Here is a 196,050-nt window from a genome sequence, read left to right as displayed (position 1 = left end):
CCCACCCCACATCCGCAAAGCCATCACCGCCCGCGACCAAGGCTGCGCCTTCCCCGACTGCACCATGCCCGCCCCCTGGTGCGAAGCCCACCACATCACCTACTGGTCACACGGCGGCACCACCTCCACCGACAACGGCACCCTGCTCTGCAGCCACCACCACCACCTCATCCACAAAGAAAACTGGACCATCACCATCACCACCACCACCGGCGTGCCCTGGTTCACCCCACCCCCACACATCGACCCCAAACAAACACCACGACGCAACCACCACCACACACCCCTCAAAACATAAAAGAGCCTCAAACAGGGAAAGGTCATGATGGGGTATCGAATGCTGCCTATTCGGCTGCCGTGAACTTGGCCTCAACAAACTTGAGTAGCGGACGGGAGTTCATGCAGACCAGATAGACCAGCAAGCCCGCAACAAACAGGATCAGCCAAGCAGTAGTGGCCATCAGCACGGATCCTGAAATAAAAATGATTCCGGCGCTGCCCAGGGACACCCGCCGCTGCGCACCCAGGGTGTAAAGAGAGAGCCGATAGATGTCGCTGCTACGGAAGGCGAACCGGGACAACAGGAGCAAAGCATTTACCGCAGCGGTAGCCACTAAGACTCCGATGCCCAACAACCCTATCCGGGCAGCGATCTGCACTGGGCTGGCTCCTGGGCCAGGTCCCAGGTTCCCGGGCAGGACACTCAGGTTGAAAGCAATGACCGCAAGGAGCGCGAGGTACGGAAGCCAAACCCCCAACGCCTGGCCAAAGTTACTGCGGTACGACTTCATAAAGTCGTGGAAAACTCCGGTGTCCTCGTGTGCAAGCAGCCGGTTGAAGGCGTAACAGGCAGCCACGAATGAAGGGCCTGCCAGGATCAGGGAAATCAACGCCAACGGCCCAATGACGCCAACCAGCACCGGAGTGAGCACCAGCAGCGCATTGACGAGAACCAGCAAAGCATCGCCAACCATGATGCCGTACACAGTTCCAGCTGCCTTGAACAAGGTCCCGGATCCAAACTCAGCTTTCGTGGCTGCCATCAGGACTACTTCTTGTCCGCGTAGGCCTTGTATGCCTTGTTTGCGAGCTCGACGTACTTACTCTGCCCCTTGCTGTCGAGCTCTTTGACGTACGCACCAAACTCGCTGACAGCACGCTGCCCGGTGATGAACTTGAGAGTGTTCTGCTTGACGTGGTCCTTGAGAGGGGTGAGCGCCAGCGTGGCCTGCTCACGATCGACGTCGTTGAAGGGCACAGGCGGTGCAACCGGGCGTGGCTTTTTGGATTTCATGGCCTCTTGGAACGCCAATTCCTCGTCGTTGAATGTGGAGTGCAGGAGTTCCGTCGAGCCGCCGTAGGCGAAGTTTCCTCCAGAGAATCCGTAGTCCACCCGCAGGTCCTTGGTGCCTGCGGGATTGAGACCCTGGAAGTTGATATCGGCCGCCAGCTTGCGTTTGCCGCCTTCCTTGGTAAAGGTTGTTCCCTCAACGCCCCACTTGCTGAATTCCTGGCCTGCATCGCTGTAGAACAACCAGTCGATGTATTGGATGAGAGCCACAAAGCTGTCCTTGTCTTTGACGGACGAGTTCAGCATGATGCCGTTTTCCAGGCGTGTGCCACCGATGACGTCGCCTGCAGGACCTCCCGGAACCGTGATCTTGCCGATCTCGAAGTTGCCCTTGCCCAGCGACTGTTCCATGGAGGTCCGGTAGGTGATGACATTCTGCGAATTGGCACTGATCACGAACGACTTACCGGAAACGAACTTTTGGATGGCAGAGTCGTCGGTTTGGGTGAAGCTCTCAGGATCCATCAGTCCTTCAGAAACCAGGGAGTTGAAGTAGGTCACGAGGTCCTTGAACTTCTCTGATCCTGCAGCAAAGCCGAACTCCTTCTTGTCCTGATCGAACAGGAGCCCATCCACCAGGCCCCAACCCGCGGCCGTGCCAAAGGTTGGTGCCGCGATGTTCAGCACACTGTCGCCTTTGAACCTGTCTGAGAAAGGCACGACGTCGGGATACGCCTTCTTGAGCGACCGCAGCACTTCACGGAACTCGTCCCATGTGGTGGGCTCAGCCAAGCCTTCCTTCTTCAGTACGTCCTTACGGAAGCACAGAGAATAATCCGGCCACAGTTCCTCGTGCAGTCCGGGAAGAACGTAGTACTTACCGTCTTCCTGGGTGAGGGCTTCGATCTCTGGTTCGAGCTTCCATTTCTTGACCTTCTCTTGGAAGTGCGGCATGAGTTCCACGTAATCGCTGACTGGCAGCACTGCCCCGGCAGACACAAAAGCGGCTTCCTGCCCGGGATAGGTCTTGGCGATGATCTCCGGAGCGCTGCCGGAACTGATGAGAAGGCTGCGTTTCTGCTCGTAATCACTGTTGGGAACGATGGTTGGTTCCAGCGTGACGTTGTTGTCGCTGGCCATCTTGGTAAAGAGCAGCCAGTCCTTCTTGTACGGATAGGTTGGCTGGTCGGAGAACAGGAAGGTGAAGGACAAGGGCGTCGTCGCCTTGAATGTGTCACCTACCTTGAAGCTATCCATCGCACCATTGCGGGACTTGGACGTATCAACCTTCTCAGCGGCTTCAGAATCGCAGCTGGTCATCATCAACCCGATGGTGACAACGGAAGCAAGGCCGAGGAAGTCTCTTCTGCGGAACTCTCGTTTGGCGATCATTGGATGTCCTTTCATAAGGGTTATTCCTTGACGGAACCGAGCATCACGCCCGAGAAGAAGTACTTCTGGACGAAGGGGTAGACACAAAGGATGGGAATGACGGTCAGCACGATGGTGACCGACTGGATGTTGGCCGCGATTTGGCCCACGTTTTCCGCGGTCCCGCCGGCCGAACCTGCAGTAGTGACGCCAGCGATCATGTTGCGGAGGTAGATGGTGACCGGAAAGAGGTCGGGATTATCCAGGTACAGGAAGGCCTGGAACCACGAGTTCCAGTTTGCGACCGCGTAGAACAGGACCATGGTGGCCACGATTGCCTTACTCAGTGGGAGCACCACCCGGAAGAGGATGCCGTATTGAGTGAGTCCGTCGATGGACGCCGCTTCTTCCAGCTCACGCGGCATGTTTTCGAAGAAGGACTTCATGATGAGCAGGTTGAACACGCTGATCGCATTCGGCAGGACCACAGCCCAGATTGAATCCCGCATGCCCAGCGAACTGATGAGCACGTAGTTGGGGATCAACCCGCCGTTGAAGAACATGGTGAAGACGGCGAGTCCAATGAAAACACTGCGGCCCTTGAGGTCTTTCTTGGCAATGGCGTAGGCGAATGAGGTGGTCAGCACCATTGAAATCGCGGTAGCCACCACCGTGTACAACAGGGTATTTCCGTAGTTGGTCCAGAACGTGGAGTCGGCCAGGATCAGTTTGTACGTCTCGGTGTTGAAGCCCATCGGGAACAGGTTGACCTGCCCTGCGTTGATGAACCCTTCGCTGGAGAACGACTGCGCGATGATGTTCAGGAACGGATAGACCGTTAGGAACACTACGAACAGCAGGAACACCAGGTTGAAAGCCCTGAAGATCCGCATTCCAGTGGAAACCCTCATGTCTTTCAGGAGGACACCGCCGGCAGCGCGAGGACGCAGAGAAGAAGCGGACTTGGTTGCTGTCTTGTTCACCACAAGCTCGTTCCTGCGAGGCGCTTGGATATCGCGTTCGCTGAGAGGATCAGCGTGAGGCCGATGACGGATTCAAACATTCCGATCGCCGCCGCATAGCTGAAGTTGCTGGATTCAAGGCCCACCCGGTACAGGTAGGTGGAGATAACGTCTGACGTTGCGTAGTTGAGCGGGTTATAGATGAGCAAGATCTTCTCGAAGCCCACTGCCATGAAAGTGCCGATGTTCAGGATCAGCAGCGTGATGATGGTCGGCCGGATGGCGGGCAGCGTCACGTGCCAGGTCTGTTGCCACCTGTTGGCGCCGTCGATCCTGGCCGCCTCGTACAGTGATTCGTCTACCCGGGTGAGTGCGGCCAGGTACAGGATCGCTCCCCAGCCCATGGTTTGCCACACCTCTGAGCTGATGTACATCGGCCGGAACCAGCCCGGATCCTGCGTGAAGTTCATTGTGTTGCCGAACAGCGATTCAGCGACCTGGTTCACCGTGCCAGTCATGGAGAAGTTCTGCAGGATCATCCCGGCGATGATCACCACTGACATGAAGTGCGGCAGGTAAGCCACAGTCTGCACGAACTTCTTGAACTTCTGGGACCGGAGCTCATTGAGCATCAGCGCGAAAATGATGGGCATCGGGAAACAGAACACCAACGTCAGGATGCCCAGGACGATCGTGTTCTGGAAGGCCTGCCAGAAGCTGGGGTCGTTGATGAAGAGGGTGATGTATTTGAAACCCACCCATTTCTCGCCGAAGATGCTGCCGCCAGGCTGAAATTGGCGGAAAGCAATGACGTTCCCGGCCATTGGCAAATACCTGAAAATGAGGAGGTATGCCAGTGGTAGCGCTAACAGTGTGTACAGACGCCAATCCCGTTTGAGCGCCAGCTTCCAGCTTCCAGGCTTGATGCGCCGCTTTTTCTGTTTGCTCGATTCAGCGCCCGGCACAACCTCGGGTGGAGCATCCAGCCTCAGTGCCATGGTTTTCCCGCCTTAGTTGTCGATTCTTCAAGGACCGAGACTTCTTCGAGGACCAGGACGCCGTTCGCTGGAAGTTCCACTTCCCCGCGAATCGGCTGTCCACTGATGCGGTCTATCCCGCCGTCGAGGACGTTCACCCGGGATGGCGCATCGTTGTGGTTGAGCACCAGGAGGAAACTTTTGGCGGCGTCGCCTGAACCGCCGGTGCCTGAACCGCCGGCATCATGACCCAGGTCAGCCGGATTCAAGGCAGTACGACGGCGGACCTGGACTCCCGTAGGCGCCGCTAGTTCCGGTTCCACGCCTGCGCTTCGAAGTTCGTCGTCGAGCAATTGTTTGAGCAGCCCGTCCTCGACGCGGGCCGAAATGTAAACCGCGGTTCCTTGCCCGAAACTGTTGCGCGTGATGGCAGGAGCTCCCGCGAGGCGCCCTGAAGAGTAACTGGCCAAGACGTCCGCCGTCTCGGCGTGCAAGTGCTCTGTCCAGTAACTCGCCGAGGAGGTACCGCCGTCGAGCGTGGAGAGCTTCACCTGTTCGCCGTCCCCGGCGAGTGGGTGCATTTCTTCGCTCCACGCGCCCAGCACGTTGCGGAGGGCGCCGGGGTAGCCACCCAAGCGGATTGTGTTGTCCTGGTCCACGATGCCGGAGAGGTAAGAGACCACCAGTCGGCCGCCGTCGGACACGTAGTTTTCGAACTTTTCGGCGGCGGCGTCCGTGAGCAAGTACGAGGCCGGCATGATCACCAGGCTGTACGCGGACAGCTCGCTGTTGGCATTGACGAAGTCCACCGTGATGTTGGCGTCGAACAGCGGGCGGTAGAAACGCAACACTTCCTCGGTGTAGTTCAGGTCCGAGCGCGGCGAGTTGCCCAGCTCCAATGCCCACCAACAGTCCCAATCGAACACAATCGCCACCTTGGCTGCGGACCGTGTGCCCGTGAGGCCGCCCAAGGATTTGAGTTCCTGGCCGAGTTCGCAAACCTCGCGGAAGATGCGGGTGTTCGGGCCAGCGTGGTTCACCATGGCCGAGTGGTAACGCTCGGTTCCACCCTTGGCCTGGCGCCACTGGAAGAAAAGAATCGAATCGGCACCCTGCGCGATGGCCTGGTAAGAGCCGAGCCGCATCTTGCCTGGAAGCTTGGAGACGTTGACGGACCACTGGCTCACAGCGCCAGTCGCTTGCTCCATGACCATCCACGGTTGTCCGTGACGCAAGGAACGCGTGAGGTCAAAGTTCAACGCGGCGGCGACGTGTGCATCATCTTCACGGGGATCCGGGTAGATATCCAGAGCTGCGGCGTCCTCCTGGGCGGCCCATGCCCAGTAGTCGTTGGTCTTGTAGAAGCGCATGAAATTAGTGACAATCGGCAGGTCCGGGCTGTGGCGCCTGAGGACGTCCCGTTCGGCCTTGAAGTGTTCCAGCATGCTGTCCGAGGTGAAGCGGTGAAAGTCCAGCCGTCGGGAAGGGTTGGACCACGTGCGGGGCTGCGCGGGAACGCGTACCTGGTTCCAGTCCGTGTAGATCTGGCCCCACACTGCAGTGCTCCATGCCTCGTTGAGCTCATCGAGCGATGAGTACTTTCTCCGTAGCCACTGTCGGAACGCCTTCTCGGCCCACGGCCCATACGAGGTAGGCCCGTATTCGTTTCCTACATGCCACATGCGCAGCGCAGGATGCTGTGCGTAGCGCTCCCCCATCTTTTCGGCGAGCGCCAAGGACTTTTCCCTATACACGGGGTGGGAGACGTCAAAGTGTTGGCGGGATCCGAAGCCGAACGTGGTTCCGTCGGGACGTTCCGGCATGATGTCCGGGTACTGCTCCACGAGCCACGCTGGCGGAACGGCATCCGGCGTCGCGAGATCCACTCCGATACCGTGCTGGTGCATCAGGTCCATGACGTCGTCCAGCCATTCGAAGTCGAAGACGGCGTCGCTGGTTTCCAGGCGGCTCCAAGAGAAAACAGCGAGGGTTACGAGATTCACCCCGGCCTGCTGCATGAGCTTTGCGTCCTCAAGCCAGACCTCGCGCGGCCACTGTTCAGGGTTGTAATCACCGCCGTAGGCGATGCCGCCCAGTTGTCGATGCAGTAGCTGCAGCCGCTTTTCAGCAGCCCGTAAGTCCTCAGGGTCGATGGTCATCTTTGTCCTTCGCTCGGCATTGGTCGTCCTGGAAACCACAGTGCGACACAGATCACAGAGAGAAAGTATCGTAAACTTTACGCAATAACAACAGCCACTAGCCGAAACTGGAGAGTAACTTATGGGCTGTTGTTGCAGCCAAAAATTAGGAAATCTCGGACTTTCAAACCTCTATGAAGCCGTAATGCCGCGCAAATAGAAGGCGATAGCTAGTTTTGTTTCCGATGAAAGTAAGAAACTATCGGACTTGAAATCAGCCCTACTCAGTACTCAACGCCCCAGCGCAGGGTGCAGATGCTCACTCTCAATCGCGACGCGGGCTTGAACTGCCGCCGCTTCGAGGGCATCAAAAACCGGTGCGCCCCGCAGGGTCGCAGCAAGGAAGCCGGCCATGAAAGCATCGCCGGCCCCGTTCGTATCCACGACGTCCGCGGGAACGGCTGGAACCTCATGCTGGGTGCCGTCCGCTTCCAAAGCGACCGCACCTTCCGCCCCGAGTGTGCAGACAGCCAAGCGAGGCCCCCGTGCAAGGCAGGAATGCATGAGCGCCCACGGATCGTCTGTCCTGTCGTCATTCATGAAAACCACACCGGCCGCACGCAGAAAGGGTGCATGGAACGCCGAGGATCCGTCGTAGTCATGAAGGTCCACCCATAAAGGCGTCTCGTGAACCTCTTCGCGCTCCAGCAGCATCACCCCAAATTCACTCAGGTCAATAACGGCAAGATCAGCGGCAGCCACTACGACGGCCGCCGTCGCGAGATCCTCCTCGGCCGGGGCGGACGGCACGGAGACGTAGAGCGATACGCGGCTGCCGTCGTCGGTCATGAGGTTGACGTGGCGCTCAGTTCGGTCGGAGGCAATCCTTTCTACGGTGACGCCGGCGTTGGTCAGTGCGCGCAGGATCCGCCCGCCGTCGTCGTCCGCTCCAAGTGGCGAGCACAAACGCACACCGATGCCCAGAGCGGCAAGGTGCACCGCTTTCCCCGCCGACGTTCCGCCGACTGTCTCCCAAGCGCGTCGCGCGAACTGCATGTGCGGGACGGGCTCGGGGAGGTGGTCCAGGAGGATGATCTGGTTCCACGAGGCCGGGCCGCAGACGGCAACGCTCGGAGTAGGAGGCATGCGACTATCCAAGCACGGTCAAATGCCCCCTCAGCGGAAACAAGACGGCAAGTCCAAAACCGTTGACACGTGACCAAATGGTCACCTATTCTGAACCCATGGACGCCGTGTTCAAAGCACTGGCAGACCCCACCCGGCGGGAGTTGCTCGATGAGCTGTTTCGCGAGGATGGGCAAACCCTCACCGCACTCGGAGCCCGGTTCGAGATGACCCGCTTCGGCATCGCCAAGCACCTCAAACTGTTGGAGGATGCCGGACTGGTGGTCACGCGCCGCCGAGGACGTGAAAAGCTGCATTTCCTGAACCCCGTCCCCATCAGGCTCATCCATGACCGCTGGGTGAGCAAATACGCAGAACCATGGGCCGCTGCACTCAGCGACCTCAAATCCAGATTGGAAAGTCCCATGGAAAAGATCTTCGAGATTTACATCAAAACCACCCCGGAACGGCTCTGGGAAGCCATCACCAACAGCGAAATCCGGAGCAAGTACCAGTTCGGTAACACGTTCACGGCGGACTGGACTCCCGGCGGCCGGTTTGAAATGCGGAACGTCAAAGCAGACGAGCCCCTGGGCGAAGGCGAGAACATCGAGGTCGATCCCCCGCGGCGGCTGGTCCAGACGATGCAAGCGTTGTGGGGCGAGGACGTCAAAGCGGAAGGAACGTCGCGGATCACCTGGGAAATCGAACCCGTGGGCGATTCGTGCCACCTCACCGTGACGCACGATCAGCTCCGCGAAGGCGCCAACGAACAGCTGTACGGCGGCTGGCCCATGATCCTCTCCGGGCTTAAGACGTGGCTCGAAACAGGCGAAACACTGACAACGCCCGGCTCGCTCATGTACGCCTAGGCACGTTAAACCACGACGACGGCGGGAGCTTCCCGCCGTCGTCGTCGCTATGTATTGCCTCCCGCCAGTTAGGCGACGGGAGCGGTGAGCTCCTCTTCCGAGAGCCAGGCCGCCTGCATGGTGCCCAGCAGGTGCGGCGCGAAGTCTTCGCCGATTTCCAGCACCACGCGGCACCGCGCACCGCGCTGGTCCGGGAAGCCGAGGTACTGTCCACGGAGGTCGCACACCGTCTGACCCCGGCTGGGACCGCTTGTTGTGTCAACCTCCACGCGAACGGTAGGCGCCAGGGTCAACTCCACTCCCCTGACGGCGATGGCTGCAGCCAGGGGATCGTGCATCGCCGAACAAGCGCGACCGAAGATATCCACATAGAACCCGAAGTAGTAGCCAAGCATCTCGCCGAGGGCCTGCGAAACGGGGTGCTCGGATGCCAGCAGCTCTTGGCGGTGGGTTTCCTCAAGGACGTTGGTCATGGTGACGTCCAACGGCACCAGCGTCACGTTCCACTCGGCGGCGAGTACTTCGGCCGCAGCCTCGGGGTCGTTGGCGATGTTGGCTTCAGCAACGGGAGTGATGTTTCCCGGGGCCAATGCGGCGCCGCCCATGATGGTAATTTCAGCGATGAGGTCCGGCAGCCTGGGCTCCAGCCGGAGTGCTTCGGCAATGTTCGTCAGCGGCCCGATCGCCACAACCCGAAGCGCCCCAGCATACTTGTGAGCCAGCTGCACCAGCAGTTCAGCAGCTGTTGCCTCAACGGGCTCACGATCCGACGGAGCCAGCTCCACCCCGCCGATTCCGTTATCGCCATGGACATGCGGCGCCCCACCGTGGAAGCTGCCGACCTGCGGATCGTGTGCACCGATCGCCACGGGGATGTCCGGATGCCCGGCCAGTTTGAGCAGGTCCAGTGTGTTCCGGGCACCACCGGCGGCGCTGATATTGCCGCTCACGGTGCCGATGCCCACGAGTTCCGCTCTCGGGGTTGCGAGCAGGTAGGCGAGGGCGAGGGCGTCGTCGATTCCCGTATCGCAGTCAAGGTAGAAGGGGGCGGCGGTGGGCTGGATCATCGTCTCTCGTTTCAGGTGTAGCGGAGTGTTGTGAAGAGGAACGGGGCGGAGGCGCGGTGCTGCGTACCGCCGTCGGGCGTTAGATCTTTTCGCCCTTGGGGGCTGTGATGAACAAGCTGACGAGGAAGGCGAGGACGGTGATGGACACCGAAATCCAGAGCGCCGTCGAGTACCCGGCCGCGGTGCCCTGACCGGCGAACGGTGCAACAACCACGACGCCGAGGCTCGCCCCGATGCCGAAGGAGGCGCCGTTGATTCCCGGCAGCGCGGCAGGTGCTTCCTTGGGCGAGAGCAGGACCGAGAGCCCGTTGATCGCAGTGAGGAAGAAGCCGTTGTAGAAGATGCCCAAGGCTGCGATCGCGATGAGGACCGCCACCTGGTTGTCGGCGAACAACGCAGCAGCAATGGCGCAGGCCAGGCTCGTGGCCGTGCCGACGCGCACCGTCTTGATCCAGCCACGGCGGTCGGCAATCCAGCCGGCGAGCGGGGCCGCGAACACGCCGATCAGGGCTGCCGGAGTCAGGAACAGCAATGCTGCGACCGAGGCCGGCAAGCCGAAGCCATTTTCCTTGTCCTGGCTAATCAGCACCACGGTGAAGTTGATGATGGCGAAGATTCCCGCGAGCGTCAGCACAGTGGTGACGATGACCGGCCATACCTGGCGCGAACGGAGGTGGTGGACTGCCACCAGGGGCGTGGAGCGCCTCTTCTCGATGAGCCAGAACGCGGCAAAGGAAACGATGCTACCGGCGAGCAGGCCAAGCGCGGCAGGTGAGACCCATCCGGCAGAGGAACCCGTTGAGACGAAGTAGGTGATGAAGACCAGGAACACGGACAGCGAACCTGCGCCCCACCAGTCCATCCGGCCCGGAGCGACAGCGGACTTCCCGCCCGGGACCACTTTGATGACGCAGACGACGGCGATCGCGGCCAGGGCGAGGACGGCAACAAAGATCGACTGGAAGCCGAGCGTTTCAGCCATGAGTCCACCAAAATAGCCGTCTACGCCGCCCACACCGCCGTTAATGGCGGCGATGATGCCGATGGACGTGCCGAAGAGTCGGGCAGGCAAGTATTCGTTGAGCACGATGTAGGAGAGCGCGAAGATGGCGCTCGAGACACCCTGCATGAAACGGCCTGCGACCAACAGCGGCAGGCTCGGAGCGAAGATGCACAACACCGTGCCAGCGCCCATGATGGCCAGGACCAGGAGCAGTGCAGTGCGGCGGCCGATGAAGTCGCTCCAGCGTCCAATCACCGGTCCGGAGATGGCGCCCGCAAGGAAGAACATGGACTGCACCTGGGCCACAGCCTCGGGCGTCTCGCCAAAAAAGGAACCAATGTGCGGGAGTGCCGGGGTGATCATGCTGGCGTTGAGCTGGAACGACAATACGGCCAGGACCAGCGTGGTGATCAACAGGACTGCCGCACGACCGCCGGGGCGGGTCTCCGCCGTCGCTTCTACGGCTTCGGAAGGCTGCGCCTCTACCGCCGTGTTGGGGATATTCACATCAAACTCCTTTGTCCGAGGGCGCAGGCGGCGCCACGAGATGTGAGTTGTTATACAAGCATGTATTACGAGCTTGTGCAACCTATCACATTTTTCCGGTACAGTGTCCGTAACCAAACCCAAGCGAGGCACCCTTGACCGACAATGCCGTCCAGTTCCTGTCCCGACCCATTGCGCCCCAACCCGGCCAGCCCTTGCGCGTTGCGGCATACTCACGCATCGCCGAGGCCATCAGGACGAAGCTCCTCCCTCCGGGCTCGCTGCTCCCCACCGAGACCGAGCTGGGCGTCATGATGGACGTCAGCCGCACCGTGATCCGGGAAGCGCTGATGTTGCTGGAGGAAGACGGACTCACCAGGGCACGGCGGGGAGTCGGACGATTCGTGGCTGATTCGCTGCCACGGATCGGCATCGAACACATCCGCCCGTTCGATCAACTCCTTGGCGGGCCGGACCAGGACATCCAGGTCAAGCGCGTTGCTGCGATCAAACAGCCGGCCTCCGAATTTGTTGCCCCCGGAATCGGCGTGGAACCGGGCCAGGACGTCTGGTTCTGGGAAAGCGTGCTGATCCGCAATGGCGAGCCCGTGGCACACCTGCAGGAAAACGTGGCACAAAGCATCCCCGAAGCCGAGGCACTCTCAGAAGCAGCGGAGGCTCCCACCCTTTCGGCTTCCACCCTTTTGGAAGTCCTCAGCGGCTTTCCGGGGGCGTCGCTTGGCCCTGGCGAATGCGAAATCAGCTTGAGTACCGCAGGTCCCAGCCGCGCCAAGTTGCTGGATCTTCGGCCGTCTGAACCGGTTCTGGTCCTCACCCAATACGTCCGCCGCAAGGGTTCCCCGTTCTACCTGGCCAAATGCCTCGTGGCCGCAAAAGCCGGGCACCTCTCCGTCATCCAGTCCTCCTGAATCCTCCCGAAAAGGTCCCTCCATGAGCTCCTCCCCTCAGTCTTCCGCGCCCATTTTGGCTCCGGCGAGCACCGCGCTCACGGTTGTAGGCAGCATCAACCTCGACATCGCAGCTACCGCCAGCCGTCTCCCGACGCCGGGCGAAACCGTGGGCGGCGCCGTCCTCCGCCAACAGCCCGGCGGCAAGGGCGCCAACCAAGCCGTGGCTGCAGCCCGGCTCGCTGGCGCTTCCCGCATGGTGGGGGCGGTAGGCCGGGACGAAGCAGGCCGGAGCCTCCTCGAAGCAATGGCAAGTGCCGGCGTCGACGTTCAGGACATCGCGCAAGTGGACGCCGCGACGGGGACAGCCCTGGTCCTGGTGGACAGCGAAGGCGAAAACCAGATTGTTGTGTGCCCGGGCGCGAACGGGGAAGTGACTGTGGACGGCGTCTCCTTCGCGGAGGAAGAGGCAGTCCTCTGCCAACTCGAAGTTGACCAGGACGTGGTGCTGGAAGCCGCCCGCCGAACCAAAGGCTATTTTGCCCTCAACGCAGCGCCTGCTGCGCCCATCATTCCGGAGCTCCTGGAACGCTGCGACCTGGTGATCGTGAACGAGACCGAGTACGCCCTGATCCCTGCCCTTCGCACGGCACCCCTGGTTGCCGTGACGTATGGGGGCGAGGGCTCGGCGATCTTTGAGCATGGCGAACGCGTGGCCGAAGCTCCCGCGGTTCGGGTCACGGAGATCGCGAACACGATCGGAGCGGGCGACGCCTTCTGCGCAGCGCTGGTCTTGGCCCTCCGCTCCGGACTTGAGCACAGCCATGCTCTGGCTGTGGCCAACGCCGTGGGTGCGGATGCTGTCCGGGATGCTTCGTCACAGCCTGCGTTGAAGTCGTTGGAGCACTACGTTGAGGCGACGCGCACGTCTTTGGCGGTCTGACCTTTCGCGGCCTGATCTTTCGCGGCCTGACCTTTCGAGCCTGGCTAGGCCCGGTTAGCCCACGATCCGGAACTCGTCGAACTCCCCGGTCGCATCGGAGACGTCGAACTCCATATTCTCAATCCGACCAGGTGCCCGCGCGGAACGGAGCCAACTCACCAGTGCCTCGGCATCGGATACCGGTCCCTCGGCAACCAATTGCACGGATCCGTCGCGATTATTCCGGACCGTCCCCCTCAGCATTAGCTCATCCGCTTTGCGGGCCGTCCAGTAGCGGAACCCCACGCCTTGGACCACGCCGGTGATGCGGGCAGTGATCCGTACTTCGTCATCGGCAGAGCGGTTTTCCAGCGACTCAGTCATGGACCCAATCTAGCCCGGCACACCTGCGATGCCGAGTGGGGAGCCCAACGAAACCCGCCCTTGTTCGCACTACTCACCGCACAAGGGTGAGTGGAGCGAACAAGGGCGGGTCCGGCGTGCATCAGGGGACCAGTGCGGCAGGAACTAGGTCAGCCCACCACGATGTCGTGCGTCGCGTGGTCGTACGTAAAGGTGACCGTGCCGCCGTCGTGGTTCAACTCGTGGTTGGCGCCATCGCGGACGCCAAACGCGCCATAGTTCTCATCCCACGAACGGTTCAGCGCGATCTTGTACGTATAGAAACCGGCCGGCAGTTCAGCCGTCAGCGTCCACAGCTGAACCAACGGGTTGAACTCCATCTGGACTTCGTCGTACTGGGGAGCCCAGTCTTCCGGAGCTCCCAGGATCTCGTTGAAGTCGCCCGCAATCGCGACGGCGTCCGGCTGGGGCAGCGTCTCGACGGCCGGAGCCGCCGCTGCCTTCGCAGGAGCCTTGCGGGTGGAAGCCTTCTTCGCGGCCGGCGCGTCCTTGGTGGTTGCAGACTTGGCAGTCGCAGCCTTGGTGGTCGCAGCCTTAGCGGTGGCAGCCTTCGGAGCTGCAGCCTTCTTCGACGTTGCCGCACGCTTCGTCTTGGCCTTGGCCGGAGGGGCCGTAGGCACGGGAACATCGGCTGGTACCGGTGTTCCGGCGTCGAGGGCCTCTGCGAAAGCCGAAATGTCAGGGAAGGCGACAGTTGCCCGCAGTCCGTCTTCCGGGATGGTCCATCCCGAACGCCCCTTGACCAGCCAGCCGGCCTTGACCAGCTTTGCAGATGCCGACGTCAGGGTTTTGTGGCCGCGGGGAATGCCCCCACTGAGAAGTTCAGCCTCATGATCGTTGAAAGGAACGCGTCCGATGGCCTCTGCCAGGACTTCCCCTGCGTTCAGCGTGGCTCCAGACCATACGCCCTCAGCGAGGATGTCCAGTACGGCCTTCAGACGAAGGTTGGTGTTCTCGGCGGTGTTCGCGCCCATGCTTCTCCTTCTACGGTGGATATCCCTTGCAGTTTGCCAATGAATTGTTAATTCGCGCGACTGCTAATGGTAAACACCGTGTGTCGTGACCGAGTATGACATTCCCGCGGCCGGAAGTGATCGACGAGTCTCGCCTCCAGCACCAATTCCGGGTTTATTGGGCAGGTGCAGACGCCTTAACCCACTCCGTCACTTCGTCCAGCAATACGGCTTTCCGGGCGTCGCTGGCGAACGAAGAGCGGATCGAGTTTGCCGCCAAAGTGGCCTGCTCAGGAACCGAGAATTCCAGGACCTTGGCCAACTGCTCGAAGTTGTCGTCTACGTAGCCGCCAAAGTAGGCGGGGTCATCCGAGTTCACGCAAACGTTCAAACCGATGGCAAGCATCTCCGGCAGTGGGTGGTCGGACAGCTTGTCCACCGCACGCAAACGGACGTTGGACAGCGGGCAAACAGTCAGGGGCACCTGCTCGGCGACGAGTCGCTGCACCACCTCCGTGTCTTCCATGCAGCGGATACCGTGATCGATCCGCTCCACATGCAGCACGTCCAGTGCCTCGGTGATGTAGGCGGCCGGCCCTTCCTCGCCCGCGTGGGCGATCCTTCGCAGCCCGGCCTCGCCGGCACGCTGGTACAGTCGCTCAAATTTCGACGGCGGATTGCCCACCTCTGCTGAGTCCAGCCCAATGCCGACGATGGGGGCGTGCATCGCGAGCAACTGGTCCAACACTTCAAGTGCGGATTCCTCGGACATGTCCCTGAGGAACGCAGCTATGAGGAGTGTCGTAACGCCAAAGTCTTCCTCGGATGTCGCCAGCGCATTGGCGACGCCATTGACGCACACCTCAAGCGGGACACCCCTGGATACATGCGCCTGGGGATCCATCATGATCTCCGCGTGGCGCACTTCCCCGGCTGCGGCACGCTGAAGGTAAGCGCGGGTCATATCGGTGAAGTCCTGTTCAGTCTGCAGGACGGCCATGTTGGCGTAGTACAGGTCAAGGAAGGACTGCAGATCCGTAAATTCGTACTTCTCCCGCAGTTCCTCGATGTCTTCGTACGGCAGTTCGATGCCGTTACGTTCGGCCAGGGCAAAGATCAGCTCTGGCTGGAGAGTCCCTTCGATGTGCAGGTGCAGTTCGGCAACCGGGGGCGCCGTCGTCGTCGTTTTCTCGCCAAAAGTTTCCACTCGACAACTCTAGGCCCCATATCCGCACGTGTCCCGGAGCACTCAACTTGGTTCTTCGCCGCGGGACCCCCAAACTGAAAGGATGCAGACTTTCCTCCCTTTCGCCGATTTCCGTGAGAGCGCCGCGGCGCTCGACACCTCAAGGCTCGGCAAACAGCGCGTCGAAGCCCTTCAGGTCCTCCGCGCACTGGTCATCCCGGAGTACGGTTGGCAGCAGCACCCCGCCGTCCGTATGTGGATGGGCCACGTCCCTGCCCTCACCATGTACGGCCTGGCAATGGCCGACGAGTGGATCCAGCGTGGCCACCCGGACAACACCCGCAACAACATCGCTGAGTTCGCACCCCAGGCGGCACACCCGGACTACGCCTCCAGGATCGTCATGCCGCCGTGGCTGGGCTACGAGGACCTGCACCTCAGCCACCGCTCCAAGCTCCTTGGGAAAGATCCCAAGTTCTACGGACCTCTCTTCCCCGGCGTCGAAGAAAAGCTCGAGTACATATGGCCTGAGCCCAAGCACGAGTTCCACCCTGAAGACCCTGACGAGGACCGACTCTGGATCCTGCGGGCCAACGTGGAGGACCTCCGTCCGGAGCAGCTCACCACGGTAAGCATGCCCCCTCACGGCAAGGCGAAGGCCGTTTCCAACGCCGATGAGTATGAGTTCGTGTACGCCGAGGAGAAGTCCCGGCGCCAGGTGGGCGGCCCCAAGAAGCGGCCCGTGAAACAACTGGAGAAGAAGCCCACGCGGAAACGCCAAGCCCAGGAAGCTGCGTTCAACACACTTCCCGGCAAGACCGAGATTGCCGTCCCGTTCGACGGCGGCCAGATCTTCGCCGTCGGCTTGGTCCAGGGACGGCCTATCACGGTTGACGGCAAGTTCGCCCGCAACTTCGAAGTCACTGACGTGGTCAAGCGCTCCGATTTCGACTACCCGGCCCTGCTGCAGGACCCCCGCGTCTTCTTCCCGATCCCCGCACCGGCACAGTAGCAGCGAGGGAGGGCCATGGATTTCCAGCACATCATCGAAGAAGTCGGCCGGTACATGGACTTCGCCGGCGTGGCAGTCATGGTGGTTGGGGCGCTGGTTTCCATCCCGCTCGCGTTGCGCGGGTACCAACCCAAACGCGCCAGTGGGCTCGCACCGTTTTCTCCCTATCGCGCCTACCGGCAATTGCTGGGACGGTCGATCCTGCTGGGCCTTGAGCTCCTGGTGGCCGCCGACATCATCCGGACAGTTGCTGTGACGCCCACGTTTGAAAGCGTGGGCGTGCTTGCGATCATCGTGCTGATCCGGACGTTCCTGAGCTTCTCGCTGGAGCTGGAGATCACTGGCCGCTGGCCGTGGCAGAAGGAAAAAGAGCACGACGGCGGCAGCTCAGTTCCGGACGGCTCGTCGGTTCCGTCGTAGCAAATCCCGGCCTTGTACGCAGATCGCAACCTTGTAGGTGGGGTTTAGCGAACAAGACCGGGATTTGTGGCTCGGGTGAAGGGCTACTTGCCGAGCCCTGCCCGACGAAGTGCTTCGGCCATCGCTGTGTTGGCGGGAGCTTCAGACTGCTGGGGTTTGCCCTGGCGACGATCACCCTGGCCCGGCTGACCACCGCCACGCTGACCCAGCTGACCACCACGCTGACCCGGCTGCCCGCCCGAACGCTGGCCTCCAGCATTCCGTGCACCCGGGTTGTCTCCGCCCGAGGAACGTCCTCCGGAACCGCGGCCGCCCCCGGTACCGGGTTCGTCGTCGAGCCTTAAGGTCAGGGAGATGCGCTTGCGCTCGGGATCGGCTTCAAGCACCTTGACCCGCACTACCTGCCCGGACTTCACGATCTCGCGGGGATCCGAGACGAATTTGTTGGACAGCGCAGACACATGGACCAGCCCATCCTGGTGCACTCCGACGTCCACAAAAGCACCGAAAGCGGCAACGTTGGTGACGGTGCCTTCCAGGATCATGCCCGGCTTGAGATCCGAGATCTTTTCGATGCCCTCTGAGAATGATGCTGCCTTGAACGCAGGACGGGGGTCGCGGCCCGGCTTCTCGAGCTCGGTCATGATGTCCTTGACGGTCGGCAGGCCGAACGTGCCATCCACGAATGCCTGCGGATCCAGTGAAGTGGTGGGCCCACCAGCGGCCGCGACGAGGATCTTGCGCGCAACGGAGTAGGCCTCAGGGTGCACGCTGGAAGCATCCAACGGCTCCGCTCCCCCAGTGATCCGTAGGAAGCCTGCACACTGCTCGAACGCCTTTGCTCCCAGACGGGGTACCTTCTTGAGGTCGCTCCGCTTGGCGAACGGGCCATTCTCATTGCGGTACGCCACAATGTTTTCGCTCAGCAGAGGTCCGACGCCGGCCACTCGACTCAGCAGGGCAGGAGACGCCGTGTTAACGTCCACGCCCACGGCGTTCACGCAGTCTTCCACCACGGCATCCAGTGAGCGGTCCAGCTTGGCAGCCGTGACATCGTGCTGGTATTGGCCAACCCCGATCGACTTGGGTTCGATCTTCACCAGTTCGGCCAGCGGATCCTGAAGCCGGCGGGCAATAGAGACAGCTCCGCGGAGTGAAACGTCCATGCCGGGGAGCTCGGAAGCTGCCAAGGCCGACGCGGAGTACACAGAAGCCCCGGCCTCGGAAACAACGAGTTTCTGGACACCCTTGGAACCGGCGGCCTCGAGGGACTTGATGAGTTCGGTGGCCAGCTTGTCCGTTTCCCGGGACGCGGTGCCGTTGCCGATTGCCACGAGCTCCACGTTGTACTGCTTGGCGAGGCGGCCGAGCGTGGCCAGTGCCTCGTCCCATTTCTTTGCCGGCGCGTGAGGATAGATGGTATCCGTGGCAACCACCTTGCCCGTGCCATCCACCACCGCCACCTTGACCCCCGTACGGAGTCCCGGGTCCAGGCCGAGCGTGGAGCGGTTGCCGGCAGGCGCAGCGAGCAACACATCACGCAGGTTGGCGGCGAAGACGCGGACAGCCTCATCCTCGGCATCAGCAAACATCCGTCCGCGAAGATCCGTAGTGAGGCGGTCCAGGATGCGACCGCGCCAGGCGAGCTGGGCAGTCTGGGTGAGCCAGAGATCGGCAGGACGGCCGTGGTTGGCGACCCCAAGGCACTTGGCCACAGCGTTCTCGTAGCGGCCGCGGGCGGCGGCCAGGGCGTCGTCGTCGGCGGGATCCGCTTCGGCGAGGTCCAACTCAAGTACGCCGTCCTTTTCACCCCGCAAGAGGGCGAGCACCCGGTGCGACGGCATTCCGGACGGGACTTGCGTGAACTCGAAGTAGTCCTTGAACTTCTGGCCCTCGGCCTCCATGCCCTTCTTGACGCGGGAGACCATCCGCCCCTGCTTCCAGAGCCGTTCGCGCAGGTCCTCGGCCAGGTCGGGGTCCTGGGCCACGCGCTCCACCAGAATCGCCCGGGCACCTGCGAGCGCGGCGGATGCGTCCTCAATGGAGTGCTCGGCGTTGAGGTACTTGGCGGCTTCGGTTTCGGGGTCCAGCTGTGGGTTGGCAAGCAGGACGTCGGCCAGCGGCTCCAATCCGGCTTCGCGGGCAATCTGAGCCTTGGTGCGGCGCTTGGATTTGAAGGGGAGGTAGATGTCCTCCAGCCGCGCCTTGGTGTCAGCACCCACGACGGCGGCTTCCAGTTCCGGGGTTAGCTTGCCTTGGGCTGCTATCGCCTCCAGGACGGTCTTGCGCCGTTCTTCCAGCTCTCGCAGGTAGCGGAGCCGTTCCTCAAGATCGCGCAACTGGGTGTCATCGAGCGTCCCGGTGACTTCCTTACGGTAGCGGGCGATGAAGGGAACGGTGGATCCGGCGTCGAGCAGTTCCACCGCGGCCTTGACCTGCCAGGCCTTGACGCCGAGTTCGTTGGCGATGAGGTGGTGGATGGCAGAATCGGCTGACTGGTGTTGGAGAGATTGAGTCACCCTGACAGTTTGCCTCACATGACCGACAGTTTTCAGGTTCGGGTTCCGGAAAGCCTATGCCGGGAGCGCTGTTAGTGCTGTAGTTGGAGCATGCAGGAACTGCTCATCATCCTTCAGGACGGGTTTGTTTCCGATGACGTGAGCGTGACCGTCAACGGCAAGGAAGCTGTGTCCGAACGGGATGTGTCCACCAAGATGCTGTTGGGAATGGCCGACGAAATCACGGTGGAGCTGCCGGCGAAAGGCGCCACGGTGGGAGTTGAAGTCCGAAGCAGAAAGCTCAGCGCAACGAAAAAGCTCGCTGGTAAACCCAGGAGCCTGATTGTCTCCATAGAGGACGACGAGCTCGTGCTGCGCGAAGGAACGGGCCGCGAGGCGTTCCTCTGACGAGGAGCGCTTCGCGGCGGCTGGATGTACGTGCCGGATCGGCAACTTAGTGTGCCATGTGCTCCTTGGCGGAAATGTGCTCCACCAGTTCGCCAACGCGGTCCTCGGTGTAGTTCCGTGCAATGTCACCTTGGCTGATGATGCCAACGAACTTGTGGTCGCTGATGACGGGAAGCCGGCGAACCTGGTGCTCCTCCATCATCCGAATACATTCATCGATGCTGGCGTCCGCATCAATCCAGTAGGGCTTGCCTTGGGCGAGCTCGCTGGCGCGTACTTCACGGGCGTCCTTGCCTTCGGCCAGGACCTTGACCACGATGTCGCGGTCGGTGATGAAACCGGAGAGCTTGCCGTCATTCCCGCAGATAGGAAGTGAACCGCAGTCCAGTTCCTTCATCTTGCGGGCGGCGTCCTGGAGAGTCTGGTCTTCAGGAATGCACCAGGCATTCGTTGTCATGAATTCACGTACGACACTCATGGGTCCTCCTTCATCGATTGGACTTTATCGACGCGGGGTCCTTCGGGATGGTCCTTTCGGCACCGACGCCGATGATGCCAGCCTACGCTCGGCGGCTGCGGCTGACTAGGCGATCCCGCAGGTTGCCGGGCGGAATTTTAGTCAGCCCCCTAGATATAATCCATTCGGTGGAGTATCCTCCTTTTTGGGTTACACACGGCTTCTGGGCATCGGCCACTCACATCCTTCGGGACTCCCCACATGCATCGCCTCCGCCCTGAACCGTCATGCCGTCCATCTGCTTTCCCCAGTGATGGACGAACGCATTGTTGACTGCTTGCAGAGCGAGAAAGATCCTCCCATGGACACCCCCAACGTCCCCAGTACCCACTACTCCCCTGTCCCCCACCACCCCAATGAAACCCCGTTCCCGACCGCTTTTGAGCCCCACGCTTTTGGGTCCCGCGCTTTTGAGCCCCAACCCAGCACCTTGACATGGCCCTCCGAAGATTGGTGGAGGTGCTGGCGCTCTGCACCCGTCAGCGGCCGTTATGAAGGCAACCAGGCAAGCAGCGGCCCTGTCGGCAGCGCGCTGGACCTCCGCTTGGACGTCGATCCCCGCCAGGGCGTGGAATCCCCGGTGCTGAACAAAGTCAGTGGCGATCTATACAACACCCGCTGGGTCAAAGCGGGTGGCGTCAACCAACTCGTGAAGACCTATGTGGAGTCTTGGATCGTGGACGCGCCGGTAGTCACCATGACCCATGCCGATGCACACATCACTGGAACGGTCCGCTACTGGAAAGGCACGCACCCGGCCACAACCGTGGAAATCACTGTGTCCTGGTCCCACGGGGCCATCACTGGCGCAGTGGCCACGTTCACGGCAGGCGGCGTTGCCGGGCAGCCCTACGCGTGCGCCTACCGTTCGGGCTGCTTCCGGGACGTCAACCTTGAACTGGACTATTGCAGTTCCGTGGATGTCGATCCCAAAGTCCCGATCTACAACAGCCACGCCCACAACAACCGCCCGGCCGATCTCTCCGAGCGGACCCTCAGCATCGAGTCCTCGTACAAAGACGCTGGGGTGGCCGTCACCATCGACCCCGTGCACACGGTGATCGACGACAGCGCCGCGGGCTTCGCCTCCTGGAACGTCGGCGAACTGCACGATGCCATGGAAACTTCGTTCGGCAAGTTCAACTCCGGCTGGCCAGCATGGAACTTGTGGGGCGTGCAGGCCGGCATCTTCGACACTGCCGGAGTGGGTGGCATCATGTTCGACGCCGCTGCGGGCTTTGGCGGCGCAGGTCGCGGTCCGGATCGCCAGGGTTTCGCGATATTCCGCAACCACACGTGGTTTACGAATCTCGTCTCCAATCCGACCACCCAGGACCAAGCGTGGGCCATGCGCCATTTCCTCTACACCTGGGTCCACGAGGCAGGACATGCTTTTAACTTCCTGCATGCGTGGGACAAAGCCAGGCCTGATTCCCTTTCGTGGATGAACTACGACTGGAAATACGATCAGCGCAACGGCACGGACACCTTCTGGGCAAACTTCCGCTTCCGTTTCGACGACGACGAGCTGCTCCACATGCGTCACGGCGACCGGGCCTCCGTGATCATGGGCGGTGATCCGTGGGCTTCGGGCGGACATCTGGAATCTCCTCCGGGGGCTATGACGGTCTCAGGGCCCGGCAGCGATGTGGAGCTGACGCTCACCGGCAAGGACCACTTCGATTACATGGAACCCGTGGCACTCGAATTCCGGCTGCGGAACACCAGTGATGCACCTGTCCTGGTGGACGGGCGGCTCGATCCGAGGTACGGCAACACCACCGTGTACGTCCAAAAGCCCGATGGGACCGTGGTGCTCCACGAATCGGTGGTTTGCTTCTACGGGATACCAGACATGGTGATGCTCTCGCCGGCCGCCCCTTCGGGTGGGAGCGACGGCAGCGACCGATACAGCCAGCTCGTCCAGTTGGCCTATGGAACGGTGGGGTTTGTCTTCGATAAGCCGGGCCAGTACTTGGTCAGGGCCGTTTACAGCACAGACGGGCTGGTCCAGGCGTCCAATACTTGGCCGTTGCGGGTGGGCTTCCCCGTCACCAAGGAAGAAGACCGGTTTGCGCCGGAGTTCTTCACTCGGGAGGTAGGCCTGACGCTGGCGTTCGAAGGGTCCATGTCGCCCCATTTGAGCAAGGGACTGGATACCCTGGTCGAGGCTGCCGAGCGTTTCAGCGGTGAGCCTTTGGGCGTCAAGGCCGCTACCGCCGTCGCCCAATCCGTCGGAGACGACTTCTTCCGCCGCAAGGACGACAAGATGGTGAAGCACCACAGCGCCGATCCTGAGCGGGCGCTGGCGCTGACGGACGCGGGCCTGGCCAAGTACCAGCAAGAAGGCGGAGCGAGCAGCAACCTCGCCTACCGCAACCTGGTTGAACTGCGGACGGAACTGCACGTCAAGGCCGACAACCCCGCAGCCGCCAAGTCAGAGGTGGAAACCCTAGCCAAAGATCTTGGCTCCCGCGGCGTCAACCCCACGGTCCTGGCCCAGGTCAAGGAGCTGGTTCCATCAGCTGCGGTCCGATCCACTGGAACCCCACCAACTCCGGCGGCCCGTTCCCGCCGGTCGGCTCCGAGGAAGCCTGCCAAATAGTCGTCGGATGACCGTTTGGCATGTGGCTCCTACGCAGCCGGCGACGGCGGCACGCTCCATCGCTCGAAAGGTGGGTGCCGCCGTCGCTCTTTTAAGCAGTTGCAGTTATTCCGCGATGTCCTCGGCCCACAGTTCGGGGTGATCGTCCTGGAAGGTGCGCATCATGTCCACGCAGCGGGGGTCATTGAGGACCACTACTTCAACGCCACGCGAACGCAGGAGCTCGAATTCCCCCGGGAACGTCTCCGCTTCGCCCACCACGACGCGCGGGATCTTAAACTGGATGATGGTTCCCGTGCACATCGCGCACGGCGCCAGCGTGGTGTAAAGCGTCGTGTCCCGGTAACTCTTTTGCCGGCCCGCAGCGCGCAACGCGGACATCTCGCCGTGCGCGATCGGATCGCCATTCTGGACACGTTCGTTGTGCCCACTGGCGATGACCTCCCCAGCGCGGGCCAAAGCGGCGCCAATGGGGATCCCGCCCTCGCTGAGACTCTTTTGCGCGGCTTGGTACGCGGCCTCGAACGCTGGGTCCGCAATGGTGAAGGCTGATTCAGTCATGGGGGCAGTCTAAGTTGCCCGCACGCCAAATTGCCCGCACGCTAAATTGTCGGGGGCCGCTGATAGCTTGGCTTCATGGTCCACTTCGCAGTGGCTCATCCGGCAACAGGGAGTAGGTTACGGTGTTCTTTCTCGATTCGGAGATAGCTGGCGCGCCGCAGGATTTGGTGTTCTCAGCCAGCGATCTTGTCATCGCGGCCACCTGTGAGTACCAGCTCCTCCGGAAACTCGACGAAAAACTGGGCCGCTCCCCCAAAGCCGAGTTCCCGGCAGATGCCATGTTGGATCGCACGGCGAAGCTTGGCGATGTCCACGAGCACAGAGTCCTGGACGAGTTCATGGCAGAGTTCGGGCCCTGGGATCCGGTTACTGGACAGGGCGTTTACGACGTCGTTCCCGCCTCCGCCATGGACCGCGCCACCCTTTTGGCCAAGCATGCGGAATCCATCGAGGCCTTGCGCTCCGGGGCGGACATCGTGTTCCAGGCCGCGTTCTTCGATGGCCAATTCCACGGCCGCTCCGACTTCCTGGTCAAGCGTCCGGGCGGTCAGTACGCCGTCTTCGACACAAAGCTTGCACGCCATGCCAAGGTCACTGCGCTTTTGCAGCTGGCTGCCTATGGCGATCAACTTCTTCAGGCCGGTATTACGCCGGATCCCACTGTCACCTTGGTCCTGGGCAATCGCGTGCACAGCGATCACCCGCTCGCGGAGATTTTGCCCGTCTTCAAGGAACGCCGGGAACGCTTCCTCCGAATGACCACGGCCCATAGGGCTGCTTCAGGACCCAAAGAATGGGGCGACTCCCGCTTCTCCGCGTGCGGCCGCTGCGATTACTGTGCCGAGCAAGTAAAACTGCACCGTGACCTCCTCATGGTTGCCGGCATGCGGATCAGCCGCCGCAAGAAGCTGGTGGAGGCCGGGATCACCACGATCGACCAACTGGCCGAGCTCCCCGCTGTCGGTGATCCCACGCTGCTGCGCCTTCGGGAGCAAGCCCAACTCCAGACCGGCACAGGGGCCCCCGATGGGACGGTGAACTACACGGACAAAGCCGGGGAAGCCAAAGCAGTAAGTTACAAGATCCTGCCGGACAACACCCTCGGCAGGCTCCCCACGCCGGATCCCGGCGATATTTTCTTCGATTTTGAGGGCGATCCCCTTTGGCAGGATCCAGGCACAGGGAAATGGGGCCTTGAGTACCTTTTCGGAGTCATCGAAAACCCCTTGGAGCCTGGCTCCGAACCGGTCTTCCGCCCGTTCTGGGCGCATTCACGAGCTGAAGAAGGCCAGGCATTCGTAGACTTCCTGGAGTATGTTGCCAAGCGCCGTGCCAGCTACCCCGGCATGCATATCTACCACTACGCGGCTTACGAGAAAACTGCCCTCCGCAATCTCTCCCTGACGCACGTGACGGGTGAAAACGCCGTGGACGATCTCCTGAAGCAAGGCGTGCTGGTGGACCTCTACGACACCGTCCGCCACAGCATCCGCGTGTCCGAGAACTCGTACAGCATCAAGAAACTGGAGCCCCTTTACATGGGTCAGCACCTGCGCTCCGGAGACGTGACCGACGCCGGAGCCTCCGTGGTTGCTTATGCCGACTACTGCACGGCTCGAGACACCGATAACCCTGACCAGGCTGCGGCCATCCTCGAAAGCATCAGGGACTACAACGAGTACGACTGCCTCTCGACGCTGGAGCTCCGCAACTGGTTGTTGGCCCGCGCCGCCGAGCGGTCCATCGTCCCGGGCGGCTCTGCCGGCGACGACTCCGGGAATGCGCAAGATTTGGGGGACGAGTCCGATGATTCCCAGACCGCAGCCGAACCGACGAAATATGAGGCTGCACCGGAAGAAACCGCCCTGCTGGACTACGTTGCCGCGCTGCCGGAAGAGGAAAAGCTGTCCCCCGATTCCCGGGCGATTGCGATTGTGGCCGCGGGCGTTGGATATCACCGGCGTGAGGACAAGCAATATTGGTGGGGGCACTTCGACCGCTTGGAAAAGCCAGTGTCCGAGTGGGAGGACGGCCGCGACATCTTCGTCGTGGACAACGCGGAGGTGCTGGAGGACTGGGCCAAGCGCCCTCCACGCAGGAACCTTGTACGGATCGTGAAACTCATTGGCCGTTCCGGTGACGGTGCCGGGTTGGAGCCTGGCAAGACGTACTTCCGGATGTACGGTCCCCCACTGCCTGACGCCTTGGTCGCAAAGGAATCATCAGTGCTGGGTAGGGCGGGTTGGAGCAAGACTGAGGTCATTGAGGTTGGCGAAGAAGGCGACCTTGAGTCCGTGACAATGCTGGAAAGCCTGCGCAACGACTCCACGGAATTTTCACAGACTCCTATGGCGCTGACGCCAGACAGTCCGATTGCGACGAACGGCCAGAGGGCAGCGTTGGCCGCGTTGGCCAGCAAGCTCAGCGATTCGCTGCCGGAATGGCCGCAAGATCCCGCTTTGGACTTGGTGCGAAGGAAGCCGCCAAGACTGCGTACCCTGCCATCCTTGCCCGCCGTGGAATCCGGTCCTGATGGCTATATCGACGCCATCACTGCTGCTGTGAAGGATCTGGACCATTCCTACCTGGCCGTCCAGGGTCCTCCCGGCAGCGGAAAGACCTATGTTGGTGCCCATGTCCTGGCCAGGCTCGTAGCCGATGGCTGGAAAGTCGGTGTCGTGGCGCAGTCCCATGCCGTAGTGGAACACATGCTCCGTGCGGCAGTGGAGAAAGCCGGTGTGGATCCGTTGCGGGTGGCCAAGGAGGTCAAGCACAACGAGCCTGTGCCGTGGAACGGGTGCGCCAAGGCCGACGTCAGCGACATCCTGTCCAAACCAGGTGGAGCTCTCATCGGCGGAACTGCATGGGCCATGGTAGGTAAAGAGGTTCCGCCTGGTTCCCTGGATCTGCTGGTTATTGATGAGGCCGGCCAGTTCTCCCTTGCCAACACCATGGCTGTGAGCCGCGCAGCAAAACGCCTCCTGCTGTTGGGTGATCCGCAGCAACTACCGCAAGTCACCCAAGGCAAACACCCGGAACCCGTAGACGAATCTGCGCTGGGGTGGTTGTCGGACGGTTACAACACGTTGCCGCCCGAACTTGGTTACTTCCTCGCATTGTCATGGCGGATGCATCCTGCCCTATCTGACGCCGTTTCGGAGCTCTCTTACGATCACCGGTTGGAAGCGGCGCCCGCCGCGTCACTTCGCCGCTTGGATGGTGCCAGCCCTGGCATTTCCTGTGTGTATGTCCCCCACACCGGCAACTCGACTTCCTCGCCGGAGGAAGCCGCAGAGGTTGTCCGCCAAGTCCGGGCACACGTGGGCCTGCCGTGGACTGACCCCTCTGAATCATCGGGGAGCCGGCCTCTTGAAGAAACAGACATCCTGGTGGTGGCCGCTTACAACGCCCAAGTGCAACTGATCAAGCACCAGCTCCGTGAGGCCGGGCTCATCAAGGTCCGGGTGGGCACGGTGGACAAGTTCCAAGGCCAGGAAGCGCCGGTGGTCATCGTCTCCATGGCCGCATCAGCCGCAGGGGAAGTACCGCGCGGCATGGAGTTCTTGCTCTTGCGCAACCGAATCAACGTGGCGGTGTCGCGAGGGCAGTGGCGTGCCGTCGTCGTGCGTTCGCCTGAACTCACCAACTACCTCCCGACGCATCCGGAAGGCCTGGAAAACCTTGGCGGCTTCGTGGCCCTATGCCAGCGTGGGGAGGCACCCAACTAAGTAGCAGCAGACGCCGTTTTGACGCTCCATAAAGGCATCTGCTGCTACTCAGTTGGGCAGGGAAAGGGCCTCGTCCAACACACGGCCGAAATTGGTGGCATCGTGAGCGAAGCGGCCCAGGAAGAGTCCGGAGACACCGTCCACCCTCGGCAGCAGACCCGGTTTGGCTGAGCCACCGTAAATGATGGGCAGCTCCTCCAACCCGTGGGCAGTGAGCAATACACGCAGTGCAGCTACAACCTGGGACACATAAGCAGCCGACGCCGGCTCTGCAGCACCGATGGCCCATACGGGTTCGTAGGCGATCACCAGTTGGGAAGCGACGGACCAGTCTCCGGACACGGCCGCTTTGACTTGCCGGAAGACGGTACCGGCGGCATCTTCAGGTTCAGCAACCACGCCCTCCCCCACGCACAGCAGTGGCGTCAGGCCAGCGTCGACGGCGGCACGGACCTTAAGGGCCACCATGGCATCGTCTTCGGCAAAGTAACGGCGCCGTTCCGCGTGGCCGATCTCCACCAGGCCGACACCAAGCTCGGCAAGCATCGACGGTGAGACTTCGCCAGTCCACGGCCCGTCCGACCACCCACAGTTCTGGGCTCCAAGGACCATTGGCGAACCCTGAAGCATCGCAGACGCTGTGGGCAGCACCGGGAAGGAGGGGATCACAAACGGGACCACCCGCCCGGCCGCAAGGGCCGGACGGGCGTCCACTTCTGCCAGCAACTGCTCCAGCCACGCCAAACTCTGCGCATAACCCATGTACATCTTGGTACTGACCCCGATGAACAAGGCGGAAGCAGGAGCAGGAATGTTCACGGCTACTTGGGCATCCACCTTTACTTGGCCAGCAACTCGTCGGCCTTGTTGCTGAAGGCCCGGGTACCGAACATCATCAACGCGGCCAGGAACGGCAGGACGCCCAGAGCGTAGACACCCATGGTGCCCGTGTCCGAGGCCGTGACTTCGTTAACCGTGGTGCGAAGGATCGGTGCGACGAAACCGCCGAGGTTGCCCAGCGAGTTGATCAGCCCGATGCCCGCGGCCGCGGCAGTTCCGGTGAGGAACGCCGTCGGATATGACCAGCAAATGGGACCGGTGGACAGGAAGCTGCACACCGCCAGGCTGATGAAGATAATGCCCAGCGCGGGAAGGTGGTTGGCGCCGGCCCAAGCCGAGCCGAAGATGCAGAGCCCCGTGGATACGAACAGTGCGGTTCCCCAGCGGCGACGACGTGCCACGGTGTTTGCAGCCTTGCCAACGAAATAGCAGGCAAAGATCCCGAAGAACCACGGGATAGCGGCCAGGAGTCCGACGGCGAGCCCAACCTTTTGGCCGGTGAGCTGGGAGACCTGCTGCGGCAAGTAGAACGTGACGCCATAGACAGCTACTTGCAGGCAGAAGTAGATGACGGTGAAGTACCAGACACGGCCGTTGCGCATGGCAGCCAAGACGCCGCGCGGACCTGATTCTTCCTTGACAGTGTCTTCCAGTGCCATGACATCGGTCAGGGCAAGCTTCTCTTCTTTGCTCAGGAACTTGGCGTCCTGTGGGCTGTTGATGAGGAAGAAAAAGGACGCGATGCCGGCCACGATGGCCAACGAACCCTCAACGAAGAACATGACCTGCCATCCGGCGACCCCGGGAACCTGGTCACCGATGTTGATGAGCCAGCCGGACAGCGGAGCACCCAGCATCTGGGAGAGGGGCTGAGCCAGGTAGAAGATAGCGAACATCTTCACGCGGACTTTGTTGGGGAACCAGGCGGCGAGGAACATAATCACGCCTGGGAAGAGTCCTGCCTCGGTGACACCCAGCAGGAAGCGAAGGATGATGAACGACGTCTCACCTTGCACGAAGGCGAAGCACGCGGACACGATGCCCCAGGTGATGGCGATGCGTGCGAGCCAGACTTTGGCGCCGAACTTGGTGAGCAGCAGGTTGCTGGGGATCTCGAACAGTGCGTAGCCGATGAAGAAGATACCGGCACCCAGGGCATAAGCCCCTGCCGTGATGCCTTTGTCCACCCCAAGGGCAGCTTCTGCAAAGCCCACGTTGGTGCGGTCAAGGAATGCCACCACGTACAGGATGACGAGCATGGGCATCAGCCGCAGCGAAGCCTTGGAGATCGCCGACTTCAGGATCGGCGAATCCAGCAACTCCTTGGTGGAAGTTGAGGCAACGGACATTGAAACTCCTCTTTGAGCAATCAGTTGGGGTTGTGATGGCTAAGGAAGCGCGCCATCAGCGCGGGAAGAAAATGAGCACCATGCCCACTGCGCAGGCAAGGATGCCCACGGCAAGGTAGATCTTGCGTTCTCTAGTCCAGGTCTTCATGTGGTCAGTTCCCTTGCGGGGCCTAATGCATGTACAGCCCGCCATCCACATTCAGTGTTTGTCCGGAGATGAAGCCGGAGTCCTCACTGATGAGGAAGGCGATCGCGGCTGCGATGTCCCTGGTTGAGCCCACGCGGTTCACCACGAGGTCCTTGGTCAGTTCGTCCTTGCGTTCCTGGCTCAGCGTGCCGCCCATGATGTCGGTATCGACGGGCCCGGGTGAGATCGCATTGACGGTGATGTCGTATTCGCCGAGTTCCCGGGCTGTGGCACGGGTCAGGCCGATGACACCGGCTTTGGCAACCGAGTAGGGAGTCTTGGAGAACGTTCCGCCACCGCGCTGGGCAGAGACCGAGGAGATGTTCACGATGCGGCCGATCCGGTTCTTTACCATGGATTCGGCCACTCGACGGGTGGCGTAATGGACACCGTTGAGGTTGATGTTCAGGACGCGATCCCACTCGGCAGGTTCGAGTTCCAGGTAGCCGATGGGCGAGCTGACGCCGGCAACGTTGGCCAAGGCGACGATCTGCGGCAGCTCGGCTTCCAGTTCATCGATCGCTGCCCGGACTTCGGCTTCGCTGGCGACGTTCGCGCCCACGCCGTGGGCCTGGATCCCGTACTCTGCAGCAACTTCCTTGGCCGCAGCCTTGCAGGCCGCGTCATCCAGGTCGATGATGCCGATGTTCCAACCTTGGGCGGCCAGGTAGTTCACCGTGGCCCTGCCGATGCCGCGCTCGGAAAGGGCGCCGGTGACGATGGCGGTGCGTTCAGCGGGGAAAGTCATGTGTTTCTCCTAGGAAAGAGTTAGTTGATGGGTGCCGGGCCAAGCTCTTCAATGAGCTTTTGCATGGCGACGTAGGCCTTGTTCCGGTACGCGATGAGTTCCGGGGTGCGCTCGGCGGGGACGTTGAGGAAACCAGCGCCTGTCTTGGTGCCGAGCTTGCCTGCCTCCACGAGGTCCGACAGGATCTTCGGCGTCGCAAACCGCTCCGGGAAGCCGGTCTGAAGGGACTTGTAGCAGAAGTTGTAGACGTCCAGACCGGCCATGTCCGCGATCGCGAACGGACCAAAGAACGGCAAGCGGAAGCCGAACGTCGTACGCACCAGAGTGTCGACGTCGTCCGCTGTTGCGATGCCCTGCTCCACCAGCTGCGCAGCTTCGTGGAACAGCGCGTACTGCAGGCGGTTGAGCACAAAACCCGTAACGTCCTTCACGACGGCCGTCTGCTTACCGGCCGCGTGGACCAGCTCGCGGGAAGCGGCCACCGTGGCGGCGTCAGTGCCGGCGTGCGGAATGACCTCGACGCCGGGGATAAACGGTGACGGGTTGGAGAAGTGAACGCCCAGGAACCGCTCCGGGTTTGTCACGGCTTCTGCCAGTGCGGCAATGGAAATCGTCGAGGTGTTGGAGCCAATCAGGGCATCCGGCCGGGCCGCGGCGCTGATCCGGGCCAGGGTCTGATGCTTGATTTCCAGGACCTCGGGAACGCATTCCTCGATGAAGTCGGCATCAGCAACGGCTTCCTCGATGTCCTTCGCAGCCCAGAGGTTTTGTTTGAGGATTTCAGTGGATCCGGCCGGGAACAGACCATCGGCGATGAACTGATCGGATTCGACCAGCAGGCGATCGAAGTTCTTCTGCGCGATCTCGGCAGACACATCCGCCAAAGCCACGCGCGCTCCGCCGAGCGCCAGGACCTGGGCGATGCCGCCGCCCATGTAACCGGAGCCGACGACGGCGATCTTCCGGGCTGTGCTTTTCGCGGTGCCTTCGCTTGCTTCAGGAGTGGTCATGATCAGACTGCCTTCGTGTAGTTGGGCTCGTAGGAGCAAATGGCGTCCACCTTGGCGGCGGAGGATGAGTTTTGGTCAAAGCGGTGGCCGAGCCACTCCCCTACGAGCTTCTTGGCCAGTTCCAAGCCAATCACCCGCTGACCGAGCGTGAGGACCTGCGCATTATTGCTCAGCACGGACCTCTCCACCGAGTAGCTGTCGTGGGCAGTAACCGCACGGATTCCGGGGACCTTGTTGGCCGCAATGGCAACGCCCAGCCCAGTGCCACAGATCAGGAGGGCCCGATCGAACTCACCGTCGGCTACCTTGCGGGCGGCATCGACGGCGACGTGGGGATAGGCCGTGGAATCGTTGGCACCGACTCCAACATCGGTCACTGATGCCACACGCGGGTCGGATTCCAGCAGAGCCAAGAGCGCTTGCTTGTATTCCACTCCGGCTTCGTCATTGCCGACGACGATGCGCCAGCCTTGTGTCTCGCTCATTCTCAGGCTCCGTTTCCGGCCGGAGCCGCTGAAGCAGCACTGGCCAGTAGTGAATCGATGTGGTGGGAGATCCTTGTGGCGATCAGACCAAAGGAGACTGCGCCGGGATCGGGGTGGCCGAGGCTCTTCTCGGCAAGGGGCCGGGCCCGGCCCTTGAGTGGACGAAGTTCAGCGGTCTGCGCGGCAGCCAATTCAGCAGCCGCAGCAGCTGCTGCCAGTGCCCTGTCAACGGGAGCACCGCCGTCGAGCTCTGTCAGGAACGCGTCCCGGAACGGCAGGAGTGCGTCAACCATGGTTTTGTCTCCGGGCTCGGCCTTGCCGAGTTCGGTGATGGCCAGGACGAAGGCGGAAACGGCGGCTCGGGCGTCGTTGGCACTGTACGTTTCGCGGTTGCCGAGTGCTTGGCCGGCCGCGATGACCGCCGAACCCCACAGCGCGCCGGATGTTCCGCCTGCCCGTTCGCTCCAGGCCTCGCCGGCCGCGAGGAGGATTCGCGCTACCGAAGACCCGGATGCGGCTTCGCCCGCAGCAGCCGCAGCGTCGACGCCACGACGCATACCGATTCCGTGATCACCGTCGCCGGCGATAGCGTCCAGCTTGCCGAGCTCGTCTTCGTGTTCGACGACGACATCGCGGACCTGGGCGAGCATCGCCACGGCCTGCCGCCCGAGTTCCGCCGCCGCAGGGGTGGACTGTTCGACGTCGGCGGTTTCGGCGTCGACGATTGCTGCCTCGGCGCGCGCTGCGCGGGGTGCCATGCTGCCCTTGCGGAAAGCGGGGGTATCGGCGGGCGCTGCCCAATACTGTTCGAGTTCATCGTCCAGCCAGAGCAGCGTCAGGGACAGTCCGGACATGTCCAAACTGGTCACCAGTTCGCCGCATTCCGGTTCAACAACGGTGAGACCAGCAGCGGTAAGCAGCTTTTCGACCTTACCGAACAGCAGGAAGAGTTCGTCATACTTCACAGTGCCCAGGCCGTTGACGATCGCCACAACGCGGTCCCCCGAACCCTCGGGCTTGTCAGCGAGCAGCTTGGAAACCAGAAGCTGTGCAAGCTCGGACGCGGTGGGCATCGGGTGTTCCGAGATCCCGGGCTCACCGTGGATTCCGAGGCCCAGGGACATCTGCCCGGCCGAGACGTGGAACAGCGGATCCTTGGCACCAGGCAGGGTACAACCGTCGAAGGCCACCCCGAGGGACCGGGTCCGGTAGTTGGTCTTGATGGCCAAGCGCTCGACGTCGTCAAGGTTCAGTCCCGCTTCGGCTGCGGCGCCTGCGATCTTGAAAACCGTGAGGTCGCCCGCGATGCCGCGGCGTTTCTCGAGTTGGTCGATCGGAGCGCTTGCGATGTCATCCGTGACGGTGACAGTGCGCGTTTCGATGCCCTCGGCGTTGAGGCGGAGCTGTGCCTGGCCGAAATGCAAAACGTCGCCAGCGTAATTGCCGTAGCTCAGCAGAACCCCACCTCCGGCATTGGCTGCTTTGGCCACGCGGTACACCTGGCCAGCGGCCGGGGAGGCGAACATATTGCCGCAGGCCGAGCCGGTTGCGAGTCCGGGGCCGACCAATCCGGCGAAGGCCGGGTAGTGCCCGGAACCGCCGCCGACCACCAACGCCACTTGCCCGCCAGGTACTTCGGTGGAGCGGACCACGCCGCCATCTACCCTGGCAACGTAGCCGCGGTTGGCAGCCACGAAGCCGTCCAGGGCTTCATCGGCAAAGTCTGCCGGGTTGTCGAAAATCTGTGTCATTCCTTAGACTCCTGCGAGTTCCGTGACGGGCTGTTGCCGGCCTTGCGCGACCTGGCTCGTGCCAAGTTTGTAGCCCTCGGTCTTCGGCAGGACGTGGCGGCGCAGGTATTCCTGGTTGCTGGCCGTGACGCTGAGCCCGTCGCCACCGTAGTGCTCCGTGCAGAGGATGCCCTGGAAGCCGACCGAGAGAGCAAACTTGAATGCCTCGCGGTAGTTGATCAAGCCGCTTTCCATGGGTGCGGGCATGGTGATGTAGCTGTTGCGGGCCACATCTTCGTCGCGGATGTAATTCTTCATGTGCCAGTAGTTGGAGTACGGCAGGGTCTTGGCCACCATCTCGTGCCAGTCCTCGATGGGACGGTGCAGGCGGATCAGGTTACCGAGGTCCGGGTTGAGGCCGACGTTGTCCAGACCGATGTCCTGGACCAGCTGTACGGATGAATCAGCGGTGCCGAGGTAGGTGTCCTCGTACATTTCCAGGGAGATGAGGATGCCGGCTTCGGCTGCGTGCTTGCCAAGTTCACGAAGGCGGGAGACTGCGTTGCCCCACATTTCCTTGTCGCCTACCGGGTCCTTGTAACCCTCCACCGTCCAGAACCACAACTGCTTCTGCTGCTCCGGAGTGATGGCCTGGTGAAGTCCGAAGGAGACAACCTCGCATCCAAGCTCCGCCGCGGCGTCGATGGTGCGGTGGCTGTAGGCGAGGTTGTCGGCCCAGTCCGTCTGGTGGATGATGCTGCGGCGGATTGCGGAGATGACCGGAACCCCGATGCCCACTTCGTCAGCCGTCTGCTTGAACTCGGCCAGACGCTCCGTGCTGAGATCGCCCGGGCGGACCCAGCTGTCGGTGAGGTCCGCGTTTGCGAACCCAGCCTCCTTCACTTCCTGCAAGACTGCAGCCCAAACGGAAGCGTCGGCGTCGTTGATGTGCCGCCCCGCAGCGTCGATGCCCGGGAACTGCAGGAGGGCCGCGGTGATGGGCCAATTCTCGGCGGTATACGCCATGATGATCACTCCTTCGTGGAATCCTGTTTCCTATAGGATTTATGAACGAAGCAAAGCTGTCAACCCTTTTCGCGAAACTTCCTAGATCCTATATGTCTTACATATGTCTGTGAAGGGGCTCACTGATCGCACGAAAAAGGCCCGCCGCATTCGCGACGAGCCCTTACGGACTTGTGGGTTTTCAGTCTTCAGGCGCGTCAGCCATTGCCCGACCCCGTACCTTTTCCACGTGATTGATCATTGCTTCGGCCGCTTTCCCCGGGTCCCCAGTGGACATCGCGTCCAGCACGGCTTGGTGCTCGGCGATAGCCTGCTCCGCATCCGTGATGCCCACTCCCCCAAACAAGCGGAACCGCTGGATCTGACCGCCCAGCGTGTTGTAGGCGGCGAGGAGGAACTGGTTCCTGGCTTGCGCCGCGATCAACTGGTGGAAACGCTCGTCAGCCTCGAGGTAGCTGCGGTACTCAGCAAACGTGCCGCCCCGCGGTGCCGTCCTGAGATCCTCAACGGCCTGCTTCAGGGCGTCCAAGCCTTCCGACGTCATGCGCTCGCACGCGAGGCGGGCATTCACTGGCTCTATCGAAAGCCGTGCTTCCATGAGTTCGGCGAAGTCCTCCCGCGTGAACACGGGGGCTACGCGATACCCTTTCAACGCCACGCGGCGCACCATGCCTGTATGCTCCAACCGCGCCAGCGCTTCACGCACGGGGGTGGGAGAAACGTCCAGTTCCCGCGCCATTCCGTCGATGCTGACGGCTGCCCCGGGTTCGAGCCGACCATCCATGAGCCACTCGAGGAGGGCTTCATAAACGTGGTCGGCCAACACCTGGCGGCTGACGGGAAAGCCCGGGCGGGGAAGAGCCGGCGAAGGTTCAGACATGCCACAAATCCTATAGGAACGCGAGCACCAGCCGACCCCTCTTTCCCAACTAGGTCGCAGCAGCGCGCGTTTTGAGCGCTCAAAACGCGCTTAAGTGCGACCTAGTTGGGCGGGCACACGCTTAACGCACGACGCCGGCACTCGGGTGAGTGCCGGCGTCGCGGTCCTGCTGGGGTTCTGCGCGGTTAGTTGGCGTAGAGCGGGTAGTCCGTGTAACCCTTTGCACCCTCGCCATAGAACGTGGAGGCGTCCGGCTCGTTGAGCGGGAGGCTTTCACGCCAGCGGCGCGCGAGATCCGGGTTGGCAATGGCGGGGCGGCCAACCACAACGCCGTCCGCGAGGCCATCGGCCACCAATGCAACAGCTTCCTCGCGCGTGGTGATTTCACTGAAGCCAGTGTTCACCAGGAACGTGCCATTGAAGCGTTCGCGAAGATCCTGGACCAGGGCACCCTTGGGGTCGTGGTGCAGGATGCTGAGGTACGCAAGGTTGAGCGGCGCAATGGTCTCCACGAGGACTTCGTAGGTGGCGCGGACGTCCGCGGCATCCGTCTCGGCGATACCCTGCACGTTGTGTTCCGGGGAGATGCGGATGCCAACGCGGTTCGCGCCAAGTGCTTCAACCACCGCATTGACGGTCTCGATCACGAAGCGCGCACGGTTCTCCGGGGACCCACCGTAGCTGTCGGTACGGACATTCGAGTTGGGCGCAAGGAATTCATGCAGCAGGTAACCGTTGGCGGAGTGGAGTTCCACGCCGTCGAATCCTGCCTCAATCGCGTTCTTGGAGGCGGTGACAATATCCTGAATGACTCCCGGGAGCTCGTCCGTGTGGAGTTCGCGCGGCACCGGGTACGGCTGCTTGCCGCTGGGAGTGCGGACATCACCCTCGATGGCAACAGCACTCGGGCCCACGATTTCGTGGCCGCCCGTGATGTCCGCGTGCGAAACGCGGCCACCGTGCATGACCTGGGCGAAGATGCGCCCACCCTCAGAGTGGACGGCGTCAGTGACCGTCTTCCAGCCCGCGATCTGCGCTTCCGTCACCAGACCAGGCTGGCCTGGATACGACTGACCGGCCGGCGTCGGGTACGTTCCCTCGCTGACAATCAGCCCAAGGGAAGCGCGCTGCCGGTAGTGCTCGGCGATCAGTGAACCCGGAATGCCTTCCGCGCCGGCCCGCAGCCGGGTCAGGGGCGCCATCACCAGTCGGTTGGGAAGTTCGAGCTCACCAAGTGCCAAGGGGGAAAACAGCATGCGCAGTTCCTTTCAGAATGAATCAGGTTCACTCTTGGCAACTGTGCGGCGTCTGCAACTATTCCGGATGCGAGACAGATCACATGCTGTTTAGCCCCGGCCCCGCAGCCTCATGGCGTCGTCGAAGCATTCGCAAAGGGCCAGCACCGCAACCAGGTGCGCTTCTTCGGCATGCGGTGGGTCAGTGTCAATGCAGATCGCTTCGTTGACAGCCTGGGCAAGATCCTTGGACTCCTTGCCAGTCAATGCCCACACCCGCGCTCCGGCGGCTTTGGCAGCGGCAGCGGCCTCGCGGAGATCATCCGTGATTCCCTTCGCAGCAAGCAACACCACGATGTCGCCACGGCGAACCTGCCCTCGAATCTGGTCACTGATGCTTCCGCGGGCGCCGTCGTTGCCGCTCTTGCTGACAGATATGGCCTTGAAGGCAGAGCCATCCCTGGGGTCGTGGGCCGCCAACTCGGAGGTGAATCTCTGTGCTTCGTGCGCAGAGCCATCGCTGCCGGCTGCAAACACGCTGCCGCCACGAAGACGTACGCGGGCCAGTTCCTCCCCCCATTCAGCGAGCCGCGACGATTCACGGCGCAAGGCCGCTACCGCTGGGCCGATCTCGCCCAAATGGCCAAGAACAACGTCAACCGCATGCCTGTTCTGCCTTGAATCCGTCGGGCGCACCACTTGGCCCGGTCGCCTTACCACGATGCTCACTTCCTGCCTCCGTTTCACCGTAGGAACTTACACGTTCCTATCTCCGTCCCGCCTCGAACTGTCCCTCACGGAACCGTCCCGCACAGAATCGTCCCGGGTAGAGCCCTCCCGCGTAGCCCGCTCCCGCAAAGGCTCTTCCCTAACGGCGCTTTCCCGTGCCGAGCGATCCCGTGTAAGCCGTTGTTCGCTTGTATCCATGTCACGTGTATCCATGTCACGGTCACGTCCACGATCCGCGTCATTCTCCCGGTCGCGGCCAGTCCTGACATCGGGGTCCACTTTGTCGGCGTGGCGCAGGTGTTCCTGTACGCGCCCGCTGGCTTCTTCGGCCTTCTCCGCATGCCGGTCCGCTTCGCGCCGGAGCCGGTTGGCCTCGACTTCTGCCTGAACGGCTGCTGCCTCAGCTTGTGCCGACTGAGCCTTCGCTTGGTGTGCGCCGAGGGCTTCCTGGTCTGCCTTCTCGCGCAGTTCCCCTGCGCGACGGCGATTGAGTTCGGTCTTCTTCTTGCGTCCAACTACCACTGCAATGATCACAGCTGCGACTACGACGACGGCCAACACGATGATCAATACCAGTTGTCCTGTGTCCATGTGGATTGCCTCCCTCGTGAACGGCTTTGTTTGGGCGCCGCCCCTAGCCCATGCTGTGCTTAGTACCCAAAGCTGTACCCATCCAGTGTTCGTTCGAAACGCTTTCTGATCACGTGGACAGCTATCTCCTACCAGCTTAACACCAATTATCAGGTTACTTACTAAAGTGGGTGCGAAGGTGACTAGGCCGGTCAGCGGGGGACGCCGTCGTACTACTGCCCAACTACTGCCCAAAATAGGTGTTTTTAGCTACCCGTCGCCTCTGGATGCTCCCTGGCGCGCTTCTCCTCCGGCGTCTCGCCGCTATCGTCCGGGATGAACGTAGGGTCCACCTCCGTAGTAAAGTCACCCGTCCCGGGGGTGCTGTCCCCATGCTCGACGTCGTCAGGTACCGCCTGCTTTGAAGGTTCAGAAGGCGATTTGTCCCGTTCGCTCGATTCTTCGCTCATAGCCTCAATGTAGGCCGGGCTTCAAGGGCTGTCGAGGCTACCAAAGACCTTGTGCGCCGCTGCCAACTCTGCTTCGCTGGGAAGGTCTCCTGCAGCGCGGGACACACCTCCAGCCCCAAAGCAGGGAGAGCGATTGTGAAAGCAGTGACGTGGCAAGGAAGGCGCTCGCTGAGCGTTATTGATGTCCCCGATCCCACCATCCAGGAACCAACGGATGTCATTGTCCGAATAACATCGTCAGCCATTTGTGGCTCGGACCTGCACCTCTACGAAGTCCTCGGCCCCTACATGCACAAGGGCGACGTCATCGGCCACGAGCCCATGGGAATCGTGGAAGAAGTGGGCTCGGAGGTCCACCGGCTCCAGAAGGGCGACAGGGTGGTGGTGCCCTTCAATATCTCCTGCGGCCGGTGCTACATGTGCAACCAAGGCCTTCAGTCGCAGTGCGAAACCACGCAGGTCAAAGCCAAGGGTACAGGGGCTGCACTCTTTGGATACTCCGAACTCTACGGCTCCGTGCCGGGTGGCCAGGCACAATACCTGCGGGTGCCTTTCGGCGACTACGGGCCCATCAAAGTAGATTCAGACCTCCCCGACGAGCGCTACCTGTTCCTCTCGGACATCCTGCCCACCGCGTGGCAGGCCGTGGAATACGCCAACGTCCCCGAGGGAGGCACGTTGGCGGTGCTCGGACTCGGCCCTGTGGGCCAGTTCGCTTCCAGAATTGGCGTCCACAAGGGTTTCCGTGTCATTGGCGTGGATCCCGTTCCCGAGCGCCGGGCGATGGCGGAAGAACATGGCGTGGAGACCATGAACTACAGCCCGGATGTCGCCGCGGAGATCCGCGAGGAGACCCTCGGCCGGGGCCCGGACGCGGTGGTGGATGCAGTGGGCATGGAAGCCCACGGCTCCCCGGTGGCATCTTTCCTGCACCGGGCGGTTTCGTTGCTGCCTGACAAGCCGGCGCAGGTAGCCATGGAGACCATGAGCGTGGACCGCCTTGCCGCCCTCCACACGGCAGTGGATCTGGTGCGGCGCGGCGGTACCGTTTCGCTCAGCGGCGTTTACGGAGGCCAGGCGGATCCCATGCCGCTGATGACCATGTTCGACAAGCAAGTCCAACTCCGCATGGGGCAATGCAACGTGCGCAACTGGACTGACCAGCTGCTCCCCTTTGTAGAGGACGACGCCGATCCGCTGGGAGTCATGCATCTGGTCACCCACACGGGTGGTCTGGACGACGCACCTGACTTGTACGAGAAATTCCAGCAGAAGCAGGACGGCTGCATCAAGGTGGTGCTGAAGCCCTGATTTCCTGGAGGATCAGTTGGGCCATAGAGATGGGCGGAGGCGCCTTAGGCGAGGTGCTTTCCGCCGGTAACCCCAATAACCGAGCCGGAAATGTAGCTGGACTCCTCCGTCGCCAACAGGACATACGTCGCGGCAAGTTCAGCAGGCTGACCGGCCCGGCCGAGGGGCGTGTCCTGCCCGAACTTCACGATCTTCTCCTCGGGCTGGGTTGGTGGTTGCAAGGGGGTCCAAATGGGTCCGGGAGCTACGGCATTGACCCGGATCCCCTTGGATCCCAGGGATTCTGCCAACGAGAACGTCATGCTGTTGATGGCCGCCTTGGTGGCGGCGTAATCGATGAGCGAGGGACTCGGATGGTAACCCTGGATCGATGAGGTGTTGATGATCGAGGACCCCGGCTGCAAATGAGGCAAGGCCGCCTTGGTAAGCCAGAAGAGTGCATAGACGTTGCTCTTGAAGGTCCGGTCGAACTGTTCGCTGCTGAGATCTTCGATCCCCTGGCTGGTAGTCATCTGGAAACCCGCGTTGTTGACCAGAACGTTCAGCCCATCAAATTCTTCGATGGTTTGGGCGATGACTTCCTGACAGAATTCTTCGTCCCGCAGATCCCCCGGCAGCGCCAGGGCCCGGCTGCCGGCGGCCTCGATCAACTGGACGGTCAATTCGGCGTCCTGCTCCTCTTCCGGCAAATACGTGAACGCCACATCTGCCCCTTCACGGGCAAACGCAATGGCCACAGCTCTCCCAATCCCGCTGTCGCCGCCAGTAATCAAGGTCCGGAATCCCATCATCCGGTGATGGCCCACGTAGCTTTGCTCCCCGTGATCCGGTCGCGGGATCATTGCCTCGGTCCAGCCAGGGTAGTCCTGGGTTTGCGGCTCGAACTCCCCCGACGGATACATCGTCCGTGGGTCTGAGGCCTCTTCCGGGTCCTCCGCCGGGTTAAGGACGTGGTTTTCCAACGCCATCGCGATGTCCTCGTCGAGGTCGGTTGTTGACTGAACCTGCCCTGAGTCGTCGGTCTGCTCGGATTCCTCTGGCTGCCCTGGTTCCTCGCTCAGCCCGGTCTCTTCGTTCCGCTCATCCTGTGCCATGCCTAATTCTAAGCACCCTGACTTTTCGCCCGCAGCGCTAGCCAAGGTACCTATTTTTGGGCCGACAGCACCAGTGCGCCTGACTTATCCGTGGACAGGGCGAGGGAGGAGATGAAGCGGGGTTCGCCGTCGGGACTGTCCTGGCCTGAGCGGAGCATGTCCGGGCGTTCGAACTCAAGGCCGGTGACGTGGCAGAGGAGCTTCTCGTCGCTGGGGTTTCCGTCGGCGTCGAACATGGGCAGGTCGATTCCGTCATCGGTGCGGCGAAGGTAGTAGCGGCCACGCGTGGCCAAAGCCAGGACCGGGGGAAGTACCAAAGCAAGGACGACGGCGAAAATTGGCGAATACGGCTGCACTCCGGCACCGAAAGCCCCAAAGAAGACCGCGATGGACATCCCTGCCGAGACCAGCATGGAAACGAAGCCGACCGGATTGATGGGGTAGAGCATGCCCCGTCGAAACTCAGGAACCTTGGGCGAGATCTTCAAGAGGTACTTGTTGATGGCGATATCGGAGGCAACTGTGACCACCCAGGCCATGGCGCAGTTGGCGTAGAAGCCAAGGATCGTGTTGAGGAATTCGAACATGTTCGACTCCATGAGGACCAATGCGATCACCAGGTTGACCACAACGAACACCATGCGGCCCGGGTAGGTCTTGGTGATGCGGGTGAAGGAATTGGTCCAGGCAAGCGATCCGGAATAGGCGTTGGTGACGTTGATCTTGATCTGCGAGATAACCACCAACACAACTGCCAGGGACATCGCGAGCCAGGCCGGCATCATCTCCTGGTACACGCCCAGGAATTGGTGGACTGGTTCATTGGCGTGCACGGACGCGGCGGGATCCAACCTGGCGATCAGGTAAATGGCAATAAACATGCCTACAACCTGCTTGATGGCACCAAAAATAACCCAGCCGGGTCCGGCGAGGATTACGGCACGCCACCAAGCACCCTTGTTCTCCGCGGTCTTGGGTGGCATGAAGCGCAGGTAATCGATCTGCTCTGCGATCTGGGCCATCAACGAAAGGCAAACGCCGGCAGCCAGCATCACGGAGGCAAGATTGGTGCCGCCCTCGCCCGAGGCGCCGGTGTAGGCAAAGAAGGCGTCGATGCTTTCGGGGTGGGACAACAGCAGATAGCCGACGGGCACCACCATGAGCAGCAACCACAAGGGCGTGGTCCACACTTGCAAAGTAGCAAGGGTCTTCATCCCGTAGATCACCAGCGGAATGATGATGATGGTGGATACGGCATACCCAAGCCATTGCGGGACGCCGAGGCCCAATTGCAGGCCCTGGGCCATGATGGAGCCTTCGAGGGCAAAGAAGATAAAGGTGAAGGTCGCGAAAATGATGTTCGTGACCACTGAACCGTAGTAGCCAAAGCCTGACCCGCGAGTGATGAGGTCGAGGTCTATGTTGTAGCGGGCGGCGTAGTACGCCAGTGGAAAGCCCGTGGCGAAGATGATCACCGCGGCAACGATGATGCCGAAGATCGCATTCACGGTGCCGTAGGCGATGCCGATGTTTGCCCCGATCGAGAAGTCAGCCAGGTAGGCGATCCCGCCAAGGGCACTGGTCGCCACCACACCGGCGCTCCACTTCCGGTAGGAGCGCGGGGCGAACCGGAGCGTGTAGTCTTCCAGGCTCTCCTTCGCTGCGCTCATCGCATCGGCGTTCCCCGCCGTCGTAACTCTTTGGGTGTCTGTCAGAACGTCGCTCATCCGGGCTCACTTTCAAGATTCGTGGTCGGTGCTTCGTCAACGACGCTAGTCACGCAGCGGGTCAAATCAGTCACAACGATGTTTCACAGCTGTAACTTCTGCACCAGCCGACTGCGCCCACAAGCCATACGGGCAGTCCAAAATCCGCTACGCCACTTTGTGCGGACCCCACAAAATCGCGTGCCGCCCCCACGGATACCGTCAAGTCCATGACGACCCAAACAACTCATCGAACCCCGGCAGGCGCTGCCTACGCCATCCTGGACATCGCACGCGAGCAGGTCCTTGAGCGCGGTGAAGGCCTCAACGAAGCCCAGCTTGTGGAGATCCTCCAACTTTCTGACGAAGCGATTCCCGCTGCCATGCAGCTCGCCCACGAGGTCCGGCTGAAGCACTGCGGCGAGGACGTCGAGGTTGAAGGCATCATCTCCATCAAGACCGGAGGCTGCCCCGAAGATTGCCACTTCTGCAGCCAGTCCGGACTTTTCGATTCCCCGGTCCGTGGCGTGTGGCTGGATATCCCTGAACTGGTGAAGGCTGCCAAGGAAACAGCCGCCACCGGTGCCACCGAGTTCTGCATCGTTGCAGCTGTGCGTGGCCCCGACATCAAACTCATGAACCAGATCAAGTTCGCGATCGACCGCATCAACGAGGAAGTTGATATCAACATTGCGTGCTCCCTGGGTATGTTGACCCAGCGCCAGGTTGACCAGCTGGCCGAGTGGGGCGTCCACCGCTATAACCACAACCTCGAAACCGCGCGGAGCTACTTCCCCGAGGTCGTCACCACGCACAGCTACGAGGAACGGCTGGACACCTGCAACATGGTCAAAGCCGCCGGTATGGAACTGTGCTGCGGCGCCCTGATCGGCATGGGTGAAACCCTCGAGCAGCGGGCCGAACTCGCCGCCCAACTGGCCGCATTGGAACCGCACGAAGTTCCGCTGAACTTCCTGAATCCACGTCCGGGAACGCCGTTGGAAAACCAGGGCATCATGGACGGCAAGGACGCCCTCCGCGCCATCGCCGCCTTCCGGCTCGCCATGCCGCGCACAGTACTCCGCTACGCTGGCGGCCGCGAACTGACCCTGGGCGATCTCGGCACCCGCGAGGGACTGCTCGGCGGCATCAACGCCGTGATCGTGGGCAACTACCTAACCACCCTTGGGCGCCCCGCCACCGCCGACCTGAACCTCCTGGTGGAGCTCAACATGCCCATCAAGGAACTCCAGAAGACGCTATGACCGCGATAGGCGCCATGCAGGCGGAATACTGCGGGCACTGCGGCGGCACGGTTGCCGGCGCCCTTTTTGAGGACGTTGTTGAAGGCGCTGTTGAGGACGGCACCGTCATTGGGGGCGGTACCGTTCGCAAAGGCACCAACGGCGAGCGCCCGACGTCGCACCCCCACTCGACGTTGGACTCCCACCAAGGCTGCCAGCAACGGTTGGCGATGGAACCGCCCAGGTATTGCGCGCAGTGTCGCCGCAGGATGAAGGTCCAGGTGACGCCGTTGGGTTGGTCGGCGGAGTGCTCGCGCCACGGACGGGTGTCCCGATGAGTTCGCTGATCGAGCGGGACCGGGCGAGCCTGTGGCATCCTTACGCTCCGGCGTCCGGGACGCTGCCGCTTTGGGAAGTTGAAGCGGCCGACGGCGTGGCGCTGCGGCTTCGGGACGAGGACGGCCGAACGCATGAGGTGCTGGATGCGATGTCGTCGTGGTGGTCGGTGATCCATGGGTACCGCCATCCTGTGCTGGATGCCGCGGTTCAGCGCCAGCTGGGGTCCTTCAGCCATGTGATGTTCGGTGGACTGACGCATCAACCTGCCGTGGATCTTGCCGAGACCCTGCTGTCTCTTGCACCGCAGGAACAGGGCCGCCAGCTGGAACGGGTGTTCCTGGCAGATTCCGGCTCCGTTTCAGTGGAGGTGGCCCTAAAGCTGGCCGTGCAGTTCCAGACTGCCTCCGGGCGTCCACAACGGCAGCGCTTCCTGACGGTCCGCGGTGGCTATCACGGCGACACGTTTGCCGCGATGGGCGTTTGTGATCCCGTTGACGGCATGCACTCCGCGTTCCCTGGTTTGCTGGCGGGTAATGTGTTCGCGCCGCGTCCTCCAGCCGCAGCGACGGCCACCCCAGCAGCTATCGGTGAGTGGCGGACATCAGTCGAGACGCTGGCCCGTGAGCATTCCAATGAGCTCGCAGCGATCATTGTGGAACCTGTCCTGCAGGGTGCTGGCGGGATGTTCATCTACCCGCCGGAGTGTGTGCGGATCCTCCGCGAGGTTGCCGATGCGCACGGCTTGCTGCTCATCCTGGACGAGATCGCCACGGGCTTTGGGCGAACAGGCGAGTTGTTCGCTGCGAACCATGCCGGCGTCGTCCCGGACATCCTGTGTGTCGGCAAGGCGCTCACGGGTGGGTACATGACGCTGGCCGCAACGTTGTGCACGGGTGAGGTTGCCCGGGTGGTATCCAGCGGTGATGCTGGTGCCCTACTTCACGGCCCCACGTTCATGGGCAACCCGCTCGCCTGTGCCGTGGCCAACGCGAGCCTCGGGCTGCTGCGGGACGGCGACTGGCGCGCAGACGTTGACCGCGTAGGCGCAGGGCTCGCGGAGGGCTTGACCACGGCGTTGGAGCTCGACGGCGTGAGGGACGTCCGCATTATCGGCGCGGTGGGCGTCATTGAGTTGGCGGACGCGGTGGACGTCGCTGCAGTGACCCGGGCTGCGATCGAGCGGGGAGTGTGGATCCGTCCTTTCCGTAATCTCGTCTATACGATGCCGCCATACATCAGCTCAACCTCCCAGATCAGGACCATCACTGCTGGCATGGTGGCGGCAGTCTCCGCGGCCGCAGACAGGCTGGAGGCCAGAGTATGAGCCTCTCCATGACCGCTTGGCTGGAGCAACAGGCAGAGGTCCGCGAGCGCCGCGGGCTGGTGCGGACGCCGACAGTGCGTGGTCCGCAGGGCGCCCGCGGCAAAGAAAGCGCCTCGGACAGAGAAGGCGCCCCCGATCGTAAAGCCGGACACCGCGGGATGATCGACCTCGCCAGCAACGACTACCTGGGCCTCTCCACGGACCCGCGCCTGGCTGAGGCTGCCACGGACGCGATCAGGCGCTGGGGCACTGGCGCTGCATCATCCCGCTTGGTCACCGGCACCACCGAGCTGCATCTTGAGTTGGAGCACCACCTTGCCCTGTTCACGGGAGCGGAGGCTGCGTTGGTCTTCTCCTCGGGCTACCTCGCCAATCTGGGTGTCACCACGGCTTTGGGTGGTCCCGGAACGTTGATTGTGGCAGACGAGTACTGCCATGCCTCGTTGATCGACGGTTTTAGGCTGAGCCGCTCGGAAGTGCGGAAATTCAAGCACAACGACGCTGCGGACGCGGCACGCCTCCTAGAGGGGCGGACACAGCCGCGGGCCCTTGTTGTTGTTGAGTCCATCTACAGCGTCGGCGGGGACGCTGCTCCACTACGGGAATTATTCAACCTCGCCCAGGAACACGACGCCGTGCTGCTGATCGATGAGGCCCACAGCCTGGGCGTTGCCGGCGTTGGTCCCTTTCAAGGGCGCGGCGCGGTGGCCGGCACCAGCCTGGCCGACCATCCGGGTGTTGTCCGCACTGCCACCCTGTCCAAAGCCTTGGGCAGCCAAGGCGGGGCGGTGCTTGGTTCCAGCCTCCTGCGGGAGCACTTGGTGAACCGCTCGCGTAGCTTCATTTTCGACACCGCGTTGGCCCCGCCGGCAGCGGCGGCTGCCATGGCCGCCGTCGGAATCATCCAGCGGGAACCTTGGCGCGCCGCGGCCGTCCATCACAACGCAGCCGCCCTCGCCGCCCAACTGCAACCCACGCTGGGACGCCCAGCCGCCGTCGAACGTTCAGCCGGAGCAGTTCAATCCATCCCCATGCCTTCAGCGGAGGCTGCCTTGGCTGCGAGCCAGGCCGCGTACGCTGTCGGCGTCCAGGTGGGGTGTTTCCGCCCACCTTCGGTGCCCGACGGCGTCTCCCGCCTGCGGCTCACAGCCCGGGCCAACCTCACCCCCACCGACCTCGACCATGCCTGCACAGTGCTGCGCGACATCCTGGAGCGAACCCCATGAAACTTCCCCGCATCATCCTGGTGACCGGTACCGATACCGGCGTCGGGAAGACCATCACAACGGCGGCGCTCGCCACAGCGCTTCAGCAACGCGGCTGCTCGGTGGCGGTCTACAAGCCCTGCCAAAGCGGCAACGTAGACGGCGATTCGGACTGCGCGGAAGTGGTGCGGCTTGCCGGCCCACTCACTGCCGAGGCCGGCATTGTGCTGGAACAGCCGCTGGCCCCCGTCCCCGCTGCTGCCTGCGACGAGGTGGTGCTGCCGCAGCTTGCTTCGCATGCCCAGCGAATCCGCGCACTGGCCAACACCCATGACCATGTACTTGTGGAAGGTGCCGGCGGGGTGCTGGTTGAGTTGGACCACGACGGCGGGACGCTGGCGGACCTCGGAAGCCTCCTGGGCGACTCGGCTGGTTTCGCCGTGGTGGCGCGGCCGTCGCTGGGCACCTTGAACCACACGGCGCTGACGCTCGAAGCCCTCGATCGGAGGGGCCTGCCGGTGGTGGGTGTTGTGCTTGGCAGCTGGCCTGCGGTCCCAGGTGCAGTGGAGCGAAGCAACCGTGCCACCATCTCCGGCTGGCCCGTTCCGCTGTTGGGGGCCATCCGGCACGAAGCCGCCGCACTGGCCCCTGAAGCGTTCCGCGAACAGGCAGCCTCCTGGCTTGAGGGGGTGCCGGCATGAGCACCGTCACCACATGCCCCTACAAGGTGCTGCGCGATCCTGATTCCGTCCGCGAGGTCCTTCACCGGCCTGACGACTTCAGCCCTGCCAACGCACTTTTGGCCGTGACGCCCCTGAGCGGCCAGGCCCTCCGCATCCTGCAAAAGGCACGCTTCGCCCTTCCACCAGTCCTGGCCAGCAACCACTCCCCCTCACACGCAGCTATCCGCAAGGTGGTGGCGGGCTTCTTCACTCCCGCCAAAGTTGCGGCCATGGAACCGCGCATCCGGCAGCTCTCCCGGGAGTCAGCCACGGCCGCAGCCCAACTCCTCCGCTCCGTGGGAAATGTTGATTTGGTGCAGGCAGTGGCCGCGTATCCGCCGGCAGTCATCATGCTGGAGATGCTGGGCCTCCCCGTCCGCGACCTTCCTCAATTGAAGGCGTGGAGCCTGGACTCCCTCGAGCTGTTCTGGGGATGGCCGGATCCCGCACGGCAGCTCGAGCTGGCCCACACCGCGGCGGACTTCTACACCTGGCTGCGCGAACTGGTCCTTGAATCGGTGGAGGCACCTTTGGTTCCGGGCACAACAAACCTCTTCAGGGCACTCGCAGACCACGGGCTCAGCACGCCGGAGATCTGTTCCTTGGGCTACTTCCTGCTCATCGCGGGCCAGGAGACCACCACGCAGCTCATCAGCACCACGCTCTTCCGGCTGGCCGAGGGCTCGCGGGGAATCTCCTGGGACGAGGCCTCCTCCAGCGCCAAAGCCCGCGAGATTGTTCGGCATGTGCTGGCCACCGAGTCTTCCGTGCCTACCTGGCGGCGGGTGGCTGCCCGCGATACCGAACTTAATGGCGAGCACATCCCTGCGGGGGAGGAAATCCTGGTGGAGCTGACCGGGAACCACGGCTTTCCGTGGGCAGCCGGGGTTGACACTGCGGAATCTGCCGGAGAAAGCACAGACCATCCGGGACCCACACCCTACGGCCTGGCCTTCGGCTCAGGAATCCATCGCTGCCTTGGTGCCAAACTCGCTGAGCTGGAGACCGTCGTCGTGGTTCAGGAAACCACCGCGGCACTAAAGGGGGTCCGGCTCGGGAACCCCAACCCTGAGTGGCTGCGGCTACTCTCCTTTCAGGCTCCGCGGACCGTCAGAGTTGCCCTCCCCTAGCCAGCTTGGGTGGGTAGGCTGGACTGTATGGGCGAGAGCCGTGACTTGCTGACGCCGGAGCAGCGTAGCCGAAACATGTCCAGGATCAGGGGCAAAAACACCAAGCCCGAGCTGCTGGTCCGGAAACTACTGCATGCCAAGGGGTACCGCTACCGGCTGCATGGGCAAGCCGGTGGGACCAAGCTGCCGGGCCGGCCTGATTTGGTGTTCTCCGGCCGTCGCAAAGTCATTTTCGTCAACGGCTGCTTCTGGCACTTTCATGATTGCAAGGTCGGCCTGCACTCCCCCACTGCCAATGCGGCCTTCTGGGAGGCCAAGCGCACGCGGACCCGTGAACGCGATCTGGCACAGAGGGAACAGCTGCACGCTGCCGGTTGGGACGTTCTGACTGTGTGGGAATGCGAATTGCGGGACAGCTCAGTCCTCGAAGAACGGCTGACGGCGTTCTTGGAGGGGCCGTTGGAGGGCAGGTCGCCCTATGGCGCCTTCGACCCAGCCCCGGCGGACCCAGTGGAGTCGGAGTGACCGGTGCTGGCGTGGGAACCTTGCTCCCACAGCGCATACGCTGACGTTCCACCAATGCCCAGCAGCACCGTCAGGCACAACACGATGATGACCACGAGGCCCGCCGAGGGTCGAACACCACCGTTCATGCTGATTTCCATTCCTTTACCCACGCCTTGCTCCCCCGGTTCGGCGATTATTCCATTTCCTTTACTTACTTTCAGGGACTTCGATCAAGACCCCCTCTGAGTCCGCTCAAGATTGGATCAAGCTTTCGCTTTCCGGCGTTGCGATACTTCCCCCGGACCTACATTTGAATCGTGCATCTATTGTTCGGAGGCGGGAGGGGTTTGGTGTCTGAGTATGACGAGTGCACAGACTCACTGGTGGATCCCGCCGTCCTTATCCAGCTTCAGGCAGAACTTGGCGGAGACCGAACCGTCGTTGGCGCTTTCGTCCGCACCTACGTGGAACTCCTGCCATGGCGGGTTGCCCGCCTGCATCACGCGCTGAATAACCTGGACATCGAAGATGCCATGGACGCTGTACTGAGCCTGAAGACCTCAAGCGAGATGGTGGGCGCCATCTGCATGCGCCGCTTGGCCGCGGAATTGGAGATCAGCATCAGGCTCCTCCCCAACGCCAGCCACCTTCAGGAGTTGAGACCGCAAGTGGAGCTGATCGAGGCTTTCGTCTTCGGCACGATCTGCGAGCTCCAACCCCCACTTCCGTAAAGATCTTCACGAAAATAAAGAAAACCATTGACTCGCTAAAAATCTTCACTATAGTTGTGTGAGTTAGCTCACCAACGAAGGATGCGGCAATGACTACCGAGACTCCTGCACCGGCAGCCACAAGCGAACTGCTGGCAACTGTGGGGAACAAGGTGCGCACCATGCGCAAGGCAAAGGGCATGACCCTCGCCCAACTCTCGGACATCACCGGCCTCAGCCAGGCGATCGTCAGCCAAATCGAACGCGGAATGGCGAACCCTTCCTTCACCACCCTTGCCCAATTGGCCCACGGCCTGGACATCCCCGTAGGGAGATTCTTCATTGGCCAGGACCACTCCACCTCACCCGTGGTCCGCCGATCCGAACGACGCAACCTTAAGAACGTCACCCGCGAATCCGTGGGCGAAGCCGTACACGAACTGCTGACTCCCAACCGCGACGGAAGCATCGAAGCGCAGTGGATCAGTACGCCCCCAGGGCACGACACCAGCGCAACCCCTTTTACGCACAGCGGTGAAGAGTTCTGCTACATCATTTCCGGCCGTAAGGACGTCTATCTGGATGGCGTCTGCTACAGCCTCGAAGAGGGCGACTCGATCACCTACTCCTCAGAGATCCCCCACTGGTACAAGAACAGCTACGAAGAGGTATGCGTAGCCATCTGGGTCAACGCACCACACGCGTGGTAACACTGCTGCCCCTCAACGGCGCCAGCGTTTTCCCTTAACTGTCCGGACACGAACCGTGGCCGCTGACAATCCTTGCCACTTTCGCACAATGCGCCTCCTCCAACAGGCGTTCCTGCGTCATACCCTCCCACGCCCTCCGGGGCGTCAGCGTAAGGACACTTCCATGCTCAACACCCAAACGACGGACAGCGCCGTCCCGTCACCAAGCACTAGCCACTCCTCCCCCGCAAAGAACGCAAAGTTCACTCCCCAGGTCCGCAAAGGACTGTTGGGCCTGGGCCTCGGCAACGCCCTTGAATGGTACGACTGGATGGTCTTCGGCCTCCTGTCAGCCTTCATCGGACCGAACTTCTTTCCCAACACCGAGCCACTCTCCGCCACCTTGAACGCACTGGCCGTGTTCGCCGTCGGGTTCGCCTTCCGCCCCCTTGGCGGCATACTGCTGGGGACGCTCGCAGACCGGATCGGCCGGCGTCGGGTCATGCTCTTGTCCATCATGCTCATGGCCGGCACCACGCTGATCATTGCCATCACGCCGAACTACGCCACCATCGGAGCCTGGGCCGGCATAATCCTGCTGGTGTGCCGCGTCCTGCAGGGTATCGCCACAGGAATCGAAGCCCCACTCTCCACCTCCCACGCTGTCGAACTCGCACCGGAAGGCCGCGAAGGCTACGTGGCCGGCATCATGTCCTTCTACGTGAACATCGGCATCCTGTTGGCCTCGCTGGTGAGCTTCCTCTGCAGCCTTGTCCTCGGCGGTGCAGCAATGGCCGATTGGGGCTGGCGCGTACCGTTCATCATCGGCGCCGCCTTCGGTTTTGTGGTTCTCTACCTCCGCCGCTCCCTGCCGGAAACCCTCAAGGCCGAGGAAATGGCCACGAACACGCCGCGTGCCGTGTGGTCCGGAGTCCGTAAGCACTGGCTTTCCGTCCTTGCCATCATCTTCGTGGTGGGTGCAGCACAGGCCTACAACTACGCCTGGAACGTTGGCCTTCCCACCGCAGCCCGTAGCGGTTTCAAGGAAGATCCCACCGCGGTCTTCGCCCTCACCACCATCCTGGCCGTCATCCTCGTAGTGGGCAGTTGGGTCATCGGCAAGCTGGCCGACGGCAAAGCAATGTCCCGCTGGTTCCTGGTGACCCGCATCCTCGCCATCCCGTCCGTGTTCCTCATGCTGATGTACGTCCAACCGGGCATTGGCGGATTCGCGGCAGTCCTCCTGGGTGGCTCGATCGTCCTGGTCCTGAACATGACCCTTTACAACGTGGTCAGCTCCTCCCTGATGCCCAAGAACATCCGCGGTACCGGCGTCGCCTTGGGCTATGGCATTGGTGTGGCTCTCTTCGGCGGCACCGCGTCCTACCTTCTGGTCTGGTTCCAATCCCTGAACCTCACCTGGGTCTTCCCGGTCTACGTGGCCGTCCTGTCCATCCTCAGCATCGTTTTCTACCTCGCCGCACGCCGCTCCAACGGCATCTTCGTCGGAAAGTAAGGACTCACCATGAACACCCTTGAACTCAGCACTACGACGGCGGACCTCACCGCCCCCGTCATCTCACGATCCGACGTCCTGGTAGTTGGAGGTGGTCCCGCAGGCGTCGCTGCGGCGGTTACCGCCGCCCGCTCAGGAGCCAAAGTCACTCTCCTGGAACGCTACTCATCCTTGGGCGGACTCGCCTCCGGCGGTATGGTCCTGGTTCTCGATGACATGATCAACGGTCAGGAAATCACCGTCACGGGCATCGTCTCCGAATACGTGGAACGTTTGCAGAAGCTTGGCCTGGCAATCGTCCCGCCCGCCGATGACCGCAAGACCTCCGAGGAACTGTGGAACAAATGGGGCCGCTACGGCACCTTCGATTTCCACTCCCACACCAACCCCAAGCCCATCTGCTACGCCGCGGCTTTCGATCCCGATGGCTGGAAGCGCGTGTCCAACGACCTCGTACGAGAGGCCGGAGTGGACCTCCGCCTGCACTCCTGGTTCTCCCGGCCGATCGTGGACAACGGCGTGATCAAGGGCGTGATCTGCGAAACGAAACTGGGCCCGCAGGCGTTCATGGCCGACGTCGTGATCGACACCACCGGCGACATCGACGTCGCCTCCCGTGCCGGCGCCAGCTACGCCAAGGACAACTACCTCACCACGCTGGTCTTCCGTTTGGGCAATGTGAATACCAAGGCAGCCGAAGCCTTCGAGCAGGCCAACCCCAAGGAAGCCCGGGCCATCAACCGCAAGATCAAGCGCCTCCTCGGCGGCGCGTGGGAACTCTGGTGGCTCAAGACCCCCATCGACGGCGTGGTCTGGTGCAACGCCCCGCACATGAGCGGATTCGACGGCGTTGACCCAGCGGACATGACTGCCGCCGAGTTCGCCGCCCGGGACCGGATCTCCGAATCCGTGGAGTATGTCCGCGCGAACCTGCCCGGCTTCGAAAACTGCTACATGCTGGACGTCGCCTCCCAGATGGGCGTCCGCCAAACCCGGCTCCTGCAGGGCGAGTACGTCATGACCAAGGACGACGTCACCCAGCGCCGCCACTTCGCGGACACCGTTGCCCGCGGCCGTGACTACTACTACCCGTACCGCTCGCTGCTGCCCAAGGAAGTGGACCAGCTCCTGGTTGCCGGCCGCCACTACTCCGCCACCCCCGAGGCACAGAAAATGTCGCGCGAGATCCCGCCCTGCATGGCAATGGGACAGGCCGTCGGCGTTGCAGCGGCCCTCGCGGCGGGGAACAACATGTTGGTCCGCGACGTCTCCGCGCTGGATATCCAGCAGGGCATGCGCCGGCATGGTGCAGACCCAGGCGACGTGCCGTCGTCGAACGCTACCGTGGACATCGACTTGAACGCAGTGGTGCTGGCATGAGCACCGTTCTCCTCGACCAGACTGAAACCACGACGGCGACGCACACCGCCGCGGCTCCCTCACCAACGCCCCTCCCGCTGGATGGCATCAAAATCGTGGACTTCACGCAGGTGTTCATGGGCCCGTCCTGCACGCAGCTGCTGGGCGACTACGGTGCAGACATCATCAAGGTGGAACGTCCAGGCGCAGGCGACATCTCCCGCAATTCCTTCCCGGACCAGGACGGACAGGACAACCCGATCTTCCTGTCCATCAACCGGAACAAGCGCAGCGTCTCGGTGGACACCCGCACCGACGAAGGTCGCGAGGTACTGCACCGGCTCATGGCGGATGCGGACGTAGTGGTCAGCAACTTCCGCTCCGGAGTCATGGAACGGATGGGTTTCGGCTACGAGGACCTCAAAGCTGCCAACCCGGGGATCATCTGGGCCTCGGGCACAGGCTTCGGTCCGGAAGGGCCCTATGCCCACAAAGGCGGCCAGGACGCGATCGCGCAAGCGTATTCCGGAGTGATGTGGCGCCGGGAATCCGATGACACCAAGCCCTCCATCTACGCCACCACCCTGTGCGACTACATCACCGGCATGCACCTCATGCAGGGCATCCTTCTGGCGCTGCGCACACGCGAGGCATCGGGGGTGGGCCAGAAGGTGGAGGTGACCATGTACGACTCCATGCTGCACCTGCAGATGCAGGAAGCGTGCATGCAGCTCAACCGCGGCTACGAGGTCAACTGGGGCGCCATGCCGCTGAGCGGGGTCTTCGAAACCACCGACGGCGCCGTGTGCATGGTGGGTGGTTTCACGCCGGATCCCCTGGCCAGGATCTCCGAAGCACTTGGCCTGGACGAGGACCTCACCCAGCGGCCTGAATTCGCCAACCTCGAGCAGCAATTCAAGAACAAGCCGGCATTGCAGGCCATCTTCCGCGAGCGCATCGCCACCAATACCACTGAGTATTGGACACACCAGCTTGAAGGGCAGGGGCTGCTGAATGCTCCGGTTCACACCCTGGAACAGGCGTTGGCCGATGCGCAAACCGAGGCCAACGGGATGATCGTGGAAGCAGAGCACCCCGGCGTCGGCACGGTCCGTATGCTGAATGCCCCCATCCGGCTCTCCGCTACCCCGCCCACCATCCGTCGCGCCGCACCGCGCCTCGGTGAGCACAACGTGGAGGTCCTGCTGGAGAACGGCTTCGACCAAGAGGCAATCGAGCGCCTGCAGCAGCTGGGGGTTCTGCGGTGACATCCGTAATCGAGCGAGTGGACACTGTCACCCTGACCATCGAGAACCACGTGGCTACGGTGGTCCTCGATCGTCAGCACGTCCTCAACGCCGTGGATGCCACAACCCATTCGCGGCTCAACGAGATCTGGACTCAGCTTGAGCAGGACCCGTCCGTGCGTGCGGTTGTCATCACAGGTGCGGGATCCCGTGCCTTCTGCGTTGGTGCTGACATGTCGGCGGACGCCGTGGACAAGACCGGCCTGGAGTATTGGGCGGGACTGGATCCCAACGGCTTCGGCGGCCTGAGCCTGCGCACCACCTTGGATGTCCCGGTCATCGCCCGGGTCAACGGCTACGCCCTTGGCGGCGGCATGGAAATTGTGCTGGGTGCCGACATTGTGGTGGCCGCCGACACCGCGAAGTTCGGCTTGACGGAACCTCGGGTTGGGCGATTGGCGCTCGACGGCGGCATCCACCAGTTGGTGCGGCGGATCCCCTATACGCAGGCTATGGGAATGCTCGTGACAGGCCGCAAAGCCGATGCCGCAGAGATGCAGTCCATGGGCCTCGTCAACGAAGTAGTTCCTGCCGAAGAGCTCGACGCCGCTGTGCAGGGCTGGGTGGACCAGATCCTTGCCTGTGCCCCCTCCTCCGTCCGCGCGGTGAAGCAGATGGTCACCCAGACGTCCCACCTCACGGCCAAGGAAGCCCGCGGCCTGCGACTGCCGGCTCTCATGGCGGCCCTGGACAGCGAAGACTCCGCCGAAGGAGTCCGTGCATTCCAGGAAAAGCGCCCGCCCGTCTGGCCGGGCCGCTGATCCCCCCAACCTCCCACGTTCGTCCTGAAAGGAAAGAAACATGCAGCAATCTTCCGTGCCCAGAAACACCCGCCAGGACAGCCTGCAACCGGGTGTCTGGGGCGTTGTTGCCACACCATTCCAAGGCAGCACGCTGGACGTGGACCTGGACAGTTTGTCCGAGCTGGTGGAGCATTACGAGGCCATCGGTGCCACGGGACTCACCGTACTGGGAGTCTTCGGCGAAGCAGCCGCACTGACTGCTGAGGAACGCCGGCAGGTGTTGGAAACGGTGGTCGAATGCACTGCGTTGCCGTTGGTGGTGGGCGTGACCGCCCTGGCCACGCGTCCCGCCATCGAGGAGGTCCGGGCAGCCCTGGAAGTTGCCGGGGAACGCCTCGCAGCTGTCATGGTGCAGGCCAACTCGGCCAAGCCGGAGACGGTGATTGCGCACTTGGATGCCATCCACCGGGCTACTGGCGCCAAGGTTGTCCTTCAGGATTATCCGTTGGCGAGTGGCGTCAGTATCCCCACACCCGCTCTGATCAGGGTGGTGACCTCTTGCGACTTCGTCATTGCCGTCAAGGCCGAAGCGCCACCCACCAGCGTCGCGATCGCTGAGCTGAGTGCCGGCGTCGAGGTTTCAGTCTTTGGCGGCCTAGGCGGGCAGGGACTGCTGGATGAACTGATGGCCGGCGCAGCGGGCGCAATGACTGGTTTCTCCTACCCTGAAGCCCTCATAGCGTGTGTGCGGGCATGGCAGGAGGGGGGCTATGAAGCAGCCCAACGCGAACTGCTCCCGTATCTGCCGCTGATCAACTTTGAGCAGCAGGCGAAGGTAGCCCTGGCTATTCGCAAGGAATGCCTGCGCGAACGCGGTCTCATCAAGGACCCAGGCGTTCGCGCACCTGCAGCGGGCTTCCCCGAAGCCCTGCGCCGGAGTATGGCCACACACCTTCGGGAGGCAGCTGCTGCCCTCGAAAATGACACGACCCCTGTAAGGAGCTTGTGATGGATCTGGGAATTGCGGGCAAGACAGCCTTGGTCGCCGCTTCCACAGGCGGGCTTGGCCTTGCCGTGGCTCGTGCCCTCGCCGCCGAAGGCGTTCGCGTGGCGATCGTGGGCCGTCGTCGGGACCGTGCGAAGGAGATCGTCGCTGAACTGCAGGCCGCGTACGGAAATGGTGTTTCCGGTGCTTCCGGCATAGTGACCAAGGGCTTCGACGCCGTGGCGATCGAGGCAGACCTGACCACGCCCGAGGGCATTGAATCGGCAGTCGAACAGACGGTCGCGGACTTGGGAACCATCGACATCCTGGTCCTCAACGGCCCGGGGCCCAAACCCGGTGCCGCAGCAACGCTAAGCTCCGATGACATCGCGGCGGCGTTCGATCTGCTGGTCAAACCGCAGCACGCCCTGGTTTCCCACGTGCTTCCCGGAATGCGGGAACGGCGGTGGGGCCGGATCCTGGCTATCGGGTCCAGCGGCGTGACAGCCCCACTTCCCAACCTCGCCGTCTCCAACACTGGCCGGGCTGCCCTGGCCGGTTATCTCAAGACACTCGCTGCCGAAGTGGCCCTGGACGAGGTCACCGTGAACCTGCTCTTACCTGGCCGCATCGCCACGGACCGTGTCACCCAACTTGACCAGGCCGCGGCCAAGCGGCGCGGCACCACGTTGGAAGACATCCAGCTCGAATCCCGCAAAACCATCCCCGCCCGACGCTATGGAGAACCTGCCGAGTTCGGCGCGGCTGCCGCCTTCCTGTGCAGCGCGCCGGCGTCGTACATCACCGGCGTCGCGCTGAGGTGCGACGGCGGCCTGATCCGCAGCCTTTAGCCCCCTTCACGAAAACCAAAGGAACATCATGACTTCCACAGCGGTTGACACGCAGGCCACCACCGACCCTCACACGATTACCGCCCACCACCTCATCAATGGCCAATGGCTCGGAGACGCCGACACGCAGCGAATGAATCCGGCCCGACCAAGCGAAATCGCAGCACTCTCACCGAGCGGCACCGTTCAGGACGTCGGCGCCGCCATCACCGCGGCCGCCGCGGCCCAGCCATCGTGGGCGGCCCTGCCCGCACCAGCCCGGGGCGCTATCCTCATCGCGGCCGGAAACCTGCTCAACGAACGCCAACACGCCATCGCCGAGGACCTGGTCCGTGAGGAAGGAAAGACGCTCGCGGAAGCAAAAGGCGAGGTCAAGCGTGCCTCGGACGTGCTGCGCTTCTTCGGCTCGCTGGGCTGGGCAGCAACCGGCGAAGTCCTGCCGAGCGGCCTGCCCGACACCACCATCACGACGCGTCGCGAACCTCTGGGCGTGGTGGGACTCATTACCCCGTGGAATTTTCCCATCGCCATTCCTGCCTGGAAAACCGCGCCTGCACTGATCAGCGGCAACGCCGTGGTGATCAAGCCAGCCGAGCTCACGCCGTTGTCCACCACCCACCTGGCACGTGCCCTGCAGGACGCCGGACTGCCCGCCGGCGTGTTCAATGTGGTGCACGGCAAGGGCCGTGTGGTGGGCGACGCGCTGGCCCGGGACCCTCGCATTGCCGGCTTATCGTTCACAGGTTCCACCAATGTTGGCCTTGGGCTGCAGGAGATCCTCAATGCCCGCCGCGCACGCGTACAGCTCGAAATGGGCGGTAAAAATGGCGTGTTGGTGCTGGATGACGCCGACCCCCGCAAAGCTGCGCAGGTAGTAGCGGCGGGCGCATTCGGCCTGACGGGACAGGCATGCACAGCAACGTCCCGCGTCTACGTGACCCCCGGCATCCGCTCCGCCTTCCTCGATGCGTTGGTTCAGGAGGCCGCCGCCTACACCACCGGTGACGGGCTTGATGGCGACGCCCGGATGGGAGCCGTAGTGAGCAAGCAACAATTCGAGCAGGACCAGGCAGCGGTGCGTACCGCCGTCGAACGCGGGGCTACACTCCTGCACGGACAGTACGACGGCGACCCCAACGGTGCGCTGTTCTTCCCGGCGGCGATTCTCACCGGACTGCCGTTCGACGACGCAGCCGTGACGGAAGAGATCTTCGGGCCAGTGGTGGCCGTTCTCGAAGTGGCCGACTACGAAACCGGCCTCTCTGCCATCAATGAATCCCGCTACGGGCTCACCGCCGGCATCTGCACGGACTCACTGGCCCTCGCGACGGACTTCGCTGACAGGGCGCAGGCAGGGGTGGTGAAGATCAACCGGCCAACTGCCGGGCTGGACCTGAACGTCCCCTTCGGCGGTGTGAAGGATTCCTCCACCAATACCTTCCGTGAGCAAGGCAGGTCAGCGCTGGACTTCTACACCTGGGGCAAGACCGTCTACACAGGCATTTAGTGCGCCATGAGCTACGTGATCGCACAGCCCTGCGTGGATGTGAAGGACAAGGCATGCATTGACGAGTGTCCGGTGGATTGTATCTACGAAGGTGAACGCTCGCTCTACATCCACCCGTCCGAGTGCGTTGACTGCGGGGCATGCGATCCCGTGTGCCCCGTAGAGGCGATCTACTACGCTGAGGATGTCCCTGACGAATGGGCAGACTACGTCAGGGCGAACGCGGAGTTCTTCGAGGACGTGGGCCGCGATCATCCTGTAGTGATCGCGGAGCCGGTGCGAGTGGGCAGTTAGGCGGCACTGCTCGCGGTACCGGAGCGATTGGACTGCTAGAACTACAAGTGTGAAACCGCCGTGTAGGCCAGGATCGATGACCGGGAGCTTTTGATGAAAGCAATTGTTGTGTCAGATCAGTCCGCCGGAAGGGCCGGGCTCAGGATGGCCGAACGGCCGCAGCCGTCGGCATCGATAAACGATGTCATTGTTCAGGTTCATGCCTCTGGGTTCGTTCCGACCGAGGTCGAGTGGTCCTCGACCTGGACTGATCGAGCCGGTAGGGATCGGACACCCTCCATCATTGGGCACGAGGTGGCCGGGGTTGTAACCGCGCTCGGCTATGGCACGACAGGCCTGACTGTGGGTCAACGCGTGTTTGGCCTTGCGGACTGGCACCGGGACGGCACCTTGGCGGAGTACGTGGCCATGGAAGCACGTAACCTTGCGCCGCTGCCGGGCGACGTCCCCTTCACAGTTGGCGCCAGCCTGCCCATCTCTGGACTGACCGCCTGGCAGGGCTTGTTTATCCATGGCCGCATCCAGTCGGGACAGAGCCTACTCGTGCACGGTGCGGCCGGGGCAGTCGGAACGATGGTGACTCAGCTGGCACGTGAAGCCGGCGCCTACGTCATCGGCACCGGACGAACTGCCGACCGGCAGAAAGCACTTGACTTCGGAGCGCACGAGTTCGTCGATCTCGCCAATGACACCTTGCGGGAAATCGGCGGGGTTGACCTGGTATTCGACGTGATCGGGGGTGACATCCAGAAGCAGTCAGCGGCCCTGATCCGCCCCGGCGGAACGCTGGTGAGCATCACCGGGCCAGTTGAAGCCCGCCCTGCGGATGGGTTGGCAGTGGATTTCGTTGTCGAGTCGGATCGTGCGCAGCTGGTTGAGATCGTCCAGCGAATCCGGGACGGACGGCTGCGGACGAACATCGGAAACATCGGCGAATTCGACGACGCGCTCAACGCCCTTAATCCAGCCGCACGCCGGAATGGGAAGACGATCATCCAGGTGCGTGAGTAATTCAGAAGCCGTACAGGCAATGAACGCCTACCTGAAGCGCCGCAACTGGCGCTTATTCTTCGCGGTCGATCTCCAAGTAGCTGAGACCGCTCAGATCCAGCCAATATCGCGTTGGTGTTTGGACCAATCGCAGCAGCACTCCTTGGCAGTCGCGGCACCGGACCACAATGCCGGGCGCGTCCGTGAAGACCATGGCCTCGCCGAAAGCCCTGACGGAACCACAGTGCCTGCACCGCCCAAGCGCTGCGATGATGTCGATCCGGAAGACTTCGGACAGGGCGCCGGCCGCGGCGTTCCCGTCCACATACGGAATCGGGTCATGGGGTCCTGCTGCAATGTCCGGGTCATCGGACTCGGGGACAGCGAAGTCGTCGGTGCTGGTCACCGGATACCTCCCGTCCCGCCAAACCGCTCGGTCTTGATCGACTCCGGCCGATAACCGGCCATGACAAGCCAGTCCGCAACGGTCTCCACGAAGACTGTCTGGCCGCAAACAAAAACATCCGGGTTCTCCTCTGTCGGGAAGATCCTGCCCAAAAGGCTCTCGGAGGTAAGGCGGCCTGGCGCTACCGGCCAGCCCTCCGGCGTCGAGCGCGTGTAGACGTAATCGACCATCAGCTTGGCTGAATCCTGGTCCAAACGATGCAGCTCGTCACGGTAGAGGGCAGCTTCCGGAGCTTTAAGGGAATAGAGCAACTTGAAAGGGGCTGCGCTGTTGGATGCCTGGTGCGCACGGATCATCGACATCAGCGGCACTACACCTGACCCTCCTCCGATCAGCTGCACAGGGTTGGCATTTCCATTCCGCCAGACAAACCAGCCGCCCACGGGTCCCCGGATTTCCAACCGGTCTCCGACCGCCAGGTCCCGGACGAGGTAAGGCGACACTTCGCCGTCGGGCAGTTCATCAACGGTGATTTCCAGATGCTCATCCGTACTTGCCGACGCCACCGAATAGGACCGGATGGCTGTGTAGCCGTCGTCCGCGGTGAGGCGGATATCAATGTGCTGACCGGCCAGATATCCCATCAAACCATCCACGCGCAGCTTAATGGTCCGGGCTGTGGCGTTTTCCAGTTCTCCGCCCACCACTTCAGCGACCCGCCATACAGAACTCACGGCAAAGGCCTCACGAGTATCGCTCCTCACGCCAGGGATTGCCGTGCAGATGATATCCATTCGATTCCCAGAAACCGGGAACGTCGTCATCCGTCAGTTCCAAACCATGAATCCATTTGGCGCTTTTCCAGAAATACAAATGCGGCACCAAAAGCCGCGCCGGGCCACCATGCGCGCGTTCAAGTGGTTCGTGGCCGAACTCCCAAGCCACCCAGGCCTTGCCACCCAACAGGTCCCACAGCGGAACATTGGTGGTGTAACCGCCGAATGAATGGGCGGTGGCGAAGTCGCGGGTGGTCTCCACCTTTTCGAAAAGCGTGTCCACCGAAACGCCGCGCCACGCTGTTCCCAGTTTTGACCAACTGGTGACGCAGTGAATGTCTTGGGTGATCTCTTCCTGCGGCAAGGCCATGAACTCATCCCAGGTCCACGTGAGCCGCTGGCCATCCTCCGCGGTAATGAAGAACTCCCATTCTTCAACGGGAATGAGCGGAGCGGGTCCCGCGGTCAGGACAGGAAAGTCCTGAGTTTCATGCTGTCCCGGAGGCAACGCAGCATTCTCGGACCGCCGTCCACGGAAACCGGAAGAAATAATACCCATGATGCACCTCCGCGATGGAGCTCCATCGGCCAACGACCGTTGATGCCCCAACCATAGGGCAAGCTCCGGGCGTGGTCCAGCAGATCCTTAGTTGCCCTGAGCCAGCGGCGCGAGCCGGTACCCAACGCCGCGCACAGTCTCAAGCCAGCGCGGGTTCTGGATGCTGTCGCCAAGTTTCTTGCGCAGGTTGCCCATATGCACCTCAACGGCACGTTCGTCGGCATCGCTGACGTAGCTACCGACGTCGTAGGGTTCATTGCGAAGGCGCCGCGCCAGATCTGCCTTGGTCCGCACAATCCTGCCTGTCTCGAGGAGGGCAAGCAGGAGGTCGAATTCGGTGCGTGTCAGCCTCAGCTCCTGGCCGTTCAAGACTGCCGTCCTGGAGCCGGCCGAAACGGCAAGGCCGTTGTGGGTCATCTCCGGGTCGGTTTCTTCGACGGCGGCCTTGGACTCCGACGATGCGCGGGGCCTTCGCATCATGGCCTCGACGCGTGCACGAAGTTCGCGCGGGCGGAACGGCTTGGTGAGGTAATCGTCCCCGCCGGCCTCGAGGCCCATGAGTGTGTCCAGTTCCTCCGCACGAGCCGTCAACATGATGATGTAGGCGTCCGAGGATTTCCGGATCTGGCGTGCCACCTCGAAACCATCGATGTCCGGCAGGCCCAGGTCCAGCGTTATGACGTCTGGATTCAGTTCGCGGGCTGACGTGACGCCCGCGGATCCAGTGGATGCAACATGGACGTCAAATCCCGCTTGGGAAAGGACCACACGCACCAATTCGCGAATATCCTGGTCATCTTCAATGACCAGCCCCACACGTACTTCACTCATCGCTGCCCCTCAGCCCCTTCGATAACCCTTCGAAGTATAACCATTATGGTTAGGCTGATCTCATGAACCGACTTTCTTCTGCATTCCGGGTGGTTGCGCCGTGACCCGCCCAACCACCTGGGATCTTGGCGAGAAGAAAAAACTCCTGGTTTTCCGGCGCTCTTTCCACGAACACACCCTGCGAATGAGGGTGGTTCTCAGCCAATTGCCGCTGTCCGTCTGTGTGTGCATTTCGGCGATTCTGGTGTGGCTGTTTTTCCCGGCCACGCTCGAAAATCCCATGTTCCTCCTCTTCCTGCTCAGCCAGGCATTCCTGTTGGCGGTGTGCGTCATTGTGCCGTGGCACCGGCTGCCGTTCCCCAGCTTCCTGGTGATACCGATCCTGGACATGGTGTCGATTTCGTTCGGCAGGGAAGGAGGGCAGGAAGCGCTCACGGGGCTCAGTGTCCTGGTGGTCCTGCCCGTCATTTGGCTCTGTGCGTCCGGCCTGTACCCAAGACTGGCGATTGCCTTGTCATTCGTGGGTCCGCTCTGCATCGTTTGGGCTCCCTTGTTCGTCAAGGGCTCCTTCACTGAGCAGGACCTCACCAAGCCCCTGCTCTTCCCGATCCTGATGCTTGGCATCGGCGTGTCCGTGAGCGTGCTGACTCTGAGCATGGTGCGCCAGCAGCGGGCCTTGGAACAAAAGGATGAGGAACTAAAGAAAGCGCTCGACGTCAGCACCAGGCAGGAACGGCTCTTGAACACTGTCATGGAAGCCTTGCCCCTGGGTGTGGTGGCGGTGGATGGCGAAGGCCATGACATCCTCATGAACCGCCGCCAACGGCAAACCCACTCCTTGGCAACTCCTCCAGGCAATGACGATCCGAACGAATCCGAGCTGCTCGTCTTCGACCAGGACAGGACCACGCCGTTGCCCTCTGACCGCCGTCCAGTCCGGCGTGCGGTCCTGGGGGAAAGGTTCACGGACCAACTCGTATGGCTTGGTTCCGGAGCAGACCAGCGCGCCTTCACCACAAGCGCCCGCCCCATGGTTGACGACGCCGGGAACTTCGCCGGCTCGGTTATTGTCTTCAGCGACGTCACAGACCTGGTCAATGCCCTGGCCGCCAAGGACGACTTCGTCGCCAACGTCTCCCATGAATTCCGAACGCCGCTGACGTCCATCCTTGGTTACGTTGAGCTTCTGCTGGATGAACCGCGTTCCCTGGATCCCTCGTCGCGCAGGCAACTCGATATTGTTCGAAGGAACGCCGAACGGTTGCTTACCCTGGTATCGGATTTGTTGGCAGTGCGTTCAGGCCAAATGGTCATTCAGCCGCACGCGGTGGACGTGGCCGAGCTGGTGCGGGGTAGCGTGAGCTCTGCCGGTCCCCGGGCTGCCAAAGCGGGAATCCGGTTGTCCATGGATGTCCCTGAGTCCTTGGAGGCCCACGTGGACTCCTCACGAATAGCCCAGGTCCTGGACAACCTGGTATCAAACGCCATCAAGTACTCCCCCAAAGGCGCAAACGTAGAGGTTGCCGCGTGGGAGGACCAGGATTTCGTGTTCTGCCGCGTCTCCGATACCGGCATGGGCATGACTGAAGAAGAGCAGTCCGAGGCCTTTACCAAGTTCTTCCGGGCCGGCGGCGTACGCAACAGCACCATTCCCGGCGTCGGGCTTGGACTGCCCATCAGCAAGGCGATCGTCGAAGCGCATGGCGGAACCATCACGCTGGAAAGCGAACCCGGCCGGGGCACAACCTTCCTCGTGAAGATGCCCGCCTAGGCGTTAGCGCCCGCTGCCCGCTACTGCGGCATCACGACGGCGGCCGAAGAGGAAGTAGCTCACCGGTCCGAAGAAGTTGATGAACGAAACAGCGCGCCACACCGCCTTCTTTCCCCTGATTCTGGAGTCGGGGGTCTTTCCGATGCTCCGTTGCGCTGCACCCAGCAGGGCCATATTTATGGCTCCGCTGACGATGACCATGATCCGCTGGCCCTTGCTCATATCGCGCCACGATTTCCTGCCAGCCATGATGCCTCCCTCGAGAATTTCCCCTCAGCCGTCGTTCACCCGGCCGTAGTTCTCAGGCTAGTCTGACGCCGTTCGTCCCGCCACAGCCTGACGCACTACCTCGCCCCACGACTGTTCCGCGAGGTCCGCCACGGCAGCCAGGATTTCCGACGGCGGCAGGGACAGGTCCAGCGGATACTCCACGATGTCGATGTCCGTGTTCAGGATCCTGCGCAACTTCATCTCGCCCGGTCCAGCGTAGACAAGCCATGCCGTCGGGACCCGGAGTGCGGTGCAGTACGCCAACAATTGGTAATGGTCCGCGTTCAGTGAAGCGCCGGCATCTCCTGCCGCTGTGTACTTGGAGTCGTAGACCACCACGGGCCTCCCACCCAGGAAGTGCACGGCGTCGGGGCGGACTGTCAGGCGATCCGCGTCCCGGACAGCCTCATTGAGCAGCGCTCCGTACTGGAGGCGCATCTCCCCCGGGTAAACACTCATCGCATGACGCAAAGCCGTGCCCACGAACTCTTCGAAAACCTGTGCCATGTCCACCACAAAGGAAGCCGTCTGCTGCTTCCCTTCGCCGGCCTCGGCGGAGGCATTGCGCAGGATGACCTCCGAGAGCCGCAGAACGGCGTGGTACCTGAGATTCATTCGGTTGGCCCGCCACGGCGGCAGTGGGGCTCCGGACTGCAGACGGGTGACGGCGTCGAGCTTTCCCTTGAGCTGGCGCAAGCGGCTCAGGACGTCGGCCCGGACGCCCGGCACCTTCCCCATCCGTTCCAAAGCGGCGCGGAGGATGCGGTTCTCAGCGATGTCCTCAGTGAATTCGTCGTAGGACACTTCCAAAGGCACCATCATGCCGGGCCTTCGGGAGATCTGGTCCGAGATGCGGATGCGGCCTTTGACGGTCCGCAGCGATTCATCAATGGTGAGGTAGCCCTGAAGGACGCCGCGGCTCAGCGCGCGGTCAGCCAGCTGGGCCAGTGACTCGGCCAAGGCGCTCCAGAGATCCGGGTGCTCAACCGCTTCTACGGAGTGGTCACGGAAGCCTTGGTCACCGGCGTAGCTGAGGAGGAAAAGCAAGCGACTCAGGCCAAGCCGGTCCTTGGGGCGGACCTCGAGCTGGACAGTGGAAGTGCGCACCGCACCGACTTTGCCGACGGGTTCGATCCTATAGAGGCCCATGCCAATCGGTGACGCTTTCGCCAGCCCACTGGCGTTGATGAACGCAGCGGTTGGGGGGTCGAGCTTGTCAACGACTCCCCGTGAGAGCTCGTCCATGACGATGTGCCGGGTCCCGGCAGCCGTCCGCGCCGTACCGGCACTTGCCGGTGGCCGCCGCGGGCGTGGCGGGACGGCCTTAGCGGGCAGCAAGTCGTCCCAGCAATTGGTCCAGGCCGAAGCGTTCCTCCAACTGGGCACGGTTCAACTGCCCGTGATAGTGCTCCTCCAGCAACGGCATGAGCTCGTACTTCCAGATGCGCCGCAATCCTGTGGGATTCTGGGCAGCGTTCTTCATGAAGTAGGACGGCCCGATCATCAGGTCCCTGTCCCAGTCATCGATGGCGTCGTTGAGGGCGTCCAGGAGATCCGCATTGAGGGTGTCCAGGCCGCGGGCCTGCAGGAAGCGCCGCAGCGAGCCCCTCACCGGTTCCACCTTGGGATGGAGTTCGATGAACGCGAAACGACGACGAATGGCGGCGTCCATCATGGCGATGGAGCGGTCAGCGGTGTTCATGGTGCCGATGATGTACAGGTTGTCCGGCAGGCTGAAAGGCTCGTTGGGGCTGTACTGCAGGTAAATCCGGTCATCACGATACTCAAGGAGGAAGTACAGCTCGCCGAAGACCTTAGCCAGGTTGGCACGGTTCATCTCATCGATGATCAGGAAGTACGGCTTGTGCGCGTTCTCCGGCTTGGCAGCTTCCTCCGCGAGCCGACGCAGCGGCCCGGCCACGAGCTTGAAGGAGACCTGGCCGTCGTCGGTTTTGTCCGGACGGTAACCCTCAAAGAAATCCTCGTACGCGTATGACGGATGGAACTGCACCAGCTTCACGCGTTCATCGGTGCTGTCGCCGGCGAGTTCGGCAGCGAGGTGCTTGGCCAGGTACGTTTTGCCGGTACCTGGAGGTCCGTAAAGAACCAGTTGGCGGTTCTCTTCGAGCAGTTCGGCGATTTCCTTCAGCGGCTCGAGGTCCATATGAAGTGAAGCTGCGAACTCTTCGGTCAACGGCCGGAAACCCTGCTGGACAACCTCGACGACGGCGGTGGGCGGCGCTTCGTCCTCGCCGTCGGTTTCGGCTTCTACCGGCAGGAGTTCCTGCAACGCCTGAATGACCCTGGTGACATCCACGATGATCCCGGGCGTGGACAATTGCCGCTGTGCATGGCGTGGGAGTTCGGTGATGGCGTAACTGTCATCGAACCAGCGGACCTTGCGGCGGATACGCCGGTTGTCCTCGTGGTGTTCGGGCTCGCCAAGGACCACTCCCACACGGACCCGTCCGGCGTGCTGGTAGAGCGTAAGGTCACCGGGTTTCATCACCGTGAGGAAGGCGAAGACCGCCGTCTTGGTGTCCTCGCGCTCTACATAACCCAGGTGCTTGTAATCCTCGTCCACGGCATGCTGGACCACGCCCGCAGTGACTCCGGCAGTGAGGGAGCGGAGGTGCTCAACGTCCAGGGTGGCTTTCTCTTCAGCAACCCAGGTGGCCAACAGGTCAGCGTTGTCGTGATGGGTACGCAGCAACCAGGAGCGGCGTCCGGGGTCTCCCACTTTGCGCCATTGGCTGACCAGCTGGCGTGCATACCAATCGATGCGCTGGCCGGCTTGTTCGTCCAGGTGCAACCGGATCCGATGGATGTCCGCAGTCACGTCCTCCTCGGTATCGCCCCCGGCGCCACCAACGAGTGAGGCGAAAGCGTCACGAATCTCCCGGCGCTCCACGTCAGCCACCACAGGCTCGAAGTAGCTGGGCCACACCAAATACTCGATACTGCGGCGCATGGCTGGTTGGTCCTCTGGTGTTCCCACTGCAAGCTCGTGGAACTTCAAAGGATCGGCGAGCGCCTGGTTGATGGTCTCCGTGCTCTGGCCGTCTACATGCGCAACAAAGCGGCACAGCCATTTCAGGTGGTCCCAAATGGTCCAGTTGAACTCGGCGGTGCGGTCACGGATCACGCCGTGGTCCGTCATGCCTTCGTAGAGTTCCTCCGGCAACTCAATCGGCGGTTCCACCCAGGAGGCAGCCTCGGCCACACGGGCACGCTTCACCCTGAGGGACTTGACCTCATGGGCCAATGGCAGCGACTGCAGGAAGAGCAATTCCACCGCCAGCAGCTTGGCTTCCCGTGACGCGCCTTCGAGGTTTTGCCGAAGATTGGTCATCATGGGGGCCTTGGAATCTTCCACCCCGCGCTCAAGGCGTTCCAGCAGTTCTCCGGCGGCGTCCGCCGTCCACGTCAGCGTATGGCCGTCCAGCGCTGACGGTCTCCCTTGGAGTGCCGGGCCCAACACATACCAGGCCGCGTCCTCGATCTCCTTGGAGATTCCGGGGGCGCGGTCAATGGCAGGCTTCACGGAGGGGGTCACCATGCCAACTTACCTTGTTTGACTTAGCCAAGCATCTGGATTTGGAGGGGCACAGGACAGATAGAAGTCTGGTTAAGTGGCGATGTTCGCGCAAACATGGCTTGACGTGAGCCCGTCATTCCCATAGACCTGCAGTACCCGTAACATGCAGTGATCGGATCCAGACAATGGTGTGGACATCCAACACTTTTCGCCGGGCACGGATCCATGTCAGGAGCGGGTTTTGTGAACAACAAACCTCCTGACAAGGGCCCAACCCGGCTCCATGGGCACGCCCGGATTCCGTTATCGGTTCTCGCGGCGGCGGTCATGCTTGGCTGCTTCCAATCTGCAGCGGTCACCACGGCGCCCCCAGCCACCCAGCAGATCCGGGCAGATTCAACGGCTGATGCACCCTCAGTAGCCAATCGGTCCACGAATGACACTGCCGTTAACAGCACCACCCCTTCGGGAACGGTTGAACCAGGGCCGACAAACCCCTTGGCCGCCACACTCTGTCAACAAACAGCCTCAGGATTTGGAGTGGCGTCCACCACCGGTGGCCCTTCAGACCTCCAACTCCGCAACGCTTCGGCCATCATGGTGGCGGGCAAAAAGCTGGGGCTGCCACTTGATGCCCAAGTCCTTGGGGTACAAGCCGCCCTTGGCGAATCTTCCCTTGAAAGCAAGGACTTCGGTGACGCCGCTGGGCCGGACTCCCGCGGGCTGTTCCAGCAGCGCGCCAACGGCGCATGGGGCTCTTATGCCGATCGCATGGATCCATTCGTCAGCGCAACCAGCTTCTTCCTTGCCCTGAAGGGCATCAAGGACTGGCAGCTTCTGCCGTCCAGCCTGGCCATCCACCTCGTGCAGCGGAACCAGGATCCAGACCACTACACCAAGTACCGGGAGCTGGCACAGGAAATCGTGAGTTTCCTGAATTCCCAGGGTGCATCTACCTGTTCCGGCGGCGGCTCGTGGCAAACATCGGTGGGGAACCCTGAGTCCCGTCATGTACGGCCGGGACCCGGCTCCTTGATGTCCCCATTGCTGAATCTGCGCCCCAGTTCACCTTTTGGGCTACGCACCAATCCGATCACAGGTGCCCCGGGGGAATTCCATACAGGGCAGGACTTCGCAGCGGCCTGTGGCACACCGGTCCATTCTGCTGATGACGGCTACGTGCGCGAGGTCGGCTGGCATGCCTGGGGTGGAGGCAACCGGATAGAGATCGATCACGGCAACGGACTTATCACTACGTACAACCACTTGCAGGCGAGCGCCGTGCGCAAAGGGCAGGTAGTTGAAGCCGGAGAAGTCATCGGATTGGTCGGCTCCACTGGTTCGTCCACCGGATGCCACCTTCACTTTGAAACAATTGTGAATGGCGTGCTGGTGGATCCATCATCGTGGAGCCTGATTCCGCTGGATACAGAATCGTCCGTGGATCTACTCAGGCTCACAAGCTTCTCACCAACAACTGGAACGACGCCGGTTGGCGAGGTTCCGGTGTGGTCGCTCGGGATCGCGCTTGGCGAGCCGGGGACGTCAGCCCGCGAGCCGGCTGCGCAGCCCACTCCCTCACCTACGGCGACCCCGACGGCTACTCCCACGCCGACCCCAACTGCTACACCCACGCCCACTGCAACGGCTGAGCCCACCCCCACTGTGAGCACTACGCCGACGCCAACGGCCAGCCCGACCGCCGAACCCACGGCAACTCCGACCACTACGCCCACACCAACTGTGACGGCTACGCCCACGCCGACGCCAACGGCCAGCCCGACCGCCGAACCCACGGCATCACCAACCACCACATCCGACCCCACGGCGTCGCCCACTCCAACAGCCACGGTCGCTCCCACCGCAACCATCACAGCGACCCCAACTACCGAGCCCGCTCCTACGGCAACCATGACGGCCACTCCCACACCCACGGCCACGCCCACCGCGACACCCTGAGCGTGCCCGGCCTTGCCCGCAAGCAGACGAAGGCCGGGCTGGGTTCCTGCTAGCCGGCAGCCGCGATCCTGAACACCAGCGTGCGGGCTTCGGGTTTAAGGGCGAAATCGGGCCACACGTCTGGCCCGCATGCCCGCGAGCCCAGCCCGTGTTGTGCGGCGTCAAGGTAGAGGAAGCTGTTCCGGCTCTGCGGCAATTCGTGCGGATGGGCCGCGCCCGTGACCTGCTGCGCCGTATGCCGGGACAACGTGAAGCCAGGTAGCCGATCCCTCGAATCTGGAAGTGCATGGAACGTCACCCAAGGATCCGTACCGTTGCGCAGCTCCAGGGATCGGACCGCACTCCTGTGCCCTGTCTCCTGCGGCCGGGCGTAGTTCACATTGAGCTCATCGATTGCCGCCGAATAGCGGCCCACCAAGGCAGCCCGCATGCTGTCCGGATACGACTCCCGGGGTCCTGTCCCGAACCAAGAGGCTCCGTCCACTGATTTGGGCAGGTCAAACCGCACGCCCAGGCGAGGCCACACCATGTTCCAGCCCGAGCTGGGCGCAATGTCTACGCGCAGCCACAGCTCTCCCCCGAATACCTGCCACTGCTCGTCCACGGAAACAGAATGTGCATTGTCCGCGGCGCCATAGCGGGTGGTGACGAACACGCCGTCGTCGGCCTGCACCACTTTCTGGACGCGGGCCGTCAGTCTGTCCAGGCCCGCCTTGAGCCATACACTCTGGTTGGACGGAGCCGGAACCCCGTTGCCATTGTTGAGCCACGGGTCTGCGGCGTCATAGCTGCCGAAACCCGAACCTTGGTCGTTGTCCGTTGGTGCCCGCCACAACTCCAGGCGCGGGCCCGATACCGGCAGTCCAGCCAGGGCAACGAGCCGCCCATCCTCGAACTGGGCCGGTCCCAGGGATAGTGCCCCGGCCGTCCCGGTCTCCCCGCGAGCAGCCGACGACAGAGGGCGCGGAGTCTTAACGGGACGCCCGGCGGCCGGCGCAGTTAGATCCAACTGCGCAGTGGAGATGACATGGCCCGCGGGAGCCCACGCGGTGTCCTTGCGCAGGGCAACCTCGACGGTCAGCCACTGTTCGCCGGCCTCCACCTTAGTGAGAGCCCTTAGCGCTGACTCCGGCAACTCCATGACTGTGGAGTTACCAGCGGCGAGTTGACCGCCAGTGGCGGTGACGACGTCGAACGTTCCGGACGCGTTCGGCTCGCCGTCCGTTTCGGTGCGCCAGCGAAGGACGACGTCGGACGCGTCCGCCGAGTGCCGCAGGTTGGCGACTGTGAGCATTGGGTGCCTCACGCCGTCGGTGCCGGCTACTTCGAAGCCCAAACGGAGGGGCGCCACGATCTGTTTATACTCGAACAATCCCGGGCTGGGCGTCGAATCCGAAAGAACCATGCCGTCCATGACGAAGTTGCCGTCGTGGACAACCTCGCCGAAGTCGCCCCCGTAGGCGAAGAACTCCGTGCCGTCAGCGGTAGTGGTACGGATCCCATGGTCCCGCCATTCCCACACGAACCCTCCATGCAGCCGCGGATAGCGGTCCACCAGGTCCTCATATTGGTCGATGGCACCGGGACCGTTGCCCATTGCATGCACGTACTCGCACAGCAGGAACGGTTTACTGCGTTGGCGCGCCGATTCCGCGGCGGAGCAGCCAAGCAGGAGCGAGCCGGAATCGTTGCGGCCAATGGCTTCGGTTTCGGGGATGGAAGAGTACATGCGCGAGTAGACGTCGGTGTACGCGCCCGTGTAGTCGCCCTCGTAGTGGACTGGACGGCTGGAGTCGCGCGCGTGGGTCCAGGCGGACATGGCCGCGAGGTTTGCGCCGGTACCTGCCTCGTTGCCCAAGGACCACATGACGATTGAGGGGTGGTTCTTGTCCCGCTCAACGGTGCGCTCCATCCTGTCCACCAACGCCTCGCGCCAGGCAGGATCGTCACTGGGATTTCCGGCCCAGCCATGCCGCTCAAAGCCGTGCGTTTCAAGATCGCATTCCAGGATCACCCAAAATCCCATCTCATCAGCGAGATCCAGCAGCCGCGGGTGCGGAGGGTAATGGCTGGTGCGGATGGCATTGACGTTGAACTGCTTCATCATGGCCAGATCGGCCCGGGCAAAATCTTCGTCAAAGACGCGGCCACGGTCCGGGTGCGTCTCGTGCCGGTTGACGCCGTGGAACACCACCCGCCGCCCGTTCACCAGGAACTGGTCCCCCTTGATTTCCACCGTTCGGAAGCCGATCTTCAACGCGACCGTCTCGCCTTGGCTTGAGATCGTCGCCGCGTACAGCCGCGGGACTTCCGCGGACCAGGGTTCGACGGCGGCAATCGCCACCGGGGCGACGTCCGCCGGACTTTCCCACGTGACGTCTACATCAAGTTCGGGAACGCGGAGGCGCACAGGATAGGCAGCGGGAGCGGCCGCAATTTCGGCGTCGATGACGCCTGAACCGGAGTCGCCGGTGCCCTCAAATGGCGTCCGCAACCAGACGTCGTCGATCCCCCCTTGAGGACGGGCCTGAAGCGTGACATCGCGAAAGATGCCCGGCATCCACCATTGGTCCTGATCCTCGACGTAGCTCGAAGCAGACCACTGGTGTACGCGGACGGCCAGGACGTTTTCCCCGGGACGGACTGCCTCGGTGACGTCGAACTCCTGGGCCAGCCGGCTTCCCGTGCCGACGCCGATCACTGTTCCGTTGACCCACACTTTGTAGCGGGATTCCACTCCGTCAAAGCGCAGGACGATCCTCTCCGCAGTGGCCCAGTCCACAGGAATGGTGAAGGTCCGCCTGTAGTCGCCCGTTGGATTCTCATCAGGCACGTGGGGTGCATCGGTGGGAAAGGGGAACTGGACGTTGGTGTAGATGGGGCGGCCATAGCGACCCTCACCTTCCAGGACCCAGTGCGAAGGAACAGGGATCTCATCCCAGCCGGAATCATCCAGGCCTTCATCGCCGACTCCCTCTACCTGCTCGCCAGCAGGCAGGACTCCCCTGCCGCCTGGCGTTCCGGGCGCACCAGGCAGAAGACGGAATCTCCACAAGCCGTTGAGCGGGAGCGTGGGAGCGTCACTCCGCAGCCAGGAACGGGCTGGCAGCCGATTGCCGGAGCCCGGGCCAGGATGCGTGATGTAGGAAGTGCTGGCAAACAAGGCCAAAGATGTCGATTCCACGTGGCTCCTTCAAGTGTCCACTACAGGGTTGGGTGTGACCACGCTAACACAAATTTCGAGTACATACTCGAATTTCAGAATTGCAGTCCCCGCACGCTGTACACTGGCTTGCCATGACCACAAAGGACACGGCTAGCGCCAAGCGGGGACCCTATGCCAAGGCGAAGGAAAAGCGACGGCTGATCCTCGACTCCGCCCACGCCGTGTTTGCCGCGAAGGGGTATCTGGGAGGCTCGCTGCAGGACGTTGCCAACCAAGCGGGCATCAGCCAGACCAGCCTCCTGCATTACTTCCCTTCCAAAAGCGATCTCCTGATGGCCGTCCTGGAGTGGCGCGACGAGCTGACCAAAAGCGCGAATCCCTCCGCCGGGGAAGAGTCGTTTGAGGACGCGGTGATTCGCACAGCACTCCACAACGAGAAGATTCCCGGAGTCATCGAGCTCTACACAGTGCTCTGCGCGGAATCGATCACGAATGCCCATCCCGGCCGTGATTACTTCACCGAACGCTTCGAACGCTTACGTGAAAGCTATACCCGCTCTTTCTCGGCCTTGGCACAGGAGGGCAAGCTCAGGCCCGGCGTCGATTCGGCGTGGGCAGCCATGTCCCTGGTTGCCCTGTGGGACGGGCTTCAAACCCAATGGCTGTTGGCCCCGGACACCATAGACGTAGCAAAAGCCTTGCGCGCCTACTTCGAAGTGGTCCTGCTGCCCGAAGCGTGAGGGTCTACCCAGTTGGCGTCCCAGTCCCCTAGTGCATTCCAAATTGGTAGTTGAAGGGCACTGCTTCGCCCGGACAAACTTCTTCCCAGAGCGCCGCGATGGCATCCTCTCCCTCGCGGAGATCCGGTATTTCTACCCCTTCGCGCAGGATGGCGGCAGCATCGCCGGCCTTGCCCACCCGGGCCAGTGCCAGGGCCTTCAGGAACCTCAAACGCCTGACGGCGGTGCCCTCCTTGGGCGCGGACTCCAGCAACTCCAGAGCCTGGGCCGGTTGGTCATGGCGGATGCTGAGTGTCACGGCCTCGGTCAGTAATGCCGTATTGGAGGAGTCAGCCTGCACCCCGCTCCTGAGTTCATTCAGACCCTCGCGATCCGTGCCGTCAGCCAGTAACGCCAGTCCCAATCCGCGATGTGCGAGCGCCAAAGTCCGCGACTGAACGCCCCCGGCAGCAAGCACCTCGCGGTAGGCCGCCTTGGCTCCCTCCAGATCTTGCCGGGCATGCCTCATGGTGGCCACATGGAAGCGCGCCTCAGGACTTTCCTGTCGCTCCAGCGGCTCCTCCCAGTCAGCTCCGGCAACGAAGCTGGGCGCGCCGTCGAACGCTTTTCCCTTCAGCAGTTCCAGCCATGGTTCCTGCTCCGCCGTGATGCTTTCATCTACGAACGGGGTGCCGCTCTCATCAATCCAGCCCTTGCCTGTCCTTCGGCGCCGCGCGCGTTCCACCACTCCCCAGCCACTGCCGTGGAGCAGCATGGTGGACGGCGGGACGTCAGCATCGGTGATGGCGGCGGGCAGCATTGCTTCCAGTTCCTCGTGCCCCAGGAGCTCCTCGAGCCGCTGGCCGGCATGGCCCACGGCCGCCTCCCAATCTGATCCGTGGGATGTGTCCGGGTCCAGATGCCCGTTTCCGTACGCTTCCACCCAGGACCATTCCGCACCCGCTGGCATGGACAAATGCTCAAACTGGGTTCTCGCCAGGCCGGCCTGGATCTCGGCGTAAGGGCCGGCACCCGGGCTCAACCACTGCTGCCACCGTTTACCGCCCTGACCTTGTCCCCAGACGAAAAGCTTCTTGCCCCTCAGCCGGCCGGTGGACAGCATCGCCAGCCCGTCGCCGTCGTCGTCCGCAGCCACAACCCAGCGACGTTCGGATGGATCAATATCAAAGAAGAAATCGGCGGCATGTGGGCTGTTGACCAACCACGTGCCGTCGTAGCCGTTGTGGTCCGTGGGCCGGACGCGGGTGATGTCCGTGGCGTAGTCGCTGCCAAATGCTTCGTCGGCCGGGGCGATCACCCGGGTGCGGTCCGTCTCCGGAATGGCCGCGTTGCTCCACCAGTACATGGGAACGTCATGGTCGTTGGGGTTGCGGATACGCACCGCCGCAAAGAGCACCGCCGATTCGGCAGGCAACCATATGTCCACTTGGAAGACCACTTCCCGGAGCCGCTCGAACTCCCACACGCGAAGGATGTGTTTGCCGTCCAGGGTGTGGACGATCGCGGTGTGCAGTGGATCGCAACTGGTGGGTGAGTGGCCTCGCGTGCCGATGTTCCACTCCAGACCGCCCGCGAACCACGCCTTTCGCAGCGCGATGTTGGCCAACTGGGGTGCCCCGTGCGTGTGGAGGAGCTGCTTTCCCGTCACTTTGTCGAACAATTCCCAGATGCGGCCGCCCAGGGACGGTATGACCGTCGCCCTGAGCTTTCTGTTCTCAAGCACGACGGCGGGCAGCTCCTTGGGTGCCGCCTCCCGGGTATAGCCATCCTGCATGAGGTACGGGAACACGTTGGGCACTACTCCGTAGCGGGCCGCCGCCTGGAGTTCTTCCGGCACGCCCTCCCCCACGGTGTAAGGCTGATCGAGCTCCGCGGCCACCACGGGCAAGGGGTTCAGTGGGCCAATATCTGCCATCGTCAGGGAAATGGTGGTGACAGTGAGGTTGGAATTTGAAATGGCAGCCATGTCGGTATCCGTTCGTGAGGAATCAACGTCCACACCCACAGTCTCCTCGGAGCGGGAAGCCAGCGCTAGAACTCTCCCATCCGGACTCGAACCGGCCCTGTCCTTAGGACAATGAGCTGACAACCAGTTTCAGGATAGTGGCCGTACCGCCTTCCACGCGGAGGTCGGTGCCCAGGCTCCCGGGGAGGGGAAAAACAAGATCGCTCAGGACAACCCTGCCGTCTTGGGCGAAGACCTCCACGGACTGGTCCACGATAATACGCAGCCTCAGCACACCGCCGTCGAGCTTCACTGGCGCCGACTCTGCCGACGCAAACTTTTCGTGGAAGGCTGTGTTTCCGGAAGTGCGGCGATCCAGGGTGAGTTGACTCGTTACGGGATCAAAGCTGAGAACCGTTGCGGCGCTCCCGTCCGGGGCACATAGAAGCCTGAACGCAATGCTCCGCACCGAGCCGGGCAGGATCTCAGCCTCGATCAGCAGGGCTGATCCGGGCATGGCGTCGGGCAGTTCCAGCACGGAATCGTGAAGTTCCACGTCTTGGAAAGTGCTCTTTGGCACACCTGAGTCCAGGGGCAGCACCAGCGGAAGCACCGGGCGTTGAACCAAGCGCGGCAAACCCTCCACAGTCGCTAGTTCCACCTCGCGGGCAAGGGACATCCCCGAGCGCCACGGGGCCGTGGGCAAGGAGTTGGCATAGTCCCAGTTGTTCATCCAGCCGATCATGATGCGGCGGTTGTCCGGGGTGTTGCTGAAGGAGACCGCGGCGTAATAGTCACGCCCCCAGTCCAGCCACAGGCATTGCCTGAGATCGGTGGATCCGTCAGCATCCGGTGAAACGAGCGAATCGGGATCGGCAGTGAATTGCACGCCATCGAAGTGGCCTACGAAGTACTGCCCTCCCGAGCCACCGGCCACGGCACCAGGATTGACGTTAACCACCAGGACCCACTTGACGTTCTCCGGGTTCCCGTCGACAGGGAGCGGGAACAAGTCCGGGCATTCCCATTCGCCCTCCGACGAGTTCGCGGGGCCGAAAGTACTCAGGTATTCCCAGTCCTTCAGGTTGGCCGAGCGGTACATGACAACCTGCTGATGCTGGGCCTCCACCGCCACCATCACCCAGCAGGCGCCGGCAGATCCCTCGTAGCGGAACACCTTGGGATCCCGGAAATGCGCCGAACCGCGGCCAAGCACGGGATTACCCGCATATTTGCTCCAGGTCATGCCGCCATCCGTGGAGAACGCGAGGGACTGGGCCTGTGTCCCCTGGTGCGTCGAGCCTTCCTTGAAGGCGCTCGTGTAGATGGCCACCAACGCCGGGTCTTCCTCCGTGCCGAATCCCGAGGTATTGCCGTGGTCCACTACGATGCTGCCGGAAAACACGTCTTCTTCCTCGTCACAGGCGATGGCAACCGGGTGTTCAGTCCAATGCAGGAGGTCTGTTGAGGTGGCATGCCCCCAAGACATGTTGCCCCAGACGTTGTCGAACGGGTTGTTTTGGTAGAAGAGGTGGTAGAGACCGTCGTGCCAAACCAGTCCATTGGGGTCGTTCAGCCAGGTGTTCCTGGCCGTGTAGTGAAGTATCGGGCGCATCGTTGAGGCGGCGTCTTCGCCGAGACCGGCACGGTGCGTTGTTGTTTCAGTCATCGGAGGTCTTTCGGGAGGGATGCGACGGAATCGCGAAGAACCATGGGACATGGAAGAACGGTGGGGTGGGTGGCGAACAGCTGCAGGTCGGATTTCCCTTCGATGGCATCGATCAGGTTTTCCGTTGCCCATGCACCCATCTCGTAGTGCGGCAGGGCGACTGTTGTCAGCGCAGGGTAAAGGTTTTCGGCAATGAGTTCCTGGTTGTCGAAACCGACGAAGGAGATGTCCTCCGGAATCCTGAGACCAAGTTCCGCAGCGGCCCGGTAGGCACCCATGGCCATGCGGTCGTTGTAGCAGAACACGGCCGTTGGCCGGCTCTCAGGTTTCAGCAGACGCAGCGCCGCCTGGTAGCCACCAGGCATCTCCGAATGTTCGGACTGGACCAGTTCTTCGTGGAACGGAAGCCCGGCGTCTGCCAACGTTTCCTTGAAGGCCCGCAACCGGGAGTGGGTTGCAGGCACGTCGTCGGTGTTGTTGAGCATCCCGATCCGGGTGTGACCGGCGTCGATCAGTGTCTGCACGGCGGACCTTGCGCCGCCCACTTCGTCGGGGATAACGGAGGAAACAGTGTTACTGATATCTTCGGAGTCCACCAGGACCGCAGGAAGTCCCGCCAGGTTCTTGGGAACAGCCAGCTTCCGGTGATACATCGTGGCGTACAGGATGCCGTCCACTTGCCGGTCCAGCAGGTCCGCCACTTGGCTTTCCTTGGACTCCTGGGAACTGGTGCTGGTGGAGTTGATGATCATGATGTTGTAGCCCCGGCGCTTGGCAGTTTCCTCCGAGCCCAGGATGATCCTGCCTGCATGAGGCGTGGTAGCGATTTCTTCGCTGATGAACCCGATCATCCCTGAACGTTGCGTCCGCAGGGCTTGAGCCAGACGGTTAGGGCCGTACCCCAGACGGTGTGCGGCTTCCTGGACCCGCTCCCTGGTTCTTGCGCCGACCCGGGCGTAGGCAACATCGTTCAGGACGTGGGAGACGGTGGTGACCGAAACCCCGGCCTCTGCCGCCACATCCTTGATACCCACTGATCTATTGGTCATTGGTCCCCCACGTCCTCATGATGTTGGTGCTGATCCTGCGATCGAATCAGCATGTGCCGCCCGGAAACCGACTGTCGGTGTGGCCCTCAAGGCGTTAACAGCCCTATCTGCAATGACCTGTGCGTCAGTTCCGGAATCAAGGATCGTGTTCCGGGCAGATCCGGGATCGACCAGGACGGCCGTGACGGCGAGCCCGTCGGAAACACCCGTGGTCAGCAGGGCGTCCACCTGGGCGGAGAAGCAGGAATCACTGGATGTGGAGTGAACGTCCATCGCCACCACGTGATTGTTGGAGACGAAATTTCCAGCCCCCTCCAGCAACCGGATGATGACCGGCGTCGCACCTGCGGGACGGATGCCCTGCGCGTCGATGACCTCGGAGAAGTGGTTGCCCACCACAGAGTTGTTGTTCCCGCTCACGCAGAGAAGCCCGTACAGATCGTCCAGCCCGTTATCGACTCCCAGGAACGGCGTCCAGGGCTCATGGTCACGCAGGAAGTGGTTCGTTGCCACGAGGTTCTCGGAACTGTTCGCTGCGAGGACCACCATCCCGGGGTAGAACGAATGCAGACGGTTGTTGGTGACGCTTGAACGCGTGACGCCGTCCAAATGGATGCTGCTCGCACCCCTGGGGAAGATGTTGTTCGCGGTTATCAGGAGCCCGCCATGGTTCCTGGCATAGATCGAGTGGCCCTTGAAACCTGCTCCGATCAAATTGTCGGTGATCTTTGAGGCCTGCCCCCAACCGCGCAACTCGATGCAGCTTCCACACTCAGCAATGAAGTTGTCGTGAATGGAAAGCGCGTCGGCGTTATGGATCGTGAGGGCGTTCTCAAGGTAGATGAACCCCATCCCCGTAACGCGGAATGAGTCATTGGCGCTCGCCACATAGATACCGGTCTTGCCATTCACATAAGTGTTTTCCGGTGGCAGCTCCGAGCCGTCCGGCGTGAAGTGCAAGCCGTCGATGCAGAAGTTGGAGAACTCCACCGAGCTGATCCGGGGGCTCCCGCTTCGCTCAATGTAGAAGGCTGCTCCCTTGGCTTCGTCGGAGGCTTCCCCGTCAACACCGAGCGGAAGATCGACAATAATGCGACTTCCTCCGGGCCACAGCTCATGCAGGTCGGGCCACTCGTCTTCGGGAACGTTGAACCGGATGCTCGACGACGTAAAGCCGTGTCCCGAGCCCTGGATCCTGAGGAAGCTGATATCGATCACCACCTGCGTACGGAGGTGGTAGTCCCCGGGTGGCAGGTAGATCACCGCTCCCGGCTTTCCTCCGTTGTTCACATCGGTGGCTGCCTGCCGGTCCTTGATGTCGGCGATGATGCTGTTGATGACTTCACCGACGTCCTCGGACGGGTTGCCGACCGGCCACGTAGTGACGTCGTAGTAGTTGTTGCTTGACATAGCTTCTGCCCTTTTTGTGGTGTGGTTTCCCGGCCCTTGACGGTTCTTAGCCCTTGACGGCGCCGAGCGTCATGCCTGCGACGATCTTGCGCTGCAGGAGAAGGGTGAGAAGGATGACCGGGATGGAGTACACGGCGGCCAGCGCCGTCATGGATCCCCAGTCCAGGCCGAATTGGGTCTGGAAGTTCGCGATGACCACTGGAGTCGTCTGGGAGCGGATGGCGGTCATCAGGAGTGCGAAGAGGAACTCGTTCCATGATGCGAGGAAGGCGAAGATCGCGGTGACGGCGATGCCTCCGGAAACCACCGGGATCACTACCCGCCAGAGCGCGCCGAGCCTGCTGCAGCCATCCACCGTTGCTGCCTCTTCCAAGTCACGGGGAACAGCCTCGAAGAAGCTGGACATCAGCCAGATGGAAAGCGGCAAGGAAATGGTGGTGTGGGCAATGGACAACGCGATCGGGGTATCCGCCAAACCAGCCGAAGCCATCATGGATGCCAGCGGAATGCCGATTGCTACCGGCGGCACCATGCGGGTGACCAGTGCGGCCATGATGAACACCCGGCCGCTCGGAGTCTTGTAGCGCGTGATGCCATAAGCCGCCGGGACAGCCAGTACCAAGGACAGCAGGGTGCTGATGATCGCGGTCTGGATGCTGTTGATGAATGAAGCCAACACACCGCTACGGCCAAGGGCGTTCGCGTAATTCTCCAGGGTCCATTCTTTGGGAAGGATGGTAGGTGGAACGGCGATGGTGTCGATCGGGGTCTTGAAGGACGTAAACAGCAAGTACAGGAACGGGAACCCGTACAGCACCATGGCTGCGGCCAGCAGGATCCACAGGATGGTCCTGGTGCTGCGGCGTCCAGCCTCAAGGCCTTCACGGTTGACGCCGCGGCGCCTGCGCAGGGCAACATGCGTGGCGGTTGAAACGGAACTCCTGGCAGTCACTGTAGGCGCCTTCCCGCCGTCGGGCTTTGTTCGTTCGGCGACGCGCATCAGTTGTCCTTTCCTGGCCGCCAGATGGTGGCCACCGCGAAGAATGCGACGGCGAGCATCGCCAGCAGGTAGATAGTGCCCATGGCGCTGGCCAGGCCGGGATCGCCGAAGCGGATCATGGTCCGGTAGATCAGCAGGCTCATGGTTTCGGAGGCGGACTGCGGGCCGCCGTTGGTTTGAATGAGGATGGTGTCAAAGGCCCGGGCGGCATCGATTCCGCGGACCACCAGTGCCACGGCGATTACCGGGCGGAGGAGCGGAAGAATGATCTGGAACAGGAGCGCCGGTGCCTTGGCGCCGTCCAGGCGGGCTGCCTCGATGAGGTCGCCGGGGATGTTTTGGAGGCCGGCGAACAGCACCAGGCACATGAAGGACGTCGTGAGCCAGATATCGGGGACGGCTACCGAGAACAGCACGATGTTCGGGTCCGAGAGCCAGCCGATCTGGTTGGGGTTGGAGAGGATGCCCGCTTGGTGCAGGAGGGTCCCGATGAGGCCGAAGTTATCGATCATCAGGAACTTCCAGAGCAGGCCGGCCACGATCGGCGCAATCATCAGCGGGTAAAGGAAGACAGTCCGCCAAACCTGGGACTTGCGTCCGAGAGTGGTGAACAACAAGGCCATCCCAAGGCCGAGCGCGAATTCGAGGGTCACTACCACCACGGTGTAGGCCAGGGTCCGCCAACCAGCACCCATAAAGGCTTCGGAGGCGAATGCTGCCGCATAGTTTTGGAGTCCGACGAAGTCACGCGGGCCGCCCGCGATGGGCGAAATCTTGAAGAAGCTGTCTGCGATCAGGCGGAACAGCGGGTAGGCCACAAACACGGCCAGGAACAGCGCCGCTGGGGTCATCAGGTATAGGGCGAAGCGGCGATCGGAGATACGCACGATTTTCTCTTCTGTTTGTTGGGACCGCGGGCGGCACCGGCCGAGTCTGCCGGTGCCAGCCGCGGAGTCTTTACTTGAGGAGGTCCTGGATCTGCTTCTTGGCGTCAGCCAGGAGGGTGGCGGAGTCACCGCCGGCTACAGCCTTCTGCAGGAGCGGAACCAGCACGGTGTCAACAATCTGCTGCCACTTGGCTGTTGCCGGACGCGTTGCGGTTGCCTTGCCGTTGAGCGTTTCGATCAGCGGTTTGAAGCTCTCATAGCCCGGCTGGTTCTGGTACTTCTCAAACGCCGAGATGCGCGAGGCGAGTCCCAGGCTTGATTCCACACCCATGCTGTTGTTGTCGTAAGCGCACTTGATGAACTTCTTGGCGGCATCAGCGTTCTTGGTGGCCTTGGGTACGGACAGGTACCACGGGCCCGGAACACCCGCGACGCCGGCGCTGCCGCCAATCATCGCTGCGGCTCCCACCTTGCCCGCTACGGGAGAGTCCTTGGGGATCTGCCGGTAAGCGTGGGCCCAGAAGCGGGTCATGGCGGTCTTGCCCTGGTTGAACAGGTTCTGTGCCGCGGCCCAGTCAACCTGTGCAGCGCCCGGAGGGGCGGACTTGGTGAGGCTGACGTAGAAGTCGAGGGCTTCCTTGTGGGCAGCGTTATCGATGATCACGTTGTTGTTCGCATCAAGGACCATCGGCGAACCGGCCTGCAGGACGTGGGCAAGCCATTCCGTTTCCACGGCGCCCTTCACATCCGTGCCGTACATGCCGTCCTTGGTGAAGAATTCGGAAATGTCCTGGTACTGCTTCCACGTGGTGGGGGCTGCCAGTTCATAACCGTACTTTGCCTTGAAATCTGCCTTGTTCTTGGCGTCCTCGAAGAGATCCTTGCGGTACAGGATGATCTCTGCGTTGGTCCAGGCAGGCATTCCGATGAAGTGGCCGTCTACATTGGCTTCCTTCACGAGCGCGGGGAAAATGTCCTTCTTGGCTTCATCGGTGAACAGTTCATCGATGGGCTGGACTGCATCCTTGAAGCTGGGGAGCCAGACGGAGTCCAATGCGGCGACGTCGAAGGAAACGTTGCCGGAGGAGAACTCGCTGGAGAGCCGGTTGAACATGCCGTCATAGGGCAGTTCGACGAAGTTGACGTTGAGGCCGGTGTCCTTCTTGCATTGCTCGGCAACGCCCGTGAGCTCGGCGTGGCCGCCTGCTTCCACCAGGACGTTGACAGTGCTGGACGCGCTTCCGGATGTGGGTGCGGGGCCCCCGGCACCGCAACCCGTAGCTGCGAGTGCGACGGCAGTGCAGAGGCCGCCGAGTGTGACGAGCCTGGAGATGGTCTTTCGAGTGGACATCGCTGTCGACTTTCTCTTGGAACGGGATTTGAGAGATTTTTGTAGACTGGAGAATCGTTTTGCCAAAACGACTTGGCAACACCATAGGCGCGTTTTCCCGGGTATGTCAAGCGTCACATTTTGGCTCGTGCGGGATCTTGACGAGCTGGATGGCCCAGCTCTAAAGTCATCGTCGCAGGCAGATAAACCGTTTTGGCATATTTTGGCTGATGCGGCAGGTTTTGGGACCCGCTGTGCCCCTTCCGCTCACGCCTGTTCTTTAGGGCGACGCGTGTTCTTGATGCCTGTTCTTCCCGTCCACCGGTCTCCACCCTTAGGGCGGTCCCTTCCCATCTCTCACCAGCGTCCACGCTTGGTGACCCTATTCACTGGAGAAAGTATGAAACCCGTCCCGGACATCAGCCGACGAAGCCTACTCCGCGCTTTCACGGCATCGGCAGCAGTTGCCTTTGCTGTGGCGGCCACGGGCAGCGCTGCTGCCGCGGCGCCAGGGCCGGTGGTCGCAACGCCCGACGCCGGCACTCAGCCGCAGGGGCACCGCCACCTTATCGGCGTCCTGTAAAGCAACCGTCTATAGAGCACCCGTCTGTAGAACCACCCGGAACCGCCGGAGGCGTGCGGCAGCATGCGGCTAAACGAGGCACGAGCGAGCATGCAGAGCACGGCGCCGGCGGTTCCGGACGCACTTGAAGAGAAGCAGCACAGTTCAGTCCCCCAACGATGTGAGGAGAACCAGCTTTGACCACCGTCTACGACGTCACCACCTGGAGCGTTCCAGGGAATCCGTCCGCTACCCCGTACAACGACATCGGGCTCATCATCAACAGCATCATCGCTGACATCAAGAGCCAGCAGACCAGCCAGGCGTCCAAGCCCGGTGCTGTCATCTACATCCCGCCGGGAGACTACTCCTTGAAGACCAGGGTGAATGTGGACATCAGCTTCCTGACCATCCGGGGATCGGGCCATGGCTTCACCTCGTTGAGCATCCGCTACAACGCCGGCAACACATCGGCCTGGCACGAAATCAACCCGGGCGCCAGCCGCGTCAGGGTGGAAAATACTGACGGGAACACGGACGCCTTCCGGGTCTACCGCACAGGTGATCCACGGATTAGCGCAGTGGTGTTCGAGAACTTCTGCCTTGATGGCGTCTCCTTCGGCTCCAACGAGAACGACTACACCAATGGGAAAACGGGCATCCGCTTCGATTCCGCCAACGATTCCTGCCGGGTGGAGCGCATGGGAATGGTGTACCTGGAGCATGGGCTTGTTGTCAGGGATACAGATGCCCTGAGCGTCAGCAGCAACTTCCTTGCTGAATGTGGCTCCTGCGTGGAATTGACAGGATCGGGCCAGGCCTCGAAGGTCACCGACAACCTCATTGGTGCCGGTTTCGTGGGATTCTCGATCTTCGCCGAGGGGCACATGGGCCTGCTGGTCACGGGCAACAACGTCTTCCCCCGGGGCAAGAGCAGCGTGCACTTCAAGGACTGCACCCGCTCCTCCATTACGTCCAACCGCTTCCATGCGTTCTACCCCGGCATGGTGAACTTCGAGGGAAGCTGCACCGAAAACCTCATTGGAGCCAATCACTTCCTGCGACAGATGGAACCGTTCGATCCCCTCAAGCCGTACAACAACGGATTGGACGATCTGTTCGGCCTGGTGCACATAGCGGGCAGCAACAACACGGTTACTGGAAACCACTTCAGCTACGACGTCGCTTCGGGTTCGGTCACGCCGTCGGGGCAGACGCCCACCATCATCCTGGTGGCTTCCGGAAACAACAACTACATCGCCACCAACAACACCGTCTCGGCCATTGCCGTGCACACCGTAGTCCTGGATGCATCAACCTCCGGATCCAAGGTGCTGGACAGCGGCGACAGCAATCAGGTGGTCCGGTACGCGTCCAACTACGCCTTCAGGGCAACGCCATAGCTGCGCGGCGTCATCGCACGACATGAATATGAATAGCGAATAGCACGACGGCGGGCGTCGCCCCACGAGGCGGGTCCGCCGTCGTCATCCTGCAACGCAAGCCCTTGACGAAAGGTCTGTCAACGATGACAAGACGCGCCAAAGCCCTAATATCGATCGGGGCGGCCGTGGCACTCACCGCTGCCTCATTCTCCGTTGCCGCCACCGCGCAGGCCACCGACCCGGATCCGGCCACCCAGCAATACCGGCCATACCTGCACTACACGCCGGAAGCGAACTGGATGAACGATCCCAATGGACTCGTGTTCCACAACGGAAAATACCACATGTATTACCAGTACAACCCCAACGGAACACGGTGGGGAGACATGAGCTGGGGCCACGCATCCTCCACCGACCTGATCCATTGGGAGGAACAACCACTCGCTATCCCACGGGGTTTCAACGGATCCGGCCAGGTGATCGAAGAAATCTTTTCGGGATCCGTCGTGGTGGACACCCAGAACACCAGCGGACTCGGGACCCTCCAAAATCCGCCGTTGGTGGCCATCTATACGAGCAATTACACCGCGGCCCACCCAACCCTCGCCGGTAAACAAGCACAGTCGCTGGCCTTCAGCACCGATGACGGGCAGACCTGGACCAAGTACGGCAACAATCCGGTCCTGAACAGGAACACGTCCAGCTTCCGCGACCCCAAGGTCTTCTGGTACGACTCCCCCACCGGTCCGGACTACTGGGTCATGGCAGCCGTTGAAGCTGACGAACACCGCGTCCTCTTCTATAAGAGCAACGACCTGAAGCAATGGAACTATCTGGATGACTTCGGTCCGGCAAATGCGACCGGAGGACAGTGGGAATGCCCTGATCTGTTCCCCCTCGCCGTCGACGGAGATCCAAACAACGTCAAGTGGGTCCTCTCGGTGAATATCAACCCCGGAGCCGTGGCCGGCGGCAGCGGCGGACAATACTTCGTAGGAACCTTCAACGGCACTTCCTTCACCGCCGAGAATATCGATCCCGCCAGCCAGCTTCCTCCGGGAAACCTTCTTGCCGGCTTCAATGGTGGCAATTACAGCGGCTGGAACGTCCAGAACGATCCGTCAAACAGTTCCGGGCCTTGGGGAAGCGCCCCCGCCTCGGGAACTCTTTCAGGGCAAATGGCGGTTACTGGCACCATCGGCACCGGGTTCGTCAACGGCTTCCACGGTGGCGATGCACCCGTGGGCACTATGGAATCAGCACCGTTTACGTTGGACAAGGACTACCTGAACTTCCTCGCCGGCGGCGGAAAGCACCCCCAGGTAATCGGAAAGCAATCGGGAAACCAAGCCCCTCCGGGGTACCTGCTATTCGACGGCTTCGACTACCCCGGGACACTCACGCAAGCCGGCTGGCAGCTTACCGGCGACTTCCAGGCGGCACTGAACCCCTCGTCGTCGGGCGGTGAATTCGCCATCGGAAAACGGATCAACACTTTCGAAGGCGGCCCGTACCAGGACAACAACGTCGGCACCATCACGTCCCCCGAGTTCTACCTGACCAACACCAACATCGGCTTCCTCCTAGGCGGCGGCAGCCGAACCAACGGGGAACTCCAGGTTGAACTGCTGGTGGGAGGCGTGCCGGTTCGTACCGCAACTGGCTCGAATTCGGGCGACCTGAACTGGCAGAACTGGGACGTTTCCCCATGGTACGGCCAGATCGCCCGCATCCGGATTGTGGACAACGCAACCGGCCCATGGGGCCATCTGACACTGGACAACATGGTGTTGGGTTCAGAGCCGGCGAAGCCCAGGAGCGCCGAAACCACCGTGAACCTTGTGGTCAATGGTCAGACAGTTCGTACCGCCACCGGCAATGACTCCGAAAATCTGGAGTGGAAAGCCTGGGACGTCAGCGCCTACAAAGGCAGCCAGGCCACCATCAAGATCGTGGACAACAACCGCGGCGGCTGGGGACACATCCTCGCCGACGAATTCGTTTCCTCGGATGCCTCCTACCTCGAGCAGCACGATTGGCTGGACTGGGGCAGGGACTACTACGCCACGGTGTCCTTCAACAATGCTCCAGGCGGCAAGCGGATCATGCTGGGCTGGATGAACAACTGGGACTACGGTCAGGACACTCCCACCACCACATGGCGCGGAACCATGGCGTTGCCGCGAGAAGTGGTACTAACCCAGACGTCCGCGGGTCCGCGGCTGCGGCAGCAGGTGGTGTCCCAGGCCGAGGCGTTGAAGAACACGGCGGCCGCATATACTGCGCCGGCCCAGGACATCACGCCCGGAACAACCACACTCCCCATCACCGGTGACGTGGTCCAGGTTGACGCCGAATTCTCTCCGGGGACGGCATCGGCGTTTGGCGTGAAAGTCCTCGATAACGGAACCGAAGCAACCCGGATTGGCTACGTTCCCTCCACGAAGCGGCTCTCCATCGACAGGACCAACTCGGGCAACGAGGGATTCCATCCAGCCTTCAGTTCAGTAGAGGACCCGCGCGTGGAGTTGATCGACGGCCGGCTACGCCTGCGCCTGTACGTTGATCGTGCATCCGTGGAGCTCTTCGCCCAGGACGGCCTGACCACCATCACGGACCAGGTCTTTCCAAGCGCTGGGGCGACCAACATCTCGGTTTTCGCAGAAGGAGGAACCGCACGGCTCGAAAGCATGACGGTAACTCCCCTGAACCAGGCAATGTGGGGAGGCTGACCCCAGCGGTGGAAACTATGCCGGAGGAGCACCGAGTTCCAGCGCGTTGATCTCGGCTCGCGCCATGCGGACCGTTTCCCGGTCAGTAACGGTATAGGCGGTGGGGTCGGCACCGTCCTGCGTGCCAAGGGAAATGGTTCGTTGACCCAGCGTAGAGACGGTTCTCTTGGCGGACATATGAACTGCCGAGAGGCCGGCTGCGTGCATCGCCGGGATATCGCCAAGCTGCAAGCCGCCTCCTGCCATGATCTCCAGGGCTCCTCCGGCCCGCTCCACCATCTCGGACAGGGTGGGAAGGCCTGCACCTGCCGTGGCCTCGTGGCCCGACGTAAGTACCCTGGTGAAGCCGAGCTCCAGCAAATGATCAAGGGCGGCCATGGGATCCCGTGATTGGTCGATCGCGCGATGGAAGGTCAACTGCGCATCCGGGCTGGCGTCCCGGGCAGAATCCACCAGGCGTTGAACCGCATGAACATCGACGTCGCCCTCCGCGGTCAGGGCGCCCACCACTACTCCGTGGGCGCCCTGAGCCAGCAAGTGGCGTACCTCGTGCACCATCGTGTCCACATCCGAGGCGGAGTAGTGGAAATCGCCGGGGCGGCACCGCACCAGAGGGTGGATCTCCAGGCGTCCGTCAACATGTTCCATGCTGGCCTCAAGTAGTCCCTGGCTTGGCGTGATGCCACCAAGTTCCAGGCTGCTGCAGAGCTCAATCCGATCGGCACCTTCGGATGCGGCCGTACCGGCACCCGTCGCGCTCACCACGGCGATTTCAAGTTTCATGGTGAAACTCTACGCGCGGTAACGCTCCAGCTTTTCCTTCTGGTCCGGAGTCAGCCTGAGGACCCTGCCGGTAGCTTCTGCCACGAAGGCCAGGTGCGTAGTGGCTTTGACACAGTCTTCCTTTGTAACGGGGTCCTTAATGACGTAGTGAAGATCAAAGCTGGCACCCTTGATGGCGCCAACCCAAATCTCCACCAAGGCCGGGATGTTGCGGTATTCCAAAGTCCTCACGTAACGGACTTTGTGCTCCACAACCAACGTCATGGTGCCCTCTTCAACGTCATTGAAGAGGGCCGCGGGCGGTTCCATGCCCGGAAGGCCGGCACCCCGTGGTGGTCCGAAAGCCGCGATTCGGGCTTCTTCCAGCATGCGTACGATCTGCACGTTGTTGATATGCCCGTACGCGTCCATGTCGCCCCAGCGCATAGGTACGAGTACCTCGATGCGCTGGGGGTCCACGGAATCCCGGGAGTACAACCCGGTGCTCAGGGAATTCGCGCTCAGCTGTGCACCGCCGTCGAGTCATCCACGGCGGTCTCTTCCTCACCGGCAAACTGGGACATGTACAGGCGGTAGTAGGCGCCTTGGAGCGCAAGCAGCTGGCTGTGGTTGCCCTGCTCCACGATTTGCCCGTTCTCCATGACAAGTATGGTGTCAGCATCGCGGATGGTGGACAAACGGTGGGCGATCACGAAACTCGTCCGGTCGGTGCGGAGCGCGGCCATTGCCTTCTGCAGCAGCAGCTCGGTACGCGTATCCACCGAGCTCGTAGCTTCGTCAAGGATCAACAGCGACGGATCGGAAACGAACGCACGTGCGATGGTGATGAGCTGCTTCTCACCGGCGCTGACGTTGTTGCCTTCTTCGTCGATGATCGTCTGATAACCGTCCGGAAGGGCTCTCACGAAGCGGTCCACGTAGGTGGCCTTGGCAGCCTCCATGATTTGTTCCTCGGTGGCATCCAGGTTGCCGTACTTGATGTTGTCGTAGATGGTTCCGCCGAACAGCCAGGCATCCTGCAACACCATGCCCACCTTGGACCGGAGCTCGGAGCGGCTGAGATCCTTGATGTCCACGCCGTCCAGGGTGATGCGTCCGGCATTGAGCTCGTAGAACCGCATGACAAGGTTCACCAGTGTGGTCTTTCCAGCACCCGTAGGCCCGACGATCGCCACCGTGTGGCCAGGCTCCGCACTGAAGGAGAGATCCTCGATGAGGGGCTTATCCTCCACGTAGCTGAACGAGACATGCTCGAACTCCACGTGGCCGTCGGTCTTGGCTGGCAGGTGGCGGGTACCCGTCTCTTCAACTTCGTCGTCGGCGTCGAGGAACTCAAAGACGCGCTCGGCCGAGGCGACACCGGACTGCAGCATGTTCGCCATGCCGGCAATCTGGCCCAGAGGCTGGGTGAATTCACGCGAGTACTGGATGAAGGCCGTGGCGTCGCCAAGGCTCATGGAGCCCGAAGCAACCCGCAGGCCACCCACCACCGCAATGCCGACGTAGGACAGGTAGGACACGAAGTTCATGGCCGGGAAAATGACACCCGAAACAAACTGGGCGCCGAAGGACGCCTTGTACAAGGCCTCGTTGCGTTCATCGAAGCGCACCAGCATGTCAGCATCGCGCCCGAACACCTTCACCAGGTCATGCCCCGAGAAGGACTCCTCAATCTGTCCATTCAGCGAACCGGTGTTCTTCCACTGCGCAGCGAAGAGCTTCTGGCTCTTGGCACCAATGAAGCCGGCCATGACACCGGAAAGCGGCAAGGCGATCAACGCGATCAGTGCCAGTTCCCAGGACACGATGAACATCATCACGGTGATTCCCACAACGGTGAGCACGGAGCTCACCAACTGTGCGAACGCTTGCTGGAGGCCCTGCTGGACATTGTCGACGTCGTTGGTGACGCGGGAAAGGATGTCGCCGCGCTGACGGGTGTCGAAGTAGTTCAGCGGGAGCCTGTTGAGCTTTGCCTGGACGTCATTACGGAGCTGCTTGATGACTCGCATGACAATCCTGTTGAGCAGCCAGCCCTGTGCCCACAGGAAGATGTTGGCCACAAAGTACATCAGGAGGACGATCGAAATGAGGAACGTCAGCTTGGGGAAATTGATCCCGTTGGTGAGTTCCATCTTGGAGACCATGTCCGCAAAGTTCTCTTGGCCTTGCTGACGCATGAGCTCTACGAACTGTTCCTGCGAGACGCCCGGCGGGAGCTGTTTGCCCATGACGCCGCCGAAGATCACGTCCATCGCACTGCCCAAAATCTTGGGCGCAATCACGTTCAGGACCACCGAGACCACCACAAGGCCGATCACGATGTAGACGCCGAGACTCTCAGGCTTCAACAGGCCCATGAGGCGCTTGGCGGATGGCCAGAACTCCTTGGCTTTCTTGGCTGGAAGATTGCCGAACATACCGCCATCGGCTTCGGACGGGACGTACTCCTCATCCACCACGTCATCGTCAAGCACCGCGGTTGCCGCTTCCGCCTCTGCCGTAGCCTTGGCATTCTTTGCGGCTTCTGCCTTGGCAGCCCAGCCACGCTTCTTCTGCTGGTCCTGCTCGCTCATGCGACTTCCTCTACACTCAGCTGGGATTCAACGATTTCCTGGTACGTCGGCGAAGTCTCCAGGAGTTCATCATGCGTTCCGCGATCCACGATGCGGCCGTTATCCAGGACCAGGATCTCGTCCGCGTCTGCAATGGTGGAGACACGCTGGGCGACGATGATGACCGTTGCGTCCCGGGTCTTGGCCTTCAACGCTTTACGGAGCCTGGCATCTGTGGCGACGTCCAAAGCGGAGAAGGAATCGTCAAAGAGATAGACATTCGGCTTGGTCACCAGGGCCCTGGCAATGGAAAGGCGCTGCCGCTGGCCACCGGAAACGTTGGTGCCGCCCTGGGCTATGCGACGGTCCAGCCCTGATGACTTTTCCTCAACAAAGCCCCTGGCCTGCGCCGTTTCCAGCGCCTCCCACAGTTCCTCGTCGGTAGCCTCGGGCTTGCCAAAGCGCAGGTTGTGCTCGATGGTCCCGGAGAAAAGGTACGGCTTCTGCGGCACAGCTGAGACACGGCTGGTGATCTCCGAGGCATCCAGCTCGGTGACAGGAACGCCGTCGAGCAGGACACTGCCTGAGGCGACGTCGTAAAGCCGCGGCAGCAAGGAGACCAGGGTGGTCTTGCCTGCGCCTGTGGAACCGATGATGGCCAGGGTCTTGCCCGGCTCCGCGGTAAAGGAAATGTTGCTCAGCACAGGAGCCTCGGCCCCGGGGTATTTGAAGGTGACATCGCGGAACTCCACGCGTCCCTTCTTCTCGGCCGGAACCACAGGGGAAACCGGATTGTGGATGGAAGGCTCTACGTCCAATACCTCGCCGATGCGGTCTGCACAAACGGACGCACGGGGAATCATCATGGCCATGAACGTGCCCATCATGACCGCCATCAGAATCTGCAACAGGTACTGAAGGAAAGCCGTAAGGGATCCCACCTGCATGTCGCCGGAGTCCACACGCTGACCGCCGAACCACAGCACCGCGGCAGTAGACAAGTGCAGGATCATGCCGATGGCCGGGAACATCAGGACAAAGAGATTGCCGATCTTCACCGAGACCGCGGTGAGGTCCTGGTTGGCATCACCGAAGCGCTTGGCCTCGTAAGGTTCGCGCACAAAGGCACGGACGACCCGGATACCAATGATTTGCTCACGGAGCACACCGTTGATGGCATCAATCTTGGTCTGCATTGACCGGAACAGCGGCATCAACCGGACCACGAGGTAGCCCACCACTGCCACCAGAATGGGTACCGAAACCCAGACCAGCCACGACAAACTCAGGTCCTCGCGGAGGGCCATAATGATGCCACCCACACACATGATGGGTGTTGAGACCATGAAGTTCAGGCCCATCAGCACCAGCATCTGAACCTGCTGGACATCGTTGGTGCCTCGTGTGATCAGCGTAGGAGCACCAAAACGGTTCACGTCTTGTGCGGAAAAACTGCTCACTTGACGGTAGACACTGCGCCGGAGGTCACGACCGATCGCCATCGCTGTCCGCGCACCAAAGTACACCGCAGCGATAGCGGTGAGCACCTGGCCGAGGGCAACGGCGAGCATCATTGCGCCGGTGCGCCAAATGAAATCGGTGTCGCCGCGGGATACTCCCTCGTCAATGATTTTGGCGTTGAGGCTTGGGAGGTAGAGCGTGGCAATAGTGGACGCCAACTGGAATATGAGGACGGCCACTATCTGCGGCAAATACGGCTTGGAGTAGCGCCGTATAAGGGTGACAAGCATGCCCACGGGTCCTTAGAAAGAGTGCGTGAATGAAGTAAGAGAAGTGTTGCAGCAAGGGCTGACAGTATTAGCCTCCCTACTCTACGAAATCCGTTGCCTCGGCGAAACAACCTAGGGAAAAGATCATCCCAGCGGAGTATTTCGCGTGTCGGATGTGCTCCCGCTGGCGCAGGCACCGCAGCCGGATCAGCCGCTGCACGCAACGAAAACGCCGGCTGGTCACCCAGCCGGCGCTTTTGGTCCCGCCGTTGTTCGCCACACCCCGCGTAGTACGGCAGGAGTTTCGAACGAGGGCAGGATCCGTGATGTCTAGCTGTACTAGCCCGCGTGCTTGCCGTGGTCCGGCCGTTCCTCCCGCGCTTGGACGCCCTGGAGGAGAAGCAACGCCATTCGCTCCTGCTGCCTGCGTTCGCGCTTGATCTCCTTGCGGAGGGCGGACAGTTCGCTTGCAGTGCGCGCCTGCTGCTCCCCGACCGTCTGCAGCTCCCGCAAACGGGCCTGCAGCTCAACGTTGGCCCGGCTCAGCTGCAATTGCTGTTCAGCCAGGACGTACTGGGTGCGGGACAGTTGTTCCTGCAATTCCTTGACGTCCGCAGTTGGCTGGGAGCGTTCCTGGGTCAGGATCCGGGCGAATTCGAGGTCAAGATCGGATCCCGAGTCCGTGCCCGGACCCTGGCCGCCCTCCTGGAGGCGACCTGGAAGGCGACGCCCGGCATTAAGGCGGCTTGCGCCGTCGTCGAACGTTCCCGCCTGAGCGGCTGGGGCGTCAGCGGCATCCAGAGTCGATGCGGCCAGGGAAGTTGTATCCAGAGTCGATGCGTCCAGGGGCTTGGCAGCATCACCGGACGCGGCCGGGACGGTTTCCTTCTCCGGCGCCGCGTCAACAGTGCGCCGCAGCGGGCGTTCCTTGATGAACAGCACAGCCAAGAGTGCCACCACACTGATGATTGCGGAGATCAGGAAGATCTGGGCGGTGGCGTCGCCGTAAGCGGCGCGCATGATGTCCGCGATGGGCGCAGGCATATCGGCCAGGTCCATGCTGGCACCGGACCCGCCACCCTGGACAGGAATACCGGCGGCGGCCATCCCTTCAACTGCCAGGTCCTTCACGTGGTTGGACATGATGGCCCCAAGGACCGACACGCCGATTGCCCCACCCACAGAGCGGAAGAATGCAACGGACGCACTGGCGGTACCGATGTCCTTGGCCTGGACTGTGTTCTGCACGGCGAGTACCAGGTTCTGCATCAGCATGCCCAGGCCGAGGCCGAACACACCGATGTAGATGGCGACGATCCAGAGTTCCGTGGTGTGGTCCATGGTGCCGGCGAAAGCGAGGCCGCCGATCAGGAGCACGGAGCCGGCGATCAGGAACCGCTTCCATTTGCCAAAGCGGCTGATCAGGATGCCCGATGCCACAGAACCAATAAGGTTGCCGGCGATCATTGGCAACGTGAGCAGCCCTGCCTCAGTCGGCGTGGCCCCACGGGCCACCTGGAAGTACTGGCCCAGGAACGTGGACGAACCAAACATGGCGATACCGACCGCGATCGACGCGATGATGGCAAGTGCCGTGGTGCGCTCGGAGATGATCTTCAGTGGAATGATCGGCTGGGCGACTTTGGTTTCCACCAGCACCAGGAGCGCCAGCAGCGCTACGCCACCGCCCACCATGAGCGCTGACTGCCAGGAGAACCAATCGTAGTAGTCCGGGTTGCCGGCGAAGGAAACCCAGATCAGGAGCAGGCTCACGCCCGAAGTCAGGAGGATGGAGCCGAGCCAGTCGATCTTGGCGGGACGCTTGACGTGCTGGATCTTCAAGGTCACCTGAAGCAGGATGAGCGCAACCACAGCCAGTGGTACGCAGACGAAGAACGTCCAGCGCCAGCCGAGCGGGCTGTCCACAATGAAGCCACCCAGCAGCGGGCCCCCGGCAGTGCCCACTGCCATCACGGCACCCATGTAGCCGGAGTACTTGCCACGATCCCGCGGCGGAATCATGGAACCGATGATTGCCTGGGCCAGGGCGGTGAGGCCACCCAATGCGATGCCTTGAATGACACGCGCGGTAAGCAGCAGCGGAATCGTCTCGGACAGGCCGGCCATGACGGAGCCCGCCACGAAAATAATGATGCTCAGCTGGACCAGGAGCTTCTTGTCGAAGAGGTCAGCAAGCTTTCCCCAGATCGGCGTCGTGGCCGCGTTCGCCAGCAAAGCGGCGGTGATGACCCAGGCGAAATCGGTCTGCGTGCCCTTGAGTTCGGACATGATGGTTGGCAGCGCGTTGGCGACAATCGTGCTGCTGAGGATCGCCGTGAAGAAGGCCGCGAGGAGACCCGTGAGGGCTTCCATGATTTGCCGATGCGTCATGGGTGCGGCGGCTGTGTCGATTCCCGGCGTATTGCGCCCGACGGCCTGCCCCGAGGCGGCATTCTGAACTGGTGTGGCCATGCGTGGCTCCTAAGCTGTGTGAGTCGTTGTAGTGGAGCCGGCCGCCGTTGCCCGGATTGAGTCCTTGAGGGACGTCGTGAGTTTGTTGATGACCTGGGAGGCCTCGAGGGCGTCAGCCTCGCTCCAATCCGCCAGGTAATCCCGCAGCCTCACACTGCGTTGTTCTTCGACCTCGCGCAGCTTCGCCGCGCCATCCTCCGTTAGGGCAAGCAGCTGGGCCCTGCCGTCCGCAGGATCAGGCCGCCTTGCGACGAAGCCAAGTTCCTCTAGTTCGGCGACATGCCTGCTCAGGACCGGAGCACTGACACCCAGGCGCGCAGCTAGTGCCGTTGCCCGGGTCTCCCCCTCGCCGATGAAGCGCATGACGCCTTGGACCGCCATCCCGACGTCGGGAACGCGGGCCATGTGGGCGGTCACCACGCAGCGCAGGGTGCGCTGGAGATCGAATATTTGATGCACAAGATCGGTTGCTGTGGCAGAACCGACGGACATGGAAAACACCCCTTTTTTGTTTGCCTAGAGCAACTATAACTCATATTGATTGCTTTGGGAAACTAAAGAAGATTGAATACGCAGTTGTTGCGGGGCCTGCTTCGCGTCCGAATCCAAGGTTTTGGGGCGCAGGGCAGGCCCTACAACGCAGTCAGCCCCCGCACGGCGTTCCGTACGGGGGCTGATTGATTTGGTTGTTTAGTGATCCGTTTAGTCGTCCAGGTGGGTGGGACCGAACATCTTCAGCAGCGTCTCAACCACGACGACGTTGGGGCCATCCGCCTCGAATGACTCCTTGAGCGCGTCCCCTACTTCCTCCGGGGAAACCCGCCGAGCCGGAACACCGAACGACTCTGCCAGCTTCACGAAGTCCGGGCGTGCCAGCTCAGTGGCCGTGGCCTTGCCGAAAGCACCCACCATGTATTCGCGGAGGATGCCGTAGCCGCCGTCGTCCACGATCAGCCAGGTGACCGGGATATTGTGCTGCTTCGCCGTGGCAAGTTCGGAGATGGAGTACATCGAGGAACCGTCACCGGAAACAGCGAGCACCCTGCCGGGCTTGCCGGCGGTTTCCAGGCCGACGGCACCTCCGATTGCCGCCGGGAAGCCGTAGCCGAGGCCACCAGCACCCTGCGCGGAATGGAACTGGCCTTCGCGGGCGTCCCAGCAGCTCCATCCCCAGTACGCGGAGATGGTCATGTCCCAGAAGGTTTGCATGTCCGCGGGGACGGCTTCACGGATATCGGCCATGAACTTCAGTTCCTTGGCCAGGTCCTGGGATTCCAGGCGTGCCTTGACTTTGGCCAGGGATTCCCTGACCACGTCCTCCGGGCTGGTGCCGTGCCAGGATCGCTTCACAGTGTCCGCGGCACCAGCTGCTGCCAGTGCCTCGTCCAAGGCTGCCAGGGCTTGGCCGGCGTCGGCCCGGATGCCCAAGCCTGGCCGGTTGGATTCGAGGACGCGCGGTTCGGCGTCGATCTGGATGATGCGGCCGCGGGGTTCGAACGTGAAGTAGTTGGACGTCACTTCACCGAGGGATGAACCGATCACTATAAGCACGTCGGCGTCTTCCAGGACATCGGTCATGTACCGGTCCTCGATCCACGACTGCAACGACAACTCGTGCTTCCACGGGAACGCACCATTGCCGCCAGGGGTGCAAATGACGGGAGCACGCAGCTGCTCGGCAATGGAGAGCAGCGACTTCTCAGCCCGGCCACGGCGCGTACCGCCGCCTGCGATGATCGCCGGACGTTCCGCCGTCGAAAGCCACTTCACGGCCTCGCGGATCAGCTCGACGCGCGGCGGGTTGTCTGCTGCCTCGGCGAGCGCGTCCTCCACCGGCGGGACCATGATCGGATCCAGCAGGACGTTCTGCGGAATCTCGATCCACACCGGACCCTGCGGCGAGGAAATCGCCTCGGTCCAGGCGTCCTGGATGGCCGACGGGATTCCCGAGGCATGCTGGATCAGGCGCTGGCTCTTGGTGACGTTCGCAGCGGAAGCCTTCTGGTCGTCCAACTGGTGCAGCATGCCCTTGCGGCGCGCACCCAGGCCCTCAAGCGGAATCTGGCTGGCAATAACCACCATCGGAACGCCGGTGGCATAAGCCTCCTGCAAACCAGCAAGGGAGGTGAGCGCACCCGGACCGGTGGACAGGAACAGCACGCCTACTTCGCCGGTGGCGCGGGAGTAACCGTCGGCCGCAAACGCCGAGTTGTTCTCGACGCGCGAAGACACGAAGTGCAGGTTCCCGCGGCCCATGGCGTCGAAGAGACCCAAAGCGTGCTGCCCGGGGATACCAAACACGGTCTTCGCACCCAACGCTTCAAGGGTCTCGACGACGAGGTCCCCACCGTTGCGCTGATCGGTACCGCGCGTTGGCGCGGCAGTGCCTGGATCGAAATCGATCATCGCGTCTCTCCCGCGGTGCCGGTTGCCTGGGCGAGTTCTGCGATGCGTGCACCGAGGGCCTGCTGGGCGTAGCCGTTGGGAGCACCGTGGCGGTCACCTTCCACGGCATTGTCCGCCATGAGGGTTACCAGTTCATAAGCAACGTGGCTGCCGGCCACGCCCGTGATTTCCGCGTGGTCATACGCAGGGGCAACTTCCACAATGTCCGCACCGACGAGGTTCATGCCACGGAATCCACGGATGATCTCAAGCAGTTCGCGGCTGGTGATGCCGCCTGCTTCAGGTGTACCGGTGCCGGGGGCGTGTGCCGGATCCAGGACGTCGATGTCCACGGAAATGTACAGCGGACGGTTTCCGACGCGGTCGCGGATCTTGGCCACCGTCTCCAGGACGCCCTGGTAGTAGACGTCAGCGGAGGTGACGATTCCGAAGCCAAAGCGGTGGTCGTCGTCGAGGTCCTTCTTGCCATACAGCGGACCGCGGGTACCCACGTGGCTGATGGCCTCCGTGTCCAGGATGCCTTCTTCCACTGCGCGGCGGAACGGCGTTCCGTGCGTGTACTCCGCCCCGAAGTAGGTGTCCCAGGTGTCCAGGTGTGCGTCGAAGTGGAGCATGGCCACTGGCTCACCGGCGCGCTCTGCTGCTGCCCTCAGGAGCGGAAGGGCGATGGTGTGGTCGCCGCCCAGGGTGACGAGCTTGCTGCCGTTGGCCGTAAGGTCCAGGGCGTTCTGCTGGATGGTCTCGATGGCCTCGTTGATGTTGAACGGGTTTACCGCCATGTCACCGGCATCCGCCACCTGGATGTTCTCGAACGGGCTGACATCCCAGGCAGGGTTGTACGGGCGCAGCAGGCGGCTGGCCTCACGCACATGGTTCGCGCCAAAGCGGGCGCCGGGGCGGTAGGAAACGCCGGAGTCAAAGGGCACGCCAACAACGGTGACGTCAGCCTTGGAGACCTGGTCAAGGCGGGGCAGGCGGGCGTAGGTGGCAGCACCGGCGTAGCGCGGGATGCGGGACGAATCGATGGGGCCAAGGTTCCCGTTGGCCTCAATACGGAGCTCTTCCAAAATGCGCCACTCCTTAGTGGATAGGTCGAGATGAATCAGTAACTGTGTGACACCCATCATACACTCAAAGTTTCCTAATAAGCATCAGCTGTTTACAAGTTCTCTTGAGGGTCGAGCCCCCATGAGATGCCGGTCACATCAGGCGTAAAGATTCCATAAAAACCGGGGTCCAGGCGCGGGAGGCGGCCATACGCTCCTTGCATGAGCAGCACACTGCTGCCCGGAAGGACAACGTGACCACCCTGACGAGGCCGCCGGCCGACCCTGCCGACCGGCACAAAAGCGCATTCCACCTCAAAACATGGCTGCTTGAAGGAATGCCGGATACCTCGGGCAAGCGGCAGGGTCCCCACGGAAAGCCTGCGGAAGCCCACAAACCGCAGGCCTGGTGGAAGGTCATGTGCCTCACGGGCTTGGACTACTTCTCAACGCTGGGCTATCAGCCAGCGATCGCGGCCCTGGCTGCGGGATTACTGTCGCCACTGGCCACGCTGCTGCTGGTCTTCGTCACCCTGGCCGGTGCACTTCCTGTATACCGTCGCGTTGCCAGGGAAAGTCCTCGGGGCGAGGGTTCCATTGCCATGCTCGAGCGCTTGCTTCCTCGATGGGGTGGCAAGTTGTTCGTCCTGGCACTCCTCGGCTTTGCGGCCACGGATTTCATGATCACCATTACCCTCTCCGCCGCCGACGCGACCGCCCACCTCATTGAGAACCCCTTTGCTCCGCACTTCCTGGAAGGCCAGCAGGTTGTCATCACGCTGGCCCTCATTGCAGGACTGGGCATCGTCTTCCTGCGGGGATTCAAGGAAGCCATCAACGTGGCCGTCGTCCTGGTTGGCGCCTTCCTGGCACTGAACCTTGTGGTCGTCATCGTCTCCATCAGCCATGCCTTCACGGAGTCCCGGGTCATCTCGGACTGGTGGACCGCACTGAACACATCCCACGGTGATCCCATCCTGATGATTGCCCTGGCGCTGCTGGTGTTCCCACGGCTGGCCCTTGGCCTCTCCGGGTTCGAGACCGGCGTCGCAGTCATGCCGCAGATCAAGGGACATCCCTCCGACACTGAAGCCAAGCCAGCCGGTCGGATCAAGGGCGCCCACAAGCTCCTGACCACCGCCGCCATCATCATGAGCTCGTTCCTCATAACATCCAGCTTCACCACCGTCATGCTGATCCCAGCCGCGGAATTCGAACCCGGCGGCAAGGCTGATGGGCGGGCCCTGGCTTTCCTCGCCCACAAATTCCTGGGCGACGGATTTGGCACGGTGTACGACGTCAGTACCATCGCTATTCTGTGGTTTGCCGGAGCCTCGGCCATGGCCGGCCTCCTGAACCTGGTCCCCAGGTACCTCCCGCGCTACGGAATGGCTCCAGCGTGGGTCCGCGCATTGCGACCACTCGTCCTGGTCTTCACGCTCATCGCCTTCATAGTGACGATTATTTTCCAAGCCGACGTCAACGCGCAGGGAGGCGCCTACGCCACGGGCGTACTCGTCTTGATCACCTCCGCCTCCATCGCTGTGACACTTTCCGCCCGGCGAAAGAAACAACGGGCACAGTTCATCGGCTTCGGGCTGGTTTCCCTGGTCTTCATCTACACCACCGTGGTCAACTCAATCGAGCGTCCGGACGGCCTGAAGATCGCCGCACTGTTCATTCTGGGCATAATGGCAGTGAGCTTTATTTCGCGGATCCGGCGTGCCTTTGAGCTCCGTGCCACGCATATCAAGATGGACCAGACCGCACTCGAATTCACTGCGAACAACGTCGACGGACCGGTCCGGATCATCGCCCATGAACCTAAACACCTAAGCGCTGGGCGGTACCGGGAGAAGCTCCAGCACGCGCAGCAGGCCAACCACCTGCCGCTGGATTGCGATGCGGTGTTCATCGAGATCATTGTTGAAGACAGCTCAGACTTCGAGCAGGAGCTCCAGGTAGTTGGCAAGAAACGGCATGGCTTCAAGATCCTGGAAGTCCACAGCAACAACGTACCCAACACCCTTGCCGCCGTCTTGCTCCACATCCGCGACGTTACGGGTTTCATGCCACACATCTACTTCCGCTGGACCGAGGGCAACCCGATCTCCAACCTCAGCAGGTTCCTGTTCTTCGGCGAAGGCGAGATCGCGCCGGTCACCCGCGAGGTATTGCGTGAGGCTGAGCCGGACATCACCCGCCGTCCATGGGTCCACGTGGGCTGACTATCCCGCGTTGCTTCCCGACTTCCGACGCGCCCCTCCCCGGTTGGTCCCCCGCCCAGCTTCGTTCCTCCCCACTTCGTCCCCTTTTGTCCCAGGCACGCCCCGGGCAAACCCTGGATTTCCAGGCCCCTCGCTTGGGCGGTGGTTTGAGATCCGGGGGCAACCGGGGAGGAGCGCGGCGGCTCGGAGCACGAACTGGGAGAGGGCGTCCATCCGGCGTTGCCCACATACGGCAAATTGGTCATTTCACGGGACACGGGAAGCGTGTGAACTGGCCCGATGGATGCCCTCCGGTACCTCCAGAAAATCGGCGGAGTTGCCCGAACCAGGCAACTGCTGGCCGCAGGCTACTCGCGCGCGGATCTCGCACGCCTTTCAAGCCAAGGGGCACGACAGCCTCGGCGGGGCGTCTTCATGCTTGGGGAACATAAACCAGAGTTGGCAGCGGCCCTCCGTCACAACGCCCACGTCTCCTGCGCCAGCGCCGCCCCGCATTATGGGCTGTGGCTACGCAAGACACCCGATCTCCACCATTTGGCCTGCAACCACGGGCACGGTCTCGGCTTCGTCAGACACAGAACCAACAGGTTCGACCCCCATCCCACTCTCCCCATTGCCGCCGTCGAGGACGTCGTGCTGCACGCAATGGCGTGCCTGGAACCACCCGCATCAACGGCAATCGCAACATCGGCGATTCGCTTGCACGGTGTGCCATTGGAACTACTGAAGGATCAGTTACGGGGAGACAGGTCGCGGCCTGTTCTCGACGCCCTCAATGAGCTGGACCTGAGTGCGGAGTCCATTGTGGAGGTCGATGCACAGCACCTGTTTCGCACTCATGGCATCGCCTTCAACTCCCAAGTAGCGATCCCTGGAATCGGGCGCGTCGACTTTCTCATTGAGGACTTCCTCATCGTGGAAGTGGACGGTTTCGCGTATCACTCAAGCAGGAAATCCCTACGGAATGACCTTGCACGGAATAATGCCTCCATGGTCAACGGATTCTTGGTGCTGAGGTATCCGCCGGAGGTCATCTGGTTTGAACCGGAGCGCGTGCTTGCAGAAATTCGGGCAGTCCTCAGCCTCCCACGCGACGCTCCTCCCCGGTTCGTGACGCAGTGAACCCGGCCAGGCCAAGGGATTCCAGGGCCCCCTCACCAAATCCGGGGAGTAAACGGCGGGCAACTGGGACGGACCGCGGAGCAGCGGGAAGGTCTAGCGGCTCGCTGCGGGCACCAGAACCCAGAGGACCTCGACGGTTTCGTCCGTGGGATTGACCCAGGTATGGGGTTCCCGGCCCGGGAAGGAGAGGGTGTCCCCTTCTTCGAGGTCGTACTCCTCGTTGGTCAGGATCAGTTTGATGCGTCCCTTCACCACATGGAGGACGTCAACATCGCAGTCAACGGCGTAGAGCTCGTTTTCACCACGACCCCGCGGTTCGATGGTGGCCTGAAGGATTTGCAGCCGCCGCTCCGATCGGGCTGTTAACAAGCGCTCCACAATGCCCTGGCCACCCAGGGAAATCCGGGGGCCGTCGTCGCGCCTGGTCAGGTGCGTTTCCGGAGCGGCAAACAAGTCTCCTACCGACACGGACAGGACCTGGCAAAGGGTTACAAGTGAAGCGACCGACGGCGAGGTCAGGTCGCGTTCGACACGGCTGAGGAAGCCTTTGGTTAGGCCTGTCGCGTCCGCCACTTGCTCGATGGTGAGTCGCTGCGCCTGGCGGGCTGCGCGGATTCTGGAACCGATAGCAACAGGAACGTTGCTTGGTTCAACGGGGAGAGCCTTCATTCACGAACCTTTCAGGCCTGTCATTGGGCCCTGTCATTGCAGCAATAGTAGCGGGACCGCGGGCCTCCGGAGCCCTTAACAGCCCGAGGATGACCAAAGCCCCTTGACTGTTACTCCCATCACAACATATCCTCATAGGCAACAAGTGTTGTCTGTGAGGCACAACACGATCCCCAATCTCCCATCATCAGCACGGAGACTTCGGCACTTCCCAGGAGTAACGTCGAAACCCCCAAACTCCGTGCACCAGCTCCAAGGAGCCACTCATGGACTCATCGTTCATAAACATCGCCATTGTGGTGGTGTACCTGCTTGCAATGCTTGCATTCGGTTGGTGGGGCAAGTCCCGCACCAAGAACAACAGCGACTTCCTGGTGGCTGGCCGCCGCCTGGGCCCCTTCCTTTACACAGGCACCATGGCCGCGGTTGTCCTTGGTGGCGCATCCACGGTCGGCGGCGTCGGCTTGGGCTACAAGTTCGGCATCTCAGGGATGTGGCTGGTAGTCGCAATCGGCTCCGGCGTCCTCCTGCTGAGCTTGCTCTTCGCTGGCACCATCCAGCGCCTGAAGATCTATACGGTTTCCCAAATGCTCAGCCTTCGCTACGGCAGCAAGGCCACGCAGACCTCCGGAATCGTGATGCTCGCCTACACCCTCATGCTCTGTGCCACGTCCACCGGCGCATACGCCACCATCTTCGTAGTCCTCTTCGACTGGGAACGCTGGATGGCGATCGCCGTCGGCGGCGCAATTGTGCTTGTTTACTCGACCATCGGTGGCATGTGGTCCATCACGCTGGCCGACCAGGTCCAGTTCATCATCAAGACCGTAGGCATCTTCTTCCTGATGCTCCCCTTCGTCATGAACGCGGCCGGAGGACTCGACGGAATCCGTGAGCGCGTCGATGCGAGCTTCTTCCAGATCGACGGCATCGGTGTCCAGACGATCATCACGTACTTCGTCGTTTACACCCTTGGACTCCTGATCGGCCAAGACATCTGGCAGCGCGTCTTCACGGCCAAGACTCCAAAGGTTGCACGCTGGGGTGGAGCTACCGCCGGCGTTTACTGCATCCTTTACGGTGTAGCCGGTGCCTTGATCGGCCTGGCCGCCCGGGTGGCGCTCCCCAACATCGATGTCGCCAACCTCGGCAAGGACGTGGTGTACGCCGAAGTGGCAACGCACATCCTGCCCATCGGCATTGGCGGCCTGGTCATGGCCGCAGCTGTTGCAGCCATGATGTCCACCGCTTCAGGTGCCCTGATTGCCGCCGCCACGGTGGCTCGCGCAGATGTTGTTCCGTTCGTCGCCAGCTGGTTCGGCAAGACCATCAACACCGACGACACCGAAAACCCTGAGCACGACGTCAAAGCCAACCGCTACTGGGTTCTGGGCCTGGGCATCGTTGCAGTGGTGATCTCCATGGCCGCGCAGGACGTGGTTGTTGCCCTCACCATTGCCTACGACATCCTGGTGGGCGGCCTCCTCGTCGCGATTCTCGGCGGCCTGGTGTGGAAGCGCGGAACCGGTATCGCCGCTGCATGGTCCATGGCAGTGGGCTCTGTATTGACCCTGGCACTGTTGATTCTGTTCGCTATTGGAGTCATTCCGAGCGTCGATGGCGTCTACGCCAACGAACCCATCTACTACGGCCTGGCGGCCTCGTTCGTGGCCTATGTCGTGATCTCCCTCCTCACGCCACCCACCGAACCCGAAGTCCGGGCCGCGTGGGACAAGCGCGTGGCCGGGGCAGTCTCGGAAGAACTGCCGCTGGAGGCCCACCCTGTCAGCAGCCACAACGCCAGCTAGCTGACGCCCAGCCCCGGGTAATGTTCGACGGCGGCGCCGCCCCTTTCCGGGGCGGCGTCGCCGTTGCGCTTTCCGTCCCGAGTCGCCGCGTTGTGGGTCCCACTCTGCGCCCCATCCACACCCCTTGGCACGCACACCAGGCCCCACAACAACCCACCCGCAGTTCTTCAGGACAGCACTCCTCCAGTACAGTGGTCCCAGCTTCAAGAGAGGTGGCGCAAAGCTCCGACTGGCCACACACCAACCCCATGTTCACGGGTGGTTCGGATGAGGAAGCGGCCCGCCCCGGACCAGAGACAACCGAGCGGGCAAGAGCACTCCCTAAAGGAGCAGTCCTTGCCGTACCAAGGTGTAGTCAGCCCAACTCAAACGACCCCCACCAAATCCGAGACGCCCACCGTTCCGGTGATTCCCGGCGTCGACCTTGTCCGTGGGACTGTGACCCTGTTCCTGAACGGTGGCCTGACCCGATTCCGGCACCCTGAAGCGCAGCTGTTGGCGCGTGCTCTTGCCCAGGCTGTGCGTCCATCGCGGTGGTGTGCATCGTCGAGGACGTTAACGGTGACTGTTGCAGCGCTGGGGCGTCCGGCCGGACTGGAGCGGCATTTCACCTTGGATGAGGAGGGCCCTGCCTAGAAGAAAAGAGTCCTAGAATTCTTCGTCTTCTTCCCCGCGGAATTCTTCGGTTTCATCCAGGGGGACAACCCGCTCGTCGTCTTCAGGGACGTCGATTTCCTCCACCCAGGGTTCGTCGACTTCCTGGTCTTCGCTGTAGTCGTAGGCGGGGTCTGACTCGATGGTCTCCCGTTCCGGGTGGTTGGCGTGCGGTTCGGTGGTGTCCATGCTGCAACCTCCGTCTGGTGGGCTGGCAAGCAGCCTGCTGACCGAGTGCGGGGAGGGCCCCCGCCCCTGTCCTTCCATCTGAGCACTGTGCCTGAAGAGGGTCAAGGCAACGGCCAACATGGACCCAAGGAAAGGCTCAAAGCAGAGGATTGCACCTTCGTAAATTAAGGCATGCCGAACATTCCAACTAAGGAATACCGGCCAAAAATCCGCGCCAATAAGCGGTACAGTGGGCGTGCAATGGGGCCGCAACTACCCCACCCAGCACAGGAGAAAAAGTGCAGAAGCACCAGGAATCCCACGGTTCGTCGAGCCCCGCTCCGGACCCCGCCCCCGGATCCGGAACACCGCCCCAACCAGCCCGGCCCACATCGGCGGACATCAGGCGGTGGCGTCAATACCTGGCCGACGAGCGAGCCGAAGCCGCCGTCTACCGGGAACTCGCCCAGCGTCGTGACGGCGAAGAACGCCAGATCCTGCTCGCCTTGGCCGAGGCAGAAGGAAGGCACGAGGCACACTGGCTCAAGCTCCTCGGAGAGCACGCTGGAATGCCGAAGGGGGCGTCCACCCGGAGCCAGCTACTTGGCTTCCTGGCCCGGCACTTCGGTTCGGTGTTCGTGCTCGCCCTGGCCCAGCGTGCGGAAGGCCGTTCCCCCTACGGTGCAGAACCCGCTGCCACTGCGGCCATGGTTGCCGACGAACAAATCCACGAAGAAGTTGTCAGGGGCCTTGCCACCCGTGGACGCAACAGGCTCTCCGGTACCTTCCGCGCTGCCGTTTTTGGGGCCAACGACGGCTTGGTGAGCAACCTTTCACTGGTCATGGGTATGGCCGCAACGGGCGTTCCCAGCCCGGTGGTCCTTATGAGCGGTGTTGCCGGATTGCTGGCCGGGGCCCTGTCCATGGGTGCCGGCGAGTACGTTTCGGTCCGCTCGCAACGGGAGTTGCTTAACGCCACGCTACCCACGCAGGCTACCCTCACGGCCGCCCCTTCTTTGGACATCGAACACAATGAGCTCGTGCTGGTGTACCTGGCCCGCGGCATGACCCGTGAGGCCGCCGAGCACCGTGCCGCCGAGCGCATGGGACTCTTCAGCTGCGACTGCGATCCCAGCCTCTCCTTGCAACCGGAGAAGGAGCAGCCCGCCGATGACCACGAAATGGTCGGCTCTGCCTGGGGTGCTGCGATGTCCAGCTTCTGCTTCTTCGCCTCGGGTGCGATCGTGCCCATCCTTCCGTTTATCTTCGGCATGACGGGTGTGGCGGCACTGACAGTAGCCGGTGTTCTGGTGGGCATCGCGCTCCTGGCGACTGGCGCCGTCGTCGGGCTGTTGTCCGGGACCTCACCGCTGAGCCGTGGCTTGCGGCAGCTGGCGATCGGCCTGGGTGCCGCGGCCGCCACTTATGGGCTAGGCCTCGCGTTCGGAACGTTGATCGTCTAGGCGGTAATGTTGGTTCGTCCTCCGCGCAGCCCCGCGTGACCGGGGCGTAGGGAATGGAGAACCGTGGATTCGGAGCAGCCGCCGTTGCGCGCGCCAAAACACCGTCGTGCGGGCACAACGCTGCGAATTCTTCGCGGCGTCCTCATGGCTGGTGTCGCCGCCGTCGTGGCTGTCCTTGTCAGCGGTTTGCTCCACGGCGATCCGCGAATCATCGGGCTGTTTCCGGGTGTGGCCCTGCCCAATTCGCCCAAAAGCGAGCCGATCGAGCAGACCCCGGCCCGGGCCCTGGACGCGCCGCCTCCAGGAATCGACGAGGCGGACGCCCCGCTGGCATCGCCGCCGCCCCCAGCCAGCGCCAGCGATTCGTACAAGTTCCTGGCAACCAACGACGACGGCACTCCGGTTGGGTACTCACCGTGCCGTCCCCTGCACTACGTCGTGAATGCCGCTACCGCACCGGAGGGTACGGATGCCCTGCTTGCCACCGCAATCGCCAATATCTCCGCGGCATCCGGAATCCAGTTCATCAACGATGGCAGCACCGATGAGTTGCCTACCGCTAAACGCGAACCGTACCAACCGTCCAAGTACGGTGACCGGTGGGCACCCTTGCTGATTTCGTGGACCACTCCCGAGACGGCTCCGGCGCTGGCCGACACCGTCATCGGTACGGGCGGCAGCACCATGTACTCACTCAACAATGGTCCCAAGAGCTACATCACGGGCAGCCTGGAGCTCGACACCCCGCAAGTGGCTGAACTTCTGGCCGAGGAAGGCGGTTCGGACTACGTGCTGGCAGTCATGCAGCACGAACTGGGGCACGTCATGGGTCTGGATCATGTCGGTGATCCGGTTCAGCTTATGTACCCGGAGATCGGCGCCCCTGACGGATTGGCTGCCGGCGACCTGAACGGTCTTCACCTCCTGGCCTCGGCTCCTTGCCGCAAGGACATCTGAAGCAGCGCAGCTTCTCATGAATCGCCATGGACTCGCGGCCCCATGGGCTCTATCCTGACGGAAGCGGCCGACGGCGGCGCCCCACCGTCCGAGTGGGCCGTCCCGTGAGGGGGTTCGATGGAACCTTATGGGTCGCCAGAGTGGCCAGACCCCTATCCCCCGCCGCCTTACCAGCAGCACGCCAAGCCGCCGCCCCGGCCCCCCATCAAGCACAGCAGCATCGCGGCCATCCTGTTCCTGTTTGGCGTTCTCGGTTTGGTCTGCGCCAGCGCATATTTCAGCGGCGAACTGCAACAGTTCTGGTCCGATTCCACGACGCAGAGCCAAGCGCCGCGGCCCGGGCTGGTTCCCTTTGGCCAACGTCAGGATCCGCTGCCCGGCTTCGAGGAAGCCGACGCACCCCTGGGCACGCCGGCGCCGTTGCAGCGGACCAGCACTTCCTACAAATTCCTGGCCGTCAAGGAGGACGGAACTCCCCTGGCATACTCCCCTTGCAGGCCGATCCACTACGTGGTCAACGCAGATCTGGCCCCAACGAGCTGGTATTCCATGGTGGAGGACGCCGTTCGGCAGGCCAGCCTCGCCTCCGGACTGCAGTTCATTTATGACGGTCCGACGTCCGAAATCCCCACGAGCAACAGGGCCGGCTACCAGCCCACCACCTACGGTGACCGCTGGGCGCCTGTGCTGATTGCCTGGACCACGCCGGAGCAGGTGCCGCGGCTGACCGGACAAACAGTGGGCTTGGGCGGAAGTTCCTCCATCGGCCTCAGCAACGGCTACAAGGCCTACGTGACCGGCTCGGTATCGTTGGATGCACCGCAGTTTGCCGGGATCATGGACTCACCCCAGGGCAAGGAAGTGGGCACGGCCGTGATCATGCACGAACTCGGACACGTTCTAGGTTTGGACCATGTGGATGACCCCCGCCAGCTGATGTACGACCAAGCCTCGTGGGTTCGCGAATACGCCGCCGGGGACAAGACGGGCCTTGCCCAGCTGGGCTCGGGCCCCTGCAGCAAAGACTTCTAGCCCCTGCAGCAAGGACTTCTAACCCGCGGCCACCACTGCGAGCGCGTCCTCCACAGTATCCACCAGGAAAATCCTGTCTGCCATGGGCCTCCCGGCCGCGAGGCTCCGCAGCATGGCCCATGCCGGGTAAGTGTGTTCCCAATGGTCGCGGCCTACCAGGACCATGGGAGTGATGGTTTCGGGGGCTCCGTAATAGTTTTCGCAGGCGTCCTGGAAGATCTCCTGCACGGTTCCGGCAGAACCGGGCAGGAACACGATCCCGCCGTTGCATAGCTCCAGGAGGATCGCTTCCCGGATCGCGTTGGCGAAGTACTTGGCGATGTGGGTGGCGAACAGGTTTGGTGGTTCGTGGCCGTAGAACCAGGTGGGTATGCCCAGCGTCGCTGCGCCTTCTGGGTAACGTTCGACGACGGCGGCTGCTCGCCGCGCCCAAGCCGTCACCGAGGGCCTGAACCCCGGTATGGAAGCCAGCGTTTCCAGCGCTGCGGTGGAATCGGCGTCGGGCAGTCCGCTGAGGTAGGCACCCATGTTGGCCGCTTCCATCGCGCCGGGGCCACCGCCGGTTGCCACTGTGAATCCGGCTTGCGCCAGCAAGCGACCCAGCCGCGCGGCGTCGGCGAATTCCTTGGTTCCGCGCTGCGCGGCGTGTCCGCCCATGACGCCCACGAGTTTGGTACCTGCCAGGTCACCGTCTTGCAGCAGTTCGTCCAGGGCGTCGCCGATCGCGTGGTCGTGGAGGGCTGCGGCGAGCGTTGCGTCAAGGCTTGCCCGCTTTCCCGGAAGGATGCTCCACTGGTAAATCCTCGCGTCCAGGGTGGCTTCATACTCGGTAGTGGAAATGTCCTCGTAGAGTTCGCTGGCCGTGTAGAGAGTGCCGCGATACGGGTTGAAGGGCACGCCCCGCATCTTGGGGAAGATGAGGGCGCCCCGGCTTCGCAGGCTCTCCTCGATGCCGTCGTCGAAAGTGCATCCCAGGAAGATCGCGCCCTGCGGGTCCATCATTTTCAGTTCCCGCGAACGTCCGCGAAGATCCAGCGACTGCGCATGCCAGCCGTGCATGGATCCCGCCCCGGAGGTAACCAGTTGGTCGAAATGGACGATGCTTTCGACGTCGAGCGTCCGTGGACTTGGGTTCAAGGCACCGGAGGGATTCATGGCATCAGCGTAGTGGTGCTCAACGGCTTGAGTCCCGTTTACGCGTAGGGCGATGTTCCGTTGCATGATGAAGCATGAAGACTTCAGATGAGGGCGGCGCTGGCGCCCGGCCGCGTATCGGAGTTCCGATTCGCCTTAGCAGCTCGGACAATCCCGACGCCCGCGTGGGCGAAGCCAACCAACTGTTCACCCTTATTGTGGATTTGCTCCGTGAAGCGGGCGCGCAGCCCGTGTTGCTGACCCCCGTTTCCGCTGATAGCGCCGGGCGTCTGGCCTCCGTCATGAAAACGCTCGACGGCGTGCTGCTGCCCGGTGGCGGGGACCTGGAACCGCGTCTTTATGGCCAGGATCCGGAGGAATCGGTGTATGACGTCAACCCGGAACAGGACCACCTGGACATCGACGTCGCCCGGGCCACGATCGACGCCGGCCTTCCGCTGCTGGGGATCTGCCGCGGCCACCAGTTGTTGAACGTGCTGTACGGCGGGACGTTGATCCAGGACATGGCACCGTCGGCCGTCAACCACAACGGATTGAATCCCGACGATCCCACGGCCAGTGAGTGGGCATGGCATGACGTTGTACTTGCACCAGGATCGAAGACCGCCGCGCTCTATGGCGCCCCGGACGGGACCTCCATCAAGATCGCCTCGGGGCATCACCAGGCGGTGGCCAGGGTGGGTGAAGGCCTGGTGGTCACGGCGATCGCCGACGACGGCACGGTGGAAGCGCTTGAAGATCCTTCCCGTTGGGTTGCCTCGGTGCAGTGGCATCCGGAAGCGTCCCAGCTTCCCGATAACCAGCGACTGGCGCCTTTTAAAGCGTTCGTGGAAGTGTGCCGGAACCCTACCCAGGCGGGCCCCGGAGGAGTACAGTAACGCTCACTGCATCGCTTTCAGCTCAGCTGAAAGCCCGGCAAGCGCATAACTCCATTCGAATGACGTCCCGTGGGCGTCGTAAGTTTGCCGGCTGGGGGGCCCAACATCTGCTCAAAGGGGCATGGTTGTGGACCGTCCAAAATACGTCCGCCGTCCGGATCGGCAACCCCATTTCTTCAGCTTCCTAAGCTTGATCCTTGCTCCGGCTTTGGCTTTCGCGGGACTCGTCGCATTTTCCATCGCCCCTGCGTCGGCGGCCGTTCCGCCGTGCGCAGGAACCGGCGGGGCCATGCAGATAGTGGCTCACACGGACGATGACCTGCTTTTCCTCAGCCCGGACTTCATGAGGGACATCCAGGCCAAACGCTGCGTCCAAACGGTGTTCACCACCGCGGGCGAGGCCGGTGAGGGGGCTGCGTACTGGAAGAGCCTGGAAGCTGGAATCAGGGCCAGCTACTCCAAGATGGCAGGAGTGTCTGATTCGTGGACCACCTCCGACGCAGGGGTTCCCAACCGCCCACTGACAATGCAAACCCTCAATGGCGCACCCAACATCTCGGTGGTCTTCATGCGGCTGCCCGATGGTTTCCCGAACGGTGACGGCAGTGCAGCGTATAACGACCAGAGCATCCTCAAACTCTGGGATGGACGGCTTTCCTCCATCAGGCCCGTGGATAACGCAGCCACGTTCACAAAGTCCCAGTTCCAAACTGCCTTGAATCGGCTGGTTGCCAACTTCCAACCGACCACGTTCCGCACACAGGACTGGACCGGCAACTTCAACAGTCCCTACGACCACAGCGACCATTGGGCGACCGCCAAATTCGCCCAACTGGCTACGCGCAGCTACACCGGCCCCCATACGTCCCTGGCCTACGACGCATATGTGATTGACGAGTACCCCCAGAATGTGACGGGTGCCGAACTCACCACCAAGGTGGACACCTTCGTGCGGTTCGCGGATTTCGACATGTATATCTGCAGCAGTCCTGGCGAAGGATGTCCCGATTCCCCCTACGATGAGTGGCTGAAACGGCAATACATCACGGCCATCGAGTGGGTGGGAAACGCCGCTAAGTCGGCAGGGACCACCGTCACGGCGTCATCCCAGAAAGCAACCGCCCAGAGCCCGGAGAAAGCCCGGGACGGGTATGCGTGGGGCGCCCCCATGGACGCAAAGCGTGAATGGGTGACGGCCGGCGAAAAGGCGGGCAGTTGGATTCAGTATGACTTCTCCCCTACAAGGACCATCAACTCGGTGACCTTGTTCGACCGGCCGCTCCTCACTGACCAAGTGACCGGAGGGAACCTGCTGTTCTCGGATGGAAGCACGGTGACAGTCCCAGCGCTTCCCAACAACGGTTCCGGACTCACCATCAACTTCCCTGCGAAGACCGTGAGTTCGGTGCGTATGAACATCACCTCAGTCAGCTCCACCACCACCAACGCCGGTTTGGCCGAGTTCGAGGCCTACCTGGGAACGGACAACGTTGCCCCCGTGGTCACTGCGACGCCTCCGGGTGGAACATACGCGGTGGGCCAGTCCATCACCCTCACCGCCAATGAGACGGCGACGATCTACTACACCACGGACGGCAGCAACCCCACGACGGCGAGCAGCAAGTACGCCAGTCCGATCCCGCTCAATGGCCCGATGACGCTGAAGTACTTTGCCGTTGACGGCGCCAACAATTCATCGGCCGTGGCCACCCAGACGTACTCCACGGGCCCGGATATCACCAAGCCAGTGGTGACAGCCAACCCTGTAGGCGGGGCGTACGCTGCGGGCACCACGATCACCCTATCTGCCAACGAGCCAGCCGAAATCCGCTACACGACAGACGGCACAGATCCCCTTACAGCCGGCCTGCTGTATTCCGCGCCAATTACGTTCAATGGGCCAGGTCCCATGACCCTGAAGTACTTCGCGAAGGATACGGCTGGAAATACCTCCGACGTCGCAACGCAGACCTACTCGATTCCGCCGGACACGACGGCTCCAGTGGTGACGGCCAATCCCACCGGACGGGCACTGGCCAGCGGCGCCACGATCACGTTGACAGCCAACGAGACTGGGGCGGCCATTTACTACACCACCGACGGCAGCACCCCCACGGCCACCGAATCTGCTTCCAATATCAAGTACTCCACCCCGATCGTGATGGGCAACTCCACCCTGACGTTGAAATACATAGGCGTGGACACGGCGGGCAACACGTCGTCCGTCGGTACCCAGACGTACACCGTTCCCGTAGCCGGACCGCCGTCGGCCCATGACTTCAACGACGACGGCCGCGCCGACGTCCTGGCGGCTGACACCGCCGGCAACCTGTACCTGTACCCGGGCAACGGCGCGGGCGGGCTCTCCCCCAGGCAGCTCGCTTTGGCTGCGCCTGCCTGGTCATCCAACACGGACACCATCACCCCCGGCGACTTCAACAGCGACGGGAAGCCCGACCTCCTGGCACGATCCGGGGACGTCCTGTGGTTCTACCCCGGCGACGGCGCTGGCAGCTTTGGCGCACGGAAGCAGGTCAGCACCGGTTGGAGCACCATGACACAGCTCTTCTCCCCAGGGGATTTCAGCGGTGACGGAATTCCCGATTTCATGGGACGGCGCAGCAACGGCGACCTCCGTTTGTATGAAGGAAATGGTGCTGGAGGACAGCGGACTCCCTACACCGTGGGCTGGGGTTGGGGCGTCATGAACGCCATCTTCAGCACTGGCGATTTCAACAGTGATGGCAAGGCAGATGTACTGGCGCGGCGCACTGATACAGGCGCATTATGGCTATATCCGGGCAATGGTTCCGGGGGCTGGTTGCAATGGACGCAGATCGGGACGGGCTGGGGAACCCGCACTGCGTTGGCCGGGCCACGGGACCTTGACGGCGACGGCAAGAACGACGTCGTAGGCCGCATCGGAGACACTTTGTGGCTCTATCCCGGATCGGGAAGCGGAACGCTCAGCAACGTTCCGCCCGTTAGCCTCGGCTCGGGTTGGCAGGCCATGAAGGTCATCGCGTGATCAGCCCCCTCTACCTGGCGCGGGTCGGAGTTTTCCCCCAGACTCATCCGGCCCGCGTCAGCTATGTCCGATCCTCTCTCACATCGAAGCCCTTTTCGGCCGTTCTGCTCTCACATCGAAGCCCTTTCTGACCGGTCTTCTCTCACATCGAAGCCCTTTCTGACCGGTCTTATCTCACGTCGAGGCACCTTTTGGCCGATCCTCTCTCACCTCCCATGCACGGTAGGTCCCGACGTCGGCACCCAAGTCAGGTGCCGACGTCGTGGCTTTCCTGAAACAAGGGATAGAGGAACGCCAGCAATCCCCATGGATGTGAGAGAAGATCAGGAAAAAAGCCGCAGGATGTGAGAGAAGATCAGGGGGCGACGCGGACGGGAACGCCGGTTTCGAGGGATTCCTGGGCGGCGTCGGCCACCTTGGAAGCAGCGACGGCGTCCTCGGGGGTGCACGGATTCTTGCGTTCCCCGAGGACCAGTTCCACAAACGCAGCCATCTCGGAGCGGTACGCCTGGTCGAAGCGTTCGGCAAAGGTCTGATGGGAGATGCCGGACGGGAAGGCAACCCCTTGCTCAGCCGAACGGACAGCCATCTGTTCATCCATGCCCACCATCACCGAGCCATCAGAGCCCTGGAGTTCCAGCCGGACATCATGCCCGGCCCCGTTGTATCGGCTGGCGGAGACCGTACCTACCGTGCCGTCGTCGAACGTAACTACCGCCAAGGCTGTATCGACGTCGCCCACCTCACCGATTGCGGGGTCGCCATTGTTGGAGCCCTTGGCATAGACCTCCACGATTTCCTTGCCCGTGAGCCAGCGAAGGATGTCGAAATCGTGCACGGAGCAATCCCGGAACAGGCCGCCGGAGGTTGCCAGGAACTGGACCGGCGGCGGGGTCATGTCGCATGTGAGGGCACGGACGGAGTGGATCCAGCCCAATTCCCCGGCCTCGTAGGCGCGCTTGGCTTCCAGGTAGCCAGCATCGAATCGGCGTTGGTGGCCAATCTGCACGGTTCCGCCCTTCTCCCGGATGTGCTCCAGGACAGGCAGGGACTGGGCAACATTCACAGCCACCGGCTTCTCGCAGAACACCGGAATTCCGGCATCTACGCCGGTGCGGATGAGGTCCGGGTGTGTCGCCGTGCCGGTGGCGATCACCAGTCCGTCCACACCCGAGGAGATCAGCTCAGCCACCGAACCCACGAATTCCGCCTCAAATTCGGCGGCCACGGATCGGGCGTGTTCCTTCGCCACATCGGTCAGCTTGAGTTGGATCTGGACACCCTCCGGATTCAAGGCTTGGTTGAGGGCGCTGATGTTCTTGGCGTGCATTACGCCAATCCGGCCGACACCCACAAGGCCGAGGGTCACTTGCTTCATCATTATCTGTCTCCGTCAGTGCAGCAGAAGTTGAGTCTTAAAGAGGGATTCTTGAGGCGACACTAAACCTTGTCAGTTTGTCCTGTCAATTAGCACTAGCGGTATAAGCCTTCAGTGCCGCGTCGGCATCCTTAAGGACCTTTGCCGCAACTTCAAGTCCTTCGATGCGGCCCAGGGAAACGTCCTCGTGTTCGATGTTCACCAGCATGTCGGGATCAACCTCATGGAGGGCCCGGAGGAACTCTGTCCAAAAGGCCGTATCGTGTCCACGGCCCAAGGCCACAAAGTCCCAGGCCGAGTTCCTGGGCCATTCGTTCGCCCACTCGTCGCCGCCCAGGTTGGTGCGGTTTTCCTCGGCTGAGAGTCGTCGGAAGCTGTTGTCCAATACTCCGTACAGGGCAGCGTTGTCCTTGTTCACGCGGACGTCCTTCGCCGCCGCCTGGAACACCAAAGGGCCAAGTTCGCGAACCACGGCTACGGGGTCCATCTGCTGCCAGAACAGGTGCGAAGCGTCCAACTCGACCCCAACATGCGTGGCTCCGGTGAGCTCGATGAGCTTGTACACATCAGCGGTGTTGAAGACGAGGTTCTGAGGGTGCAGTTCAAGCGCCACCTTGACGCCATGGTCAGCGGCGAGGCGGTCCATTTCCTTCCAGAACTTTGCCGCCACGCCCCACTGGTAATCCAGCACGTCCAAGGCGGCGGAGTTCCAGGCATTGACTACCCAGTTGACGGTGCTCGCCCCAGGCTCGCCCCCAGGAAGGCCGGACATGGTTACCACCCGGTCCTGTCCGAGGCGGTGGGCGAGGCGAATGGAACGGCGGATGTCTTCGGCGTGCTTCTCACCGATTTCCCGCTTCGGATGCAGTGGATTGCCGTTGCAGTTCAGGCCAGCGATGGAAACGCCGGTGCCCTCGAAGATCTCCAGGTAGTCGTCGCGCGCTGCGTCGCTTTCCAGAATCTCGTCAAAGGTGGGGACGTGAACGGCGGGCAGGAACCCGCCGGTGTTGATCTCGATGCCCGTGAGGCCCAGATCGGCAATGACCTTCAGTGCTTCCGGGAGCGGACGGTCGTGGAGGATCGCGTTGTAGACGCCGAGTTTCATAGCGTGATCTTCTTTCCGTTGTTCAGGGCGGATTCAGTGACGGCACTGAGGAGTTCCATGTTGCGGACACCTTCATCGAAGGTGGCACAGCGGGGCAGGGATGCCTCTTCGCCAAGGCCTGCGACCTCTTCGAGGAATGCCCGGGCCTGGTAGCCGAAGGCATCGTTCTGGCCGAAGCCAACTTCCGGCGCGTCCATTGCCAGGCCACCGGCGATGTAAGGGTGTCCCGGCCCAAGGGAGACTTGGCGGTAACCGTTCTCATTGCCGGATCCATCATTAAGGAACAGCTGGATCTCGGAGGGGCGGCGCTGATCGAACTTGGCGGCGCCGTTCTCGCAGAAGACCTCGAACTGGAGGCCGTTGGCATGGCCGGCTGCAACCCGGGAGACTTCGAAGCTTCCGGCGCCGTTGGTGAACTCCGCATTGAAGGCTGCATAGTCGTCGTTCTCCACTGCCTCGAAGGTGTCGCTCACGGCAACATGGTCGTGGCCCATGACCGCACTGAGCGGCAGCGGACGCTTGTCGATGGCAGTGGTCAGGCGGCCGCCGCTGATGGACTTGATATCGCCGCACAGGAATTCGGAGACATACGTCAGGTGACTTCCGACGTCGGCCAGCGCACCGGAGCCGGGCCCGCCCTTGTATCGCCAGCTCATCGGAGCCGAAGGGCTGAAGCCATAGTCGGTCCAGTACCGGCCGCTGAAGTGCAGGACGTTCCCGAGAACGCCGTTCTGGATGAGATCGCGGATGTAGGCAATGCCCGGGGTGCGGCGGAAGGTGAAGCCGATACGCGCCAGGGTTCCCCCGGCCTCAGCAGCGCGGGCGGCATCTGCCATCGCGCGGGCATCGGCCAAGGTGTCGCTGAGCGGCTTCTCGCACAGCACGTGCTTGCCGGCGGCGAGCAGGCCTTCCACGACTTCGCGGTGGAGGGAGTTGGCGATGACCACGCTCACCACGTCAATGTCGTCCGCCTCGGCGATTGCCTGCCAGGACGTATCGTTGCGCTCGTATCCAAAGCGCCGGGCAGCCAGGGAACCAAATTCGGCATTCACGTCGCCAATGGAGACGAGGCGGAGCTGTGGCAGTACCGGGCTGTAGAGGGCAGATGCCGTGCGGTACGCGGCAGCATGGGCCTTACCGGCCATGCCTGCACCGATGACGGCGACGCCGAGGCTTTCAGCCATTGATTTCTCCTTTGAAATTTCGCCATGCCATGAGGCACTGAACGACATTTTGTAGCGCTACAATTTTTGCACTGGGTTTGAGCGTAACTATGTCTATATGTCCTGTCAATCCTTAAGCGACTATCCTCGAGGACAGACACGAAAGGCACACCGATTCCGTTGAACAGCGCACAGACCCGCCGCCCCACCCTCTACGACGTCGCCACCCAGGCCGGAGTCTCGCCGTCGCTGGTTTCACTGTTCCTCAAGGATCCGGGGAGGATCAGTGAGAAGCGTCGGGAGGCCGTCCAAAAGGCCATCACCCAACTGGGTTACAGGCCCAGCCGCGCTGCTACCACGCTGGCTAGCAGCCGCACCAAAAGCATCGGGCTGGTCATTGACGACTACCGGAACCCTTGGTTTGTAGACCTCCTCCGTGGGATGGAATCCGTCCTTTCAGACCTCGGCTACCAAGTCACGCTCGCGGACTCCAGGCCCGGGGCGAACCGCATCAAGGAAGCCACGGATGGCCTGCTGGCGATGCACGTGGAAGCCTTGGTCCTGGCCGCCGAGCCCAGCGAACCAATGCTCGCTGGAACATGGGTCCCCACCGTTGTTGCGGGATGGCGGAACGGCGTCCCGGCAGGTGCGGACCTGATAACCAACGACGACGACCGCGGGGGCATGATGGCAGCGGACCACCTGCTGGCGTTAGGCCACAGCCACATCGGCCACCTTTCCGGGTCCGACGGCGCGTCCTTCCACCGGCGGGCCGGTTACCAAAGCACGTTGGAGGCTGCCGGCGTCGAAGTCGTGATCGGTGAGAGTGAAGGAACGTCAGAAGAAGACGGGTACGGATCCGCTTGCTGGCTCCTGGATCACCACCCCGGCACCACAGCCATCTTCGCAGCCAACGACACCATGGCGCTAGGCGCGTTCGCCGCCATCAAAGCCCGTGGACTTTCCGTGCCCAACGAAGTTTCGGTGATCGGGTACGACAACTCCCCGTTGGCCAAGTCGCGCTTCCTGGACCTCACATCCATCGATAACCGAAGCGACGTTGTGGGCGTGGACGCAGCGCGAAGGCTCCTTGCCCGTATCGACGATCCGACATTGGAGCCGGAGCGCAAGCTCATCGAACCGACGCTGGTACTCCGCGGCACGACGTCGGCCGTTCGCTAGAGGGAGCCGTTCGCTGGAGCGAGCCGTTCGCTAGAGGGCGCTAGAGGCGCCGGACACGACTCCGCCCGGAGCCACGAGGCGCTCCGGGCAGAAGTCCGCCGAACAAACCTAGTGCCGCTTCGTGGCACTTTCCGGCGCAGCATCAGCCACACCCGCTACTTCGGCCTTGACCTCCTCAAGCGCATCGGAATGCCCACCGAGCTGCTCCAGCTCATGGGCCAACTCCGCGAGTTCTGCACCGCCGGCCATTTGGGCCGTCAGCTCATCCAAGGTGATGTCCTTCTTGTCGTAGTAGCCGATCGACTTGCCGCGCTTGAGCAGCAGGAAGCGGTCACCCACAGGGAAGGCGTGGTGCGGGTTGTGGGTAATGAAGATAACGCCGAGGCCGCGGTCGCGGGCCTGCAGGATGTACCGGAGCACCACGCCGGACTGCTTCACGCCAAGTGCTGCTGTGGGCTCATCCAGGATCAGCACCTTCGCGCCGAAGTACACGGCCCGGGCGATGGCGACACACTGGCGCTCGCCGCCCGAGAGCTGACCGATGGGCTGGTCAACATCACGGAGGTCGATGCCCATCTCGGCCAGTTCCTTCAGCGTGATGTCCTTCATTTTCTGGACATCCATGCTCTTGAACGGACCGAATCCGCTGGTCAGTTCCGAGCCAAGGAAGAAGTTACGCCAGATGGGCATCAGTGGAACCACAGCCAGGTCTTGATACACGGTGGCGATACCGGCGTCGAGGGCGTCCCTTGGCGAATTGAACTTCCGGGCATCACCCATCACCTGAAGGGTGCCTTCGTCGTGCTGGTGCAGGCCCGCGATGATCTTGATCAGCGTTGATTTGCCGGCGCCATTATCGCCCAGGACGCAGGTGACCCGGCCGTTGTCCACCGCCATGGTTACATCGCGCAGGGCGATGATGTTGCCGTAGTGCTTGCCTACTCCCTCGAGCGAAAGCAGGTGCACGGGTGTGTGCGTCAACGGGTCCTTCTCGTTTTTCAGCAATGTCTGCTGGTCGATCTGTTGTGCGTTCATTGTTCCGGCCCCTTACTTGAGCTCTGCCCGGCGCTTGACGATCAGGTTCACGATGGTGGCCAGCAGGAGCATCAAGCCCAGGAAGAACTTGAACCAGTCTGGATTCCATTGTGCGTACACGATGCCCTTGTTGGCCATGCCAAAGATGAAGGCGCCGATAGCGCCACCCACGGCCGAGCCGTAGCCGCCTGTCAGGAGGCAACCACCGATGACGGCAGCAATGATGTAGAGGAACTCGTTGCCAACACCTTCACCGGACTGCACAGCGTCGAAGGCAAAGAGGTTGTGCATGCCCAGGATCCAGCCGCAGAAACCGACTGCCATGAACAGGCCGATCTTTGTCTTGGTCACTGGCACGCCGACAGCACGGGCAGCATTGGCATCACCGCCAACTGCGAAGATCCAGTTGCCAACGCGCGTGCGCAGCAGGATCCACGATGCCACTGCCACAAGGATGATCCAGAAGAATACGGTGATCTTGACTTCAACGCCGCCGATGCTGACGGAGGAGGCGAATACCGCTCGTGCCGATTCGAACCCATCCAGCTTGGAGATCGACGGCGAGGAGACGCTGCCGCCGATAAGGCGGGTCAGTGCCAGATTGAGGCCCGTCAGCATGAGGAAGGTCGCCAGGGTGACGATGAAGCTCGGAAGTTTGGTCTTGACGAGAATCCAGCCGTTGATGAATCCAATGCCCAGCGAGACAACCAGTGCCAAAGTGACACCAACCCATGCATTCAGTGAGAAGTTCCAGCTAAAGAGCGAGGCGGTGAGGGCGGAGGAAATCACGGCCACACCCGTGGAGAGGTCGAACTCACCGCCGATCATCAGCAGGGAAACCCCTACCGCCATGATGCCAATGGTCGAGGAACCGTAGAGCACGGTGGCGAGCGCGTTCGGCTGCGTAAACGTCTGGGAAACAGACGCGAAGAAGATGAAAAGGACAACCGCTCCGACCAGTGCACCGACTTCGGGCCTCGCCAGGAACTTTTGGACCGGACTACGGCGTCCGACCCGTTCGTCGCCAGGGGCCGAAGCCCCCGCCGGCGGCAGAGTTGTTGTATTTGCCATAGGAATGACTCCTTGTTGGTCAGGCTGCGCGGCGGTTCCCCGCCGCGCAGCCGGATGCCTGGATCTAGCGGACGCCTTGCTGGGCGAATTTGAGGACATCGGCGGCGTTGGCCTTGTCCACGATGGTCGGGCCGGTCAGGACGGGCTGGCCGCCGCCGATCTTAAAGCCGCCGCGCTTTGCCTGCCACAGGGCATCAACGGACATGTAGCCCTGAAGCCATGGCTGCTGGTCAACCGTGAAGATCACTTGGCCGTCTACGATCTTTTGGGCGAGATCGGCATTGAGGTCGAAGCTGGCCACCTTGGCCGAACTGCTGGCGTCGGTGACGGACTTGAGCAGGGTGAGGGTGATGGGGGCGCCGAGACCGATGATCACATCGGCATCTTTGGACGCCTGGAGTTTCGCTGTGGCCGTTGACTGGACCGCGGTCATGTCCTTGCCATCGACGTAGAGGATCTCCGTTGCCGGCACCTTGGCCTTCACACCGGCGCAGCGTGCTTCCAGGCCCACATGGCCCTGCTGCTGGATGACGCAAACGGGGTGCTTGTAGCCTTCTGCAGCGAGCCGGGTGCCCACCGCCTCGCCTGCAAGCTGCTCATTCGATCCGAAGTGCGTGAAAGCGCCCAGCTGGCTGGATACGGATTCACCCGCGTTGAGGCTCACAACGGGGATACCCGCAGCGGTGGCCTTTTTCAGGACATCCTTCAAGGCGTCCGGGGTTGCCAGTGTGACAGCAATGCCGTCCACCTTCTGATCAATGGCCTGCTGAACAAGCTGGGCCTGGCGTCCGGCTTCGGGATCGCTGGTGTACAGGAGTTCTACGTTGTCCTTGCTCGATGCTTCCTCTGCGCCCTTGCGGACGATATCCCAGAAGGTGTCCCCAGCTGCTGCGTGCGTAATGAGGGCCACCTTGATGCGTGCAGTGCTGGCTGCCTGCCCGGCGCCTGCACCTCCCCCGGAATCTGCCGGTTTGCCGCCCTGGCTCGAACAGGCGCTCAGGGCCACCAATGGAACCACTGCTGCGACGACCGCCGCTTTGCGCCACGAGAATTTTGCCACCGTTATCTCCTTTGATGTCAGCTTCGGGCGTCCGGGGACTCGTGCCCGGATCGCCTGCTACCTCGATCATGGTGACTCGCCTCACACTTTGTCAATACTTTGTCCTGACATTAGAATGTTTTGACGTAAGTTCCTCGAGTAGATGCCGCCACCACATGCCTGGAAGTCACTTCCTTGACCAGCCCAGCACGGCTGCTATTATCAGAAAAAGGCAGTATGTCCTATCAAGAGAACATGAGCGGACATACTCATCCATCCGACCGGGCTACTGATTCCCTGGCCGGGCTTCCGCAGGCTAGGAGAAACCAGTGGCGAACCAACTCAGCCTCAGCATCGACCGTTCGTCCCCGGTGCCGCTCTATCACCAAGTGGTCCAGGGAATCGAAGCCGCCATCCACAGCGGCGTCCTGGAACCGGGCAGCCGGTTGGACAACGAAATCGACCTTGCTGCACAGCTCAACCTGTCCCGCCCCACCATGCGAAAGGCCATGGACGAACTGGTCCGCTCGGGCCTCCTGGTCCGTAAGCGCGGCGTTGGCACGCAGGTGGTTTCAAGCCAGGTCCGGCGGCCGCTGGAGCTCTCAAGCCTTTTCGATGACCTCAGTAATAACGGCAAGAAGCCCACCACGGATGTGCTTAGCTTCTCCCACGTGGAGGCCGATGCCGCCACACTCACCGCGCTTCAGCTGCCGGCCGGGTCCAAGGTCTACCACTTCACCCGCCTCCGCAAAGTTGGCGGCAAGCCCCTGGCGCTCATGGAGAACTGGGTCCGTGACGACATCACCAGCATGGACGAAGCCCAGCTCTCCAGCGAGGGACTCTATTCCATCCTTCGACGCGGCGGCGTGAATTTCCGATTGGCATCCCAGCGCATCGGCGCCATGATCGCCAATGACTACCAGGCTCCCCTCCTCGAGGCCGAAGTTGGTTCGGCCCTCGTCACCATGGAACGCACTGCGGTGGACGACACCGGACGCATGGTTGAAACGGGCCACCACGTCTACCGCGCCGATTCCTACAGCTTTGAAATGACACTCGTACAGCGCTAACGCAAGGACACAAACTTATGGCCAACTGGGTCTACCCGCTGGGAACAGCCACTGACGGCAAATGGGACATCTCGCTCGGCACTTCCGATTCCACCCTCGCGATCGACGGCTGGGCCCATACGGGACTGAAGGTTGCGACGCTCGGACCTGGTGCCGCCGTCGAGCTTCCTGCCGCTGGGGAGGAACGCATTGTGGTTCCGCTGAGTGGTTCGTTTACCGTAACGGTCGACGACGACGCGTACAGCCTCGCGGGCCGGCATTCGGTTTTCCACGGGCCAAGTGACGTCCTGTACACGGGTATCAACAGGGCCGTCACCATCAGTTCGCACGACGGCGGAAGGGTGGCGGTCGCGACCGCACCGGCGAAGGCCGGCTACCCTACCCGCCTGGTCACGGCAGCCGAGACCCCCGTAGAGCTGCGTGGGGCGGGCAACTGCTCCCGGCAGGTCCACAACTTCGGCACACCGGCGGCGCTGGAAGCTGATCGCTTCATTGTTTGCGAGGTCATCACACCCGCCGGCAATTGGTCCTCCTACCCTCCCCACAAGCACGACGAGGAGAAGGAAGGCGAGACAAGCCTGGAGGAGATCTACTACTTCGAAACCCGCGTCGCCGCGGACTCCCCTGCCCCTGCGGACTCAGACGCAATAGGCTACGCCCGTGTCTACGCCTCCGATGACCGGCCCATCGATGTCTCAGCGGAGGTCCGCACCGGTGACGTGGTCCTGGTCCCCTACGGCTGGCACGGACCGGCGATGGCAGCACCGGGCTATGACCTCTACTACCTGAACGTCATGGCAGGCCCCGGACGCGTACGCGACTGGCTCATCAGCGATGACCCCCACCACGGCTGGATCCGCCAGACCTGGGAGGACCAGGACGTGGACCCGAGGCTTCCGTTTACGGCCTGACGCATAACCAACAGAATGCCCCTGTGACTCTCGGTCACAGGGGCATTCTTGGTGTTGAGCGCTATTTGGCTTGGGCGATGAAATCGTTCATCGTCTTGAGCTGGTACCTGGAAACGTCCTCGGCATTCTCGTCCTCTGCGAACACCGAAGAAACCATGACGGTGTTCTCCTTGTCCAGGAATCCGATCTCCTTCAAGCCGCCGAAGAACTCGTCCCAGTTCACATCCCCGTCACCGATCTTGAGGTGCTGGTGGACGCGGACAGCGTTGCCCGGCGGGTTGGTGATGTACCTGAGGCCGTGTGAGGCGTGGTGGTTCATCGTGTCAGAGACGTGCACCAGGCGGAGCTTGTCGCCGGCCGCACGCATGATCTCCAACGGCTTGTTGCCCATATGGAAGGTGTGGGAGGCAACGTAGACCATGCCGATGTTCGGGGAGTTCACGCCCCGGATCACGCGCAGCGCAGCCAGTCCGTCCTCCACGAAGTCGTCCGGGTGCGGATCGATGAGCACATCCATGTCTTCGCGCTCGATGATCGGTAGCAGTTCCTCCATCGAGCGGTAGAAGGCGCGTTCAGACTCCTCAGCCTTCTCCGGACGGCCGCTGAACTCCGTGTTCATGGTCTGAATGCCGAGGTCTACGGCGATCTGGATGGCCCGCTTCCAGTAGCGGACCGCAGCTTCCCGGGCGTCCTCATCGGGTCCGGACCACCGCAGGACCGGCAGGACGGAGGCGATTTCGACGCCGGCGTCCTTGCACGCTGCCTTCAGCTTGCCCACAAGCTCGTCATCAGCCTTCGGGTGGTTGAAGAACGGGATGAGGTCCGCGTGAGGCGTCATCTGCAGGTACTTGTAGCCGAGATCTGCTGCCACGCGCGGGAACTCGAGCAGCGTGTGGCTGTGGTGGAACGGAGTGGGGTCAAGGGCAATCTTCATGTCAGTGCCCCTACTTGTAGAGATCAGGCTTGGTGTTCAACTGCACCTTGACCTTCTCGCCCGATTTCTGTGCCTCGACTCCGGCCTCGCAGCAAGCAGCGGTGGCATAACCGTCCCAGGCGGTGGGACCGCCGATTTCGCCGCGAAGGGCGGCATCAACCCACGCCTGGATCTCGACGTCGTACGCTGCTCCGAAGCGCTCCTCAAAGCCCGGAGTGACGCTGCCGCCCCACTTACCAGCGGACTGGATGTACGGGCCGCTGTCACCGCCGATGCTCACGATGCCATCCTCGAAGGACGCCTGAGTGGCAACCTGGTAGCCGAACTTGGCGTTGACGTAAATCTCGACGTCGGCCAACACGCCCGATTCAGTTTCAAGCAGCACATGCTGGGGGTCGTGCTGGCCATTGGGGGCGTTGCGCGTGGGCTTACCCAAGCGGACCTGCACTGAGGTAATTTCCTCGCCGGTGAAGTAACGGATGGCGTCGAACTCATGGACCACGGAGTCGTTGATTAGCATCTCGTTGGTGAAGCCTTCAGGCGTGCTTGGGTTGCGGTGCTGGTGGTGCAGCATCAACAGTTCCCCCAATTCACTGTTGCGGATGATCGAACCCAGTGCCGAGTACTCGGCATCAAAGCGGCGCATGAAACCCACCTGAATGCGCTTGTGGCCCAATGCCAGTTCAGCCTGGACAACCTTCCACGCGCTTTCCGCATCCGGTGTCAGCGGCTTCTCACAGAGGATCGGGAAGTCCTTCTCCAACGCCTTGTACAGGATTTCCTCGTGCAGGAAGCCCGGCGTGGCGATCAGGACGGCGTTAACGTCTCCATTGTTCAGCGCCTCATCGGCACTGGACAGCGCCGCAGCGCCGTCGATTCCTTCAATGGCAGCCTGCGCGCGGGCAAGATCAACATCGACGACGGCGGCTACTTCAGCGCCGTGGATGCGGGTGCTCAGGCGCTTGATGTGGTCGGCACCCATGCGGCCTGCGCCGATGACGGCAACGCGGAGAATCTTTGTCACTTTTCTATCCTTCGTGAGGTTGGTTCTAGTTACTGGACCAGCGTGCGGGAGCTACTGGACCCGCGTGCGGGAGCCGCAGGAAAGCAGGTAGTTGCGTGTTCGCTTGGCGATGGGCATCGGTACATCGAACGCTACCGGGTACATGTCCTGCTCAACGATGCCGAAGATCGGCCGGTTGAGGCCTTCCACAGCTTCAATAACAGCGCGCAGGTCCGGGAGGCCGTTCGGCGGCTCGGTCATGACGCCGGCGAGGTTGGCAGCAGCCCAGGTCATGTTCTTCTCGTTGACCTCCGCAAGGATCTCGGGGTTGATCTGCTTGAGGTGCAGGTAGCCGATCCTGTCCGGGTAATTCTTGATGAGCTCCAGGCTTGAAGCGCCACAGTACTCCGCGTGGCCCGTGTCCAGGCATAGGTTCAGGTATTGCGGATCCGTTGCGGCCAAGAGGGTTTCGATGTCCTGTTGCGCGCCAACGTGCGAGTCAGCGTGGGAGTGGAACTGCTGGTGCAGCCCAAAGTCCTCCAACAGGACCTTGCCCATCCGGTTGTGGCCTGCGAAGAGATCAGCCCACTGCTCGTCGGTCAGTTCTCCGTTCTCTACGGCCTCGCCCGTGACGTCGTCCCGCCACATCGCGGGGATAACCACAATGTGTTCACCACCCATGGCCGCAGTCAGTTCGGCCACCTTGCGTGCCGGTTCCCAGGCTTCGTCGTACTGCTTGGCACCACGGTGGAAGGCCGTGAACACCGTTCCGGCAGTGACCTTGAGATCGCGCTGCTTGAGCTCTTCTGCCAGGCGGGTGGGGTCGTTCGGCAGGTAGCCGTAGGGACCCAGCTCAATCCATTTGTAGCCGGATTCAGCCACCTCATCCAGGAACCGTTCCCACGGAGTCTGCTGGGGGTCATCGGCAAACCACACGCCCCAAGAGTCGGGGGCAGTGCCGATAATGAGCTTGTTCTCGACGTCAGTCATGACAGCAGTATCTTTCTCAGTTGGAGGGGAAGTTGTAGGAGGCGCCGGAGGCGTGGGTGGGTTCGGGCCAGCGGGAGGTGATGACTTTGCCGCGGGTGTAGAAGGACACGCCTTCGGGGCCGTAGATGTGTTTGTCGCCGAAGAGGGAGTTCTTCCAGCCGCCGAAGGAGTGGTAAGCCACCGGAACGGGCAGGGGCACGTTGATGCCGACCATGCCCACGGTCACGGAGCGCTGGAACTTCCGGGCCGCGGCGCCGGAGGAGGTGAAGATCGCGGTGCCGTTGCCGTACGGGTTGGCATTGATCAGCGCGATGCCCTCCTCGAGGGTGTCCACGCGGACCACCACCAGCACGGGCCCGAAGATCTCCTCGGTGTACGCGCTCATTTCGGTGCTGACCTGATCGATCACGGTCGGGCCCACCCAGAAGCCCTCCTCATGGCCGGGGATCACGAGGTCGCGGCCGTCCACCACCATCGCAGCACCAGCCTGCTCTGCTTCGGTGACGATCCGTTCGATGCGTTCCTTCGAGGCCGGGGTGATGACCGGACCCATCTCCGCACCGGGCACGGTGCCGTTGTTGACCTTCACAGCCAGGGCACGTTCCTGGACCTTCTTCACCAGCAAATCAGCGGCATCCCCGACAGCGACAGCGACGGAGATCGCCATGCACCGCTCCCCCGCGGAACCAAACGCCGCGGCGGCGAGGTGGTCCGCTGCGTTGTCCAGGTCAGCGTCCGGGAGCACGATCGCGTGGTTCTTCGCCCCGCCCAGGGCCTGGACCCGTTTGCCGTGCTTCGTGGCGGTTTCGTGGACGTACTGCGCAATCGGGGTCGACCCGACGAAGGAGATACCGTCCACGTCCGGGTGCGTCAGCAGCCCGTCAACGGTTTCCTTCCCGCCGTGCAGGACCTGGAACACCCCATCAGGCAGACCGGCGGCCTTCCACAACTTCGCGAGCAACATCGGTGCGGACGGGTCCCGCTCGGAGGGTTTGAGGATGAACGCGTTACCGGTCGCGATCGCCATCGGAGCCATCCACAACGGCACCATCACCGGGAAGTTGAACGGAGTAATACCGGCAACCACGCCCAGGGGTTCACGGAAGGAAAACACATCAATGCCGGTGGAGACCTGGTCCGAGTAGTCACCCTTGAGCAGGGACGGGATGCCGCAGGCGAACTCGATCACTTCCAGACCGCGGCCGATCTCGCCCTTCGCGTCGGAGAGGACCTTGCCGTGCTCGGCCGTGATCAACTCGGCCAGCTCGTCCACGTGCGCGGCGACCAGTTCACGGAACTTGAACAACACGCCCGTGCGCTTGGCCAGAGAAATATCACCCCAGGAATCAGCTGCCTTACGGGCCGCTGCAACAGCAGTGTCCAAGTCGGCCTCGCTCGCCAGGCGCAACTCCGCCGTGACCTGCCCGGTGGCAGGGTTGTACACGGGCTGGGTGCGGTCGCCTTCGCCGGCGGTTTCGGCGCCGTTGATGAAGTGGTTAATGGTGGTCAGTGTGGTCGTCGTCGACATATGCGGACTTCCTTTGGTCTGTAGCTTGAAAGGCTCGGGTCTATGTATCTGAGAATCAACCGAGCAGCTTGCGCTGGCGGTTCTTGTGGTCGGTATACGTCTCGTAGGCCTGCTGGGTGGATTCGAGGTCCGAGACCTGGGAGACGGGAACGTCCCACCAGGATTCCGAGCTGGGTGCATCCAGCAGAGGATCGGACTCGACGTGGATGACGATCGGGCCGGTTTCGGGGGCTGCTTTGGCTTCCTTGATGGCAGCGCCGAGGGATTCGATGACGTTCTCGCCCGGTTCGATCCGGATGACCTTCGCACCCAGGGATTCGGCGTTGGTGGCCAGATCGATCGGCAGGTGCTCGCCGGCGTCGAAACTGTGCTGTTCCTTATCCAGCACCCGGTACTGCGTACCGAAACGCTGGGAGCCGAGCGACTCGGACAGTGAACCGATGGAGGCGTAGCCGTGGTTCTGGATCAGGACCACGATCAGTTTGATGCGTTCGGCGACGGCGGTGACCAGTTCGGTATGCATCATCAGGTAGGAACCGTCCCCCACCATCACCACGACGTCCCTGTTTGGACCGCCGGCAGCGGCTTCGGCCAGTGCTGCGCGTTTCACGCCCAGCCCGCCCGGGATTTCGTAGCCCATGCAGGAATAGGCGTATTCCACGTGGTAGCCGAACGGGTCACGGACCCGCCACATTTTGTGCAGGTCCCCGGGCAGGGAACCCGCGGCGCAGATGACCACGTCCTGGTCATCCATGGCCTTGTTCGTGGCTCCGATGATCTCGTTCTGGGCCGGCAACGGCGTGAAACGGGTCTCGAACGCCTCATCCACGATCGCGTTCCAGCGCTTCTTCTCCGCCGCGACCTTCTCTTCAAGGTCAGCACCCACACGATAACCGCCCAGCGCCTGGTTCAGTTTCACTAGGGCCTTGCGGGCATCAGCGACCACGGGGATGGTGGTGCCGTGTTTGTAGGCATCGATCGGGGCCACGTTGATGTTCACGAACTTCACGTCCGGGTTCTGGAACGCGGTGCGGGACGCGGTGGTGAAGTCTTCGTAGCGGGTGCCAATCCCGATCACCAGGTCCGCCTCGGCCGCGATGGCGTTGGCCGCCGTCGTGCCCGTGGAACCGATCGCACCCAGGGAATGCTTGTGATCCCACGGGAGGACACCGACGCCAGCCTGGGTGTTGCCCACCGGAATGCCGGTGAGCTCGGCAAAGGCGGCGAGTTCCTCGTTGGCGTAGGCGTAGAGCACGCCGCCGCCGGCGATGATTAGCGGGCGCTTGGCGGCACGGATGGCCTCCACTGCGCGGCGGATGTCCTCATCCTCGGCCTCGGGACGGCGAATCCGCCAGTCACGCTCGGCCAAGAACTCTTCCGGAACGTCGAGGGCTTCGGCTTGGACGTCCTGCGGCAGCGAAATCGTCACCGCGCCCGTCTCGGCCGGGTCCGTCAGGACACGCAGGCCGTGGTGGAACGCCGAGAACAACTGCTCCGGGCGGGAGACCCGGTCAAAGAACTTCGACAACGGACGGAAGGCATCATTGACCGTGATGTCGTACGCATACGGCAGTTCCAACTGCTGCAACACCGGGTCCGCTGCACGGGTGGCGAACGTGTCGCTCGGCAGCAGCAGCACCGGCAGCCGGTTCGTTGTAGCCAGGGCGGCACCGGTCAGCAGGTTCGAGGAACCCGGACCAATGGACGTGCTGATCGCGAACGTCTGGCGCCGGCGGGTGTGCCGTGCATAGCCAACAGCCTGGTGCGCCTGGGCCTGCTCATTGCGGCCCTGGTAGTACGGCATGATGGACGGGTCCGCTGCCTGGTACTGCTTCAAAGCCTGACCAACGCCGGCAACGTTGCCGTGCCCGAAGATACCGAACATGCCCGGAATCAGGCGCTCACGGTACTCCTGGCCACCGATGGAATCCACCGTGTACTGCTTGGAAAGGAACTCGACCACGGCCTGGGCCACGGTCATCCGACGGGTTGCTGTTCCTGTTGAGGTCCGCATGGCGGGGCTACTCCGATACTTTCACTGGAATACGGTCAGACGAGGTTTGCTCCGAAGGAGCCGCAACTGGTCCAGCGTTGTTCAGCAGCGAGGCGGCCGTCGCGACGGCACCCGCCACATCGCCGTCGTGCGGGTACAAAAGCGTGCGGCCCACCGTGAGGCCGCGGACGCCCGGCAGCGCGAGGGCGGCCTGCCAACTGGCGAAGACCTCGTCTTGGGAGCCGTCAGGGTCACCACCCAACAGCACGGTAGGAAGCGTGGTGGAGGCCATGACGCGCTCCATGTCAGCCACAACCGGCAGTTTCATCCAGGTGTAGGCGCTGGTGGAACCCAGGCCCTCGGCGATGCCGACGGACTTGATCACGGCGTCCGCGCGGAGATCGTTGCGGACCTTGCCATGTGCGTCACGCACCGAGAGGAATGGCTCCACCATGGCGATGAGCTTACGTTCGGCCAACGAATCGATGGCCTTGGCGGTCGCTTCAAGCGTGGCCACCGTGTCCGGGTCACCCAGGCAGATCCGCGTGAGCATCTTGCCGCCATCGGCACCGAGTGCCTGTAACGCGGCAGCTGTGTGTCCGGTGAACCGGTCATCGAACTCATTGACCAGACCAGCCAGGCCACCACGGTTCATCGAGCCGAAGATGAGTTTGCCGTCCAAAGCACCCAGCAGAAGCAGGTCATCCATGATGTCCGGTGAGGCAAGGATGCCATCCACGGCCGGGTTGGCGAGGGCGATCTGCAGCCGGTCCAGAAGGTCCCGGCGATCGGCCATCGCCATCGGCTCCGGCCCAACGGACAGGGCGCCGCGCGCCGGATGATCTGCCGCAACAATGAAATTCTGGACACCGTGCTTCAGCCCTGGGTGGCGACGACGGGTGGCAGCCGCGCGTGCGACGGCTTCCGGGTCCTCGAGCCGGATGCGGCTCAAGTGCTCATAGCGGCGGGGGTCATCGTTCAGGCTCAACGGACTGCTCCTTCTGCGAACGTTGGTGCTGCGGGCGCAGGGGCCGCGGCAGGGGAAGCTCCCGGGATGGGCCGGCCGCGTTCCGCGAGCAGCGAGGTGACCTCATCCGGCGTCGGCATCGCATCAGCGCAGGACACGCGGGAGGCAACGATCGCGCCGGAAGCGTTGGCGTAATCCAGAACCTCGGACAGGCTCCAGCCGGACAGCAGCCCATGGCAGAAAGCCCCGCCGAAGGAGTCACCCGCGCCCAGGCCGTTGACGGTTTCCACCGGCACAGGGGCCGAGACGACCCGCTCGGTGCGGGTCTTGGCCATGACACCTTCCGGGCCGAGCTTCACCACGGCAATCTCGACGCCGGCGGCCAGCAGGCGGTCCGCCTGTTCGTCGGGCGTACCCTCCCCCACTGCAACAGCGCATTCCTTGTCGTTCCCGATCGCAACCGTAACGTGCGGAAGGATCCGAGCAACTTGCGTGCGGGCTTCCTCTTCCGAATCCCAGAACATCGGCCGGTAATCCAGGTCCAGGATGGTGAACTGGCCTTCCTTCAAACCATTCCGGGGACGGGCTTCGTGAGCGGCGATGTGCGCGGTGCGGCTGGGTTCCTGGCAGAGGCCGGTCACCGTGGACCAGAAAATGCCCGCGTCCCTAATAGCATCCAGATCCAACTCTTCGGCTTTGATCTGCAGGTCCGGCGCCGTGGGAAACCGTCCATAGAAGTACAGAGGGAAATCTTCCGGCGGCTTGATCGCGCAGAAAGTCACCGCCGTCGGGTACTCCTTCACGGGGGAGACAAAGGAATCATCAACATTGAACTTGTGCAGTTCCCGGTGCAGGTAGTTCCCGAACGCGTCATCGCCGGTCCGGGTAATGACACCCGCACGGCGGCCGTGGCGCGCAGCAGCGACGGCCACGTTGGAGGGCGATCCTCCCAAATACTTGCCGAAGGACGTCACGTCCTCCAGGTCCACCCCAATATCGTTCGGGTAGATATCAACGCTGATGCGCCCGATCGTAAGCAGTTCGTGGGTCACGATGATCGTTGACCTTTCTCTTGTGAACTCTGAACCTTTGAGCGCTGGGCCCCAATGCCTTGCCACCCCTTCAGTGAGCGGGGCCACATGACTACTTTGCACCAGATTTCATGTCCTGTCAAAGGTTTGTACTGACATATTTACAACGTGACACGGACTGCATCTACTTGCGCGGGATGGCCAATTCTCCAGTGACATACTGACTGCGCCCGAAGCCGAAAGACCAGTCGCCGGGCGAGTTTTCAATGTAGCCAATGAAGACGTCCTCGCCCTTGACGCCAAGCTCGCCAAGCCCTTCGGTAATGGCTTCGAAGAGTGAGCTCTTGGCCACCTGGGTTCGTCCACCCTGCGTGAAGATCTGGATCATGACCACCTCAAGGCTGCGCTCAAACCCCAGTCCAGCGTCCTGGGCCACAATCTGCCCATTCGGGTGCTCGGTGATGATGTGGAAGTAGTCCCGCTCAGGGATTTCATACTCAGAGACGATTGCATTGTGGATGGCCCGGCTGATGGCGGCCAACTCCTCCGCCGGCCGGCCCTGATTGACGTCGACTCTTACCAATGGCATCTCGCACTCCTTCGAATTAGTTTGTCCTGACATACTAACAAAGAAAGGCTCTGAAGGTACAGGGCCCCGCAACGCGCATTAAAGCACGACGGCGACCCCGCCGCCTTCCGTGGGAAAGGTGAGGGGCCGCCGTCGTGCTTGCCTTAAACAGCAACGCGGGGTCACTTTGAGCCCATTCCACACTCGGGAATGGGCCGTAAGTGACCCCGCGTTGCTTTGGGTACTAGAGCGTTGCGAAAACTTCGCGCAGCAGCTTAGCGGTTTCGGACGGCGTCTTGCCGACCTTCACGCCTGCAGCTTCGAGAGCTTCCTTCTTGGCCTGCGCGGTTCCTGCGGAGCCGGAGACGATGGCGCCTGCGTGGCCCATGGTCTTACCTTCAGGAGCGGTGAAGCCTGCAACGTAGCCAACAACCGGCTTGGTGACGTTGGCCTTGATGAAGTCAGCAGCACGCTCTTCAGCGTCACCACCGATTTCGCCGATCATGACGATTGCCTTGGTCTCCGGGTCAGCTTCGAACGCAGCCAGGGCGTCGATGTGCGTGGTGCCGATGATGGGGTCGCCACCAATGCCGATGGCGGTGGAGAAGCCGAGGTCGCGGAGTTCGTACATCATCTGGTAGGTCAAGGTACCGGACTTGGACACGAGGCCGATGGGGCCCTTGCCCGTGATGTTTGCAGGGGTGATGCCAACCAGGGCTTCGCCCGGGGTGATGATGCCGGGGCAGTTCGGTCCGATGATGCGGGTGACCTGGTTGCCCTCGGCGTCAACCTTGGACTGCGCGAGTGCCCAGAACTCGGCGGAGTCCTGAACCGGAACGCCTTCAGTGATGACTACAACGAGGCCGATACCGGCTTCGATGGCTTCAACCACGGCGTCCTTGGTGAATGCCGGCGGAACGAAGACGATGGAGACGTCGGCGCCGGTTTCAGCGATGGCTTCCTTGACGGTGCCAAAGACGGTGATTTCCTTGTCGCCGTGCAGGACCGTGGTGCCGGCCTTGCGGGCGTTGACGCCACCAACAATGTTGGTGCCGGCCTTGAGCATCAGTGCGGTGTGCTTGGTGCCTTCGCCGCCGGTGATGCCCTGAACGATGACCTTGGAGTCTTTGTTGAGGTAGATAGACATTCTCGCGTCCCTTTACTTAGCTGCGTTGGCGAGCTCGGCGGCCTTGTCGGCGCCCTCGTCCATGGTGGCGGCCAGGGTAACCAGCGGGTGGTTGGCCTCGGTCAGGATGCGGCGGCCTTCCTCGACGTTGTTGCCGTCGAGGCGAACGACCAGCGGCTTGTTCGCAGCGGATCCGAGCTCAGCAAGTGCACCCACGATGCCCTTTGCCACAGCGTCACAAGCGGTGATGCCACCGAAGACGTTGACGAAAACGCTCTTGACCTGGGAGTCACCCAGGATGACGTCCAGGCCGTTGGCCATGACCTCAGCAGAAGCTCCACCACCGATGTCCAGGAAGTTGGCGGGCTTGACGTTGCCATGATTTTCACCAGCGTAGGCAACGACGTCCAGGGTGGACATCACAAGACCGGCGCCATTGCCGATGATGCCTACTTCGCCGTCCAGCTTGACGTAGTTGAGGTCCTGCGCCTTGGCCTTGGCCTCGAGCGGGTCAGCTGACTCCTTGTCCTCGAGCAGTGCGTGGTGCACGTGGCGGAAGTCGGCGTTTTCGTCGAGGGTGACCTTGCCGTCGAGGGCAATGATGTCGCCTGCGCCGGTGCGGACCAGCGGGTTGACCTCAACCAGGGTTGCGTCTTCCTTCTTGAAAACGTCCCAGAGCTTCAGAATGACGTCGGCCACTTTGCCGCGCAGTTCTTCAGCGAAGCCTGCGGCTGCGACGATCTCGTCAGCCTTGGCCTGGTCAATGCCCACAGCGGGATCGATGGCGATCTTGGCCAGGGCCTCGGGACGCTCAACAGCCAGCTGCTCAATTTCCATTCCGCCCTCAACCGAGCACATGGCCAGGTAGTTGCGGTTGGCGCGGTCCAGGAGGACCGAGAAGTAGAATTCCTCGGCGATGTCCGCACCCTGGGCGATCATCACCTTGTTGACGGTGTGGCCCTTGATGTCCATGCCCAGGATGTTGGTGGAGTGCTCAAGCGCCTCGTCGGCAGTCTTGGCAACCTTGACGCCGCCAGCCTTGCCGCGGCCACCAACCTTAACCTGTGCCTTTACGACAGTAACGCCGCCGATCTTCTCGGCAGCTGCCTTTGCTTCTTCAGGAGTGTGCGCCACGATGCCGGCGAGCACGGGTACACCGTGCGCTTCGAACATATCGCGCGCCTGATATTCAAACAGGTCCACGGTTTAGTGTCCTTCTACGTCGAAGTAGTTTTCTGTTCAGCCGGGAACCGCGATGACCGCGATAGCCAGCTGCGGAAAGTACGCGGTAACAACCAGGATTGAAGCCGGTCACATTGCGTAAGGTCCTCTCGGAACTTTAGCCCTTTGAGGAGTCCCGCCAGCTACACACTACCTGTTAAGTGAGTAACCTTACACTTCTATCGGCTGTAGAAAACCCGCAGAATGACGCGGTTTTTTGGCCGTTCATCGTCTGTTCGACGGCGATCACGACGCCGGCTCCAGGTTCCCCTTGACCGTTTTGCCGCCGTCGGAAATCAGCTGGTAGCCCGCCCGGCTGACAAAGAACGCCACGCCACCGGAGACATTTCCGCAGGCAACGCCGTCGTTATAGGCCGAGCACCGAAGGCCGTTGCGCTCGATGTTCTGCCCGTCGGCCAACTCGCGCAGCTTGGAAATGGGGCCGCTCCGGCTACCTTTGGGCCCGAACTCAGACTCCATTTGTGTTACGCCGGAACGACATGAGCCGTAGACAGCCTTATCCGGCGTCAGGAGAACCGTGCCGCCGAGATAACCCAGGCCCGTTCCGGCGCAGTCGTCTGCGACGTCGGTTAGCTCAGGTTTGGCGTACTTCGCCAATTCGCAGTGCACCACAGGCACCACGGCAAACTTGTTGTTGGCCGCATCAGAATACGAGTTCGCCTCGTACGGAACGTTGAGGTGACCGCCCCTGGAAGAGGTCATGGCACACACGATGTTGCGGTCCGGCGTCACAAATGCGGTGACGTCCTCGCCGGCGGCCAAGGTGGTCTGCTCGGTAACCGGGACCTGCTTGAGCTGTTCCAGCGGAGGCAACGGCGCCGGCGGAACGTAGTCAGGGTCCTTGGTGGAGAACGAGCAGCCCGAGGCTAACACCATGAGCAAAGCGGCAAGAATCCCCAATACAGTCCGTCGCATGCCACCAATTATGCCGTTATGCGTCAGGCATCGATTTTGGTCAGCGGCGCGTAGCGCAATAGCAGGCGCTTCTCACCGACGTCGAACTTCACCTTTGCGACGGTCTTGTCGCCCGAGCCCTCGACTCCCAGCACAACGCCGTTGCCGAAGCTTGTGTGGTTGACCTTGTCCCCCACCACCACGGAAATGACTTCCTTTTGCGGCTGCACCCGGTTGCGTGCGACGGCGGCCGGGACGTCGGCGTCGAAACCGGCGGTTGGGCTGGCGGCAACCCCGCGTGAGGTGCCTGCGCCCCAGAAAGAGCCGCCGTAACGGTTGGAGCCGATCGGAGCGTTTCCCCAACCGCCCCCTGCCGCTTGCCGGCTCATGCCCTCACGTTTCCAGTCCACCAGCTCGGCGGGAATCTCCTCCAGAAACTGGCTGGCGGGGTTGTACTGGCTTTGGCCCCACATGCTGCGGACTTCGGAGCGCGTGACGTAGAGCCGTTTGCGTGCGCGGGTGAGGCCCACGTAGGCCAGGCGGCGTTCCTCCGCCAGTTCCTTGGGATCCGTGGCCGAGCGCTGATGCGGGAAGATACCGTGCTCCATGCCGGTCAGGAAGACCACCGGAAACTCCAGGCCTTTGGCCGTGTGCAACGTCATGAGCGTGACAACGCCCATGCGCTTGGCTTCGGCCACCGCGGCGTCAATATCCCCGCCGGGAGCATCAGGAATTTGGTCGGCGTCGGCCACCAGGGAAACCTGCTCCAGGAACTCGCCCAGCGAACCGTCCGGGTTGTCGCGTTCATACTCGCGGACTACGGCCACCAATTCGGCGAGGTTCTCCACGCGGGACTCGTCCTGGGGATCGTTGCTGGCGCGCAGGCCGGCAAGATATCCGGTCTGCTCGAGCACTGCCTCCAGGGCAGCGGCAGCACCGGATCCGGAAGCCACCTCAGCGAGGTCATCCAGCAGCTTCACAAAGCCCAGGACTGCGTTCACAGAACGTGTTGCCATGCCGGGCGCTTGGTCGGCACGGCGGGCCGCGGCCATAAAGGACGTCCGATCGCGTTCAGCCAAGGCAGCCACGGCACCCTCTGCGCGGTCGCCAATCCCTCGCTTGGGTTCATTGAGAACCCGGCGGAGGTTGACGTCGTCGTCAGGGTTTACCAGAACGCGCAAGTACGCCAGGGCGTCCTTGATTTCCTTGCGCTCGTAGAACCGCGTGCCGCCCACGACTTTGTAGGGCAGGCCTACCCGGACCAGCACGTCTTCAATGGACCGTGACTGGGCGTTGGTGCGATAGAAGATGGCGACATCGCCAGGACGCAGCCCTTCCTCGTCCTGAAGCCGGTCGATTTCCTTGGCAATGAACTGGGCTTCGTCGTGCTCGTTCTCCCCGACGTAGCCCACGATCTTCTCGCCATCTCCCTCTGCCGTCCACAACCGCTTTTCCTGGCGGTTGGGGTTCCGGGAAATCACGGAGTTGGCGGCGGCAAGGATGTTCTGCGTGGAGCGGTAGTTTTGCTCAAGTTTGATGGTGCGCGCGTTGGGGTAATCGGCCTCGAACTCCACGATGTTGCGGATGTCCGCACCACGGAAAGCGTAGATGGACTGATCGGAATCTCCCACCACGGTGAGTTCGCTGGGTTCGACGTCGGTATCGGTTCCCAAGCCAACGATTTCCCTGACCAGCGCGTACTGGGCGTGGTTGGTGTCCTGGTACTCATCGACCAGCACGTGCCGGAAGCGACGGCGGTAAGACTCGGCGAGCGCGGGGAATGCGCGGAACATGTAGACGGTTTCCGCGATGAGGTCATCGAAGTCCATGGCATTGGCTTGGCGCAGGCGCTGGGTGTAGCCCTTGAACACCTCTGCCACGGCTTGTTCGAAGGGGTCGTTGTGGTTTGCCGATGAGACGTAGGAGTCGGCGTCGATTAGCTCGTTCTTGAGTGCGGAAATCTTGTGCTGGATGGCCTTGGGCGGGAACTTCTTGGGATCAAGGTCCAGGTTCTTGGACACAAGGGTGATCAGGCGCAGGGAATCCGCGGAGTCGTAAATGGAGAAGTTCGAGTTCAATCCCACGTTGGCTGCCTCGCGGCGCAGGATTCGCACACAGGAGGAGTGGAACGTGGAGATCCACATGCTCTTGGCTCTGCCACCTACCAAGGCCTCGATACGTTCGCGCATCTCCGCGGCGGCCTTGTTGGTAAAGGTGATGGCCAGGATTTCGCCGTGGTGCGCACGCTTGGTGGCAATAAGGTAGGCGATCCTGTTACTCAGCACACGGGTCTTGCCCGAGCCCGCGCCCGCAACGATCAGCAACGGACTGCCGGCGTGCTTCACGGCTTCTTCCTGCTGCGGGTTCAAGCCTTGGAGGAGGGCGTCGGCAGATGGCAGCCTGCCTGCCTCCTGATGACCCCAGGCGCCGGAAGCAGGACTTTCGTTTGTGCCGCTGCTGGACCCACCGCTGCCCTCGCCGAACCGGGCACGGGAAGTACCGCCGCCCGCGTGCGAAAGCTCCGGGGCAGCCTTGGTTGCGGCTTTGGGGCCTGCGTTGAAGGGGCCGTCTGCGTAGGGGTCGAACAACATATCCATGGTGACTACCAGTCTAGGCGGTGCCTCTGACACTCAAGGGCCACCCCAAAGTCAGCCCCGCCCAGGCGATCAAAAACTACGCAAACTGCGGTACAGAGGTGAGGGCGCCACTCAGCTCGCGGACCGCCGTCGGGCCTCCTGCGATGAACCAGTTAAGGCCGTTGACCTGCACGACGGCGGTGTCCCCGCCTGCAGCGCGGACGATCGCCTTGCCAGGGAGCCAGTCCCACTCCGGGCAGCTGTGCTGGAACCAGCAGCCGAGCTCGCCATCGGCCACCCGGCCGAGGTCGCACGAGCCTGAACCGAACATTCGAAGCGCTGCAGCGGAGACAGCAGCGGCATGCCAGGGCATGGCAGTGCGTGGGTCCGCCAACCAGGTGGGGTGGATGTAGGTTGCTGCGCAGATCTGGCCGACCGAGAGGTCCCCGGAACCCGAGATGCGTTCGCCGTTCAGGCTGGCGGGATGCTCGTCGCCGCCGAGCCACAGCTTGTCCAGTTCGGGCTGGTAGATAGCCCCAAGCAACACGTCCGGGTCCGCAACCCGGTTGCCGCCGCGATCTGAGTCGTCGCGTTTAAGGGCAATGGCCGAGCACCAGTACGTGGAGCCGTGAAGGAAGTTGTATGTTCCATCCACCGGATCGATCACCCAGGTCCGGCCACTCGTGCCGGCAACAGAAGCGCCTTCCTCGCCCAGGATCCCATCTTCCGGGCGGCAGCGTCGCAATTGTTCCAGGACGTAAGCCTCGGCCGCGTGATCAGCTGCCGTGACGACGTCGGACACTGACGTCTTGCGCGTACCCTGTAGTCCGCCCATCCGCATGAGCAGCGCCAGTTGGCCTGCTTCGCGGACCAGTGCGCTGGCCAATTGGTAGTCATCAAGTGATGGATCGAGTTCAGTTGCGGTGTGCCTGCCGGTGGTCATGGTCCCAGCTTATGTGGCGGGATAATGAATGACATGGCCAAGACACCAGCGCAGCGCATCAAGAAGCACGGAGCCAAGGCAGTGGTCCCCGAACACTCCCTCCCGTCCGTGATCAATCCCACCACGCGGAGGACCCCCGAGAAGGCGCAGAGCAACTCCAAGCTGATCGTCATCGCGGGAGTTGTGGCCAGCCTGTTCCTGTTCTGGTACCTGCACCTGCTCACGCTGAACCAGATGACGCAGCTTTCAGGTGGCCTGGCCATGCCGGATTCGCTGATCGGTGGGTTCTCCCAGGACTATGTCGCTCAGCTTCGCGCCGCGATGGACGAGGCCGCCCGGGGCCAGCTGAACTACGTCCATAAGACTGCGGGCACGCTCTTTCCACTGATCTTCGGCTTCAGTTGGCTCCTGCTGATCGGCACCAACGTTGCGCGCAAAGCGTGGCGCTGGGCAATGTGGGCCGCTCCCCTGCTGTTTGCGGTGGCCCACTTGTGGTCCAACGTCGCCATCGATTCCATGCTGGCCATGGAAACGCCCGACGCCGGTTCGGTTGCCCTGGCGTCCACCCTCACCATTGCGTCGTGGGTACTGTTCCTCATTAGCCTGCTGTGCGGTGCGGCGGCGGTGTTCCTGGGATTGAAGAACGCAAAACAGCCCTGACAGCTTTCCGTTCCCTTGTGACGCGGTGAGCCACTACCAGGCCCACCAAGGACAACCCCAGGATGATCGGATACGCCATGGTGCGCTCGATGGCGCCCGGCTCCTCGACCCGCAACTGCACCGCAAGGACGTAGATGGTTGCTCCCAAGGAAACTACTCCGAACAGCAGCACTATCCACGACATCTGCGTATGCCCCCGCCACACTAGGCCAAGTATCACCAAGGACAGCGGTCCGGCGATGAAGTACAGCCCCGCACCGGTCAGATGCAGCGCGAGGTCAGTGTCTTCGGGGATCAAGCCAACCATCGCCTGGCCTATGCCCGCAACGAGGATCAGCACCCTGACTGCCCCCGCTGCAATCCAAGGAAATGCCGCGGCTGGTGATGCCATCCTTGGCCGGATCACCCGGGCGCCCGGTTCAGCCGCCACAGAGAGGACAGCCGAGCTCAGCAGCACTGCCCCGAGCACCATGGCAACCCCTTGGAGCACGAACGAGGCATTCATCAGCCAATTAAGCGGCGAGCACACCTCGTAACCGTTAAAGGGACCACAGTGGGCAGCGCCAAGGTCACTGATGACGTGGGCACGCCGGTCATAACCTGGATTGCCTTGCCACACAGCCATCGCCGTGGCTTCCACAACGAAATAGTGGATGAGGGTGATCGCGGCCCAACCCCCGATCAGCTCGCGCCGGCCAGCGAGGTCAGGCAGAAGTCCCCGGTCCCCGCCGAGCGGACCACCCGCCGTCGTCATAGCGCCAGAATAGTCCCGGAGCCCCGATGGCGCACCCGTTCAGTCAGCGCTGCCTGAGTCGGTTGGCTTTCCGCACGGTGCGCACCCGTTGGGCGATGACCAAGCCGGCAGCAGCCAGGCCGATGGTCACGGGGTAGCCCATCAGCCGTTCCAGTGTTCCGGGCTGGGGCACTTCCATTCCCGTGATCCCCCCAATGATGAGCGCTCCGATACACAAGGAGCCACAGGCTGCGATGAACCAGCTCATCGGGGTCTGCCGGAACCAGAGGATGCCTAGCAGCAGCAATGCGAAGCCACCACCAATGAAGAACATCAGGGCGCCCGCGAAATGCCATGGGGAGCCGACATCCTCTGGCACCAGGCCAACGATTACCGTCCCGCCGCCCGAAACACCCGTGAGTATTCGGATGGCCACAGCCATGATCCAGGGCTTGGCCAAGACCCTGGTCCGGGGTTCTTTGTCGGCCGTGGTGGCGTGGAAGCGCTGGGCATGCACGCCCGGACGCGCTGCCACGCACAAAAGCCCTGCGGTCAGGAACACCGCACCAAGGATCAATGCAAGGCCCTGGACAACAAACGAGGCGTTCATCAGCACATGGAGTGGTGAGCAGACGGCCCGGTCCTCGTAGACGCCGCACGAGGCAGCACCGAGGTCGCTGATGAACCCGGTAGCTCTGCTGTAGGGCTCCGGACCGGCCCAGGCCTCGATAACGGCAGCCTCGGCAACGAAATACTGGACCACGCTCAACTGGGCCCAGCCGCCAATGTTTGCCCGTGTTGCGCGGACATCCGGAAGGAATGTGCCGGTGGTTTCCGGTGGTGTCGCATGCCCTCTCATGACCGCCAGCCTAGCCGTGTTCGGGCACCGGCCCGGCAGCTTGTATGCTTGTAGTCGTGTCCGGCCATGGAGCTCCGTAACGGGACTCCGGGCGATGGACACGCAGGCCCTCGTAGCTCAGTGGATAGAGCACGGCTCTCCTAAAGCCGGTGTCGTTGGTTCGATTCCAATCGAGGGCACTTGAACCACCAGCAGCCCCCACAGGACTTGCGCGGCTATTTGGCTGGCGCGTGGAATGTGGAGCGGACTCTCCTGGACCGGGCCTCCGGCACCCGCGGAACCTTTACCGGCGTCGTGCGCTACACGGAAGGGCCCGACGGCGGCCTCCAGTACCGCGAGGACGGAACCATGCACTGGCCCACGCACACGGGCGCGGCGTTCCGCGAATATCTCCTCAAGCCAGGCCCTGAACCGGATTCCATGGGCGTTTTCTTCCCCGACGGCCGGCCCTTCCATGTCATGAGCTTCGCGGAGCAGGCCAACCAAGACAAACACTGGTGCGACCCCGACGACTACTACGTGAACTACACCTGGGAGGGCCCGGATGCATTCAGTTTCACGTGGGATGTCCGCGGTCCCGCAAAGGATCTGCTGCTGGAATCGCATCTGGTTCGAATCAAAGCCGGAGGCAAGCGTGAGCGTTACTGATGTGATCGTGGTCAGCGCAGTGTGCGTTTACAACAAGGAGGGCCAGCTCCTGACCGTCCGCAAACGGGGCACGGACAAATTCATGCATCCAGGCGGCAAACCCGAGGCCGGTGAAACCGCCGCGGAAGCTGCAGCAAGGGAATTGTTCCAGGAAGTAGGCATCGAGGTAGCCCCGGAGGAACTCGAACCCCTGGGCGCTTGGCTCGCAGTGGCTGCCAACGAGGCCGCAACCAACATCGAGGCCACAGTCTTCACGGCTCCTGGAACCTGGGAAGCACACCCTTCGGCCGAGATCGCAGAGATCCGTTGGCTGGACCTCGCAGCACCGCTACCCGAGGACCTCGCACCCCTGCTGACGGACCACGTCCTCCCTGCGCTCGCCTCGCCTAAGTAGGAGGTCACCCAAGTAGGTCGCATTTGTGCGCGTTTTGAGCCCTCAAAACGCGCTTAAATGCGACTTAGTTGGGCTCCGGGACAGCTTCCTCGGCCACCGCCGTGGCTTCCGCAAACTGGGTCCGGTACAGCTCGGCGTAGCGGCCGTCGGCAACAAGCAACTCGGTGTGGGTGCCGCGCTCCACGATCCTGCCGTCCTCTACCACCAGGATCACGTCTGCCGCACGGATCGTAGACAACCTGTGGGCAATCACGACGGCGGTACGCCCCTCGAGTGCTTCCCCCAAGGCCGCTTGGACGGCGGCTTCGTTGGTGGAGTCCAGCGCGGCGGTTGCCTCATCCAGAATCACGACGCGCGGCTGCTTGATGAGCAAACGGGCGATGGTGAGCCTTTGCCGTTCACCACCGGAGAGCCGGTATCCGCGCTCCCCCACAACTGTCTCAAGGCCATCGGGAAGGGACCGGATCATGGGTTCCAGGCGTGCTCGCCGGAGCACCTCCCACATGTCCTCTTCCGTGGCATCGGGCCGGGCGAGGCGCAGGTTGGATGCAATGGTTTCGTGGAACAGATGGCCATCCTGGGTCACCATGCCCAGTGCGTCGCGCAGGGAGTCAAACTGAAGGTCCCGGACGTCCACGCCGGTGCCAGGCCCGCGCCCACCAAGGCGCACCGCTCCGGAGTCGACGTCGTACAGGCGGGACAAGAGTTGGGCCACCGTGGACTTTCCTGCGCCGGACGAGCCCACCAAGGCCACCGTCTGGCCTGGCTCAACGCGGAAGCTGACACCGTGCAGAACTTCCTCGCCGCCGCGCGTGTCCAGGGTGGACACGTCTTCCAAGGAGGCAAGGGACACTTTGTCCGCCGACGGGTACGAAAAGCGGACGTCGTGGAATTCCACGGCCACGGGTCCGGACGGAACGGCTACGGCATCCGGCTTTTCCGTGATGAGCGGCTGCAGGTCCAGGATCTCGAAGACCCGCTCGAAGCTGACAAGTGCGCTCATGATTTCCACGCGCGCGTTGGAGAGCGCGGTAAGCGGCGCGTAGAGACGGGTCAGGAGAAGGGCCAGGACAACTACGTCGCCTGGTGCCAGTTGGCCACCAAGGGCAAGCCAGCCGCCCAATCCGTAAACGAGGGCCAAGGCCAAGGCCGAGACCAAAGTCAGCGCCGTGACGAAGGTGAACTGCAGCATGGCGGTGCGGATGCCGATATCGCGTACGCGGCCGGCCCTGGCAGCGAACTCCCGGGATTCCTCGTCCGGCCTGCCGAAGAGTTTTACCAATGTGGCGCCGGGAGCGGAGAACCTTTCGGTCATCTGCGTACCCATGGCAGCGTTGTGCGCGGCTGCCTCGCGTCGGAGGTCTGCCAGCTTGGAGCCCATGCGCCGGGCAGGTATGAGGAAGATTGGAAGCAACACCATGGCCAGAACGGTGACCAGCCAGGACGTGTTGAGCATGACGATCAGAGTCAAGGCGAGCGCCACCACGTTGCTCACCACGCCGGACAAGGTACCGGCGAAGGCTGACTGCGCCCCGATGACGTCGTTGTTCAAGCGGCTGACCAATGCGCCGGTGCGTGTCCGGGTGAAGAAAGCGACGGGCATGCGCTGCACGTGGTCGAACACGCGCGTCCGGAGGTCCACGATGACGCCCTCGCCGATGGTGGAGGACAACCATCGGGTCACCAGTCCGACTCCAGCCTCGCCAACAGCCACAATCGCAATGAGGACGGCCAGCCAGATCACCGTTCCGACATCTGCCTTGGCAATGATGGCGTCAACCACTTGCCCGGCAAGCACAGGCGTGGCGACGGCGAGGAAGGCGCCTGCGATCGAGGCAATAACGAAGGCTATGAGCTTGCCCTTGTGGGGTGCGGCAAAGCCCAGGACACGTTTCAGCGTCTCCTTCGAGAAGGGTTGCGAGCCGCTCTGGGCACGCGTGATCTTGTGCAGCGAGCTCCAGGCAACGCCATCCATGCTCATGGTTACTTCTCCTGGCCGGGGATGTGGTGAAGCTCCTGGACACGGCCGTTTTCCAGATGCCATCGCGAATCCAACCGCACGTTTTCCAGCAAGCGGCGGTCATGGGTGACGAGGAGCAGGGCGCCTTCGTAGCTTTCCAGCGCCTCTTCCAGTTGCTCGATCGCAGGGAGGTCAAGGTGGTTGGTGGGCTCGTCAAGCACCAACAGGTTCACGCCCCGGGCCTGCAGGAGGGCCAGCGCAGCACGGGTTCGCTCTCCCGGGGACAACGAATCAACGGTCCGCGAAGTGTGGTCCGCTTTGAGGCCGAACTTGGCCAGCAGCGTGCGGACGTCCGCACTGTTCCAGTCCACCAGCACGGCTTCGACGGCGTCGCCAAGCTGCCGTCCGCCGTCGAGCAGTCCGCGGGCTTGGTCGATTTCGCCGATGGCGACAGACGCACCCATGGAGGCCTCGCCGTCGTCGGGCTTCCGGGTGCCCAGCAGCAAGCGCAGGAGAGTGGACTTACCGGCGCCGTTGGGCCCGGTGATTCCGATGCGCTCACCGCCGTTGAGCTGCAGGTTGACCGGCCCCAGCGTGAAGTCGCCTTGGCGGACCACCACGTCACGAAGGGTGGCGACGACGGCACTTGAGCGGGGTGCCTGGCCGATGCTGAACTGCAGTTGCCATTCCTTGCGCGGCTCCTCCACCTCGGTGAGGCGGGCGATGCGCGACTCCATCTGGCGGACCTTCTGTGCCTGCTTTTCGGACGACTCGGTACTCGCGGCCCTCCGGATTTTGTCGTTGTCAGGGTTCTTCTTCATCGCATTGCGGACGCCCTGGGAGCTCCACTCGCGCTGCGTGCGTGCACGGGACACAAGATCGGCTTTGGTGTTGGCGAACTCTTCATAGCGTTCGCGGGCGTGGCGCTTGGCGACGGCACGTTCTTCGAGGAACGCTTCGTAGCCGCCGTCGTAGACAGCCACGGAATTCTGGGCGAGGTCCAGTTCCACAACGGTGGTGACGCAGCGAGCCAGGAACTCACGGTCGTGGGAAACCAGAACCACTCCCCCGCGCAGGCCCTGCACGAAAGCCTCCAGCCGGGCCAGGCCATCGAGGTCCAGGTCATTGGTAGGTTCATCAAGAAGGACAACATCGAAGCGGCTGAGCAGCAGGGCTCCCAAAGCAACCCGGGCAGCCTGCCCACCGGAGAGGCCTGTCATGAGGGCATCGGTGCCAAGCTCAAGGCCAAGATCCGCCAGTACAGCAGGAATCCGGTCCTCCAGGTCTGCAGCACCGGATGCCATCCAGCGGTCAAAAGCCAAGGAGTATGCGTCATCCGTTCCGGGAGCCCCGGAACCAAGGGCCTCGGCGGTGGCTTCCATCTCCGCAGTGGCCTGGGCACAACCAGTGCGGCGCGCAATGTAGGCTGCGATGGTTTCGCCCGCGGTGCGCTCATGTTCCTGGGGCAGCCAGCCAACAAAGGCGTCCGACGGAGCCAGATTGACGGTCCCCTCCTGCGGCTGGTCCACGCCGGAGAGGATGCGCAGAAGCGTGGATTTGCCAGCGCCATTCGCGCCCACCACGCCCACCACATCACCGGGAGCAACGGTGAGGGAAAGCTTCGAAAAGAGCGTGCGGTGGCCATGACCACCGGAAAGATCCTTGGCCACCAGTGTTGCAGTCATTCTCTATTCCTCTCGCAGCGCCATCAGGCGCTCGCGTCTACATCACCAGCGCGGTAAAACAAGCGCGGGTTCACCTACGAAACGCGGCCACACTGCCCGTGATTCCCATGGGCATGGAAAAACCCGCTGGTCCGGACTTGGGGGGTGTACGGACCAACGGGTTCAAGCATCAAGCATAATTCAATGTGGCGTCGGCGTAAAATCAATCCGTACCTTCGCTCCGGCTCCTTTTTGGATCGGCCCGGACTTGCCCGTTTGAAATACCCCAGAAAGCCCTCCATGCCCTTACCGTCCAAGGCGTTCCAACGCTGGCTTCACGGCGTTGCACCCAACGCCAGCACAGCGGACGTCTGCAGGATTTCCGGGATAAAACGGACAACGCTGGCCCAACAGCTGGTCCGCGGCAAGGTGGCAGAGTCAACGCTGGTCAGCATTAGCCGGGGCTATCACATCAGTCCTGTACAAGCCCTGGCCACTTTTGACCTCTATGCAGATCTTCGGGGCGATCCCGTCCCGCCCACGCCTGATGAACTGGTGAGCCAGATTGCGACCATGGATTTGCTGCGCGCGGTAGTGGAACGCAGTGAACCGGGATCCGTCTCTGTCGCAGGACTGTCGCCAACACCGCACCCCACCGCGGTGCGCAACTGGGTGGATGCAATCGACGACGGCGAGTTGCGGCACCGGGTCAGCGAAGCCACCGGCATCGCACCACAGAACTTCTCCGCCCACCTGACCGCCAACAGGCTTCCTCCAGAGCTGGCCATCGCAACGTCGCGGGCTGCCGGCGTCGGGCCAGCGGGCGGGCTGGTTGCTGGTGGGCTGCTCACAGAGGCCGAGGCCGGCTGGTCCCCCAATGGGCGGCAGGAGGCCCTGGACCGGATGACCCTGGGCGAACTGGTGACCCTCGCCGGTGAGAGGCTTCAGGCGCTGGGCAAGACCTTGCGCCGTCAAGAACAAGACCATGAACGAACTGAACGAATTTGGGAGAACCTCGGATGACGGCTGTCCTGCCTTGGGCAACCTTGCTGGTGTGCCTGGCAATCACCATCGCACGGATTCCGAGCCTGCTCAGGGGTGAGAACCGGGTAGTTTTCTACATTTTCGCGCTGATCACCCTGGATATCCTCCTCAGCATCGAAGGCCCGTACCTTGCCATCGATGCCCTGCTCGGCGGAGTTAACGTCACCAACCTGATCCTGCGGTTCCTGCTGTACGGTACGTTCCTGCTGATGGGCATCAAGATTGCCATGGGCTTCGCTTCCACGTCAGCGGAACGAGCCATTCGTGGCCCTTGGGGGCTGGCAGTCCTGGGAATCACGGTGGCATTGACGACGTTTTTCTTTGTCATCACGGACACCCGCGGTTCCACGGCGGGAATGACAGGGCTGACCTGGGGACCATCCATGGAGGCCTATGCGGCCCTGGGCCGCTTCTATCCTGGATACGTATCAGCCTGTTTGCTGCCCGCCATCTGGCGGACCATCGTGGGCCGCTACCCAGCGCTGCTGCGTGCGGCATCGGCCCTGCTGTTTGTTGGCCTGGCGTTGCTGTTGGTGTCTCAACTCTTCCCACTGATCCCGCTAGTGCACCTGTGGCTGCGTTCCCTGATTAACTACTCCGCAGTGCTGGCGACCGCCATTGGGCTGGCCGGGATCTGGTTTTCCAAGGCATTTGCCCGGCGCAAAGCAAGACGCACAGCGTAAGACTTTCACAAAACTATTAGATCGTGGCACAATCATGAATGTGTGAACGCGGTTGCAGCCTGGCACCGGAATCAGAGAACGGGTTTCCGGTGAACGTGGCGCCCACGTGATCACAATTGGGGGGATGAGTGGTGGCGGGCTGTTGGGGACCGCCCCCACTCAGCCTTTTTAACCACACCTTCAGTGGGCGTCCAAGCCTTCCCTTCCGGGAATCCGCGTTTGCCCGTGACTAAGATGGCTCCATGACCAGCCTTCGCTCCCGCCGTTCTCTTTTCGCCGCTACCTTGGCCGCCGCTGCCCTTGCACTCTCTGCCTGCGGTGGCGGTTCCACTCCAGCCCAGTCCGGTGGCGATACATCCTTGTCCGATGTGAAATCCAAGGGCGAACTCGTCATCGCAACGGAAGGAACCTACCGCCCGTTCAGCTTCCACGCCGAGGGCGCTGGTGAATTGACGGGCTTCGACGTTGAGATTGCCAAGGCCGTGGCTGAAAAGCTGGGAGTGAAGGCGAGCTTCCAAGAGACGCAGTTTGATGGCATTTTTGCGGGCCTGGACGCCAAGCGGTTCGATACCATTGCCAACCAGATCTCCATCAATGACGAGCGTAAAGCCAAGTACGAGTTCTCCAAGCCCTACACCGTCTCCACCGGCGTTGTGGTGACCAAGAAGGACAACTCCAGCATCAACAGCTTTGCTGACCTCAAGGGAAAGACCACCGCGCAGTCGCTGACCAGCAACTTCTACAAAATGGCAGTGGAGGCCGGCGCCAACGTTCAAGCAGTTGAAGGCTGGGCCCAGTCTGCCACCCTCGTACAACAGGGGCGCGTGGACGCAACGGTGAACGACAAACTCACCTACCTGGACTACGCCAAAACCACCCCGGATTCCGGTTTGAAGGTGGCCGCCGAAGCGCCGGACAAGACCGAGAGCGCCCTCGTGTTCCGAAAGGGTTCCACAGAGCTGACCAAGGCTGTAGACAAGGCGCTGGATGACCTCCGGGCAGATGGAACCCTGGCAAAGATCTCCGAAAAGTACTTCGGTGCGGATGTCACCAAATAAATGAACTGGGACCTCATCTGGAGTTCCTTCGGGCCGATCATCACCGGTGCCGTAACGGGCACCATCCCCCTTACCCTGGCCTCCTTCGCTCTGGGCCTGGTGCTGGCTTTGGTGGTGGCGCTGTTGCGGCTTAGCTCGAATTGGCTGCTGTCCGGCATAGGTCGCTTCTACGTCTCGGTCATCCGCGGTACTCCCCTGCTGGTGCAGCTGTTCGTGATTTTCTTCGGCCTTCCCAGCATTGGCATCCGGCTGGATCCCTGGCCGAGCGCCATCATCGCCTTCTCCTTGAACGTGGGAGGCTACGCTGCGGAGATCATCCGGGCTGCGATACTTTCGGTCCCCAAGGGCCAGTGGGAAGCCGGCCACACCATCGGGATGTCCCACCCCCAAACGCTGGTGCGCATCATCCTTCCGCAAGCGGCACGCGTGTCCGTTCCGCCGTTGTCCAACACCTTCATCTCCCTGGTCAAGGACACCTCGCTCGCATCACTCATCCTGGTTACTGAACTCTTCCGCAATGCCCAGCAAATCGCTGCGTTCAGCCAGGAGTTCATGGCCCTGTACCTGCAGGCAGCCCTGGTTTACTGGGTCATCTGCCTGGTCCTTTCCACTGCGCAGTCCGCTGTGGAAAGGAGATTGGACCGCTATGTCGCCCACTGATGCATCCCAACAGCGCGAACCACGCGTCACGTCAGTCCTGAAGGCCCGGAACCTCGCGAAAGCCTTCGGCAGCAACGTAGTCCTCCGCGACATCGATATCGACATCCGCCGCGGCCAGGTGGTGGCCCTCATCGGTCCATCTGGTTCGGGCAAGACCACTGTTCTGCGCTCGCTTAACGGCCTTGAAATCCCCGACGCCGGTACTGTCACCTTTGGCGGCACCGGCCGGGGCCCGGGCTCCGGCCCGAGCAGCGAGACCTCCGATGACCTCTCGATCGACTTCGGCACCAAAGTAGGCAAGAGGGAGATCGCTGCGCTGCGGGACCGCAGTGCCATGGTGTTCCAGCACTACAACTTGTTCCCGCACATGACGGTCCTGAAGAACATCATCGAGGGTCCCGTGCAGGTCCAGAAGCGCCCGAAGGCAGAGGCCATCGCCGAAGCCGAACGATTGCTGGAGCGGGTGGGCCTGGCTGACAAGCGGGACGCTTATCCGTTCGAGCTCTCAGGCGGACAACAGCAGCGCGTGGGCATCGTCCGCGCCTTGGCGCTCCAGCCCCAACTGCTGTTGTTCGACGAGCCCACGTCGGCGTTGGATCCTGAGCTCGTCGGAGACGTCCTGGGCGTCATCAAGGAACTCGCCGAGGAAGGCTGGACCATGGTGATCGTGACCCACGAGTTGGCCTTCGCCCAACATGTTGCGGATGAGGTTATCTTCATGGATGGCGGCGTTGTAGTGGAGCGTGGCCCAGCTGCCGAAGTGCTGCGCGCACCCCGGCAGGAACGGACCAAGTTGTTCGTGAAGCGGCTCCAACACGACGTCTAAACCTCTTGGCGCAGGTCTCCTTCGCGCTGTCCAGCATTCGGGCGCGCCCAGCCTTTATCGGGCGAACCGCAACGTGACCAATTGGAACGGGCGCAGGACCAGCTCGGCTGCGTCCTGCCCCTCAGTCACTCCAGGGGCCTCTACCGGCCGTTCCAGCAGGTCCGTGGCCAGGACGCCCTGAGCTTCAAAATTCGCCCTGACTACACCGGCTGAGCGTTGTCCCAAGGATTCGTAAAGACGCACAATGACGTCTCCGGAGCCATCTTCAGCCAGCTTCACTGCCTCCACTACCAAGGCAGGGTTGGACACTGACAGCAGGGGTTCCACTGGCTTGCTACCAGTGACATAGCGGGGCTTCAGGTTGGTGCGGTAGCCCTCCTCCACGGCATCCCCTATTCCCGCTCCAGGCCTGATGGACAGTTCAAGTGTGTGCTCGCCGCGATCTGCTTCAGGGTCCGGGAACCTTGCGGAACGCAACAGCGAAACGCGGACATTGGTGGTCGTCCCTCCGTCTCCGCGCACAGCCCTGGTGACGTCGTGCCCATAGCTGGAGGAGTTGCTGACGGCCACGCCATAACCGGGCTCGGCAACGTGGATCCAGCGATGGGCGCAGATCTCGAACTTCGCAGCATCCCATGATGTGTTCGTGTGGGTCGGCCTGAACACATGGCCGAACTGGGTCTCGGAGGCCGAGCGGTCCGCCCGAACATCCAGCGGGAAGGCCATCTTGAGCATTTTTTCGCGTTCTTGCCAGTCCACTGTGGTGGAGATCCCCAGCGACTCCGCACCGGCGTCGAGCGTTACCCGTTGCGTGATGGTAGAGGCACCAACCGTACGCTTGACCACCACGACGGCGCCTGCCTCCGTGCGCTCAAGATCGATGGTTTCCGCCTGGGTCACTTGGGTGACGTTGCGACGGTAGAACTCCTCGATGTCCCAGGCGTCCCATTCATTTGGAGTATCCCTGAACAGCTCAAGCAGGTTGCCGGGCTGACCGGGGACCATCGCCTCACGGCCGGTGGCGTGGTCCATGAGTGAGGTCAACAAGCCGTCACTGTCCAAGGCAGCGCGGATGATTCCGTTGTCCAGGACGTAGCCGCCATCCTTTTCGCGGGCATCAACAACTGCCTCCGGCTTCACGGCTTCCGCAGCGGCCAGCGCCGGAACGCCACCCCTCTTATGCGGGGCAGCATTGAGCAGGAACTGCCTGTCTCCCTGGCCGACGAGCGCTTGGGCTGCCTGGCCGATGATGGCCTCAAGGTCGCGGGCGATCGCCTCGTAATTCCGCTCGGCGTCCTGGTGGACCCACGCAATGGAACTGCCCGGCAGGATGTCGTGGAACTGCTGCAAGAGCACCAACCGCCAGAGCCTCTTGAGCTCCGTTTCGGGATAGGCGTAGGCGTCGCCCAGGCGCACTGCAGCCGTGGAGCACCACAGTTCTGCCTCGCGCAGCAGGTGCTCGCTGCGCCGGTTGCCTCGCTTCGTCTTCGCCTGGCTGGTGTACGTTCCGCGGTGCATCTCCAGGTACATCTCGCCCACCCACACCGGGAGGTTCCGGTACTCGGCTTCGGCGGCCGTGAAGAAGTCCTTGGCCGTGCCCATCCGGACCTTGGGGGAACCTTCAAGATCCGCCGTGCGGTGTGCAGCCGCCACCATTTCGCGTGTGGGACCACCACCGCCGTCGCCATAACCGAAGGGAACCAAAGACATGGTGCCGCGGCCGTGGTCACGGTAATTGCGTTCCGCGTGCGCAAGTTCGCGCGCATGGAGCTCAGCGTTATACGTGTCTACCGGCGGGAAATGGGTGAACAGCCTGGTGCCATCGATGCCTTCCCACGTAAAGGTGTGGTGAGGCATCCGGTTCACCTTGTTCCAGGAAATCTTCTGCGTAAGGAACCAACGCAAACCCGCTGACTTGACGATTTGTGGCAGCGCTCCGGAGTAACCGAAGGAATCGGGCAGCCAGGCTTCCTGGCACTCCACGTCGAATTCCTTCAAGAAGAAACTCTTGCCTTCCACGAACTGGCGCGCCATGGCCTCGCCACCGGGCATGTTGGTGTCCGATTCAACCCACATGCCACCGACGGGCACGAACTGCCCGGCCCGGACCTTCTCCCGGATACGGACAAAGAGCTCAGGGAAGAATTCCTTGGTCCAGGCCATCTGTTGGGCTGAGGAGCACGAGAAGACGAAGCCGGGGTCCTCGTCCATGAGGGCCACCACGTTGGAGAACGTGCGGGCACACTTGCGGATGGTTTCACGGACGGGCCACAACCAGGCGGAGTCGATGTGCGCATGACCGGTGGCCACGAGTTCGTGGGCCGAAGCATAGGCGGGACGGCTCAGTACTTCCGCCAACGTCTCGCGGCCTGCGGCAGCCGTTCCGGCGACGTCATCCGGATCCATGATGTCCAGCATCCGTTCCAGGGCCCGCAGGATTTCGTGGCGGCGCGGCAGGTCCATGGGGAGCTCGTGCATGAGCCCGCTCAATGTCCAAACGTCCTGGTTGAGTTCCCACACCGTCTCGTTGAGTTCGGCAATGGCAATCCGGCCCAGGCGATACCGGGGTTCGTCGCCGGACGTAGCCTTATCCCCCAAAGGAGTAGGGGCAAATGACCAACCCTGCGCCACATCCGGGTTGGCTGCCGCTTCAACATAGAAATCCACGGACAGTCCGCCGCCGAGCAGCTTCAGCGGAACGTGGTAGTTACGCGGTGAGATCGCCTTGATGATGCTGGCATCGGCCCGCCATGCCGTGCCTTCACATTGGAACCCCGGCACGTCGCTGTTGAAACCCAGGTCCACGATGATTTCCACCGCCGTCCCCTCGGCTGAACCCCAGCCTTCTGGAACTTCGCCCTGGAGCCTTAGCCACTTGGTGCTCCACGGCTTACCCCAAGGTGCGCCCGGCTCCTGGGGCGTGAAGAGCTGGCGAATGGCCTCCGCTGCGGGCACGGGTTCTCCAGGCGCGTCCCAGCTGCTGAGCTGCAGTGGGACGGACCTACCGTAAATGGCCGGAAGAAGGCGTTCCCGAACGAATCGATCGAGACGCTGTTCAGTGATCCGGCGGTCGTCGTGCAATTAAATCCCCTTAGGCATGGGCTGGTGGCAAAGCGTCATGGCCGGCTGGCGAACCGGCATCTGATGGACGGCGTTAGTAGTGGACACGGCGATTCCAATCGATGGATAAAATCTACGTTGTTCCAGCTCAATAGCCAAGTGATTGAGAACTATCCGCAGTGAATGGAGCCCTCAGCCCGCCTCCACCCCTACGATCCTGTCCCTCCCCGCGTAGACATTCAGGCTCGCGCCGCGGCTGAAGCCCACCAACGTGATACCCGTTTCGTCCGCGAGCTCTGCCGCCAGGCTGGACGGAGCGCTGACGGCTGCAAGGATGGGAATGCCCGCCATGGCCGCTTTCTGGACGAGCTCGAAAGAAGCCCGGCCGGATACCTGAAGAACTGTTCCTTTCAGGGGCAGCTTGCCTGCCCGCAAAGCCCAACCCACCACTTTGTCCACGGCGTTGTGGCGACCAACGTCTTCCCGCAGGCACAGCAGCTCGGAAGTACCGTCGTCGTGAATCCTGAAAAGGCCGGCAGCATGGACGCCACCTGTTTTGGCGAAGACAGCCTGCGCCTCACGCAACCGGTCCGGGAGGGCAGCCAGCGCCTTTACGGGGACCGTGACGTCATCATCCTGGGGGCTGTGATGCGAGGACTTCCGGACGGCGTCGATCGAATCAGTGCCGCAAATGCCGCAGGAGCTCGAAGTGTAGACCTTACGGCCGGTGTCCGGACGTTCGACGTCGGGTCGCAGCTGTGCGTCCACGACATTGAAGGTCTGTACGCCGTTCTCGTCCTCCCCTGCGCAGAAACGCTCCGAGACCAGTTGCCCCGGCTCCCAGATGATGCCCTCCGAGACAAGGAACCCGGCCACCAGATCGAAGTCGTCGCCAGGGGTCCGCATGGTCACAGAGAACGACATATCACCAAGACGGATCTCCAAGGGTTCCTCGACAGCGAGGACGTCTTCCTTGTATCGGACAGGGTGTTCCAGGGCCTGGGGCGATCCGTCCAGAACGAACTTATGAAGCTTTCGGCGCTGGGTCACACGTCCCACGTCAGGATCCGTTCTCCTCTGGGTGCTTGACGAACCGTACAGTCATGGCCTTGTAACCGGGTGTGTTGGATTCGCGGGCCACAAGCTCCCGGTGCACCAGGGCGTTGGCCTCCGGGAAGTATGCGGCAGCGCAGCCCTTGGCCGTGGGGTATGCGATCAGCCGGAACTTGTTGGCTCGCCGCTCCGTGCCGGCAAAGGTGGAAATGACGTCCACCAGGTCACGGTCCTTGAATCCCAGGCCAGCGAGGTCTTCCTCGTGGACCAGGATCACCCTACGGGCATCCGAGACCCCACGGTAGCGGTCATCGAGGCCGTAGAACGTGGTGTTGTATTGGTCGTGACTGCGCACCGTCTGAAGGATCAAATGGCCCTCTGGAGCTTCGAGGTACTCAAGCGGACTTACCGAGAACCGTGCTTTGCCGATGTCAGTGGCGAACGTACGGGTATCCCGTGGCGGGTTCGGGAGGACAAAACCGTTCTTCGTCCGGACCCTGGCGTTGAAGTCCTCGAACCCCGGGATAACACGTGAGATGTGGTCCCGGATCACGTCATAGTCCTCTGCCATCGCGCGCCAGTCCACGCCGTGGTCATCCCCGAGTGTCGCTTGCGCCATGCGGGCCACGATGACGGGTTCGCTCAGGAGGTGCTCTGAAGTCGGAGCCAGCCTGCCCTGCGTCTTGTGGATGACCGACATCGAGTCTTCTACGGAGAGGAACTGCTTGCCCTTGGGGTGTTTGTCGTCAGTGTCCGTACGTCCCAGCGTGGGCAGGATCAGTGATGTCTTCCCGTGCACCACGTGGGCCCGGTTCGGTTTGGTTGAGATGTGGACGGTCAGCCCCGCGGTCTTGAGTCCGGCTTCCAAAGCTGCTGTGTCAGAACCGGCTGCAGCAAAGTTGCCGCCCATGGATACGAAGACATCCACGTCCCCCTTTTCCAGGGCGTGCTGGGTTTCCACGGAGTCGTATCCGTGATCGCGCGGCATCCGGAATCCGAACTCCCTGTCCAGCGCGGCAAGGAACGGTTCACGTGGCTTCTCCCAGATGCCCATGGTGCGGTCGCCCTGGACGTTCGAGTGGCCACGTACGGGGCAGGCGCCGGCTCCGCGCTTGCCGAAGTTTCCCTGGAGCAGGAGCAGGTTGATGATCTCCTTCAGGGTGTCCACCGAGTGCGGCTGCTGGGTCAGGCCAAGCGCCCAGCAAATAATGGTTGCCTTGGATTTGGCCATCAGTCCGGCCACAGTGACGATTTCCTCGCGCGACAAGCCCGTTGCGCGCTCCGTTTCCTCCCAGTCCAGCTGGGACCGTGCCTTCGCGTACGCTTCAAAGCCCTCAGTCTGTTTCCCGATGAAGGACTTGTCCACCACAGTCCCCGGATTCCGCTTCTCCTCCTCCAGGAGCAGGTGGCCCAGTGCCTGGAACAGGGCAAGGTCGCCACCGACCTTGATCTTGAGGAACTCGTCAGCGATGGTTGTTCCGCCGCCGATCACGCCGTTGAGTGACTGGGGGTCCTTGAAGTTCAGCAGCCCGGCTTCCGGAAGGGGGTTCACGGCAACGATCTTTCCGCCGTTGTTCTTGCAATCCCGTAACGCGGACAGCATACGGGGGTGGTTGGTCCCGGGATTCTGTCCCACCACGAAGACCAGTTCGGCGTGGTGGATGTCTTCCAGCGAAACGGTTCCCTTCCCGATGCCGATGGTCGGGTTCAGCGCGCTGCCCGAGGATTCGTGGCACATGTTGGAGCAGTCCGGCAGGTTGTTGGTGCCCAGGCTGCGGGCGAACAACTGGTACATGAACGCAGTCTCATTGGCCGTCCGGCCGGAGGTGTAGAAAACACAGCGATCCGGCGTGGTGGCATTGATATGCTGCCCGATCAAGGCGAAGGCATCAGTCCAACTGATCGGGGAATAGTGGGTATCCCCCGGCTTTAGGACTACAGGCTCGGAGATCCGGCCTTGGCTCCCCAACCAGTACTCGGTCTTGTCTTCAAGATCGGCGATGGAATGTTCAGCCCAGAAATCGGCCCCCACCGTCCGGGTGGTGCTTTCCTCGGCGATGGCCTTGGCGCCGTTCTCACAGAATTCCGCGGGACTGCGGCGTCCCGTGATGGATTCTGGCCAGGCGCAGCCCGGGCAATCAAAGCCGTCATGCTGGTTAACCCTGAGCATTGAGCGGACCGTGCGGGCTACTCCTGCCTGGGAGTAGCCCCTTTCCAGGGCGACAGTGACAGCTTTGAGGCCTGCCGCAGCCTTCTTGGGCGGGTGGATTTGCAGGTCATCTTCATTGATGTCCTGTTCGGGAGCATGCCTGTTCATGAGTCCATCATTGCAAGCCGGGGCACCCGGTTACCACCTGCGTCCAGCCCGGGAGCCTCAGGCTTCCAGCGCACTCCAGTCAACGGGACCGGAAGGAGCCTTCTTTTGTTGCCGCGCTGGCGCCTTGCGTTGTTTTCCTTCAGCCGATTTGGGCGAGGGCAAAGGCCTACCCCATGGCAGGGGAAATGCCGGAACCAATTCGCCCATTTGAACGCCGTGCGGCGGCACTACCATGACGCCATCTGCTCCTGCCAGCCCGCGCATCATCCCGGGTCCTGCATGCTGCGCTGGCGAAGCCAATCCGTAGACCAGTTTGAAGGGCATCAGACGCGTGCGACCCGGATCGGCGTCGATCATTGAACCGCTGGGAACCTCGCCGACTTCCTCCAGCTTCCCGTGGCCGAGTGCTGCGAGGAGCGGGCCTCCCACCGTGAACAACGCCATCATGGCGGCCAATGGATTCCCGGGCAGGCCCAGGACGAAGCGCCCGTCCGGAAGCTCCGCCAACACGGCCGGGTGCCCGGGGCGCATGGCAATGCCATCGATCAGCAGCCGGCCGCCCAGTTCAGCCACGGCTCTCCTGAAGTGGTCCGTCCCCGAGCGTCCGGTCCCGCCGGTACTAATAACGACGTCGGCCGGCGGCTCCGCTGCGGCATATGGTTCTGCGGGTTCAGGCTCGGTGTCCTGCAAAGCCGCAAGCCAGTCGTCGTAGTTGTCGCCTACCTTAAGTTGCTCCCCGGCAATGCCACCCAGGAGTTCGACGACGGCGCCAAGCTGAGGTCCGAAGGTGTCACGCACCTTGCCCGGTACGGGAACGCCCTGCGTCACCACTTCCGCGCCGGTCAGGAGGAATCGCACCAAGGGTTTCCCCAGGACCTCGAGCTCATCCAGGCCGGCCAAGGCGGCCAAGGCAATGTGCGCAGGATTCAGCATGGTTCCGGCTTTGAGCAGCACGTCCCCTTCTGCAGCTTCTTCGGCAGCCTTGCGGATGTGCTGGCCGTTGCGTGGCTCCCCCGGCTTCGCGGCCCCGCCGAGCGCAAGTATCGGAAGGCCGTCGTCGTCGGTGGTGATAACGCCGCTTTCGGTGCGCAGAACAGCCTTGCCGCCTGGCGGAATGAGTCCCCCGGTAACGATGGGACTGGCCTGGTGTGGAGCGAGTCTGTGGCCGGGCTCAACAAGAATCCATGGACCCGTTCCGTTGACGGCCCAGCCGTCCATGGCGGAGGACGCATAGTGCGGCATGTCCTGTATGGCGACCGCATCCGAGGCAAGCGTCCTTCCCAAGGCGGCCTTGAGCGGCACGGGGCTTGGCGGGATAGGAGCAGCGACGTCGAAGGCGCGCTGCCGGGCCTCATGCCATGTGTGTGCCGCGTTGTGGCCCTGTCCGGGGGCCTCGGTCATTCCGTCTCAGTCCCGGGCTCCAGGTATTGCTTGGCAACCTGACGGGCCAGGTCAAGGGCAGCGCTCATGGCGGTATCGTCCGCCGCTTGTCCGATCCCCCTGGCCATACCAGCAGCGTAACCAGCGATGAACGTAGTCAGGGGCGCGGCAGGCCGCACCACGGAGTGCGCGGCAACTCCTGCCACTGCGAGGACATCATTGATGTCCACTTCAACGCCCTCAAGCTCAAATGCCTGCAACAGCGTGCGGCACCAGTCCTCGAGCGTCTCTTCCTGGCTCTTCATGTCCGCCTCCTGCTCGTCGTGTATGCCCAGGGCCGCAGCGTCCTCCCACGTGTCCACATCATCGGTGGACCCATCGGGAACGGTAACGGCCAGCAGGTTCAGCCTAGCAAGCAGCCGGAACACAGAAGAGTTCGTTAACCCCGAAGTTGCAGAAGCTGCGGCAACTTCCCTTTCCAACGCCCGGGTGCTGTAGATCCCCAGGAGAGGCTGTTGCCGGCCATCGGCTGAGACGGCCATGGCGCCTTCCACTTCAGGGTGGCCACGCAATCCTTCCCATAGGGGCCCAATGCCCCTGGAGGCGTGCGGCATGTCGCACGCCAGGACGAGCGTCCACGCCGCTGGGCTGACTGACTGCTGAAGAGCGGCCAGCCCAGCAGCAATCGCAGCGGCAGGGCCCGCGAAGGCCGGCTCCTCCCGGGCGATAAGAACTCCATCAGGCAAGACGCCGACGATACCAGGGGTGGCCGGACCAACCACCACCACAGCGGAAGCCCCCCGCGCCGCCTGCAGGGCATGAGAAAGGAGGCTGGCGCCGTCGAACGTTAATCCGGGTTTGGGCACGCCACCGAGGCGGGTGGCCCTGCCACCCGCCAGAATCACAGCGTTGAACTCCATCTGCCCAGATTACCCGGACGGCGGGAGCGCAACAGAAATCGATCAGGCGGCGGATTCCGGCAACAGGAACGGGTCCCAGTCCGGCGCAGGTTTCTCGAGTTCTTTGATCTGCCACATGGTTCCTGTGGGCACGCCAGGTTTGAAACGAAGTTTCCAACCCATCTCGGCGAGCGTGTGGTCACTCTTGGCGTTATTGCATTTCAAACACGCCGCAACCAGGTTTTCCCAGGAATCCGCGCCGCCCCTGGATTTGGGGTGGACGTGGTCTATGGTGTGGGCTGTTTTCCCGCAATAGGCGCAGCGATGGCCGTCGCGGCGGAGGACACCGCGGCGGCTCACGGCAGTGATCCTGTTGTACCGGGGCCGGATGTAGCGATTAAGAAGAATCACGGATGGTCTTCCGAGAATCTCCTGTGGCCCGACGACAGGCTCGTCGCCTTCGGCCACCACGCTAGCTTTTCCAGTCAGCACAAGGACCAGCGCCCGGCGGAAGGTTACTACCGCCAGCGGTTCATATCCAGCATTCAGAACGAGTGTGCGCATGCACGTACCTCTTCACGGCCGCACCCGTCAGGGGCACGAGGGCCGGCTGCCCTCTGCTTGTACGGGCTGTGGATCGACAACACAAGGGTAAGCACTTATATGCCGTATCAACGAATTTTTCCGCCGTTTCGCCTGCGGTGTTGGCGAAAGTTCATGTGCGGGACACTTTTGCTGAGGACGCGGAAGTTCGCTAGAGCCACGCAAACGGGGCCGGCGACACCTATATTTGGGCGTCGCCAGCCCGTCTGAGTGGCAGCGACGTAAATGGGTGTCACCACGAGGTTGAGTCGCCGCGATAGTTAAAGCAGAACACCCCGCCGGCCTGCGCCTGCGGGGTGTTCTGTGGAGTACTTGATCAGCCGTTGACGCGGATGAAAACCGGGCCGGAGCCAACGTTCACGCTGAACAGTGCCGTGGTGGATCCGTTCCATCCACCGTGGACTGCCATGCCGTTGCCGACGTAAACAGCGATGTGCGCCATTCCGCCGAAGCCACCGTTGGCATAGTAAGCGAGGTCGCCGGGCTGGGCTTCAGCTGCACTGACCGTGCGGCCGAGGGAGAGGTAGCCGGCCGGCCAATCGTGGAAGTGAATACCGACTGCGGCCAGCGAGTTGGTCACCAGCATGGTGCAGTCCTGCGTGACACCGAGCTGTGCGTAGGCCGCTGCAGCGATAGCCGCACCGAGGCCGCTGGATGCAGCAGGCGCCTTGGCTGCAGACGCATCCGAGTTGACCGCCAAAGTAGCGGTGCCACCGGCTGCCGGAGCTTCCTTGGCAGCGGCCTTCTCGACGACGGGAGCCGGGGCTTCCACAGTCTTGACCACAGGGCGCTCGTAGGAGATGGCAACGCTGGAATCGGCAGCAATGGTGGCCTGGGCAACCGACTGCACGTCAAGCGCAGACGCAGATGTAGATTCCCGCTGGACGTTGGTGTCGGCAGCATTTGCAGCAACGCCGCTGGTCAGGACAAGGCCCGATGCAGCTGCGATCACTGCTGCCTGACGGCCAACGCCACCGGCGTTGTCGCTGACAGCCTTGGCAATGACGGCAAGTGAGCTGGTCTTGGGGGCCTCAGCTCGATGCCGTGCAACCTTGTGTGCACTGGTCATGATTACTCTCTTTTCGTATCCGCGCACGCTGGGATCGCACGCGGGTAATGGGCTGCCAGCACTTGGGGGGCATGCTGGCTTACCCCGAATGGGATTTTCTAGCGGAGGGTGTAGAACGAGGATGTGCCGGTGGAAGCCACGGAGTGCAGAAGCGTGCCCTGGCTGGGGTTCAAAGCGCTGATCATCATGCCGTTACCGACGTAGATGCCCACGTGGGCTCCACCGTTCTGCACGACGAGGTCGCCGGGGGAAGGGGTGCTGGTGGGCGTCATGATCGTCCAGGCATTGACGCGGGGGATGCTGATGCCGGCCTGGGCGTAAACCCACTGGGTGAATCCGGAGCAGTCCCAGCCGTTGGGGGAAGTGCCGCCCCAAACGTAGGGGTGGCCGATGCCGGTGTAAGCAATTGCTGCAAGTCCTGAGGCCGCGGCGCTTGAAGCGGCATCCTTGGCGCTGGAGGACAGGGAAGCGAGGGTGCCGTTCGCTTGGCCTTCGGTTGCCGTGCGCTGGGAGGCCCGCTGAACCTTGGGAGCTTCCTTGGTAGCCACAACGGGGCTTTCGAAGGAAACCGTTGCGGTGGGCTCCGCGGTAACAACTGCGGTGGCGACCAGCTGCTGGGTGCTGGAGGATTCTGACTTGGAGACGTCGGTGTCAGCGGCCTGGGCCGGGAGTCCAACGCTGAGAACGAGCCCCGAGGCTGCGGCCAGAACGGCAGCTTGGCGGCCTACGGTGCCTGCATTGGTTGAGACAGCCTTGGAAAGGGTGTTCAACGGGTTCGTGCGAACCAATTCGGCGCGATGGCGCGCAGGGGTAGTGCGTGATGACACGAAGGTAGCCTCTCCCAATGCCTGCGAGGTGAGCTGTCGGATTCGGATGGGAGTCATCCGGCCGCGCCGCTTCAAGGAAGCTTTTGCGACTTAACCCCAAGGTCTTCTGACTCGAAGACCAAAATTGGTTCCCCCGCCCCTGCCAGACGATTTTTGCGAACGGACCTTGAGTGGTGGCAGAGCTAGGCAATCCACTCAAGTGCATCGGCCCCCTAAAAAGCCGATGCGCTTTAGACGGTACAACAGATGTTCGTGAATGTCACATTCAGGTCACGGGGCGTGTCATGAATGCGATAGACAACCATCAACTTGCTTACAGCCAGCCCATGGGATCTACGACTTCGCCGTTTACCTGGACCTCGAAGTGGAGATGGCAGCCGGTAGATGCTCCTGTGGTGCCGCTCAGCGCGACGGTATCGCCGCGGCTGACAGTCTGCCCCACCTTGACGTTGAAGGACGACAGGTGGTTGTACGTGGTCTCAAGGCCGTTGCCGTGATCAATCACGACCCGGTTGCCTCCGCCGTACTCATGCCACCCGGCGAACGTGACCTTGCCCGCAGCTGCGGCGTGAACAGCGGTTCCGCACTGGGCTACGAAGTCCTGGCCACGGTGGAAGTCGCCGGTGCCGCCGGTAAGGGGGCTGACACGGTAGCCAAACGGCGATGCCGTGACCAGCTTGTCCAGCGGACTTCCCAAGGTGCCAAGTGAGGAGGCGCGCTGTATGCTTCCCGCTGACTGGGCGCTCAACAACTGCTTGAGCTTGCCGTCCGGGTCAGCGGCGGTAGCGACTGCTGCACGACTGAAATCGATTTTGGCAGAGGCTGCTGCAGAAACTTCGGGCTGACTGCCACCGGGCACGGAGAGGGCCGACTCGGCCTGACCGGACTCGGACGTGGCCATGACGGGGCTTGTGGCAGGCAGGCCTACAGTCAGGGCAAGTCCGGTGGCGGCAAGCGCGACACCGGCCTTCTGCCCGACACCACTGGCTGCGGCGAAGTCGGCTACCTGGCGCAACGGGCTCTTACGGCGGCGCACCTGACGCGGGGTGTCGCGTGGCCGGATCTCCATTGCGGCGCGGGCTGGCCGCAGCTCAGCAGCGGGGCCGGACGCGCGGCGGCGGCCCCTGACGTTCTGCGATGTCAAACTCTGTTCCTCTCTGGAAAGCCTGCGAAGTTAGCTGTCGGATTCGGGTCAGAGAGTTCAAAGACCCGGTCCGCACGAAGCGCAAACGGCACACAGGTGTCCCCGGAAGGACTTGCGTTAGTAGGCACTTCTGCTGCGGACTTCACCCCAAGGCTGCTTCTTTAGGCAGCCGCTTGTGGTTCCCCCGCCTCTGCCAGTAGTTGATGACACACCTGATCTGCTGGCAGAGCTCGGCTCCAGATCAGGTAACGCTTTGGTATCGGCGCTAGTAGATAACTATAGGCGATTAAAGCCCGCAGTAATAAATTCGTTATCTTTCCAAACGACCGTGTTGTGGGTGTCCCCATATCATCAGTCGCGGAAATCCGCAGGTCACGCGCGTGCCAGCCATCCCAAAGTGAGGTTTGACACCCCCGCGGTCCGGGAAAGTCAGAGTCAGTTGACGGCCACGAAGACGTGCGCAGCTACCTCGGGAGGCAGCTCCAGTGCTCCTTCAATGCCAGGAACGCGGACGGAGATGTACTCCCCCACCCGCTCCAAGGAGACACTCGCGCCGGGACGAATTCCGCCTTCATCGAGCTGGGTGAGGAGCTCGGGCTCAACCTGGATGGGTTCAGCAAGCCGGCTGACCACTACACGGGAATCGGCAGCGTACCCGTCCATCGCATGCAGCAGGTTCACGTCCAGGCGGGCAAGGGGCTGGTTGGCGAGACCGCCAAGGGCTTCCAAACCCGGGATGGGGTTGCCATACGGTGACTCGGTGGGGTGTTCCAACAATTCATAGAGCCGCCGCTCCACCCGTTCACTCATGACGTGCTCCCAGCGACATGCTTCGTCATGAACGTACGCCCAGTCCAGACCAATGACGTCCGCCAGGAGCCTCTCGGCAAGGCGGTGCTTCCGCATGACTTCGGTTGCCCGCTTGCGCCCAACTTCGGTCAGCTCCAGATGGCGGTCGTTGGACACAATCACCAGGCCATCGCGCTCCATGCGTCCAATGGTCTGGGAAACCGTGGGACCCGAGTGCCGCAGACGCTCCGCAATGCGTGCTCGAAGAGCCACGATGTTCTCTTCTTCAAGCTCCAAAATGGTCCGAAGATACATCTCAGTGGTATCGATCAGATCCGTCATCCAGCTCAGCTCTCCTCGAACGCATTTCTTGCGTAATCTCCACCGTACCGCGTCCCAGCCAAGGTGGACGGTGTCCAACCGACACCTCAGGAACGTAACCCCAGCCTAGCTTATTTGGAATTACTCTGGATAATTTTTCCCTTGGCCGCAATGCCTGTGGTGCTCCGGCATTCCACGTGGCGGACTATGACAACCGCAGATTCCTGACGGTGGGTCCGGTCAGGCAGAATGAGGGAGTCGAAGGGGCAGCCGATGCCACCTGCCCACCTCCCCCTCTCTAACCGATACCCATTGGAGCCACACGTGAGCGACAACAGCATCACTATTCCCGCCGACCTGCTGCCCAAGGACGGACGCTTCGGCGCGGGACCGTCCAAGGTCCGCCCGGAACAGGTCCAGGCCCTGTCTGCCGCATCGACCACCATTCTTGGCACGTCCCACCGTCAGGCGCCGGTCAAAAACCTGGTGGGTTCGGTCCGCGAAGGGCTCAGCCAGTTCTTCCGTGCACCTGAGGGCTACGAGGTTGTCCTCGGCGTCGGCGGTTCCACTGCTTTCTGGGATGTAGCGGCTTTTGGGCTGGTTGAGAAAAAGGCCCAGCACCTGTCCTTCGGTGAGTTCGGTTCCAAGTTTGCCGCGGCCACCAACAAAGCCCCCTTCCTGGACGCATCCTCCATCATCAAGTCCGAGCCCGGCACGCGGCCGGTCTCCCAGGCGGAGGCTGGCGTTGACGTCTATGCCTGGCCCCAGAACGAGACATCAACTGGTGTTGCAGCCCCCGTCAAGCGCGTCGAGGGCGCCGACTCTGGTTCGCTCGTCCTGGTGGACGCTACCTCGGCCGCCGGCGGGCTGGACGTGGACGTCGCCGAATCGGATGTCTACTACTTCGCCCCGCAGAAGAACTTTGCCTCCGACGGCGGCCTGTGGCTGGGCCTGTTCTCCCCCGCGGCGTTGGAGCGCGCCGCCCGGATCAAGGCCAGCGACCGCTGGATTCCGGACTTCCTGGACCTGCAGACCGCTATCGACAACTCCAAACTGAACCAGACGTACAACACACCTTCGCTGTCCACGCTTGTGACTTTGGACGCGCAGGTACAGTGGCTCAACAGCAATGGTGGACTGGACTTCGCCAGCAAGCGCACAGCAGACTCTGCCAGCCGCATCTACTCCTGGGCCGAGGCTTCCGAGTACGCCACACCGTTCGTCGCGAAGGCTGAGGACCGCTCCAACGTCATCGCCACCATCGACTTCGATGACTCCATCGATGCTGCGGCAATCGCCAAGATCCTGCGTGCCAACGGCGTCGTGGACACCGAGCCGTACCGCAAGCTTGGGCGAAACCAGCTTCGTATTGCCACTTTCGTCGCTATCGAACCGGACGACGTCTCAGCCCTGCTCGCCAGCATCGACTACGTCGTGGGCGAACTCAAGAAATAAAACTGAAGAAGTAACTGCCGCGGAATTCCACGCAAGGGCAGGAAACGGCGCCGTCCCGGTTCCTACCGGACGGCGCCGCTGCCGTTAATCGCCCAGGCGGGCGTCGTCATCGTCATCGTCAGTTTCGGGATCGGATGCTTCGGCGGCGTCGTCTTCATCAGCCTGCACTGATTCCTCGGACACTTCCTCTACCGTCTCCTCCACCAACGGAGTCTCGTCTTCCGGACGGACACGCTTTGCCCACGGGACCCATTCCGGGGCCAGGATGGAATCGTCAGAGGGCAAGAGGCCGAGCTCGCTCACTGTGACGATCTTTGAACGGGAATTGCGCGTGATCACGGCATACCACTGCCACCCGCCGTATCCCGCTAGCTTCGACTCGAACAAGTGCGTGACCACGCGGTCGCCCTCGGACTTTGCGCCTACGTGGGCACCTACCTCGCCGGGGCTCGCGATAGTCTCCACCGCTTCCCGCGCGGCGTCGACGGCGGCGGCCAGGAACGCATCCGGCTTGCCAGTGCGCCACACAGGGATGCCGGCCCGCGGCTTCGCTGCGACCGGCTTCCGCGCAGGGGTGTCGCTGTTTTCAGGGGCTTGCCCGATGACAGGGCTTCCCCCGGTGACAGGGACGTCGGCGGCGGAAGTGACGGCCTCAGGGTTGGCCTGCGCGTCCCTTCCGGCCTGTGTATCCTGTGCGGATTCCGAAGTCATGGCGGTTCCTAGGCTTCCAGCTCGTCGGCAACCTTGCGCAGCGCCATACCGATGGCCTTGGCCTTGTTGCCTTCCGGGTACTTACCGGAAGACAAAGTACCGGACAAGTTATCCAGCACGGTCACGAGGTCCTGCACCAAAGGCGCAAGGTCCTTGGCGTTCATGCGTTTGGCCTTGGCGATGGAGGGCGTCTTGTCCAGGACCCGAAGGCCCAATGCCTGGGCACCGCGACGGCCATCGGCCACGCCAAATTCCACACGCGTACCGGCTTTGAGCTCGGTTACGCCTGCGGGCAGTGATGTCTTGGGCAGGAATACTTCCTGACCGTCCTCAGCCGCGAGGAATCCGAAGCCTTTTTCCTTGTCATACCACTTGACCTTGCCGGTGGGCACGTAATCAACCTTCTTCGTTCTTGCTTTGGAGACACGTCGCACCGCCACCGCATCCGCAGGGATTTGCGGGATCGAGGGAGGACAGCACGGTCCGTGTTGGTCTATTACTTCAAGGTTATCCTGCCGGACCACCTATTCATGCTTTGCCGCCGCTTTGCGGCGCCTTTGCTTCACGCTTTGCGGCGCCTTTTGCCTCGGGCGTTGCTGCCCCTTACCCGCACCCTGCCTGGACACGGCAGGAATGGAGGCCGCCCAGGAGCCCGGGCCTGGTTCGTGTGGCCCTGCTGCTAGCGTTAGGCGCATGACTTCCCCGGGTTACCGCCGCCCCCTCATGATCGTTGCCGCCGTGATCGCCATCCTCTCCTTGGCTGCAGTGGGCGCGGTCATGGCCATCGCCTTCAACGGCGGAGTGGCGCCGGTGTGGATCACGTCCACCGCCCTTTATGGGCTGCCGGTTGCCTTCATGCTTGCCGTAATCCTGGTTTTGGATGCCATCCGTCAACGGCGCCGGCAATAGCGATTCAAGCGCCGTCAATAACGAATCAACCGGGGTGGCTTTGCCTTGGCCACGCACGAGTGGCCCGGTGGCGGTAACGTTGGATTGATGTCCCTAATTCGCGCGCTCAGCAAGGAACTGGAAGCGCGCAGCGACAATTCGCTGCGGGCCTTGTTTGCCGCGCGACCTGACCTGATTTCTCCCATGGCCCCGGACTTCGCTGCCTTGGCGGCCAGGGCAAGTGCGCGAGTAAGCGTGCAACGCGTGTTGGAGCGCCTCACGAAGCCCGAAATGCAGGTTCTGGAAACTCTCCACCTGTGCACGAATGCCGATACTGGCCACAGTGTTTCCGCCACCGGACTCAAGAAGGTCATTGCCGGTTCCACTCTCTCTGCGCTGGAACCCATTCTCGCCAAGCTCCAAGAGTTGGCGCTGATCCACCGGGCCGATCCGCCGGCGGCATCAAATTCACAGCCAAATTCCCGGCAACGGTTCTACCTTCCAGTTGGAAGCCTGAAGGATGTGATCGGCATCTATCCGGCAGGCTTGGGCCGAAGCTACACCGAGTTGGTGAGGTTGCAGCCGGCTTTCGCCCAACGCGTGGTCCAGCTCGTAGCCGAGCTCCATCACTGCGGCCTGGACATCCACCCCGCCAGCACGCCCATGGACGCCGCCTTGTCCCTACAGCGCTGGACGTCGAGTCCAGAGACCGTGCGCGCGATTCTGGCCACGGCGCCCGAGAGGACCCTCGGCTTGCTGGACAAGTTCGGCAGCTGGGCCATGGGCGCGGTCCCCCAAGCTCAACGACGGGCCTCCGTGACCCACGAAAGCGCCGACGTCGGGCCTGTCGACTGGCTGCTGGCCCGCGGCCTGTTGGTTCCCTTGGACGCCGGCCACGTCGAATTGCCGCACAGCGTCGGCATCGCCCTTCGCGGTGGTGCGATCATTGACGACTTCACGCTGAGCCCTCCGGTTCCGGAACTGGGTCACACGAGTGCTGCCCTCCGGCGCAATGCCGCGATGGGCGCCATCGCCGAGACACTACGGCTCACCAGCGAGGTGCTGTTCTCAGTCCGCGAGCAGCCATTGGCAACCCTCCGGAGCGGCGGCGTGGGCGTGCGTGAGCTGCGGCGCCTTGCAGAATCCATCCGGTGCGGCGTCCACGAAACTGCCCTCCTGCTTGAGTTCTGCGCGCTGGCCGGCCTTGTGCGGCTGGACGTTGACAGTTCCACGTGGATCCAGCCGCCATCGTTGGAATGGCTCTCCCTGCCACGACAGGAACAGTGGCTGTGGCTGGTGAACGCCTGGTTAGCCAGCGAGCGGGCACCCTCCATGGTGGGCCAGCCCCTCCCGGGGTCGACCTCCGGGTCGCCATCCCATCCAGGTTCGGCCGGCAGCACCATCAATGCATTGTCCGCGGAGGCACAAAGGCCCGATGCTCCAGTGGTCCGGCGCAGGATTCTGGAGATCCTCAATGAACTGACGGTTGAGGCGGCCGCTCCGGATGGCAAAGCACCTGTCCTGGACGCGCGTGCGGTGCTGCAACGTGCTGAATGGACGCAGCCCCGGATGTCCCGCCGGTTCAGCTCCCTGGTGAGGGGGATCCTGGAAGAAGCCACTTTGCTGGGCTTGATGGGGTCCGGGGCCTTCACACAGTTGGGGTCTGCCATCGCGCTCGGCCATCCGGAGGAGGCGATGACCCTCCTCGGCGAACACCTGCCCGCCGCGGTCAACCACATCCTCCTTCAAGCGGACCTCACAGCCGTGGCACCCGGTTACCTTGCGCCCGAGCTCAGCGAAACGCTGCTGCTCATGGCTGACGCCGAAGGCCAGGGCCCGGCGTCGATCTACCGTTTTTCCACGGCAAGTATCCGCAAGGCCCTCGACGCCGGCCAGGATGCGGAATCGCTGCTGGCGTTCCTCCGCGAGCATTCAGCCACCGACGTGCCGCAACCGCTCGCGTACCTGGTGCAGGACACAGCCTCCCGACACGGACGTTTGCGGATCGGTTCCAGTGCCAGCTTCATCCAAAGCGACGACGAATCGGCCATCACTGACCTGTTGCAGGAGGCCCGCACGTCTGCGCTGAGCCTGGTTCGGATCGCGCCCACCGTGCTGACGTCCTCCGCCAGCCCCAAGGAGACTGCACGTGTGCTTCGCGAGCTGGGACTGTCCCCTGCCGTCCAGGACTCGGAACCCGCCGTCGTGCGCTTTAAGCGGACGGCAGCAGTGCCAGGCAGCGCGCGTCCGGTCTACACGGCACCGCGGACGGCCCCACCGGACGACGACGTCGAAGCTCAACTTTCGGTCCTGCGGCAGCACCGAGCCGTCCCGGCTGATGCGACAGGGGAAGCCTCTACGCAGCTCGGCTTGGAAACGCTTCAGAAAGCCATCCGGCTCAAACAGGCCGTGACCATGAACGTGGTGGACAGCCTGGGGAACGCAAACACCGAAACCGTGGTGCCCGTCTCCGTCTCCGGTGGCCGCGTCAGGGTCTTCGATCCCGGCAAGGAAACCGAACGCGTGCTGTCCATCCACAGGATCATCGATGTAGAACCAGCAGGAGAGCTGCGCAAGTGAGGATTCAAGAGTGACCGACGGTCCACTGATCGTACAAAGCGATAAAACCATTCTGTTGGAAGTTGACCACGAGCTCGCTACAGAAGCCAGGCACGCCATTGCGGCATTTGCTGAACTGGAGCGCGCTCCCGAGCACATGCACAGTTACCGGCTGACGCCTCTTGGGCTCTGGAACGCCCGCGCCGCCGGACTCGACGCCGAGCAGGTGTTGGATACGCTGCTGAAGTACTCCCGCTTCCCGGTCCCGCATGCATTGTTGATCGATATCGAAGAGACCATGTCCCGCTATGGCAGGCTTCGCCTCGAAAAGGATCCACAGCACGGTTTGGTGATGCGTACTGACGACTACCCCGTACTGGAGGAAGTCATCCGCGCCAAGAAGATCGCCCCGCTCCTTGGGCCCAGGATCGATGGCGAGACTGTGGTGGTTCATTCCTCGCAGCGAGGCCAGCTCAAGCAGCTGCTCCTCAAGTTGGGATGGCCGGCCGAAGACCTCGCCGGGTATGTCAACGGGCAGCCGCACCTGATCATGCTCGATGAAACAGGCTGGCAGTTGCGCCCTTACCAAAAATTGGCAACCGAGAACTTCTGGGCCGGCGGCAGCGGCGTCGTCGTTCTTCCTTGTGGCGCGGGAAAGACCCTGGTGGGCGCGGCCGCCATGGCGACGTCCTCCACTACAACGCTGATCCTGGTCACCAACACGGTTTCGGCACGTCAGTGGAAGGACGAACTGCTCAAGCGGACGTCCTTGACCGAAGATGAGATCGGCGAATATTCCGGTGCGGTCAAGGAAGTCAGGCCCGTCACCATCGCCACCTACCAGGTACTCACAACCAAGCGCGGTGGACTTTACCCGCACCTTGAACTCGTGGACGGTCATGACTGGGGCTTGATCATCTACGACGAGGTGCACTTGTTGCCCGCCCCGATCTTCCGGATGACGGCGGACCTGCAGGCCCGGCGACGGCTGGGGCTTACGGCCACATTGGTGCGCGAGGATGGCAGGGAAGGCGAGGTCTTCAGCCTGATCGGGCCCAAGCGCTACGACGCTCCATGGAAGGACATCGAAGCGCAGGGCTACATCGCACCGGCCGATTGCGTTGAAGTCCGTGTCGATTTACCACGCGACGAGCGCGTGGCCTACGCCATGGCCGACGACGCCGACAAATACCGGCTGTGCGCAACCTCCGAGACAAAGACCCAATTGGTTGAGCAGCTCGTGGCGGCGCACAAGGGTGAGCAATTGCTGGTCATCGGCCAGTACATAGACCAACTGGACGAGATCGCAGAGCGGCTGGATGCTCCCTTGATCAAGGGGGAAACCAGTGTCAAAGCCCGGCAGAAACTTTTTGACGCCTTTCGCAAGGGCGAAATCCAGACGCTCGTGGTGTCCAAGGTTGCCAACTTCTCCATCGACCTCCCGGAAGCTTCAGTAGCCATCCAGGTTTCGGGTTCCTTCGGGTCCCGCCAGGAGGAGGCCCAACGCCTGGGACGCCTGCTGAGGCCCAAGCAAGACGGCCGTTCCGCGCGGTTCTACTCCCTCGTTGCCCGCGACACCCTGGATCAGGACTTTGCGGCCAAGCGCCAGCGTTTCCTGGCTGAACAGGGATATGCGTACCGGATCATGGACGCCAAGGATGTGGGCAAGGACGCTGCCACAGACGAATAGCCGTTAGGCCATTGCTATTTATCTCCAGCAATTTTAGGATTCCAAGTGAAGCTCTCCGCCCTGAAGGGCTGCCCTTGGTCCAGGCAGCCTGGCGGCCAGTCGTCGGCAGTGGGGGTAGCCCGCAGCCAGGGTGCCGACGATTCGTAGGCCTTGAAGAATCTGTGACTTTTTTACCAGAGGATTCCCTATGCGTAAGACCCTCCTGGTCCTGTCGGCAATCATCCTGCTATCAGGGCTTGCCCAGCTCTTTTTTGCCGGCTACTTCCATTTCCAAAACAGCATTGAAGCCCAGCACGAAGCGGGCGTCTATCACGTAATGAACGGCCAATACGTGCTGCGCTATTCGGCACTGTTGGCTGTGATTGTCGCGGCTATTGCCAAAGCCGGATCCCGGACTATTTGGCTTGCCGCCGGCATTTTCCTCATGACGTGGGTGCAGCTGTTCATCTTCATCATCGGCGGGATGCTCACTGGATCGTCCGAAGATTTCATCACGCCCTCCGGGTCGTGGGTGGCTGCCATCCACCCCGTCACAGGACTGCTGATCATCTTCATGTCCTACTGGTTGTTCAGGCGTGCCCGTGCGCTTGCACTCAACCCCCAGCCCCTTCCACCCAAGGCAGCAGCATCGGATGCTTCCGCCTCGTCCGCTACGGCGTGATCAGCGGCAGCTGTGAATATTTCACAGCTATTGGCCGTCGACTTGGTGCTGGCCGTCCTTGCCGCCGGCGCCTGGATAGCCGCCGCCTGGATGGCCATTTCTTCTACAGCTGACAAGAGGCCAGCCAAGCCACGCGTTGTCGACTTGGCACTTCTTCTGTTGGGCCTGGGCGTCGTTGCCACGGCGGCGCGCTACGCCTTGCTCCCCGCTTTGGCGGCGGGCAGTTGGTGGTTTGCCAGCGAACGCACAACCATCAGCCTGCCTCTGACCGCCATCCCCGCGGCTTGGGCCGCGATGGCCGGTGTTCCGTACTTGCTGAGGAGACGGAACACCGGCCCACCACGTTCAAGGGAGCTGCCCGGACGCGTTGGCCGAACCCAGGAATGGGCTGTTCTCGCCATGGTGTCGGCCGCAGCTTCGGCTATTGCCTCACTCGCACTGACCTTCGTCCTCGGCCCGTTCCCCGCCCCGTGGACGCTGGCGGTTCTCTTGTTCCTGGTTGCAGGGACTGTGATGGTAACCCGGCTCGCGCTGTTCCCTCCGTTCCAGCGTCCGCCCGCTCCTCCCGCCCCTGCCGGAGGGAACGTCTCACCCGGCGGGAGTGTCTCACCCGGCGGGAGCGTCTCACCCGGCGGGAGCGTCTCACCCAGCCGGAGCCGCATGGTTGGCAGGCGCACGACGGCGGCGGCTGCAGTCGCCGGACTCATGGCCTGCACCGCTTTAGGTTCGGGAGTCTTTGCCTGGCTGGGTAGCCGGTCCGCCGATGGCGCGGTGATTACGGCCGCCGTCGGTCATCACCGAGGTGTCCCCACTGCACCCGTGGTGGCCCCAATTCCGGTAACCAGCCTGGTGGGCGACCTCCCTGACAAAGCCGTGGTCCGGCACTATGAACTCATTGCCCGCACGGAACACATAACCTTGCCCTCCGGGGAATCCACTGATGCATGGACCTTCGGAAGCCTCCCCGGGCCCGGCATTGAAGCGCAACTGGGCGAGGTTATGGAAGTTGTGCTTAGGAACCAGGACGTGAGCGCTGGCGTGACTTTGCACTGGCACGGTTACGACGTCCCCAATGCCATGGACGGCGTGGCCGGGGCAACCCAGGACGCCGTCATGCCCGGGCAGTCCATGACCTACCGGTTCCTTGCTGCCCAAGCTGGCACATATTGGTACCACACGCACCAAGACTCAGCCGAAGGTGTCCGCAAGGGCCTCTACGGCACATTCGTCGTGCACAACCCCACACTGCCGCGCGCGGACACTGACATTGTGGTGGCGGGACACGACCTCGGCGGTCTGGGGTTGCTGGGCTCCTCAGACCGTAGCAGTATTCATGAGGCCGCTCCGGGCTCGAGCGTTCGCGTTCGTCTCATCAACACTGATTCCCTGCCACAGCGTTACCTTGTGGACGGAACGGCGTTCAAGGTTGCGGCAGTGGACGGAACGGAGGTGAACCAGCCTCAGGAGGTCACGGGGAAGCTATTAAGGCTTGGAGCCGGAGGAAGGATGGACGTCACGTTCACAATGCCCGAATCCGAGGTGACGCTCCGCTCTGACTCGGCGGCCAGCGCCGTCGTCGTGGTTGCCCCGTCCGGCTCGGGCCCGGCCAGCTCGGCTGGGGAAGGCGCCAATGCCACAGCGAAGGCAGACGACGTTTCGGAGAAGACGCCAGTCCCGGAGAAGGCACAGCCGGGCGTCTTTGCGAGGACCCCCGTCCTGGACCTATTGCACTATGGCCAACCTGTGGCTGGCACACCGGAACCCGCAGAAAATGTCCGGGAGGAAGTGCTGGTTTTGGATCGCCAGTTCCGCTTTGTTGACGGAGTTCCGCGCTACGCGTTTACGGTGAACGGCGCAGCCTATCCCTTGGTGCCATCCATCGAGGTGGCCGAAGGGGACACCATAAAAATGACGATCGTCAACCGCACCGCGGAGCCGCACCCCATGCATCCGCACGGACACCACGTTCAAGTACTCAGCAGGAACGGCGTTGCCCCAAGTGGGTCACCGCTGATCCTCGACACTGTGGACGTGCTACCGGGCGACGTATGGGAGCTACTGCTGCACGCGGACAATCCGGGCATCTGGATGGATCACTGCCACAACCTGGACCATGCTGCAGAAGGAATGATGATGATGCTGAAGTACGAAGGCGTGTCATCTGACTTCGTACACGGTGGCCATGCCCACAACCGGCCTGAATAGGACGGCTGGCGGGATAGTACAGCTGGCGGGGCGGACGTCCGGCGTACGGCCTCAGGCAACCATGCGGCTGGCGTGCGGGATTGCAACGTGATCCACGACTGCCCAGCAATCGGCGTCATGGAGCTGCGCGCTGGCGAAGCGCTCGGCTGATGCCAGGTCCGGAAATTCCTCGCGCCTGATGTGGCCTGAGTCTGTATCCAGGTACGTCACGTGGAACTCGACGTCCGGGGCTTTTTCATTGTGATGAATGCTGATAGGGGCTGCTTCTTTTGCCATGTTTCCAGTGTGGAATGGGGCACCGACATTTTTAGGAGCATCGGTGGGCGTGTCCGGATCCTAACCCTGGTCTTAACTCTTGGGGCCGTTGCTTCCTGACTGTCTTTGATGTCCGGGACACTCGAGGCAACTGAAATGGGTTGCCCGGAGAAAGCGCTGGCAGCAAAGCAGGTCACGACCCATCACCTGGAACGTCTGGACTAGGGCGTCCGAAGGTACTCGGCGGAGACTTCGCGCACTACCGAGCTAAGGACGTCGAGCACTCTCGATGCCGTCTTCCAGCGCTGCCAGTAGAGCGGAACATCAAAGGGGCGCTCGGGGGCGAGTTCAATCAAGCGCCCTTCAGCAATGTCCGGCCCACATTGAACTTCCGGAATCAATCCCCATCCCAAGCCCAAGCGAATGGCGTCGCCAAAGTCCTGCGAAGCCGGCACGTAGTGTCGCGGCCCCTTCTGTTGTGCTTTTGAAGCATCCGGCCACGATTCCACGAAGGCCCACTGATAGGTGTCCTTACGGTCGAAATCCACGGTTGGTGCCGTATTGAGCTTGCCTCCGTCCACCCCATCTGCAAACCAACGATCAACAAAGACTGGCGCTGCCACTGCCCGGTAACGCATGACCCCGAGGCTCTCCACACGGCAACCCTGCACCGGGTCCGGGGTGGCCGTGACTGCGGCCATGACGGTCCCCGAACGCAGCATCGAGGTGGAGTGTTGTTCGTCGTCGCGGTGCAGGTCAAAGGTGATGTTGAGGTCGCTGGGTACACGGGCAAGTGCTTGCAGGAACCAGACCGCAAGCGAGTCCGCATTCACCACGATTGGCACAGCCAGCTGCGGACCATCCGTGCCCAAGCCCAACTCAACGCTCGCGTCTGCTTCCAACTGGGCCACTTGGCGGGCAAGGCGAAGCACCACTTCGCCTGCTTCTGTGGCCTGCGCCGGATTGCTCCGCTGGAGCAGGACCCTTCCGGACGATTGCTCAAGCGCCTTCAAGCGTTGGGACACCGCCGACGGCGTGATGCGGAGCCTGCGCGCAGCTGCATCCAACGTGCCTTCCGAAAGGACGGTGGCGAACGTCAGCAACTGCTCTGAGGGAAACTGCGACATAAGAAAATCTTACGGCACATGCAAAACATTAGCTGGTCTAAGTCTCCTGCCGCCCATAGTTTCTAAGGGTGACTTTCTCTGACTTCTTCAACTCGGCAGGCCTCGGCCTTGTGACGGGTCTTGGCCTAATCGTTGCTATCGGCGCCCAAAACGCCTTCGTGCTTCGGCAAGGAATCCTCGGCAAACACATAGGTGCGGTGGTCGCGGTTTGCGCACTCTCAGACGCCATTCTTATCGCCGCCGGGGTGCTTGGCACTGGCGCACTTATAGCAGTCGCTCCTGCCGCCGTCGTGATTCTGCGCTTTGTGGGGGCTGCGTTCCTGATGGCTTACGCGGTGCTTGCTGCCCGTCGCGCTCTTCGCCCGCAGTCGCTCGATTCTTCCGATACGCCGTCCACCGATGCCGACGCCAAACGTGGCCTCGCCGCGGTCCTCACCACCGTCCTGGCGTTGACGTGGCTAAACCCGCATGTCTACTTGGACATCGCGCTTATCGGTTCGCTGGCCAGCGCCCAGGGCAGTCCTTTGCAATGGTGGTTCGGCGCCGGGGCGATGCTGGGAAGCGTCCTCTGGTTCTCCTCCCTGGGCTTCGGTGCCAGATTCCTCCGCGGCTTCTTCGCGCGCCCCACGTCCTGGCGAATCCTGGACGGTGGGATCGCTGTCACCATGGGAGCCCTCGGCGCAGGACTCGCACTGGGAGCCTAGCGGCGCGCCAGCCTTCTCACATCAAGCATCCAGATAACTCACAGAAACTGGGAGCATCATGGGTGTCATGAAAAAGAACGGCCCCGAAGCCAAGCTCCTTGTCGTCGATGACGAACCCAACATCCGCGAGCTTCTCTCCACGTCCCTGCGGTTTGCAGGTTTCGAGGTCGTTGCCGCATCCAATGGGCGCGAAGCCCTGGCCGCCGCGGACCTTCATGCCCCAGACCTCGCAGTCCTGGACGTCATGCTGCCCGACATGGACGGCTTCACGGTGACGCGTCGGCTCCGTGCCGCGGGCAAACACTTCCCTGTTCTGTTCCTGACGGCAAAGGACGACACCGAGGACAAGGTAACGGGCCTGACTGTGGGCGGGGACGACTACGTCACCAAGCCATTCAGCCTTGACGAAGTAGTGGCCCGCATCCGCGCCGTACTGCGCCGGACACAGCCCCTTGAGGACGACGACGCCGTGATCCGGGTGGACGACCTCGAACTCGACGACGACGCCCACGAGGTCCGCCGCGGTGGCACGGTCATTGAGCTGTCCCCCACCGAGTTCAAGCTCCTGCGCTACCTCATGCTGAACCCCAACCGCGTTCTCTCCAAGGCACAGATTCTCGACCACGTGTGGGAATACGACTTCAACGGCGACGCCTCGATCGTTGAGTCGTACATCTCCTACCTGCGCCGCAAGGTGGACATCGACCCCGATGCCGCAGCCCTCATCCAAACCAAGCGCGGAGTGGGCTACGTGCTGCGAACGGCAGAGAAGCGCTGACGTTGCTGCAACGCTGGAAATCGGCGTCCCTGAGGTCGCAGCTCGTCGCCATCATCATGGGGCTGCTCCTCCTCGCGCTGGCCGCGACGGGTGCTGGCACGCTGACCCTCGTCAAGAGCTACCTGCAAGGCCAGGTGGACGACAAACTCAAGGCCGCCGTCGCGCTGGCCCAGGACCAGCAGTCATTCGACAAGCTGTCCGAGCCGAACCCTGCCGTACCCACGGACTACTCGCTGACCCTGTACGTTCCAGGGCTTTCGCCGTACCCCTTTGGCGGCATGCAAGACGACCGTCCGGCGATCGCGAACATTACTCCTGCCGAGGCCAAAGCGCGTGGCAATGCACCGTTCCAGGTGCGCGGCACCGCCGGTAGCAACTGGCGTGTCGTCGCCGTGGGCGTCGTGGCCAACGGGCAGAACGGCGTAGTGATTATCGGCCTGCCGCTGACGCCCGTGGACAAAGTCATGGAACACGCCGTGCTGGTGGTGGTGGGCGTCGGCCTGCTGACCCTGGTTCTGGCGTTCTTCATCGCTACTTGGACTGTGGCACGATCCTTCAGGCCCCTGGCAAGGGTGGAGAAGACAGCCGCAGCGATCGCCGCAGGCGACCTCTCCCGCCGCGTGGAAATCGACAACCCCCATACAGAGGTGGGCCGGCTTGGCGCTTCATTGAACGCAATGTTGGCCCATATTGAGGCCTCCTTTGCGGCGCGCGCCGCTTCGGAAGCCCGGATGCGCCGCTTCGCCGCGGACGCTTCCCATGAGCTCCGGACCCCCTTGGTCACCATCCGGGGTTTCTCTGAGCTTTACCGCCACGGCGCGCTGGCGACTCCCGAAGACGTCGCCACCGCCATGGGCAGAATCGAAAGCGAAGCCAAGCGGATGGGGTCCATGGTGGAAGACCTGCTCCTCTTGGCCCGGCTGGACGAGCAGCGGCCGTTGCAGCTCAAGCCGGTGGACCTTCAGTTGTTGGCGCACGACGCCGTAGTGGATACCAAAGCCTCATCGGGCAACCGGAACATTACGCTCATCGGGCTCGACGGATCGTCCCCCACCCCAGCCCCGGTCCAGGGGGATGAGGCCAAACTTCGGCAGGTAATCGGCAACTTGGTGGGCAACGCCCTGCGCTACACGCCAGAGGGCACCCCGATAGAACTCGCAGTTGGTGTTCGGACCAGTCCTGAAGGCGCGTTTTCGGTCATCGAGATACGGGATCACGGGGCCGGCATTCCGGAGGCTGAGACCAACAAGATCTTTGAACGCTTCTACCGTGCCGATACGTCCCGGACCCGTGAAACCGGCGGCAGTGGCCTCGGACTGGCCATTGTGGCTGCCATCGTTGGCTCGCATGGGGGCAGCGTCCGGGTGAAAGAGACCGACGGCGGCGGCGCAACTTTGGTGGTCAGCCTCCCGTTCCGCGAGGAGCCCGCGGAGCTGATATCCCAATAACGCCGATATGCCAGTCATGCTGGCGTCCCCAGCGGCGGCGTTACCTCTAGCGGCCCTTCAACAGGGCTGTTATCCACATAGCGACGAATGGTTGTTCCCCGGCCCCAGGCGGCTGCCTAGGCTCAATGTTGTGGCCACGCACACCGCCGCGACCAGCGGAACATCATCGTCGAAAGGCATTACCCATGAGCGTCATTTCCGTCGACACAGAACTCCTTCAGCTCAAGTCGTCCAACGTCAAAGCAACCGTTGATCGCATCAGCACGGACGTGCAGGCCATGAAGCAGGGACTGGACGAGCTTCAAGCCACGTGGAAGGGCTCTGCTGCCACCAACTTCCAATCGCTTGTCCTTGAATGGACCCTGACGCAAAACAAAGTCGAGGGCTCACTGGCGTCCATCAACATGGCTTTAGCGTCGGCGGCCGCAAGCTACCTCGAAGTGGAGCAGGGCAACACCCAGCGGTTCGCCTACTAAGGGGCTCCACGGTCAAGCTACACACGAGGTCCAGCTACCTATAAGCTCCTGCGGGGCCGGCTGTCTTCCCCCTGTGCAGCCGCCCCGCAGGTCATCAAAGCCCGTTGCTTGCTTCCTGTCCTTGCCTCCTGTGCTGTACCTCCAGTTGGGTCAGTTTTCGGGGGTTCCCTGGTGGAATCGGAGCCGCCACTGGCCTCGGTCCAGCAGCCAAACGGAACTGCGGAGGGCCGAACCTGAATGCGCGAAACTGCGGTAGTTCAGCAGGATAGTGTTCTCACTCAGGCGATCGGCGCTAAGAACTTCCAACTCAATGGGTTCGCCTGGGTCCTCCTCAAGGGCGACCATCATGGCGTCCCGGGTCCAGAAGCGACCGGAGCTTCCAATCTCGGCAAAGTCGGGATGAAGCAATACTCCAATCCTGCCGATGTCAGTGCGCACGTCGGGGCGCAGGAGCTCGCGCTCCAAGGCAACCACGATTTCCTCTGCGGGCACCTCCCGGGCGGACGCATCCTCGTCCAGTTCACTGAAGAGATCCGGCTGGCCGAAGATACCCGACTCCCCAAACAGCGTGGGTTCGGAGTGGGACTGGAAGCTGAGTCCAGCTCTGGTCTGGGGACCTGTAGCGGTTGTGGGAACGGGAGCGGTTGTGCGAACTTGGCTGGTGCTCGTAACGCTGCCGGCGGCCGCTGCGGCAGGAACAGGCTCGGCCAAGACTTGGCCTGAACCCGTAAACCCTGGTCCGATTGGAGCTGCCGTGCCCTGCTGGAAGGCGGTGGCTACGGCGCGTGCGCGCTCGTCTGCTGCCTCGTTGAGGTCATGTCCGGCGTGGCCCTTGACCCATTCAAATGTGTATTTGCGCCCGACGATTGCTTGGTCGATGTCCTTGAGGAGGTCAACGTTCAGGACGGGCTTTCCGTCAGCCTTGCGCCAACCCTTCCGCTTCCATCCGGGCATCCACTTGGTGATGCAGTTGATGACGTACTGGCTGTCGCAAAGGATCAGCAGTTCTTCTTGCGGTAGGTGGGCAGTGGAGCGGAACAAGTCCAGGACAGCCATGAGCTCGCCCATGTTGTTGGTGCCGTGGGGCCAACCTCCTGCGCGCCAACAGGAGTCGTCAACATACCAGGCCCAACCGGCCGGCCCAGGATTGCCGAGGGCAGAGCCATCGGCGGCAGCAATAATCGTCATGCCTTCAATCCTGCCAGACCACACAGACACTGAAAGCGTGCTAGTACCAACTGGGGACAGCACCTCCCGCTACGGGCCCGCCATAAGAGCCCGAGCTGTCCCCCATTTGGTTTTACGGCTACTTGGTTCTTAACGCCGACTGCGGTCCCCACCAAAATGGTGGGGACCGCAGTCGTTTGCTCTAAAGCGTGACGCTACAGCTTAGGAGGCTTAGAAGCCGCCCATGCCGCCCATGTCGTCGCCACCGGCAACCGGAGCGTTCTTCTCAGGCTTGTCGGCAACTACAGCCTCGGTGGTCAGGAAGAGGCCAGCGATGGAAGCAGCGTTCTGGAGAGCCGAGCGGGTGACCTTTACGGGGTCGTTGACGCCGGCAGCCAGCAGGTCTTCGTACACACCCGTGGCAGCGTTCAGGCCGTGGCCGGAAGGCAGGCCGCGAACCTTGTCGGCAACAACGCCCGGCTCGAGGCCAGCGTTGAAGGCGATCTGCTTCAGCGGAGCATCAATGGCAACCTTTACGATGTTGGCACCGGTTGCTTCGTCACCCTGGAGGGTGAGGTTGGCGAATGCCTTGGCGCCAGCCTGGATGAGGGCAACGCCACCACCGGCGACGATGCCTTCTTCAACAGCAGCCTTGGCGTTGCGGACTGCGTCCTCAATGCGGTGCTTGCGTTCCTTGAGCTCAACCTCGGTTGCGGCACCGGCCTTGATGACTGCAACGCCGCCGGCCAGCTTGGCCAGGCGTTCCTGCAGCTTCTCGCGGTCGTAGTCGGAATCGGAGTTCTCGATCTCGGCGCGGATCTGGGCAACACGGCCTGCGATCTGCTCGGCGTCGCCAGCACCTTCAACGATGGTGGTCTCGTCCTTGGTAACAACAACCTTGCGGGCGGTACCGAGGAGTTCCAGGCCAGCGTTCTCCAGCTTGAGGCCAACTTCTTCCGAGATGACCTGGCCACCGGTGAGGATGGCGATGTCGGCGAGCTGTGCCTTGCGGCGGTCACCGAAGCCGGGAGCCTTGACGGCTACAGACTTGAAGGTGCCACGGATCTTGTTGACGATCAGGGTGGCCAGGGCCTCGCCCTCGATGTCTTCAGCGATGATCAGCAGCGGCTTGTTGGACTGCATGACCTTCTCCAGAACCGTGACGAGTTCCTTCACGTTGGAGATCTTGGAGTTCACGATCAGGATGTACGGGTCCTCGAGGACCGTTTCCTGGCGCTCAGCGTCAGTGACGAAGTAAGCGGAGATGTAACCCTTGTCGAAGCGCATGCCTTCGGTGAGTTCGAGCTCCAGGCCGAAGGTGTTGGACTCTTCGACCGTGATGACGCCTTCCTTGCCCACCTTGTCCAAGGCCTCGGCAATGAGGCTGCCGATTTCCGGGTCGCCGGCGGAGATGGAAGCCGTAGCTGCGATCTCTTCCTTGGTCTCGATCTCCTTGGCGGAGGCGAGCAGCTCGGAGATGACGGCCTCAACGGCCTTCTCGATGCCGCGCTTCAGGGACAGGGGGTCGGCGCCGGCGGCAACGTTGCGCAGGCCTTCCTTCACCAGTGCCTGGGCGAGAACCGTAGCGGTGGTGGTACCGTCGCCAGCGACGTCATCCGTCTTCTTGGCAACTTCCTTGACCAGCTCAGCACCGATCTTCTCGTAAGGATCGTCCAGCTCGATCTCCTTGGCGATGGAAACACCATCGTTGGTGATCGTGGGGGCGCCCCACTTCTTTTCGAGGACGACGTTGCGTCCACGCGGGCCGAGGGTGACCTTGACGGCGTCGGCGAGGATGTTCAGGCCCCGCTCGAGGCCGCGGCGTGCCTCTTCATCAAATGCAATGATCTTGGCCATAACGGCGGTAGTCCTTTCGGGACAGTCGTTAAGAAGGAACCTGTCAGATGGAGTGCCCGCGACGGACGGTCCTTTGCTTGCGGCCTCTGTATGCCCCGCGCTCCGAACCTCACCCCACCAAGGTGTTTCTTGATCCTCCTCCGTTTCGAGAGCCGTCCACCGCCGGCGTAAACCGGGCCGCAGTTAGCAGTCGAAGCGTTGGAGTGCTAAATCAATAATTAGCACTCGACCGGGGAGAGTGCAAGCAGAAGTGCCACTTTGCGCTATAAACAAAGGGGTTTCAGCCGTTAGCTGACGTGACAGCCGAAGGGACTATGCCACGCGGACGCTTTCGGCCTGCGGACCCTTCTGTCCTTCGCCTAATTCGAACTCCACCCGCTGGCCTTCCTCAAGAGCGCGGAAGCCTTCCATCTGGATAGCGGACCAGTGCACGAAGACGTCGTCGCCGGAGTCATCCACAGTGATGAAGCCGTACCCTTTTTCGGCATTGAACCATTTGACGGTTCCCAAAGCCATGATGCCCACACTTTCACAGTAGCCAAGACCGGTTGCCGGGATCTCCGGACCGGAATCAATCCACTGTAACCACAGTCACTATCCGCGCGCTGCCGCGGAGGGGTCCACCATGACTTTTGTTATTGAGGCTTAACCGAGTTGCCGCTTTGAAGGCTTGGAACCCGGTGAAAAACGGCTGAAAGTCAGCGAAATTACTGGTAGCCAGGTCCCACAACAACAACCAGCGGCTGCTGTATTTCCGGAGATTCAACAACCGCAGAAATACCCAGAAGCTTGCCCAGCGCTTCTGCGTTCGCCTTCTGACCGGGCACGTTGTAGAAGACCACGGAAGACTGCTGCGGCAGGCCTCCCCAGTTCCCCACAGTTCCCAGTGTCCAGCCATCGCCTTGGACCAGCCCTGCGACACGGCTGGCAAGCCCGGCCGTAGCCGTGCCGTTGTAGACGGCTACAGCGACGGTCTTGTCCACGGGCGCGGAAGAAGGAGTTGCCGAGGTCTCGCCCGAGGGTGTTGTGCCCGGGCTCGGCTCACCGGAAGCGATGGGGGCGTTGCTTGATTCGGTAGGTGCAGCAGACGGGGAGGTTTCGCCCTGCTGGGGCGCCGGCGTCGTAACGCTTGTGGACGCACCGGGGGCCACCAGGCCAAGCCGCGGAAGTATCAGGAAAGCGACGAGTCCCAGCACCAGGGCGACGGCTCCTACGGTCAGTACCGGCCACAAATTGGGGCGGACCGTCTCTTGGGCGTCACGGTGCACACCCTGCCGGGAGCTGTTCTGTGGGACCCGGTCGAATTCATCCTTGGCAAATTTGGTCATGGTGAAGCCTTGTCCTTGCTGGTTGCTGCTGACTATCAGCCGGGCGATTTACGCGTCGGACCCCAATCGGCGCGCTGTCCGCGCACGTTGGCGCGACGTACGTAGTCTACGCAATCTCTTCACAAGCATGGGATCGTGGGCCAACGCATCTTCCGTATCGATAAGTGCGTTCAGGATCTGGTAATAGTGCGTGGCGGAGAGATTGAAGAGCTCACGGATCGCCTGTTCCTTGGCGCCGGCGTACTTCCACCATTGCCGCTCCAACGCCAACATCTGCTGATCACGGTCACTCAAAGGTGAGTCGCTGCGGGTCTCTGCCGCCAGGTCTTCAAGTGCCAAAACGGTAGACTGCGGCGCCATTGGTTCCGGTGCTGGTTCTGCCACGGCACACTCCTTGACGCTGATTGGGGGAAAATGTCCTACCCCCATGTTACGGGCGAATAACAACGCTGTCATTCGCACCGCCGATGCCATGGAGGAGACAATGACAGGGTGACTGGTGAGGATGCACTGTTTGACCTGGAACCTGCCGGCGTTGCCGACTCGGGCTTCAACGAGCTTGTTGACCAACCCCTGGAAGAGCTCATGGCCGCGGATTGGGCGGACGCGTTGCGCCCCGTGGAAGGCCAACTCCGTGAAGCTTTGGCCTTTGTTGCCGCTCAGGCTGCCCAAGGGATCCAAGTCCTTCCTCAAGCTACCAACCTTCTCCGGGCTTTCTCCCGGCCACTGGCTGACGTTAAAGTACTCATCCTTGGCCAGGATCCGTACCCAACCCCGGGACACGCCGTCGGGCTTTCCTTTGCCGTCTCGCGGCATACACGGCCGATCCCCCGAAGCCTGGCAAACATCTATCGCGAACTCCACGAAGACCTCGGGCTGCCGCCACGCATCCACGGCGACCTCACAGCTTGGACGGACCAAGGCGTACTGCTGCTGAACCGCATCCTGAGTGTCGCGGCAGGGAGCGCTGGCTCACACCGCGGCAAAGGCTGGGAGGCAATCACGACGGCGGCCGTCAGGGCGGTAGCCCATCGCACCGACAGCGCGGGACGCCGGAGTCCCCTGGTAGCGATTCTGTGGGGGAAGGACGCCGAAGCGGTCATGCCACTGCTGGATGGCACCCCGGCAATCACTTCGGTGCACCCGAGCCCCCTTTCGGCATCCCGTGGTTTCTTTGGTTCCAAGCCGTTCAGCCGAGCCAACGAGCTGTTGTCGGCACAGGGCGCAGAGCCCGTCAATTGGGAACTACCCGTCCTGTAACCTTCGACTCATACCCAGGTGACACCCAACGATTTAGCTTAGGCTTGCCTACATGGCTGCTCTCCCCGTCACCTCGTCCGCCACCCGGAACACGCGCCCGCAGGTTAACCTGACCGTCCTGCGCAAAGAATGGCTCTCACCTCACATGGTGCGGATCGTCGCTGGCGGCCCAGGGTTCAGCGACTATGCGAACAACGAATACGTGGACCGATACGTCAAGATCGTTTTTCCGCAGCCCGGCGTTGATTACCAACTTCCGCTGGACCTGTGGGCCATCCGCGAGACGATGCCACGTGAGCAATGGCCGCACACCCGGACCTACACCATCCGCTGGGTCAACCTTGAAGAACGGCAACTGGCCATTGATTTCGTAGTCCATGGCGACGAGGGCCTGGCGGGGCCTTGGGCAGCGGCGGCCGAACCTGGGGACCCGCTGATTTTTACCGGTCCCGGTGGCGCCTACAACCCCGCGCCCGACGCCGATTGGCACCTCTTCGCAGGCGATGACGCCGCGATTCCAGCCATCGCAGCGTGCATAGAGGCACTTGCCCCGGAAGCCCGTGGATTTGCGTTCCTCGAGGTGGACAGCGCCGAGGATATCCTGCCTATCTCTGCTCCTGCCGGTCTGGAACTCCGTTGGCTGCAGCGCAACGGAGTTCCGGCCGGATCCAGCGAGCTGTTGCTGGACGCGCTTCGCGACATGCAGTGGCTGCCCGGCCGCGTAGACGTCTTTGCGCATGGCGAAAGGGGCTACATGAAGGGCCTGCGCCAGATCTTCTTCTCCCAGCGCGGCCTGGAACGTTCGCAGGTTTCCCTCTCCGGCTACTGGGCCCAGGGCCGGGTAGAGGAAGTTTTCCAGGCAGAGAAGAAGCTTCCCGTAGGACAGATCTAGAGGCCAGGACAGATTTAGCGACGCCGTACCCTGCGGCGCTCGTTGCTGGATAGGCCCTTCGTGAGCGGCCGCGCCAGGTTGTCCCCCAGCACGATTCCTGCAGCAACTCCCAGGACGATCGCGCCTGCGTTCAGCATGCCTCCTGCACCCTGAAGAATGTCCGCTTCCTCGATGGTCAATACATACATTGAACGGAATATAGTCAGGCCGGGCAGCAGAATGAGCGCCGCCGGAACAGCAACCACAAGTTGGGGAGCACCAAGTTTTAGCGCCACTACCCGAGCCAGCAGGCCGATGGCCACCGCCGAAACTGCCGGCGACAAGCGGTCGCCGAACCCTGCAGTGGTAGCCCCCCACAAGACGAAGAAGCCAACCAAGCCGACCGCCGCCGTCGGGAGTAACAAACGCATCTGCGTCTGTTCGGTCACGCCGATAGCCACTACCGCGATGGCAATCAGAATGGCTTGGCCCCACAAAGGATACGCATCCGGGAATGTTTGGGTGACGTCCAGGACTACGCTGCCCATGAGTGTCCCGACCACGACGGCGACGGCGATACCAGCGACGATCGCGCCGAAGGTGAGCAGCGTGGAGAGGAATCGTCCTGCTGCCGTGACGGGGAAGCCGTTGATGGCGTCCTGCACGGAGGACACAAGCCTCCCTGTTGGAAGCAACAACAGGATCCCGCCCGCAACAACAATGGACGGAGCGATGTCCGCTCCCGCCCAACGCAACATGAGGGCAATAAATGTCACCAAAAACGAGCACGACATGGTGATGAAGAAGTCCGGGGTGCGCCACCGGCTCAGTTGTCGCGCAACCAGGCTGATCAGCAAGTTGGAGCCAAAGGCCAAGACTGAAGCGCCCGGGCCGCCGCCCAGTACGCCCACAAACACCGCGGCGAAGACAGCGAAGGCAACCGTGACCATCCAGCGAGGGAAGGGCTTGGCACTCCGGACGATGTCATTCAACCGACGGACTGCCTCGTCGCGGCCAACTCCCCCGGCCACAATGTCGGTGACCAGTTGATGCACCTGGGCGAGGCCGGCGTAGTTGTTGGTCCACGAGCGCACCACACGCAACAACGTGATGGGGGTTTGGTCCTTCGGCGCATAGTTGATGGCCACCGACTGGTTGGTGATGTCCACTTCAACGTTCTTCAAGCCAAGGGCGGCAGTCACGGCAATCATGCTGGTCTCAACTTCAAGGGCGCCCGCGCCGTAGCGGAACATGACTTCGGCCAGATGCAGGGCAAAGTCGATGGTCTTGCGCGCTGAGGCGTCGACGCCGACCACCTGGATCGTTGGGTTGGCGTAGGGACTTCCCGCGAGCCGGTCCACGATGTTCATGGGGGCTGTGGGCGGGCTATCGCCCTGCACCAAGCGCATCAGCATGCGTTTGGCATTGGCGTTCTGCCGGATTTGCGATGGCCGCATCGGTTGGGTCTTCGGCAAGCCGTCAGTGTGAGGCCTGCCGCCGGAGCCCTCAGGGCGTTCAGTCACGCAGTGTTCCTCCCTTGGCTTCGTTGATTAGTTCTTCCCCCGGAATTTACTCAGCAGGTTTCCAGGCTCCGGCAATTTTGCCAGGACCGTCTTGGCGGCAGCTGCAAGCTTCCTGACCGCCTGGTAAGCGGTGAACACTGGCACGTTCACTGGTGCAACGAAGTCGCCCACCAGTTGGACCACTTCGCCGCCGAAGCCCTTCTTGAATTCGTAGCCGCCGTGACCGGTTTCATCCTGGCCCTGAATGCCGAACGTGCCGTAGAAGTTGTAGCGGGAGTAGCCATTGTTGAGCGCGTGCAGCATCATGCCCCAGTAAAGCGACGTAGCTCCGTTGAAGTAGATGTAGTCCTGGACAGTACCACCGATCACGCACACGATTTCATCGCCGGAGCAAGCGAAGTGGATTGCCGCAACGGTAGCCACGCCCACCGAGTCGGGGAAGCGTTCAATATCCTTGAGGCTTCGCTCGTAGCTGTCCACGAGGTCCTGGACCACCTTGATGCGGTTGGCCTTCTTCTTGCTCCCGGTTTCCTCGACGTCGCGCTTGAGGTCCGCGAGCGTCTTGGCTTCGGCATCCAGACGCTCGGTGATCGACGCCCGGTATTCGGGGATGTTGATCTTGGCCATCATGAGCTTCGTGAACTCATCCGAGGTATTGCGGAGCAGTTGCTCGTAGTAGTCACGCTCGCGGTAGGTGAAGCCCTTTTCGTCGCCGGCAGTGCTCAGCGCGTTGTAGAAGTCGTCCAGCGTTTCCAGCGTGGCCTGCTCCAGGTAAACGCCGTTCTTTTCGGCCTTCCGGATGGCCTTGCGCGTGCGGTAATTCATGCCCATGATGAGCTCTTCAGAATCGACGATCCCGTCCAGCTTCTTGACGAACATCCAATTGATGTTCGCGAAGTTCATCTCAAAGCCCTGGTGCTTGAAGCCCAACCCTGCCAGTACCTTCAGCAGTGGACGGTTGTCCTCAACCTCCGGGTGCTCGGCGCCGTCCTCGTCGCGGGCGATGTACTTGACGTTCGGTGAGATCCGCAGCTCAGCAGCCTTCTTCGAGGCCGCATGCTTTTTCAACTGCTCGACGACGAACCGCACCGCTTCGGCGTCGTTGTAGTCCAGCAGTGGTCCCTTTGCGCAGTCGCAGACCTTGTAGCCAAAGCGGTTGGAGGTGTAGACGAGCTTTCCGGCGGCGATCAGGCTGCCACCGCGGGTCACACCAAAGAGCTCCACTTCCTGGCCGCGGGCACGCTGGAAACGCGCCAGGTCCACGGACTGGATGAAGCTGCCTTGCGGGTGTCCCTTGGCAAATGTCTCGAAATCAGCGTCACTGAGAATCACGAATTCCATGCCGGTTCCAGCCTCGATCGGAGTCAAAGAAATTACCTCACCTAGATAGATTTGCGCCCGTTGGTGGCCGGGGCGGGCCTGAAGTGTGTTGGGTTGGTGCCGGTTCTCAGTAGAACTGTCCGCCGGTTCGCATAGTTTCCAGCCGGCGGAAGACGCGCTCTGCACCCTTGAGCCACAGCTTGTAGCGGATTGGTCCCAGGACAAGGTCATAGCAGCCGACGAAGTCCGTAACGGTCTTGGTGAAACTCGTTTTGAACAAACCCATACCGAATAGAGGGTGGGTCTTGTCCTTGATCCGGGCGGCAGGCGGCGTGCCACAGAAATCGTACTCAACGCAGCCCAGATCCTGCATCCGCTGGATCGCAGCCCACTGGACCAAATGCGAGTCACCGTATTGCTTGCGGTTCTGCGTGGAGCCGCCATCCTTGTAGGTTGCCTTGGAACCATAGTTGATAACGAAAGCTCCGACGCTGGGTGCGCCGTCCTCGTAGACAAAGAAGAAGTGCCCTTGGCCCCGGCTGCAGAATTCGTGCCAGAAACGGGAGTAGTACTCGTAGCTCCGCAACGGCATGGCACCCTTGGCGTTCACTGTGTCCTGCATCAGGGCGTAGAGCTTGCGGTAGCTGTCCTCGCCAGGCTCAGCCGGAAGGACTTCGCATCCTTCACGTTCTGCCCTGCGGACCGCGTTGCGGGCCCGCGATGAGATGCTGCGGAGCACTTCATTGGCCGGGGCCGAAATATCCAGCAGCGCTGTTGAGTCGTTGGACTGGATGTTGGGGGCTTTCATCAGCCCGGCGGCCGCGAGCTGAGCCGTCGCCTCGCTGGATGCAACGATGTCTGGCTCGATCTTGATGGAGAACACATTCATCTTCTGCCCACGTGCCAGTGCAGCGATTGAGCCAAGCATCGGCTTGATGTCATCAATGGCGGAAGCGTCCGGTCCCTTGATGAGGTACCAAAGGCGGCCAAGGACAGGGAACTTCTTCTCAAGGAGCAGGTTGTAGCTGGAATATTCGGCGGTCTCCAGAACCAGGCGGCGGACCAACCAGCCGTTGCCGTCCTTGACTGCCGCATATGCGTCCGACTGCAGCATGTTGCCGCCATTGGGGTTGGCTGTGACGTGCTTGTCCCAGTTATCGATTTCCTCGGCGGTGGCAAAGCGGGCGGTAAATTCTCGCAAGGTGGCCGTGTCCAATCTCAGGGTTTGGTGCAGTGTTCAAATCGGTGCTCAGAAGCAAGTGCCCATGCGGACATGCAGCCTCAAGTCTATCGGGCCGAGGAAAATAGCCCGACTCCCGGTGAGTTGCCCGTTCGAACTACGCGCGAATAGCTTGGGCCGGATCCGCTTTGGACGCCGCAATCGCTGGATACGTCGCAGAAAGAACACCAGTAACTGCGCCAGCGGCAACTCCGGTCCACACTGCTTCAGGCCCCAGCACCGGTGTCCACTGTTGGCTCAGGCAAAAGGCCAGAACTCCCAGCACTCCGAGCGCTCCCCCAGCCAGTCCACCGCCCAATCCCACAAGCAAGCCCTCGAAGATAAACATCCGGCCAATGCTGGAGCGACTCATACCGAGGGCCCTCCGGAGTGCAATCTCCGATCTTCGGGTTTGCACAGTCAGATACATGGACGTAGCAGCGCTAAGACAGGCGAGTGCCAGCAACAGCCACGAGATGACACTGATCAATAGGCCCAAGTCATTGTTGACTCCCTTTCGGAGTGAGCGAAGGTCGGCCACGGTATTTACTGTGAAGTGCTCGGGATGGGCGGCGTCGAGGGCTAAAGGGATCACGTCGGCCAGTGGCGCTGGAAACCCAGGGAGGGTGCGGACCACAAATAGTGGGTTGTCAGAAGCAGTGGATGGGTAGGCGCTGATCCCCAGGATGATGCTGTCTGCAAGGACCGGGTTCCTTCCGGGCTGCTGTACTATGCCCACGACTGGAACGGGCTGCCCACCGATCCAAATTTTCTGGCCCGGACCCACAGAAGGAATCCCTAGACGGGCGGCCGTATCGTGTCCCAATATTGCTACAGGCTTTCCAAAGGAATTGTCCAGGAGAGCTAACGCAGAGGCAGGCTCAACTACGGCTTGGCTAATGTCGAGGAAGGTCGAGTCCACGGCCAAGAGTGACCCTGCGAAGTCGTCCTCCTGGATTCCCCTATTTGGCTGAAAGCGTGTGGGGCGAAATTCAGAAGTCGCCAACTCCACGCGCAAACCAACTGCGACGACTCCGTGAAGATCCTCTATCTTCCCCTTCTGACCTCGCAAGGCTGCGATGTCAGCGTTCGCGGGCTGCACCCCGGATGGGCTTCTAGAAGCTTGTACTTCATCCAAGGCGGCTTCGGCCAAGCGCTCGGAAACCTGCGCGGAGGCGCTTTGGCTAAGGCCTACCGAGGCAACCAGTCCGCCCGATCCCAGCATGAACGCAAGAATGAGCAGCAGTGCCTTGCCTGCCCTGGAGGTAAGGGATGCCAACGCATCACAGACGTCATCCATCAAGAGATTGAGGCGTCTCCACAGTGAGGTTGGGGAGAGTGCTTCAGTTGGATCCGGGCGTCCGCCCATGTGCTCGTGAACAGCTGCCAGGGCCGGGGAACCCAGCGCCTCGGGCTTCTCCAGTCGTCCGTCGTCGATGACAATCTGGCGGTCTGCTGCGGCGGCGACGATCGGATCATGCGTAATGACGACGATTGTCACCCCGGTTCGATTCAAAGCCTTGAGATCCGCGATGACGCTCTGAGTATTGACGCTGTCCAGGTTGCCCGTGGGTTCGTCTGCGAACAGAATCCTGGGCTTCGTCGCGAGAGCACGAGCCAAGGCAAGACGTTGCCTCTCCCCTCCAGAGAGGTTCTTGCCGAGCACGCCTGCCCTGTGGAGCAACCCAACGCGCAGCAGGGCCTTAGTTACTTCCAACTCCCGTTCCACGTGGCGGACGCCTTGCACACGAAGGCCGAGCGCTGCATTCCGTGCGGACGATTCATCCACGATCACATGCGAGGCTTGGAAGACAAACCCGAACATCCGCGATCGCAACCAGTCACGTTGCTTCTCTGCCATCCGTGATACGTCTGCACCGTTGATCGAGTACTTGCCATCCGATGCACGGTCCAACAGTCCAAGAATATTCAGTAGCGTTGATTTGCCGGATCCTGAGGGACCAATGATCGCAACGAATTCACCCTCGCAGATTTCAAGGTTGACGTCTTGAAGGGCCGCAGTAGGTAAATCGGCTCCTCCATAGAAGCGCCCGATGCCTTCCAACCGGAGCAGGGGAATCCTGCCGGGGCTTGGCGCCAGCATGTTCACGACACGTCGACCGTTGTTCCAGGTTCCAGCTTCGAAGTCTCGGCCAAGGCGGCCCAGCCATCGCGCTGCCCCGTCACCGTCACGTCAATTCTTTCCGCCGATGTGCCCTCACCGGCGTCCTTTTCCGAACTTGGCACAGTCACGTACGTCCCGATGTCATCCTGCTTGATGGCGGTCAGCGGAACTGCCAAGGTCTCCTGGACCGGCTCCTTAACGCTGACAGACACAGGCTGACCCGGCTTGGGTTTGTTGGGATCATCCGGAACGGATGCGATGATGTCCATTCCGGGAAGCGTCCCCTTTTCCGGATTGCCTTGGTCGAAAACCCCGATGCTCTGAATGACGCCCTGAGCGTTGTACCCACTGGCTTCGAGCGCGACGGCCTGGCCAACTGTGAGAGCTTCAGCCTGGGTGATAGACGCCCGTCCCACGACCACGTCCGGGGCCGTCTGCGCGGTAGCTACCAAAAGATCGTCCGTTAGCACGGCTCCTGAAGCAGCGACGCTTGTCACCGAGCCCTCATCACCTGGAATTTGAACAAACTCCCTCCACCGGACCATAGCCTTCTTGTCGTCGGATTTTGGTGCTGGCTGGTCAACGTCACGGTACAAAGCCGCCACGGATTCCTGGGTGGACTTATCAAATACTCCGGTCGTGCTGGGCCGATACCCTATGGATTGAAGCCAATTCTGCAAGGCAGAAACGTCCTGGCCGGTGTCACCATCCTTCAGGTCCCGATACAACGGGACGGAGGTTGATATCACAATGAGTGGACGCCCGGACACAGTCGCAACGATCGTCCCTGGCTTTAGCGTGTCGCCAACAGCAACCAGCATGCGGGTGATGACGGCGCGCTCAGTCCCTGGAGGCACTGATGCTGTCACGCCCACCGACGTTCCTGGAGTCATGCTCCCGGGGACGATCAGTGTGCTCGCCAAGGCCCTGCGCTCCACTGTCGCAGTCACCTGGATTGGAGTGTTGACGGCGTCGAGGGCCACAGACTGGGGTGACTTCACGTAGCTTCCGGCAAAGAAAGAACCTGCCATTCCAGCCGTGACTATGACCAAGAAGCCAATGATTCGCCGGAGTCGCGGAACACGCGGGACCTTAACTACCTCGTCTTGTTGCAAAGGCATCAAGCGGCACCCTTGCCATGTTGCCGCAGAATCGTCCTCGCTTTGGCCAGAGCCTCGGTTTTGTCATCGGCGAGCTTGTTCATAGCGGCTTGGTTGGCGGCAATCAGGGCAGATTGATACTGCGCTCGGATATCCGAGATGCGTTGCATTACCTTGGTTTCCTGCTTGCAGTTCGCATCTTGTACAGCTGTCCTGATTTCGCCTTGCTTGTCCGAAGGGTATGAAGGCACCCAGGCGTCCGGTGAGTCCTGCCGCATAGAAATTCCGGCATCCTTGAGGCACGCAATCCACTCGTCGCGTGATTCCCTCCAGTCAGGATCCCGCTCAGATAACGCATTTGAGTCATTGCTAATGTTTGTCAGCAATGAGTCTTCACCGGCGATTCTGCTTCGGAACGGAGATATCTGACTCGACACCGTTGCGGTATCGCATTCAAAGTATTTCTTGACGTTTACATCCCCTGATTCCCTCGTCTGGGAATCGTAAATGCCCGAGACAATACGGATGATCGGCTTGTCATATCCGTATTTTGCCGCAAGTTCGGGAACCCAAACGCCATACGACTGATCGGCTTTGACCGTCAGATCCCCGTGCTTCTCTGGCATCGTGACACCGGCGTTTTTCATGCAATCCTCTATGAGATACATATTGGCCGCCGTTATGACCATTGATTCGTCGGGCGTCGCTTCATACGCATCCATGGGCAACGAAATGGTCGCCGTAGCCGGATCCAGTTTTGCGTGCACGCCGGCATATGCTGCTCGGTCCACGGAAGGCAAGGACGCAGCGTCCACTCCGCCAGGCTGCGAGTTGGCGCTGCATCCGGCCAATGCGACTACCAACACGAGCACACCCAGTGGATGCCGCGCCATTTTGCCTCCCCCAACTCTTCTATGCAGTGCGATAGCTGTATCTTGCGTGAGGCGGAATCAGTAGGCTTCGTCGTGACTCGAGATGCGATTGTCCCAGTTGCCGCCACCGGGGTAGGCAATGTCGGCCAGATAGCTGATTGCTTGCCCTTCCTTCATGTAAAAGGAGTTGCCGCCGAAGTTCAGGTGCTCGTAGAACATGACGTACCTGCAGGCTGGATTCGTGGTGTATCCCACAATGTTTGATGTCGGATCATTAGCAGCGTCACCGACGTAGGTTGCCGCGTAGTTGTTAGAGTACTTCGTTCCATTCCATACTGAGCTCTGGAACAAACAGACCTTACCGTTGGCGCAGGTCTGATCAGCCCCGGCATTTGCCGGGCCCGCACCCACCCCAATTGAAACCGGAATGACTACGGCCGATGCGGCCAGAAATTTGGCAATTTTCCTCATGTCACCAGTCCATCTCTCTAGTAGTGAAATTCTGGCGACTCGTGCATTGTAAACCCGCTCCACAATGGCGGCCCCCCAGCAGAACCGAAAATACAGAGGTGAGGGTTGAACGTCAATCAGGATGATGATTCCGGCATTCAAAACCGAAATATTTGGAGATGTATAAGAAATAGTCATCTTTGGGCGTCACGAAGCTCATGGCCGCGACACGTATAAAGGGGGCGTTCGTGTCCTTAGAGCCGGATCTGATCAGGGCTCTCCAACTTGATGGCTTTCGGTTGCTTCCCGAGTTCCCGCTGGCCGCTGGCCAGCCGGTCGGCGTTGGCGAGTCTGCTGAGACTCAGTCCGGTCAGGTCTGCGATCTGGCCGATGGGAACCTGGAAGGTCCGGAACGGTCCCAAGGGCGGCGGTTCGCCTTCCAGGAGCCGCTGGTCGATGGCCCTCTTCAGCTCAACTTTGCCAAGCAACGGAGACTGGTCCAACACAAAGCCCGCGGCGGCGAGCTTGGCATCGTTGGTCCATGCTGCGATTTTCCAGAACTTCCGCGGAACCTGTACGCCTCTGTAGGGAAGGTCGTCGTCGAGAAGTACGGGTCCGGTGAACACCGAAAGCTTGGCGTCGTACGCGTCCGCGTGCTCCAACACGTGGTCCTCGAGCCCCACCCAGAGTTCCTTGCCTTGGTTGAAGTCGTCCACCTGCGGTGCCGCGTTGGTAAAGACGAAGGTGTCCTGATTGGCTTTCTTGGCCGTGGCATCGTCACCCCAGACGGGATCCAGGCGCCGCACAAGATGCCCGCGATCGAAGGCATTGTTCTTGTAGACGTCCGGCCCGGCCTGCTGCTCTTTGGGGATCCTGTCATCGAAATGCCATGTGCCCTCGCGAGCCAGCGGACTCAGTTCCTTGCCGTTGATGTTGACGCCGACTATCGCCGCGAGTTTCCGGGCAGCCCGGAAACGCACGGAGAAGTGGATGTAGTCCAAAAGAATCGTCGTTGCCGACGGACTGGGCAGCTCAAGGCGTGCCCGCAAGAAATCCCTGTCGTATCCCCCGCTCATGGATACAGCATGGCACTAGGGACTGACAGTAAAAAGACTCAGCATTCGACGACGTTGACGGCCAGGCCGCCCATCGCGGTTTCCTTGTACTTGGAGGACATGTCCTTGCCCGTCTCACGCATGGTCACGATGACCTCATCCAGCGACACCCGGTGCGTCCC

171 protein-coding genes, 1 tRNA gene and 3 riboswitches are annotated in these 196,050 nt (G+C 62.1%); of the genes, 67 read left to right on the top strand and 105 right to left on the bottom strand.

All coding sequences use genetic code 11. The annotated features are described in order from the left end of the window. Window positions 1–298 (top strand): HNH endonuclease signature motif containing protein (locus KSW38_RS17360; RefSeq protein ID WP_216926167.1); only part of this gene is annotated, 298 nt, incomplete at its 5' end. A 46-nt stretch (window positions 299–344) separates the two neighbouring features. Here KSW38_RS17360 and KSW38_RS17355 read toward each other — a convergent pair. From KSW38_RS17355 to KSW38_RS17330, 6 genes are all read right to left on the bottom strand, one after another. Beyond that, window positions 345–1,043: a YesL family protein gene (locus KSW38_RS17355; RefSeq protein ID WP_216926166.1), complete on the bottom strand. Its 699-nt coding sequence runs from the start codon at window positions 1,041–1,043 to the stop codon at window positions 345–347. 5 nt (window positions 1,044–1,048) lie between these two features. Beyond that, a complete protein-coding gene (locus tag KSW38_RS17350; protein ID WP_216926165.1) occupies window positions 1,049–2,698 on the bottom strand; it encodes an ABC transporter substrate-binding protein in 1,650 nt (549 codons plus the stop codon). Window positions 2,699–2,703: 5 nt separating this feature from the next. Continuing rightward, entirely contained in the window at window positions 2,704–3,573 is an 870-nt protein-coding gene (locus KSW38_RS17345; RefSeq protein WP_216926184.1) for a carbohydrate ABC transporter permease, read from the bottom strand. Between the two features lie 68 nt (window positions 3,574–3,641). Next, the gene (locus KSW38_RS17340; protein ID WP_216926164.1) at window positions 3,642–4,622 is read right to left on the bottom strand and encodes an ABC transporter permease; all 981 of its coding nucleotides are present in this window, start codon (window positions 4,620–4,622) and stop codon (window positions 3,642–3,644) included. Next, entirely contained in the window at window positions 4,613–6,760 is a 2,148-nt protein-coding gene (locus KSW38_RS17335; protein WP_216926163.1) for a beta-galactosidase, read from the bottom strand. Before KSW38_RS17335 ends, KSW38_RS17340 begins: the two co-directional genes overlap by 10 nt. 270 nt (window positions 6,761–7,030) lie before the next feature. Beyond that, window positions 7,031–7,885, bottom strand: coding sequence for a carbohydrate kinase family protein (locus KSW38_RS17330; protein WP_216926162.1), 855 nt, complete (start codon window positions 7,883–7,885; stop codon window positions 7,031–7,033). 98 nt (window positions 7,886–7,983) lie between these two features. On the opposite strand from KSW38_RS17330, the gene KSW38_RS17325 reads away from it, so the two are divergent. After that, on the top strand, window positions 7,984–8,736 hold the full coding sequence (locus tag KSW38_RS17325) for an ArsR/SmtB family transcription factor (RefSeq protein ID WP_216926161.1): 753 nt from the start codon (window positions 7,984–7,986) through the stop codon (window positions 8,734–8,736). A gap of 68 nt (window positions 8,737–8,804) precedes the next feature. Here KSW38_RS17325 and KSW38_RS17320 read toward each other — a convergent pair whose 3' ends face one another. Both KSW38_RS17320 and KSW38_RS17315 read right to left on the bottom strand, forming a co-directional pair. Further along, window positions 8,805–9,803 (bottom strand): nucleoside hydrolase, encoded by a 999-nt coding sequence (locus KSW38_RS17320; protein ID WP_216926160.1) that lies wholly within the window; start codon window positions 9,801–9,803, stop codon window positions 8,805–8,807. Window positions 9,804–9,882: 79 nt separating this feature from the next. Next, complete coding sequence (locus KSW38_RS17315) at window positions 9,883–11,313, bottom strand: MFS transporter (RefSeq protein ID WP_216926159.1); 1,431 nt, start codon at window positions 11,311–11,313, stop codon at window positions 9,883–9,885. Window positions 11,314–11,447: 134 nt separating this feature from the next. Here KSW38_RS17315 and KSW38_RS17310 point away from each other — a divergent pair, with 134 nt between their 5' ends. Both KSW38_RS17310 and KSW38_RS17305 read left to right on the top strand, forming a co-directional pair. Then, window positions 11,448–12,221, top strand: coding sequence for a GntR family transcriptional regulator (locus KSW38_RS17310; protein WP_216926158.1), 774 nt, complete (start codon window positions 11,448–11,450; stop codon window positions 12,219–12,221). A gap of 22 nt (window positions 12,222–12,243) precedes the next feature. After that, on the top strand, window positions 12,244–13,143 hold the full coding sequence (locus KSW38_RS17305) for a ribokinase (RefSeq protein WP_216926157.1): 900 nt from the start codon (window positions 12,244–12,246) through the stop codon (window positions 13,141–13,143). Window positions 13,144–13,197: 54 nt separating this feature from the next. Here KSW38_RS17305 and KSW38_RS17300 read toward each other — a convergent pair whose 3' ends face one another. The 3 genes from KSW38_RS17300 to KSW38_RS17290 all read right to left on the bottom strand — a co-directional run bounded on the left by KSW38_RS17300 (window position 13,198) and on the right by KSW38_RS17290 (window position 15,705). Further along, window positions 13,198–13,506, bottom strand: a complete 309-nt coding sequence (locus KSW38_RS17300) for an acylphosphatase (RefSeq protein WP_216926156.1) — start codon at window positions 13,504–13,506, stop codon at window positions 13,198–13,200. 149 nt (window positions 13,507–13,655) lie between these two features. Further along, window positions 13,656–14,519 carry a pullulanase X25 domain-containing protein gene (locus KSW38_RS17295; protein ID WP_216926155.1) on the bottom strand — a complete coding sequence of 288 codons (864 nt, stop codon included), beginning with the start codon at window positions 14,517–14,519 and terminating at the stop codon, window positions 13,656–13,658. Between the two features lie 154 nt (window positions 14,520–14,673). Further along, window positions 14,674–15,705, bottom strand: coding sequence for an adenosine deaminase (locus KSW38_RS17290; protein ID WP_216926154.1), 1,032 nt, complete (start codon window positions 15,703–15,705; stop codon window positions 14,674–14,676). A gap of 82 nt (window positions 15,706–15,787) precedes the next feature. On the opposite strand from KSW38_RS17290, the gene KSW38_RS17285 reads away from it, so the two are divergent. Continuing rightward, a complete protein-coding gene (locus KSW38_RS17285; RefSeq protein WP_216926153.1) occupies window positions 15,788–16,696 on the top strand; it encodes an MSMEG_6728 family protein in 909 nt (302 codons plus the stop codon). 15 nt (window positions 16,697–16,711) lie between these two features. Continuing rightward, complete coding sequence (locus tag KSW38_RS17280) at window positions 16,712–17,116, top strand: DUF1622 domain-containing protein (RefSeq protein ID WP_216926152.1); 405 nt, start codon at window positions 16,712–16,714, stop codon at window positions 17,114–17,116. 83 nt (window positions 17,117–17,199) lie between these two features. On the opposite strand, the gene KSW38_RS17275 is transcribed toward KSW38_RS17280, so the two are convergent. Further along, on the bottom strand, window positions 17,200–19,635 hold the full coding sequence (locus KSW38_RS17275; protein ID WP_308169420.1) for a Tex family protein: 2,436 nt from the start codon (window positions 19,633–19,635) through the stop codon (window positions 17,200–17,202). Between the two features lie 90 nt (window positions 19,636–19,725). Here KSW38_RS17275 and KSW38_RS17270 point away from each other — a divergent pair, with 90 nt between their 5' ends. Continuing rightward, a complete protein-coding gene (locus tag KSW38_RS17270) occupies window positions 19,726–20,022 on the top strand; it encodes a hypothetical protein (protein WP_216926150.1) in 297 nt (98 codons plus the stop codon). Window positions 20,023–20,068: 46 nt separating this feature from the next. Here the strand turns inward: KSW38_RS17270 and KSW38_RS17265 are convergent, their stop codons facing one another. Next, window positions 20,069–20,500 carry a CBS domain-containing protein gene (locus tag KSW38_RS17265; RefSeq protein WP_216926149.1) on the bottom strand — a complete coding sequence of 144 codons (432 nt, stop codon included), beginning with the start codon at window positions 20,498–20,500 and terminating at the stop codon, window positions 20,069–20,071. Between the two features lie 340 nt (window positions 20,501–20,840). On the opposite strand from KSW38_RS17265, the gene KSW38_RS17260 reads away from it, so the two are divergent. Further along, on the top strand, window positions 20,841–23,144 hold the full coding sequence (locus tag KSW38_RS17260) for a hypothetical protein (protein WP_216926148.1): 2,304 nt from the start codon (window positions 20,841–20,843) through the stop codon (window positions 23,142–23,144). Window positions 23,145–23,249: 105 nt separating this feature from the next. Here the strand turns inward: KSW38_RS17260 and KSW38_RS17255 are convergent, their stop codons facing one another. After that, entirely contained in the window at window positions 23,250–23,705 is a 456-nt protein-coding gene (locus tag KSW38_RS17255) for a nucleoside deaminase (protein ID WP_216926147.1), read from the bottom strand. Between the two features lie 122 nt (window positions 23,706–23,827). Between KSW38_RS17255 and KSW38_RS17250 the strand changes: the two genes are divergently transcribed. Beyond that, window positions 23,828–27,433, top strand: a complete 3,606-nt coding sequence (locus tag KSW38_RS17250) for a TM0106 family RecB-like putative nuclease (RefSeq protein ID WP_216926146.1) — start codon at window positions 23,828–23,830, stop codon at window positions 27,431–27,433. Between the two features lie 48 nt (window positions 27,434–27,481). On the opposite strand, the gene KSW38_RS17245 is transcribed toward KSW38_RS17250, so the two are convergent. From KSW38_RS17245 to KSW38_RS17190, 12 genes are all read right to left on the bottom strand, one after another. Then, the gene (locus KSW38_RS17245) at window positions 27,482–28,252 is read right to left on the bottom strand and encodes a triose-phosphate isomerase family protein (protein ID WP_216926145.1); all 771 of its coding nucleotides are present in this window, start codon (window positions 28,250–28,252) and stop codon (window positions 27,482–27,484) included. 20 nt (window positions 28,253–28,272) lie between these two features. Then, a complete protein-coding gene (locus tag KSW38_RS17240; RefSeq protein ID WP_216926144.1) occupies window positions 28,273–29,622 on the bottom strand; it encodes an MFS transporter in 1,350 nt (449 codons plus the stop codon). A gap of 170 nt (window positions 29,623–29,792) precedes the next feature. Continuing rightward, window positions 29,793–30,557 carry an SDR family NAD(P)-dependent oxidoreductase gene (locus tag KSW38_RS17235; protein WP_216926143.1) on the bottom strand — a complete coding sequence of 255 codons (765 nt, stop codon included), beginning with the start codon at window positions 30,555–30,557 and terminating at the stop codon, window positions 29,793–29,795. 20 nt (window positions 30,558–30,577) lie between these two features. Then, the gene (locus KSW38_RS17230) at window positions 30,578–31,567 is read right to left on the bottom strand and encodes a 3-hydroxyacyl-CoA dehydrogenase family protein (RefSeq protein ID WP_216926142.1); all 990 of its coding nucleotides are present in this window, start codon (window positions 31,565–31,567) and stop codon (window positions 30,578–30,580) included. Between the two features lie 2 nt (window positions 31,568–31,569). Further along, entirely contained in the window at window positions 31,570–32,052 is a 483-nt protein-coding gene (locus KSW38_RS17225) for a ribose-5-phosphate isomerase (RefSeq protein ID WP_216926141.1), read from the bottom strand. A gap of 2 nt (window positions 32,053–32,054) precedes the next feature. Beyond that, the gene (gene dhaL / locus KSW38_RS17220; RefSeq protein ID WP_216926140.1) at window positions 32,055–33,803 is read right to left on the bottom strand and encodes a dihydroxyacetone kinase subunit DhaL; all 1,749 of its coding nucleotides are present in this window, start codon (window positions 33,801–33,803) and stop codon (window positions 32,055–32,057) included. A 3-nt stretch (window positions 33,804–33,806) separates the two neighbouring features. Further along, window positions 33,807–34,808, bottom strand: a complete 1,002-nt coding sequence (locus tag KSW38_RS17215; protein WP_216926139.1) for a sugar phosphate isomerase/epimerase family protein — start codon at window positions 34,806–34,808, stop codon at window positions 33,807–33,809. Window positions 34,809–34,989: 181 nt separating this feature from the next. Further along, entirely contained in the window at window positions 34,990–35,688 is a 699-nt protein-coding gene (locus KSW38_RS17210; protein WP_216926138.1) for a GntR family transcriptional regulator, read from the bottom strand. Window positions 35,689–35,873: 185 nt separating this feature from the next. Next, on the bottom strand, window positions 35,874–36,944 hold the full coding sequence (locus tag KSW38_RS17205) for an alkene reductase (RefSeq protein ID WP_216926137.1): 1,071 nt from the start codon (window positions 36,942–36,944) through the stop codon (window positions 35,874–35,876). 90 nt (window positions 36,945–37,034) lie between these two features. Further along, a complete protein-coding gene (locus KSW38_RS17200; RefSeq protein ID WP_308169418.1) occupies window positions 37,035–37,652 on the bottom strand; it encodes an SIS domain-containing protein in 618 nt (205 codons plus the stop codon). A 27-nt stretch (window positions 37,653–37,679) separates the two neighbouring features. After that, the gene (locus KSW38_RS17195) at window positions 37,680–38,243 is read right to left on the bottom strand and encodes a hypothetical protein (RefSeq protein WP_216926136.1); all 564 of its coding nucleotides are present in this window, start codon (window positions 38,241–38,243) and stop codon (window positions 37,680–37,682) included. A gap of 245 nt (window positions 38,244–38,488) precedes the next feature. Beyond that, window positions 38,489–38,692 carry a hypothetical protein gene (locus tag KSW38_RS17190; RefSeq protein ID WP_216926135.1) on the bottom strand — a complete coding sequence of 68 codons (204 nt, stop codon included), beginning with the start codon at window positions 38,690–38,692 and terminating at the stop codon, window positions 38,489–38,491. Between the two features lie 135 nt (window positions 38,693–38,827). On the opposite strand from KSW38_RS17190, the gene KSW38_RS17185 reads away from it, so the two are divergent. Continuing rightward, window positions 38,828–40,003: a zinc-dependent alcohol dehydrogenase gene (locus tag KSW38_RS17185; protein ID WP_216926134.1), complete on the top strand. Its 1,176-nt coding sequence runs from the start codon at window positions 38,828–38,830 to the stop codon at window positions 40,001–40,003. A gap of 44 nt (window positions 40,004–40,047) precedes the next feature. On the opposite strand, the gene KSW38_RS17180 is transcribed toward KSW38_RS17185, so the two are convergent. Beyond that, a complete protein-coding gene (locus KSW38_RS17180) occupies window positions 40,048–40,971 on the bottom strand; it encodes an SDR family oxidoreductase (protein WP_216926182.1) in 924 nt (307 codons plus the stop codon). A 176-nt stretch (window positions 40,972–41,147) separates the two neighbouring features. Next, window positions 41,148–42,824: a purine-cytosine permease family protein gene (locus KSW38_RS17175; protein WP_216926133.1), complete on the bottom strand. Its 1,677-nt coding sequence runs from the start codon at window positions 42,822–42,824 to the stop codon at window positions 41,148–41,150. A gap of 209 nt (window positions 42,825–43,033) precedes the next feature. On the opposite strand from KSW38_RS17175, the gene bioB reads away from it, so the two are divergent. From bioB to KSW38_RS17085, 18 genes are all read left to right on the top strand, one after another. After that, window positions 43,034–44,068, top strand: a complete 1,035-nt coding sequence (bioB, locus tag KSW38_RS17170) for a biotin synthase BioB (protein WP_216926132.1) — start codon at window positions 43,034–43,036, stop codon at window positions 44,066–44,068. Beyond that, window positions 44,065–44,385, top strand: a complete 321-nt coding sequence (gene bsaP / locus KSW38_RS17165; protein WP_216926185.1) for a biotin synthase auxiliary protein BsaP — start codon at window positions 44,065–44,067, stop codon at window positions 44,383–44,385. The genes bioB and bsaP overlap by 4 nt, the downstream gene beginning before the upstream one ends. After that, window positions 44,382–45,710 carry an adenosylmethionine--8-amino-7-oxononanoate transaminase gene (bioA, locus tag KSW38_RS17160; protein WP_216926131.1) on the top strand — a complete coding sequence of 443 codons (1,329 nt, stop codon included), beginning with the start codon at window positions 44,382–44,384 and terminating at the stop codon, window positions 45,708–45,710. The genes bsaP and bioA overlap by 4 nt, the downstream gene beginning before the upstream one ends. An 8-nt stretch (window positions 45,711–45,718) precedes the next feature. After that, window positions 45,719–46,936: an 8-amino-7-oxononanoate synthase gene (locus KSW38_RS17155; protein ID WP_216926130.1), complete on the top strand. Its 1,218-nt coding sequence runs from the start codon at window positions 45,719–45,721 to the stop codon at window positions 46,934–46,936. Beyond that, window positions 46,933–47,616: a dethiobiotin synthase gene (gene bioD, locus KSW38_RS17150; protein WP_216926129.1), complete on the top strand. Its 684-nt coding sequence runs from the start codon at window positions 46,933–46,935 to the stop codon at window positions 47,614–47,616. The genes KSW38_RS17155 and bioD overlap by 4 nt, the downstream gene beginning before the upstream one ends. After that, window positions 47,613–48,767: a cytochrome P450 gene (locus KSW38_RS17145; protein WP_216926128.1), complete on the top strand. Its 1,155-nt coding sequence runs from the start codon at window positions 47,613–47,615 to the stop codon at window positions 48,765–48,767. Before bioD ends, KSW38_RS17145 begins: the two co-directional genes overlap by 4 nt. A 27-nt stretch (window positions 48,768–48,794) precedes the next feature. Continuing rightward, window positions 48,795–49,292: a very short patch repair endonuclease gene (locus KSW38_RS17140; RefSeq protein WP_216926127.1), complete on the top strand. Its 498-nt coding sequence runs from the start codon at window positions 48,795–48,797 to the stop codon at window positions 49,290–49,292. Between the two features lie 332 nt (window positions 49,293–49,624). After that, window positions 49,625–50,005, top strand: coding sequence for an Hpt domain-containing protein (locus tag KSW38_RS17135; protein ID WP_216926126.1), 381 nt, complete (start codon window positions 49,625–49,627; stop codon window positions 50,003–50,005). An 89-nt stretch (window positions 50,006–50,094) separates the two neighbouring features. Next, complete coding sequence (locus KSW38_RS17130) at window positions 50,095–50,694, top strand: helix-turn-helix domain-containing protein (protein ID WP_216926125.1); 600 nt, start codon at window positions 50,095–50,097, stop codon at window positions 50,692–50,694. Between the two features lie 163 nt (window positions 50,695–50,857). Then, window positions 50,858–52,189, top strand: coding sequence for an MFS transporter (locus tag KSW38_RS17125; RefSeq protein WP_216926124.1), 1,332 nt, complete (start codon window positions 50,858–50,860; stop codon window positions 52,187–52,189). A 9-nt stretch (window positions 52,190–52,198) separates the two neighbouring features. Further along, window positions 52,199–53,569: an FAD-dependent oxidoreductase gene (locus KSW38_RS17120; RefSeq protein ID WP_216926123.1), complete on the top strand. Its 1,371-nt coding sequence runs from the start codon at window positions 52,199–52,201 to the stop codon at window positions 53,567–53,569. Continuing rightward, complete coding sequence (locus KSW38_RS17115) at window positions 53,566–54,816, top strand: CaiB/BaiF CoA transferase family protein (RefSeq protein ID WP_216926122.1); 1,251 nt, start codon at window positions 53,566–53,568, stop codon at window positions 54,814–54,816. The genes KSW38_RS17120 and KSW38_RS17115 overlap by 4 nt, the downstream gene beginning before the upstream one ends. Then, on the top strand, window positions 54,813–55,616 hold the full coding sequence (locus KSW38_RS17110) for an enoyl-CoA hydratase-related protein (protein WP_216926121.1): 804 nt from the start codon (window positions 54,813–54,815) through the stop codon (window positions 55,614–55,616). The genes KSW38_RS17115 and KSW38_RS17110 overlap by 4 nt, the downstream gene beginning before the upstream one ends. A 40-nt stretch (window positions 55,617–55,656) precedes the next feature. Further along, a complete protein-coding gene (locus KSW38_RS17105) occupies window positions 55,657–56,607 on the top strand; it encodes a dihydrodipicolinate synthase family protein (RefSeq protein WP_216926120.1) in 951 nt (316 codons plus the stop codon). After that, window positions 56,607–57,434 (top strand): SDR family oxidoreductase, encoded by an 828-nt coding sequence (locus KSW38_RS17100; protein ID WP_216926119.1) that lies wholly within the window; start codon window positions 56,607–56,609, stop codon window positions 57,432–57,434. Before KSW38_RS17105 ends, KSW38_RS17100 begins: the two co-directional genes overlap by 1 nt. Before the next feature lie 28 nt (window positions 57,435–57,462). After that, entirely contained in the window at window positions 57,463–58,941 is a 1,479-nt protein-coding gene (locus tag KSW38_RS17095; protein ID WP_216926118.1) for an aldehyde dehydrogenase family protein, read from the top strand. Window positions 58,942–58,947: 6 nt separating this feature from the next. After that, entirely contained in the window at window positions 58,948–59,235 is a 288-nt protein-coding gene (gene fdxA, locus KSW38_RS17090) for a ferredoxin (protein ID WP_216926117.1), read from the top strand. 93 nt (window positions 59,236–59,328) lie between these two features. Further along, window positions 59,329–60,246 (top strand): NADP-dependent oxidoreductase, encoded by a 918-nt coding sequence (locus KSW38_RS17085; RefSeq protein WP_216926116.1) that lies wholly within the window; start codon window positions 59,329–59,331, stop codon window positions 60,244–60,246. A gap of 52 nt (window positions 60,247–60,298) precedes the next feature. On the opposite strand, the gene KSW38_RS23520 is transcribed toward KSW38_RS17085, so the two are convergent. From KSW38_RS23520 to KSW38_RS17065, 4 genes are all read right to left on the bottom strand, one after another. After that, window positions 60,299–60,631: a DUF6510 family protein gene (locus KSW38_RS23520; RefSeq protein WP_308169415.1), complete on the bottom strand. Its 333-nt coding sequence runs from the start codon at window positions 60,629–60,631 to the stop codon at window positions 60,299–60,301. Then, window positions 60,628–61,365, bottom strand: a complete 738-nt coding sequence (locus KSW38_RS17075) for a ferredoxin reductase (RefSeq protein WP_308169414.1) — start codon at window positions 61,363–61,365, stop codon at window positions 60,628–60,630. Before KSW38_RS17075 ends, KSW38_RS23520 begins: the two co-directional genes overlap by 4 nt. 10 nt (window positions 61,366–61,375) lie before the next feature. Next, a complete protein-coding gene (locus KSW38_RS17070; RefSeq protein ID WP_216926114.1) occupies window positions 61,376–61,966 on the bottom strand; it encodes a molybdopterin-dependent oxidoreductase in 591 nt (196 codons plus the stop codon). Window positions 61,967–62,053: 87 nt separating this feature from the next. Continuing rightward, window positions 62,054–62,797, bottom strand: a complete 744-nt coding sequence (locus tag KSW38_RS17065) for a response regulator transcription factor (RefSeq protein ID WP_216926113.1) — start codon at window positions 62,795–62,797, stop codon at window positions 62,054–62,056. Window positions 62,798–62,897: 100 nt separating this feature from the next. Between KSW38_RS17065 and KSW38_RS17060 the strand changes: the two genes are divergently transcribed. Continuing rightward, window positions 62,898–64,568 (top strand): sensor histidine kinase, encoded by a 1,671-nt coding sequence (locus KSW38_RS17060; protein WP_216926112.1) that lies wholly within the window; start codon window positions 62,898–62,900, stop codon window positions 64,566–64,568. A gap of 3 nt (window positions 64,569–64,571) precedes the next feature. Here KSW38_RS17060 and KSW38_RS17055 read toward each other — a convergent pair whose 3' ends face one another. The 3 genes from KSW38_RS17055 to KSW38_RS17045 all read right to left on the bottom strand — a co-directional run bounded on the left by KSW38_RS17055 (window position 64,572) and on the right by KSW38_RS17045 (window position 68,397). Further along, a complete protein-coding gene (locus tag KSW38_RS17055; RefSeq protein ID WP_216926111.1) occupies window positions 64,572–64,817 on the bottom strand; it encodes a PLDc N-terminal domain-containing protein in 246 nt (81 codons plus the stop codon). Window positions 64,818–64,874: 57 nt separating this feature from the next. After that, on the bottom strand, window positions 64,875–66,083 hold the full coding sequence (locus KSW38_RS17050; RefSeq protein ID WP_216926110.1) for a 5-methylcytosine restriction system specificity protein McrC: 1,209 nt from the start codon (window positions 66,081–66,083) through the stop codon (window positions 64,875–64,877). Between the two features lie 79 nt (window positions 66,084–66,162). Continuing rightward, a complete protein-coding gene (locus tag KSW38_RS17045) occupies window positions 66,163–68,397 on the bottom strand; it encodes an McrB family protein (RefSeq protein WP_216926109.1) in 2,235 nt (744 codons plus the stop codon). A gap of 222 nt (window positions 68,398–68,619) precedes the next feature. Here KSW38_RS17045 and KSW38_RS23750 point away from each other — a divergent pair, with 222 nt between their 5' ends. After that, window positions 68,620–70,335, top strand: a complete 1,716-nt coding sequence (locus KSW38_RS23750) for a M23 family metallopeptidase (RefSeq protein WP_216926108.1) — start codon at window positions 68,620–68,622, stop codon at window positions 70,333–70,335. 49 nt (window positions 70,336–70,384) lie between these two features. On the opposite strand, the gene KSW38_RS17035 is transcribed toward KSW38_RS23750, so the two are convergent. Next, a complete protein-coding gene (locus KSW38_RS17035) occupies window positions 70,385–73,519 on the bottom strand; it encodes a glycoside hydrolase family 2 TIM barrel-domain containing protein (RefSeq protein WP_428982405.1) in 3,135 nt (1,044 codons plus the stop codon). Window positions 73,520–73,632: 113 nt separating this feature from the next. Between KSW38_RS17035 and KSW38_RS17030 the strand changes: the two genes are divergently transcribed. Then, complete coding sequence (locus tag KSW38_RS17030; protein WP_216926107.1) at window positions 73,633–74,241, top strand: TetR/AcrR family transcriptional regulator; 609 nt, start codon at window positions 73,633–73,635, stop codon at window positions 74,239–74,241. A 28-nt stretch (window positions 74,242–74,269) separates the two neighbouring features. Here the strand turns inward: KSW38_RS17030 and KSW38_RS17025 are convergent, their stop codons facing one another. From KSW38_RS17025 to KSW38_RS16995, 7 genes are all read right to left on the bottom strand, one after another. Beyond that, the gene (locus KSW38_RS17025; RefSeq protein ID WP_254186623.1) at window positions 74,270–76,207 is read right to left on the bottom strand and encodes a DUF5107 domain-containing protein; all 1,938 of its coding nucleotides are present in this window, start codon (window positions 76,205–76,207) and stop codon (window positions 74,270–74,272) included. Window positions 76,208–76,310: 103 nt separating this feature from the next. After that, window positions 76,311–77,855 carry a glycoside hydrolase family 32 protein gene (locus tag KSW38_RS17020; RefSeq protein WP_216926106.1) on the bottom strand — a complete coding sequence of 515 codons (1,545 nt, stop codon included), beginning with the start codon at window positions 77,853–77,855 and terminating at the stop codon, window positions 76,311–76,313. Next, window positions 77,852–78,904 (bottom strand): LacI family DNA-binding transcriptional regulator, encoded by a 1,053-nt coding sequence (locus tag KSW38_RS17015; protein WP_216926105.1) that lies wholly within the window; start codon window positions 78,902–78,904, stop codon window positions 77,852–77,854. Before KSW38_RS17015 ends, KSW38_RS17020 begins: the two co-directional genes overlap by 4 nt. Window positions 78,905–78,919: 15 nt before the next feature. Beyond that, window positions 78,920–80,314, bottom strand: coding sequence for a right-handed parallel beta-helix repeat-containing protein (locus tag KSW38_RS17010; protein ID WP_216926104.1), 1,395 nt, complete (start codon window positions 80,312–80,314; stop codon window positions 78,920–78,922). Between the two features lie 46 nt (window positions 80,315–80,360). Further along, a complete protein-coding gene (locus KSW38_RS17005) occupies window positions 80,361–81,314 on the bottom strand; it encodes a carbohydrate ABC transporter permease (protein ID WP_216926103.1) in 954 nt (317 codons plus the stop codon). Next, window positions 81,314–82,201: a carbohydrate ABC transporter permease gene (locus KSW38_RS17000; RefSeq protein WP_216926102.1), complete on the bottom strand. Its 888-nt coding sequence runs from the start codon at window positions 82,199–82,201 to the stop codon at window positions 81,314–81,316. Before KSW38_RS17000 ends, KSW38_RS17005 begins: the two co-directional genes overlap by 1 nt. A gap of 70 nt (window positions 82,202–82,271) precedes the next feature. Then, window positions 82,272–83,552 (bottom strand): ABC transporter substrate-binding protein, encoded by a 1,281-nt coding sequence (locus KSW38_RS16995; protein WP_216926101.1) that lies wholly within the window; start codon window positions 83,550–83,552, stop codon window positions 82,272–82,274. Between the two features lie 379 nt (window positions 83,553–83,931). On the opposite strand from KSW38_RS16995, the gene KSW38_RS16990 reads away from it, so the two are divergent. The 3 genes from KSW38_RS16990 to KSW38_RS16980 all read left to right on the top strand — a co-directional run bounded on the left by KSW38_RS16990 (window position 83,932) and on the right by KSW38_RS16980 (window position 88,210). Then, window positions 83,932–84,114, top strand: coding sequence for a hypothetical protein (locus tag KSW38_RS16990; RefSeq protein WP_216926100.1), 183 nt, complete (start codon window positions 83,932–83,934; stop codon window positions 84,112–84,114). Window positions 84,115–84,290: 176 nt separating this feature from the next. Further along, on the top strand, window positions 84,291–85,496 hold the full coding sequence (locus tag KSW38_RS16985) for a NosD domain-containing protein (protein ID WP_216926099.1): 1,206 nt from the start codon (window positions 84,291–84,293) through the stop codon (window positions 85,494–85,496). Between the two features lie 125 nt (window positions 85,497–85,621). Continuing rightward, window positions 85,622–88,210, top strand: a complete 2,589-nt coding sequence (locus KSW38_RS16980) for a GH32 C-terminal domain-containing protein (protein ID WP_216926098.1) — start codon at window positions 85,622–85,624, stop codon at window positions 88,208–88,210. Window positions 88,211–88,225: 15 nt separating this feature from the next. On the opposite strand, the gene KSW38_RS16975 is transcribed toward KSW38_RS16980, so the two are convergent. The 8 genes from KSW38_RS16975 to speB all read right to left on the bottom strand — a co-directional run bounded on the left by KSW38_RS16975 (window position 88,226) and on the right by speB (window position 99,223). After that, a complete protein-coding gene (locus KSW38_RS16975) occupies window positions 88,226–88,993 on the bottom strand; it encodes a copper homeostasis protein CutC (protein WP_216926097.1) in 768 nt (255 codons plus the stop codon). Window positions 88,994–89,002: 9 nt separating this feature from the next. Then, window positions 89,003–89,419, bottom strand: coding sequence for an acyl-CoA thioesterase (locus tag KSW38_RS16970; RefSeq protein WP_216926178.1), 417 nt, complete (start codon window positions 89,417–89,419; stop codon window positions 89,003–89,005). 74 nt (window positions 89,420–89,493) lie between these two features. After that, window positions 89,494–91,569, bottom strand: a complete 2,076-nt coding sequence (locus KSW38_RS16965) for an ABC transporter ATP-binding protein (RefSeq protein WP_305799001.1) — start codon at window positions 91,567–91,569, stop codon at window positions 89,494–89,496. After that, complete coding sequence (locus KSW38_RS16960) at window positions 91,566–93,299, bottom strand: ABC transporter ATP-binding protein (RefSeq protein ID WP_216926096.1); 1,734 nt, start codon at window positions 93,297–93,299, stop codon at window positions 91,566–91,568. Before KSW38_RS16960 ends, KSW38_RS16965 begins: the two co-directional genes overlap by 4 nt. A gap of 318 nt (window positions 93,300–93,617) precedes the next feature. Then, window positions 93,618–95,750, bottom strand: a complete 2,133-nt coding sequence (locus KSW38_RS16955) for an MFS transporter (RefSeq protein WP_216926095.1) — start codon at window positions 95,748–95,750, stop codon at window positions 93,618–93,620. A gap of 9 nt (window positions 95,751–95,759) precedes the next feature. After that, the gene (locus tag KSW38_RS16950) at window positions 95,760–96,242 is read right to left on the bottom strand and encodes a MarR family winged helix-turn-helix transcriptional regulator (protein WP_216926094.1); all 483 of its coding nucleotides are present in this window, start codon (window positions 96,240–96,242) and stop codon (window positions 95,760–95,762) included. 210 nt (window positions 96,243–96,452) lie between these two features. Continuing rightward, entirely contained in the window at window positions 96,453–98,156 is a 1,704-nt protein-coding gene (locus KSW38_RS16945) for a thiamine pyrophosphate-binding protein (RefSeq protein ID WP_216926093.1), read from the bottom strand. Then, window positions 98,153–99,223, bottom strand: coding sequence for an agmatinase (gene speB, locus KSW38_RS16940; RefSeq protein WP_216926092.1), 1,071 nt, complete (start codon window positions 99,221–99,223; stop codon window positions 98,153–98,155). Before speB ends, KSW38_RS16945 begins: the two co-directional genes overlap by 4 nt. Before the next feature lie 233 nt (window positions 99,224–99,456). Here speB and KSW38_RS16935 point away from each other — a divergent pair, with 233 nt between their 5' ends. Beyond that, window positions 99,457–101,430 carry an APC family permease gene (locus tag KSW38_RS16935; protein ID WP_216926091.1) on the top strand — a complete coding sequence of 658 codons (1,974 nt, stop codon included), beginning with the start codon at window positions 99,457–99,459 and terminating at the stop codon, window positions 101,428–101,430. A gap of 279 nt (window positions 101,431–101,709) precedes the next feature. Beyond that, a complete protein-coding gene (locus KSW38_RS16930; RefSeq protein WP_216926090.1) occupies window positions 101,710–102,552 on the top strand; it encodes a type IV toxin-antitoxin system AbiEi family antitoxin domain-containing protein in 843 nt (280 codons plus the stop codon). Window positions 102,553–102,645: 93 nt separating this feature from the next. Here the strand turns inward: KSW38_RS16930 and KSW38_RS16925 are convergent, their stop codons facing one another. Next, window positions 102,646–103,221 carry a helix-turn-helix domain-containing protein gene (locus KSW38_RS16925; RefSeq protein WP_017197669.1) on the bottom strand — a complete coding sequence of 192 codons (576 nt, stop codon included), beginning with the start codon at window positions 103,219–103,221 and terminating at the stop codon, window positions 102,646–102,648. Between the two features lie 266 nt (window positions 103,222–103,487). On the opposite strand from KSW38_RS16925, the gene KSW38_RS16920 reads away from it, so the two are divergent. Then, entirely contained in the window at window positions 103,488–105,029 is a 1,542-nt protein-coding gene (locus KSW38_RS16920; RefSeq protein WP_216926089.1) for a sodium:solute symporter family protein, read from the top strand. Window positions 105,030–105,230: 201 nt separating this feature from the next. After that, a riboswitch (SAM riboswitch) is annotated at window positions 105,231–105,350 on the top strand. Between the two features lie 15 nt (window positions 105,351–105,365). Further along, window positions 105,366–105,665, top strand: coding sequence for a hypothetical protein (locus KSW38_RS16915; protein ID WP_216926088.1), 300 nt, complete (start codon window positions 105,366–105,368; stop codon window positions 105,663–105,665). 12 nt (window positions 105,666–105,677) lie between these two features. On the opposite strand, the gene KSW38_RS16910 is transcribed toward KSW38_RS16915, so the two are convergent. Then, the gene (locus KSW38_RS16910) at window positions 105,678–105,872 is read right to left on the bottom strand and encodes a hypothetical protein (protein WP_216926087.1); all 195 of its coding nucleotides are present in this window, start codon (window positions 105,870–105,872) and stop codon (window positions 105,678–105,680) included. 278 nt (window positions 105,873–106,150) lie between these two features. Between KSW38_RS16910 and KSW38_RS16905 the strand changes: the two genes are divergently transcribed. The 3 genes from KSW38_RS16905 (at window position 106,151) to KSW38_RS16895 (ending at window position 109,303) form a co-directional block, all read left to right on the top strand. After that, window positions 106,151–107,314: a VIT1/CCC1 transporter family protein gene (locus KSW38_RS16905; protein WP_216926086.1), complete on the top strand. Its 1,164-nt coding sequence runs from the start codon at window positions 106,151–106,153 to the stop codon at window positions 107,312–107,314. A gap of 120 nt (window positions 107,315–107,434) precedes the next feature. Continuing rightward, on the top strand, window positions 107,435–108,271 hold the full coding sequence (locus KSW38_RS16900) for a matrixin family metalloprotease (protein WP_216926176.1): 837 nt from the start codon (window positions 107,435–107,437) through the stop codon (window positions 108,269–108,271). 117 nt (window positions 108,272–108,388) lie between these two features. Further along, complete coding sequence (locus KSW38_RS16895; protein ID WP_216926085.1) at window positions 108,389–109,303, top strand: matrixin family metalloprotease; 915 nt, start codon at window positions 108,389–108,391, stop codon at window positions 109,301–109,303. Window positions 109,304–109,321: 18 nt separating this feature from the next. Here the strand turns inward: KSW38_RS16895 and KSW38_RS16890 are convergent, their stop codons facing one another. After that, complete coding sequence (locus tag KSW38_RS16890; RefSeq protein ID WP_216926175.1) at window positions 109,322–110,458, bottom strand: LOG family protein; 1,137 nt, start codon at window positions 110,456–110,458, stop codon at window positions 109,322–109,324. Window positions 110,459–110,532: 74 nt separating this feature from the next. Here KSW38_RS16890 and KSW38_RS16885 point away from each other — a divergent pair, with 74 nt between their 5' ends. Both KSW38_RS16885 and KSW38_RS16880 read left to right on the top strand, forming a co-directional pair. Next, on the top strand, window positions 110,533–111,336 hold the full coding sequence (locus tag KSW38_RS16885; protein ID WP_216926084.1) for a gamma-glutamyl-gamma-aminobutyrate hydrolase family protein: 804 nt from the start codon (window positions 110,533–110,535) through the stop codon (window positions 111,334–111,336). Window positions 111,337–111,463: 127 nt separating this feature from the next. After that, a complete protein-coding gene (locus tag KSW38_RS16880; protein ID WP_428982404.1) occupies window positions 111,464–114,364 on the top strand; it encodes a chitobiase/beta-hexosaminidase C-terminal domain-containing protein in 2,901 nt (966 codons plus the stop codon). Window positions 114,365–114,719: 355 nt separating this feature from the next. Here KSW38_RS16880 and KSW38_RS16875 read toward each other — a convergent pair whose 3' ends face one another. The 3 genes from KSW38_RS16875 to KSW38_RS16865 form a co-directional block, all read right to left on the bottom strand. Then, complete coding sequence (locus KSW38_RS16875; RefSeq protein WP_216926174.1) at window positions 114,720–115,742, bottom strand: Gfo/Idh/MocA family oxidoreductase; 1,023 nt, start codon at window positions 115,740–115,742, stop codon at window positions 114,720–114,722. Window positions 115,743–115,827: 85 nt separating this feature from the next. Continuing rightward, the gene (locus KSW38_RS16870) at window positions 115,828–116,847 is read right to left on the bottom strand and encodes a sugar phosphate isomerase/epimerase family protein (protein ID WP_216926082.1); all 1,020 of its coding nucleotides are present in this window, start codon (window positions 116,845–116,847) and stop codon (window positions 115,828–115,830) included. Further along, window positions 116,844–118,031 carry a Gfo/Idh/MocA family protein gene (locus tag KSW38_RS16865; protein WP_216926081.1) on the bottom strand — a complete coding sequence of 396 codons (1,188 nt, stop codon included), beginning with the start codon at window positions 118,029–118,031 and terminating at the stop codon, window positions 116,844–116,846. Before KSW38_RS16865 ends, KSW38_RS16870 begins: the two co-directional genes overlap by 4 nt. A gap of 159 nt (window positions 118,032–118,190) precedes the next feature. Here KSW38_RS16865 and KSW38_RS16860 point away from each other — a divergent pair, with 159 nt between their 5' ends. Continuing rightward, window positions 118,191–119,192, top strand: a complete 1,002-nt coding sequence (locus KSW38_RS16860; protein ID WP_254186622.1) for a LacI family DNA-binding transcriptional regulator — start codon at window positions 118,191–118,193, stop codon at window positions 119,190–119,192. Between the two features lie 108 nt (window positions 119,193–119,300). On the opposite strand, the gene KSW38_RS16855 is transcribed toward KSW38_RS16860, so the two are convergent. The 3 genes from KSW38_RS16855 to KSW38_RS16845 all read right to left on the bottom strand — a co-directional run bounded on the left by KSW38_RS16855 (window position 119,301) and on the right by KSW38_RS16845 (window position 122,358). After that, on the bottom strand, window positions 119,301–120,227 hold the full coding sequence (locus KSW38_RS16855) for an ATP-binding cassette domain-containing protein (protein ID WP_216926080.1): 927 nt from the start codon (window positions 120,225–120,227) through the stop codon (window positions 119,301–119,303). 12 nt (window positions 120,228–120,239) lie between these two features. After that, the gene (locus KSW38_RS16850; protein WP_216926079.1) at window positions 120,240–121,298 is read right to left on the bottom strand and encodes an ABC transporter permease; all 1,059 of its coding nucleotides are present in this window, start codon (window positions 121,296–121,298) and stop codon (window positions 120,240–120,242) included. A 64-nt stretch (window positions 121,299–121,362) separates the two neighbouring features. Beyond that, window positions 121,363–122,358: a substrate-binding domain-containing protein gene (locus tag KSW38_RS16845; RefSeq protein WP_216926078.1), complete on the bottom strand. Its 996-nt coding sequence runs from the start codon at window positions 122,356–122,358 to the stop codon at window positions 121,363–121,365. Window positions 122,359–122,666: 308 nt separating this feature from the next. On the opposite strand from KSW38_RS16845, the gene KSW38_RS16840 reads away from it, so the two are divergent. Then, entirely contained in the window at window positions 122,667–123,407 is a 741-nt protein-coding gene (locus KSW38_RS16840) for a GntR family transcriptional regulator (protein ID WP_216926077.1), read from the top strand. A 17-nt stretch (window positions 123,408–123,424) separates the two neighbouring features. Next, a complete protein-coding gene (iolB, locus tag KSW38_RS16835; protein ID WP_216926076.1) occupies window positions 123,425–124,318 on the top strand; it encodes a 5-deoxy-glucuronate isomerase in 894 nt (297 codons plus the stop codon). A 61-nt stretch (window positions 124,319–124,379) separates the two neighbouring features. Here iolB and KSW38_RS16830 read toward each other — a convergent pair whose 3' ends face one another. The 13 genes from KSW38_RS16830 to KSW38_RS16770 form a co-directional block, all read right to left on the bottom strand. Then, window positions 124,380–125,252 (bottom strand): sugar phosphate isomerase/epimerase family protein, encoded by an 873-nt coding sequence (locus tag KSW38_RS16830; protein ID WP_216926075.1) that lies wholly within the window; start codon window positions 125,250–125,252, stop codon window positions 124,380–124,382. Window positions 125,253–125,262: 10 nt separating this feature from the next. Continuing rightward, window positions 125,263–126,276 carry a Gfo/Idh/MocA family protein gene (locus KSW38_RS16825; RefSeq protein ID WP_216926074.1) on the bottom strand — a complete coding sequence of 338 codons (1,014 nt, stop codon included), beginning with the start codon at window positions 126,274–126,276 and terminating at the stop codon, window positions 125,263–125,265. A 51-nt stretch (window positions 126,277–126,327) separates the two neighbouring features. After that, complete coding sequence (locus KSW38_RS16820) at window positions 126,328–127,245, bottom strand: sugar phosphate isomerase/epimerase family protein (RefSeq protein ID WP_216926073.1); 918 nt, start codon at window positions 127,243–127,245, stop codon at window positions 126,328–126,330. A 16-nt stretch (window positions 127,246–127,261) separates the two neighbouring features. Continuing rightward, on the bottom strand, window positions 127,262–128,773 hold the full coding sequence (locus KSW38_RS16815; RefSeq protein WP_216926072.1) for a CoA-acylating methylmalonate-semialdehyde dehydrogenase: 1,512 nt from the start codon (window positions 128,771–128,773) through the stop codon (window positions 127,262–127,264). A gap of 55 nt (window positions 128,774–128,828) precedes the next feature. Continuing rightward, on the bottom strand, window positions 128,829–130,754 hold the full coding sequence (iolD, locus tag KSW38_RS16810; protein ID WP_216926172.1) for a 3D-(3,5/4)-trihydroxycyclohexane-1,2-dione acylhydrolase (decyclizing): 1,926 nt from the start codon (window positions 130,752–130,754) through the stop codon (window positions 128,829–128,831). Window positions 130,755–130,794: 40 nt separating this feature from the next. Beyond that, window positions 130,795–131,754 (bottom strand): Cgl0159 family (beta/alpha)8-fold protein, encoded by a 960-nt coding sequence (locus tag KSW38_RS16805; RefSeq protein WP_216926071.1) that lies wholly within the window; start codon window positions 131,752–131,754, stop codon window positions 130,795–130,797. Beyond that, window positions 131,751–132,785 carry a 5-dehydro-2-deoxygluconokinase gene (gene iolC, locus KSW38_RS16800; RefSeq protein WP_216926070.1) on the bottom strand — a complete coding sequence of 345 codons (1,035 nt, stop codon included), beginning with the start codon at window positions 132,783–132,785 and terminating at the stop codon, window positions 131,751–131,753. Before iolC ends, KSW38_RS16805 begins: the two co-directional genes overlap by 4 nt. 163 nt (window positions 132,786–132,948) lie before the next feature. Beyond that, window positions 132,949–133,353 carry a tautomerase family protein gene (locus tag KSW38_RS16795; RefSeq protein ID WP_216926069.1) on the bottom strand — a complete coding sequence of 135 codons (405 nt, stop codon included), beginning with the start codon at window positions 133,351–133,353 and terminating at the stop codon, window positions 132,949–132,951. A gap of 223 nt (window positions 133,354–133,576) precedes the next feature. Further along, window positions 133,577–134,479 carry a succinate--CoA ligase subunit alpha gene (sucD, locus tag KSW38_RS16790; protein WP_216926068.1) on the bottom strand — a complete coding sequence of 301 codons (903 nt, stop codon included), beginning with the start codon at window positions 134,477–134,479 and terminating at the stop codon, window positions 133,577–133,579. A 12-nt stretch (window positions 134,480–134,491) separates the two neighbouring features. Continuing rightward, window positions 134,492–135,661 carry an ADP-forming succinate--CoA ligase subunit beta gene (sucC, locus tag KSW38_RS16785; protein ID WP_216926067.1) on the bottom strand — a complete coding sequence of 390 codons (1,170 nt, stop codon included), beginning with the start codon at window positions 135,659–135,661 and terminating at the stop codon, window positions 134,492–134,494. A 264-nt stretch (window positions 135,662–135,925) separates the two neighbouring features. Then, window positions 135,926–136,615, bottom strand: coding sequence for a hypothetical protein (locus tag KSW38_RS16780; RefSeq protein ID WP_216926066.1), 690 nt, complete (start codon window positions 136,613–136,615; stop codon window positions 135,926–135,928). 23 nt (window positions 136,616–136,638) lie between these two features. Then, window positions 136,639–139,191, bottom strand: a complete 2,553-nt coding sequence (pcrA, locus tag KSW38_RS16775; RefSeq protein WP_216926065.1) for a DNA helicase PcrA — start codon at window positions 139,189–139,191, stop codon at window positions 136,639–136,641. Window positions 139,192–139,267: 76 nt separating this feature from the next. Then, window positions 139,268–140,113, bottom strand: coding sequence for an inositol monophosphatase family protein (locus tag KSW38_RS16770; protein ID WP_216926064.1), 846 nt, complete (start codon window positions 140,111–140,113; stop codon window positions 139,268–139,270). Between the two features lie 33 nt (window positions 140,114–140,146). On the opposite strand from KSW38_RS16770, the gene KSW38_RS16765 reads away from it, so the two are divergent. Next, a complete protein-coding gene (locus tag KSW38_RS16765) occupies window positions 140,147–140,773 on the top strand; it encodes a hypothetical protein (RefSeq protein ID WP_216926063.1) in 627 nt (208 codons plus the stop codon). On the opposite strand, the gene KSW38_RS16760 is transcribed toward KSW38_RS16765, so the two are convergent. Together KSW38_RS16760 and KSW38_RS16755 are read right to left on the bottom strand one after the other, a co-directional pair. Further along, entirely contained in the window at window positions 140,712–141,527 is an 816-nt protein-coding gene (locus KSW38_RS16760) for a DUF998 domain-containing protein (protein WP_216926062.1), read from the bottom strand. The genes KSW38_RS16765 and KSW38_RS16760 overlap by 62 nt on opposite strands. A 43-nt stretch (window positions 141,528–141,570) precedes the next feature. Continuing rightward, complete coding sequence (locus KSW38_RS16755; protein ID WP_216926061.1) at window positions 141,571–142,365, bottom strand: DUF998 domain-containing protein; 795 nt, start codon at window positions 142,363–142,365, stop codon at window positions 141,571–141,573. Window positions 142,366–142,471: 106 nt separating this feature from the next. Here KSW38_RS16755 and KSW38_RS16750 point away from each other — a divergent pair. The 3 genes from KSW38_RS16750 (at window position 142,472) to KSW38_RS16740 (ending at window position 143,407) form a co-directional block, all read left to right on the top strand. Further along, window positions 142,472–142,544, top strand: a tRNA-Arg gene (locus tag KSW38_RS16750). A gap of 1 nt (window position 142,545) precedes the next feature. Next, window positions 142,546–143,013, top strand: coding sequence for a DUF6314 family protein (locus KSW38_RS16745; RefSeq protein ID WP_216926060.1), 468 nt, complete (start codon window positions 142,546–142,548; stop codon window positions 143,011–143,013). Beyond that, complete coding sequence (locus KSW38_RS16740) at window positions 143,000–143,407, top strand: NUDIX hydrolase (protein WP_308169412.1); 408 nt, start codon at window positions 143,000–143,002, stop codon at window positions 143,405–143,407. The genes KSW38_RS16745 and KSW38_RS16740 overlap by 14 nt, the downstream gene beginning before the upstream one ends. A gap of 64 nt (window positions 143,408–143,471) precedes the next feature. Here KSW38_RS16740 and KSW38_RS16735 read toward each other — a convergent pair whose 3' ends face one another. Both KSW38_RS16735 and KSW38_RS16730 read right to left on the bottom strand, forming a co-directional pair. After that, window positions 143,472–145,388: an ABC transporter ATP-binding protein gene (locus KSW38_RS16735; RefSeq protein WP_216926059.1), complete on the bottom strand. Its 1,917-nt coding sequence runs from the start codon at window positions 145,386–145,388 to the stop codon at window positions 143,472–143,474. Between the two features lie 2 nt (window positions 145,389–145,390). Continuing rightward, window positions 145,391–147,052 (bottom strand): ABC-F family ATP-binding cassette domain-containing protein, encoded by a 1,662-nt coding sequence (locus KSW38_RS16730; RefSeq protein ID WP_216926058.1) that lies wholly within the window; start codon window positions 147,050–147,052, stop codon window positions 145,391–145,393. 279 nt (window positions 147,053–147,331) lie between these two features. Between KSW38_RS16730 and KSW38_RS16725 the strand changes: the two genes are divergently transcribed. The 5 genes from KSW38_RS16725 (at window position 147,332) to KSW38_RS16705 (ending at window position 151,302) form a co-directional block, all read left to right on the top strand. Further along, entirely contained in the window at window positions 147,332–148,054 is a 723-nt protein-coding gene (locus KSW38_RS16725; RefSeq protein WP_216926057.1) for a hypothetical protein, read from the top strand. After that, the gene (locus KSW38_RS16720) at window positions 148,051–148,758 is read left to right on the top strand and encodes a hypothetical protein (protein WP_216926056.1); all 708 of its coding nucleotides are present in this window, start codon (window positions 148,051–148,053) and stop codon (window positions 148,756–148,758) included. The genes KSW38_RS16725 and KSW38_RS16720 overlap by 4 nt, the downstream gene beginning before the upstream one ends. A 242-nt stretch (window positions 148,759–149,000) precedes the next feature. After that, window positions 149,001–149,816, top strand: coding sequence for an amino acid ABC transporter substrate-binding protein (locus tag KSW38_RS16715; protein WP_216926055.1), 816 nt, complete (start codon window positions 149,001–149,003; stop codon window positions 149,814–149,816). Then, entirely contained in the window at window positions 149,817–150,476 is a 660-nt protein-coding gene (locus KSW38_RS16710; RefSeq protein ID WP_216926054.1) for an amino acid ABC transporter permease, read from the top strand. Further along, complete coding sequence (locus KSW38_RS16705; RefSeq protein ID WP_216926053.1) at window positions 150,463–151,302, top strand: amino acid ABC transporter ATP-binding protein; 840 nt, start codon at window positions 150,463–150,465, stop codon at window positions 151,300–151,302. Before KSW38_RS16710 ends, KSW38_RS16705 begins: the two co-directional genes overlap by 14 nt. A gap of 54 nt (window positions 151,303–151,356) precedes the next feature. Here the strand turns inward: KSW38_RS16705 and KSW38_RS16700 are convergent, their stop codons facing one another. The 10 genes from KSW38_RS16700 to KSW38_RS16655 all read right to left on the bottom strand — a co-directional run bounded on the left by KSW38_RS16700 (window position 151,357) and on the right by KSW38_RS16655 (window position 164,785). Further along, the gene (locus KSW38_RS16700) at window positions 151,357–154,383 is read right to left on the bottom strand and encodes an alpha-mannosidase (protein ID WP_216926052.1); all 3,027 of its coding nucleotides are present in this window, start codon (window positions 154,381–154,383) and stop codon (window positions 151,357–151,359) included. Window positions 154,384–154,554: 171 nt separating this feature from the next. Continuing rightward, window positions 154,555–155,421: a formate dehydrogenase accessory sulfurtransferase FdhD gene (fdhD, locus tag KSW38_RS16695; protein WP_216926051.1), complete on the bottom strand. Its 867-nt coding sequence runs from the start codon at window positions 155,419–155,421 to the stop codon at window positions 154,555–154,557. Window position 155,422: 1 nt separating this feature from the next. After that, window positions 155,423–157,732, bottom strand: coding sequence for an FdhF/YdeP family oxidoreductase (locus KSW38_RS16690; protein WP_216926050.1), 2,310 nt, complete (start codon window positions 157,730–157,732; stop codon window positions 155,423–155,425). A gap of 57 nt (window positions 157,733–157,789) precedes the next feature. Further along, window positions 157,790–159,133: a molybdopterin molybdotransferase MoeA gene (locus KSW38_RS16685; RefSeq protein ID WP_216926049.1), complete on the bottom strand. Its 1,344-nt coding sequence runs from the start codon at window positions 159,131–159,133 to the stop codon at window positions 157,790–157,792. Then, the gene (locus tag KSW38_RS16680; protein ID WP_216926048.1) at window positions 159,130–160,032 is read right to left on the bottom strand and encodes an NTP transferase domain-containing protein; all 903 of its coding nucleotides are present in this window, start codon (window positions 160,030–160,032) and stop codon (window positions 159,130–159,132) included. Before KSW38_RS16680 ends, KSW38_RS16685 begins: the two co-directional genes overlap by 4 nt. 42 nt (window positions 160,033–160,074) lie before the next feature. Beyond that, window positions 160,075–160,575 carry an HNH endonuclease gene (locus KSW38_RS16675; protein WP_216926047.1) on the bottom strand — a complete coding sequence of 167 codons (501 nt, stop codon included), beginning with the start codon at window positions 160,573–160,575 and terminating at the stop codon, window positions 160,075–160,077. 355 nt (window positions 160,576–160,930) lie between these two features. Further along, window positions 160,931–161,683 (bottom strand): NlpC/P60 family protein, encoded by a 753-nt coding sequence (locus tag KSW38_RS16670; RefSeq protein ID WP_216926046.1) that lies wholly within the window; start codon window positions 161,681–161,683, stop codon window positions 160,931–160,933. A 98-nt stretch (window positions 161,684–161,781) separates the two neighbouring features. Further along, on the bottom strand, window positions 161,782–162,453 hold the full coding sequence (locus tag KSW38_RS16665) for a C40 family peptidase (RefSeq protein WP_254186631.1): 672 nt from the start codon (window positions 162,451–162,453) through the stop codon (window positions 161,782–161,784). Window positions 162,454–162,514: 61 nt separating this feature from the next. Beyond that, window positions 162,515–162,678, bottom strand: a riboswitch (cyclic di-AMP (ydaO/yuaA leader). 145 nt (window positions 162,679–162,823) lie between these two features. Beyond that, window positions 162,824–163,654, bottom strand: coding sequence for a M23 family metallopeptidase (locus tag KSW38_RS16660; RefSeq protein WP_216926044.1), 831 nt, complete (start codon window positions 163,652–163,654; stop codon window positions 162,824–162,826). Between the two features lie 6 nt (window positions 163,655–163,660). Beyond that, a riboswitch (cyclic di-AMP (ydaO/yuaA leader) is annotated at window positions 163,661–163,890 on the bottom strand. A gap of 199 nt (window positions 163,891–164,089) precedes the next feature. Further along, window positions 164,090–164,785 (bottom strand): iron-dependent transcriptional repressor DtxR, encoded by a 696-nt coding sequence (locus tag KSW38_RS16655; RefSeq protein WP_216926043.1) that lies wholly within the window; start codon window positions 164,783–164,785, stop codon window positions 164,090–164,092. A 303-nt stretch (window positions 164,786–165,088) separates the two neighbouring features. On the opposite strand from KSW38_RS16655, the gene serC reads away from it, so the two are divergent. After that, window positions 165,089–166,219: a phosphoserine transaminase gene (gene serC / locus KSW38_RS16650; RefSeq protein WP_216926042.1), complete on the top strand. Its 1,131-nt coding sequence runs from the start codon at window positions 165,089–165,091 to the stop codon at window positions 166,217–166,219. 84 nt (window positions 166,220–166,303) lie between these two features. On the opposite strand, the gene KSW38_RS16645 is transcribed toward serC, so the two are convergent. Continuing rightward, a complete protein-coding gene (locus KSW38_RS16645; protein ID WP_216926041.1) occupies window positions 166,304–166,930 on the bottom strand; it encodes a DUF3027 domain-containing protein in 627 nt (208 codons plus the stop codon). An 8-nt stretch (window positions 166,931–166,938) separates the two neighbouring features. Beyond that, window positions 166,939–167,322, bottom strand: a complete 384-nt coding sequence (locus KSW38_RS16640) for a cold-shock protein (RefSeq protein WP_216926040.1) — start codon at window positions 167,320–167,322, stop codon at window positions 166,939–166,941. 301 nt (window positions 167,323–167,623) lie between these two features. Here KSW38_RS16640 and KSW38_RS16635 point away from each other — a divergent pair, with 301 nt between their 5' ends. The 5 genes from KSW38_RS16635 (at window position 167,624) to KSW38_RS16615 (ending at window position 174,933) form a co-directional block, all read left to right on the top strand. Next, window positions 167,624–167,839 (top strand): hypothetical protein, encoded by a 216-nt coding sequence (locus KSW38_RS16635; RefSeq protein ID WP_216926039.1) that lies wholly within the window; start codon window positions 167,624–167,626, stop codon window positions 167,837–167,839. Window positions 167,840–167,926: 87 nt separating this feature from the next. Beyond that, entirely contained in the window at window positions 167,927–170,398 is a 2,472-nt protein-coding gene (locus tag KSW38_RS16630; RefSeq protein ID WP_216926038.1) for a helicase-associated domain-containing protein, read from the top strand. A 10-nt stretch (window positions 170,399–170,408) separates the two neighbouring features. After that, entirely contained in the window at window positions 170,409–172,067 is a 1,659-nt protein-coding gene (locus KSW38_RS16625) for a DNA repair helicase XPB (RefSeq protein ID WP_216926037.1), read from the top strand. A 187-nt stretch (window positions 172,068–172,254) separates the two neighbouring features. After that, a complete protein-coding gene (locus tag KSW38_RS16620; RefSeq protein WP_216926036.1) occupies window positions 172,255–172,728 on the top strand; it encodes a hypothetical protein in 474 nt (157 codons plus the stop codon). A 12-nt stretch (window positions 172,729–172,740) separates the two neighbouring features. Continuing rightward, entirely contained in the window at window positions 172,741–174,933 is a 2,193-nt protein-coding gene (locus KSW38_RS16615) for a multicopper oxidase family protein (protein ID WP_216926035.1), read from the top strand. A gap of 51 nt (window positions 174,934–174,984) precedes the next feature. Here the strand turns inward: KSW38_RS16615 and KSW38_RS16610 are convergent, their stop codons facing one another. Continuing rightward, window positions 174,985–175,209, bottom strand: a complete 225-nt coding sequence (locus KSW38_RS16610; protein ID WP_216926034.1) for a hypothetical protein — start codon at window positions 175,207–175,209, stop codon at window positions 174,985–174,987. 200 nt (window positions 175,210–175,409) lie between these two features. Then, window positions 175,410–176,315: a LysR family transcriptional regulator ArgP gene (locus KSW38_RS16605; protein WP_216926033.1), complete on the bottom strand. Its 906-nt coding sequence runs from the start codon at window positions 176,313–176,315 to the stop codon at window positions 175,410–175,412. 68 nt (window positions 176,316–176,383) lie between these two features. On the opposite strand from KSW38_RS16605, the gene KSW38_RS16600 reads away from it, so the two are divergent. The 4 genes from KSW38_RS16600 to KSW38_RS16585 all read left to right on the top strand — a co-directional run bounded on the left by KSW38_RS16600 (window position 176,384) and on the right by KSW38_RS16585 (window position 179,721). Further along, window positions 176,384–177,019, top strand: coding sequence for a LysE/ArgO family amino acid transporter (locus KSW38_RS16600; RefSeq protein ID WP_216926032.1), 636 nt, complete (start codon window positions 176,384–176,386; stop codon window positions 177,017–177,019). A gap of 67 nt (window positions 177,020–177,086) precedes the next feature. Further along, window positions 177,087–177,797: a response regulator transcription factor gene (locus KSW38_RS16595; RefSeq protein ID WP_026543233.1), complete on the top strand. Its 711-nt coding sequence runs from the start codon at window positions 177,087–177,089 to the stop codon at window positions 177,795–177,797. Window positions 177,798–177,799: 2 nt separating this feature from the next. Next, a complete protein-coding gene (locus KSW38_RS16590; RefSeq protein WP_216926031.1) occupies window positions 177,800–179,245 on the top strand; it encodes a sensor histidine kinase in 1,446 nt (481 codons plus the stop codon). Window positions 179,246–179,430: 185 nt separating this feature from the next. Then, window positions 179,431–179,721 carry a WXG100 family type VII secretion target gene (locus KSW38_RS16585; RefSeq protein ID WP_216926030.1) on the top strand — a complete coding sequence of 97 codons (291 nt, stop codon included), beginning with the start codon at window positions 179,431–179,433 and terminating at the stop codon, window positions 179,719–179,721. 150 nt (window positions 179,722–179,871) lie between these two features. On the opposite strand, the gene KSW38_RS16580 is transcribed toward KSW38_RS16585, so the two are convergent. From KSW38_RS16580 to KSW38_RS16560, 5 genes are all read right to left on the bottom strand, one after another. Beyond that, the gene (locus KSW38_RS16580) at window positions 179,872–180,909 is read right to left on the bottom strand and encodes a ribonuclease HI family protein (protein ID WP_216926029.1); all 1,038 of its coding nucleotides are present in this window, start codon (window positions 180,907–180,909) and stop codon (window positions 179,872–179,874) included. Between the two features lie 210 nt (window positions 180,910–181,119). Further along, window positions 181,120–182,745 carry a chaperonin GroEL gene (groL, locus tag KSW38_RS16575; RefSeq protein ID WP_216926028.1) on the bottom strand — a complete coding sequence of 542 codons (1,626 nt, stop codon included), beginning with the start codon at window positions 182,743–182,745 and terminating at the stop codon, window positions 181,120–181,122. A gap of 312 nt (window positions 182,746–183,057) precedes the next feature. After that, window positions 183,058–183,261 (bottom strand): cold-shock protein, encoded by a 204-nt coding sequence (locus KSW38_RS16570; protein ID WP_216926027.1) that lies wholly within the window; start codon window positions 183,259–183,261, stop codon window positions 183,058–183,060. A 191-nt stretch (window positions 183,262–183,452) separates the two neighbouring features. Further along, window positions 183,453–184,073, bottom strand: a complete 621-nt coding sequence (locus tag KSW38_RS16565) for a LytR C-terminal domain-containing protein (RefSeq protein ID WP_216926026.1) — start codon at window positions 184,071–184,073, stop codon at window positions 183,453–183,455. 48 nt (window positions 184,074–184,121) lie between these two features. After that, window positions 184,122–184,457 (bottom strand): DUF3263 domain-containing protein, encoded by a 336-nt coding sequence (locus KSW38_RS16560; RefSeq protein WP_377654442.1) that lies wholly within the window; start codon window positions 184,455–184,457, stop codon window positions 184,122–184,124. A gap of 108 nt (window positions 184,458–184,565) precedes the next feature. Here KSW38_RS16560 and KSW38_RS16555 point away from each other — a divergent pair, with 108 nt between their 5' ends. Next, entirely contained in the window at window positions 184,566–185,333 is a 768-nt protein-coding gene (locus KSW38_RS16555; RefSeq protein WP_216926025.1) for a uracil-DNA glycosylase, read from the top strand. A 52-nt stretch (window positions 185,334–185,385) separates the two neighbouring features. Then, window positions 185,386–186,225, top strand: coding sequence for a siderophore-interacting protein (locus KSW38_RS16550; protein ID WP_216926024.1), 840 nt, complete (start codon window positions 185,386–185,388; stop codon window positions 186,223–186,225). A gap of 14 nt (window positions 186,226–186,239) precedes the next feature. On the opposite strand, the gene KSW38_RS16545 is transcribed toward KSW38_RS16550, so the two are convergent. From KSW38_RS16545 to KSW38_RS16505, 9 genes are all read right to left on the bottom strand, one after another. Further along, complete coding sequence (locus KSW38_RS16545) at window positions 186,240–187,727, bottom strand: threonine/serine exporter family protein (RefSeq protein ID WP_216926023.1); 1,488 nt, start codon at window positions 187,725–187,727, stop codon at window positions 186,240–186,242. A gap of 27 nt (window positions 187,728–187,754) precedes the next feature. Beyond that, window positions 187,755–189,068 carry a peptidoglycan bridge formation glycyltransferase FemA/FemB family protein gene (locus KSW38_RS16540; RefSeq protein WP_216926169.1) on the bottom strand — a complete coding sequence of 438 codons (1,314 nt, stop codon included), beginning with the start codon at window positions 189,066–189,068 and terminating at the stop codon, window positions 187,755–187,757. Window positions 189,069–189,174: 106 nt separating this feature from the next. Further along, a complete protein-coding gene (locus tag KSW38_RS16535; RefSeq protein ID WP_216926022.1) occupies window positions 189,175–190,263 on the bottom strand; it encodes a lipid II:glycine glycyltransferase FemX in 1,089 nt (362 codons plus the stop codon). A gap of 121 nt (window positions 190,264–190,384) precedes the next feature. Further along, on the bottom strand, window positions 190,385–192,370 hold the full coding sequence (locus KSW38_RS16530) for an ABC transporter ATP-binding protein/permease (RefSeq protein WP_216926021.1): 1,986 nt from the start codon (window positions 192,368–192,370) through the stop codon (window positions 190,385–190,387). Window positions 192,371–192,372: 2 nt separating this feature from the next. Beyond that, complete coding sequence (locus KSW38_RS16525; RefSeq protein ID WP_216926020.1) at window positions 192,373–193,512, bottom strand: peptidoglycan-binding protein; 1,140 nt, start codon at window positions 193,510–193,512, stop codon at window positions 192,373–192,375. Continuing rightward, window positions 193,512–194,258, bottom strand: a complete 747-nt coding sequence (locus KSW38_RS16520; protein WP_216926019.1) for a hypothetical protein — start codon at window positions 194,256–194,258, stop codon at window positions 193,512–193,514. Before KSW38_RS16520 ends, KSW38_RS16525 begins: the two co-directional genes overlap by 1 nt. 183 nt (window positions 194,259–194,441) lie before the next feature. After that, window positions 194,442–194,834 (bottom strand): hypothetical protein, encoded by a 393-nt coding sequence (locus KSW38_RS16515; protein ID WP_216926018.1) that lies wholly within the window; start codon window positions 194,832–194,834, stop codon window positions 194,442–194,444. Between the two features lie 233 nt (window positions 194,835–195,067). Further along, entirely contained in the window at window positions 195,068–195,889 is an 822-nt protein-coding gene (locus tag KSW38_RS16510) for a DNA/RNA non-specific endonuclease (RefSeq protein ID WP_216926017.1), read from the bottom strand. Window positions 195,890–195,927: 38 nt separating this feature from the next. Beyond that, window positions 195,928–196,050: L-serine ammonia-lyase, iron-sulfur-dependent, subunit alpha (locus tag KSW38_RS16505; RefSeq protein WP_216926168.1), on the bottom strand; the 123-nt coding region annotated here is incomplete at its 5' end.

This window comes from Paenarthrobacter aromaticivorans (assembly GCF_019038615.1).
In the GTDB taxonomy this organism is placed as follows: Bacteria; Actinomycetota; Actinomycetes; order Actinomycetales; family Micrococcaceae; genus Arthrobacter; species Arthrobacter aromaticivorans.
Note: the sequence above shows the minus strand (reverse complement) of the source record. Positions and strands in the feature narration are given on the sequence as shown.

Coding starts and splice junctions, on each gene's coding strand:
- KSW38_RS17355 (WP_216926166.1), bottom strand. CDS start 1,043: ATGGCAGCCACGAAAGCTGAGTTTGGATCCGGGACCTTGTTCAAGGCA.
- KSW38_RS17350 (WP_216926165.1), bottom strand. CDS start 2,698: ATGAAAGGACATCCAATGATCGCCAAACGAGAGTTCCGCAGAAGAGAC.
- KSW38_RS17345 (WP_216926184.1), bottom strand. CDS start 3,573: ATGAGGGTTTCCACTGGAATGCGGATCTTCAGGGCTTTCAACCTGGTG.
- KSW38_RS17340 (WP_216926164.1), bottom strand. CDS start 4,622: ATGGCACTGAGGCTGGATGCTCCACCCGAGGTTGTGCCGGGCGCTGAA.
- KSW38_RS17335 (WP_216926163.1), bottom strand. CDS start 6,760: ATGACCATCGACCCTGAGGACTTACGGGCTGCTGAAAAGCGGCTGCAG.
- KSW38_RS17330 (WP_216926162.1), bottom strand. CDS start 7,885: ATGCCTCCTACTCCGAGCGTTGCCGTCTGCGGCCCGGCCTCGTGGAAC.
- KSW38_RS17325 (WP_216926161.1), top strand. CDS start 7,984: ATGGACGCCGTGTTCAAAGCACTGGCAGACCCCACCCGGCGGGAGTTG.
- KSW38_RS17320 (WP_216926160.1), bottom strand. CDS start 9,803: ATGATCCAGCCCACCGCCGCCCCCTTCTACCTTGACTGCGATACGGGA.
- KSW38_RS17305 (WP_216926157.1), top strand. CDS start 12,244: ATGAGCTCCTCCCCTCAGTCTTCCGCGCCCATTTTGGCTCCGGCGAGC.
- KSW38_RS17300 (WP_216926156.1), bottom strand. CDS start 13,506: ATGACTGAGTCGCTGGAAAACCGCTCTGCCGATGACGAAGTACGGATC.
- KSW38_RS17295 (WP_216926155.1), bottom strand. CDS start 14,519: ATGGGCGCGAACACCGCCGAGAACACCAACCTTCGTCTGAAGGCCGTA.
- KSW38_RS17285 (WP_216926153.1), top strand. CDS start 15,788: ATGCAGACTTTCCTCCCTTTCGCCGATTTCCGTGAGAGCGCCGCGGCG.
- KSW38_RS17280 (WP_216926152.1), top strand. CDS start 16,712: ATGGATTTCCAGCACATCATCGAAGAAGTCGGCCGGTACATGGACTTC.
- KSW38_RS17270 (WP_216926150.1), top strand. CDS start 19,726: ATGCAGGAACTGCTCATCATCCTTCAGGACGGGTTTGTTTCCGATGAC.
- KSW38_RS17265 (WP_216926149.1), bottom strand. CDS start 20,500: ATGAGTGTCGTACGTGAATTCATGACAACGAATGCCTGGTGCATTCCT.
- KSW38_RS17260 (WP_216926148.1), top strand. CDS start 20,841: ATGGACACCCCCAACGTCCCCAGTACCCACTACTCCCCTGTCCCCCAC.
- KSW38_RS17255 (WP_216926147.1), bottom strand. CDS start 23,705: ATGACTGAATCAGCCTTCACCATTGCGGACCCAGCGTTCGAGGCCGCG.
- KSW38_RS17240 (WP_216926144.1), bottom strand. CDS start 29,622: ATGTCCGTTGCCTCAACTTCCACCAAGGAGTTGCTGGATTCGCCGATC.
- KSW38_RS17235 (WP_216926143.1), bottom strand. CDS start 30,557: ATGACTTTCCCCGCTGAACGCACCGCCATCGTCACCGGCGCCCTTTCC.
- KSW38_RS17230 (WP_216926142.1), bottom strand. CDS start 31,567: ATGACCACTCCTGAAGCAAGCGAAGGCACCGCGAAAAGCACAGCCCGG.
- KSW38_RS17225 (WP_216926141.1), bottom strand. CDS start 32,052: ATGAGCGAGACACAAGGCTGGCGCATCGTCGTCGGCAATGACGAAGCC.
- dhaL (WP_216926140.1), bottom strand. CDS start 33,803: ATGACACAGATTTTCGACAACCCGGCAGACTTTGCCGATGAAGCCCTG.
- KSW38_RS17215 (WP_216926139.1), bottom strand. CDS start 34,808: ATGGCGTATACCGCCGAGAATTGGCCCATCACCGCGGCCCTCCTGCAG.
- KSW38_RS17210 (WP_216926138.1), bottom strand. CDS start 35,688: ATGTCTGAACCTTCGCCGGCTCTTCCCCGCCCGGGCTTTCCCGTCAGC.
- KSW38_RS17205 (WP_216926137.1), bottom strand. CDS start 36,944: ATGCTGTTTTCCCCCTTGGCACTTGGTGAGCTCGAACTTCCCAACCGA.
- KSW38_RS17195 (WP_216926136.1), bottom strand. CDS start 38,243: ATGGACACAGGACAACTGGTATTGATCATCGTGTTGGCCGTCGTCGTA.
- KSW38_RS17190 (WP_216926135.1), bottom strand. CDS start 38,692: ATGAGCGAAGAATCGAGCGAACGGGACAAATCGCCTTCTGAACCTTCA.
- KSW38_RS17180 (WP_216926182.1), bottom strand. CDS start 40,971: ATGGCGTTGGAAAACCACGTCCTTAACCCGGCGGAGGACCCGGAAGAG.
- KSW38_RS17175 (WP_216926133.1), bottom strand. CDS start 42,824: ATGAGCGACGTTCTGACAGACACCCAAAGAGTTACGACGGCGGGGAAC.
- bioB (WP_216926132.1), top strand. CDS start 43,034: ATGACGACCCAAACAACTCATCGAACCCCGGCAGGCGCTGCCTACGCC.
- bsaP (WP_216926185.1), top strand. CDS start 44,065: ATGACCGCGATAGGCGCCATGCAGGCGGAATACTGCGGGCACTGCGGC.
- bioA (WP_216926131.1), top strand. CDS start 44,382: ATGAGTTCGCTGATCGAGCGGGACCGGGCGAGCCTGTGGCATCCTTAC.
- KSW38_RS17155 (WP_216926130.1), top strand. CDS start 45,719: ATGACCGCTTGGCTGGAGCAACAGGCAGAGGTCCGCGAGCGCCGCGGG.
- bioD (WP_216926129.1), top strand. CDS start 46,933: ATGAAACTTCCCCGCATCATCCTGGTGACCGGTACCGATACCGGCGTC.
- KSW38_RS17145 (WP_216926128.1), top strand. CDS start 47,613: ATGAGCACCGTCACCACATGCCCCTACAAGGTGCTGCGCGATCCTGAT.
- KSW38_RS17140 (WP_216926127.1), top strand. CDS start 48,795: ATGGGCGAGAGCCGTGACTTGCTGACGCCGGAGCAGCGTAGCCGAAAC.
- KSW38_RS17130 (WP_216926125.1), top strand. CDS start 50,095: ATGACTACCGAGACTCCTGCACCGGCAGCCACAAGCGAACTGCTGGCA.
- KSW38_RS17125 (WP_216926124.1), top strand. CDS start 50,858: ATGCTCAACACCCAAACGACGGACAGCGCCGTCCCGTCACCAAGCACT.
- KSW38_RS17120 (WP_216926123.1), top strand. CDS start 52,199: ATGAACACCCTTGAACTCAGCACTACGACGGCGGACCTCACCGCCCCC.
- KSW38_RS17115 (WP_216926122.1), top strand. CDS start 53,566: ATGAGCACCGTTCTCCTCGACCAGACTGAAACCACGACGGCGACGCAC.
- KSW38_RS17105 (WP_216926120.1), top strand. CDS start 55,657: ATGCAGCAATCTTCCGTGCCCAGAAACACCCGCCAGGACAGCCTGCAA.
- KSW38_RS17100 (WP_216926119.1), top strand. CDS start 56,607: ATGGATCTGGGAATTGCGGGCAAGACAGCCTTGGTCGCCGCTTCCACA.
- KSW38_RS17095 (WP_216926118.1), top strand. CDS start 57,463: ATGACTTCCACAGCGGTTGACACGCAGGCCACCACCGACCCTCACACG.
- fdxA (WP_216926117.1), top strand. CDS start 58,948: ATGAGCTACGTGATCGCACAGCCCTGCGTGGATGTGAAGGACAAGGCA.
- KSW38_RS17085 (WP_216926116.1), top strand. CDS start 59,329: ATGAAAGCAATTGTTGTGTCAGATCAGTCCGCCGGAAGGGCCGGGCTC.
- KSW38_RS17070 (WP_216926114.1), bottom strand. CDS start 61,966: ATGGGTATTATTTCTTCCGGTTTCCGTGGACGGCGGTCCGAGAATGCT.
- KSW38_RS17065 (WP_216926113.1), bottom strand. CDS start 62,797: ATGAGTGAAGTACGTGTGGGGCTGGTCATTGAAGATGACCAGGATATT.
- KSW38_RS17055 (WP_216926111.1), bottom strand. CDS start 64,817: ATGGCTGGCAGGAAATCGTGGCGCGATATGAGCAAGGGCCAGCGGATC.
- KSW38_RS17050 (WP_216926110.1), bottom strand. CDS start 66,083: ATGGACGAGCTCTCACGGGGAGTCGTTGACAAGCTCGACCCCCCAACC.
- KSW38_RS17045 (WP_216926109.1), bottom strand. CDS start 68,397: ATGGTGACCCCCTCCGTGAAGCCTGCCATTGACCGCGCCCCCGGAATC.
- KSW38_RS17030 (WP_216926107.1), top strand. CDS start 73,633: ATGACCACAAAGGACACGGCTAGCGCCAAGCGGGGACCCTATGCCAAG.
- KSW38_RS17025 (WP_254186623.1), bottom strand. CDS start 76,207: ATGGCTGCCATTTCAAATTCCAACCTCACTGTCACCACCATTTCCCTG.
- KSW38_RS17020 (WP_216926106.1), bottom strand. CDS start 77,855: ATGACTGAAACAACAACGCACCGTGCCGGTCTCGGCGAAGACGCCGCC.
- KSW38_RS17015 (WP_216926105.1), bottom strand. CDS start 78,904: ATGACCAATAGATCAGTGGGTATCAAGGATGTGGCGGCAGAGGCCGGG.
- KSW38_RS17010 (WP_216926104.1), bottom strand. CDS start 80,314: ATGTCAAGCAACAACTACTACGACGTCACTACGTGGCCGGTCGGCAAC.
- KSW38_RS17005 (WP_216926103.1), bottom strand. CDS start 81,314: ATGCGCGTCGCCGAACGAACAAAGCCCGACGGCGGGAAGGCGCCTACA.
- KSW38_RS16995 (WP_216926101.1), bottom strand. CDS start 83,552: ATGTCCACTCGAAAGACCATCTCCAGGCTCGTCACACTCGGCGGCCTC.
- KSW38_RS16990 (WP_216926100.1), top strand. CDS start 83,932: ATGAAACCCGTCCCGGACATCAGCCGACGAAGCCTACTCCGCGCTTTC.
- KSW38_RS16980 (WP_216926098.1), top strand. CDS start 85,622: ATGACAAGACGCGCCAAAGCCCTAATATCGATCGGGGCGGCCGTGGCA.
- KSW38_RS16975 (WP_216926097.1), bottom strand. CDS start 88,993: ATGAAACTTGAAATCGCCGTGGTGAGCGCGACGGGTGCCGGTACGGCC.
- KSW38_RS16970 (WP_216926178.1), bottom strand. CDS start 89,419: ATGCGCTGGGGCGACATGGACGCGTACGGGCATATCAACAACGTGCAG.
- KSW38_RS16965 (WP_305799001.1), bottom strand. CDS start 91,569: ATGAGCGAGCAGGACCAGCAGAAGAAGCGTGGCTGGGCTGCCAAGGCA.
- KSW38_RS16960 (WP_216926096.1), bottom strand. CDS start 93,299: ATGCTTGTCACCCTTATACGGCGCTACTCCAAGCCGTATTTGCCGCAG.
- KSW38_RS16955 (WP_216926095.1), bottom strand. CDS start 95,750: ATGGCCACACCAGTTCAGAATGCCGCCTCGGGGCAGGCCGTCGGGCGC.
- KSW38_RS16950 (WP_216926094.1), bottom strand. CDS start 96,242: ATGTCCGTCGGTTCTGCCACAGCAACCGATCTTGTGCATCAAATATTC.
- KSW38_RS16945 (WP_216926093.1), bottom strand. CDS start 98,156: ATGATCGATTTCGATCCAGGCACTGCCGCGCCAACGCGCGGTACCGAT.
- KSW38_RS16930 (WP_216926090.1), top strand. CDS start 101,710: ATGGATGCCCTCCGGTACCTCCAGAAAATCGGCGGAGTTGCCCGAACC.
- KSW38_RS16925 (WP_017197669.1), bottom strand. CDS start 103,221: ATGAAGGCTCTCCCCGTTGAACCAAGCAACGTTCCTGTTGCTATCGGT.
- KSW38_RS16920 (WP_216926089.1), top strand. CDS start 103,488: ATGGACTCATCGTTCATAAACATCGCCATTGTGGTGGTGTACCTGCTT.
- KSW38_RS16910 (WP_216926087.1), bottom strand. CDS start 105,872: ATGGACACCACCGAACCGCACGCCAACCACCCGGAACGGGAGACCATC.
- KSW38_RS16895 (WP_216926085.1), top strand. CDS start 108,389: ATGGAACCTTATGGGTCGCCAGAGTGGCCAGACCCCTATCCCCCGCCG.
- KSW38_RS16890 (WP_216926175.1), bottom strand. CDS start 110,458: ATGAATCCCTCCGGTGCCTTGAACCCAAGTCCACGGACGCTCGACGTC.
- KSW38_RS16885 (WP_216926084.1), top strand. CDS start 110,533: ATGAAGACTTCAGATGAGGGCGGCGCTGGCGCCCGGCCGCGTATCGGA.
- KSW38_RS16875 (WP_216926174.1), bottom strand. CDS start 115,742: ATGAAGCAAGTGACCCTCGGCCTTGTGGGTGTCGGCCGGATTGGCGTA.
- KSW38_RS16870 (WP_216926082.1), bottom strand. CDS start 116,847: ATGAAACTCGGCGTCTACAACGCGATCCTCCACGACCGTCCGCTCCCG.
- KSW38_RS16865 (WP_216926081.1), bottom strand. CDS start 118,031: ATGGCTGAAAGCCTCGGCGTCGCCGTCATCGGTGCAGGCATGGCCGGT.
- KSW38_RS16855 (WP_216926080.1), bottom strand. CDS start 120,227: ATGAACGCACAACAGATCGACCAGCAGACATTGCTGAAAAACGAGAAG.
- KSW38_RS16850 (WP_216926079.1), bottom strand. CDS start 121,298: ATGGCAAATACAACAACTCTGCCGCCGGCGGGGGCTTCGGCCCCTGGC.
- iolB (WP_216926076.1), top strand. CDS start 123,425: ATGGCCAACTGGGTCTACCCGCTGGGAACAGCCACTGACGGCAAATGG.
- KSW38_RS16830 (WP_216926075.1), bottom strand. CDS start 125,252: ATGAAGATTGCCCTTGACCCCACTCCGTTCCACCACAGCCACACGCTG.
- KSW38_RS16820 (WP_216926073.1), bottom strand. CDS start 127,245: ATGACTGACGTCGAGAACAAGCTCATTATCGGCACTGCCCCCGACTCT.
- KSW38_RS16815 (WP_216926072.1), bottom strand. CDS start 128,773: ATGTCGACGACGACCACACTGACCACCATTAACCACTTCATCAACGGC.
- iolD (WP_216926172.1), bottom strand. CDS start 130,754: ATGACCGTGGCCCAGGCCGTGGTCGAGTTCCTTTCCAAGCAGTACACG.
- KSW38_RS16795 (WP_216926069.1), bottom strand. CDS start 133,353: ATGCCATTGGTAAGAGTCGACGTCAATCAGGGCCGGCCGGCGGAGGAG.
- sucD (WP_216926068.1), bottom strand. CDS start 134,479: ATGTCTATCTACCTCAACAAAGACTCCAAGGTCATCGTTCAGGGCATC.
- KSW38_RS16780 (WP_216926066.1), bottom strand. CDS start 136,615: ATGCGACGGACTGTATTGGGGATTCTTGCCGCTTTGCTCATGGTGTTA.
- pcrA (WP_216926065.1), bottom strand. CDS start 139,191: ATGGATATGTTGTTCGACCCCTACGCAGACGGCCCCTTCAACGCAGGC.
- KSW38_RS16770 (WP_216926064.1), bottom strand. CDS start 140,113: ATGACCACCGGCAGGCACACCGCAACTGAACTCGATCCATCACTTGAT.
- KSW38_RS16765 (WP_216926063.1), top strand. CDS start 140,147: ATGGCCAAGACACCAGCGCAGCGCATCAAGAAGCACGGAGCCAAGGCA.
- KSW38_RS16760 (WP_216926062.1), bottom strand. CDS start 141,527: ATGACGACGGCGGGTGGTCCGCTCGGCGGGGACCGGGGACTTCTGCCT.
- KSW38_RS16755 (WP_216926061.1), bottom strand. CDS start 142,365: ATGAGAGGGCATGCGACACCACCGGAAACCACCGGCACATTCCTTCCG.
- KSW38_RS16735 (WP_216926059.1), bottom strand. CDS start 145,388: ATGAGCATGGATGGCGTTGCCTGGAGCTCGCTGCACAAGATCACGCGT.
- KSW38_RS16730 (WP_216926058.1), bottom strand. CDS start 147,052: ATGACTGCAACACTGGTGGCCAAGGATCTTTCCGGTGGTCATGGCCAC.
- KSW38_RS16725 (WP_216926057.1), top strand. CDS start 147,332: ATGCCCTTACCGTCCAAGGCGTTCCAACGCTGGCTTCACGGCGTTGCA.
- KSW38_RS16720 (WP_216926056.1), top strand. CDS start 148,051: ATGACGGCTGTCCTGCCTTGGGCAACCTTGCTGGTGTGCCTGGCAATC.
- KSW38_RS16715 (WP_216926055.1), top strand. CDS start 149,001: ATGACCAGCCTTCGCTCCCGCCGTTCTCTTTTCGCCGCTACCTTGGCC.
- KSW38_RS16710 (WP_216926054.1), top strand. CDS start 149,817: ATGAACTGGGACCTCATCTGGAGTTCCTTCGGGCCGATCATCACCGGT.
- KSW38_RS16705 (WP_216926053.1), top strand. CDS start 150,463: ATGTCGCCCACTGATGCATCCCAACAGCGCGAACCACGCGTCACGTCA.
- KSW38_RS16690 (WP_216926050.1), bottom strand. CDS start 157,732: ATGAACAGGCATGCTCCCGAACAGGACATCAATGAAGATGACCTGCAA.
- KSW38_RS16685 (WP_216926049.1), bottom strand. CDS start 159,133: ATGACCGAGGCCCCCGGACAGGGCCACAACGCGGCACACACATGGCAT.
- KSW38_RS16680 (WP_216926048.1), bottom strand. CDS start 160,032: ATGGAGTTCAACGCTGTGATTCTGGCGGGTGGCAGGGCCACCCGCCTC.
- KSW38_RS16675 (WP_216926047.1), bottom strand. CDS start 160,575: ATGCGCACACTCGTTCTGAATGCTGGATATGAACCGCTGGCGGTAGTA.
- KSW38_RS16670 (WP_216926046.1), bottom strand. CDS start 161,683: ATGACCAGTGCACACAAGGTTGCACGGCATCGAGCTGAGGCCCCCAAG.
- KSW38_RS16655 (WP_216926043.1), bottom strand. CDS start 164,785: ATGACGGATCTGATCGATACCACTGAGATGTATCTTCGGACCATTTTG.
- KSW38_RS16645 (WP_216926041.1), bottom strand. CDS start 166,930: ATGACTTCGGAATCCGCACAGGATACACAGGCCGGAAGGGACGCGCAG.
- KSW38_RS16635 (WP_216926039.1), top strand. CDS start 167,624: ATGACTTCCCCGGGTTACCGCCGCCCCCTCATGATCGTTGCCGCCGTG.
- KSW38_RS16630 (WP_216926038.1), top strand. CDS start 167,927: ATGTCCCTAATTCGCGCGCTCAGCAAGGAACTGGAAGCGCGCAGCGAC.
- KSW38_RS16620 (WP_216926036.1), top strand. CDS start 172,255: ATGCGTAAGACCCTCCTGGTCCTGTCGGCAATCATCCTGCTATCAGGG.
- KSW38_RS16610 (WP_216926034.1), bottom strand. CDS start 175,209: ATGGCAAAAGAAGCAGCCCCTATCAGCATTCATCACAATGAAAAAGCC.
- KSW38_RS16605 (WP_216926033.1), bottom strand. CDS start 176,315: ATGTCGCAGTTTCCCTCAGAGCAGTTGCTGACGTTCGCCACCGTCCTT.
- KSW38_RS16595 (WP_026543233.1), top strand. CDS start 177,087: ATGAAAAAGAACGGCCCCGAAGCCAAGCTCCTTGTCGTCGATGACGAA.
- KSW38_RS16585 (WP_216926030.1), top strand. CDS start 179,431: ATGAGCGTCATTTCCGTCGACACAGAACTCCTTCAGCTCAAGTCGTCC.
- KSW38_RS16580 (WP_216926029.1), bottom strand. CDS start 180,909: ATGACGATTATTGCTGCCGCCGATGGCTCTGCCCTCGGCAATCCTGGG.
- groL (WP_216926028.1), bottom strand. CDS start 182,745: ATGGCCAAGATCATTGCATTTGATGAAGAGGCACGCCGCGGCCTCGAG.
- KSW38_RS16570 (WP_216926027.1), bottom strand. CDS start 183,261: ATGGCTTTGGGAACCGTCAAATGGTTCAATGCCGAAAAAGGGTACGGC.
- KSW38_RS16565 (WP_216926026.1), bottom strand. CDS start 184,073: ATGACCAAATTTGCCAAGGATGAATTCGACCGGGTCCCACAGAACAGC.
- KSW38_RS16550 (WP_216926024.1), top strand. CDS start 185,386: ATGGCTGCTCTCCCCGTCACCTCGTCCGCCACCCGGAACACGCGCCCG.
- KSW38_RS16540 (WP_216926169.1), bottom strand. CDS start 189,068: ATGGAATTCGTGATTCTCAGTGACGCTGATTTCGAGACATTTGCCAAG.
- KSW38_RS16530 (WP_216926021.1), bottom strand. CDS start 192,370: ATGCTGGCGCCAAGCCCCGGCAGGATTCCCCTGCTCCGGTTGGAAGGC.
- KSW38_RS16525 (WP_216926020.1), bottom strand. CDS start 193,512: ATGCCTTTGCAACAAGACGAGGTAGTTAAGGTCCCGCGTGTTCCGCGA.
- KSW38_RS16515 (WP_216926018.1), bottom strand. CDS start 194,834: ATGAGGAAAATTGCCAAATTTCTGGCCGCATCGGCCGTAGTCATTCCG.
- KSW38_RS16510 (WP_216926017.1), bottom strand. CDS start 195,889: ATGAGCGGGGGATACGACAGGGATTTCTTGCGGGCACGCCTTGAGCTG.